Origin of the sequence: uncultured Stenotrophomonas sp. (assembly GCF_913778665.1) — a bacterium.
Taxonomy (GTDB): Bacteria; Pseudomonadota; Gammaproteobacteria; order Xanthomonadales; family Xanthomonadaceae; genus Stenotrophomonas.
Genome location: NZ_CAJYVQ010000002.1, coordinates 444,448 through 673,255 on the forward strand (window position 1 = coordinate 444,448; position 228,808 = coordinate 673,255).

201 protein-coding genes, 3 tRNA genes and 2 pseudogenes (2 of these 206 running past the window's edge) are annotated in these 228,808 nt (G+C 67.1%); 95 read left to right on the top strand and 111 right to left on the bottom strand.

Annotated elements, in window-relative coordinates:
* From QZ853_RS02925 to QZ853_RS02960, 8 genes are all read right to left on the bottom strand, one after another.
* Window positions 1–179 carry the 5' portion of a DegT/DnrJ/EryC1/StrS family aminotransferase gene (locus tag QZ853_RS02925; protein WP_295570585.1) on the bottom strand. It extends 1,030 nt beyond the left edge of the window, so only the first 179 of its 1,209 coding nucleotides appear in the window; its start codon is at window positions 177–179; the stop codon falls past the left edge of the window.
* A gap of 10 nt (window positions 180–189) precedes the next feature.
* Window positions 190–588 (bottom strand): DMT family transporter, encoded by a 399-nt coding sequence (locus tag QZ853_RS02930; protein WP_295570586.1) that lies wholly within the window; start codon window positions 586–588, stop codon window positions 190–192.
* Entirely contained in the window at window positions 585–944 is a 360-nt protein-coding gene (locus QZ853_RS02935) for an EamA family transporter (RefSeq protein ID WP_006425769.1), read from the bottom strand. Before QZ853_RS02935 ends, QZ853_RS02930 begins: the two co-directional genes overlap by 4 nt.
* A 1-nt stretch (window position 945) precedes the next feature.
* Window positions 946–1,782 carry an alpha/beta fold hydrolase gene (locus tag QZ853_RS02940; protein ID WP_295570588.1) on the bottom strand — a complete coding sequence of 279 codons (837 nt, stop codon included), beginning with the start codon at window positions 1,780–1,782 and terminating at the stop codon, window positions 946–948.
* Between the two features lie 79 nt (window positions 1,783–1,861).
* Complete coding sequence (locus QZ853_RS02945) at window positions 1,862–3,241, bottom strand: ATP-binding protein (RefSeq protein ID WP_295570589.1); 1,380 nt, start codon at window positions 3,239–3,241, stop codon at window positions 1,862–1,864.
* Window positions 3,238–3,921 (bottom strand): response regulator, encoded by a 684-nt coding sequence (locus QZ853_RS02950; protein ID WP_295570591.1) that lies wholly within the window; start codon window positions 3,919–3,921, stop codon window positions 3,238–3,240. Before QZ853_RS02950 ends, QZ853_RS02945 begins: the two co-directional genes overlap by 4 nt.
* A 133-nt stretch (window positions 3,922–4,054) precedes the next feature.
* On the bottom strand, window positions 4,055–5,173 hold the full coding sequence (locus tag QZ853_RS02955; RefSeq protein WP_295570593.1) for a metallophosphoesterase: 1,119 nt from the start codon (window positions 5,171–5,173) through the stop codon (window positions 4,055–4,057).
* A 73-nt stretch (window positions 5,174–5,246) separates the two neighbouring features.
* Window positions 5,247–5,696 carry a helix-turn-helix domain-containing protein gene (locus QZ853_RS02960; RefSeq protein WP_295570594.1) on the bottom strand — a complete coding sequence of 150 codons (450 nt, stop codon included), beginning with the start codon at window positions 5,694–5,696 and terminating at the stop codon, window positions 5,247–5,249.
* A 79-nt stretch (window positions 5,697–5,775) separates the two neighbouring features.
* On the opposite strand from QZ853_RS02960, the gene QZ853_RS02965 reads away from it, so the two are divergent.
* Window positions 5,776–6,990 carry an MFS transporter gene (locus QZ853_RS02965; protein WP_295570596.1) on the top strand — a complete coding sequence of 405 codons (1,215 nt, stop codon included), beginning with the start codon at window positions 5,776–5,778 and terminating at the stop codon, window positions 6,988–6,990.
* A 102-nt stretch (window positions 6,991–7,092) separates the two neighbouring features.
* Here QZ853_RS02965 and QZ853_RS02970 read toward each other — a convergent pair whose 3' ends face one another.
* Window positions 7,093–8,508: a GGDEF domain-containing protein gene (locus QZ853_RS02970; protein WP_295570598.1), complete on the bottom strand. Its 1,416-nt coding sequence runs from the start codon at window positions 8,506–8,508 to the stop codon at window positions 7,093–7,095.
* Window positions 8,509–8,794: 286 nt separating this feature from the next.
* On the opposite strand from QZ853_RS02970, the gene QZ853_RS02975 reads away from it, so the two are divergent.
* Both QZ853_RS02975 and QZ853_RS02980 read left to right on the top strand, forming a co-directional pair.
* Window positions 8,795–11,044: a TonB-dependent siderophore receptor gene (locus QZ853_RS02975; RefSeq protein WP_295570600.1), complete on the top strand. Its 2,250-nt coding sequence runs from the start codon at window positions 8,795–8,797 to the stop codon at window positions 11,042–11,044.
* A gap of 179 nt (window positions 11,045–11,223) precedes the next feature.
* Entirely contained in the window at window positions 11,224–12,204 is a 981-nt protein-coding gene (locus QZ853_RS02980) for a cation diffusion facilitator family transporter (protein ID WP_295570601.1), read from the top strand.
* Between the two features lie 38 nt (window positions 12,205–12,242).
* Here the strand turns inward: QZ853_RS02980 and nfi are convergent, their stop codons facing one another.
* The gene (gene nfi / locus QZ853_RS02985) at window positions 12,243–12,917 is read right to left on the bottom strand and encodes a deoxyribonuclease V (protein ID WP_295570603.1); all 675 of its coding nucleotides are present in this window, start codon (window positions 12,915–12,917) and stop codon (window positions 12,243–12,245) included.
* Between the two features lie 94 nt (window positions 12,918–13,011).
* On the opposite strand from nfi, the gene gpmA reads away from it, so the two are divergent.
* Window positions 13,012–13,761 (top strand): 2,3-diphosphoglycerate-dependent phosphoglycerate mutase, encoded by a 750-nt coding sequence (gene gpmA, locus QZ853_RS02990; RefSeq protein ID WP_005408679.1) that lies wholly within the window; start codon window positions 13,012–13,014, stop codon window positions 13,759–13,761.
* Window positions 13,762–13,869: 108 nt separating this feature from the next.
* On the opposite strand, the gene QZ853_RS02995 is transcribed toward gpmA, so the two are convergent.
* Window positions 13,870–14,331, bottom strand: a complete 462-nt coding sequence (locus tag QZ853_RS02995; protein ID WP_295570605.1) for a hypothetical protein — start codon at window positions 14,329–14,331, stop codon at window positions 13,870–13,872.
* Between the two features lie 138 nt (window positions 14,332–14,469).
* On the opposite strand from QZ853_RS02995, the gene QZ853_RS03000 reads away from it, so the two are divergent.
* A complete protein-coding gene (locus tag QZ853_RS03000; RefSeq protein WP_295570606.1) occupies window positions 14,470–16,563 on the top strand; it encodes a M13 family metallopeptidase in 2,094 nt (697 codons plus the stop codon).
* A 92-nt stretch (window positions 16,564–16,655) separates the two neighbouring features.
* On the opposite strand, the gene QZ853_RS03005 is transcribed toward QZ853_RS03000, so the two are convergent.
* The 4 genes from QZ853_RS03005 to rlmJ form a co-directional block, all read right to left on the bottom strand.
* Complete coding sequence (locus QZ853_RS03005; RefSeq protein ID WP_295570607.1) at window positions 16,656–17,273, bottom strand: HD domain-containing phosphohydrolase; 618 nt, start codon at window positions 17,271–17,273, stop codon at window positions 16,656–16,658.
* A 44-nt stretch (window positions 17,274–17,317) separates the two neighbouring features.
* On the bottom strand, window positions 17,318–20,782 hold the full coding sequence (gene mfd, locus QZ853_RS03010; protein ID WP_295570608.1) for a transcription-repair coupling factor: 3,465 nt from the start codon (window positions 20,780–20,782) through the stop codon (window positions 17,318–17,320).
* An 82-nt stretch (window positions 20,783–20,864) separates the two neighbouring features.
* Window positions 20,865–21,410 (bottom strand): GNAT family N-acetyltransferase, encoded by a 546-nt coding sequence (locus tag QZ853_RS03015; RefSeq protein ID WP_004150340.1) that lies wholly within the window; start codon window positions 21,408–21,410, stop codon window positions 20,865–20,867.
* Window positions 21,411–21,505: 95 nt separating this feature from the next.
* On the bottom strand, window positions 21,506–22,363 hold the full coding sequence (rlmJ, locus tag QZ853_RS03020; RefSeq protein WP_295570610.1) for a 23S rRNA (adenine(2030)-N(6))-methyltransferase RlmJ: 858 nt from the start codon (window positions 22,361–22,363) through the stop codon (window positions 21,506–21,508).
* Between the two features lie 35 nt (window positions 22,364–22,398).
* On the opposite strand from rlmJ, the gene creB reads away from it, so the two are divergent.
* From creB to QZ853_RS03060, 8 genes are all read left to right on the top strand, one after another.
* On the top strand, window positions 22,399–23,124 hold the full coding sequence (creB, locus tag QZ853_RS03025) for a two-component system response regulator CreB (RefSeq protein WP_295570612.1): 726 nt from the start codon (window positions 22,399–22,401) through the stop codon (window positions 23,122–23,124).
* 3 nt (window positions 23,125–23,127) lie between these two features.
* Complete coding sequence (creC, locus tag QZ853_RS03030) at window positions 23,128–24,588, top strand: two-component system sensor histidine kinase CreC (protein WP_295570614.1); 1,461 nt, start codon at window positions 23,128–23,130, stop codon at window positions 24,586–24,588.
* Window positions 24,589–24,669: 81 nt separating this feature from the next.
* On the top strand, window positions 24,670–25,989 hold the full coding sequence (gene creD, locus QZ853_RS03035; protein ID WP_295570617.1) for a cell envelope integrity protein CreD: 1,320 nt from the start codon (window positions 24,670–24,672) through the stop codon (window positions 25,987–25,989).
* A gap of 10 nt (window positions 25,990–25,999) precedes the next feature.
* A complete protein-coding gene (locus QZ853_RS03040; protein ID WP_295570619.1) occupies window positions 26,000–26,410 on the top strand; it encodes a hypothetical protein in 411 nt (136 codons plus the stop codon).
* Between the two features lie 39 nt (window positions 26,411–26,449).
* A complete protein-coding gene (locus QZ853_RS03045) occupies window positions 26,450–26,929 on the top strand; it encodes a hypothetical protein (protein WP_295570621.1) in 480 nt (159 codons plus the stop codon).
* 129 nt (window positions 26,930–27,058) lie between these two features.
* Window positions 27,059–28,621, top strand: coding sequence for a M20/M25/M40 family metallo-hydrolase (locus QZ853_RS03050; protein WP_295571129.1), 1,563 nt, complete (start codon window positions 27,059–27,061; stop codon window positions 28,619–28,621).
* Window positions 28,622–28,713: 92 nt separating this feature from the next.
* Complete coding sequence (gltX, locus tag QZ853_RS03055; RefSeq protein ID WP_295570623.1) at window positions 28,714–30,117, top strand: glutamate--tRNA ligase; 1,404 nt, start codon at window positions 28,714–28,716, stop codon at window positions 30,115–30,117.
* A 34-nt stretch (window positions 30,118–30,151) separates the two neighbouring features.
* Window positions 30,152–30,643, top strand: coding sequence for a transcriptional repressor (locus QZ853_RS03060; protein ID WP_295570626.1), 492 nt, complete (start codon window positions 30,152–30,154; stop codon window positions 30,641–30,643).
* Between the two features lie 55 nt (window positions 30,644–30,698).
* On the opposite strand, the gene QZ853_RS03065 is transcribed toward QZ853_RS03060, so the two are convergent.
* From QZ853_RS03065 to QZ853_RS03080, 4 genes are all read right to left on the bottom strand, one after another.
* The gene (locus QZ853_RS03065; RefSeq protein ID WP_295570628.1) at window positions 30,699–31,853 is read right to left on the bottom strand and encodes an HlyD family secretion protein; all 1,155 of its coding nucleotides are present in this window, start codon (window positions 31,851–31,853) and stop codon (window positions 30,699–30,701) included.
* A 10-nt stretch (window positions 31,854–31,863) separates the two neighbouring features.
* The gene (locus QZ853_RS03070; protein ID WP_295570630.1) at window positions 31,864–33,537 is read right to left on the bottom strand and encodes an MFS transporter; all 1,674 of its coding nucleotides are present in this window, start codon (window positions 33,535–33,537) and stop codon (window positions 31,864–31,866) included.
* Window positions 33,537–34,103 carry a TetR/AcrR family transcriptional regulator gene (locus QZ853_RS03075; RefSeq protein WP_295570633.1) on the bottom strand — a complete coding sequence of 189 codons (567 nt, stop codon included), beginning with the start codon at window positions 34,101–34,103 and terminating at the stop codon, window positions 33,537–33,539. The genes QZ853_RS03070 and QZ853_RS03075 overlap by 1 nt, the downstream gene beginning before the upstream one ends.
* Window positions 34,104–34,265: 162 nt before the next feature.
* On the bottom strand, window positions 34,266–36,467 hold the full coding sequence (locus QZ853_RS03080) for a TonB-dependent receptor (RefSeq protein WP_295570634.1): 2,202 nt from the start codon (window positions 36,465–36,467) through the stop codon (window positions 34,266–34,268).
* 135 nt (window positions 36,468–36,602) lie between these two features.
* On the opposite strand from QZ853_RS03080, the gene QZ853_RS03085 reads away from it, so the two are divergent.
* Both QZ853_RS03085 and QZ853_RS03090 read left to right on the top strand, forming a co-directional pair.
* A complete protein-coding gene (locus QZ853_RS03085) occupies window positions 36,603–37,016 on the top strand; it encodes a MerC domain-containing protein (protein ID WP_288415847.1) in 414 nt (137 codons plus the stop codon).
* A gap of 110 nt (window positions 37,017–37,126) precedes the next feature.
* Window positions 37,127–37,306 carry a 30S ribosomal protein THX gene (locus QZ853_RS03090; RefSeq protein ID WP_010483110.1) on the top strand — a complete coding sequence of 60 codons (180 nt, stop codon included), beginning with the start codon at window positions 37,127–37,129 and terminating at the stop codon, window positions 37,304–37,306.
* Between the two features lie 130 nt (window positions 37,307–37,436).
* On the opposite strand, the gene QZ853_RS03095 is transcribed toward QZ853_RS03090, so the two are convergent.
* The 3 genes from QZ853_RS03095 to QZ853_RS03105 all read right to left on the bottom strand — a co-directional run bounded on the left by QZ853_RS03095 (window position 37,437) and on the right by QZ853_RS03105 (window position 40,889).
* Window positions 37,437–38,687 (bottom strand): ectonucleotide pyrophosphatase/phosphodiesterase, encoded by a 1,251-nt coding sequence (locus QZ853_RS03095; protein WP_295570637.1) that lies wholly within the window; start codon window positions 38,685–38,687, stop codon window positions 37,437–37,439.
* A 235-nt stretch (window positions 38,688–38,922) separates the two neighbouring features.
* Window positions 38,923–39,414, bottom strand: coding sequence for a methylated-DNA--[protein]-cysteine S-methyltransferase (locus tag QZ853_RS03100; protein WP_295570639.1), 492 nt, complete (start codon window positions 39,412–39,414; stop codon window positions 38,923–38,925).
* Window positions 39,411–40,889, bottom strand: a complete 1,479-nt coding sequence (locus QZ853_RS03105) for a DNA-3-methyladenine glycosylase 2 (protein WP_295570642.1) — start codon at window positions 40,887–40,889, stop codon at window positions 39,411–39,413. Before QZ853_RS03105 ends, QZ853_RS03100 begins: the two co-directional genes overlap by 4 nt.
* A 405-nt stretch (window positions 40,890–41,294) precedes the next feature.
* On the opposite strand from QZ853_RS03105, the gene QZ853_RS03110 reads away from it, so the two are divergent.
* The 4 genes from QZ853_RS03110 to ubiM all read left to right on the top strand — a co-directional run bounded on the left by QZ853_RS03110 (window position 41,295) and on the right by ubiM (window position 44,722).
* Window positions 41,295–42,458 carry a hypothetical protein gene (locus QZ853_RS03110; protein ID WP_295570644.1) on the top strand — a complete coding sequence of 388 codons (1,164 nt, stop codon included), beginning with the start codon at window positions 41,295–41,297 and terminating at the stop codon, window positions 42,456–42,458.
* Window positions 42,459–42,516: 58 nt separating this feature from the next.
* Window positions 42,517–43,062 carry a DUF4019 domain-containing protein gene (locus QZ853_RS03115; RefSeq protein ID WP_295570646.1) on the top strand — a complete coding sequence of 182 codons (546 nt, stop codon included), beginning with the start codon at window positions 42,517–42,519 and terminating at the stop codon, window positions 43,060–43,062.
* A gap of 11 nt (window positions 43,063–43,073) precedes the next feature.
* A complete protein-coding gene (locus tag QZ853_RS03120) occupies window positions 43,074–43,463 on the top strand; it encodes an MAPEG family protein (protein ID WP_295570649.1) in 390 nt (129 codons plus the stop codon).
* 80 nt (window positions 43,464–43,543) lie between these two features.
* Window positions 43,544–44,722, top strand: a complete 1,179-nt coding sequence (ubiM, locus tag QZ853_RS03125) for a 5-demethoxyubiquinol-8 5-hydroxylase UbiM (protein ID WP_295570651.1) — start codon at window positions 43,544–43,546, stop codon at window positions 44,720–44,722.
* A gap of 11 nt (window positions 44,723–44,733) precedes the next feature.
* Here the strand turns inward: ubiM and QZ853_RS03130 are convergent, their stop codons facing one another.
* A complete protein-coding gene (locus QZ853_RS03130) occupies window positions 44,734–44,955 on the bottom strand; it encodes an RNA-binding S4 domain-containing protein (RefSeq protein WP_006426190.1) in 222 nt (73 codons plus the stop codon).
* Between the two features lie 264 nt (window positions 44,956–45,219).
* On the opposite strand from QZ853_RS03130, the gene QZ853_RS03135 reads away from it, so the two are divergent.
* The 6 genes from QZ853_RS03135 (at window position 45,220) to QZ853_RS03160 (ending at window position 54,805) form a co-directional block, all read left to right on the top strand.
* Window positions 45,220–47,166, top strand: coding sequence for a DEAD/DEAH box helicase (locus QZ853_RS03135; protein WP_295570653.1), 1,947 nt, complete (start codon window positions 45,220–45,222; stop codon window positions 47,164–47,166).
* A gap of 215 nt (window positions 47,167–47,381) precedes the next feature.
* Window positions 47,382–49,805 (top strand): EAL domain-containing protein, encoded by a 2,424-nt coding sequence (locus QZ853_RS03140; protein WP_295570655.1) that lies wholly within the window; start codon window positions 47,382–47,384, stop codon window positions 49,803–49,805.
* A 109-nt stretch (window positions 49,806–49,914) separates the two neighbouring features.
* Window positions 49,915–51,579, top strand: coding sequence for a GGDEF domain-containing protein (locus QZ853_RS03145; RefSeq protein ID WP_295570657.1), 1,665 nt, complete (start codon window positions 49,915–49,917; stop codon window positions 51,577–51,579).
* Between the two features lie 34 nt (window positions 51,580–51,613).
* Entirely contained in the window at window positions 51,614–52,336 is a 723-nt protein-coding gene (locus QZ853_RS03150; RefSeq protein WP_107230300.1) for a pseudouridine synthase, read from the top strand.
* Between the two features lie 123 nt (window positions 52,337–52,459).
* Window positions 52,460–53,524: a sensor domain-containing diguanylate cyclase gene (locus QZ853_RS03155; RefSeq protein WP_295570659.1), complete on the top strand. Its 1,065-nt coding sequence runs from the start codon at window positions 52,460–52,462 to the stop codon at window positions 53,522–53,524.
* Between the two features lie 120 nt (window positions 53,525–53,644).
* A complete protein-coding gene (locus QZ853_RS03160; RefSeq protein ID WP_295570660.1) occupies window positions 53,645–54,805 on the top strand; it encodes an AAA family ATPase in 1,161 nt (386 codons plus the stop codon).
* Window positions 54,806–54,849: 44 nt separating this feature from the next.
* Here QZ853_RS03160 and QZ853_RS03165 read toward each other — a convergent pair whose 3' ends face one another.
* The 3 genes from QZ853_RS03165 to QZ853_RS03175 are packed head-to-tail and all read right to left on the bottom strand — an operon-like array spanning window position 54,850 to window position 57,090.
* On the bottom strand, window positions 54,850–55,797 hold the full coding sequence (locus QZ853_RS03165) for a DMT family transporter (protein WP_061479504.1): 948 nt from the start codon (window positions 55,795–55,797) through the stop codon (window positions 54,850–54,852).
* Window positions 55,798–55,831: 34 nt separating this feature from the next.
* The gene (locus QZ853_RS03170; protein ID WP_295570665.1) at window positions 55,832–56,650 is read right to left on the bottom strand and encodes a DUF72 domain-containing protein; all 819 of its coding nucleotides are present in this window, start codon (window positions 56,648–56,650) and stop codon (window positions 55,832–55,834) included.
* Window positions 56,647–57,090 (bottom strand): VOC family protein, encoded by a 444-nt coding sequence (locus QZ853_RS03175; protein WP_295570667.1) that lies wholly within the window; start codon window positions 57,088–57,090, stop codon window positions 56,647–56,649. Before QZ853_RS03175 ends, QZ853_RS03170 begins: the two co-directional genes overlap by 4 nt.
* A 110-nt stretch (window positions 57,091–57,200) precedes the next feature.
* Here QZ853_RS03175 and QZ853_RS03180 point away from each other — a divergent pair, with 110 nt between their 5' ends.
* The 3 genes from QZ853_RS03180 to agp all read left to right on the top strand — a co-directional run bounded on the left by QZ853_RS03180 (window position 57,201) and on the right by agp (window position 62,064).
* Window positions 57,201–58,760 (top strand): serine hydrolase, encoded by a 1,560-nt coding sequence (locus QZ853_RS03180; protein WP_295570670.1) that lies wholly within the window; start codon window positions 57,201–57,203, stop codon window positions 58,758–58,760.
* Between the two features lie 156 nt (window positions 58,761–58,916).
* Window positions 58,917–60,749 (top strand): multidrug efflux ABC transporter SmrA, encoded by a 1,833-nt coding sequence (gene smrA, locus QZ853_RS03185; protein WP_295570672.1) that lies wholly within the window; start codon window positions 58,917–58,919, stop codon window positions 60,747–60,749.
* Window positions 60,750–60,828: 79 nt separating this feature from the next.
* A complete protein-coding gene (gene agp, locus QZ853_RS03190; protein ID WP_295570673.1) occupies window positions 60,829–62,064 on the top strand; it encodes a bifunctional glucose-1-phosphatase/inositol phosphatase in 1,236 nt (411 codons plus the stop codon).
* Between the two features lie 9 nt (window positions 62,065–62,073).
* On the opposite strand, the gene QZ853_RS03195 is transcribed toward agp, so the two are convergent.
* Together QZ853_RS03195 and QZ853_RS03200 are read right to left on the bottom strand one after the other, a co-directional pair.
* The gene (locus QZ853_RS03195; protein WP_295570674.1) at window positions 62,074–63,072 is read right to left on the bottom strand and encodes a polysaccharide lyase; all 999 of its coding nucleotides are present in this window, start codon (window positions 63,070–63,072) and stop codon (window positions 62,074–62,076) included.
* A gap of 143 nt (window positions 63,073–63,215) precedes the next feature.
* Window positions 63,216–65,024 carry a DUF885 domain-containing protein gene (locus QZ853_RS03200; RefSeq protein WP_295570676.1) on the bottom strand — a complete coding sequence of 603 codons (1,809 nt, stop codon included), beginning with the start codon at window positions 65,022–65,024 and terminating at the stop codon, window positions 63,216–63,218.
* Between the two features lie 112 nt (window positions 65,025–65,136).
* Between QZ853_RS03200 and QZ853_RS03205 the strand changes: the two genes are divergently transcribed.
* Entirely contained in the window at window positions 65,137–65,493 is a 357-nt protein-coding gene (locus tag QZ853_RS03205; protein WP_295570678.1) for a GFA family protein, read from the top strand.
* Window positions 65,494–65,525: 32 nt separating this feature from the next.
* Complete coding sequence (locus QZ853_RS03210) at window positions 65,526–66,290, top strand: DUF4349 domain-containing protein (RefSeq protein ID WP_295571130.1); 765 nt, start codon at window positions 65,526–65,528, stop codon at window positions 66,288–66,290.
* A gap of 80 nt (window positions 66,291–66,370) precedes the next feature.
* On the opposite strand, the gene QZ853_RS03215 is transcribed toward QZ853_RS03210, so the two are convergent.
* Both QZ853_RS03215 and QZ853_RS03220 read right to left on the bottom strand, forming a co-directional pair.
* Window positions 66,371–66,664: a hypothetical protein gene (locus QZ853_RS03215; RefSeq protein WP_106550374.1), complete on the bottom strand. Its 294-nt coding sequence runs from the start codon at window positions 66,662–66,664 to the stop codon at window positions 66,371–66,373.
* 69 nt (window positions 66,665–66,733) lie between these two features.
* Window positions 66,734–67,678 (bottom strand): LysR substrate-binding domain-containing protein, encoded by a 945-nt coding sequence (locus tag QZ853_RS03220; RefSeq protein ID WP_295570680.1) that lies wholly within the window; start codon window positions 67,676–67,678, stop codon window positions 66,734–66,736.
* Between the two features lie 115 nt (window positions 67,679–67,793).
* On the opposite strand from QZ853_RS03220, the gene QZ853_RS03225 reads away from it, so the two are divergent.
* Window positions 67,794–68,666 (top strand): DMT family transporter, encoded by an 873-nt coding sequence (locus QZ853_RS03225; RefSeq protein WP_295570682.1) that lies wholly within the window; start codon window positions 67,794–67,796, stop codon window positions 68,664–68,666.
* A 580-nt stretch (window positions 68,667–69,246) separates the two neighbouring features.
* Here QZ853_RS03225 and QZ853_RS03230 read toward each other — a convergent pair.
* Window positions 69,247–70,149 (bottom strand): peptidylprolyl isomerase, encoded by a 903-nt coding sequence (locus QZ853_RS03230; RefSeq protein WP_295570683.1) that lies wholly within the window; start codon window positions 70,147–70,149, stop codon window positions 69,247–69,249.
* Window positions 70,150–70,285: 136 nt separating this feature from the next.
* Between QZ853_RS03230 and QZ853_RS03235 the strand changes: the two genes are divergently transcribed.
* Complete coding sequence (locus QZ853_RS03235; protein ID WP_295570685.1) at window positions 70,286–70,651, top strand: PadR family transcriptional regulator; 366 nt, start codon at window positions 70,286–70,288, stop codon at window positions 70,649–70,651.
* A complete protein-coding gene (locus tag QZ853_RS03240) occupies window positions 70,648–71,637 on the top strand; it encodes a sensor domain-containing protein (protein WP_295570686.1) in 990 nt (329 codons plus the stop codon). The genes QZ853_RS03235 and QZ853_RS03240 overlap by 4 nt, the downstream gene beginning before the upstream one ends.
* An 84-nt stretch (window positions 71,638–71,721) precedes the next feature.
* Here the strand turns inward: QZ853_RS03240 and phaZ are convergent, their stop codons facing one another.
* Both phaZ and QZ853_RS03250 read right to left on the bottom strand, forming a co-directional pair.
* The gene (gene phaZ / locus QZ853_RS03245; protein WP_295570688.1) at window positions 71,722–73,029 is read right to left on the bottom strand and encodes a polyhydroxyalkanoate depolymerase; all 1,308 of its coding nucleotides are present in this window, start codon (window positions 73,027–73,029) and stop codon (window positions 71,722–71,724) included.
* 93 nt (window positions 73,030–73,122) lie between these two features.
* Window positions 73,123–73,713, bottom strand: a complete 591-nt coding sequence (locus QZ853_RS03250) for a class I SAM-dependent methyltransferase (protein ID WP_295570690.1) — start codon at window positions 73,711–73,713, stop codon at window positions 73,123–73,125.
* Window positions 73,714–73,862: 149 nt separating this feature from the next.
* Here QZ853_RS03250 and QZ853_RS03255 point away from each other — a divergent pair, with 149 nt between their 5' ends.
* Entirely contained in the window at window positions 73,863–74,318 is a 456-nt protein-coding gene (locus QZ853_RS03255; RefSeq protein ID WP_295570691.1) for a CopD family protein, read from the top strand.
* A 111-nt stretch (window positions 74,319–74,429) separates the two neighbouring features.
* Here the strand turns inward: QZ853_RS03255 and QZ853_RS03260 are convergent, their stop codons facing one another.
* The 24 genes and pseudogenes from QZ853_RS03260 to QZ853_RS03375 all read right to left on the bottom strand — a co-directional run bounded on the left by QZ853_RS03260 (window position 74,430) and on the right by QZ853_RS03375 (window position 103,408).
* Entirely contained in the window at window positions 74,430–75,389 is a 960-nt protein-coding gene (locus QZ853_RS03260; protein WP_295570692.1) for an acetyl-CoA carboxylase carboxyltransferase subunit alpha, read from the bottom strand.
* 113 nt (window positions 75,390–75,502) lie between these two features.
* Window positions 75,503–76,372, bottom strand: a complete 870-nt coding sequence (locus QZ853_RS03265; RefSeq protein ID WP_295570694.1) for a hypothetical protein — start codon at window positions 76,370–76,372, stop codon at window positions 75,503–75,505.
* A gap of 64 nt (window positions 76,373–76,436) precedes the next feature.
* A complete protein-coding gene (dnaE, locus tag QZ853_RS03270; protein WP_295570696.1) occupies window positions 76,437–80,027 on the bottom strand; it encodes a DNA polymerase III subunit alpha in 3,591 nt (1,196 codons plus the stop codon).
* Window positions 80,028–80,195: 168 nt separating this feature from the next.
* A complete protein-coding gene (locus QZ853_RS03275; protein ID WP_295570697.1) occupies window positions 80,196–80,846 on the bottom strand; it encodes a ribonuclease HII in 651 nt (216 codons plus the stop codon).
* Window positions 80,843–82,012: pseudogene (lpxB, locus tag QZ853_RS03280) on the bottom strand (lipid-A-disaccharide synthase); the annotation flags it as partial. The pseudogene lpxB and the gene QZ853_RS03275, both read right to left, overlap by 4 nt.
* Window positions 82,013–82,098: 86 nt before the next feature.
* Window positions 82,099–82,890 carry an acyl-ACP--UDP-N-acetylglucosamine O-acyltransferase gene (lpxA, locus tag QZ853_RS03285; protein WP_295570698.1) on the bottom strand — a complete coding sequence of 264 codons (792 nt, stop codon included), beginning with the start codon at window positions 82,888–82,890 and terminating at the stop codon, window positions 82,099–82,101.
* Window positions 82,891–82,906: 16 nt separating this feature from the next.
* Window positions 82,907–83,365 (bottom strand): 3-hydroxyacyl-ACP dehydratase FabZ, encoded by a 459-nt coding sequence (fabZ, locus tag QZ853_RS03290; protein ID WP_164136383.1) that lies wholly within the window; start codon window positions 83,363–83,365, stop codon window positions 82,907–82,909.
* Window positions 83,362–84,384 (bottom strand): UDP-3-O-(3-hydroxymyristoyl)glucosamine N-acyltransferase, encoded by a 1,023-nt coding sequence (gene lpxD / locus QZ853_RS03295; protein WP_295570700.1) that lies wholly within the window; start codon window positions 84,382–84,384, stop codon window positions 83,362–83,364. The genes fabZ and lpxD overlap by 4 nt, the downstream gene beginning before the upstream one ends.
* A 1,188-nt stretch (window positions 84,385–85,572) precedes the next feature.
* The gene (bamA, locus tag QZ853_RS03300; protein WP_295570702.1) at window positions 85,573–87,936 is read right to left on the bottom strand and encodes an outer membrane protein assembly factor BamA; all 2,364 of its coding nucleotides are present in this window, start codon (window positions 87,934–87,936) and stop codon (window positions 85,573–85,575) included.
* Window positions 87,937–88,010: 74 nt separating this feature from the next.
* Window positions 88,011–89,369, bottom strand: coding sequence for an RIP metalloprotease RseP (rseP, locus tag QZ853_RS03305; RefSeq protein ID WP_295570704.1), 1,359 nt, complete (start codon window positions 89,367–89,369; stop codon window positions 88,011–88,013).
* A gap of 56 nt (window positions 89,370–89,425) precedes the next feature.
* Window positions 89,426–90,616, bottom strand: a complete 1,191-nt coding sequence (locus QZ853_RS03310; protein ID WP_295570706.1) for a 1-deoxy-D-xylulose-5-phosphate reductoisomerase — start codon at window positions 90,614–90,616, stop codon at window positions 89,426–89,428.
* A 2-nt stretch (window positions 90,617–90,618) separates the two neighbouring features.
* Window positions 90,619–91,455: a phosphatidate cytidylyltransferase gene (locus tag QZ853_RS03315; RefSeq protein WP_295570708.1), complete on the bottom strand. Its 837-nt coding sequence runs from the start codon at window positions 91,453–91,455 to the stop codon at window positions 90,619–90,621.
* Window positions 91,452–92,219, bottom strand: coding sequence for a polyprenyl diphosphate synthase (gene uppS, locus QZ853_RS03320; RefSeq protein ID WP_295570710.1), 768 nt, complete (start codon window positions 92,217–92,219; stop codon window positions 91,452–91,454). Before uppS ends, QZ853_RS03315 begins: the two co-directional genes overlap by 4 nt.
* A gap of 5 nt (window positions 92,220–92,224) precedes the next feature.
* Window positions 92,225–92,779, bottom strand: coding sequence for a ribosome recycling factor (frr, locus tag QZ853_RS03325; protein ID WP_295570712.1), 555 nt, complete (start codon window positions 92,777–92,779; stop codon window positions 92,225–92,227).
* Window positions 92,780–92,875: 96 nt separating this feature from the next.
* Window positions 92,876–93,604 carry a UMP kinase gene (pyrH, locus tag QZ853_RS03330; RefSeq protein ID WP_005415854.1) on the bottom strand — a complete coding sequence of 243 codons (729 nt, stop codon included), beginning with the start codon at window positions 93,602–93,604 and terminating at the stop codon, window positions 92,876–92,878.
* Between the two features lie 121 nt (window positions 93,605–93,725).
* Window positions 93,726–95,264 (bottom strand): GGDEF domain-containing protein, encoded by a 1,539-nt coding sequence (locus QZ853_RS03335; RefSeq protein WP_295570714.1) that lies wholly within the window; start codon window positions 95,262–95,264, stop codon window positions 93,726–93,728.
* Window positions 95,265–95,508: 244 nt separating this feature from the next.
* Entirely contained in the window at window positions 95,509–96,384 is an 876-nt protein-coding gene (gene tsf / locus QZ853_RS03340; protein WP_295570716.1) for a translation elongation factor Ts, read from the bottom strand.
* Between the two features lie 127 nt (window positions 96,385–96,511).
* The gene (gene rpsB / locus QZ853_RS03345; protein WP_295570718.1) at window positions 96,512–97,318 is read right to left on the bottom strand and encodes a 30S ribosomal protein S2; all 807 of its coding nucleotides are present in this window, start codon (window positions 97,316–97,318) and stop codon (window positions 96,512–96,514) included.
* A 219-nt stretch (window positions 97,319–97,537) separates the two neighbouring features.
* Entirely contained in the window at window positions 97,538–98,236 is a 699-nt protein-coding gene (locus QZ853_RS03350; RefSeq protein WP_295570720.1) for a molecular chaperone, read from the bottom strand.
* Window positions 98,236–98,568 (bottom strand): hypothetical protein, encoded by a 333-nt coding sequence (locus QZ853_RS03355; protein WP_295570721.1) that lies wholly within the window; start codon window positions 98,566–98,568, stop codon window positions 98,236–98,238. Before QZ853_RS03355 ends, QZ853_RS03350 begins: the two co-directional genes overlap by 1 nt.
* Window positions 98,569–98,711: 143 nt before the next feature.
* Complete coding sequence (locus QZ853_RS03360; protein WP_295570722.1) at window positions 98,712–99,746, bottom strand: spore coat U domain-containing protein; 1,035 nt, start codon at window positions 99,744–99,746, stop codon at window positions 98,712–98,714.
* Complete coding sequence (locus tag QZ853_RS03365) at window positions 99,743–102,121, bottom strand: fimbria/pilus outer membrane usher protein (protein WP_295570724.1); 2,379 nt, start codon at window positions 102,119–102,121, stop codon at window positions 99,743–99,745. The genes QZ853_RS03360 and QZ853_RS03365 overlap by 4 nt, the downstream gene beginning before the upstream one ends.
* Window positions 102,122–102,128: 7 nt before the next feature.
* A complete protein-coding gene (locus QZ853_RS03370; RefSeq protein WP_295570725.1) occupies window positions 102,129–102,878 on the bottom strand; it encodes a molecular chaperone in 750 nt (249 codons plus the stop codon).
* On the bottom strand, window positions 102,878–103,408 hold the full coding sequence (locus tag QZ853_RS03375; protein ID WP_295570727.1) for a spore coat U domain-containing protein: 531 nt from the start codon (window positions 103,406–103,408) through the stop codon (window positions 102,878–102,880). The genes QZ853_RS03370 and QZ853_RS03375 overlap by 1 nt, the downstream gene beginning before the upstream one ends.
* A 237-nt stretch (window positions 103,409–103,645) precedes the next feature.
* Here QZ853_RS03375 and map point away from each other — a divergent pair, with 237 nt between their 5' ends.
* The 8 genes from map (at window position 103,646) to QZ853_RS03415 (ending at window position 114,023) form a co-directional block, all read left to right on the top strand.
* Window positions 103,646–104,422 carry a type I methionyl aminopeptidase gene (gene map / locus QZ853_RS03380; RefSeq protein ID WP_345777872.1) on the top strand — a complete coding sequence of 259 codons (777 nt, stop codon included), beginning with the start codon at window positions 103,646–103,648 and terminating at the stop codon, window positions 104,420–104,422.
* 2 nt (window positions 104,423–104,424) lie between these two features.
* Window positions 104,425–107,052 (top strand): [protein-PII] uridylyltransferase, encoded by a 2,628-nt coding sequence (locus tag QZ853_RS03385; protein WP_295570731.1) that lies wholly within the window; start codon window positions 104,425–104,427, stop codon window positions 107,050–107,052.
* Window positions 107,052–108,113: a 2,3,4,5-tetrahydropyridine-2,6-dicarboxylate N-succinyltransferase gene (dapD, locus tag QZ853_RS03390; protein WP_295570732.1), complete on the top strand. Its 1,062-nt coding sequence runs from the start codon at window positions 107,052–107,054 to the stop codon at window positions 108,111–108,113. The genes QZ853_RS03385 and dapD overlap by 1 nt, the downstream gene beginning before the upstream one ends.
* A 2-nt stretch (window positions 108,114–108,115) precedes the next feature.
* Complete coding sequence (locus QZ853_RS03395) at window positions 108,116–108,982, top strand: hypothetical protein (RefSeq protein ID WP_295570734.1); 867 nt, start codon at window positions 108,116–108,118, stop codon at window positions 108,980–108,982.
* 31 nt (window positions 108,983–109,013) lie between these two features.
* The gene (locus QZ853_RS03400) at window positions 109,014–109,385 is read left to right on the top strand and encodes a Spx/MgsR family RNA polymerase-binding regulatory protein (RefSeq protein ID WP_295570736.1); all 372 of its coding nucleotides are present in this window, start codon (window positions 109,014–109,016) and stop codon (window positions 109,383–109,385) included.
* On the top strand, window positions 109,382–110,509 hold the full coding sequence (gene dapE, locus QZ853_RS03405; protein ID WP_295570738.1) for a succinyl-diaminopimelate desuccinylase: 1,128 nt from the start codon (window positions 109,382–109,384) through the stop codon (window positions 110,507–110,509). Before QZ853_RS03400 ends, dapE begins: the two co-directional genes overlap by 4 nt.
* A gap of 329 nt (window positions 110,510–110,838) precedes the next feature.
* Window positions 110,839–112,530, top strand: coding sequence for an asparagine synthase B (asnB, locus tag QZ853_RS03410; protein ID WP_295570740.1), 1,692 nt, complete (start codon window positions 110,839–110,841; stop codon window positions 112,528–112,530).
* A gap of 104 nt (window positions 112,531–112,634) precedes the next feature.
* Window positions 112,635–114,023 carry a cation:proton antiporter gene (locus QZ853_RS03415; protein ID WP_295570742.1) on the top strand — a complete coding sequence of 463 codons (1,389 nt, stop codon included), beginning with the start codon at window positions 112,635–112,637 and terminating at the stop codon, window positions 114,021–114,023.
* Window positions 114,024–114,088: 65 nt separating this feature from the next.
* Here the strand turns inward: QZ853_RS03415 and QZ853_RS03420 are convergent, their stop codons facing one another.
* Entirely contained in the window at window positions 114,089–116,434 is a 2,346-nt protein-coding gene (locus tag QZ853_RS03420) for a penicillin acylase family protein (RefSeq protein WP_295570743.1), read from the bottom strand.
* A gap of 123 nt (window positions 116,435–116,557) precedes the next feature.
* On the opposite strand from QZ853_RS03420, the gene bfr reads away from it, so the two are divergent.
* On the top strand, window positions 116,558–117,046 hold the full coding sequence (bfr, locus tag QZ853_RS03425) for a bacterioferritin (RefSeq protein ID WP_010486279.1): 489 nt from the start codon (window positions 116,558–116,560) through the stop codon (window positions 117,044–117,046).
* A gap of 245 nt (window positions 117,047–117,291) precedes the next feature.
* On the opposite strand, the gene parC is transcribed toward bfr, so the two are convergent.
* Both parC and QZ853_RS03435 read right to left on the bottom strand, forming a co-directional pair.
* A complete protein-coding gene (gene parC / locus QZ853_RS03430; RefSeq protein WP_295570745.1) occupies window positions 117,292–119,535 on the bottom strand; it encodes a DNA topoisomerase IV subunit A in 2,244 nt (747 codons plus the stop codon).
* Between the two features lie 60 nt (window positions 119,536–119,595).
* The gene (locus tag QZ853_RS03435) at window positions 119,596–120,477 is read right to left on the bottom strand and encodes a helix-turn-helix transcriptional regulator (RefSeq protein WP_295571132.1); all 882 of its coding nucleotides are present in this window, start codon (window positions 120,475–120,477) and stop codon (window positions 119,596–119,598) included.
* Between the two features lie 172 nt (window positions 120,478–120,649).
* Between QZ853_RS03435 and emrR the strand changes: the two genes are divergently transcribed.
* From emrR to emrB, 4 genes are read left to right on the top strand one after another with little or no spacing between them, the layout of a single operon-like run.
* Entirely contained in the window at window positions 120,650–121,093 is a 444-nt protein-coding gene (gene emrR, locus QZ853_RS03440) for a multidrug efflux system transcriptional regulator EmrR (RefSeq protein WP_295570746.1), read from the top strand.
* Window positions 121,090–122,583, top strand: a complete 1,494-nt coding sequence (gene emrC, locus QZ853_RS03445; protein WP_295570748.1) for a multidrug efflux transporter outer membrane subunit EmrC — start codon at window positions 121,090–121,092, stop codon at window positions 122,581–122,583. Before emrR ends, emrC begins: the two co-directional genes overlap by 4 nt.
* An 11-nt stretch (window positions 122,584–122,594) precedes the next feature.
* Complete coding sequence (gene emrA / locus QZ853_RS03450) at window positions 122,595–123,776, top strand: multidrug efflux MFS transporter periplasmic adaptor subunit EmrA (RefSeq protein ID WP_295570749.1); 1,182 nt, start codon at window positions 122,595–122,597, stop codon at window positions 123,774–123,776.
* A 7-nt stretch (window positions 123,777–123,783) separates the two neighbouring features.
* A complete protein-coding gene (gene emrB / locus QZ853_RS03455; RefSeq protein WP_295570751.1) occupies window positions 123,784–125,370 on the top strand; it encodes a multidrug efflux MFS transporter permease subunit EmrB in 1,587 nt (528 codons plus the stop codon).
* Window positions 125,371–125,562: 192 nt separating this feature from the next.
* Here the strand turns inward: emrB and QZ853_RS03460 are convergent.
* Window positions 125,563–125,649: transfer RNA gene (locus tag QZ853_RS03460), tRNA-Leu, on the bottom strand.
* Window positions 125,650–125,699: 50 nt separating this feature from the next.
* Window positions 125,700–126,599, bottom strand: a complete 900-nt coding sequence (locus QZ853_RS03465) for a LysR family transcriptional regulator (protein ID WP_295570752.1) — start codon at window positions 126,597–126,599, stop codon at window positions 125,700–125,702.
* A 99-nt stretch (window positions 126,600–126,698) separates the two neighbouring features.
* On the opposite strand from QZ853_RS03465, the gene QZ853_RS03470 reads away from it, so the two are divergent.
* Window positions 126,699–127,445: a sulfite exporter TauE/SafE family protein gene (locus tag QZ853_RS03470; protein WP_295570754.1), complete on the top strand. Its 747-nt coding sequence runs from the start codon at window positions 126,699–126,701 to the stop codon at window positions 127,443–127,445.
* A 73-nt stretch (window positions 127,446–127,518) separates the two neighbouring features.
* Here the strand turns inward: QZ853_RS03470 and QZ853_RS03475 are convergent.
* Together QZ853_RS03475 and QZ853_RS03480 are read right to left on the bottom strand one after the other, a co-directional pair.
* Window positions 127,519–127,603, bottom strand: a tRNA-Leu gene (locus QZ853_RS03475).
* A 148-nt stretch (window positions 127,604–127,751) separates the two neighbouring features.
* Window positions 127,752–127,836, bottom strand: a tRNA-Leu gene (locus QZ853_RS03480).
* 128 nt (window positions 127,837–127,964) lie between these two features.
* Here QZ853_RS03480 and rnr point away from each other — a divergent pair.
* From rnr to rlmB, 3 genes are all read left to right on the top strand, one after another.
* Window positions 127,965–130,424: a ribonuclease R gene (gene rnr / locus QZ853_RS03485; protein ID WP_295570755.1), complete on the top strand. Its 2,460-nt coding sequence runs from the start codon at window positions 127,965–127,967 to the stop codon at window positions 130,422–130,424.
* A gap of 84 nt (window positions 130,425–130,508) precedes the next feature.
* Window positions 130,509–131,003, top strand: coding sequence for a GFA family protein (locus QZ853_RS03490; RefSeq protein WP_295570757.1), 495 nt, complete (start codon window positions 130,509–130,511; stop codon window positions 131,001–131,003).
* Window positions 131,004–131,095: 92 nt separating this feature from the next.
* Window positions 131,096–131,839, top strand: coding sequence for a 23S rRNA (guanosine(2251)-2'-O)-methyltransferase RlmB (gene rlmB, locus QZ853_RS03495; RefSeq protein ID WP_197582630.1), 744 nt, complete (start codon window positions 131,096–131,098; stop codon window positions 131,837–131,839).
* Window positions 131,840–131,957: 118 nt separating this feature from the next.
* On the opposite strand, the gene QZ853_RS03500 is transcribed toward rlmB, so the two are convergent.
* Genes QZ853_RS03500 through QZ853_RS03510 form a run of 3 tightly spaced genes read right to left on the bottom strand, consistent with a single transcriptional unit; the run spans window position 131,958 to window position 136,593 of the window.
* Window positions 131,958–133,397, bottom strand: coding sequence for a TolC family protein (locus QZ853_RS03500; protein WP_295570760.1), 1,440 nt, complete (start codon window positions 133,395–133,397; stop codon window positions 131,958–131,960).
* Window positions 133,394–135,352, bottom strand: a complete 1,959-nt coding sequence (locus QZ853_RS03505) for a MacB family efflux pump subunit (RefSeq protein WP_295570762.1) — start codon at window positions 135,350–135,352, stop codon at window positions 133,394–133,396. Before QZ853_RS03505 ends, QZ853_RS03500 begins: the two co-directional genes overlap by 4 nt.
* A complete protein-coding gene (locus QZ853_RS03510) occupies window positions 135,349–136,593 on the bottom strand; it encodes an efflux RND transporter periplasmic adaptor subunit (RefSeq protein ID WP_295570763.1) in 1,245 nt (414 codons plus the stop codon). The genes QZ853_RS03505 and QZ853_RS03510 overlap by 4 nt, the downstream gene beginning before the upstream one ends.
* A gap of 204 nt (window positions 136,594–136,797) precedes the next feature.
* On the opposite strand from QZ853_RS03510, the gene QZ853_RS03515 reads away from it, so the two are divergent.
* The 3 genes from QZ853_RS03515 to QZ853_RS03525 all read left to right on the top strand — a co-directional run bounded on the left by QZ853_RS03515 (window position 136,798) and on the right by QZ853_RS03525 (window position 142,146).
* On the top strand, window positions 136,798–137,526 hold the full coding sequence (locus tag QZ853_RS03515) for a response regulator (RefSeq protein WP_005408779.1): 729 nt from the start codon (window positions 136,798–136,800) through the stop codon (window positions 137,524–137,526).
* 6 nt (window positions 137,527–137,532) lie between these two features.
* Window positions 137,533–138,942, top strand: coding sequence for an ATP-binding protein (locus tag QZ853_RS03520; RefSeq protein WP_295570765.1), 1,410 nt, complete (start codon window positions 137,533–137,535; stop codon window positions 138,940–138,942).
* A 177-nt stretch (window positions 138,943–139,119) separates the two neighbouring features.
* A complete protein-coding gene (locus QZ853_RS03525) occupies window positions 139,120–142,146 on the top strand; it encodes a ligand-binding sensor domain-containing diguanylate cyclase (protein WP_295570767.1) in 3,027 nt (1,008 codons plus the stop codon).
* Between the two features lie 141 nt (window positions 142,147–142,287).
* Here QZ853_RS03525 and rnt read toward each other — a convergent pair whose 3' ends face one another.
* The 15 genes from rnt to QZ853_RS03600 all read right to left on the bottom strand — a co-directional run bounded on the left by rnt (window position 142,288) and on the right by QZ853_RS03600 (window position 155,268).
* The gene (rnt, locus tag QZ853_RS03530) at window positions 142,288–142,872 is read right to left on the bottom strand and encodes a ribonuclease T (RefSeq protein ID WP_197584387.1); all 585 of its coding nucleotides are present in this window, start codon (window positions 142,870–142,872) and stop codon (window positions 142,288–142,290) included.
* A 168-nt stretch (window positions 142,873–143,040) separates the two neighbouring features.
* Window positions 143,041–143,535, bottom strand: a complete 495-nt coding sequence (locus QZ853_RS03535) for a DoxX family protein (protein ID WP_295570769.1) — start codon at window positions 143,533–143,535, stop codon at window positions 143,041–143,043.
* A 26-nt stretch (window positions 143,536–143,561) separates the two neighbouring features.
* The gene (locus QZ853_RS03540; protein WP_295570771.1) at window positions 143,562–144,317 is read right to left on the bottom strand and encodes a putative DNA-binding domain-containing protein; all 756 of its coding nucleotides are present in this window, start codon (window positions 144,315–144,317) and stop codon (window positions 143,562–143,564) included.
* Window positions 144,310–145,185: a DUF692 domain-containing protein gene (locus QZ853_RS03545; RefSeq protein ID WP_295570772.1), complete on the bottom strand. Its 876-nt coding sequence runs from the start codon at window positions 145,183–145,185 to the stop codon at window positions 144,310–144,312. The genes QZ853_RS03540 and QZ853_RS03545 overlap by 8 nt, the downstream gene beginning before the upstream one ends.
* A complete protein-coding gene (locus QZ853_RS03550) occupies window positions 145,172–145,534 on the bottom strand; it encodes a hypothetical protein (protein WP_295570774.1) in 363 nt (120 codons plus the stop codon). The genes QZ853_RS03545 and QZ853_RS03550 overlap by 14 nt, the downstream gene beginning before the upstream one ends.
* 226 nt (window positions 145,535–145,760) lie before the next feature.
* Window positions 145,761–146,468: a phosphate signaling complex protein PhoU gene (phoU, locus tag QZ853_RS03555; RefSeq protein WP_262084484.1), complete on the bottom strand. Its 708-nt coding sequence runs from the start codon at window positions 146,466–146,468 to the stop codon at window positions 145,761–145,763.
* A 76-nt stretch (window positions 146,469–146,544) separates the two neighbouring features.
* Window positions 146,545–147,375: a phosphate ABC transporter ATP-binding protein PstB gene (gene pstB, locus QZ853_RS03560; RefSeq protein WP_005408788.1), complete on the bottom strand. Its 831-nt coding sequence runs from the start codon at window positions 147,373–147,375 to the stop codon at window positions 146,545–146,547.
* Between the two features lie 19 nt (window positions 147,376–147,394).
* The gene (gene pstA, locus QZ853_RS03565; RefSeq protein ID WP_295570778.1) at window positions 147,395–148,258 is read right to left on the bottom strand and encodes a phosphate ABC transporter permease PstA; all 864 of its coding nucleotides are present in this window, start codon (window positions 148,256–148,258) and stop codon (window positions 147,395–147,397) included.
* Complete coding sequence (pstC, locus tag QZ853_RS03570; protein ID WP_008267250.1) at window positions 148,258–149,226, bottom strand: phosphate ABC transporter permease subunit PstC; 969 nt, start codon at window positions 149,224–149,226, stop codon at window positions 148,258–148,260. The genes pstA and pstC overlap by 1 nt, the downstream gene beginning before the upstream one ends.
* A gap of 82 nt (window positions 149,227–149,308) precedes the next feature.
* Window positions 149,309–150,397: a phosphate ABC transporter substrate-binding protein PstS gene (pstS, locus tag QZ853_RS03575; protein WP_295570780.1), complete on the bottom strand. Its 1,089-nt coding sequence runs from the start codon at window positions 150,395–150,397 to the stop codon at window positions 149,309–149,311.
* A 394-nt stretch (window positions 150,398–150,791) separates the two neighbouring features.
* Window positions 150,792–151,808: a phosphate ABC transporter substrate-binding protein PstS gene (gene pstS / locus QZ853_RS03580; RefSeq protein ID WP_295570782.1), complete on the bottom strand. Its 1,017-nt coding sequence runs from the start codon at window positions 151,806–151,808 to the stop codon at window positions 150,792–150,794.
* 222 nt (window positions 151,809–152,030) lie between these two features.
* Complete coding sequence (locus QZ853_RS03585) at window positions 152,031–153,242, bottom strand: OprO/OprP family phosphate-selective porin (RefSeq protein ID WP_295570785.1); 1,212 nt, start codon at window positions 153,240–153,242, stop codon at window positions 152,031–152,033.
* 196 nt (window positions 153,243–153,438) lie between these two features.
* Window positions 153,439–154,128: an endonuclease III gene (gene nth / locus QZ853_RS03590; RefSeq protein ID WP_295570787.1), complete on the bottom strand. Its 690-nt coding sequence runs from the start codon at window positions 154,126–154,128 to the stop codon at window positions 153,439–153,441.
* Window positions 154,128–154,481 (bottom strand): hypothetical protein, encoded by a 354-nt coding sequence (locus QZ853_RS03595; protein WP_295570790.1) that lies wholly within the window; start codon window positions 154,479–154,481, stop codon window positions 154,128–154,130. Before QZ853_RS03595 ends, nth begins: the two co-directional genes overlap by 1 nt.
* 4 nt (window positions 154,482–154,485) lie before the next feature.
* A complete protein-coding gene (locus QZ853_RS03600; protein ID WP_295570792.1) occupies window positions 154,486–155,268 on the bottom strand; it encodes an enoyl-CoA hydratase-related protein in 783 nt (260 codons plus the stop codon).
* Window positions 155,269–155,435: 167 nt separating this feature from the next.
* Here QZ853_RS03600 and QZ853_RS03605 point away from each other — a divergent pair, with 167 nt between their 5' ends.
* The 3 genes from QZ853_RS03605 to QZ853_RS03615 all read left to right on the top strand — a co-directional run bounded on the left by QZ853_RS03605 (window position 155,436) and on the right by QZ853_RS03615 (window position 157,997).
* Window positions 155,436–156,137, top strand: coding sequence for an FKBP-type peptidyl-prolyl cis-trans isomerase N-terminal domain-containing protein (locus QZ853_RS03605; RefSeq protein WP_005408797.1), 702 nt, complete (start codon window positions 155,436–155,438; stop codon window positions 156,135–156,137).
* A gap of 157 nt (window positions 156,138–156,294) precedes the next feature.
* On the top strand, window positions 156,295–157,098 hold the full coding sequence (locus tag QZ853_RS03610) for a CoA pyrophosphatase (RefSeq protein ID WP_295570794.1): 804 nt from the start codon (window positions 156,295–156,297) through the stop codon (window positions 157,096–157,098).
* Window positions 157,095–157,997 carry a sulfurtransferase gene (locus QZ853_RS03615; protein WP_295570795.1) on the top strand — a complete coding sequence of 301 codons (903 nt, stop codon included), beginning with the start codon at window positions 157,095–157,097 and terminating at the stop codon, window positions 157,995–157,997. The genes QZ853_RS03610 and QZ853_RS03615 overlap by 4 nt, the downstream gene beginning before the upstream one ends.
* 165 nt (window positions 157,998–158,162) lie before the next feature.
* Here the strand turns inward: QZ853_RS03615 and QZ853_RS03620 are convergent, their stop codons facing one another.
* Window positions 158,163–158,729: an N-acetylmuramoyl-L-alanine amidase gene (locus QZ853_RS03620; protein ID WP_295570798.1), complete on the bottom strand. Its 567-nt coding sequence runs from the start codon at window positions 158,727–158,729 to the stop codon at window positions 158,163–158,165.
* A 72-nt stretch (window positions 158,730–158,801) separates the two neighbouring features.
* Here QZ853_RS03620 and QZ853_RS03625 point away from each other — a divergent pair, with 72 nt between their 5' ends.
* Entirely contained in the window at window positions 158,802–159,329 is a 528-nt protein-coding gene (locus tag QZ853_RS03625; protein ID WP_295570800.1) for a hypothetical protein, read from the top strand.
* Window positions 159,330–159,474: 145 nt separating this feature from the next.
* Window positions 159,475–161,613, top strand: a complete 2,139-nt coding sequence (gene rlmKL / locus QZ853_RS03630; protein ID WP_295570803.1) for a bifunctional 23S rRNA (guanine(2069)-N(7))-methyltransferase RlmK/23S rRNA (guanine(2445)-N(2))-methyltransferase RlmL — start codon at window positions 159,475–159,477, stop codon at window positions 161,611–161,613.
* A gap of 121 nt (window positions 161,614–161,734) precedes the next feature.
* On the opposite strand, the gene QZ853_RS03635 is transcribed toward rlmKL, so the two are convergent.
* The 8 genes from QZ853_RS03635 to QZ853_RS03670 all read right to left on the bottom strand — a co-directional run bounded on the left by QZ853_RS03635 (window position 161,735) and on the right by QZ853_RS03670 (window position 170,745).
* Window positions 161,735–162,298, bottom strand: a complete 564-nt coding sequence (locus tag QZ853_RS03635) for a hypothetical protein (RefSeq protein WP_295570806.1) — start codon at window positions 162,296–162,298, stop codon at window positions 161,735–161,737.
* Complete coding sequence (locus QZ853_RS03640) at window positions 162,238–162,567, bottom strand: DUF3325 domain-containing protein (protein WP_295570808.1); 330 nt, start codon at window positions 162,565–162,567, stop codon at window positions 162,238–162,240. Before QZ853_RS03640 ends, QZ853_RS03635 begins: the two co-directional genes overlap by 61 nt.
* Window positions 162,564–164,192 (bottom strand): PepSY-associated TM helix domain-containing protein, encoded by a 1,629-nt coding sequence (locus QZ853_RS03645; protein WP_295570810.1) that lies wholly within the window; start codon window positions 164,190–164,192, stop codon window positions 162,564–162,566. Before QZ853_RS03645 ends, QZ853_RS03640 begins: the two co-directional genes overlap by 4 nt.
* Window positions 164,189–164,503 (bottom strand): DUF3649 domain-containing protein, encoded by a 315-nt coding sequence (locus tag QZ853_RS03650; RefSeq protein WP_295570812.1) that lies wholly within the window; start codon window positions 164,501–164,503, stop codon window positions 164,189–164,191. Before QZ853_RS03650 ends, QZ853_RS03645 begins: the two co-directional genes overlap by 4 nt.
* A gap of 106 nt (window positions 164,504–164,609) precedes the next feature.
* Complete coding sequence (locus tag QZ853_RS03655; protein WP_295570813.1) at window positions 164,610–166,832, bottom strand: TonB-dependent siderophore receptor; 2,223 nt, start codon at window positions 166,830–166,832, stop codon at window positions 164,610–164,612.
* A gap of 267 nt (window positions 166,833–167,099) precedes the next feature.
* Window positions 167,100–168,386 (bottom strand): DUF445 family protein, encoded by a 1,287-nt coding sequence (locus QZ853_RS03660; RefSeq protein ID WP_295570815.1) that lies wholly within the window; start codon window positions 168,384–168,386, stop codon window positions 167,100–167,102.
* 64 nt (window positions 168,387–168,450) lie between these two features.
* The gene (locus QZ853_RS03665) at window positions 168,451–169,329 is read right to left on the bottom strand and encodes a plasmid replication/partition related protein (protein ID WP_295570817.1); all 879 of its coding nucleotides are present in this window, start codon (window positions 169,327–169,329) and stop codon (window positions 168,451–168,453) included.
* A gap of 63 nt (window positions 169,330–169,392) precedes the next feature.
* Window positions 169,393–170,745 (bottom strand): aspartate aminotransferase family protein, encoded by a 1,353-nt coding sequence (locus tag QZ853_RS03670; RefSeq protein WP_295570819.1) that lies wholly within the window; start codon window positions 170,743–170,745, stop codon window positions 169,393–169,395.
* Between the two features lie 104 nt (window positions 170,746–170,849).
* On the opposite strand from QZ853_RS03670, the gene QZ853_RS03675 reads away from it, so the two are divergent.
* Window positions 170,850–172,346 carry an aldehyde dehydrogenase gene (locus tag QZ853_RS03675; RefSeq protein WP_295570822.1) on the top strand — a complete coding sequence of 499 codons (1,497 nt, stop codon included), beginning with the start codon at window positions 170,850–170,852 and terminating at the stop codon, window positions 172,344–172,346.
* 75 nt (window positions 172,347–172,421) lie between these two features.
* On the opposite strand, the gene QZ853_RS03680 is transcribed toward QZ853_RS03675, so the two are convergent.
* Window positions 172,422–173,063 carry a hypothetical protein gene (locus QZ853_RS03680; protein ID WP_295570823.1) on the bottom strand — a complete coding sequence of 214 codons (642 nt, stop codon included), beginning with the start codon at window positions 173,061–173,063 and terminating at the stop codon, window positions 172,422–172,424.
* A gap of 156 nt (window positions 173,064–173,219) precedes the next feature.
* Between QZ853_RS03680 and QZ853_RS03685 the strand changes: the two genes are divergently transcribed.
* Complete coding sequence (locus tag QZ853_RS03685; protein WP_295571133.1) at window positions 173,220–174,512, top strand: MFS transporter; 1,293 nt, start codon at window positions 173,220–173,222, stop codon at window positions 174,510–174,512.
* On the opposite strand, the gene QZ853_RS03690 is transcribed toward QZ853_RS03685, so the two are convergent.
* From QZ853_RS03690 to QZ853_RS03700, 3 genes are all read right to left on the bottom strand, one after another.
* Window positions 174,493–174,954 carry a bacteriohemerythrin gene (locus QZ853_RS03690; protein ID WP_004151683.1) on the bottom strand — a complete coding sequence of 154 codons (462 nt, stop codon included), beginning with the start codon at window positions 174,952–174,954 and terminating at the stop codon, window positions 174,493–174,495. The two genes, QZ853_RS03685 and QZ853_RS03690, sit on opposite strands and share 20 nt — an antisense overlap.
* 85 nt (window positions 174,955–175,039) lie before the next feature.
* Window positions 175,040–176,383 (bottom strand): diguanylate cyclase, encoded by a 1,344-nt coding sequence (locus QZ853_RS03695; RefSeq protein ID WP_295571134.1) that lies wholly within the window; start codon window positions 176,381–176,383, stop codon window positions 175,040–175,042.
* 95 nt (window positions 176,384–176,478) lie between these two features.
* Window positions 176,479–178,032, bottom strand: a complete 1,554-nt coding sequence (locus QZ853_RS03700) for an MASE1 domain-containing protein (RefSeq protein WP_295570824.1) — start codon at window positions 178,030–178,032, stop codon at window positions 176,479–176,481.
* A 559-nt stretch (window positions 178,033–178,591) separates the two neighbouring features.
* Here QZ853_RS03700 and QZ853_RS03705 point away from each other — a divergent pair.
* A complete protein-coding gene (locus QZ853_RS03705; RefSeq protein ID WP_295570825.1) occupies window positions 178,592–179,047 on the top strand; it encodes a hypothetical protein in 456 nt (151 codons plus the stop codon).
* 159 nt (window positions 179,048–179,206) lie between these two features.
* On the opposite strand, the gene QZ853_RS03710 is transcribed toward QZ853_RS03705, so the two are convergent.
* Both QZ853_RS03710 and QZ853_RS03715 read right to left on the bottom strand, forming a co-directional pair.
* On the bottom strand, window positions 179,207–180,799 hold the full coding sequence (locus QZ853_RS03710; protein ID WP_295570827.1) for an MASE1 domain-containing protein: 1,593 nt from the start codon (window positions 180,797–180,799) through the stop codon (window positions 179,207–179,209).
* A gap of 225 nt (window positions 180,800–181,024) precedes the next feature.
* Window positions 181,025–182,302, bottom strand: a complete 1,278-nt coding sequence (locus tag QZ853_RS03715; RefSeq protein WP_345777873.1) for an FAD-binding oxidoreductase — start codon at window positions 182,300–182,302, stop codon at window positions 181,025–181,027.
* Window positions 182,303–182,462: 160 nt separating this feature from the next.
* On the opposite strand from QZ853_RS03715, the gene QZ853_RS03720 reads away from it, so the two are divergent.
* From QZ853_RS03720 to QZ853_RS03765, 10 genes are all read left to right on the top strand, one after another.
* A complete protein-coding gene (locus tag QZ853_RS03720) occupies window positions 182,463–183,224 on the top strand; it encodes a gamma-glutamyl-gamma-aminobutyrate hydrolase family protein (protein ID WP_295570829.1) in 762 nt (253 codons plus the stop codon).
* A complete protein-coding gene (locus QZ853_RS03725; protein ID WP_249844527.1) occupies window positions 183,221–184,618 on the top strand; it encodes a glutamine synthetase family protein in 1,398 nt (465 codons plus the stop codon). The genes QZ853_RS03720 and QZ853_RS03725 overlap by 4 nt, the downstream gene beginning before the upstream one ends.
* 91 nt (window positions 184,619–184,709) lie before the next feature.
* Entirely contained in the window at window positions 184,710–185,819 is a 1,110-nt protein-coding gene (locus tag QZ853_RS03730) for a polyamine ABC transporter substrate-binding protein (RefSeq protein ID WP_295570831.1), read from the top strand.
* 149 nt (window positions 185,820–185,968) lie between these two features.
* Complete coding sequence (locus QZ853_RS03735) at window positions 185,969–187,135, top strand: HlyD family secretion protein (protein ID WP_295570833.1); 1,167 nt, start codon at window positions 185,969–185,971, stop codon at window positions 187,133–187,135.
* The gene (locus tag QZ853_RS03740) at window positions 187,132–188,688 is read left to right on the top strand and encodes a DHA2 family efflux MFS transporter permease subunit (protein ID WP_295570834.1); all 1,557 of its coding nucleotides are present in this window, start codon (window positions 187,132–187,134) and stop codon (window positions 188,686–188,688) included. Before QZ853_RS03735 ends, QZ853_RS03740 begins: the two co-directional genes overlap by 4 nt.
* Entirely contained in the window at window positions 188,688–190,241 is a 1,554-nt protein-coding gene (locus tag QZ853_RS03745) for an efflux transporter outer membrane subunit (protein WP_295570835.1), read from the top strand. The genes QZ853_RS03740 and QZ853_RS03745 overlap by 1 nt, the downstream gene beginning before the upstream one ends.
* Before the next feature lie 132 nt (window positions 190,242–190,373).
* Window positions 190,374–191,510: a polyamine ABC transporter ATP-binding protein gene (gene potA / locus QZ853_RS03750; protein ID WP_053505166.1), complete on the top strand. Its 1,137-nt coding sequence runs from the start codon at window positions 190,374–190,376 to the stop codon at window positions 191,508–191,510.
* Window positions 191,507–192,439 carry an ABC transporter permease subunit gene (locus QZ853_RS03755; RefSeq protein ID WP_295570836.1) on the top strand — a complete coding sequence of 311 codons (933 nt, stop codon included), beginning with the start codon at window positions 191,507–191,509 and terminating at the stop codon, window positions 192,437–192,439. Before potA ends, QZ853_RS03755 begins: the two co-directional genes overlap by 4 nt.
* Window positions 192,436–193,278 (top strand): ABC transporter permease subunit, encoded by an 843-nt coding sequence (locus QZ853_RS03760; protein ID WP_295570839.1) that lies wholly within the window; start codon window positions 192,436–192,438, stop codon window positions 193,276–193,278. Before QZ853_RS03755 ends, QZ853_RS03760 begins: the two co-directional genes overlap by 4 nt.
* A 66-nt stretch (window positions 193,279–193,344) precedes the next feature.
* Window positions 193,345–194,709 carry an NAD-dependent succinate-semialdehyde dehydrogenase gene (locus tag QZ853_RS03765; RefSeq protein ID WP_295570840.1) on the top strand — a complete coding sequence of 455 codons (1,365 nt, stop codon included), beginning with the start codon at window positions 193,345–193,347 and terminating at the stop codon, window positions 194,707–194,709.
* 75 nt (window positions 194,710–194,784) lie between these two features.
* On the opposite strand, the gene QZ853_RS03770 is transcribed toward QZ853_RS03765, so the two are convergent.
* The 7 genes from QZ853_RS03770 to QZ853_RS03800 form a co-directional block, all read right to left on the bottom strand.
* Window positions 194,785–195,807 carry a magnesium and cobalt transport protein CorA gene (locus QZ853_RS03770; RefSeq protein ID WP_295570843.1) on the bottom strand — a complete coding sequence of 341 codons (1,023 nt, stop codon included), beginning with the start codon at window positions 195,805–195,807 and terminating at the stop codon, window positions 194,785–194,787.
* Window positions 195,808–195,813: 6 nt separating this feature from the next.
* Window positions 195,814–197,070 carry a DUF4105 domain-containing protein gene (locus QZ853_RS03775; RefSeq protein WP_295570845.1) on the bottom strand — a complete coding sequence of 419 codons (1,257 nt, stop codon included), beginning with the start codon at window positions 197,068–197,070 and terminating at the stop codon, window positions 195,814–195,816.
* Window positions 197,067–197,948 carry a transporter associated domain-containing protein gene (locus QZ853_RS03780; protein ID WP_295570847.1) on the bottom strand — a complete coding sequence of 294 codons (882 nt, stop codon included), beginning with the start codon at window positions 197,946–197,948 and terminating at the stop codon, window positions 197,067–197,069. Before QZ853_RS03780 ends, QZ853_RS03775 begins: the two co-directional genes overlap by 4 nt.
* Before the next feature lie 64 nt (window positions 197,949–198,012).
* Window positions 198,013–198,597 carry a hypothetical protein gene (locus QZ853_RS03785; protein ID WP_295570849.1) on the bottom strand — a complete coding sequence of 195 codons (585 nt, stop codon included), beginning with the start codon at window positions 198,595–198,597 and terminating at the stop codon, window positions 198,013–198,015.
* Entirely contained in the window at window positions 198,594–199,202 is a 609-nt protein-coding gene (locus QZ853_RS03790) for a hypothetical protein (RefSeq protein WP_295570851.1), read from the bottom strand. Before QZ853_RS03790 ends, QZ853_RS03785 begins: the two co-directional genes overlap by 4 nt.
* Before the next feature lie 41 nt (window positions 199,203–199,243).
* Window positions 199,244–199,729 carry an rRNA maturation RNase YbeY gene (gene ybeY / locus QZ853_RS03795; protein ID WP_295570853.1) on the bottom strand — a complete coding sequence of 162 codons (486 nt, stop codon included), beginning with the start codon at window positions 199,727–199,729 and terminating at the stop codon, window positions 199,244–199,246.
* Window positions 199,726–200,712: a PhoH family protein gene (locus QZ853_RS03800; protein WP_295570856.1), complete on the bottom strand. Its 987-nt coding sequence runs from the start codon at window positions 200,710–200,712 to the stop codon at window positions 199,726–199,728. Before QZ853_RS03800 ends, ybeY begins: the two co-directional genes overlap by 4 nt.
* Window positions 200,713–201,153: 441 nt before the next feature.
* Here QZ853_RS03800 and QZ853_RS03805 point away from each other — a divergent pair, with 441 nt between their 5' ends.
* The 3 genes and pseudogenes from QZ853_RS03805 (at window position 201,154) to QZ853_RS03815 (ending at window position 203,669) form a co-directional block, all read left to right on the top strand.
* Entirely contained in the window at window positions 201,154–202,110 is a 957-nt protein-coding gene (locus QZ853_RS03805) for an HlyD family efflux transporter periplasmic adaptor subunit (RefSeq protein ID WP_295570858.1), read from the top strand.
* Window positions 202,111–202,130: 20 nt separating this feature from the next.
* Window positions 202,131–202,560: pseudogene (locus QZ853_RS03810) on the top strand (ATP-binding cassette domain-containing protein).
* Window positions 202,557–203,669 (top strand): ABC transporter permease, encoded by a 1,113-nt coding sequence (locus QZ853_RS03815; protein WP_295570860.1) that lies wholly within the window; start codon window positions 202,557–202,559, stop codon window positions 203,667–203,669. The pseudogene QZ853_RS03810 and the gene QZ853_RS03815 overlap by 4 nt, the downstream one beginning before the upstream one ends.
* A 73-nt stretch (window positions 203,670–203,742) precedes the next feature.
* Here the strand turns inward: QZ853_RS03815 and miaB are convergent, their stop codons facing one another.
* Window positions 203,743–205,161, bottom strand: a complete 1,419-nt coding sequence (miaB, locus tag QZ853_RS03820) for a tRNA (N6-isopentenyl adenosine(37)-C2)-methylthiotransferase MiaB (RefSeq protein WP_295570862.1) — start codon at window positions 205,159–205,161, stop codon at window positions 203,743–203,745.
* Window positions 205,162–205,282: 121 nt separating this feature from the next.
* Window positions 205,283–205,903, bottom strand: a complete 621-nt coding sequence (locus tag QZ853_RS03825; RefSeq protein ID WP_295570864.1) for a glutathione S-transferase — start codon at window positions 205,901–205,903, stop codon at window positions 205,283–205,285.
* 80 nt (window positions 205,904–205,983) lie between these two features.
* Here QZ853_RS03825 and QZ853_RS03830 point away from each other — a divergent pair, with 80 nt between their 5' ends.
* From QZ853_RS03830 to QZ853_RS03860, 7 genes are all read left to right on the top strand, one after another.
* Window positions 205,984–206,952, top strand: coding sequence for a WYL domain-containing protein (locus QZ853_RS03830; RefSeq protein WP_295570866.1), 969 nt, complete (start codon window positions 205,984–205,986; stop codon window positions 206,950–206,952).
* 46 nt (window positions 206,953–206,998) lie between these two features.
* Entirely contained in the window at window positions 206,999–207,928 is a 930-nt protein-coding gene (locus QZ853_RS03835) for a lytic transglycosylase domain-containing protein (RefSeq protein ID WP_295570868.1), read from the top strand.
* A 192-nt stretch (window positions 207,929–208,120) separates the two neighbouring features.
* Entirely contained in the window at window positions 208,121–208,741 is a 621-nt protein-coding gene (gene petA, locus QZ853_RS03840) for a ubiquinol-cytochrome c reductase iron-sulfur subunit (RefSeq protein WP_004151998.1), read from the top strand.
* Complete coding sequence (locus tag QZ853_RS03845) at window positions 208,741–210,000, top strand: cytochrome bc complex cytochrome b subunit (RefSeq protein ID WP_110711774.1); 1,260 nt, start codon at window positions 208,741–208,743, stop codon at window positions 209,998–210,000. The genes petA and QZ853_RS03845 overlap by 1 nt, the downstream gene beginning before the upstream one ends.
* Window positions 209,993–210,742, top strand: a complete 750-nt coding sequence (locus tag QZ853_RS03850; RefSeq protein ID WP_295570871.1) for a cytochrome c1 — start codon at window positions 209,993–209,995, stop codon at window positions 210,740–210,742. The genes QZ853_RS03845 and QZ853_RS03850 overlap by 8 nt, the downstream gene beginning before the upstream one ends.
* A 134-nt stretch (window positions 210,743–210,876) precedes the next feature.
* Window positions 210,877–211,512 carry a glutathione S-transferase N-terminal domain-containing protein gene (locus QZ853_RS03855; protein ID WP_005415948.1) on the top strand — a complete coding sequence of 212 codons (636 nt, stop codon included), beginning with the start codon at window positions 210,877–210,879 and terminating at the stop codon, window positions 211,510–211,512.
* A gap of 84 nt (window positions 211,513–211,596) precedes the next feature.
* Window positions 211,597–212,049, top strand: coding sequence for a ClpXP protease specificity-enhancing factor (locus tag QZ853_RS03860; protein WP_295571136.1), 453 nt, complete (start codon window positions 211,597–211,599; stop codon window positions 212,047–212,049).
* Window positions 212,050–212,087: 38 nt separating this feature from the next.
* On the opposite strand, the gene QZ853_RS03865 is transcribed toward QZ853_RS03860, so the two are convergent.
* The 4 genes from QZ853_RS03865 to QZ853_RS03880 form a co-directional block, all read right to left on the bottom strand.
* Window positions 212,088–212,438, bottom strand: a complete 351-nt coding sequence (locus QZ853_RS03865; protein ID WP_049436544.1) for a DUF3301 domain-containing protein — start codon at window positions 212,436–212,438, stop codon at window positions 212,088–212,090.
* A 67-nt stretch (window positions 212,439–212,505) separates the two neighbouring features.
* Entirely contained in the window at window positions 212,506–213,486 is a 981-nt protein-coding gene (locus QZ853_RS03870; protein ID WP_295570873.1) for a DUF2272 domain-containing protein, read from the bottom strand.
* 184 nt (window positions 213,487–213,670) lie between these two features.
* Window positions 213,671–214,522 carry a carboxylating nicotinate-nucleotide diphosphorylase gene (nadC, locus tag QZ853_RS03875; protein ID WP_295570875.1) on the bottom strand — a complete coding sequence of 284 codons (852 nt, stop codon included), beginning with the start codon at window positions 214,520–214,522 and terminating at the stop codon, window positions 213,671–213,673.
* Window positions 214,519–214,788, bottom strand: coding sequence for a Trm112 family protein (locus QZ853_RS03880; RefSeq protein ID WP_295570877.1), 270 nt, complete (start codon window positions 214,786–214,788; stop codon window positions 214,519–214,521). The genes nadC and QZ853_RS03880 overlap by 4 nt, the downstream gene beginning before the upstream one ends.
* 58 nt (window positions 214,789–214,846) lie before the next feature.
* Here QZ853_RS03880 and purE point away from each other — a divergent pair, with 58 nt between their 5' ends.
* The 3 genes from purE to QZ853_RS03895 all read left to right on the top strand — a co-directional run bounded on the left by purE (window position 214,847) and on the right by QZ853_RS03895 (window position 216,963).
* A complete protein-coding gene (purE, locus tag QZ853_RS03885; protein WP_005412808.1) occupies window positions 214,847–215,350 on the top strand; it encodes a 5-(carboxyamino)imidazole ribonucleotide mutase in 504 nt (167 codons plus the stop codon).
* Window positions 215,347–216,495, top strand: a complete 1,149-nt coding sequence (locus QZ853_RS03890; protein ID WP_295570879.1) for a 5-(carboxyamino)imidazole ribonucleotide synthase — start codon at window positions 215,347–215,349, stop codon at window positions 216,493–216,495. Before purE ends, QZ853_RS03890 begins: the two co-directional genes overlap by 4 nt.
* A 126-nt stretch (window positions 216,496–216,621) precedes the next feature.
* Entirely contained in the window at window positions 216,622–216,963 is a 342-nt protein-coding gene (locus tag QZ853_RS03895; protein ID WP_295570882.1) for a carboxymuconolactone decarboxylase family protein, read from the top strand.
* A 38-nt stretch (window positions 216,964–217,001) separates the two neighbouring features.
* On the opposite strand, the gene QZ853_RS03900 is transcribed toward QZ853_RS03895, so the two are convergent.
* A complete protein-coding gene (locus QZ853_RS03900; RefSeq protein WP_295570883.1) occupies window positions 217,002–217,580 on the bottom strand; it encodes a superoxide dismutase in 579 nt (192 codons plus the stop codon).
* A 122-nt stretch (window positions 217,581–217,702) separates the two neighbouring features.
* Here QZ853_RS03900 and grxD point away from each other — a divergent pair, with 122 nt between their 5' ends.
* The 10 genes from grxD to QZ853_RS03950 form a co-directional block, all read left to right on the top strand.
* A complete protein-coding gene (gene grxD, locus QZ853_RS03905; protein ID WP_197584104.1) occupies window positions 217,703–218,023 on the top strand; it encodes a Grx4 family monothiol glutaredoxin in 321 nt (106 codons plus the stop codon).
* Entirely contained in the window at window positions 218,020–218,796 is a 777-nt protein-coding gene (locus QZ853_RS03910) for an SDR family NAD(P)-dependent oxidoreductase (RefSeq protein ID WP_295570886.1), read from the top strand. Before grxD ends, QZ853_RS03910 begins: the two co-directional genes overlap by 4 nt.
* A gap of 232 nt (window positions 218,797–219,028) precedes the next feature.
* Window positions 219,029–222,301 carry a carboxypeptidase regulatory-like domain-containing protein gene (locus QZ853_RS03915; protein ID WP_295570888.1) on the top strand — a complete coding sequence of 1,091 codons (3,273 nt, stop codon included), beginning with the start codon at window positions 219,029–219,031 and terminating at the stop codon, window positions 222,299–222,301.
* Between the two features lie 152 nt (window positions 222,302–222,453).
* The gene (locus QZ853_RS03920; protein ID WP_295571137.1) at window positions 222,454–223,200 is read left to right on the top strand and encodes a Fic family protein; all 747 of its coding nucleotides are present in this window, start codon (window positions 222,454–222,456) and stop codon (window positions 223,198–223,200) included.
* An 847-nt stretch (window positions 223,201–224,047) separates the two neighbouring features.
* The gene (ppnN, locus tag QZ853_RS03925) at window positions 224,048–225,436 is read left to right on the top strand and encodes a nucleotide 5'-monophosphate nucleosidase PpnN (RefSeq protein WP_295570890.1); all 1,389 of its coding nucleotides are present in this window, start codon (window positions 224,048–224,050) and stop codon (window positions 225,434–225,436) included.
* Between the two features lie 173 nt (window positions 225,437–225,609).
* On the top strand, window positions 225,610–226,125 hold the full coding sequence (locus tag QZ853_RS03930; protein WP_295570892.1) for a GspH/FimT family pseudopilin: 516 nt from the start codon (window positions 225,610–225,612) through the stop codon (window positions 226,123–226,125).
* Window positions 226,122–226,595, top strand: coding sequence for a type IV pilus modification protein PilV (gene pilV, locus QZ853_RS03935; protein WP_295570894.1), 474 nt, complete (start codon window positions 226,122–226,124; stop codon window positions 226,593–226,595). Before QZ853_RS03930 ends, pilV begins: the two co-directional genes overlap by 4 nt.
* Before the next feature lie 2 nt (window positions 226,596–226,597).
* A complete protein-coding gene (locus QZ853_RS03940) occupies window positions 226,598–227,758 on the top strand; it encodes a PilW family protein (protein ID WP_295570896.1) in 1,161 nt (386 codons plus the stop codon).
* Between the two features lie 2 nt (window positions 227,759–227,760).
* Window positions 227,761–228,279, top strand: coding sequence for a PilX N-terminal domain-containing pilus assembly protein (locus QZ853_RS03945; RefSeq protein ID WP_295570898.1), 519 nt, complete (start codon window positions 227,761–227,763; stop codon window positions 228,277–228,279).
* 11 nt (window positions 228,280–228,290) lie between these two features.
* Window positions 228,291–228,808 carry the 5' portion of a PilC/PilY family type IV pilus protein gene (locus tag QZ853_RS03950; protein WP_295570899.1) on the top strand. It continues 3,235 nt past the right edge of the window, so the window shows 518 of its 3,753 coding nt (coding positions 1–518); the start codon lies at window positions 228,291–228,293; its stop codon lies off the right edge, out of view.

The window sequence follows — 228,808 nt, forward strand, 5'->3', positions numbered from 1 at the left end:
TTGCGCAGGGTGCGCAGCGCGATCAGCAGGGCGTGGGTGCCAGAACAGGTCAGCTGCAGCGGCGGCGTGCCGAGCTGGCTGGCCAGGATCGCGCGCAGGTCGCCACCGCCGGGAAGGAAGTCGCTGGCCTGCATCGGCAGGCCGGCGGTGGGCGGCAGTTCGCGCGCGAACAGGCTCATCGCAATGCGCTCATGCGCTGCTTTCGGCAGGGCTGTGCGGATCGTCCGCTTCGGCGCGGCCGAGGCAGACGATGCCGGCCACGATCAATACCGCACCGACCAAGTGATGCAGGGTCAGCGGCTCGTTCAGCAGCCACGCCGACAGCAGCAGCACGCTGATCACTTCCAGGTGCGAGGCGGCAAACGCGGGGCCGATCGGCGCGTGGCGCAGCAGGCTCATCCAGGTGAAGAACGCACCGACGTAGCCGAGGATGGCGCCATACACCCACGGCTGCGACAGCACGCGCAGCAGCCACGCGGAGTTGGCCTCGACCGGCAGCGCGGCATCGCCGGCGTATTTGAAGCACAGCTGCGCCAGGGTGTCGAACGCCATCAGCAGCGGGAAGCCGATCACATACAGGCGCCTCATGAGCCGGCTCCCACCACGGCCACGCCTGCGGTCACCAGCAGCATGCCGGTCACACGCAGCGGGGTGAGCTTCTCGCGGAACAGGAAGCGGCCGGCAATCATCAGCGCGACGATGTTGATCGAGCCCAGCAGCACGCCCTTGGACAGCGGCACCAGTGACAGGAAGGCAATCCAGGCGACGAACTCAAGCACGTAGCAGGCGATGCCGATCCACAGCCACGGCCGGCTGAGCATGTGTTTCCAGCGCTGCAGGCCTTCGCCGTCCTGCGGGTCGCTGGCGGCAGCCTTGAAGGCGAGCTGCCCACCGGTATCGAGCACGACATTGGCCAGCCACAGCAGTGTGGCAAGTGCCCCCATCTCAGGCCACCGCCTTGAGCACGCCGCTGCGTTCACCGATCTCGCTGAAGAAGCGCGCGCTGCGACGGATCACATCGCGGCGTTCGCGGTCGATGGTGATCATGTGGTAGCTGTCTTCCAGTACCACCAGTTCCTTCGGGCCGCTGACCCGCGACATCACCAGTTCGGCGTTGCCCATGCTGGCCACGTCGTCCTCGCGGGCGTGCATCACCAGGCACGGTGCGGTCACCTGGTGCAGGTGGCGGCGGGTCCAGCGGCTGAGCGCACGCATCTCGGCCAGAGCGTGCCAGGGGTTGCCCGGCAGGCCAGCGGCAGCGCTGTCACCTGAGAGCATGGCGGCGCTGACCTGCGCGCGCAGGCGCTCGTCGCGCAGGCCGTAAGGCGGCTCCTCCATGAACATGCGGTCGCGGCCGATGTTGAAGCGCTTGAACCACGGCAGCAGGAACGACAGGCGGGCCACGGCGGGGATGTTCCAGCCATCGTAGCGGAAGGTGGCGCCGTACACGCCGACGCCGGACACCCATTCCGGGCGGCGCGCGGCCAGTGCCAGCGACAGCACCGCGCCCATCGACAGGCCACCGACGAACAGCTGGTCGACCTTGCCTCGCAGGTTGGCCGCCGCATCCTCCACGCCCTGGTACCACTGCTCCCAGGTGGTGGCCAGCAGGTCATCCACGGTGCCGCAATGGCCGGGCAGCTGTACGCCGTGCACGGTGAAACCGGCATTGTTCAAGCCCTTGCCCAGCATGCGCATTTCCGCCGGGGTGCCGGTCAGGCCATGGACCAGCAGCACGCCCTGCGGGCCACCGGGGAGGAAGAAGTCGTGCGATTCGGTCACCTGGCGGCTCCGGGACGGCAGTGGGGATGGCAGGATCGCAAGCGCGATTTTCACCAGCCTTTCAGCACCCCGGGCCGGGTCAGGGGGCCTTCAGCAGCGGCAACGTGATGGCCACCTTGAGGCCACCGCCGGGCCGGTTGAGGAAGGCCAGGCGGCCGCCGAAGTGCTCCACGGCTTCATGGGCGATGGCCAGGCCGAGGCCGGTGCCACTGGCCGTGGTGCCGGGGGCGCGGAAGAAGCGCTCGCCCAGCCGGGGCATCACGTCATCGGGGACGCCGGGGCCGTTGTCCTCCACGAACAGCTCCACATCATTGTCATCCAGGGCGTGCACGCCGACCGTGACGGTGGCATCACGGCCGGCATAGCGCAGGGCGTTGTCGATCAGATTGTCCAGCGCCTCCTGCAGCATCGCGCCGTTGCCGAGCACGCGCAGCGGCTGGTTGCCGCCGCGGTAGCCGAGGTCGATGCCATCGCGGATCGCCTCCGGCACGCGCATGCCGACCCATTGCGGGACCAGCTCGCACAGGTCCAGCGCTTCCACCGTGTCCGGCACGGTCTGCGCCCGGCTCAGCGCCAGCAGCTGGGTGCTGACCCGCGCGGTGCGCTGGTTGAGCCGGCGGATGTGCTGCAGCGCTTCGCGCACCGTATCCGGGTCGCCGTGCGCCAGTGCCTGGTCCACGTGCAGGGCCATGCCCGCCAGTGGCGAACGCAGCTGGTGCGCGGCATCGGCGATGAAGCGGTTCTGCAGCGTGATCATTTCCGCCTGGCGCGCAAACAGATCGTCGATGGTGCTGATCAGCGGCTGGATCTCTTCCGGCACGTCGGCATCGGAGATCGGTGCCAGCTCGCCACGGCGCTGCGCCAGGCGGGTCCTCAGCGGGGTCAGGATGCGCAGGCCGTAGGTCACGCCGAACCAGACCAGCGCAGCGGTACCCAGCGCCAGCATGGTCATCAGCGGGATGATGATCATCAGGATCTCTCTCGCGCGCTGGCGGCGGTCGGCCATGCTCTCGGCCACGGTCACCGCCAGCTGGTCCTGCGGGTCGTTCATCGCCTGCGTGCAGACCGTGGCCATGCGTACCTGCTGGCCATTGAGAGTGCCGTCGTACAGCGCCGGGTGCACGCCGGTGCAGTCCTGCGACGGCGCATACGGACTGAAGTCGGCGTTGCCGCTGAGGGTGCCCTTGCGGCTGCTGTCGACGTTGAAATAGCGGTGGCCGTCGGGGTCGTACTCGATCAGGAAGCGAGCCTGCGGCGACAGGTCGCTGGTCACCGGCATGGTGCTGAGCATCTGCGCGAACGAGTGGGTATCGTCGATCAGGTTGCGGTCGTGGATGCGGTTGGAATAATCCAGCGCAACGTAGTAGGCCAGGATCGTGTTGAAGGTGAGCAGGCCCAGCATCGGCAGCGCCAGGAAGGCGAGCAGGCGGCGGCGCAGGCTGGGTGGCCCACTGATCACGGCGCGCGGTCGTCCTGCGCGTCTTCCAGCATGTAGCCCAGCCCACGCACGGTGCGGATGCCCATGCCGCCGGGCTGCAGCTTGCGGCGCAAGCGGTGCAGGGCGATGTCCAGGCCGTTGTCGGTCAGGTCCTGGCCCCAGTCGCACAGCGCTTCCACCAGCTGTGCGCGCGAGACGATGCGCTCGGCGCGTACCGCCAGTGCCGACAGCAGGCCGAACTCGCGTGCGGTCAGCTCCAGCGACTGGTCGTCGATCCATACCCGGTGCCCGGTCAGATCGATGCGCAGTCGGCCGATGCGCAGGTCCGGGTTGCCGTTGCTGGTGACCCGGCGCAGCTGGGCGCGCACGCGGGCTTCGAATTCGTCCAGCGCGAACGGCTTGACCAGGTAGTCGTCGGCGCCCAGGTCGAGCACGCGGACGCGTTCGGCCAGGCCGTCACGCGCGGTTACCACCAGTACCGCCAGGCCATCACCGCGCTGGCGCAGGCGCTGCAGCACATCGCGGCCATCCAGCTGCGGCAGGCCCAGGTCCAGCACCAGCAATGCGTACTGGGTCGAGCCGAGTGCGGCGTCGGCGTGCGCGCCATTGTCGACGTGGTCGACCACGTGCCCCTGCCGGCGCAGCGAGGCGCACAGGCCGGAGGCGATGTCCGGGTCGTCTTCAGCAATCAATACGCGCATGCGCGGCGGCTCCTGTAACGGTCAGGCCCACCGGATGGACGGGGGTGGGCCTTTCGGTTGCCGAGAGTAGCCGTAAACCGGGTCAAGGGGGAGCGCGGCAGTGCCGTCGGGCGTGGCCGCGCTGTCCCTCCATTCAGTCCTGCAGGCCGGGCTCGCCCTGCGCCAGCGGCACCCGCGAGCCATCCAGCAGGCCACGGCTGAGCGTGCCCTTTTCGATGAACAACAGTTCGCCGTTCTCGCCGTTCTTGATGCTGCTGTCGATGGCGATCACGCGGTCGCCATGGAAGCTGCTGACGTGCGGCATCGAGGTGTGGCCGACCACGATGCGGGTCAGCTGCAGGCGGTCGAGCACGTTCTGCACACCGGCGGTGTCGAGGCGGCCATCGAAGTAGCCGCGGTACCAGATTGGGCTGGTCTTGCCGTCATACAGCGGCGCGGTGGCCGGGTCGGCCTTCACCTCGGCCTTGGGCAGGCCCAGCGAGGCCTGGTAGCCCGCATTGGTGCGTACCGGGTCCAGTGCCAGCTCCACCGCCTCCGGCGAGATGCCACCATGCAGGAACAGGGTGTCACCGATCTTCAGCAGCACCGGGCGGGTGCGCAGCCACTGGCCGATCACCGAATCGGGACCGTACAGCTGCGGGTAGCTGCGTCCCAGCAGCTGCGCGCTGCGCAGGTACTTCGGGTTGACGTAGCGCAGGTCGTCGTACAGCACCATGGTCTCGTGGTTGCCCAGCACGAAGTGCACTGCACCGCCGACGGCCGCCGCCTGCTGCTGCAGGCCGTACAGCAGCCAGAACGCTTCGGTCACCTGCGGGCCGCGGTCGAACACATCGCCGGCGATGACCAGGGTGTCGGTGCCCAGCGCCCAGCGGTCCTGCGCATCGATCACCTTGTTGGCGCGCAGCAGGCGCACCAGCAGCCCGTACTGGCCGTGGATGTCCGACAGCGCGACGATGCGCGGCACCGCCGGCAGCACCGCGACCGACGGCGTGCCCGCTGGCGCGACATGCACGCTGTGCTGGTAGCCGCACAACGGGGCAACATCGGTGCCGGCCGCGTTGGCGGGCAGCGTGCGCGACTCGACCTTGTCGGCGCAGATCCAGTTGGCCTGCAGTTGCTTGCCCTGGCGGAACACATAGGGGCCGTCGGCCTCCACACGGGCCGCAGGTGCAGCGACCTCGCGGGCCTGCAGGGTTCCCGTGGCGCAGGCCAGCAGCAGGGCGGTCGACAGGAAAGAACGAAAGCACGACATCGGCGGCATCCAGCGGCGGAAAGCGCCGATGCTAACCGGCCCGGACGCGCCACGGTGTGCGCGAGCGGGCGGATCAGGCCTCGCGCCCGTGTGCCTTGAGCTTGCGTACGCGGGTGGCTGACGCCTGCAGCGGGCGTCCGTCGCGCCCGCGTGGCTGCATATAGGGCAGCGGTCGTCGCGTGCTCGACTCGATCAACTGTGAATGCGCCTCGCTGCTGCCGAAGCGATGGCGCTCGCCCCACTGGCGCAGCGCGACCAGCAGCGGGAACAGTTCCAGGCCGGCAGCGGTGAGCACGTACTGCTGGTAGGCCGAGCCGTCGGAGGCGGGCTGCAGCTGCAGGATGCCGGCCTCGACCAGCTTGCGCAGGCGGTCGCTGAGGATGTTGCGCGCCGCGCCGAGGCTGCGCTGGAAATCGCCGAAACGGGTGATGCCGTCGAAGGCATCGCGGATGACCAGCAAGGCCCAGCGATCACCGAGCAGGTCGGCGCTGCGGGCGACGGGGCAGGGGCTGTCGGCGTGCATGGCAGGTTCCACTGAATGTAGTTGCAGTTTAAAACCAATGTCGCTAGCCTGCATCCAGTTTCAAAGTAAAACCACAATCATGGGCGCCATCTCCGTTCCCCGATCCCTGCAGTCGCTGCTGGCGGTTGCCGCCGGTGCCAGTGTTGCCAACGTCTACTACGCACAGCCACTGCTTGACCAGCTGGCGCAGGCCTTCGCACTGGATCGGGCTGCGGCGGGCGCGGTGGTGGCGGCGACCCAGGCCGGCAGCATGCTGGCCTTGCTGGTGCTGCTGCCATTGGCTGACCGCGGTGATCGTCGCCGCCTGCTGCGCCTGCAACTGCTGGCGCTGGTGGCGGCAGTGCTGTGGCTGGCAGCCGCGCGCACTGCCGGCTGGCTGCTGTCGGGCATGCTGCTGGCCGGCTTGCTTGGCACCGCACTCACTCAGGGCCTGATTGCATACACCGCGACGTTGGCGCCGGTCGAGCAGCGAGGGCGCGTGGTTGGCGCTGTGCAGGGTGGGGTTTTCATCGGCCTGTTGCTGGCACGCGTTGTATCGGGAGGGGTGGCGTCCGCGCTGGGCTGGCGCGCGGTCTATCTGCTGTCTGCCAGCGTGACAGCGGTGCTGGCGCTGCTGCTGTGGCGGCGCCTCCCCGCGCTGCCGGTGCCGGCGGTGCCGCCGCGCTGGTGCGATCTGCTGGGCTCGATGTGGGGCATGCTGCGTACAGATCGCACGCTGCGCGAGCGTGGGCCGCTCGCCCTGCTGCTGTTTGCCGGGCTCAATGTTTTCTGGGCGGCGGTGCCGCTGCCGCTGTCGGCACCGCCGTTGCACTGGTCGACAGCAGCGATCGGTGCGCTGGGCCTGGCGGGCGTGATGGGTGCGCTGTTGGCGGCGCGGGTCGGGCATTGGATGGACCGCGGGTTCGCACATCGCGTCAGTCTCGGCGCGCTGCTTCTGATGCTTGCCGCGTGGTGGCCGCTGCTGGGCCTGCCTCATTCGCTGGCGTTACTGCTGCTGGGCGTGGTGGTGCTGGATCTGGGCGGGCAGGCGCTGCACGTCGCCAACCAGGCGCTGCTGTTGCGTGCGCCGGGCGAACAGCATGGGCGCCTGGTGGCGCTGTACATGCTGTTCTACGCGATGGGCAGCGGTGCCGGTGCGGCGGCAGGTACCTGGATGCAGGCCCGCCATGGATGGTCGGCGGTCTGCCTGCTGGGCGCCGGCATCGCGCTGTTGGCAGTGCTGTGGTGGGGGGCGTGGCGCGTAGCGGCGTTCACTGCATCGGCCGCGTTGCGAAGCGGTAGAGTCGACTGCTAGTTGACTGCTCTTCCGTCAGCTTGCAAAAAAACCCGCGCTGCGCGCGCTAGTCGACTAACAGTCGACTCTGCACGCCACCGGGATTTTTTTGTTTCCGGCGGCTCAGCGTTGCAGTGCGCGCCGCCCCGGAGCGTCCTGCAGCGCATCGCTGGCCACCACCACGCGGTTGCGGCCGTTGCGCTTGGCCTCGTACATCGCAGCGTCGGCACGCGCCATCAACCGCTCGTAATCCGGATGGCCATCATGCCCGGCAACACCGATGCTGGCGGTCAAGGCCAGCATCTGCCCATTGGCCAGTGCCACCGGTGACTGCGCGATCTGCCGGCGCAGGCTTTCGGCAATTACCTCCGCCTGTGATTCACTGGCCGCGACCAGCACAACCACGAACTCCTCGCCGCCATAGCGGAACAGATAGTCGCTGCCGCGCGTGAGCTGGCCGAGCAGGCCGGCCACATGCTGCAATGCACGGTCGCCGGCATCGTGACCGTGGCCGTCGTTGATCGCCTTGAAGTGGTCGAGGTCGAGTAGCAGCAGCGAGAAGGGCGTGCGATTGCGCGTGGCCAGTTCGATTTCCCGGCGCAGCACCGTGGGCAGGAAGCGCCGGTTGAGCAGGTTGGTCAGTGCGTCACTGCCGGCATCCAGTTCGCCGATGCGTTCGAACAGCAGCGTCATCAGGGTGCGGATGCTGGCCAGGTCTTCACGGATCGACGGCAGCGCGGCCAGGCGCTGCGCAGGGGCATCGGCCGCCGCGTGCTGCAGGCAGGTGTCGATACGGGCCATCAAGCGGCCGACCTGCTGGGTCTCGCTGCTTTCGCCGAAACTGGGAATGCCCTTGTGGGTGAACCATAGGCCGAACTCCGATGTTGCCAGGCTGGCGCTGTCGCTGCCCTGCACATGGCCGGCCAGCGCGTAGAGCAGCGCGTTCTCCCAGTCCAGCAGTAACGCGCGCTGGCGCTCGCGTTCGGTGCTGACGTTCTGCACCAGCGAGAACAGCCGGTACGCTGCATCGGCACGGCTGGAGCGTTCGCGCGCGTGCGTGTAGGCCAGGGTCATGCCTTCCATGGCGATGTCCATGATCGCGCTGAGGCAGTCGATCGCTGAAAACGCGGTCGCGGTGTCGGCGGCATCGTCGCGCAGGCGCATGAACAGCTCGTGCTTGAGCACGCGCGCGCCACGGGTGACCAGGTCGACCGGGATGCCGACCCGTGCATGCACATCGCCGATCACCCGCTGCGAGGCGACCGCGCTGGCGATGCCGGCGCTGTCGGTGGTCAGCAGTTGCACCAGCCAGCGCTGCATGGCCGGTTGCAGGCGTTGCTTGACCTGTTCATGGGACAGGAAGCGGCGTGCGCGCGCATCCTGCAGCAGCACGTCATAGAAGCGCTGGGCCAGCGCCGGCGGTGCATCGGCGGCGGCGGCGTGCAGCAGCGCCGTGGCGGCAGGGCCAGCCTGCTGCAGGCACTGCTGCCATGCTTCGGCCAACGGCTGGCTGGCTTCGTCCAGTTGGGGTGTTTCCACGTCGATCTCTGACTGCGTACGGCAAACCACGGATATCGGCCGCGGCGGCGTGCGATTGATGGCAGGTTAGCCAGCCAGTTTAAGCGCGATGCAGCGTTGCCCGGTGCGCAAAGCACATCCGGATCGCTGCGGCAATGCGCCAACGCATTTGAGAATCACTCGCACTAGTGGGAGAATGCCCGCACGGACCGGACTGCAGGCACCTGCAGCCCTGTTCTGCCTCCCCCTCGTCGTTGCCTCAAGCCCTTCGCCAGAGGCCCCGTTGCCCTGCCAGAAGGTCCAGACCATGTCCCCTGCCGTTGTCCTTTCGCCGCGCCCGCTGGCGCTCGCCGTTGCTGCGCTGCTGGCCGGCAGCGCCCTGTCCGCCCGGGCCGAGACCGACGCCACCGATATCGACACGGTGCATGTCACCGCCTCGCAGATCGCGCGCCAGGCGCTGGGTACCTCGACCATCACCGCCGAGGACATCGCCAAGCGCCCGCCGGCCAACGACATCGCCGAGCTGCTGCGCACCATGCCCGGCGTCAACCTGACCGGCAACAGCGCTTCCGGCCAGTACGGCAACAACCGCCAGATCGACCTGCGCGGCATGGGCCCGGAAAACACCCTGATCCTGGTTGACGGCAAGCGTATCGGTGCACGCGACGCCGTGCGCATGGGCCGCAGTGGCGAGCGCAACACGCGCGGCGACACCAACTGGGTGCCGGCGGAGATGATCGAGCGTATCGAGGTGCTGCGCGGTCCGGCCGCAGCACGCTACGGTTCCGGTGCCTCGGGCGGCGTGGTCAACATCATCACCAAGCGCCCGACCGGTGACCTGACCGGTGCAGTCGATCTGTACGGCCTGGTGCCCGAGCACAGCGCCGAAGGCGGCAGCGAGCGCGTCGGTCTGCAGCTGAGCGGCCCGATGACCGATACGCTGTCGTTCCGCCTGTACGGCAATCTCAACAAGACCGACGCAGACTCGCTGGATCTCAACCGCCAGTACGCCACCAACCCGAACGCGGTGCCGCCGGCTGGGCGCGAGGGCGTCAAGAACCGCGACGTCAACGCGCTGCTGCGCTGGGACGTGACCGCCAACCAGGTGGTCGAGTTCGAAGCCGGTACCAGCCGCCAGGGCAACATCTACGCCGGTGACCGTGCGGTCAGCACCGCCGGCACCTCGACCGGCGTTGATCTGGCGGCGCTGGCCGACGGCAAAGCGGAGACCAACCGGATGTACCGCAACACCGGCGCGATCACCCATCGTGGTCGCTGGGGCGATGTCACCTCGCGGGTGACCGCTGCGGTGGAAGCGGTGAACAACTCGCGCATCAACGAAGGCCTGGCCGGTGGCCCGGAAGGCAGCTTCAACGGCACCGACTGGTCGACCTCTCGCCTGCGCAATTATCAGCTGGACGGCGAAGTGAGCTTCCCGACCACGCTGGGCGGTGCCGAGAACGTCTGGACGCTCGGCTTCGAGTACCTGGACAGCCGCCTGACCGATCCCTATTCGATGAGCCAGTCCAGCAGCAGCGGCGGCGGTATCCCCGGCCTGTCGGCCGACCGTGCGCGTGGCAAGGCCGACGCGCAGACCACTGCCGTATTCGTCGAAGACAACATCTACCTCGGCGAGCGCTGGATCGTCACTCCGGGCCTGCGCTTCGACCACCACAGCCAGTTCGGCAACAACACCAGCCCCAGCCTCAATGCGCAGTTCCGCATCAGCGGCGATTGGGTGGTGAAGGGCGGTATCGCCCGGGCATTCAAGGCGCCGAACCTGTACCAGTCCAATCCGGACTATCTGTACTACACCCGTGGCAATGGCTGCCCGAATGCATTGCCGAGCCTGGGCGCCGGCTGCTACATGCGCGGCAATGCGGACCTGAAGGCGGAAACCAGCCTGAACAAGGAGCTGGGTATCGAGTGGGCACCGCAGAGCGGCTGGCAGGCCTCGTTGACCTACTTCCACAACGACTACAAGGACAAGATCCAGGCCGGCTACACCCAGGTCGGGCTGACCGCCGACACCAAGGGCCGCATCTTCCGCTGGGAGAACGCACCGAAGGCGATCGTGCAGGGGCTGGAAGGCAACCTGGTGATCCCGCTGCTGGGCGAGCAGGGCAACCGCCTGAAGTGGAGCAACAACTTCACCTACATGGTGGAAAACGAGAACAAGACCACGCGCCAGCCGTTGTCGGTGATCCCGAAATACACCGTCAACACGATGCTGGACTGGCAGGCCACCGATAAGCTGTCGGTGCTGCTGACCGGCACCTTCTACGGCAAGCAGAAGCCGGCCACTGCCAACATCAACAACGATCCGCGCTGCACCGGCAGCTGTGATGCGTCGATCGCACTGCAGGACCGCGGTGCCTACAACATCTGGGGCGTGAGCGCGCGCTACAAGGTGACCGAGACGGTCAGCTTCGGCTTCGGCGTGAACAACCTGGCCGACAAGCGCCTGTTCCGCGAGGCCAACAGCAGCGATGCCGGCGCGGCGACCTACAACGAACCGGGTCGCGCCTACTGGGCCAGCCTGCGCTTCGGATTCTGAGCGTACGCGGCGCCGTTCCGCTGCGCTCGCCGGGCAAAGGTGCGGCCTCGTTCCAGCCTCGGTAGTGCCGGGCCATGCCCGGCAGCCTCAACCCCGCAGGTCTGCAATGTTATAAACATCGTGATAGTTTCCCCACGGCCGCCAGCGTAGCCTGCCTCCCTCGCAAAGGAGCTGTTGCCATGGGCCACGACCACGATCACCTGCCATCCGAGATCCGCCACGAGAAACCCTTGTGGTGGGCGCTCGGCCTGACGTCCACCTTCCTCGTCGTCGAAGTGGTGGGCGCGTTCTGGACCAACAGCCTGGCGCTGTTGTCCGACGCGGCGCACATGGCCACCGATGCACTGGCGCTGATGATCGCGCTGGTCGCGGTGCGCTTGAGTCGCCGCCCACCCGACGCGCGCCGCACTTACGGCTATGCGCGCCTGGAAGCGCTGGGCGCGATGATCAACGGCGCGATGCTGTTCGTGGTCGCCGCCTACATCCTGTGGGAAGCCGTCGGGCGCTTCAGCAAGCCGCAGGAGATCGCCTCCACCGGCATGCTGGTGATCGCGTCGGTCGGCCTGGTCATCAACCTGATCTCGATGCGCCTGCTCCAGGCCGGCAGCGGCGAGAGCCTCAACGTGAAGGGTGCCTACCTGGAAGTGTGGGCCGACATGCTCGGCTCGGTGGCAGTGATCGCCGGTGCGGTGCTGATCCACTTCACCGGCTGGAAGCCGATCGACCCGATCCTGGCGGTACTGATCGGCCTGTGGGTGCTGCCGCGCACCTGGGTGCTGATGCGCGAGGCGATCAACGTGCTGCTGGAAGGCGTGCCCAAGGGCATGGACGTGGCCAAGGTGCGCGACAGCCTGTCGGGGCATGACGCGGTGCTGGATGTGCATGACCTGCATGTATGGGCGCTGGCCTCCAGCACGCCTGCGCTGACCGCGCACATCGTGATGCGTGATGGCACCGACGCCGATGCGCTGCGGCGTGAGCTGGGGGGGCGCCTGCATGATGATTTCGGCATCGAGCATGTGACGTTGCAGATCGAGGCCGACCACTGCGGCGAAGCCTGTGGTGAGCCGGCGCCGGTGAAGGGCGGTGAGCACGAAGGTCATGAAGGCCATGACCACGGCGAAGACGCACAGGGGCATCGCGGCCACGTGCATCGTTGATCGACGATGACACGCGCGTCGGGAGATGCCCGGCGCAGCTATTCGTCCCGCCGCGAAGCCAGCCGATCCGCCAGCCGGGTCGGTTCCGGCAGCCGGTAGCCGCGCAGGGTGCGCTGCACCCAGCCCAGCGCGGTATCGGCACTGACCCGGTGGCCGCCGGCCACGAATAGCGGCTTGCAGCGCACCTTGCTCCGCAGCACCCAGCCCAGTTGTTCATCGCCGTCCAGCAGCGGTGTATGCGCGCCCGCTTCGGCGCCCGGCTCGATGAACCGGCCCACCAGTTTCGACTTGGCCACACCGATACTCGGCAGGTCGGTGACCACACCCAGGTGCGCGGCCACACCCAGCCGGCGCGGATGGCTGATGCCGTGGCCGTCGACGAACACCAGGTCGGGCGTGCGGGGCAGCAGCGCCAGCGCGGCCAGCAGTGCCGGCAACTCGCGGAAGCTCAGCAGGCCAGGAATGTAGGGCATCACCGTAGGAATCCGCGCGATCTCCTGCGCCACCGGCAACAGCGTGTTCGCATCCAGCAGCACCGCCGCCGCGCGGGTGGTGGCACCGTTGTCCTCGAAGCCGACATCGAGCCCGGCCAGCCAGCGCACGTCGCGGGCCAGGCGGTCCTGATGCTCCACGCGGCCGGCAAGCTGGGTCTGCTGCGCGCGGGCAGCGGCGACGCTGCCTTCCCAGCGCCCGGGGTCGATCACCGTATTCATTGGCTACAGCATTGCATGCGCGGCGCCACGGCCCGGTGAGCGGCAGCCGGGGCTACAATGGCGGCCTGCCTTTCCTCGCGTTGGAGACCCTGCAGTGACCCGTAAACTCGTACTGTTGCGCCATGGCCAGAGCCAGTGGAACCTGGACAACCGCTTCACCGGCTGGGTCGATGTCGACCTGACCGAGCAGGGGCGCCGGGAAGCGGCCGCCGCCGGTCGCCTGATGCGCGAGGAAGGCCTGCAGTTCGACGTCGCCCATACCTCCGTACTGAAGCGCGCCATCCACACCCTGCAGGGTGCGCTGGCCGAGCTGGAGCAGGACTGGCTGCCGGTGAACAAGTCCTGGCGCCTCAACGAGCGGCACTACGGCGGCCTGCAGGGGCTGGACAAGGCCGAGACCGCGGCCAAGCACGGCGAAGAGCAGGTCAAGGTCTGGCGTCGTTCGTACGACATCCCGCCGCCGCCGATGGAGCTGGAAGATCCCGGCCACCCGATCCATGACCGCCGCTACGCCGGCCTGGACCGCAACGCGCTGCCGGGTACCGAATCGCTGGCCACCACCCTGGACCGCGTGCTGCCGTACTGGCACGACGCGATCGCGCCGCAGCTGAAGGACGGCAAGACCGTGCTGGTCACCGCCCACGGCAACTCGCTGCGCGCGCTGTACAAGTACCTCAACAATGTCTCGCGCGAGGAAATCCTCGAGCTGAACATCCCGACCGGCATCCCGCTGCTGTTCGAACTGAACGACGACCTGACGGTGCAGTCGTTCCGCTACCTGGGCGACCCGGAAGCGGCGCGCAAGGCCGCCGAAGCCGTGGCCAACCAGGGCAAGGCGAAATAAGAAGAAGGCCGGCGCAAGCCGGCCTTCGCTTTTTGTAGAGTCGGGCCATGCTCGACTGCCGCTGCCGCATCCCAGTAGAGCCACCCCATGGGTGGCTGCTTCTGTCCGCTACGAAGGACCCAGCAGGCGCACCTTCGGCGGCTGCAATGCAGCAATGTCGATGACGTGGTCCTGGCATATCACTTGATAGTGCGCGAATGGGCCGGGGTGACGGCTATCAGCGAAGGTGGCATGGTCCAGATAATCGAGGAACTTCGAACGGCTGTAGCGGCGGAACAGGTTTCCGCTCCAGGCCTCGGAGTCGTCCCAGCTTTGATAGGACTCGTTGTGCACGGCGTAGCTGATGTAGTGGACCCAGATCAGTTCAAACCGCTGCGAGTGGGGCGTCACCTCTATCGCACGCACATCATCGATTGAACGCCCCTGGCCGAGATCCACCCGACGGGGCTCTCCTGTCACTCGTCCCTCGTCGATGACCAGCCGCAGACAGTTGGCCTCCAGTTCGCCAATACCCGTCAGGAACAGATACTCACAGGTGTCGAGGGCCACTAGCAGCGCAGCTTCGTCCATGGGCCCGAGGTCCGGTGATCGTAAGGACAAGAATACCGGCATGCAGTGGGTTGGCGACGCTACGGGCTCGTGACCTTTGGCCGGTCCGTGCCGTGGGCTCCCCCGGCTACCCTGTGAAATTACCCGCAGGAGAGCCTCATGAACGTCCGCAACCTGGTCCCGCTGGGCCTGACCCTCGCCATTGCTGCCTCGCTGGCGGCCTGTGGCAAGCATGAAACCGCACCAGCGGCCAGCGCCGCTGCCAAGCCGGCCTTCGACCTGTCGCAGATCAAGACGCCGCTGATCTCGCTCAACAGCGCCGACCTGGATCCGTCCATCTCCGCCTGTACCGACCTCAATGGTTTCGTCAACAGCAAGTGGCTGAAGGCCAACCCGGTGCCGGGCGACCAGACCACCTGGGGCAGCTTCGAGATCCTGCGCGAGCGCTCGCTGGAAGTGCAGCACGCGCTGGTGCAGCAGGCCGCGGCCAGCCAGGCCAAGGCCGGCTCGGTGGAAGCCAAGATCGGTGACATCTGGACGACCGGCAACGACGAAGCCAAGATCGAAGCCGCCGGCCTGGCGCCGCTGCAACCGCAGCTGGACAAGATCACCGCGCTGAACGATACCGCCGCCATCACCCAGTACCTGCGCGACAGCCAGGCCGAGGGCAAGGGCGTGCTGTTCTCGCTGTTCGCCAATGCTGATTACAAGGATTCGGCCAACGTCATCGCCTACGTCGGCCAGGGCGGCCTCGGCCTGCCGGAGAAGGGCTACTACTTCGACGACGCGCAGGCCAAGATCCGTGATGCCTACGTGGCCTACATCGCACAGGTGCTGACCCTGTCCGGCGTGGACGCCGCGCAGGCCGCCGAGCAGGCCAAGGCCGTGATGGCCTTCGAAACCCGCCTGGCCAAGGCCTCGATGTCGCGCATCGAGATGCGTGACCCCGCCAAGCGCTACAACCCGCTCAGCGCCGCAGACGCCGACAAGCTGACCCCGAATTTCAGCTGGACCGCGCTGTTCGACACCCTCAAGGTGCCTGCCGCGCAGAAGTTCTCACTGGCGCAGCCGGGCTTCTTCAGTGAAATGGACAAGATGCTGGCCGATGTGCCGGCCAGCACCTGGCAGGCCTACCTGCGCTTCCACACCATCGACGACGCCTCGCCGTACCTGAGCAGCCAGTTCGAGAAGGCCAACTTCGATTTCTATGGCACCACCCTGCGTGGCCAGAAGGAAATGCAGCCGCGCTGGAAGCGCGTGCTGGAGTCGGTCAACGGTGGCATGGGTGAAGCGCTGGGCCAGCTGTACGTGGACGCCGTATTCCCGGCCGAGTCGAAGGTGGCCATGCAGCATCTGGTGGAAAACCTGTCGCAGGCACTGAAGGCGCGCCTGGAGCAGCTGCCGTGGATGGGCGAAGAAACGAAGAAGAAGGCGCTGGAGAAGTGGGCCAGCTTCACCCCGAAGATCGGTTACCCGGACAAGTGGCGTGACTGGGCGGGCCTGCAGACCAACGGTGACAGCTACCTGGGCAACATGCAGGCGGCGCGTGCGTTCAACTACCGCTACATGCTGGACAAGATCGGCAAGCCGGTGGACAAGACCGAGTGGGGCATGACGCCGCAGACCGTCAACGCGTACTACAACGCCACCAAGAATGAGATCGTGTTCCCGGCGGCGATCCTGCAGGCGCCGTTCTTCGATGCCAAGGCCGATCCGGCGCTGAACTACGGCGGCATCGGTGCGGTCATCGGCCACGAAATGATGCATGGCTACGACGACTCGGGCAGCCAGTTCGCCGCCAACGGCAATTTCGACAACTGGTGGACCGACGCCGACCGCAAGGCCTTCACCCAGCGTACCGACCAGCTGGTTGCACAGTTCGACGGCTATGAAGCGGTGCCGGGTGTGAACGTGAAGGGCAAGCTGACCCTCGGCGAGAACATCGGCGACCTGGGCGGCCTGACCGTGGCCTATGACGCGCTGCAGATGGCGCTGAAGGAAGACCCGAAGGCGAATGTCGAGGTCGATGGCCACAGCCAGGACCAGCGCTTCTTCATGAACTGGGCCACGGTGTGGCGCCGCAATTTCACCGATGGTGAGCTGCGCGTCCGCCTCAACACCGATCCGCATGCGCCGGCCAACTTCCGTGCCAACGGTGCACCGTCGAACATGCCCTCGTTCGCGGCCGCCTTCCAGTGCAAGGCCGGCGATGCAATGGTGCGTGCCGACGACAAGCGCGTGGTGATCTGGTAATCGATCGCAGGTAATGGGTGATGCAGAAGGCCCGGCGAACGCCGGGCCTTTTGGTTGGTGGACTGAGAGCGCCAGGCCATGAGCGGCGGCTCTCAGGCCAGCTCCGGCGCCTGCGCCAGCATGCGCTGGAAGCGCTGCAGCACGTACGGATCAACCAATCCACCGGATTGCGCATCAATGATGCGCAGCGCCGTCTCGCGTTCCATCGCGTCGCGATACGGGCGCGCGCTGGTCATCGCATCGTAGGCATCGGCGATGGTGACGATGCGCGCGCCAAGCGGAATCGATTCACCGCGCAGCCCATCGGGATAGCCGCTGCCATCAAAGGCTTCGTGATGGGCACGGATCAGCTGCGCGACCGGCGCAGCGTCACTGCGGCCGGTGGCGAGGAAGATATGCTCCCCGCGCACCGGGTGTTCGCGCATGAGCGCTCGCTCTTCGTCGGTATGCCGGCGCGGGGCCAGCAACACCTCGTCGGGAATGCCGATCTTGCCGATGTCGTGGAAGCGTGCAGCCAGGGCGATCTGCGCACTGGCCTCGTCGTCGAGGTCACATTGCGTCGCCAGGCGCTGCGCGAGCAGGCCGACGCGGTCGCAGTGATGGCGTGTGTAGGCATCGCGCATCTGCAGCGACATGGAGAGGGCGTCGATCAGGCAGGCCTGCGCGTGCAGCAGGTCAGGAGCAGGTACGGCGTCAGGAAACATGGTCATCCGCCCGCACCGGGTGGGGACCGGTGCGGGGTATTCTCGGGCGATCAACCCGGGGCGAGTGTGGTCAGAAGGGCGCGGGCCGCATTGAAGCGGTCTTCCGGCAACGGCAGCGGATGCTTGATGCGCAGCTTGTCCGGCCCTTCCATGGCGTAGAGATTGGGTTGCTTCTGGATCAGCTGGATCACCGCCATCGGGTCGATGTTCGGCTTGGACTCGAACACGATGCGGCCACCGTTCTCGCCCAGGTCCAGCTTGCGGATGCCCAGCGTGTTGGCTTTCAGCTTCAGCTCGGCGATGGCGAACAGGTGCTTGGCCGGGTCCGGCAGCAGGCCGAAGCGATCGATCATCTCCACCTGCAGCTCACGCAACGCATCGCTGCCGCGTGCGCTGGAAATGCGCTTGTACAGGGTCAGGCGGGTGTGCACGTCCGGGAGGTAGTCTTCCGGAATCAGCGCCGGCACATGCAGTTCGACCTCGGCGCCCCGTACTTCTTCGCCGGCATCCAGGTCGGGCAGCTTGCCCTGCTTGATGCTGCGCACCGCGCGTTCGAGCAGCTCGGTGTACAGGCTGAAGCCCACTTCGGCCATCTGTCCGCTCTGATCCTCGCCGAGCAGTTCACCGGCGCCGCGGATCTCAAGATCGTGGGTGGCCAGGGTGAAGCCAGCGCCCAGTTCATCCATCGAGGCGATCGCTTCCAGGCGCTTTTCCGCATCTGGCGTGATCGAACGGCGGTCCGGCGCCACCAGGTAGGCGTAGGCGCGGTGGTGCGAACGGCCGACGCGGCCGCGCAGCTGATGCAGCTGGGCCAGGCCGAAGCGGTCGGCGCGGTTGATGATGATGGTATTGGCGTTGGGAATGTCGATGCCCGATTCGATGATCGTGGTCGACAGCAGCACGTTGAAGCGCTGCTTCTGGAAATCCAGCATCACCTTTTCCAGCTCACGCTCGGGCATCTGCCCGTGTGCGATGCCGATGCGCGCCTCCGGCACCAGCTCGGACAGCTCGCGCTGCATGCGGCCGATGCTTTCCACGTCGTTGTGCAGGAAGTACAGCTGGCCACCACGGGCCAGCTCGCGCTGGAATGCCTCGCGCAGCAGCGCATTGTCCCACTGGGTGATGAAGGTCTGCACCGCCAGCCGGTTCGGCGGCGGCGTGGCGATGATCGACAGGTCGCGCAATCCGGCCATGGCCATGTTCAAGGTGCGCGGGATCGGCGTGGCGGTCAAGGTCAGCAGGTGCACGTTGGCGCGGAGCGCTTTCAATGCTTCCTTCTGGCGCACGCCGAAACGCTGCTCCTCGTCGACGATGACCATGCCCAGGTCCTTGAACTTCACGTCCGGCTGCAGGAGGCGGTGGGTACCGACGATGACGTCGATGGTGCCGGCGGCGACCTTCTCCAGTTCGGCCTTGATTTCCTTGCTGGTCTTGAAGCGCGACAGTACTTCGACCTTCAGCGGGTAATCGGCGAAGCGGTCGCGGAAGTTGCGGAAATGCTGTTCGGCCAGCAGCGTGGTCGGCACCAGCACGGCCACCTGCTTGCCGGCGCTGGCGGCGGCGAATGCGGCGCGCACGGCGACCTCGGTCTTGCCGAAGCCGACGTCGCCGCAGACCACGCGGTCCATCGGCTGGCTGCTGGCGAGATCGCGCAGGGTGGCATCGATCGCTGCCAGCTGGTCCGGGGTTTCCTCGAACGGGAAACCGGCCGCGAACGGCTCGTACATCGCACGGTCCACCTGCAGCGCCAAGCCGGCACGCGCCTGACGGCGCGCCTGGATCTCCAGCAGCTCGGCAGCCACATCGCGGACCTTCTCGGCGGCCTTGCGCTTGGCCTTGCTCCACTGCTCGCCACCGAGCGAATGCAGCGGCGCGGTTTCCGCCGATGCACCGGAATAGCGGCTGATCAGGTGCAGCTGGGCGACCGGCACATACAGGCGGTCACCCTTGGCATATTCGATTTCGAGGAACTCGCCGGGCATGCCGCCGACGTCCATCGCGATCAGGCCACGGTAGCGGCCGACGCCATGGTCCTCGTGCACGATCGGCGCACCTTCGGTCAGTTCGCCGAGGTCGCGGATGATCGCTTCCGGCTCGCGGCCGGCACGACGCGTGCGGCGGGTGCTGCCGGCGCGCTCGGGGAACAGCTGGCGCTCGGTCAGCACCGCAATGCGCGGATCGTCCAGCGCGAAGCCATCCTCCAGCGGCGCCACCGCGATCGCGAAGCGCGCATCGTCAGTGAGGAAGCTGGGCAGGTCGGCCACCACCGGTGGCTTCAGCTCGGCGGCCTGCAGCACTTCCAGCAGCGCCTCGCGGCGGCCCGGTGAATCGGCGGCGATCAGCACCCGGCCCGGGTAATGGCCAAGGAAGGACTTCAACGCATCGCCGGCCGGCGCTTCGCGCGCTGCTACCGGCAGTGGCGGCAGCGGCTGGTCACCCAGCGCGTGCGCGTCGGCGATGCGCGCGTGGTCGGTGGCCCACACCTCGATGCGCGGGGCGTCGTTGAGGCGCTCACGCAGCAGCTCCGGCGACAGGTACAGTGCCGACGGCGGCAGCAGCGGCCGTTCCACATCGTGGCGGCGCTGTTCGTAACGCTCACCGGTCTGTGCCCAGAACGCCTCGGCGGCTTCGCCGGCACCGGCGCAGACCACCGGCAGGCTGCCACTGGGCAGGTAATCGAACAGGGTGGCGGTGCGCTCGAAGAACAGCGGCAGGTAGTACTCGACGCCGGCCGGGGCCAGCCCGGACTTCAGGTCCTGGTACAGCGCGCTGCGGCGGGTATCGACATCGAAGCGCTCGCGCAGCGCGGCCAGCACGCGGCCGATGCTGGCCTCGTCCATCGGCACTTCGCGGCCGGGCAGCATGTGCACAGCGTCGACCTTGTCCAGCGAGCGCTGGCTTTCCGGGTCAAACGCGCGGATCGAGTCGATGTCCTCGTCCAGCAGCTCCACCCGCAAAGGCTCGTCGGCACCCATCGGGAACACATCGAGCAGGCCGCCGCGGACCGCGAAGTCGCCCGGGTCCATCACCTGCGGCACGTTGCGGTAACCGGCGCTCTCCAAGCGGCGCTTCTCGGCCTCCAGGTCCAGGCGCTGGCCGACCTTCAGGTCGAAGCTGCCGCCGATCACATAGCTGCGCGGGGCCAGCTGCTGCAGCAGCGTCTGCACCGGCACGATCACCAGGCCGCGCTTCAGCGCAGGCAGGCGGTGCAGGGCAGCCAGGCGCTGCGAGATGATCTCCGGGTGCGGGCTGAAGCGGTCGTACGGCAGCGTCTCCCAGTCCGGGAAGGCGACCACCGGCAGGGCCGGGTCGCCACCGAGCAGGGTCTGCAGGTCGGCTTCAAGCTGGTTGGCGCCGTGGTTGTCACGGGCGATCACCAGCAGCGGCGCATCGTGCGCACGCGCGGCCTGGGCCAGGTACCAGGCCAGGGCGGTCGGCGAGGCGGGGGCGCGCCACCAGGCGCGGAGCTGGCCGGCACGCGGCAGCGGCGGGGCGGGGTATGAGGTACGCGACATGGACCGCCGATCTTAGCAGAAGGGTTTGTCGCGACCGTGTGCGAAACGCGGTGGGTAGCGCCGGGCCTTGCCCGGCGTTATCTCAATTGTCCAGCTCCAGCACCATCCGCACCAGGCCTTCGGCGCCGGTGGGGTGGGGGACCGGCTTGAAGCCAAGCGAGGCGGCCAGCTGCTTCATCGGCTCGTTCTCGGCGGCAACGTCGCCGTACAGGCGGTCCAGGTACTTGCCTCGGCCCCACTTCACCAGCTTGCGCATCAGCTGCCGGCCCAGGCCCTGGCCGATCAGGAAGCGGCTGATCAGGATCGCGTACTCCGCTTCCCGGGTGCCGGGGATGATCGAGGCCCGGGCGACCGCGCCGACCACTGCTTCGCCAGCGGGCAGGGATTCGGCAGCGACCAGGGTGATCTCGGTCTTGGGATTGGGGTGCGTCAGGCGCTGGGTGGTTTCCGGCGACAGCTCTGTCACCGCCTGCAGGAAACGATCACGGATTTCTTCCGGCCCGAACAGGCTGAACGCTGCTTGCAGCGGCGCCCCATCTTCCGGGCGGATAGGGCGGATCAGCAGCTCGTGGCCGCTGGGAGCCTTGAAGATCTCATGCCAGGGCGGCATGCGGTTGCGAGTGGCCATACCGGGTGATTCCTTGGTGGTCCATCGATTGTGGCATCACCGAGGCTGCATTCCGTGAACGAAAGGCTCACGGCGGTACAGCCTCGTGAAGGCCGTTATTCGGGCGCTTTGAGCCAATCCAGGCGAGTGCTGGCACCGGGTTCGCCCAGGTGCTGGCGCAGCGCCGGCAGGGCCGGGCCCACCACCCGGTCGAACTGCCAGGGCGGGTTGAGCAGCAGCATGCCACTGCCGTTGAGGCGCAGCGGTGAGTCGTCCGGCCGCACCAGGAACTCGATCGTCATCGCCGACTTCACCGGCAGGGCGGTGGCCTTGCGCAGGAAATGCAGGATGGTGCGGCGCTGTTTGATTGGGAACCAGACCGCGCAGGTGGCCTGCGGCCAGCGCGCCAGGGTCTCGGCCAGGGCAGCCAGGATGGCCTGGTATTCGGCGTCCTGCGCCTCGTAGGGCGGGTCGATCAGCACCAGGCCGCGGCCGATCTTGCTGCCGTTGAACTTCGGCGGCAGCAGCGAACGCAGCAGTGCGTAGCCATCGCCCGCACGCACGTCGACGCGGGTGTCATGCGCGAACAAGGCCTTCAGCGTGGCCGTTTCCGCTTCCTGCAGCTCGCACACCGCCATGCGGTCCTGGGCACGCATGGCCTGTGCGCTCAGCAGCGGCGAGCCGGGGTAGGTGGTCAGCGCGCCGACCGGATTGTCGGCCTGCACCGCCTTCAGGTAGCGCTCGACCACCTCCGGCAGCTTGGGCTGGGCCATCAGCCGCATGATTCCGGACTCGGCCTCCAGGGTCTTGCGGCTCTCTTCGCTTGCCAGCAGGTAGCGGCCGGCACCGCCGTGGGTGTCGAGCACGAAGAACGGACTGTCCTTGCGCTTGAAGCTGTCGATCAGGGCCAGCTGCACGATGTGCTTGAGCACATCGGCGTGGTTGCCGGCATGGAAGGCGTGGCGATAGTTCATGGCCGGCAGTGTACGGGGCAGCGGCCGCAGCGGCTATGCTGCGCGCCATGACAGCCCCTGTTGCCCATGTCCTGGTGGTCGAGGACGAAGCCGCCATCGCCGAAACCGTGCTCTATGCGCTGCGCAGCGAAGGCTACGCGGTCAGCCACTGCCTGCTGGGCGGCGAGGCCCTGCAGCGGCTGCAGGCCGGGGGCATTGACCTGGTGGTACTGGATGTGGGCCTGCCCGACCTGGGTGGGTTCGAGGTCTGCCGGCGGCTGCGCGCGCAGCCCGGCCCGGCGGCGCAGCTGCCGGTGATCTTCCTGACCGCCCGCAACGATGAAGTGGACCGCGTGCTCGGCCTGGAGCTGGGCGCCGACGATTACATGACCAAGCCGTTCTCGCCGCGCGAGCTGGTGGCACGGGTGCGCGCACGGCTGCGCCGCGCGGTGCCCGCGGTGACGGCGGGTAGTGCCGATGCAGGCTGGCAGGAACACGGTGCGTTCGCCATCGACCGCGATGGCCGGCGCATCCGCTTCCATGGCCAGGCACTGGACCTGACCCGCTACGAGTACGCGTTGCTGGAGGCATTGCTGCAGCGTCCGGGCGCGATTCTCAGTCGCGCCCAGCTGATGGATCGCGGCTGGGACAGCAGCGCCGACAGCGCCGACCGCACCGTCGACACGCATGTAAAGACCCTGCGCGCCAAGCTGCGTGCGGCCGGCGCCAGCGACGATCCGATCCGGACCCACCGTGGCCTCGGCTACGCGCTGGAGGCCTAGCCGATGCGCCTGGTGCTGAAGCTGTTCCTCGGCTTTTTCCTCATCACCGGCATCGCGGCGTTCTTCGTGATGCGGGTGTTCGTCAACGAAGTGAAGCCGGGTGTGCGCCAGGCGATGGAGTCGACCCTGGTCGATGCGGCCAACGTGCTGGCTGAAATGGCCGCCGCCGACGTCAAGGCCGGCACCATCCGCAGCGGCAGCTTCACCCGCAACCTGGCCAAGGCGCGGCAGCGTGACCTGAAGGCGATGGTCTGGCGCTTCCCGAAGCGTTCGCTGGATTACCGGGTGACCATCACCGATGCCAAGGGCATCGTCATCTACGATTCGCTCGGCCGTGACCTCGGCCGCGACAACTCACGCTGGAACGATGTCTACCGCACGCTGCGCGGCGAGTACGGCGCCCGCTCCAGCCCGGAAATACCGGGTGAGGAAGGCGATACGGTGATGCACGTGGCGGCGCCGGTGTACGACCCGGCCGATGGACGCACGCTGATCGGCGTGCTCAGCCTGGCCCAGCCCAACCGCAGCATCGATCCGTTCATTGCCGCCAGCCAGCGCGCCATCATCGAGCGCGGTGCGTGGTTGATCGGGCTGTCGGCGCTGGTCGGCGTGCTGGTGACGATGTGGTTGACCACCGGCCTGGGCCAGCTCAGCCGCTATGCGCGCGCGGTCACTGCCGGCGAACCCGTGCCACCGCCGCGCCGCCGCCGCGACGAGATCGGCGATCTGGGCCAGGCGCTGGAAACCATGCGCCGCAAGCTGGAGGGCAAGGCCTACGTCGAACAGTACGTGCAGTCGCTGACGCATGAGATGAAGAGCCCGCTGGCGGCGATCCGCGGCGCGGCCGAGCTGCTGCAGGAGCCTCTGCCGGACGCCGACCGGGTTCATTTCGCGCGCAGCATCGTCGATCAGCAGGAGCGGCTGACCGAGACCATCGACAAGCTGCTGGCGCTGGCCGAAGTGGAACAGCACGGTTGGCTGCAGACCCGCGACCCGATCGCGTTGCCGCTGCTGCTGGCCGATGCGGCCGCAGCGGCGCAGGTGCGCGCGCAGGCCGGCGGCGTACAGGTCCGCATCGGCAACGTGCCCGACCTGCGCGTGCAGGGCGATGCCTATCTGCTGCGGCAGGCGCTGCACAACCTGATCGACAACGCGATTGCGTTCTCACCCGCAGGTGCGGAGGTGGCGCTGCAGGCCGACGCTGAGGGGCAGGGGGTGCGCCTGCAGGTGGCCGACCGCGGTGCCGGCATTCCCGAATATGCGCGCGAACGGGTGTTTGAGCGCTTCTATTCGTTGGCCCGCCCCGGCAGCGGCCGGCGCAGTTCGGGCCTGGGCCTGCCGTTCGTGCAGGAAGTCGCACGCCTGCACGACGGCCGTGCCAGCGTCAGGCCCCGCGACGGTGGAGGTACCGTCGCCAGCCTGTGGCTGCCACTGGGCATGCCGGGCCAGCGCCCGCGTCGCTGACTTCACACTCGCTTCAAATTCGCCACAAACCCTGCTCACTGCAGCGGTTCATCCTGCAGGCCTCTCCAACGAGGATGGACCATGAAATCCCTGAAGATGCTGCTGCGGTTCGCCATTGTCGGCGGGCTGATCCTGCTGCTGCTGATCCCGCTGACGATGATCCGCGGGGTCATCAACGAGCGCAGCGCGTACCGCGACGAGGCCTTCTCGCGCGTGGCCGACAGCCGTGCGGGCGCGCAGCAGCTGGTCGGACCGGTGCGGGTGGTGCCGTGGGTGGAGCGCCAGCAGATCGAAGTGATCGACGCCAAGGGCAACAAGAAGACCGAGGTGCAGGTCACCGAAGGCCACTGGCTGCAGATGCCGGCAACGCTGGACGTGGGCGGCGAGATGCTGCCGAGCCAGCGCGAAGTCGGCCTGTTCAAGGTGCCGGTGTACAGCTGGAACGGCCAGATGAAGGCAACCTTCGCCGAGGACGACTATCCGGTGAAGGCCGGCCGCAGCTATGGTCAGCCGTATGTGGCGGTGGGCGTATCCGACGTGCGTGGCCTGGTGGGTACGCCGAACCTGCGCGTGGACGGCAAGCAGCTGCGTTTGCTGCCGGGCGTCGGCGACGCCAGCGAGGTGGGGCGAGGCCTGCATGCGCCGGTGGCCGGGTTCGCCGATGACCATGGCGGCCTGCTGGCCGCGAGCACCGTGGAGCTGGAACTGCGCCTGGACGGCAGCCGCATGCTGTCGGTGGTGCCTGTGGGCGACGACACCCACGTCGCGCTGCGTTCGAGCTGGCCGCACCCATCGTTCAGCGGCGCATTCCTGCCCAACGAGCGCCGCGTTGATGCACAGGGCTTCGATGCGCGCTGGGCGGTGTCCTCGCTGGCGTCCGATGCCCAGCGGCAGCTGCGCAGTGAGGGGGCCATCGATTCGCAGGCGGTGACGGTATCGCTGGTCGATCCTGTCGACACCTACACCCAGGCCGACCGCGCTTCCAAGTACGGCGTGCTGTTCGTGCTGCTCACTTTCGTCGGCTTCATCCTGTTCGAACTGATCAAGTCGCTGCGCATCCATCCGCTGCAGTACCTGATGGTCGGGCTGGCACTGGCGATCTTCTTCCTGCTGCTGATCAGCCTCTCCGAGCACATCGCGTTCTGGAAGGCCTACCTGGTGTCGGCGGTGGCCTGCATCGGCCTGCAGGCGGTGTACCTGGCCAACGTGCTGGGCCACTGGAAGCGTGGCCTCGGCTTTGCCGCGCTGCTGACTGTGCTGTATGGCGCCCTGTACGGCCTGCTGGTCTCGGAAAACAACGCCTTGCTGATGGGTTCGCTGCTGCTGTTCGTGATCCTGGCGCTGGCGATGTGGGTGACCCGCCGGGTCGACTGGTATGCGCTTGGCGCGGAACTGAAGTAAGGAGCTCGTCATGGGGTGGCGCCACGGATTGCGGCAACGGGCACGGCAGGGCATCCCCGCCCTGCTGGAAGTGGATGCACTGCTGCAGGCACATGGCGTGCTGGCGGCCCTGCCGGGGGCACGGATCGCCCCCGGCCTGGTCCGCTTCCAGCTGGCCGCGGTGACCTGCGAGGGGCTGCAGGGGCACGGGCTGGCCTGGCTGCAGGGCGCGCGGCAGGGACGCGGCGCGCTGGCGGGCAAGGTGCCGCACTACCGGCCATGGAAGGCCGGGGCGGAAGCATTGGCCGAGATCGGCATCGGCGGCCTGCCGGCAGGCTGGCCGGCGCACGCCGCGGTCTTTGGCTGCAGCAGCATCGATCAGCAGCACTGGTTGCTGCTGCTGCCGGAACGGGCGCAGCTGTGGCTGGGCTGGCGCGGCTAGCGGCAGGCACAATACGCTGTGATCAGGAGGGGCAATGCCATGGACATCGTAAGACTGACCGAGACCCGCGACGGTTATGACATCGATACGTCTGGCTGGGCTGCCTACGTAGCGTCGATCGAAGCGGGGCTTCCAGAGCCGGTGAAAGCGTTCGTGGCGGCGCCCTGGCGCTACGACGCGCGTGATCCCCGCTGCCTGCATGATGCTCGGCTTGAACAGTTGGCGCTCAGTGAGGGGGACGACGAGGGCGGCCGCCCCAATCAGGTCCTGCTGGTGCTGCAGGGCGCCTGGGGCGGACGCATTGAACTGTGTTACCGGCAGGTGTCGCGGCTGCAGGTGGACAAGCACGGTGGGCCTTCGGAGGGATTCGGCGATCTGCTGCTAGAGGAGCTGGTGGCGGTCGGCGCCGGCACCTTCCGCCACGAGCTGGTGTTCGTCGAGGGCAAGCTGCTGCTGGAGTTTGGCGATTTCCGCGAAACCCAAGTGGACCTTCCCGTGCCGGAAGCGGCGGGCCCATGACCGATGGGACGGGGGGCGCCTGCCGCCACTGGCTAGACTCGAGCGCTTGATGATCGAGCCGAAGGGCAGGGGTGGGGCGTGTTGAAGTGGAGCGGGCTGAAGTGGAGTGTGCTGGCAGCAGCGCTGGCGATGGGGGGCAATGCAGGGGCGCAGCAACGCGAAACGGTGGACCTGGACATGGTCAGCCGCATCCGCCAGGAGGCCTTCCACCGTTCGCAGGTGATGGACACCTTCAGCTACCTCACCGAACGCATCGGGCCGCGGTTGACCAATTCGCCGGCAATGGGCCGTGCCAACGCCTGGACCCGCGGCAAGTTCAACGAATGGAAGCTGGACAACGTCCACGACGAAGCCTTCGATGATTTCGGCCGCGGCTGGGAGTTCACCTCGGCCAGCGTGGAAATGCTGGGCGACCGCATCCAGCCGCTGCATGCGCTGCCCAAGGCCTGGACCCCGGGTACCAACGGCCCGGTGGAAGGCGAGCTGGTGCAGGTCGAGATCAAGAAGCCAGAAGACATCGAGAAGTACCGCGGCAAGCTGCGCGGCAAGATCCTGCTGCTGGGCGAGGCGCGCGAGTACAAGCGCGGCACCGAGGCCGATTCGCATCGCCACGACGCCACCTCGCTGGAAGGCCTGCAGGAATTCACCCTGCCCAAGGACAAGGACGCCACCGCCGAGCGCGCCAAGCGGGTCAAGGAATTCCAGGAGCGGCAGGCGCTGGTGGCCAAGGTCAATGCGTTCTTCGTCGAAGAAGGCGCGCTGGCCTCGATCAGCATCAGTGGCTGGGACAACGGCATCATCCGCGTCGCCGGTGGTGGCTCGCGCAAGGCTGGCGAATCGGTGGGCATCCCGGAACTGGCGATGATCAGCGAGCACTTCAATCCATTGGCGCGCGCGCTGGAGGCCAAGCAGACCGTGCGCCTGCGCGTGGATGTGGCCGCACGATTCACCGATGAGGCCGACCAGCCGGGTTACAACACGCTGGCCGAGATCCGCGGCAGCAGCAAGCCCGATGAAGTGGTGATGATCGGCGCGCACATGGATTCGTGGCACAGCGGTACCGGCGCGGCCGACAATGCGGCCGGCGTGGCGGTGATGATGGAAGCGATGCGCATCCTCAAGGCCACCGGCGCCAGGCCCAAGCGCACCATCCGGGTGGCGTTGTGGAGTGGCGAAGAGCAGGGCCTGATCGGCTCGCAGGCCTATGTGGCCAAGCACTTCGGCCAGTTCCCCGAGCCCACCGACCCGGCGCAGAAGGCGCTGCCGGCGTCGCTGCGCGAGCCGACGGGTGCGCTGCGCAAGACCCGCGATTACAGCAAGTTCCAGGTCTACTTCAACATGGACAACGGCTCGGGCCGCTTCCGTGGCATCTATGCGCAGGAAAACCTGGCGGCGATGCCGATCTTCGAAGCCTGGCTGGCGCCGTTCCATGACGTGGGCGCCACCACCGTGGCTACCCGCAATACCGGCAGCACCGACCACATCAGCTTCGACCGCATCGGCCTGCCGGGCTTCCAGTTCATCCAGGACCGGCTGGATTACTTCAGCAACGTCCACCACAGCCACCTGGACACCTGGGACCACGCCGAACCGGAAGACCTGAAGCAGGCCGCGGCCATCGTCGCCTCGTTCGCCTACAACGCCGCGATGCGCGAGCAGTCCTTCCCTCGCAAGGCTGAACCGCAGCCTTGAAACATCGGGCGGCAGGGGCCGGGCGCACCGGCCCCTGCTTGCCTTTCCGGGCTGGTGGTAAAATCGGCGGATTCCCGTTCCTCGAGCCGTCCATGACCTGCCGCACCCGCTTCGCCCCCAGTCCCACCGGCTACCTGCACATCGGTGGTGCCCGCACTGCGCTGTACTGCTGGCTGGAGGCCCGCCACCGCGGCGGCGAATTCGTGCTGCGCATCGAGGACACCGACCGTGAACGCAGCACCCAGGGCGCGATCGACGCGATCCTGGAGGCAATGGACTGGCTGGGCCTGGACTACGACGTCGGCCCGATCTATCAGACCGACCGCGTGGCCCGTTACCTGGAAGTGGCCGAGCAGCTGGTGGCCGACGGCAAGGCGTACTACGCCTACGAGACCAAGGAAGAGCTGGATGCCATGCGCGAGGCCGCCATGGCCAAGCAGGAAAAGCCGCGCTACAACGGCGCCGCGCGTGACCTGGGCCTGCCGCGCAAGGACGACCCGAACCGCGTGATCCGCTTCAAGAACCCGCTGGAAGGCACGGTGGTGTTCGACGACCTGATCAAGGGCCGCATCGAGATCGCCAACAGCGAGCTGGATGACATGGTCATCTTCCGCCCGGATGGCTACCCCACCTACAACTTCGCGGTGGTGGTGGACGACTGGGACATGGGCATCACCGAGGTCATCCGCGGCGACGACCACATCAACAACACCCCGCGCCAGATCAACCTGTACGAAGGCATCGGCGCCCCGGTGCCGAAGTTCGGCCACATGCCGATGATCCTGGACGAGCAGGGCGCCAAGCTGTCCAAGCGCACCGGCGCGGCCGACGTGATGCAGTACAAGGACGCCGGTTACCTGCCCGACGCGCTGCTGAGCTACCTGGCCCGGCTGGGCTGGTCGCACGGTGACCAGGAGCTGTTCAGCCGCCAGGAACTGATCGAGCTGTTCGACGTGACCAACTGCAATTCCAAGGCCTCGCGCCTGGACATGGCCAAACTGGGCTGGGTCAACCAGCACTTCCTGAAGACCGAAGAGCCGGCCAGCATCGTGCCGCACCTGGTCTACCAGCTGGAAAAGCTGGGCTTGGACGTGGCCGCAGGCCCGGCCCCGCTGGATGTGGTGATCGCCCTGCGCGAGCGCGTGCAGACCCTGAAGGAAATGGCCGAGAAGGCCGTGGTCTGGTACCAGCCGCTGACCGAGTACGACGAGGCAGCCGTGGCCAAGCACCTCAAGGCCGGCGCCGAGCTGCCGCTGGGCAAGGCCCGCGAGCTGCTGGCGGCCCTGCCGGAGTGGACCGCCGAAGCCGTGGGCGTGGCCCTGCACGATGCCGCTGCCGCCCTGGAAATGGGCATGGGCAAGGTTGCCCAGCCGCTGCGCGTGGCCATCACCGGCACCCAGGTCAGCCCTGACATTTCCCATACCGTGTACCTGGCCGGTCGCGAGCAGGCCTTGAAACGCATCGATGTGGCCATCACCAAGGTAGCAACGGCCTGAGGCATCCTTGCCAGGCCCGAACCGGAGAACACGCATGCCCGCCAAGACCGCCACTGCCTGTACGGCCCCGCACCACCACGTCCATGACGCATCGGATTTCGTGGCGGTGGTCGAGCGCGTCTCGCGCGAACGCGGGCTGCGCCTGACTCCGATCCGCGCCAATGTGTTGAAGCTGATCGCCGAGGCCGGCAAGCCGGTCAAGGCCTACGAGCTGCTGGAGTGGGTACGCAACGGCAAGGGCGTGGGCGCTGATGCCCCGCCCACCGTGTACCGCGCGCTGGACTTCCTGATGGCCAACGGCTTCGTGCACAAGCTGGAGTCGGTGAACGCATTCGTAGCGTGCCATCACCCCAGCAGCGCAGCGCATTCGGTGCCGTTCCTGATCTGCAACAGCTGCCACAGCGCGGTGGAGCTGGAAGACCGCGAGATCGTCACCCAGCTGGAAAAGCGCGCCAAGGAGCTGGGCTTCCAGCCGCAGGCGCAGACGCTGGAAGTGCACGGGCTCTGCGCGCGCTGCGCGAGCTGAGCGCGAGGGGCAGGGGAGAGCAGAGTCCAGCGGGCCGAGTCCACCTGCCCGCAGGCTAGTCCATCGGCTTGGAGCGCGTATCCACCCGCGCGATCACCGACATCCCGGGCCGCAGCCGTGCGGCCAGATCCTGCCCCGGATCGATCGATATCCGGATCGGCAGCCGCTGCACCACCTTGGTAAAGTTGCCGCTGGCGTTGTCCGGGCGCAGCACGCTGAATTCCGAGCCGGTCGCCGGCGCGATCTGCTCGACATGGCCGCGCAGCACCTGGCCCTGGAACGCATCCACCGCAAACGTTGCCGGCTGGCCGATGCGCATCTTCCAGGTCTGGCCTTCCTTGAAGTTGGCCACCACCCACAGCGCGTCCGGCACCAGGAACAGTAGCTGCGAACCGGCCGCCACGTACTGGCCTACGCGCACGCTCGCCTCGCTGATCTGGCCGTCGCGCGGCGCATGGATCACGGTGTTGGCCAGATCGATGCGGGCCAGCTCCAGCTGCGCCTGCGCACTCTCCACCTGGGCTTCCAGGCTCTTGCGCGCGACCTGGGTCGAGACCAGGGATTCCTCGGCGATGCGGATCTGCGCCTGTGCCTGCTGCACGCTGGCCTGCGCCGCGGCCTGGCTGGTCCGGAACTTGTCGCGGTCATTGACCGACACCAGCTGCTGTGCGGCCAGTTGCTCGTAGCGCCGGGCCTCGTTGCGCGAGCGCTGCAGCTCGGCCTGGCCGGCCGCCAGGGTCGCGTGGACGGAGGCGATCTGTGCACGGTTCTGAGCCTGCGACTGGTCCGAATTGGCCAGCGCCGCACGCGCGCTGTCGAGCGTGGCCTGCGCCTGCGAAACACGCTGCTTGTAGATGCGGTCATCGATGCGCAGCAACGGCTCATCCTTCTTCACGTGCTGGAAATCCTTCACCAGCACCTCGGTCACGTAGCCGTTCACCTGTGGTGCCATCACCGTGATCTGCCCGCGCACATAGGCGTTGTCGGTGACCATCACGCTGCTGGTGAACGGCCATAGGTGCCAGGCGCGCAGGATCAGCGCAATGCCCAGCAACGCCACCACCACCATCACCACCACGCTGCGCGCGCTGGGCTTGAGGTACTTCGGCGCCACGGCCGGTTCGATCGGGGTCGGGGCGGGGGCGGCGTCGGTCGGTGGCGGTGGGGTGACGTCGTCGGTGTCGTCGGGGCGGGGCGGAACCGGAGGCATGGCAGTGGACTCAACGGGGGGCGGATGGCGTGGCCGCAGCAGGGGAGATGGAATGGCGCTTGCGCCATTGCTTGAGCACGGCGGTGCGCAGCGACAGCAGCAGCAACCAGCACAGGAAGCCGATCGCCAGCCAGCCGCTCAGGGTGAACACATCATTGAAGCCACGCACGTTGGCTTCGCGGCGCGCGGTCTGCGCCAGCTGTGCGCTGCCCTGTGCACTGCGCAGCACCGGGTCGGTGATCTGCGCGGCATACAGCTGCTGCTGGATGCGCAGGCGCTGCGCTACCACCGGATCGGCCGGGTCGAGCTGGCTGGTCAGCGCGCTGGAATACAGCTGTTCACGATGCAGCTGGAAAGTACCCAGCACCGCCGAACCGGCCAGCCCGCCGAGGGTCTGGGTGATCGACAGTGTCACCAGGAAGGTGATCATGTGGTCCACGCCCTGTTTCAGCGCGGCGGAAATGCCGAGCATGATCAGCGGCCCCATGAACATGCCAGCGCCAACCGACGCCAGGAACTGGCTGACGAAGAAATCCTGCGGGCGGTCCTGGCTGGTACGGTGCTGGTCGAAGAGCGCGGCGGCGCCCAGCAGCAGGATCGCCATCAGCAGCTGCGGAATCAGCCGCTTCGGGCCGAAGGTCAGTGCGGTGCCGGCGATGCCGGTGATCACGCCGGCCAGGATCACCACGAACAGTGGCCGCAGCTGGTCCGGACCCATGCCCAGCGTGCGCATCAGGTTGACCACGCCGTAGGACTGCTCGGTGGTGAGGAAGCGGATCAGGAACGCGCCGACGATGAAGTGCAGCACCGGCAGGCTGGCCAGCCAGCGCGTCTGCAGCAGCGGATTGCGCCGGTAGTGTTCGATGATGAAGGCCGTGGTCGACAGCGCGATCGAAGCGATCAACGCCCAGCCCAGCCAAGGCGTGTTGAGCCACCAGCGTGTGTAGCCCTGCGCGAGCACGATCACCAGCAGCGCCACCGCCGGCGCGAGCAGCGCGAAGGTCAGGAAATCCAGCGGCTCGAACGCCTTCACCTGGATGCCCGGCGGGAGTTTCAGCACCACCACGGCAGCGAACGCGCACAGCGCCAGGCCCGCCTCGAACGAGTACAGCTGGTGCCACTGGCCGGTATCGACCAGCTCCGGCGAGACAATCCAGGCAATCGGCACCGCCAGCTGCGAAAGGCCGACGCCGACCACCAGCAGGTTGCCGGTAAAGCGACGCGGCAGCGCTTGCAGCATGTACAGCGTGCCCAGCGTCGAACAGGCCGCGCCGGCGAAGCCGCTGGCGGCACGGGTCAGCATCGTGGTCTCGAAGCTGCCGACGAACAGGTGCAGCACCGCCAGCGCTGCGTACAGGCCCAGGCCGATCTCGGCGAACAGGCGGATGCCGTACTGCTGGCGGAACTTGAAGGCCAGCAGGTTGGCGGTGACATTCACCATCGCGTAGGCCGCCACCAGCCAGCTGCCCTGGGTCGGGGTCAGCGCCAGCTGGCCCTGCAGGAACGGCAGGTTGGCGGTGACCAGCGCGTTGCCGAGACCGCCGGTGATCGCCACCAGCAGCGACACCAGTGCATAGGCTGCGCGTCGGTGCGGCGGGTGCCAGGGCATTGACGCCGAACCGGGCATGGTCGGCTTCTCGTGCTCCTCCCAATCCGGAACCGGCTTCAGGTACGGCTGGACCATCAACGGGCCTCGCTGGGTTCTCCCTGGAGGCCGCCGCGCAGCAGCTGCAGGGCGCGCCCGGCCAACTGGGCGCGCTCATCGCGGGTCTTGCCGCGCAGGGCCGCACCCAGCATGCCGGAGATCAGTGAAATATCCGTCTTCTCCAGATCGGGGCGGCACAGGCCGGCGGCCTTGGCGCGTGCGATCGGCGCTTCCAGCAGGTCGCGCACGGTCTCGCGCGCGCTGCGCATGGCCGGCACGTCCGAATCGACCGCGCGCCAGTAATCGGCCAGTGCCGGCGAATCGATGATGCGCTGGGCCATGCCCTCGAACACCTCGAACAGGGCATCGTCGCGGTCGCCGAGCTGTTCGACTTGGCGCCGGATGCGGTCGACCGTGCGCTGCAGCAGGGCCTGGATCAGCGCGGTGCGGTCGGGGAAGTTGCGGTACAGGGTGGCGCGGCCCACCTGGGCGCGTTCGACCACCAGGTCCAGCGGAGCAGTAACGCCGTGTTGGCCGAACACATGATCGGCGGCGTCGAGGATGAGGGCACGGCGGGCAGCGGCATCGGCGCGTTGGGCGGTCATGGCATCATTTTCGGACATTAATGTCCGGTTGGCGAGACACTGAGTGACGGGATTGTCCGGTTGTTGTCGTACGCACATCTTTGTGACGCCTGCGTGATGGGTCCGGCCAAAACGAGAACGGGGGCCCGAAGGCCCCCGTGGAATCCGACCCGCCCTGCGCGATCAGAAGAACGCGCGGATGCCGAATGCGACACCACGGCCCGGCAGCGGCGAGTAGTCGCGCAGCAGCGAGGTATGCGGACGGACTTCGCGGTTGGTCAGGTTGCTGCCGTCCAGGAACACCTCATAGCTGTTGCTGGCGTTGCGATCCCAACGGTAGGCCAGGTGCGCGTCGACCAGGGTATAGCCGTTGCTCGGCTCCTCGTTCTGCGCCACGTCCTTCTGGCGGCTGTAACGCACCGCACCGACCGAGGCGCGCCAACCGTCCTTCGACCAGCGCAGGTCGGCGCCGACGCGGGCCGGGGCGATGCGCGGCAGGTAACCGGTATTGGCCAGCTCCACGCTGTAGTTGTGGTTGTGGTCGCCATGCGGCACGGCGATGTCCAGGTTGCGGCTGCCGCTGCCATCCAGCTTGGCCTTCACGTAGTCACCGAACAGGCGCAGATCCCAGTCACCGGCGCCACCCTCGAACAGGTGCACCAGCGCTTCGGCTTCGGCACCGCGGAATACCGCGTCCTGCTGGGTCCAGGCACGAACCGGCAGGCCCTCGGTAACGCCGGTGTCGGCCAGGTAGATGAAGTCCTTGAACTTGGTCTGGTAGACCGACGCCGAGAAGTCCAGGCGCTCGCTGTGGGTGTGGATGCCTAGCTCGACGCGCTGGCCACGCTCGGTCTTCAGGTTGCCGTCGCCGATTTCCAGCGAACGAGTGGCAATGTGCGCGCCGGCGGCGTACAGCTCTTCGTTGGTCGGTGCACGCTCGGAGCTGTCCACGCCGATGCGCAGGTCGACTGCGTCGTTGAGCTTCCAGATGCCGGCCGCCGACAGGTTGGTGGCGCCGAAGGTGCGGCGACGGTAGTCACCGGTCGGGTCCAGCTTGACCTGGTCGTGGCGGCCGCCCAGTTCCAGCTTGAACGGGCCGAACTGCTTTTCCTGCAGCACGAACAGGCCGATGTTCTTCGTGCTGGTATCCGGTACGAACGCCTCCTCGCCCTTGGCGCCGAAATCACTGTTGCCAAACTGCACGCCGAAGGCGCCGTCCCAGCCGCCGATCTGCTGCTGCACCGCTTCCACGCGCGCCTCGATGCCGCGGTTGGTGAAGCGGGTCGACGGCGTGCCGGCCTCCAGCTCCACGTGTTCGTAGTCGGTGTAGGCCACGCGCGCGTTGATGTTCTTCAGGAACGAGACCGGGTTGTAGATGCCGCCCTTGGTTTCGAAGCGGTTCTGCACCATGTCGATGCGCACGTCATGCTCGTCGCCTTCTTCCTCGTCGCCATGATCGTGATCGTGGTCATGGCCGTGATCGTTGCCGTCGGCGTGCACATGGGCGCCGTTGGGAATGCCGTAGTTGGTGCGGTAGGTGCTGGCCGACACGCCGAAGTAGCCACCGTCGCCCAGCCAGGTGGCGCCGACGCCACCGGCGCGGGTACGGATGGAGCTGTTGTCCAGGCGGCCACGGCGCGGTTCTTCACCCTCGGCCGCATCGTGGTCATGATCGTGGTCGTGATGATCTTCCAGGCTGTCGATCACCGCATAGCCGGGGATGCGGTAGTCGTCGCCGTTGCGCACCAGACCGTCGACGTGCAGCACGACATTGCCGCTGACGCCATCGAGGCGGAACATGCCGCTGCGTTCGTTGTTCACCGAATTGCCACGCAGCTCGGCGCGGCCGCTGAGCGGGCGCTCCGGCAGCTCGCGCGCGATGCGGCCATCGACCACGTTGACCGCGCCACCGATGGCACCGCTGCCGAACAGCAGCGTGGCCGGGCCCTTCAGCACTTCGATCTGGTCGGCCAGGAAAGGTTCGATGCTGGTCGCGTGGTCGGCGCTGACGGTGGACGCATCCATGTTGCCCATGCCGTTGGACAGCACGGCGACGCGCGGGCCTTCCTGGCCGCGGATGATCGGGCGACCGACGCCGGGGCCGAAGAACGTGCTCTGCACGCCAGGCAGCTTGGCCACGGTATCACCGAGGGTGCCGGCCTTCTGCTCGTCCAGGCGTTCGCCGGCGAGGACGTCGACCGGTCGTGCCAGCGATTCGGCATCGCCCTGCAGTGGCGAGGCGGTCACCTGCACCGACGACAGCTCGGTCAGGTGGCGGTCACGATGCGTCGTCTCATCGCCGGCTGCAAAGGCGACCGACGGCAGCAGGGCGGCGAGGGCCAGGGCGAGGGAATGCGGCTTCAACCGCGGGGTGTGGGCGGGCATGGGCAGGTCCTTTGTTACATTGTATCAATATCGGGGCGCACGAATCCCGTCGTTGAAAGAGGGGGAGGGAGACCGTGCGGGTCGGGAACGGATGTTATATTATTCCATAACGATTCGCCGACCCTGCTGGAAGTCATGTCCCTGTCCTCTCGCCTGCGCCACCTGCTCGACCGTTTCGGCGCCACCGGTTCGATGCTGTGCGCCGTGCATTGCGCGGTGATTCCCGTATTGCTGGCGGCGGCGCCCTCGCTGGGCCTGTCGTTCTGGCTGAGCGATGGCGTGGAGCAGGCGCTGGTGCTGTTCGTGACCCTGCTGGGGCTGTTCAGCCTGGTCTGGGGCTACCGCCGCCATGGCGCGCTGCGTGCGCTGGGCTTCCTGATTCCCGGGCTGGTCGCGTTGTGGGCCGGCGTGCTGTACGACCCGCTGCACCACAACGCGGTGCCGCATGCGGTGGTGATGACCATTGGTGGCCTGCTGGTGGGGGTCGCTCATCTGGTCAACCTGCGCCTCAACCACGGCCACGTCCACGACGCCAGCTGCGCGCACTAGGCGCTCCGTGATAGGATTTTCGATCGTGCGCGGGGGCGCCCAGCAAGGCGGCCCCGCCGAACCCGTGTCAGTACGGGGTAACCAGATTTCACACTTGAGGAGTTGAAGACATGGGTAAGGGTGACCGCAAGACCGCCAAGGGCAAGCGTTACAACGCCAGCTACGGCAACGCCCGTTCGCACACCGCGAGCAAGGTCGCCGTAGGCGCCGCCGCCCCGGTTGCCAAGAAGACCGTGGCCAAGGCTCCGGCGAAGAAGGCTGTGGCGAAGAAGACCGTCGCCAAGGCCTGATCCGGCCGGTGATGAGTCCGAGGAAAACGCGGCGCCTGGCGCCGCGTTTTTTTATGCGCGCTTTTGCAGAGCCGAGCCCATGTTCGGTGGGCGCAATGCAGCCGAGCGTGAGCCCGGCTCTACAACGGAATCAACGCAGGGTCTTTTTCAGCGTGTCCGCATTGCCGTCATTCGGTGCAGCCGGCACCTGCAGCAGGTGGGCCAGCAGCGGATAGACATCGACGTTGTCGAACCCGTCGATCACCAGTCCTTGACGGAACGACGGGCCGCCGGCCACGAATACCGCACGCATCGACGGCAAGGCGTTGTCATAGCCGTGCGAGCCACGGTCCTGCTTGGTGCGCTGGGCGATCCTGTCACGATGCAGTGCATCCCAGCCTTCGTCCATGGCGCAGACGATCGGCGGAACGCGCGGATGCGTGCCATAGTGCCAGCGCGGCGGCAGGTCCTGTTTGGTCCAGCACTGGTAGTGCGCGTGGCGGCCGAGCAGGGCGCGTTCAGCCTCCGCTTCGCGGCCCGGCATCGGCGCGAAGCCTACCGACTGGCCCTGGCTGACATTGCGCGCGATGGCCGGATCGACCATCGATTCGGTCGCGACGACATGGCCGTCGGCTACGCTGGCCATGCCATGGTCGGACACCACGATCACGTTGGTGGTCGACGCCAGTCCGCGCTGCTGCAGGCCATCCAGCACCTGGCCGACGATCTGGTCTGCACGCACGATGGCGTCGGAGTACTGCTTCGAATCCGGACCGTAGTGGTGGCCGGCCTTGTCCACGTGCTCCATGTACAGCGTGGTCAGGCGCGGCGCATCAGCGTCGGTCTGTGCCAGCCAGTCGAGGACGATGCCGGCGCGCTGCTCCAGCGGCTCCTGGCCGTCATAGACGCGCCATTGGCTCGGGCGCACACCGCGGATCTCCGATTCGCTGCCCGGCCACGAGGTGGTGGCGGTGCGCACGCCGACGTTCTCGGCGCCGACCCAGATTGGTTCACCGCCCCACCAGCCACTGGTGGTGACCGCGTCGCGGTTGCTCAGTTCGAAACGACCCAGTGCTGCATCGTCCATGCTGTTGTTGACGATGCCGTGGTGATCCGGGCGCAGGCCGGTGACGATGGTGTAGTGGTTGGGGAAGGTCAGCGACGGATAGGACGGTGTCATCCAGCGTGCACGTACGCCGCCGTCGATCAGTCGTTGCAGGTTCGGGGTCAGGCCGCGATCAAGCGCGTCGGCGCGCAGGCCGTCGATGGAGATCAGCAGCAGCTTCGGCGGCGCGGCCGCGACGACAGCGGTGGGAGCGGAGGCGGAAGGGGCGGGCGCGGTGGTGCAGGCGGCCAATGGCAGCAGCAGCGCCAGCGAACAGGTCAGGCGTACGGAAGTCATCCGTGCATGATAATCCGGCGCAATGACCGGCCCAAGACACGCTGCGCCAAAGCGCGCAGCGTGTCCGCGCATTCTTCCTTGGCCCCGCGTCTGTCGACACACCCACTCCAACAGGAAGGGGGCATTTCTCCAGACGTGTTCCTGATGCCTCCATCCAGGCACGTCGTGGATCTGCCGTGTCGACCAGGGTCGACACCTACCCACGGCAACGCATTACGCCGCCCGGCCAGCACTCTCACGCGAACAGTGGTGCCTGGCGTTGCTCAAGTCGCAGCAGTGCGGCCTTGGTTTCCAGCCCGCCGCCGAAACCGGTCAGCGCGCCGTTGCTGCCGATCACGCGATGGCAGGGCAGGATGATCGGCAGTGGATTGCGGCCATTCGCTGCGCCCACCGCGCGGGTCGCGCTGGGCTGGCCAAGATGCTGCGCCAGCTGCAGGTAGCTCCAGGTCTGTCCGAACGGGATCAGCGCCAGCGCCTCCCACACGCGCAGCTGGAACGGGGTACCCCGCGGCGCCAGCACAAGGTCGAAGTGGCTGCGTTCGCCATGCAGGAACTGCAGCAGCTGCTCGCGGGCGTCCGGCAGTGCATCCGGCGCGTAATGCCAGTCATCGCGGCCGCGCGCCGGGTGGCGGTTTTCCGGGAACAGCACATGCGACAGGCCGCGTTCGTCACCGGCAATGGTCAGCACACCGATCGGGCTGTCGAAACGGTCGAACAACAGGGTCATGTCGATTCTCCAACGAAGGTGCCGGACAGGTGCCACAGGTGCAGTACGGCATAGGCGCGCCACGGGCGCCACGGCTGCGAGCGCGCTTCGGTGGCGCGTTCGCTCAGGCGCTCGCCCTGCGCGTGACCGAGGACCTGCTGCAGCACCAGGTCGCCGGCGGGGAACGCATCCGGCTGGCCGAGCCCACGCAGGGCGATGTACTGCGCGGTCCACGGGCCGATGCCGGGCAGCGCCACGCAGCGGGCAACGAAGTCCTGCAGCGCCTGGCCTGGCCCGAAGTCGAGTTGGCCACTGGCACAGGCGGCCGCCAGCGCACGCACCGTGGCGGCACGGCTGCGCGGCAGTCCGATCGATTCCAGTGGGGCTTCGGCCAGGATCTCCGGCGCCGGGAACTGGCGGTCGAATTCCGGCGGCATGCCCGGCAGGTGCGCGCCGTAGGCATCCACCAGGCGTCTGGCGAAGGTGGTGGCCGCAGCGACGCTGACCTGCTGGCCGAGCACGGCGCGTACGCCGACCTCGAAGCCATCCCAGCCACCGGGAACGCGCAGCCCGGGGCGTTCGGCGATGCCTCGCGCCAGCAGCGGTTCTTCGGCCAGCGCGGCATGTACCTGCTGCAGGTCGGCATCCAGATCAAATACGCGGCGCACGCGGCGCACAATGTCCGGAATCAGGCGCGGATCGACCGCACCCAGCTGCAGGTGCAGCTCCGGCCGCTTCGGGTCGGCGGTGACGCGCAGCAGGGTGGGGCGCTCGGGTGTGCCCAGCACGCGCTGGTAGCTGTCTCCGCCGATCAGTTCGATGCCCGGCAGGCTGCGCTTGCGCAGGAAGGCCAGCATGCGCGGGAAATCCAGCGGTGGCCGGTACGCCAAGCGCAGCACCAGGCCGCCATCGTCGGCGGCCAAGGGTTGATGCTGGCGGCGCAGCGCGGACGGGGCCATGCCGCAGCCCTGCAGGAACGCCGTATTGAAGCGGCGCAGGCTGTTGTAGCCGGCTGCCAGTGCCACGTCGGTCACTGGCAGCGTGGTCTCAGTCAGCAGCTGCTTGGCCAGCAGCAGGCGATGGGTGGCATGGATCTGCCCCGGTGTCGCGCCCAGGTGTTCGACGAACAAGCGTTGCAGCTGACGCGCGCTGAGCCCGATCTTCTGCGCCAGGTCCGCAACGGGCTGCTCCTGCAGGAAGCCACCCTGGATGAGTGCCAGCGCGCGCTGCACGGCTTGCCCGGCGAGCGCCTGCTGGGCCTGCGGCGCCAGCTCTGGGCGGCAACGCAGGCACGGCCGGTAACCGGCGGCAGCGGCAGCGGCGGCGGTGGGGTAGTAGGTGATGTTGCGCGCCTTCGGCGGTGGCGCCGGGCACACCGGGCGGCAGTAGATGCCGGTGCTGCGCACGGCGGTGAAGAACACGCCGTCGAAGCGTGCGTCACGGGCCAGGCGGGCGCGGTCACAGGCGGCGGTGTCGAGGGCGAGGGCGGTGTCCATGGCGCCAGTCTAGGGCGGGGCGGGGGGAGATACTCGCCATATTCGGACATGGATGCTGACGGGGGGCGGCAGGGCTGAGCCCTGCACCCACCGAATCAACACCAACGTCAAAAGCCGGGTAACCGTGGGATGGCGGGGCGGGTCCGATTACGGGGGGGGCGCCGTAAATACGTCCATGTAGGCTCGGTCGCCGCACCCATGCGGCTCACGCCCCCGCAACCGGACCCATCCCGCCTTCGACAGTTGCCCGCGATCTGTCGGAACGGCGTTCTGCGCTGCTGTTGGCGGGTGTCGACCTTGCTCGACACGCTTTCCCAAGGGTCAGAAGGGGTTCAGTGCCACGCGCTGAATGCGTGGCGCGGACGGGTAGACTGTGGCCCTTGCTCCCCTGAAGACCGGTTGCCGATGTCCGCCAAATTCCGCTGGTTGCCCCTGTTGTGCCTGGCCCTGGCGGGCTGCAGCCAGCTGGAAAATCCGGGCAATGTTACTGCTGCCGACAAGGCGGCGCGGGCGCCGGCCAGCGATGGCGAGAACATGGTGTCGATCAATGCGGCCGATGCACCGCCACCGCCAGCGCCGCCGCGCAGCCAGGCGGATCGGCCGTGGCCGCAGGCGCAGCTGGAGAATGGCCGCGCGTGGATCAGCTGCAGCACCGAGTATGCCGGCGATGCGGGCGACGGCATCGAGCTGGAAGGCCTGCAGCGCGATCAGGTCAGCCAGGCGCTGGCGCCGTGCGCCGAGCGTGGACTGATGCGCGTGCGCTACGCCGGCAAGATCAATCCGGGCTTCGCCGAGATGATGTGGCGTCTTGCCGTGGTTGCCGACGAACAGAAGATCCACAAGCGCATCCTCGACCTGGACTCCAGCGGTGGCCAGGTGGAGTCGGCGATCGTGGCCGGCGACAGCATCGGCGAATCGGGCTGGACCATCTGGGTGCGCGAAGGCTCGATCTGCCACAGCGCCTGCGTGTTCGTGCTGGCCGCCGGTGACAACCGCCTGTTGTCAGGCAAGGTCGGCATCCACCGCATGATGCGCATCAGCTCCAAGGCCACCTCGCGCGCAGAACTCAACCGCGAGCTGCACGAGGTCTACGACAACGTAAAGGACTACCTGCAGCGCAACGGCGTGGCGGTGGGCGTGGCTGATCTGATGATGACCGTGCCCAACCGCAGCCTGCGCCTGCTGACCGCGGACGAGCTGCGCCAGTACGGCCTGGATGGCACCAACGCGGTGCAGGACGATCTGGAACGGATCAAGCAGATGCGGGCCTGCGGCGATGATTTCGTGCAGCGCAAGGACGCGTTCCTGATCGCCTTCGACCAGCAGTGCAAGCGCGAAGGCGCCGACATGGAATCGATCAACAGCTGCGGCCAGGCACTGAAGCAGCGCTTCGGTTTCCCGGATGCAGTGTGCCCGGAAGAAAGCCCGCTGTCGGAGATCGACGTGGCAACGCTGCCGCCGGCACCGTCGGAGCCGCCGCCGGTGGCCGAACAGGCGCCGGCAGAATCCGGCACGCCTGCCGCGCAGGCCGATGCCGCCACGGTGGAAGGCAGCGCCAACGCGCGCTGACGAACAGCTCACCGCGCTGGCGTAGACTGCGGTTCTTTCCCGAGAACCGGCGGTGTCCATGAAGCGCGTGCTCCTGCTGCTGTCCCTGCTGCCCCTGACCGCATTGGCGCAGGCACCTGCGCCGGCCACGCCCGCCCCGGCACCCGCGCGCCCGGCACCGGCCTCGCCAGCGGCTGCAAAACCGGCTACCGCCGGCGCTCCGGTGTTGACCGCCGCGCAGCAGGCGCAGGTGCAGAAACAGGACGCGGAAATGGGTGCGGCCGCAGTGAAGGTGGCGCAGCTGGTCGATGCCAACCGCGCTGGCGAGTTGTGGGATGGCGCCTCTGCCGTCGCGCGCCGTGCGGTGCCGAAGGCCGCCTTCGTCAGCCAGCTGACCACCGAGCGCACGCGCCTGGGGGCGCTGGCCGGGCGTGGCCAGCCGACCATCACCCGGGTCAAGTACAGCGCCGGCGCTGCGGTGCCGGAAGGGTTGTACATCAATGTCAGCTTCCCGACCCGTTTCGCCAATAGCGCGCAGCCGGTGCGCGAGCTGGTCTCGTTCCGTTTCGACGAGGACCAGGTGTGGCGCTTGGCCGGCTACAGCCTGCGCGCGTCGGCACCCTGAGGAGATGAACCATGGCAAATGAACTGACGATGCTGGCCTGGTCGCTGCTGCTGGGCTTCGTTTACATTTTCGCCACCTCCACCGTGGTCACCCGCGAGCGGGGGATGAAGTGGAATGCCTCCGCGCGCGACGGTGAGGCCAAGCCGCTCAGCCCGCTGGCCGGCCGCCTGCAGCGGGCCCAGGCCAATTTCCTGGAGACCTTCCCGTTCTTCGCCGCTGCCGCAGTTGCAGTGGTGGTGGCCGGGCGCAGCAACGACACCACCGCGCTGGCCACACAGGCCTATTTCTGGGCGCGGGTCGCCTACCTGCCGTTGTATGCCGCTGGCGTGCCCTACGTGCGCAGCCTGGTGTGGCTGGTGTCGCTGCTGTCGATCCTGGCGTTGGTGTTCGCGCTGCTGTGATCCGCGGCTGATCCAGATCAAGGCCGCTCAGGTGCGCGGCGCTATGCTGGCGCGGACTGAATCAACGGCAGGAGGCGCGCATGCGCAGGATGGACGTGGCGGTGGTCGGTGCCGGGCCGGCAGGCCTGTGCTTTGCGCGCGCGCTGGCCGGTAGCGGCCTGCAGGTCGGGCTGGTGGACGTGCAGCCGCGCCAGGTTCTGGCCGAGGCCGCCTTCGACGGGCGCGAGATCGCACTGACCCATGCCTCGCGGCATCGCATGGAGCAGCTGGGGCTGTGGCAGCGCTTTGCCCATGCCGAGATCGCCGAACTACGTGATGCCAAGGTGCTGAACGGTGGTTCGCCGTTCGCGCTGACCTTCGCCAGCAGCCAGGTCGACGGCCAGCCGCTGGGCTGGCTGGTACCCAATCACCTGATCCGCCGTGCTGCGTGGGATGCGGTGCAGGGCCAGGACGGCTTGGAGCTGTACGACGGGCGCAAGGTGCTGGGCGTGCAGGCCGACGCGCAGGGCCATGTGATCACGCTCGATGACGGCAGCCAACTGCACGCGCGTTTGCTGATCGCCGCCGACAGCCGCTTCTCCGCCACTCGGCGCATGCTTGGCATCGGCGCGCAGATGCGTGACTTCGGCAAGTCGATGCTGGTGTGCCGGATGCAGGTCGAGCGCGATCACCATCACACCGCCTGGGAGTGGTTCGGCTACGGCCGAACCATGGCGTTGCTGCCGCTCAATGAGGGCCAGGCATCGGCGGTGATCACGCTGCCGCCGCGGCAGATCGAGGAGCTGCTGGCGATGGACGAGGTGGCCTTTGGTGAAGCGATCAGCGCGTTCTTCGAACACCGCCTGGGCCGCATGCAGCCGGTCGCCACGCCGCAGGCGTATCCACTGGTCGGGGTGTACGCGCACAGGTTCGTCGGCGAGCGCTCGGCGCTGATCGGTGATGCCGCAGTGGGCATGCACCCGGTCACCGCGCATGGTTTCAATCTGGGACTGGCCAGTGCGCAGCGGTTGGCGCGCGGCATCGTTGAGCAGCAGCACCACGGTGCTGACATTGCCGCCGCTGGCATGCTGTCCGGTTACCAGCGTGGCCACCGGCTGGCGTCGCGGCCGTTGTACGAGGCGACCAACGCGATCGCCAGCCTGTATACCGACGACCGCCGTCCGGCACGCGTGCTGCGTGCGGCCGGCCTGCGCCTGGCCCAGGGCGTGGCACCGTTCCGGCAGCTGATTGCCACGCACCTGACCCAGCGCGTGGCCTGAACCAGTTCAGATCAACCGGCAGCCAGCACCCGGATCTGGCTGTCGGCGAATTCGACCACTTGGCCTGCGCGGATCTTGCAGGCCTTGCGCAGTTCGACCTCACCGTCGACCAGCACCTGGCCTTCGCTGATGACCATCTTGGCCTCGCCGCCGCTGGTGACCAGGTCGGCCAGCTTGAGCAGCTGCTTGAGTTCGACATAGTCGCCGTCGAGGTCGAATTCGAGAATCTGCATGGAAGGAGTTTCCTGGAAAGGGGCGCCGGCCAGCGGCCGGGCCGGGAAGAGGGCGCGTATTGTGCGCCAGCAAGGGCATGACGGCACGCGCATGGAAAGCTGTACGCCTCGTTCAGGATCAATGCGGTATCATTCCGCTCTGAGCGAGTGAAATCTCCTCCGACCGAGCAGCGCCAGGGCACGCGATAAGAAGGGCGCCCAAAGCGCGGACCATCCCTTTTTTATCGCACTGCCAGGAAGACGGCAGTGTCTTCGGAGTTCCCCATGTCCCAAGATTCCCAAGCGCCGCTGCAGTTTGCGCAGCTCGGCCTGTCCGAGCCCGTGATGCAGGCGGTCACCGCCATCGGCTACGAAACCCCGTCGCCGATCCAGGCCGCCACCATCCCGGCGATGCTGGAAGGCCGCGACGTGCTGGGCCAGGCCCAGACCGGTACCGGCAAGACCGCTGCCTTCGCACTGCCGGTACTGTCCAACATCGACCTGCAGCAGATCAAGCCCCAGGCCCTGATCCTGGCGCCGACCCGCGAGCTGGCCATCCAGGTCGCCGAGGCGTTCCAGTCCTATTCGTCGAAGATCCCCGGCTTCCGCGTGCTGCCGGTGTACGGCGGCCAGCCGTACGGCCAGCAGCTGTCGGCCCTGCGCCGCGGCGTGCACATCGTGGTCGGTACTCCCGGCCGCGTGATCGACCACCTCGACCGCAGCACCCTGGACCTGTCCGAGCTGAAGACGCTGGTGCTGGACGAAGCCGATGAAATGCTGCGCATGGGCTTCATCGACGACGTCGAAGCCGTGCTGAAGAAGCTGCCGGAGCAGCGCCAGGTTGCGCTGTTCTCGGCCACCATGCCGCCGCAGATCCGCCGCATCGCGCAGACCTACCTGCAGGACCCGGTGGAAGTGACCATCGCGGCCAAGACCACCACCTCGGCCAACATCCGCCAGCGTTACTGGTGGGTGAGCGGCATGCACAAGCTGGACGCGCTGACCCGCATCCTGGAAGTCGAGCCGTTCGACGCGATGATCATCTTCGCGCGTACCAAGGCCGGCACCGAGGAACTGGCCAGCAAGCTGCAGGCCCGTGGCCTGGCCGCTGCCGCCATCAACGGTGACATGCAGCAGGCCCAGCGTGAGCGCACCATTGCCATGCTGAAGGAAGGCAAGCTGGACATCCTGGTTGCCACCGACGTGGCCGCCCGCGGGCTGGACGTGGAGCGCATCAGCCACGTGCTGAACTACGACATCCCGTACGACACCGAAAGCTACGTGCACCGCATCGGCCGTACCGGCCGTGCCGGCCGCAGTGGTGAAGCGATCCTGTTCGCCACCCCGCGCGAGAAGGGCATGCTGCGCCAGATCGAGCGCGCCACCCGCCAGCCGATCGAAGAGATGCAGCTGCCGAGCGTGGAAGCGGTCAACGATACCCGCATCAACAAGTTCACCTCGCGCATCACCGAAACCCTGGGTGCCGGTGGCCTGGACTTCTACCGCCAGCTGCTGGAGCGCTTCGAGAGCGAGCAGAACGTGCCGGCGATCGAAGTCGCCGCCGCGCTGGCGAAGATGCTGCAGGGCGATACCCCGTTCCTGCTGCAGCCGCCGGTGCGCGCACCGCGTGAAGAGCGCGCGCCGCGCGAGCGTTTCGATCGTGGCGACCGTCCGGAACGCGGCGATCGCTTCGACCGCAACGAACGTGGCCCGCGCTTCGAGCGTGGCCCGCGCCGTGACGACGCCGAAGGTGGTTTCGAGCAGCGTCCGCGCCGCGACGTGCCGCCGCGCGGTGCGCCGGAGCAGGGCATGGAGACCTACCGCATCTCGGTCGGTCACCAGCATGGCGTGAAACCGGCCAACATCGTCGGCGCCATCGCCAATGAAGCCGGTCTGGAAAGCCGCTTCATCGGCCGCATCGACATCCACGACGATTTCTCGCTGCTGGACCTGCCGGCGCAGATGCCGTCCGACGTGCTGACCCACCTGCAGAAGGTGTGGGTGTCGGGCCAGCAGCTGCAGATGCGTCCGCTGGCCCCGGGTGAAGACACCAATCCGGCACCGCGTCCGTTCAAGCCGCGCTTCGACAAGCGTGGTCCGGGTGGTCCGGGTGGCCCGCGTCGCGGTGGTCCGGGCGGTCCGGGTGGCCACGGTGGTGATCGCGGCGGCGACCGCGACAGCCGCCCGCCGCGCCGTGACGGTTTCAAGCCGCGCGGCCCGCGCAGCTACTAAGCAACACCGTTCGTCCTGAACAACGCCAGCCCCCGGGGCTGGCGTACCGGAAAGGGGACGGAGGGGATTAAGTCGCAATTGGCTGGCGATGCGCCTTATGCCAAAAACGACTTAATGCCCTCCGTCCCTTTTTCGCATGGCCCACACATGGCCGGTCCTAGGCTGAGCCGGTTCCAAAGCAGGTCGTCACCGCATCGCATTCAGGGGGATCCGGGATGGGTAGGAGTGGCACGGACCAACAGAGCCGCCGGGTGCCGATGACCCGCGGCCTGGGCCTGCGGTTTGCATTGCTGACGGGCATGGCGATCGGACTGGTCGCGTTGTCTGCTTTGATCCAGGAGCTGCAGGCCGCTTCCACCGCCTGGATCGCCGGGCAGGGCTACTGGTCGCGGGGCCAGCAGGACGCGACCACCGCGCTCAGCCGCTACCTGGCGCGCGCGGATGCCCAGGACCTGGAAGACGCGCGCCAGGCCCTGCAGGTGCCACTGGGCGACCTGCAGGCGCGGTTGGCGCTGGAGCAGGCCGAGCCGGATGCGGCCAAGGCCCGGCAGGGTTTCCTGCAGGGTGGCAATGCACCGGCCGATATTCCCCGCCTGGTGTTTTCATTCCGCTATGCGCGCGACATCGGTGCCTTCCGCGAGGCGACTGCGCTGTGGCGGCGGACCGATGCCGATCTGATGGCGGTGCAGCGGCTGGTCGAGGATCTGCAGCTGCGACATCACGAAGGCCCATTGCCGGCAGCTACACGCGACCGCTATCTACAGCAGTTGCGCGATCTCGACCGGCGCCTGCAGGCGCAGACGCAGGCGTTCTCGCAGGCGTTGCTGCGCATGGCCACGATGGTGCGGGTGGCGACGCTGGTGGTCGGCGGGCTGTCGGTGCTGGCGATCAGCCTGATGGCGGTCGCGTTGGCCCGCCGCGTCGGCAAGGATCTGACCGAACACGAGAGCCGCTTCCGCGCCGCGTTCTACCAGGCCAATGTCGGCATGCTCAAGCTCGACATGCGGGGCAAGGTGATCGAAGCCAACCAGGCGATGGCCGACATCCTCGATCATCGCCGCGACCAGTTGGTACAGCTGTCGTTGGGCGACCTGCTGATGGAAGGCGAGCTGGTCATCGATGGTGTCGGCCGCATCGACTGGGACCGCCAGCTGCGGCCCAGCGAACTGCGTTTCTGCCGGCGCGATGGCAGCCTGGTGTGGGGACGCTGGAGCGGCACCGCCGTGCGCAGCACCGATGGTGGCCTGTCGGTGTTCGCGATCATCGAGGATGTCAGCCAGAACCATGCGCTGGCACGCGAGATCGAGCACCACGCCAGCCACGATCCACTGACCGGGCTGGTCAACCGCCGCGAGATCGAGCGACTGCTGGAGCGCGCACTGCTGCAGGTACGCAGCGAGGGCGGCACGCATTCGCTGTGCTACATCAACCTGGACCACTTCAAGCTGGTCAACGACAGCTTTGGTCACGCTGCCGGTGACCAGATGCTGCGCAGTTTTGCCGACTATCTGGTGGCCGCGGTGCGCGATGGCGATTGGGTAGGGCGGCTGGGCGCCGATGAGTTCGCGGTGTTCCTCGCCCATGCCGGGCAGGACGAAGCCAAGCGGGTGCTGCAACGGGTAATCCGCAACCTGGGCCAGGCCACCTTCCCGATCAGCGAGGGCAGCCCGCAGCTGAGCTGCAGCATCGGCGTGGTCGAAGTCAGCGCCGACGCGCCGGATGTGAACTGGCTGATGAGCGCCGCCGACAGCGCCTGCTATGCCGCCAAGCAGGCCGGCCGCAACCGCGTGCACTGCTTCAACGAAAACCGCCTGGCGCTGGAGGAACGGCGGCAGGAGGCCGAGCGCCTGCAGCGCGTGAGCCTGGCGATGGCCGAGAACCGCATGCTGCTGTATGCCCAGCGCATCGCCCGCGTCGGCGACCCCAATTACCTGCATTACGAGGTGCTGGTGCGCATGCGGGGCACCGACGGCAGCCTGCACCTGCCGGGCCAGTTCATGCCGGCGGTGGAGCGCTACGGCATGGCGGTGGCACTGGATCGCCATGTGCTGGGGCTGCTGTTCCGGCATCTGCAGGTATGCCCGGCACACGTCCGGCAGCTGGGCCTGTGCAACGTCAATGTTTCCGCGCAGTCGATCGCCGAACCGGGCTTCCTCGCCTTCGTCTGCGACCTGCTGGAGCGCAACCGTGCGTTGGCCTCCAAGCTTTGCTTCGAGATCACCGAGACCGCGGCGATCAGCAACCTCAGCCAGGCCCGTGCCTTCATCGACGCGGTGAAGGCGCGTGGCTGCCGGATGGCGCTGGACGATTTCGGTTCCGGGCTGTCCTCGTTCGGCTACCTGCGGCAGTTGCCCGCCGATATGCTGAAGATCGACGGCGCCTTCGTGCGTGACATGGACACCGATCCGGTCAGCCACGCGACCGTGCGCGCGATCAGCGAGCTGGGGCGCGAGCTGCAGATGGAAGTGGTGGCCGAATGGGTGGAGACCACCGAGGTGGCCGGCGCGCTGACCCGGCTCGGCGTGCAGGGCCTGCAGGGCTACGCGATCGAGCGCCCGCAGCCGCTGGAACGGATGACCCTGACCGAGCTGCGGCCGTTCCGCCTGGTGGCGGTGAAGGGGCCGCCGAGCGCAGGCTGAACGGCGGGCGGCGACTTTGGTCTACACCTGTGTGACCCGCGCGGCTGCAATAATGCCGGCCAGGGGCGACGCGCAGTGGGCGCGGACGTAAGCAGGAACAGGACGTGGCGTGGGCGGCAGGCAGTGGCGGTACGGAACAGGAGCGGTGGTGGCCGTACTGCTGGCGTGGTTGGCGCTGTCGTGGCCGCTGCAGGCCGCAGCGCCTGCCTCGAGTCGTGACTACCTGCTGGTCGGTGGCGCCACCGACGAGCCCACCCCGCATCGCGCCTGCACCCCGCAGATGCTGTCCGGCCGGCGCCAGAAGGTAGAGGTGCCGGCGCCTGCCGAAGGCTGGTCGGGGCAACCGCAGGCACTGGACGTGTTCAACGTGTTTGCCGGCGAAGTCCGGGTCCAGCACGGCGACCGCGAGATCTGCGGCGACATGCACGATGCCCGCACCCGCGATTCGCGCTTCCGCGCCGGCATCGGCCTGGTGGCAGTGCCGCCGGCCGGCAGTCACGCGCCGTTCCTGGTGTCCTGGCAGACACCGCTGAAGGCACGCTGGGTTCCGACGCTGCGGCTGGGCGCGCCGAGCCCGGTGCAGCAGAACGATACCGCCCGCCTGCTGGTGCGCGCGGCCTGCATCGCGGTGGCGATCGCGTTGGCGTTGTCGGCGTTGATGGCGTTCCTGACCACGCGCGACCGCAGTTTCCTGGCCTACATCGCCGGCACCACCGTGCTGGTGTTGTGGCAGGCCATCCTCGGCGGGCTCAGTGGCTACCCCGAACCCTGGTTGCCGGTGGGCGAACACGGTGCGTGGTGGTTGTTGTCGTTGACTGCGGCCAGCCAAGCCCTGGTGTTGCCGGCCCTGTGGCGGCTGAACGGCGGTGACCGCGTGTTGCCGCGCTCGCGCCCGGTGCAGCTGGCCGTGCTGTGGGGCGGGCTGGGACTGGCCGCCCTGGTGCCGTGGCTGCGCTGGGATCATCTGGCCTGGGTCGCGCAGGGGCTGCAGGTGTCCTACCTGCTCGGCTACGGCCTGGCGCTGCTGGTCGGCGTCTGGGCACGCGCGCGCGGCGACCGCTGGGCGCAGGCCGGACTGGCTGCGCTGGCGCCGATGCTGGTGCTGATCATCGCCGACGCCTGCGGCGCCGAATGGCTGCTGGAATACCGGGTGGAAGCGCTGCAGCTGGCGGTGACCTGGCTGCTGATGATGGCCGCCTACGCGCTGAACCAGCGGCTGGGCCGCCTGCGCCAGCAGCGCGACGAGCTGCGCCATCTGGCCGAGACTGATGGCCTGACCGGGCTGCCGAACCGGCGTGCCGGCCTGCAGCAGCTGGCGCGCCATCTGGAAGAGGTCGACCGCGAGCGCGGGCCGCTGGTGATCGGCTTCCTCGACATCGACCTGTTCAAGGACATCAATGACCGCCATGGCCATGCCGTCGGTGATCAGGTGCTGGTGGCGGTGGCGCGGGCCCTGCGCAGCGCGGTGCGCAGCCAGGACGAGGTGGTGCGGATGGGCGGCGAGGAATTCCTGCTGCTGATGCCAGGGATGCCGCGCGAAGCGGCGTCGGCGCGGCTGGACCGCCTGCGCCAGCGCATCACCGAGGCCTGCCAGACACTGCAGGTGCCGGGCCTGGAAGTGACCGCCAGCATTGGCCTTGCGCAGTGGCGTCCGGGCGAGGACGACCTGGCCGCGCTGCTGCGCCGCGCCGACCATGCCATGTACGTGGCCAAGCGCGCCGGTCGCAACCGGGTGTTCGATGGCGAGGAACTGGATTCGCCGGCACCGGCATGACGCGCAGCGGGCGGCGATGCCGGATAATAGGGCGATGACCACCCGACTCAACAAACATATCGCCGACACCGGTTTCTGCTCCCGCCGCGAGGCCGATCGCCTGATCGCCGCCCGCCGCGTCACCGTCAACGGCCACCCGGCCGGCACCGGCGCGGTGGTGGGCGAGGAAGACCAGGTGCTGGTCGACGGCCAGCCGCTGCGCGCGCGCGTCGCACGCAAGCCCGGCACCCGCCGCCACGTCTACATCGCGCTGAACAAGCCGGTGGGCGTGACCTGCACCACCGAAAGCTCGGTCAAGGGCAACATCGTCGACTTCGTCGGCCATGAACAGCGCATCTTCCCGGTCGGCCGCCTGGACAAGGAATCGGAAGGGCTGATTCTGATGACCAGCAACGGCGACATCGTCAACCAGATCCTGCGCGCCGAGAACGGCCACCAGAAGGAGTACCTGGTGGCCGTGAACAAGCCGGTCACCGACGAGTTCCTGCGTGGCATGGCCCGTGGCGTACGCATTCACGACCAGATGACGCTGCCGTGCAAGACCTCGCGGATCGCCAAGTTCGGTTTCCGCATCACCCTGCAGCAGGGCCTGAACCGGCAGATCCGCCTGATGGCCGCTGAATTCGGCTACCGCGTGACCCAGCTGCGCCGAGTGCGCATCGACAACATCAAGATCGGTGCGCTGAAGCCGGGCCAGTGGCGCAATCTGACCGAGCAGGAATTGCAGGGCTTGCTGCCGAAGCAGCTGGACTGGTAATACCGGCTGCGATGGGCGTGCGATGCACGAGAGATGCCGGACAGCGGCCGGCATCGTCCGATGTGCGGATTGCGGGCCAGCATCCGCTAGACTTCGCAACGACCTGCCGGAACGTGACGCTGCATGATCAAGCCCGACAAGCCTGCCAACGAAGCCCTTCGGCTTGAGGCGCTGTACCGCTACCGCATCCTGGATTCGGAGCGCGAAAAATCCTTCGACGACCTGGTGGTGATTGCCAAGGCGGTGTGTGGCACCTCGATGGCGGCGGTGACCCTGATCGACGTCGAACGGCAATGGTTCAAGTCGATCCAGGGCATCGATGCGGCGGAGACCCTGCGCAGCGAATCGATGTGCGGCCACGCCATCCTGCAGCCGCAGGAAATCATGGTGGTCGAGGACGCACTGCAGGATACCCGCTTCCACGACAACCCGGTGGTGGCCGGTGACCCGCATATCCGCTTCTACGCCGGGGCGCCGCTGATCAGCTCCGATGGCCTGCCGCTGGGCACGCTGTGCGTGTTCGATGCACGTCCGCAGCACCTGGCCAGCGACAAGGCCGAAGCGCTGGCCGCACTGTCGAGGCAGGTGATGCTGGTGATGGAACTGCGCCGCTTCGCGCTGGACATCCAGAAGCACATGCTGGAGCGCGACGACTACGAACGCCTGCTGTCGGAATACCAGGACGTGCTGCTGGCACAGAATGCGGATCTGGCCGCGCAGAGCCGCACCGATGCATTGACCGGCCTGCCCAACCGCCGCGCGATGGCAGCCGCACTGGAAGAGGCGGTGGCCGGGGATGCGCCCAGCGTGGCCTGCGTGGCACTGCTGGACATCGATCATTTCAAGCACATCAACGATTTCCAGGGGCACGCCACCGGCGACCGGGTGTTGGCCGAACTGGGGGCGCTGTTGCGCTCGCACTTCGCCAGCCGCGGCATGGCCGCGCGCTATGGCGGCGAGGAGTTCGTGGCGGTGATGCCGGGTACCGACCTGCGCACCGCCGAACTGCAATGCGAGTTCCTGCGCCTGGCGGTGGCCGACCTTCCGCTGGGGTTCCCGGTGACGATCAGCGTCGGTGTCGCCCAGCACCGCACTGGCGAGAGCGTGAACGAGACCCTGGCACGTGCCGACAAGGCGCTGTACCGGGCCAAGGGCAATGGACGCAACCGTGTGGAACGGGCGGACTGAAGCGCCCCACCCGTTAGATCCATGCCATGCGTGGATGCTGTTTCCGATTGGATAACGCCGTGTCGCGGCCTGTGCGATTGTGCTCCGCGACTATGGCGTTCCTGCTCCCCGGACACGACCATGCTGCAGACCCTGGCCATTGCCCACTACCGCTCGCTGCATGGGCTGGTGCTGCCGCTGCAGCCGTTGAATGTGGTCACCGGCGACAACGGCAGTGGCAAGTCCAGCCTGTACCGCGCGCTGCGCCTGTTGGCGGAAACCGCACAGGGCGGGGTGGCGGCGCTGCTGGCCCGCGAAGGTGGGCTTGGGTCGGCGTTGTGGGCGGGCCCGGAAAAGATCGACCGCCGCGTCACTTCGGGCGACATGCCCCTGCAGGGGGGGCCACGCCAGGAAGCGGTGGGCCTGAAGCTCGGCTTTGCCACCGACGCATTCGGTTATGCGATCGACCTGGGCTATCCGCCGCCCAGCCGCTCGGCGTTTGCCTTGGATCCGCAGATCAAGGCCGAGGCGATCTGGGCCGGACCGTTCCTGCGCAGTGCCAACCTGCTGGTCGATCGCCGCGGCGCGACGGTGCGGCAGCGCCACGCGGGCGGCTGGGATCGGGTCGATGATCGGTTGTCACTGTTCGACAGTCTGTTCACCCAGGTCGGTGATCCGCAGCGCATGCCGGAGACCATCGCCCTGCGTGAGTACATCCGTCGCTGGCGCTTCTATGATCATTTCCGCAGCGATGCCGACGCGCCGGCGCGGCAGCCGGCGATGGCCACGCGCACGCCGGTGCTGCATCACGACGGCCGCGATCTGGCCGCGGCCTGGGTGACCATCCTCGAGATCGGGGATCCAGTTGCGTTGGCGCGCAGCGTGGACGATGCGTTCCCGGGCGCCTCGGTAGGCTTCGAGGAACGGGATGGCCGATTGGCGCTGCGCTTCCACCAGCCCGGGCTGCTGCGGCCCTTGTCGATGACCGAGCTGTCCGATGGCACCCTGCGTTTCCTGCTGCTGGCTGCCGCGCTGCACAGCCCGCGCCCGCCGCCGCTGCTGGTACTCAACGAGCCGGAGACCAGCCTGCATCCGGACCTGCTGCCGGCGCTGGCGCGGCTGATCATCGCCGCCAGTGCACGCAGCCAGATATGGGTGGTGTCACACGCCAGCCGCCTGATCGCCGCATTGGAGCAGGCACCGGGCTGCCACTCGCTGCATCTGCAAAAGGAGCAGGGACGCACGTTGTTGAGCGGGCAGGGTCTGCTGGACGCCCCGGCGTGGCATTGGCCGCAACGCTGAACCGGCAATCCTGCCCGGTAGATCCACGCCATGCGTGGATGCACTCAATCGGCGATGTTGCGCGCCTCGGCCGTGCCAAGGATCTCCGGATGCTGCACCGGCTTGCGGCGGTTCAGCAGCGGATGCAGGAACACTGCACCGACGATGATCGCCACGCCCAAGTAGAACCACGGGGTGACCTCGTGCTGCTCGCGCAGCAGCACCACCGCCAGCACCACCGCATAGACCGGTTCCAGGTTGGTCACCAGCTGTACCGTGTAGGCGCTCAGGTGGCGCAGCGCGACCAGGGCCAGGGCGAACGGCAGCAGCGTGCAGAACCCGGCCAATACCAGCAGCAGGATGCCGTCGTGCAGGTTCGGAACCACCCACAACGGGCTGGCCAGCGCCGGCAGCAGGTAGGGCATCAGCGGTGCCAGCAGGGTCAGGGTGAGGGTGCCCGCACCCAGCTCCAGCGCCGTGACCGTAAGCGGATCGGCGTGGCTGACCATGCGCTTGTTGAGCGAGCCGAACACCGCTACCAGCAACGCCGAGATCGCGCCGATCAGTACACCCAGGCGCATGCCATCGGGCACGCCACCCACCACCAGCGCCACGCCCGGCAGCACTGCCAGGCCGAAGGCCAGTTCACGCAGCTGGAACGGCCGCTTGGCCACCCACGGTTCGATGATTGAAGTGAACACCGGCGCCAGCGCGATGCATGTGGCGGCCACCGACGCGTTGGCCAGCTTCACCGCACCGTAGAACGTCAGCCAGTGCAGGGCGACCAGTGCGCCGATGCCGGCGTAGCCGGCCACCAGCCGCAGGGGCAGGGTGCGCAGCCCGCGCCACACCCGTGGCAGCAGCGCCAGCATCGCCGTCACCAGCAGCATGCGCCACCACACCAGCGGCAATGCGGGCAGGGTGATCAGCTTGCCGAGGATGGCGGTGATGCCCCACAGCAGGACACAGAAATGGATCTGCCACAGCGCTTTGCGGGTGTCGGGTGTGCTCATCCGCTTATTGTGGGGCAAGGCGGACCTCGCAGCGCTACTCGCGTGTGGAACCGCTGCTTTGGTCAACCTGCCGCTGCAGCGCCATCGCTGCCGCCGGGTTGCGCGCCTTGCCTGCGCCGATGCACAGCAGGTAGACCTCGCGCGGGCTTTCAGGGGCGGGCCCTGCCAGGCAGGGCAGGTCGTCCACCGCCTCGCCGCGCGACCAGCGCCGGGCCCGCTCGGCCCAGCGCTGCTGCATGGGCGCCGGCAGGCCCTCCTTCAGGCGGGCCTGGCTGCGCTTGATCCGCGCGTAGACAAAGCCGGCGCTGACATCGCCATGCAGGGGCGCCTCGCCGCTGTCCTCGATCACCAGGGCCACGCCATGCGCGCGTGCCGCGTTAACCAGTGCCGGGCCCTGCGCCTCGGCATTGCGGACTTCCAGGGCGTGCTGCAGCGGCACGCCGTCCAGCTGCTTCGGCAGCTGTGCCATCAGCCGTTCCAGCGCTTCGGCGTTGGCCGGATGCCGTGGATCGAACTGCCACAGCAGCGGGCCCAGCCGGTCGCCGAGTGCGAGGGCGGCCTGCAGGAACGGCGTGGCCGCTTCCACGGTGCTGGACAGGTCACGGCGCTGCACCAGGTAGCGCGGCGCCTTCAGCGAGAAACGGAAGCCTTCGGGGGTCTGCGCCGCCCACTGCGCACACTGCGCTGCGGTCGGCGTGCGGTAGAAGGTGCCGTTGATCTCGATGCAGCGCAGCGCACGGCTGGCGTGTGCCAGCTCTTCGCGCTGCGGCAGGCCGGCGGGATAGAACACGCCGCCGCGCCATTCCGGAAACACCCAGCCGCCGATGCCGCAGCGGATCGCTGCGGCCCTCACTGGCCGTGATCCGCGCGCCACGGGTCGTAGCTGCCAAACCACCACAGGTAGCCTTCCGGGTCGGCACAGGCGTAGCCGCGCCCGCCGTAGGCCTGCTCGGCGATATCGATGACGATGCGGGCGCCTGCGGCCTTGGCCCGGGCGTAGTGCGCGTCGGCATCGGTGACGATCACGCAGGCACTCTGGGTCTGGCGGCCGCCGACCTCGCCGGGCAGCACCGCGTGCCGGCTCCATTCGCTCTCGTTGCCGGCCGAGCCGAGCATGATCATGCCGTTGCCGAAGGTCAGCTGTGCGTGGAACACGGTATCGCCGTCGGCATACACCGCCTGGGCATGGAACCCGAAGGCGCGCTGCAGCCAGTCGATCGCCGCCTGCGCATCGCGGTAGCGCAGGCAAGGAATGATGGTGGATCCATTGCTTGGTTGGCCGTTCCCGTCCATGACACCCCTCCTATGGCACAGGCCAGCCTGCGCCGATGACCGTTACCATCGCGCGAACCCCTGATGACGGCCTGCACATGGCCGCCACCCCTGTTCGGAGATCGTGCTGGATGAAAACCTGGATTGGAGGAGCCGTGCTACTGGCATGCACGACCATGGCAAGCGCGGCCACCCCGGCGCAGCTGCAGGACCTGGATGCGACCGTCGAGCGCGTGCGCGCGCAGTTCGACGTGCCCGGCATCGCCGTGGCCGTGGTCAAGGACGGCCAGGTGGTGCTCGAGCGCGGCTGGGGCGTGCGTGAACAGGGTAGGCCGGAGCCGGTCCAGGCCGACACCCTGTTCGCCATTGCGTCCAATACCAAGGCGTTCACCGCAACCTCGCTGAACCTGCTGGCCGAAGACGGCAAGCTGAAGATGGACGACAAGGTGATCGACCACCTGCCGTCGTTCCGCATGTCCGACCCGTTCGTGACCGGGCAGATGACCATCCGCGACCTGCTCTCGCACCGCAGTGGCCTGAGCCTGGGCGCTGGCGACCTGCTGTTCTGGCCGGCCACGTCCTACAGCAACGCCGAAGTCGTAGAGCGGCTGGGCAAGGTGCCGCTGAAGGGCGGTTTCCGCGAAAGCTATGCGTACGACAACATCCTGTACGCGGTGGCCCAGCAGGTGATCGAGCATGTCTCCGGCATGAGCTACCAGCAGTTCCTGCAGACCCGCATCTTCGACAAGGTCGGCATGTCCGGCACCCGCTACAACGCCGATCACCTGAAGCCGGGCGACAAGGCCGCCGTCGGCCACGCCAAGTACGATTTCAAGGACCTGCGCACCGTTGCGCCGCTGACCTGGTCGAACAACGCCGGCGCCGGTGGCATCTATTCCAGCGTGCATGACATGGCGCGCTGGATGAAGGTGCAGCTGGCCGAAGGCAAGCTGGCCGACGGCACGCCGCTGTTCAGTGAAAAGAGCCAGCAGCAGATGTGGCGGATGATCACGCCGCAGTCGATCCCGGCGCCGAGCGTGCCGGAGCTGGCACCGGCGCGAGCCAATTTCGCCGGCTACGGCGAAGGCTGGACCCTGAGCGATTACCGTGGGCAGAAGCTGGTCTGGCACACCGGTGGCTGGCCGGGCATGGTCTCGCGGCTGACCCTGGTGCCGGGCGAGAAGCTGGGCGTGGTGGTGCTGACCAACCAGGAAGTGGGCGCGGCGTTCAACGCCATCACCCTGAGCGTGCTCGATGCCTACCTGGGCGGCGAGAAGCACGACTGGGTGGACGCCTATGCCAAGGCTGTGGCCAAGGGCCAGGACAAGGCCGATGAAGCCTGGGCCAAGCACCAGGCCGCGCGTGACAAGCGCAGCACGCCGTCGCTGGCGCTGGCCGGTTACACCGGCACGTTCCGCGACCGCTGGTATGGCGACATGCAGATCCGTGGCGAGGGCAAGGGCCTGCGCCTGCGCTTCATGAAGACTGCACAGCTGAGTGGGCGCCTGGAGCACTGGCAGCACGACACCTTCATCGTGCGCTGGGATGATCGTTCGCTCAACGCCGATGCGTTCGTGAACTTCAGCCTGGACCCGGACGGCAAGGTGCGCGAGGTACGCATGCAGCCGATCTCCGACCTGACCGATTTCAGTTTCGATTTCCAGGATCTGCTGTTCACTCCGGCAACGTAAGGGGTAGTGCCGGCCGCTGGCCGGCATCCTCGCGATGCTTGCGGCGATCATGGGATTGCCGGCCAGCGGCCGGCACTACCGGCGCCGCGGCATCGTCGGCCGGCGTACACATGCGGCATGGGATACTCCGCCGGCTAATGTTGGCGAGGGAATGCGATGTTCCGTTGGTTTGAATCCCTGATTCCGGTGTTCCCGCCCGTGGACGGGCGCATGCCACCACGCAAGGTGCTGCCGTTCTACCTGCACTACCTGCGCCCGGTGTGGCCGGTGCTGCTGGCCACGCTCATCGCCGGGCTGCTGCTGGCGCTGGTGGAAGTGGCGATGTTCGATTACCTGGGCCGCATCGTCGACATGGTCGCCGAGCAGCCGGGCGCCGACTTCTTCAAGCGCCACGCCAATGAACTGGGCTGGATGCTGTTCATCACGGTCATCGCGCGGCCGATCCTGGTCGGCCTGCACAACCTGCTGGTCAACCAGGCCATCGTGCCCGGACTGAGCAACCGCTCGCGCTGGCTGATGCACAACTACGTGGTGCGGCAGAGCCTGAGTTTCTTCCAGAACGACTTCGCCGGCAGCGTCGCCAACCGCGTGATGCAGACCGGTACCTCGCTGCGCGAATCGGCGGTGCAGATGGTCGATTCGCTCTGGTATATCGTGGTCTACACCGGCACGGCGCTGTACCTGTTCGCGCAGGCCGACTGGCGGCTGATGGTGCCGCTGATCCTGTGGCTGCTGGCCTATGCAGTGATCCTGTTCTACTTCGTGCCGCGCGCGAAGGAGCGGGCGTGGATCGCCTCCGAAGCACGTTCCAAGGCCATGGGCCGCATCGTCGATGGCTATACCAACATCCCCACGCTGAAGCTGTTCGCCCACGGTGGGCGTGAGCAGGCCTACGTGGCCGAGTCGATCCAGGAACTGGCGGTCAAGCACCGCGCGCAGACCCGCATCACCACCGGCATGGACCTGACCATCGCCATCGTCAACGGTTTCCTGATCGCCGGTACCTGCGGGCTGGCGCTGTGGTTGTGGAATGGCGGGCACATCACCGTGGGCGCGATCACCCTGGCCACCGGCCTGGTGATCCGCATCCACAACATGTCCGGCTGGATCATGTGGACCATCAACGGCATCTTCGAGGACATCGGCACGGTGCAGGATGGCATCACCACCATCGCCCAGCCGCTGACCGTGCAGGACCGCGACGATGCGGTGCCGCTGCAGGTGACCCGTGGCGGCGTGCACTTCGAGGGCATCCATTTCCACTACGGCAAGAAGGGCGGCGTGATCGCCGGCCTGGACCTGGTGGTGAAGCCCGGCGAAAAGATCGGCCTGGTCGGTCCGTCCGGCGCCGGCAAGTCGACCCTGGTCAACATCCTGCTGCGCCTGTACGACCTGGAAAGCGGCCGCATCCTGATCGACGATCAGGACATCGCGTACGTCACCCAGGAAAGCCTGCGCCAGCAGATCGGCGTGGTCACCCAGGACACCTCGCTGCTGCATCGCTCGATCCGCGACAACCTGCTGTACGGCCGCCCGGATGCCAGCGACGAGCAACTGCACGCGGCCGTGGCCAAGGCGCGTGCGGCCAGCTTCATCGACACACTGGTGGACGGACAGGGCCGGCGCGGCTACGACGCGCATGTCGGCGAGCGCGGCGTGAAGCTGTCCGGTGGCCAGCGCCAGCGCATCGCCATTGCCCGCGTACTGCTGAAGGACGCACCGATCCTGGTGCTGGACGAAGCGACCTCGGCGCTGGATTCGGAAGTGGAAGCGGCCATCCAGGACAGCCTGGACGAACTGATGGGTGGCAAGACGGTGATCGCGATCGCGCACCGGCTGTCGACCATCGCGCGCATGGACCGGCTGGTGGTGATGGACCAGGGCCGCATCGTCGAGACCGGAACCCATGCCGAGCTGATTGCGGCCGGCGGCCTCTACGCCCGCTTGTGGGCGCGGCAGACCGGTGGTTTTGTCGCCGCCGATCAATGACCCCGGCCCTGTATCCCTTGGGGTCGGATCCCTTTGCGAAGCAAAGGGCTTTGACCCCAGCGTGCTTCTGGAGACCTGCATGATCCGCCCTCTGCGCTCCCTGTTGCTCGCGCTCGCGCTCGCGCTCGCGCTGGGCGTGAGCACTGCGACCGCGATGGCTGCACCGGTCGCGGAGGAGCAGCTGCAGCAGGTCATCCTGCTCAGCCGCCACAACCTGCGCGCGCCGGTGGTGGCCTCCGGCGCGCTCGCCAACGCGACCCCCGAAACCTGGCCACGGTGGGACGTGGCACCGGGCGAGCTCACCACCAAGGGCGGGGTGCTGGAGGTCTACATGGGCCGCTACATTGGACAGTGGCTGCGCCAGGCACAGCTGCTGCCGGCATCGGATTGCCCGCAGCCAGGTGATTTCCACGCCCATGCCAACAGCCTGCAACGCACCCAGGCCACTGCACAGTTCTTCGTTGCCGGCGCGTTCCCGGGCTGCGCTGTTGCGATCGAGCAGCGCACGCCGCTGGGCACGATGGACCCGATGTTCAATCCGGTGATTCACCGCGATGACGTGGCGTTCCGCGAACGCGCGCGGTCGGCGATGCAGCAGGCATTGGCGCATGCAGGGCTGCTGCCATCGCTGTCGTTGGTGGAGGCGATCACCCACTACCCGCAGTCGGCGGCGTGCAAGGACCGCAGCGACTGTCATCTGACCCTGGCCGATACCACCTTCAGCGCAGAACCGGGCAAGGAGCCGCGGGCGTCCGGCTCGCTGGCGCTGGCCAACGGGGTGGTGGATGCCCTGCTGATGGAGCACTACCAGGCTGATGCCACGCTGCGCGAAGGCTGGGGCCGCTTGAACGGCGAGGCGCAATGGCTGGCGCTGGCGCAGATCCGCAATCGCTACCAGGACATCCTGTTCGGTACCCCTGAAGTTGCTCGTGATGTGGCCGCACCGCTGCTGGCGCGCGTGGATGCGCTGTTGAAGGATCCGGCCTTGCCGAAGGTGACCCTCCTGGTCGGCCATGACTCCAACATCGGCTCCGTGCTGGCGGCGCTGGGCATCACCGATTACACGCTGCCGGGCCAGTACGAGAAGACGCCGATCGGAGGCCTGCTGCAGTTCGAGCGCTGGCGTGCCCGCCACAGCGGCGGAGAGCGGATCCGCCTGGCCTACGTCTACCCGACCACTGCACAGCTGCGGGACGCACAGCCGCTGACCGGGACGCAGCCGCCGGGCCGTGTCGCGTTGCGGGTGCCGGGCTGCGCAGCGCAGGGCTGCACCGTCGCGGAGTTTCAGCGCCTTTTGCAACCAGCGGCCCGCTGAGGTGTGCGGCTAGCGCAGGCGCGTGCGCACGATGCCGTGAGTGGCCATCAGGGTCAGGTCGCCGCCCAATCGCGGCGAGCGGAACGGGCCACGCGCATGCGCGGCTTCGAACAGGCCGCCATCGGGCGAGCGCAGTCGATAGAACTCGACCCAGCCACTGGCCTGCAGCGGCAGCTGTGCAACGCCGGTCTGCTGGTTGAACCACGCCGGGTCCTTGCTGCCTTCGATGACGCGCCGCGCGAGGCGGTCGATGGCGTGATCGCGGCTGGCGTACCAGTCCTGGCCGCGCAGCCGCGCCAGCTCGGCCATCATCACCAGCGGCGCCAGCGCGTAGTCGTGATAGTGCAGGGCACGCTGCCCGCGCGCCATTTCCAGCGGCAGGCTGCCATCGTCCTGGATGTCATCGATGCCCTTCTGGAAGGCGGCGTGGCCGGACTGCCACAGGGTCTGGTCATCGGTGGCCAGGCCAGTGGCGAGCACGCCCAGTCCGCCCCAGTAGTAGTGGTTGTTGCGGCGCCGCTTCGGGTTGTCCCAATAGCTCAGGTTGGCGCGTGCCAGCTGCTGCAGCCATGGATCGATGCGCGCGCGCTGCTGCGGGTCGGCCTGGTCATGCACTTTCAGGTAGGCCATGGCCACCGCATCGAGCATCCACTGCCGCATGTAGAACGACTGGTCGTTGTTGACCCGGATCATCTGCCCGAGCATCGCGCCGTCCTTCGCCCAGGCGCCGAGCCAGGCCAGCGTGCACTGCGCAGCGGCGCGATCACCATCACGCAGGTAGTCGTCACTCATGCGCGCCACGTCGGTGGCATAGCGGTCCAGTGGCGCGGTGGCATCGTGGTTCTGCTGGTGCAGTGCCGGGTCGATCACCGAGCCGGCCTTGTCGTTGTAGTAGCCCAGCGCACGGATGTCCGGTTGGCCGGGCGGTGGTGGAGGGCAGGCGGCGAGGGCACAGGTACTGGCCAGCAGCGTGGGCAGCAGTGCAAGACGGAACAGGGGGAGAGGCATGGACGCCGACGGAAGGGGGAACCCGGCGAACGATGCGCCTGTACATGTTGCCGGTGCGTGATGCAGCCGCGGCTCCCGCCGCCGCATGCAGAAACGGCCCGGGTCTCCCCGGGCCGTTCTGTTTCCATCTCACACCCGACCGATCACTCGATCGGCTGGTCCAGCATCAGCTGGCGGGCGAAGCGCACCGGCGGTGCGCCGTAGGACAGCACCTGGTCGTGGTAGGCCTTCAGGTTGAACTTGTCGCCCAGCTTTTCCTGCACCGCCTTGCGGGTGTCGAAGTGTTCCTGCGCGCCGACGAAATAGGTCGGCAGCTGCGCCGACGTCAGCTGTGCACGCACCCACTTGCCGGCCGCCTCGCTTTCCTGCTGGAACGCATCGTGGGTCATCAGGTGCATCGCCTTTTCGCGATCCCAGTTGTCCACGTGCACCCCCTGGTCGAGGATCGCGTTGGAGATCGTGCGCAGGTAGAACTTCAGCTGCACCAGGTGGAACAGCGGGTCGTTGTTGAGGTAACCCTGCTCCTGCATCATGCGCTCGGTGTAGACCGCCCAGCCTTCGGCGAACAGGCCTGAACGCAGCACCGCACGCAGGGTGGAGGGGAACTTGGCCGAATGCCAGCCTTCCAGGTAGTGGCCCGGGGTACCTTCGTGGATGCTGAGCAGGTGGATCATGCGCGAGTTGTACTCACGCAGGAACGAGTCGACCTGCTTGTCGTTCCAGTCGTCCGGAATCGGCGACACGGCGTAGAAGGTCTTCAGGTTCTTGTCCAGCGGGCCCGGCGAATCGCAGTAGGCCACGGCCACGCCACGCTGGAATTCCGGCATCAGGATGATGTCCACCGGCGCGTCCGGCAGGGTCACCAGGTCGTGCTCGCGCACGAACGCGGTGGACTGCTCCAGCGCGGCCTTGGCATCGTCGACCACCTTGTCGCGTGCCGGCTTGTCGGCGTAGGCCAGTTCCAGCGCGGCCTCGATCGCCTTCTGCTGCTGCTCGTCGGTCGGCTGGGCCGGCATCTCCGGCGCACCCGGCTTGTCCTTCAGCACGGTCTGCGCGATGCCGTACATGTCTTCGCGCACGCGCTTGAGTTCGGCGCGCGCACGCTCACCGATTTCCTGGCGCGACAGCGATGAGCTCAGCGCGAACTTCAGCTTCTGGTCGTACTTTTCCGCACCAATGCGGAAGTCGCCCTTGGCGTTCGGCACCAGGGTCTTGTCCAGCCAGGTCTGCTGCTCGTCCACCGCCTTCTTCAGCCCATCGATGGCGGCCTGCAGGCGCTGCTGGTCGGCCTGCGGCAATTCGCCGATGTGCGGGGTGATGAAGGTATCGACGATGCTGAGGATGCCCTTGTTCTGCTTGGCCACGGTCTCGGCATGGATCTTCGGCACGCGCGCCGGGTCCAGGTTCTCGCGGGCCTGGGCGAAGATCGCGGGCAGCTTTTCCATGCGCGCGGTGGCCGACTTCAGGCGCTCCGGCAGTGGGGCGAATTCGCGTGCCATCAGGCCGTAGATCGCGCTGCCGGCAATGCCGTTGTACAGCTGCGGGTCCCACTTGCCGGACTGCAGCACTTCGGCGTTCCAGATTTCCGACTGCAGCTGGTTGCGCAGGATCGCCGCGTCCACTTGGTTCTCGCGGCCCAGCTTGGCCACGTCGATCTTGTCCAGCTCGCCCAGCAGAGCCTTGTAGGCGGCCACGGTCTTCTGCTGGCCGGTGGCGCTCAGGTCGTCCAGCTCGCTGTCGTAGCGGTGGTCGCCGATCTGGGTGGCGCTGACCGGTGACAGCTGCATCCAGGTATCCAGGGCGCGCTTGGACAGGTCGGCGAAGGCGGCATCGGCTGCCGCGTCACCGGCCTGCTGGTTGGCGGCCGGGGTGGAAGCGTTGGTCGGGGCGTCGGCCGGCTGGCAACCGGCCAGCGCGGCCACCAGGGCGAGGGCAAGGAGATGCGGGCGCATCGGCGTTCCTGTACAGGGTCAAACCCCGAGCATAGGGCCGCGGCGCTGCTTTGTCCCCGTGCCATAGGATTACCATGGTCGCCGACAAGGACCCTCCATCGGAGTGCAGGACATGCAATACCAGGGAAGCTGCCATTGCGGCAGGATCGCATTCACCGTGGAAGCACAGGCGCCGATCAGCGATGTGATCGATTGCAACTGCTCGATGTGCCGGCGCCGTGGCAGCCTGCTGTGGTTCGCCCCGCGCGAGGCGTTCCAGTTGACCACCGATCCGGCGGACGTGGCCACCTATCACTTCAACAAGGCCCATATCGACCACCATCACTGCCGCGAGTGCGGCATCGCCCCCTACAGCGAGGCGGTCGATCCACGCAGCGGCACGCCGATGGTGGCGGTGAACGTGCGCTGCGTGCCGCAGGTGGACCTGGCGGGCCTGGCGGTGACGTCGTACGACGGAGCCGCACTGTGAGGCCGGTGTGCGCGTGGACGCGCGGGGTGGCGATGCCGGTGCTGCTGCTGGCGTTGGCGGCGTGCGGAAAGCATGGCGACATGGCGGCCGATGCCGGAGGTGGTGCCGAAGCCGCGGTCGCTTCGCCGGAAGGTGCGTTCCTGGCCTACGAGCATGACGTGCAGATACAGCTGGACGCTGCGCAGATCGCACCGCGCATCCAGCAGGTGGCGCAGGCCTGCCAAAGCGCGAAGTTCGGGGATTGTGCGGTGCTGCAGGTTGATCAGCGCAGTGGCGAGCAGCCCAGCGGCGAGGTCAAGGTCCGCATTGCACCGAAGGGCACCGAGCCGCTGATCACGATGGCGGGTGAAGGCGGCAAGCTGCAATCGCGCAGCACGCGCGCCGAAGACCTCGCACAGCAGGTGGCCGATACCGCGCTGACCAAGGCACGGCTGGAGAAGGAGCATGCGCGGCTGTTGTCCTACCAGGATCGCAAGGATCTGAAGATCGAAGACCTGATGGCGATCACCACGCGCCTGTCGGAGATCGAGGCGGGTGTCGAACAGGCCAACAAGGATTCCGCGCAGCAGCGCCGTCGCATCGATACCCAGCTGGTGACGCTGCACTTCGGCACCACCTCGGGCCAGCGCAGCCGCAGCGAGATCGGCCAGGCGCTGAGCGAGTCGGGCAGCATTCTCAGCACCAGCGTGGCGTTCCTGATCCGTGCGGCGGCGGCCTTGCTGCCGGTGGCGGTACTGGCGTTGATTGCAGGATGGGGCGTGCGTGCCTGGTGGCGTCGCCGCCGTCGCAAGGCGTGATCGAACGATGCGCGCGCCGGTCGTGGACCGGCGCTGCCGGAATCTGCAGAACGTAGCGCCGGGCCATGCCCGGCGGATGCTCATCCTTCGTCGGTTTCGTACTCGATGAAGACATCCAGTTCCAGCGCCAGCTCCTGCACCGCGTCACGCACTTTCTGCGCGGTGCTCTCGTTGCCGACTTCCACTTCCAGTTCGTGGATGCCCGGGCCGATGTCATCAGACAGCCCGGCCGAACTGGAATCATCGTCATCCATGTGCGGCATCAGGTCGTCGGTTTCCTCGACATGCTCGATGCCCTCAAGGCCAAGCAGCAGATCGCTGATGGCGCGGGCGTCGTCTTCGGTTCCGGTGATGCGCAGTCGCAGCAGGCTCATGTCAGGGGCACGTGGGAGGGTTCGCCTGCAGCCTAGCCAGCGCGAAGCAAAGAGCGGGTGAGGGCGCAGTCAGCCGCGCGTGGCCGGGCGCCCCAGCAGGCTGTCCGGCAGCGCGGGGATGGGCGTGCGCTCGTCCTGCGCCTGCTCCAGCAACCAGTCGATGAACAGGCGCGCCGCACGACTCGGCGGCTGCCCTTCGGCATGCACCACGTAATAGGCATAGCGGGCCTTCAGCGCCGGGCCGGGCAGGCGCACCACTTCATAGCGTTGCAGATAGGGCTGGGCGACGTGGGTGCGTGCCAGCACCGCGCCCATGCCGTACACCGCCGCGCGCATCGCATCGGTGCTGTCGGCAAAGGTATGCATCGGTGGCAGTGGCGAGGGCGGGCGCACGCCGGCATGGCGGAACCAGTCGCGCCAGCCCTGTGGCGACAGGTCGGTCAGCAGTGGCAGCTCGGCGATCCGCGCCGGGTCGTCCAGGGTCTCGACGCCGGCCAGCGCGGGTGAGGCCACCGGGAACAGATAGTCGTCCATCAGATGCTGCGCGCGCAGGCCGGGCCATTGGCCCAGTCCGTAGCGGATGCCGACCTCCGGGCCGTTGTCGTCGTAGCGATCCAGCCCGCTGCCGGTATGCAGTTCGATGCGGATGTGCGGATGCGCCTGGGTGAAGCGCGGCAGGCGTGGCAACAGCCAGCAGTAGGACAGCGAGCGCAGCGTGGTGAGCCGCAGTGGCACGCTGTCGGCATCCGGGTGCAGGTGGTGGGCGACTGCGGCGACGTCGGTGAATGCCGCGCTGGCGGCGTCTGCCAACTGCCGGCCTTCAGCGGTCAGGCGCACGCCGCGGGCGTGGCGCAGGAACAGCCGGGTCTCCAGCACCTCCTCCAGGCGACGCACATGGTGGCTGACCGCGCTGGCGGTCAGGTGCAGTTCCTGCGCCGCCTGGGCGAAGTTCTGGTGGCGGGCCGCGACTGCGAACACGGCCAGCGCGGGGAGCAGGGAAGGGCGTAGCTGCATGTCCAGCCTCAAACCAGATTTGTGGCTGGCAGCGATACTACGCGCTTGTGCGGCGGGTGTCTGCGCCCGATCCTGTCTGCCTTGGCGAGCAATTGACGATGGACGGAGGCAAAGCATGAATGCGGTCCCACAGGCGGCCGAGCGCGATTGGCGCACACCGCTGGAGTTGACCCTGCTGGGCGCCATCTGGGGCTGCTCGTTCCTGTTCATGCGCGTGGCGGTGCCGTCGTTCGGCCCGTTCGCGCTGGTCGAGGTGCGGCTGGTGCTGGGCGCGCTGGTGCTGCTGCCGTTCCTGTGGCGCGCCCGCGCGCAGTTCCCGCCGCGTCGCTGGCTGTGGCTGGCGCCGATTGGCCTGATCAACTCGGCGCTGCCGTTCGTGCTGTTCGCCTATGCCGCCGAACAGGCACCGGCCGCGATCGGTGCGATCTGCAATGCCATGACGGTGCTGTTCGCCGCGCTGATCGCCTTTCTGTTCTTCGGCGAGAAGATCGGCATGCGCCGCGCCGGTGCCTTGCTGGTCGGCTTCGCTGGCGTGGTGGTGCTGGCCACGGCCAAGGTTTCCGGCTTGAGCATCGGCGCTGCGGTGATCGCCGGCGCTGCGGCGTCGCTGCTGTACGGGCTGGGCGTGAACCTGGTGAAGCGCCACATGACCGGCCTGCCATCGGCAGCGGCTGCGGCGGCGACGTTGTCGTGTGCTTCGCTGTGGATGCTGCCGATGGCGGTGAGCCACTGGCCGCATGCCGCCATTCCGCTGAAGGCCTGGGGCGCGGCGATTGCGCTGGGCGTGGCCTGTACCGGCCTGGCCTTCCTGATGTTCTACCGCCTGATCGGTCGCATCGGACCATCGCGCGCATCGACGGTGACCTACCTGATTCCGCTGTTCGGCGCGGCGTTTGCGTGGATGTTCCTGGGCGAGGCGGTGACGGTGCAGATGCTGATTGCCGGTGCGTTGATTCTGGGTAGCGTGGCGGTGAGTCAGAAGGGCTGAGGCGTTGGCGTTTTGCGCGTGGCGCGTGCTGAAGGTGCTTCATTGTTCATGGGCGTTACTTTTCTTTGTACGCAAAGAAAAGTAACCAAAAGAAACGCGCCGCCGGCCGCGAGCCGGCGCTGCGCACCGGTACCCTGCGCTCCTCGGCCCGTCGAGGGACGGCGCGGGAACTCGCTGCGCTCAAACACCCGCGCCTCTTCGCCCTCGCCGGACCTGCGGTGCTCGGCTCGCTCAAGGCGGACCCAGATCAAAGGCTACAGCTGCACGACGATATTGGGTAGCGCCGGGCCAGGCCCGGCGAGCGAAGCGACCGCTTCTGCCCTTGATCTTGAATCCGCCTTGAGCAAGCCGAGCATCGCAGGGGAATCAGGGGCGAAGAGGTGCCGATGTCTGAGCGCAGCGAGTTCGGCACCGTCCCCTGATTCACCGAGAAGCGCAGGGAACCGACGTGCGAAGCGCGGCGGCTCGCGACCTGGCGGCGCGTTTCTTTTGGTTACTTTTCTTTTCGCGCGAAAAGAAAAGTGACGCCCATGAACAATGAAGCACCTTCAGCACGCGCCACGTGCAGGAAGCCAGGCTCCTACCGCACCGGCACCGGCACATTGCAGAGATCGATATGCCCCGCCGGGCGCTTGTAGAAGTCATCCACGCGATTGCGTCGCGCCTCCACCGTCTCGGCGAAGGTCTTCGAATCGGTGCGCAGCACCTGGATCGGTGTGCGCTCGGCCACCGGCACATCGCTGGCGCGGCGGATCGACACGATCGGCGTGCGCAGCTTCGGGTCGGTGTAGAAGCCCATCGGCGCCGGCCCACGCGGGATCGCGCTGAGCAGCTCCATGCCCTTCAGCACGCGGCCGACCAGGGTGATGTTGCGGTCCAGCTGGCGCGGTGACTGGCCGGTCACTACGTACAGTTCAGCACCGATGCTGCTGTCTTCCTCGTTGCTGCGGCCGGCACCGAGCATCCCGTAGCAGTGCGCCAGCCAGGCCTTGCCGGCCTGCGGGTCCTGGCCGACCGGGAAGCCGTCGACGAAACCGGTCTGTGCCGCCCAGCCGTCACGGTCCGGCAGCACGCTCACCTTCAGGCCGGCGCTGGCGCGTTCGAACTCGGCCGGCAGCTTGCGCGCGGCGCTGCCGAACGGCCTGGCCTTGGCCGCGTCATCGGCGTCAGCGTCGCCGAACTGCACCACGAAGTTGTCCTGTGAGCGGTAGATGCTGGTGCCATCCCAGAAGTGCTCATGGGCGAAGGTCTGGATGTTGGCGACATGGCGCGGAGCGAACTGCGGTGCCAGCTCGATGATCACCCGCCCGGCCGGCAGGTCCATATACAGCAGGTTGGCCGGGTCCGGAGTGCGCCAGTCGCTGGCCGCCGAGGCGTCGAGGATCTGCTGCGGGCTGCGGTACGGGGCGGCCGCGCTGGCCAGCGAGGGCAGCAGGCAGGCCAGGGCGAGGGCGGTCAGGGCAAGGCGACGGCGGTGCGGCATGGGATCCCCGGAACATGAACGAGGGTTCGATTCTGCGCGAGCGCACCGGTCTCGCCAACCGGCAGGATGACTAACGACACATTCGCTATGGCGAACTTCGCACTACTGTGGACTTCAACGTAGTGGAGGGCCGGTCATGGTCGAAGACGATGTCCAGCTGAAAAAGTTCCAGAAGGAGCTGAGCGCCGGAACGGTGTCGCTGGCCCTGCTGGCGGTGCTGGCCCGGGCCGGCGAGCCGCTGTACGGCTACCTCATTGCCAAGGAGCTGGAGCGGGTGGGCGAGGGCGTGCTGAGCGGCAAGCAGAGCGCGCTGTACCCGGTGCTGCGCAACCTGGAAGGCGCCGGGCTGCTGGAAAGCCATGTCGAGCCATCCAGCAGCGGGCCACCGCGGCGCTACTACCGCATCAATGATCGTGGCCTTCAGGTGCTGGCGCAGTGGCGCCAGGCCTGGCAGGCCACCCGCGATTCCGTCGATTCCGTGTTGGAGGGGGTACCGCAATGAACGACCCGAGCCTGGCAGGCGTTGCCCTGCCGAACACCATTCCACAGTACCTGGCGCAGCTGCGGGCGGCGCTGGAAGGCGCCGACCCGGCGATGGTGCAGGATGCGCTCTACGACGCCGAGGAGTACCTGCGTTCGGAGCTGGCTGCGCAGCCCGGCCGCAGCGAGGCCGAGGTGATCGCTGACGTGGCCGGCAGCTACGGTGCGCCGGACGAAGTGGCCGAGATCTACCGCGAGACCGAAGTGACGGTGAACCGCGCGCTGCGTACGCCGCGTGCGGATACCGCGCCGGTGCTGCGTGCGGCGGCGGAAGCCAGTGGCGTCGAGCCGGCCGCACCGCCGCCGGCGCCTGTGCAACGTTCGCTGCTGGCGCGCTTCTTTGGCGTGGTGGCCGATCCGCATACCTACGGCGCGCTGTTCTACATGCTGCTGTCGCTGGCTACCGGCATCTTCTTCTTCACCTGGGTGGTGACCGGCCTGTCATTGTCGTTGGGCCTGCTGATCCTGATCGTCGGCATTCCGCTGACCGTGCTGTTCTTCGGCTCGGTGCGCGGGCTGGCGCTGCTGGAAGGGCGGCTGGTGGAAGCGCTGCTGGGCGAGCGCATGCCGCGCCGTCCGCGCTACACCGACCGCAGCCGCAGCTGGCTGCAGCGCATCGGCGACATGTTCACCGATGGCCGCACCTGGCTGACGCTGCTGTACTTCGTGCTGATGCTGCCGCTGGGCGTGGTCTACTTCACCATCGCGGTGACGCTGCTGTCGCTGTCGCTGGGCCTGATCTGGGCGCCGGTGGCGGCGATCTTCAGTGGCGAGATTCCGGGCGTGTACGTCGATGGCGTGAATGTACTGCCGATGGCTGCATCGCCGCTGGTGGCGATCGCGGTCGCCGCGGTGGGCGTGCTGCTGTTGCTGTTGACGATGCATCTGGCGCGCGGCATCGGCAAGCTGCACGGGTTGATCGCCAAGCACCTGCTGGTGCGACTGTAGGCGGTAGGGGGGATCCGGTCGAACTGGGTCAGAGCCCTTTCCGTTGGAAAGGGATCCGACCCGGGCTTCCGGGCAGAGCGGGGACTACCCCGCCTTGCGCCGCAACGGGGTGACGTTGCTCTTTTTCTTCGTTGCCTTCGCCGCTGGGGCTTCGGCATGCGCGGCGAAGAAGTCGCGCACCTTCGGGTACACCACCTCGCGCCAGCGGCGGCCGCTGAAGATGCCGTAATGGCCGGCACCTGCGACGATGAAATGCTCGCGGCGGTCAGCAGCAATGCCGGTGCACAGCGCCTGCGCAGCTTCGGTCTGGCCGAGGCCGGCGATGTCGTCCAGCTCGCCTTCAATGCTCAGCAGGGCGGTGTCACGGATCGCCGACGGATCGACCTTTTCGCCATTGACCACCCACTCGCCACGCGGCAGCAGGAAGTCCTGGAACACCACGCGGATGGTATCCAGGTAGTACTTGGCCGGCATGTCCAGCACCGCGTTGTACTCGTCATAGAAACGACGGTGCGCGTCGGCGTCTTCCAGGTCGCCCTTGACCAGGTCAGTGTAGAAATCCCAGTGCGAGCTGAAATGACGGCTGGGGTTCATCGACAGGAAGCCGGCGTGCTGCAGGAAACCGGGATACACGCGGCGGCCGGCGCCGGGATAGCTCGGCGGCACGGTGTGGATGACGTTGTTCTCGAACCACGACAGCGGGTTCTGCGTGGCCAGGTTGTTCACTGCGGTCGGGCTGCAGCGCGCATCGATCGGGCCACCCATCATCACCAGCGTGCGCGGCGTCGGTTCGCCTCGGCTGGCCATCAGCGAAACCGCGGCCAGCACCGGCACGGTCGGCTGGCACACGCTGACCACGTGCAGGCGCTCGACGCCGAGGTGGCGGATGAATTCCTGGATGTAGGCGATGTAGTCGTCCAGGCCGAACTCGCCTTCGCTGGCCGGCACCATGCGCGCATCCACCCAGTCGGTGACGTACACGCGGTGGTCGCGCAGCAGGGTGCGCACAGTATCGCGCAGCAGGGTGGCGTGGTGGCCGGACAGCGGCGCCACCACCAGCACGAACGGCTGGTTGAGCATCGTGTGCAGCTGGTCGGCTTCATTGCTGTGGCGCTTGAAGCGCAGCAGCTTGCAGAACGGCTTGCTCACTTCTTCGTGCACGACGATCGGCACGCGCTCGCCATCGACCTCGATTTCGTTGATGCCCCATTCGGGCTTCTCGTAATCCTTGCCGATGCGATGGAACAATTCGTTGACCGCGGCCAGCCGATCGGCACCCGGCATCTGCGACCACCAGTGGCCCGGGTTGGCGAAGAATTTGGCGTTGGCCTGGGCCTGGTGCACCCAAGGGGCGAGCAGGTTGCGGGTCAGTTCGTGCAGTTGATAGAGCATGACGACCGAATATGTATGGTCATATGTTGCCGCGCAGCATATCCCATCCGGGTGTCCCGCAGGTTAAGTTGGCTGAAAATAATGAATCCGGATTCACACCCGTTCCAGCGCCGCCGCGTCTCCGGCCAGGGCGGGGCCGAGCCAGCAGTGCGACCCCACCGGCTGCAGGCCATGCCGTGCCAGCAGCCGGCGGTAGCTGCGCGCCGGGCGGGCCTGGAAGCCCTCGTGGTCGCCGTCGAACTCGTCCTCGGCGGCAAAGGTTTCCAGGAAGGCCACACCGCCGGTCAGCTCGGCCACACCGGCCAGGCCGGCACGCAGCTCCCGATCGGGCACGTAGTGCATCACGTCCGAACACACCAGCAGATCGACCGGGGCGCAGGGCCGCAGCCAGGCGAAATCGCCGAAGCCGGCCAGGTGCAGGTTGCGGGTGCGCCCGTAGCGGCGCACAGCGTACTCGCTGCTGTCGAAGCCGAGGTATTCGACCTTCGGACGCAGCTTCAGCAGCGGAGCGCGCCAGGCGCCTTCGCCGCAGCCGATGTCCAGCACGCTGCGGATCGGTCGTTCCAGGTAGTACTCGGCGCTGGCCACGGCCAGGGCCACCTTGCGCGCCAGGCGGGCGCTGCCGCCGATGTCGGCGCGGCGGTACCAGCGCTGGAAGTAGGCGGCGTCGTAGGTCTTGTCCATGCAGGCGTCGTGCGGTCGGGAAAACGGCGCCTATCGTACGGCGTCGCGGCGCGCCATGCGTCGATCCGTCGCGGCGGCGTCGCGCGGAGGGGATCGGCCATGGCATGCGAGAATGGCCGCCCATCTACGCCAGCCGCCGGAGCGAGCGCATGCAGAGCTACTACTGGGTGAAGACCTTCCACATCGTGTTCGTGGTGGCGTGGATGGCCACGGTGTTCTATCTGCCGCGCATCCTGGTGAACCTGGCCGAGACGGCGGGGCAACCGGCAGTGACCGAGCGCCTGCAGCTGATGGGCCTGCGCCTGTACCGCTTCGGCCATTCGATGTTCGGCCTGGCCTTCCTGCTGGGCCTGGCGCTGTGGCTGGGCTACAAGATCATTCCCGATTTCCCGACCATGGTCGCGCCGGGCGGCGCCGGTTGGCTGCACGCCAAGCTGGGGCTGGTGGTGGCCCTGCTGGCGTACTTCATCTGGATCGGGCAGCTGCTGAAGGGCGTGGCCAAGGGCCGCGCGCTGCCGTCGTCGCGCGCACTGCGCTGGATCAACGAGATCCCACTGCTGGCGTTCATTCCGATCGTGTGGCTGGTGCTGGCCAAGCCGTTCTAAGGCCCTGGATCCACGCCCTGCGTGGACATGCCGCGTCCATCCACGCCATGCGTGGATGGGCCCTTGCAGAGTCGAGCATGGCCCGACTCTACAGACAGGCAACGTGGCCGATCAGGCCGCTTCGTAGGTGCCGTAGCTGCGCAGGCGCGCGTAGCGCTGTTCCAGCAGCTGTTCGGTGGACAGCTTTTCCAGCGCGTCCAGTTCGTTCAGCAGCACCGCCTTCAGGCGCTTGGCCATCTGCGTCGGGTTGCGGTGGGCGCCGCCGGTCGGCTCGCGCACGACCTTGTCGACCAGGCCCAGGCTCTTCAGGCGTGGAGCGGTCAGGCCCAGCTGCTCGGCAGCATCCTTGGCCTTGCCGGCGTCCTTCCACAGGATAGACGCGCAGCCTTCCGGGGTGATGGTCGAGTACACCGCGTATTCCAGCATCACGGTGCGGTCGCCCACGCCCAGCGCCAGCGCGCCGCCGGAGCCGCCTTCACCGATCACGGTGCAGATGATCGGCACCTTCAGTTCGGCCATCTCGATCAGGTTGCGCGCGATCGCTTCGGACTGGCCTCGCGATTCGGCGTCGATGCCCGGCCAGGCGCCGGCGGTGTCGATCAGGGTCAGCACCGGCAGGCCGAAGCGCTCGGCCAACTTCATCAGGCGAAGGGCCTTGCGGTAGCCCTCCGGCTTGGGCATGCCGAAGTTGCGCTTGATCTTTTCCTTGGTGTCGCGACCCTTCTGGTGGCCGATCACCATCACCGAGCGGCCATTGATGCGGGCCAGGCCGCCCATGATGGCCTTGTCGTCGGCGAAGGCGCGATCACCGGCCAGCTCCTGGAACTCATCGCAGATGATGCGCAGGTAGTCGGCGGTGTACGGGCGCGACGGGTGGCGGGCCAGCTGCAGCACCTGCCACGAGGTCAGGTTGCGGAAGATCTGCGCGGTGCGCATGCGCAGCTTGTCCTGCAGCGCGTGCACTTCCGCCTCGACATTGACCGCCGGCCCGGCGCTGGCGTTGCGCAGTTCCTGGATCTTGGCTTCCAGGTCGGCGATGGGTTGCTCGAAGTCGAGGTAGTTCGGATTCATCGGAAGCCGTCGTGTAAAGAAGGGGGGAATTCTAGCCGAATGCGTGCAAAGCACCCGTACGCCGTCGTCTGGAGGGCGACGGTAGCGCAGCCGGGCAGGGCGCGCCAGTCAGCTCAGGGCACCACCAGCGCGCTGCGGCCCATCAGCTGGCCGCGCTGGGACACGAAGTCGTTGTAGGCCTCGTTGGCCTCCCGGCCCTGGTCGGCGCCGAGGGTGGCGGTGGCCGAGGTGAACGCCATCTGCGCGGCGAAGTCCTGCTTGCGCAGGGCCTTCTGTTCATCGGCGGTGGTCGCCTTCAGCCAGCGCGCATAGACCTCGCGCAGCGGCGCAGCATGAGCCTCGAAGGCCGGCACCAGCGCCGGCAGGCTGGCCGGGGCGGGTTCCAGGCGGTAGGCCGGGGCCACGTAGCCGGCCGGCTGTTCACGCTTGAATGCGCCCGGCGCGCCCATGCCGTCTTCAACGTAGGCGATGAAGTCCGGCGCGGTGAACACCTTGGCCACGATCTGGCCACCGCTGGAATCGACGTGGGCCACCACCTTTTCCTTCGGAAACGGTTCGCGCACGCCGTAGGTCCATGTCTTGTCGATGAACAGCGCGTGGCTCTTCTCGAACGGGCCCTCGAAGTTGACCCCTCCCAGCTCGATTCCGGTGTTGCCGACGCCGAAGTTCTTCAGCTTGCTCTCGTCGGTGACGTAGATCTCGCGGGCAATCACGTATTCGCTCAGGGTCGGGTTGATCAGGCCGCCGCGGCCATCGACGTAGACGATGAAGCGTACGTCGCCGAGTCTGTCGGTGTGCAGGCGATGCTCGCCGACCGCCAGCGAGACCGGACGCGAGCCCTGTGCGGCCACTGGCAGCTCCTTGCCATCAATGCTCAGCGCCAGCGGCGTGTCGGTCGGGTTGTCGATCTGGAAGTCGATCTTCGACGGCGAGCAGGCAGCCAGCGCCAGCGCGGCGGCGAACGGGAGCAGCAGGGTCTTCATCGGCGATCGTCCTTGATATCTGGAACGGGAGAACAGGGGGGGCAGCAAAACCGGAGCGCCCGCCTCAGCTGGCCCATGGTGGGCTGTAGCGCACCTTCAGCGTGCGCACGGCCGGGTCGGCGCGCAGCGCCTCCAGCAGCTTGGAGTCAATGCGTACTGCGCTCTGCCCGGAGACATCGAGCATGCCGGCGACGCCACCCTGCGGGCCCTTCAGCAGCAGGTCGAGGCGCAGCGGTGTGCGGCCCGGGCGATGGCGGTCGAGCAGGGCATTGACGCGCTCCCAGACCGGGCGCTGCTGGCGCAGGTCCAGCCGCAGCGACAGCCGCGTGGCGTAGTTGGCGCAGACCTCATCGAAGTCCCAGCACTGGCGGATGCGCAGCGCGTAGCCGCCGTTGAACTCGTCTTCGCGCAGGCCGCCCTTGACCACCAGGATGCGGTCCTTGGTCATCAGGTGGCCGAACTCGGCCATCGCGTCGGAGAACGCGCTGCACTCGACGCGGCCGCGGCCATCTTCCAGCTGGATGAAGATCTGGCTCTCGCCCTTGCGGCGCACGCCGACCACCTGGCCGGCCAGCACGGTCTGCACTTCCGGGCGCCAGCGCTTCTCGCCGCCACCGCCGCCCCCGCTGTTGGCGCTCCAGATCTTCTCCACCGCGCCCAGATCGTTGCCGACCAGGTCGCGCACATCGTCGCGCCACGGATCGAACGGGTGGCCGCTGAGGTAGAAGCCCAGCGTGTCCCGCTCGCCGTTCAGGCGCTGCAGCAAGGGCCATTCCTCGGCCTGGGGCAGGTCCAGCTGGATCGTGGTCGCGCTCGGGTCGGGACCACCGAACAGCGAGTTCTGCCCCGAAGCGCGCTCGCGTGCCATCTGGTCGGTGGCCTTGATGACTTCCGGCAGCTGCAGCATCAGCGAGGCGCGGTTGTGGCCGAGTTCGTCCAGCGCACCGCAGTTGATCATCGCTTCCAGCGTGCGCCGGTTGAGCTTGGCCGAGCCGACGCGGGTGCAGAAGTCGAGCAGGTCCTTGAACTCGCCGCCCTTCAGGCGCTCGTCCACCACCGCTTCGCAGGCACCCTGGCCGACACCCTTGATCGCGCCCAGGCCGTACTGGATCGTGTCCGGGGTGACCGCTTCGAACATGAAGGCCGACTGGTTCACCTTCGGCGGCAGCACGGTCAGGCCGAGGTTGCGCACCTCGTCGAGGAAGCCGACCACCTTGTCGGTGTTGTCCAGGTCGGAGGACAGCGTCGCGGCCATGAACTCGGCCGGGTAGTGGCGCTTGAGCCATGCGGTCTGGTAGCTGACCAGCGCGTATGCAGCGGCGTGCGACTTGTTGAAGCCGTAGCCGGCGAATTTCTCCATCAGGTCGAAGATGGCGTCGGCCTTGGCCTCGTCCACGCCGTCCTTGGCCGCACCTTCGCGGAAGATCTCGCGGTGCTTGGCCATTTCGGCCGGCACCTTCTTGCCCATTGCACGGCGCAGCAGGTCGGCGCCGCCCAGCGAGTAGCCGCCGACGATCTGCGCCATCTGCATGACCTGCTCCTGGTACACCATGATGCCGTAGGTGTCCTTCAGGATCGCTTCGGTGCGCGGATCGGGATAGATGATTTCTTCCTGGCCGTGCTTACGCGCATTGAAGGAGGGAATCAGGTCCATCGGGCCGGGGCGGTACAGCGACACCAGCGCGATCAGGTCTTCGAAGCGGTCGGGGCGCGCGTCCTTCAGCAGGCGGCGCATGCCCGAGGATTCGAACTGGAACACCGCGCCGGTGTTGCCGTTGGCGAAGATGTCCTTGTAGGTAGCCGTGTCGTCGAGCGGAATCGCGGCGATGTCCACCGGCGGGATGCCAGCGCGCTCATGGCGCTTGTTGATCGCCTTCACCGCCCAGTCGATGATGGTCAGCGTGCGCAGGCCGAGGAAGTCGAACTTCACCAGGCCCACTTCTTCCACGTCGTTCTTGTCGAACTGGGTGACCGGGTTCTTGCCGAGGCCGTTCTCGTCATGTTCGGCGTACAGCGGGCAGAACTCGCTCAGCGGCTCGGGGCCGATCACCACGCCACCGGCGTGCTTGCCGGCGTTGCGGGTCAGGTCTTCCAGCTGCAGCGCCAGGTCGATCAGGTCGCGGACATCGTCCTCGGTCTCGTAGCGCTGGATCAGTTCCGGCGAGGCCATTTCCGAGCTGGGGCCTTCCTTGCCCTTGCCCAGTGCATCCTTCAGGTGGATGCCGAGGATGTTCGGGATCAGCTTGGAAACGCCGTCGACCAGGCCGTACGGGAAACCGAGCACGCGGCCGGAGTCGCGCACCACCGCCTTGGCGGCCATGGTGCCGTAGGTGATGATCTGGCTGACGCGCTCGCGCCCGTACTTGCGCGCGACGTAGTCGATCACCTCGTCGCGGCGGTCCATGCAGAAGTCGATGTCGAAGTCGGGCATCGACACGCGTTCCGGGTTGAGGAAGCGCTCGAACAGCAGGTTGTACGGCAGCGGGTCCAGATCGGTGATCTTCAGCGCCCACGCCACCAGCGAACCGGCACCCGAACCACGGCCTGGGCCGATCGGGATGCCCTGGTTCTTGCCCCACTGGATGAAGTCGGCCACGATCAGGAAGTAGCCGGGGAAACCCATCTTGATGATGGTGTTGAGCTCGAATTCCAGGCGCTCGAAGTAGTCTTCGCGGGTCTTGCCCGGCGCCAGCGGATTTTTCTCCAGGCGCTCTTCCAGGCCGTCGCGCGACATCTTCTGGATCCAGGTGTCCAGGGTCTCGTCGTCGGGCACCGGGTAGTTGGGCAGGAAGTAGGTGCCCAGCCGCATCTCGATGTTGCAGCGCTCGGCCAGCGCCAGCGTGTTGTCGATCGCATCGGGGATGTCGGCGAACAGCGCGCACATCTCCTCGGCCGACTTCAGGTACTGCTGGTCGCTGTATTCGCGCGGCCGCTTGGGATCATCCAGCACGCGGCCGGTGGAAATGCATACGCGCGCTTCGTGCGCGCTGAAATCCGACGGCGACAGGAAGCGCACGTCATTGCTGGCCACCACCGGCAGGCCACGCTGGCCGGCCGCCATCAGCGCGAACTGGTTGAACGTTTCCTCGCCCTCGCGGCCGGTACGGGTCAGTTCCAGGTGCAGGCCATCGCCGAACACACGCTGCCAGTCGGCCAGCTGCTGCTCGGCCAGCTCATGCTTGCCGTCCAGTGCCAGGCGCCCGGCCAGGCTCTGCCGCCCGGCCAGCGCGAACAGGTTGGCGTTGCCTGCCTTCAGCCAGTCCGGATGAACCGCCACGCCGCCTTCCGGGCGATGCCCTTCCATCCACGCGCGGGTCAGCAGCCGTGACAGGCTCAGGTAGCCCTCGCGGTCGCGGCACAGCAGGGTCATCCGCCACGGGTCCTGGCCTTCCTCGGCGATCAGCACGTCGGCGCCGGCGATCGGCTTGATGCCCACGCCTTCGGCGGCCTTGTAGAACTTGACCAGGGCGAACAGGTTGTTGAGGTCGGTCACTGCCAGTGCGGGCAGGCCGAGTTCGACCGAGCGCGACAGCAGGTTGGCCTGCTTGGCTTTCTTCGGGTCGGCCTGATCGGGTTTGGCCGGCACACGGATGGTCGAGTCCGCCAGCGAGAACTCGGTGTGGACGTGGAGATGTACGAAGCGGGAGTTGGACATGCCGGACCAGGTTGGAGCGCGCGGGCCCCGGGTGCCGACGGGGGGATTCGTCGCCGGGGTCGGGAAGCGCTGGAGTGCCCGGTCAGGGTAGCGAGGGCAGGGGGAGGCGACAAGGACTTGACGGTACGTCGATTGCGCGAATGCCACCGGGCATGGCCCGGCGGCTGTTCAGGCGATCGTGGCGGCCTGCAGGCGCTCACGTACCGGCGCAAAGCTGCGCCGGTGCTCGTCACAGGGGCCGTGCGTGCGCAGCGCGGCAAGGTGGGCCGGCGTGCCGTAGCCCTTGTGCTGCTCGAAGCCATACTGCGGGTGGCGGGCATGCACGTCCTGCATGTAGCGGTCGCGCGAGACCTTGGCCAGGATCGAGGCGGCCATGATCGCGCGGTCGAGGCCGTCGCCGCCGACCAGGGCCTGCGCCGGCAGCACCAGGCCCTTCGGCACCACGTTGCCGTCGATGCGGGCGAAGCCGGCCACGTGGGCCACCGCAGCGACCACCTCGCGCATACCTTGCAGGGTGGCCTGATAGATGTTCAGGCGGTCGATGGTGTCCGCGTCCACCAGCACCACATGCCAGGCCAGGGCCCGTTCGATGATGCGGTCGTGCAGCTGCTCGCGGCGCGCGGCGGTCAGCTGCTTGGAATCGTCCAGGCCATTGATGCGCGGGCGGGAGGGATCGAACACCACTGCCGCGACCGCGACCGGCCCCGCCAGCGGCCCACGGCCGGCCTCGTCTACGCCGGCAATCAGCCGCTCCGGCTCGATCACCGGCGCGCCATCGAACAGGGCCAGGCTGGCTGCAGCCGCGTTGCGGCGGCTCATGCTGCGGCCTGGTCGCGCATCAGCAGCTCGCCCACGGCGTCGGCGGCGCGTGCCGAGGCATTGCGACGCAGGCGCTCGTGCAGGCGTGCGTAGGTGCCCTGCAGGTCGGTTACCCGTTGCGGATGGTCGAACCACTGCTGGATGGCCGCCGCCAGTTTCTCCGGCGTGCAGTCGTGCTGCATCAGTTCCGGGGCCAGGTCCTGGCCGGCCAGGATGTTCGGCAGTGCGAAGCGGCTGACCTTGATCAGGCCCAGCGCCTTGACCAGGCGGTAGGTCAGCTCGTTGACGCGGTAGCCGACCACCATCGGCCGCTTGACCAGCATCGCCTCCAGGGTCGCGGTGCCGGAGGCCAGCACCACCACGTCGGCGGCGATCATCGCGGTGCGGGCCTGGCCATCAAGCACATGCGAGAAGGCCACCGGCAACGCCGAGCGTGACAGCTGCTCTTCGATCAGCCGCTTGCATGCCGCATTGGCGGCAGGTACCACCACGTGCAGGCCCGGGATGCGCTCGGAGACCTGCCAGGCCGCTTCGAAGAACGGTTCGCCCAGGCGCGAGATCTCGCCCAGGCGGCTGCCCGGCAGCACCGCCAGCACCTTGGCCGAGGTCGGCAGGCCGAGTGCCGCACGCGCTTCCTCGCGGTTGCCCAGCAGCGGGATGTCATCAGCCATCGGGTGGCCGACAAAGCGCGCGTCGATGCCATGCTTGGCATAGATCGGCGGTTCCATCGGGAACAGGCACAGCACCAGGTCGGCGCTGCTGCCGATCTTCTCGGCGCGCTTCTCGCGCCATGCCCAGACCGAGGGGCTGACGTAGTGCACCGTGCGCACGCCGCGCTGCTTCAGCCAGCGCTCGATGCCCAGGTTGAAATCGGGTGCGTCGATGCCGATGAACACGTCCGGCTGCCATTCCAGCGCACGCTGGCGGAACGCCGAGCGCAGCTTGAGCAGGCGCGGCAGGTGGCGCAGTACTTCGGTCAGGCCCATCACCGCCAGTTCGCTGGCATCGTGCCAAGTCTGGCAACCGGCGCTGCGCATGGCATCGCCGCCGATACCGGCGAACTCGGCATTCGGAAAGCGCGCCTTCAGCTCGCGCACCAGGCCGGCACCGAGCAGGTCGCCGGACGCTTCGCCGGCCACCAGCGCGATCCGCAACGGGCGGTCGCTCAGCACCCGCTGCGCAGGCACGCTGCCGGCCATCGAGGCCAGCGGAATCACCGCGGCGCCGGCCGGCGCCTGGCCGATCATGCTGCTCATCGCAGCAACGGCCGCTCGGCGTGTTCGATGAAGTCCAGCAGCGCCTTCACATCATCGCTGTCACGCGCCTGCTCGCTCAGCTGCTGCTTGGCCTCGGCCAGCGGCAGGCCCGCCACGTACAGGGTGCGGTAAGCGCGCTTGATAGCGGCGATGCGCTCGGCATCGAAGCCACGACGCTTCAGGCCCTCGCTGTTGATGCCGCGCGGACGGCCGAGCGAATCGGTGCCGACCATGGTGAATGGTGGCACGTCGCCATTGGTCAGCGCGCCCATGCCGAGGAAGGCATGCGCACCGATGCGGCAGAACTGGTGGGCACCGGCGAAGCCGCTGATGATCACGTAGTCGCCCACGGTGACGTGGCCGGCCAGGGTGGTGTTGTTGGAGAACACGCAGAAGTTGCCGACATGGCAGTCGTGCGCCACGTGCGTGTACGCCAGCATCCAGTTGTCGTTGCCGATGGTGGTGATGCCGCCGCCGCCGCCGGTGCCGCGGTTCAGGGTGACGAACTCGCGGAACACGTTGCGGTCGCCGATCACCAGTTCGGTGCGCTCACCGGCGTACTTCTTGTCCTGCGGTTCGCCGCCCACCGCGGCATGGCCGACGAAGCGGTTGTCGCGGCCGATCCGGGTCGGGCCATGGATGCTGCAATGGGGGCCGATCACCGTGCCGGCGCCGATGTCCACATCGGGGCCGATCAGGGTAAACGCGCCCACCTGCACGTCATCGGCCAGGCGCGCGGCCGGATCGATGACGGCGGTCGGGTGGATCCGTGGTGCGTTGTCAGTCATTGCTGCCTCCCGTGGATCAGCCCTTGGCGCCTGCGCACATGACCTCGGCCGAGGCAACGACTTCACCGTTGACCTTCGCTTCGCCGTAGTACCAGCCCATGTTGCGGATCAGGCGCCTCATCTGCACGTCCAGCATCAGCACGTCGCCGGGGACGACCTGCTTGTTGAAGCGGGCGTTTTCCACCTTGACCATGTAGAAGAGCTTGGACTGCGCATCGCGGCCGAGCGTCAGCTGCGTCATCACGCCTCCGGCCTGGGCCAGCGCTTCGATGATCAGCACGCCGGGCATGATCGGGCGGCCCGGGAAGTGGCCCTGGAAGAACGGCTCGTTGATGCTGACGTTCTTCTGCGCCAGGATGCGCTTGGCGTCGATGTCCAGTTCAAGCACCCGGTCCACCAGCAGGAACGGGTAACGGTGCGGGAGCAGTTCCTGGATCTGGCAGACGTCGATCGGAAGCTGCAGCGTGTCGTTCATTCTTTCTCCTTGCCAGCAGCCAGGACGCGGCGAGCCAATGCGTCCAGCTGCTTGAAGCGCGCGGCGTTCTTGCGCCACGTGCGGTTGTCGGTCAACGGGGTGCCGGACGAGTACTCGCCCGGCTCATGGATGGAATTGCGGACCACCGACTTGCCGGTGATTACGACCTTGTCGCAGATCTCGAGGTGGCCGACCACGCCGACGTGGCCGCCGAGCAGGCAGTAGCGCCCGATCTTGGCGCTGCCGGCGATGCCGGTGCAGCCGGCGATGGCCGAGTGCGCGCCGATCTGCACGTTGTGCGCGATCTGCACCAGGTTGTCCAGGCGCACGTCCTCGTCCAGCACGGTGTCTTCCAGCGCGCCGCGGTCGACGCAGGTATTGGCGCCGATTTCGCAGTCGTCGCCGATGCGCACGCCGCCGAGCTGCGGCACCTTGATCCACTTGCCGGCGTCCATCGCCAGGCCGAAGCCATCGGCGCCGAGCACGGCGCCGGGGTGGACGCGCACGCGCTTGCCGAGCTTGACCCGGGTGACCAGGGTGACCCGGGCGATCAGCTCGCAGCCGCTGTCCAGGCTGCAGTCCTCGCCGATCACGCTGCCGGGGCCGATGATGCAGTTCTCACCGACCACGCTGCGCGCGCCGATCGAGACGAACGGGCCGATGTGGGCGCTGGCGGCGACCTGGGCGCTGGGATCGATGACGGCGCTGGGGTGGACGCCCGGCGGGCGGGTCGGCGCGATGTCGAACAACGCGGCGATCTTGGCGAAGGTGGTGTACGGATCCTTGGCCACGAGCGCAGCGCCGGGGGCGGCCTCGGCGTCTTCGGCACGCAGCACGACCAGCGCGGCCTGGCTGTCGGCCAGCTGGGCGCGGTAGCGCGGGTTGGCGAGGAAAGTCAGCTGGCCAGGACCGGCATGGGCGAGGGTGGCCACGCCATGGATGGCGATGGCGGGGTCGCCATGGACCTGCAGGCCGAACTGCTCGGCGAGTTGCTGGGCGGTGTAGGTGGGAGTATTCACGGCGGGAGTTTAACGTGTGACGCCATTGCGGTCATGCGGGGGCGGCGGGGCCGGGGGGCGGGGCACTGGGAGCCGCTCGCATCGGGCTTCATGACGGACCACTGGCCTGCGTACGTTGGAGCGCGCGTGGTTCATGTCGGAAGGTGATTGTTCCGAGCACCCTGGATCACCTTGGACGTGGGAATCTGATTGCGAAAGCACCGCTGATGCAGTCTTCCTCGAATTTACAGGCAATCCCGTCTGAGGTTTATGGGGTGGAAGCGATATCTAGTGACGTTGTTGATTATTTAATTTATATGGTCGAATAGTCATTCAGTTGTTTTCGCGACAGCTGAAGTCGTGATCGCTGATTGATGAGATGAGGTATGATTTTCTTCACGCTTTTTATGATTTGCGAAATTTCGTAGAATCCGGCGAGTCGGTCTCATCTGCCATTTTTAGTGCCTGTTAGCATTGGTTCTGCGGACGCCATGTTCGCATCCTATGAAAATGGAGCATTTCATGAAGCGTTGCATTATTGGATTTTTGCTTGCTTTGGGGGCGGGCAATGGCTTTGCTCAGGATGGATATTCTGATGGGGCGATGCACGGAGCTGCGGCTGAGCTGGATTCCTCGCTAGCAGTTCCGCCAGGGGTTGTGCTGAGGGAGATCTTTCGTATCACTCGGCCTTCGACCAATACGCATGTAACAAATTTCTATTGGCCCCGGGGGTGGGAGGATATTGGATACGTCATGGAGGGATCCTTGGGGTTCATTTCGGCAGTACCCTTCGAAAACAGCGTTCTGATTAGAAATTGTGTTGGCCCCCATCCTTGGAACTATTTCACATCATCAGACCCGAACTGCGAGGCAGCTTCGGGGGGTGTTGTTCTGCCTGGGGACTGGAATATCGGTTACATCTCGACGGTTCAGCTTCCGGGAACAATTCCTTTGTATCGCTGCAGCTTTGTCTGGGAGAGGAAGCTTCGCCACTTTGACACCCATCAGATGGATTGTGAGGGGGCCGTGGATTCTCACAATGACGGCCCCGTGGGATATGTATTTCTCTAGCATCATTCATGCCGCCACGTTCGTTTTCGGCTGAAGCAAATCTGGCTTGAGAGGCGAATGATGAGCCTGACCTGAAACAGGAACGCCGGGCTTGATCCGGCGTTCTTGCATTCGTTGGAAGCTGTTTAAAGCAGTTCGTCAGAACTGCCCGCCGAACGTGAACTGCAGCCGTTCGATCTTGTCGCCGTCTTCCTTCTTCAGCGGGAAGGCGTAGCTGATCGAGATCGGGCCGACCGGCGCGCGCCACAGCAGGGCCACACCGGAAGACACGCGCAGCTCGTTGGCCTTGAAGTTCTTGGTGCCGTTGTAGACGTTACCGAAGTCGACGAAGGCCGAGACACGGGCCGACGGGCTGTCGAACAGGCGCGGGAAGTAGGCTTCGACCGAACCGACGGTCTTCAGCGAACCACCCAGCGGCTGGCCTTCCGGATAGCCCTGGGTCACTTCACGGGGGCCGAGGGTGTTGTCCTCGAAGCCACGCACCGAGTTGGTACCACCGGCGTAGAAGTTCTCGAAGAACGGCAGGCCGCTGGCGGTGACGGTACGGGTGGTGCCGTCCGCGTTGGTGATCGTACGGGTGTAGTCCTTGCCATAGGCGTCGCCGTAACCCACTTCAGCGCGGGTGTTGATCACCAGCGACGGCATGATCGGCCAGTACTTGCTGATCTGGTAGTTCAGCTTGTAGTACTCGATGGTCGAGCCTGGCAGCGTGGTCTCCAGGCCAACGCGCTGGTAGGTACCGCGGGTCGGCATGAAGTAGTCGTTGCGCGAGTCGCGCGCCCAGCCCAGTTCCGTGCGCCAGGCATGGAAGGTGCGGGTGCCGACGGCATCGATGTAATCGATGATCGAGTCCGGCGTCGAGTTGCGATACGTGGTGATCTGGTTGCTGTCGATGCCGAACATCAGCGAGACGGTATCGGTCTCGGTCAGCGGCACGCCGAACACCACCTGCGCCGAGCCATTGGTGCTGTTGTACTGCGCGGTGTTGAAGTCGGAGTAGTCCAGTTCGCGCCAGGACAGGTTGTAGCCCAGCGACACGCCGTCGTCGGTGAAGTACGGGTTGGTGTAGCTGAAGCCGTAGCGCTGCAGGTAGCTGCTGCGCGAGGCTTCGACCGACACGCGGTTGCCGCCGCCGAGGAAGTTGTTCTGCGACAGCTGCACCGAGGTGGTCATGCCGTAGGACTGCGAGTAGCCCAGGCCGAACACGAAGCTGCCGGAAGTGGTTTCCTTGACGTTGTAGACGACGTCGACCTGGTCGTTGCTGCCGCTGACGGCCGGAGTTTCGACGTCCACCGACTCAAAGTAGCCCAGGCGCTGCAGGCGGATCTTGGAGCGGTCGATCGCGGCCTGCGAGTACCAGCTGTTCTCGAACTGGCGCATTTCGCGACGCATCACTTCGTCGGAGGTGCGGGTGTTGCCGCGGAACAGGATGCGGCGCACCGACACGCGCGGGCCGGGAACGACCTGCATGTTGATGGCCACGGTCTGGTCGGCGCGATTGGTGGTCGGGATCGGGTTCACCTTGGCGAACGCGTAGCCGATGTTGGACAGCGAGTTGGTGATGGTGTCCGAGCTGAACTCCAGCAGCGCACGCGAGAACGTGTCGCCGGACTTCTGGATCACCATGCGCTCGACGTCCTCCTGCGGGAGGATGGTGTCGCCGCTGACCTTGATCTCGGAGATCTTGTACTGCGCACCCTCGGTCACACCCGCGGTGAGGAACATGTCGCGCTTGTCGGGGCTGATCGAGACCTGGGTGGAATCGATGCTGAAGTCGACGTAGCCGCGGTCCAGGTACCAGGAGTTGAGCTTTTCCAGGTCGCCGGACAGCTTTTCCTTGGAGTACTGGTCGTCACGGCGGTACCACGACGCCCAGTTGTGCTCCTTGGATTCCCAGGTTTCCAGGATGTCCTTGCTCTCGAACTTCTCGGTACCGACCAGGTTGACGTGGCGGATCTTGGCCGCCTTGCCTTCCTTGATGGTGATCGCGATGTCGACGCGGTTGCGGTCCAGCGGGCTCACGGTCGGGGTGATCTCGACGGTGTACTTGCCACGGTCGTTGTACTGGCGGCGCAGTTCCTGGGTGACGCGGTCCAGGCTCAGGCGGTCGAAGGTGCCACCCTCGGTCAGGCCGATGTCGGACAGGCCCTTCAGCAGCTGCTCGGACTTGATGTCCTTGTTGCCGGTCACGGTCAGCTTGTTGATCGCCGGGCGTTCCTTGACCGTCACCACCAGGATGTTGCCCTGGCGGTCCAGCTGCACGTCTTCGAAGAAGCCGGTCTTGTACAGGGCGCGGATGGTCTCGCCGACCTTGTTGTCGGTGAGGGTCTCGCCACGTTCCACCGGCAGGTAGGTGAATACCGTACCCGAGCTGATGCGCTGCAGGCCGTCGACGCGGATGTCGCTGACAGTGAAGGGCTCGGCTGCCTGGGCCAGGGCGGGAGCGCCGGTGACGGCGGCGAGGGCGAGGGCCAGCAGGCGGCGATTGGGGAGTCGCGTCATGTCACGTCCGGTAGGAAGGTCGATTTCATTGGTGCGGGATGCCGACGCTGTAGACGGCAACAACGTGGAAAAGTTCATCGCGGGACCAGGCCGAGGATGTCGTTGTAGAACGCCAACCCCATCAGCCCGGCCAGCAACGCCAAGCCGATGTATTGGCCGGCGGCGATGGCACGCTCGCTCAGCGGGCTGCCCTTGACCAACTCGATAAGGTAATACAGCAGGTGGCCGCCGTCCAAGATCGGGATCGGCAACAGGTTGATGATGCACAGGCTGAGGGACAGCAGGGCAAGGAACTGCAGGAACCAGTCGAGGCCGCGCTTGGCCGATACATTGGCCACGCGGGCGATGGTGACCGGCCCGGAAACGTTCTGCAGCGAGGCTTTGCCGGTGACGATGCGGCCCATCATGCCCAGCGAATCGGCGGCCAGGCGACCGGTTTCGCGCACCGCCACGGTGACCGCGTCCAGCGGCCCGTAGCGCAGCAGGGTGTCGTAGGCGGGGCTGTAGGAGGTGGGGAAGCCGACGCCGATCTGCCAGACCGGGTTGCCCTTGCCATCCTTGCCCTGTCGAGGCGTGACTTCCAGTGCCAGCCGTTCACCGCCGCGCAGGACCTCGATCATGCCGGGGCCGCCGGCGCGGCCGAGCGTCTGGATCTCGCCGATCACCTGGTCGACGCTGTCGATGCGCTGGCCGTCGATCGCCACGATCAGGTCGCCCGGCTGCAGCAGCCCGCTCACCACCGAATCGGCGGTGAGCGAGTCGACCTGCGCCGGTTGCAGCCACGACTGCCAGTACAGCCCGGCCAGGATCGGCACCCGGCGTTCATCGAAGCCAGCCGGCAGCTGCGACAGCGGCAGGGTGCGCACGCGCACCTGGTCGGCCGGGTCGAGCACTTCCAGCTTCACGTCACGGCGGTCCATCGCGGCAGCGGTCAGCGCCATGCTGGCCTCGCCGAGGGTGGCCACTTGGCGGTCATCCACGCGCAGCACGCGGTCGCCGCTGACCAGGCCGGCGCTGGCGGCGATGCCGTCGACCCGGCCGATGGTCGGCGAGTAGTCCTGCTTGCCGATCACGAACATCGCCCACAGCAGCAGGATGCACAGCAGCAGGTTGGCGATCGGCCCGGCAGCGACGATGGCGATGCGCTGCCACACGGTCTTGTGATTGAAGGCCTGGCCGCGTTCGTGCGGATGGACTTCAACCTCGCGTTCATCGAGGAACTTCACATAGCCGCCCAGCGGAATCGCGGCGATGGCGAACTCGGTCCCATGCTTGTCGCGGCGCGACCACAGCGGGCGGCCGAAGCCGACCGAGAAGCGCAGGATCTTGACCCCGCACAGGCGCCCGACCCAGTAATGCCCGAATTCGTGGAATGTGACCAGCAGCCCGAGACTGACGATCATCCACCAGACCGATCCGATGAAGTCAGTCATGCAGGCTCACATTGGCGGGCAAGGGCGGCGGCGTCATGCTGTGCGGAGGCGGTCGTTCAGGCGGCGTCGATGGCGTTCAGGGTCAACTGGCGTGCCCGCTGGTCGGCGGACAACAGGACCTCCAGTGTATCGGCTGCTTGGGTCGGCAGTGTTGAAAGAGCGTTAGCAACCAGCTCCGGGATGGTCAGGAAACCGATCCGGCCCTGAAGAAACGCTGAAACCGCCTCTTCGTTGGCGGCGTTCAGCACCGCCGGTGCGGTACCGCCGGCCTGCATCGCCTGCCAGGCCAGCGCCAGGCACAGGAAGGCCTCGGTATCCGGGGCTTCGAAATCCAGCCGGCCCTGGGCCAGCAGGTCCAGCCCGGCCACGCCCGACTCGATCCGCTGGGGCCAGCCGAGGCCGACGGCCAGGGTGGTGCGCATGTCAGGCAGGCCCATCTGCGCCAGGGTGGAGCCGTCAACGAACTCGACCAGCGAATGCACCAGACTCTGCGGGTGCACCAGCACCTCGATGCGCTCGCCGGGCACCGCGAACAGGTGGTGTGCCTCGATGACTTCCAGGCCCTTGTTCATCAATGTCGCCGAATCGACCGAGATCTTCGGCCCCATCGACCACTTCGGGTGCGCCACCGCCTCTGCCGGGGTGACCTCGGCCAGCTCGGCGCGGCTGCGGCCGCGGAACGGGCCGCCGGAGGCGGTCAGCAGGATCCGGCGCACGCCGGCGCCGTCGAGGCTGGCGTCACGCGAGCGCAGGCACTGGAAGATCGCGCTGTGCTCGCTGTCGATCGGGATGATCTCGGCGCCGGCACGCTGGGCGGTGCGGGTCAGCAGTTCACCGGCCAGGACCAGCGATTCCTTGTTGGCCAGCAGGATCCGCTTGCCAGCGGCGGCGGCGGCCAGGGTGGAGGACAGCCCGGCGGCTCCGACAATCGCCGCGACGACGGTGTCACACACGTCACTGGCGGCCAGCTGGTCCAGCGCGGCATGGCCGGCATGCGCCTGGGTGGCCAGGCCGGCCTCGCGCAGGCCGTCGCGCAGCTCTGCGTACAGCGATTCATCGGCGATCACCGCATGCGCGGGGCGGTGCACGCGGCACAGTGCCAGCAGCGCCTGCACCTGGCGGCCGGCAGCCAGCACGGTGGCCTGGTAGCGCTGCGGATGGCGGGCGATCACGTCAAGCGTGGAGGCACCGATCGAGCCGGTGGCACCGAGCACGGCGACCCGGCGCAGGTCTGCGACAGCATTCATGGTCAGAACCCGAAGATTTCCTTGCCCAGCGCGAACACCGGAACGGCGGCGAGGACGCCGTCGACGCGGTCGAGCACGCCGCCATGGCCCGGGATCAGGTTGCCCGAATCCTTGGCACCGGCGTGGCGCTTGATCAGGCTTTCGAACAGATCACCCAGCACCGAGGCGAACACCGCGACCACCGACGTGATCAGCAGGCCCGGTACGTGGGCGGCGTCGATGCCCGCCAGCCAGCCCAGGCCGACGGCCACGGCGACACCGGCCAGCAGGCCACCGAACAGACCTTCCCAGGTCTTGTTGGGGCTGATGCGCGGGGCCAGCTTGTGCCTGCCGAAGCGGCGGCCGGCGAAATAGGCGCCCGAATCGGCCGCCCACACCAGTGCCAGCGCGGCCAGCAGCCACAGGTGGCCCTGCCTGCCCGGCGGATCGCCGCCGGCATGGATCAACACCAGCGCGGCCCAGGCCGGAACGATGGCCAGGGTGCCGGCCAGCATCTTGACGATGCGCGAGGGCGCCGTCGGCTGTGCGCCGAAGTTGAAGAAGCGCAGCCAGACCAGCGCTGCCAGCCACCAGGCGACACCGGCCAGCGTGGTGATCTGGAACAACACCAGGGTGCTGCCATCGGCCCACACCAGCAGCACCATCAGCAGCAGGTTCAGCACCAGCAGCACTGTGCGCGCGAGGGTGTCTTCGATGCCGGCCAGCTTCAGCCATTCCCACAGGCCGATCAGCAGCACCGCTGCGGCGGCGGCGGCCAGCCATTGCGTGGGCAGCAGCAGGATCGCGGCAATGGCAACCGGCGCCATGATCAGCGCGGCGAGGACTCGGGTCTTGGTCATTGGCTGGAGGTCTCGGTGGCCAGGGCGGCGATCTGGGCGCTGGTCAGGCCGAAGCGACGCTCGCGGCTGCCGTAGGCGTCCAGCGCCTGCTGCAGCAGATCGGCATCGAAGTCCGGCCACAGGGCCTCGGTGAACCACAGCTCGGTATAGGCCAGCTGCCACAGCAGGAAGTTGCTGATGCGGGTATCGCCACCGGTGCGGATGAACAGATCCGGCGGCGGCAGGTCGGCCAGGGCGACCTGGCGGCCCAGCAGCGATTCGTCGATCTGTTCGGGCAGCAGGCGGCCGGCGGCGACTTCGGCAGCCAGCGCGCGCGCGGCACGGGCGATGTCCTGGCGGCCGCCGTAACTGGCAGCAATCGACAGGGTCAGCGTGGTGTTGTCGGCGGTACGTTGTTCGGCCAGCTGCATGCGGCTGACCAGGCCGGCGCCGAAGCGCTCGCGTTCGCCGATGAAGCGCACGCGCACGCCGCGACGGTGCAGCTCGTCCACTTCGCGGTCGAGCGCGCCGAGGAACAGCTTCATCAGGGCATCGACTTCTTCCTGCGGGCGGCCCCAGTTCTCGCTGGAGAACGCGAACAGGGTCAGCGCCGGAATGCCCAGTTCAAGGCAGCGCTCGATGGTGCGGTTGACCGCGCGCGCGCCGGCACGATGGCCGATCACGCGCGGGCGACGACGCTGCTGTGCCCAGCGCCCGTTGCCATCCATGATGATGGCAACGTGGCGGGGCAGGGCGGCCGGCAACGGAGGCGGGACTGAAGGCATCGACTTCAGACCGACAGCAGTTCTTTTTCCTTGTCGGCAACGACCTTGTCGACGTCCTTGATGTTGGCGTCGGTCAGCTTCTGGATGTCGTCTTCGCCGCGCTTCTTCTCGTCTTCGCTGATCGCCTTGTCCTTGACCAGCTTGGCGATTTCCTTGTTCGCGTCCTGACGGATGTTGCGGATCGCGATCTTGGCGCCTTCGCCTTCCTTCTGCACCTGCTTGACCAGCTCCTTGCGGCGCTCTTCGGTCGGCGGCGGCATGTTGATGCGGATCGAGGTGCCCAGGGTGTTCGGAGTGAACTCAGCGTTGTAGAGCCCCTTTTCGATCTCCTTGATCATGCCCTTGTCGAAGGGCGTGACCAGCAGCGAGTGCGCGTCGGCGTTGGAGACCGAGGCCACCTGGTTCAGCGGGGTGCTGGCGTTGCCGTAGGCATTGACCATCACGCGGTCCAGCAGGGCTGGCGTGGCTCGCCCGGTCCGGATGGAGGTGAGGGTGTGCTTCAGAGCGTCGATGCTCTTGGCCATGCGCGTCTGCGCGTTGTTCTTGATGTCGTTGAGCATCGCCCGGTCCTGGATGTATCTGGAATCGGGCGATTATAGGCGAATATGGGACGCTGCCGGGCCTGAATCGGCCCTGGCGTCGCCTTGCGCTCAGGCTCAGGCCGGATCGCGGCCCTGCACCAGGGTGCCGATGTTGGCGCCATTGAGGATCTTCAGCAGCTCGCCCGGCTGGCCCATGTCGAACACGCGCATCGGCAGGTCGCTGTCGCGGGCAAGCGCGAAGGCGGCGGTGTCCATCACTTCCAGGCCGCGACGGATCACTTCGTCGTAGCTCAGGCTGTCGAAGCGGACCGCGTCGCTGTGCTTGTTCGGATCCTTGTCGTACACGCCGTCGACCTTGGTTGCCTTCAGCAGCAGGTCGGCACCGATCTCGATCGCGCGCAGCGCAGCGCCGGAATCGGTGGTGAAGAACGGGCTACCGACGCCGGCAGCGAAGATCACCAGGCGGCCCTTTTCCAGGTGGCGGATGGCGCGGCGGCGGATATAGTCCTCGCACACGTCGTTGATCTTGATCGCGCTCATCACGCGGGCCTTGGCCCCCAGCTTTTCGAGGGCATCCTGCATGGCCAGAGCGTTGATGACCGTGGCCAGCATGCCCATCTGGTCGCCGGTGACGCGGTCCATGCCGCCTGCGGCCAGGCCGGCGCCGCGGAAGATGTTGCCGCCGCCGATCACCAGGGCCACTTCGGCACCGGCCTGCTGGGCCTCGATGACTTCACGGGCCAGGCGGTTGATGATCTTCGGGTCGATGCCGTAGTCCTCATCTCCCATCAGCGCCTCCCCGGACAGTTTCAGAAGGATGCGGCGATAGGCGAGCTTGGACATAGGGACCTCGGGTGCGTGGAAATCGCGGGCGATTCTACGCGCATGCGGCGTTGGGCCAAAGTGTTTTGTGCACTGCGGCGCAGAATCCAGCCATTCGCCCCGGTCATGCGGGGCCTCCCGTTCAGCCCAGCTCGGCGCTGGCCGTTGCCGACAGCTCGTCGTGGCCGAGGGCGCCCGGGGAGCGGGCGATCACCCGGTTGCGGCCCAGGTTCTTGGAGCGGTACAGCACGTCATCGGCCGCACGCAGCAGGTCCTGCACGTCGGCGAAGCGCTCATAACCGCCCTGGGTGGCGACACCGGCGGAGAAGGTGACGAACAGCGGTCCGCCCTCCAGTTCGGCCATCGGCGTGGCGACGATGTTGGCCAGTACCCGGCGGATGACGTCCAGGGCTACCGTCTCGCTGGTGTTGGGCAGCAGCGCGACGAACTCCTCGCCGCCGAAACGGGCCACGGTGTCGCTGTTGCGCAGCTGGCCCTGCAGCTTGCCGGCGAAGGCGCGCAGCACCTCGTCGCCGGTCAGGTGGCCATGCGCGTCATTGATCTTCTTGAAGTCGTCCAGGTCGATGAAGGCCACCGACAGCGGCCAGCCCTGGCGGCCGGCGCGCAGGAATTCCTGCTCCAGCACGGCTTCCAGCTGGCGGCGGTTGAGCACGCCGGTCAGTGCATCGCGATGGGCCTGGTCGGCCAACCGCTTGGCACGCGCCTCGAATTCGTCAGCACGACGGCGTGCCTGTTCAGCATCCTGCAGTTCGCGCAGGTTGCGCAGGGTGGCCAGCTCCTGCGCATGGTCGATCAGCTCGCGCACGCGCAACGGCGAATTCAGGCCGGCCTCGAACAGGCTGGCGATGTCCGGCAGGGCGTCGCTGATGCGGGCCAGCACCTGGTCGAAGCGTGCGCTGTCCAGTTCCAGGCCGTCATGGACCTGCTGCAGGGCACGCTCGCGCGCGGCGTCGGCATCCTCGTCCAGCCAGATGTCGGCCACGGCCCCGGACAGCTGCACGCAGGCCTGGAATGGCGAGTCGGCGGCGTCATCGTCCTCGCTGTGGCGGATGCTCTCCACCAGGTAGCGCGGCAGGCCCCACTGCTCGGCCACCCAGGCGCCGACGTCGGCGTGGCTGCAGCCCAGTTCGTCGCGCTCGCGCGCGACCAGGTCGGGGTTGTCGCGCGCTTCGCGCAGCAGTGGCAGGTAGCGTTCGGCCTCGGCCTGGGCCAGGCACAGTACGCCCAGATCCTGCAGCAGGCCGGCCAGCATCAGCTCCTCCAGGCGGCGCAGGCCGCGGGCCTGGCCGAGCTGGCTGGCGGCAAGGGCGCTGAGGATGCTGCGCTTCCAGGCACGCTGGCGCAGGTCGTGGTCGGCACCGCTGCCACCGGTCAGGCCCTGGGTAACGGTAAAGCCAAGCGCGAGGCTGATGGTGGCATTCAGACCGAGCATGGTCAGCGCCTGGCCGAGGTTCTCGATCCGGCGCCGGCTGGCGTACAGCGGCGAATTGGCGATACGCAGCATGCGAGCGCTCAGTGCCATGTCGATGGCGATGATGTCGGCGGCGGTGGCGATGTCCGCTTCCGGGTCCTGGGCCAGTTCGATGATGCGCAGGGCAATACCGGGTGGCGAGGGCAGGTTGCGGCAGAGCGCCAGGGCAGCTGTCAGCTCGGGAGGCATGTCGGGTCGTTCAATTCCATTGGGACAAGAATACCTAGGAATGCATCACAGTCCGCGATTTTCGTTCCTGCTAAGTGACTGTTGATTCCTTGTGCCGAGTATCGGCTTGATTCGCGCGCAACGCAAAGCCCTCCGGCGCTGGTGTGCGCACCAACGGTGCGGACCCACTGGCCCGCCGGCACAAAAAAAAGAGCCGCGGTTTCCCGCGGCTCCTTCTGGTCGCTTCACAGCCGGAAGGCTGGAATCAGACCTGCATCGCCTTGGCAACTTCGGCGGCGTAGTCTTCCACCACCTTCTCGATGCCTTCGCCGACGATCAGCAGCTTGAAGCCGGCCACGTCGGCGCCAGCGGCCTTGACCACCTGCTCGACGGTGGTGTCGCCCAGCACGTAGGTCTGGCCGTACAGGGTCACGTCGCTGACGATCTTGTTGATCTTGCCGCTGATGATCTTTTCCAGGATCTCGGCCGGCTTGGCGCGGTCCTTCTCGGACATCTTGGCCAGCTCGATTTCCTTTTCCTTCTCGACGAAGTCGGCCGGAACGTCCGCAGCCTTGTTGTGCGGCGGCTTCAGCGCGGCCACGTGCATGGCCAGGCCACGGGCCAGCTCGACGTCGCCGCCGACCAGATCGACCAGCACGCCGACCTTGCCGTTGGTGTGGACGTAGGCGCCGATGGTGTTGTTGCCATCGATCTTCACCATGCGGCGGATCTGGATGTTCTCACCCAGGGTCTGCACGGCCGTGGCGCGGGCTTCTTCAACGGTGCGGCCGTCGGCCAGCTTGGCAGCCTTCACGGCGTCCACGTCGTCGGCGCCCGATGCCAGGGCAGCGGCGGCGACGGCGTTGACGAAGGACTTGAAGTTGTCATCGTTGGCGACGAAGTCGGTTTCCGAGTTGACTTCGACCAGCACGGCCTTGCCGCCGTCCTGGGCCAGGCCCAGACGGCCTTCGGCGGCCACGCGGTCAGCCTTCTTGTCGGCCTTGGCAGCGCCGGACTTGCGCATGGCTTCAGCAGCAGCGTCGATGTCGCCGTTGGCTTCGGTGAGCGCCTTCTTGCATTCCATCATGCCGGCGCCAGTGCGCTCGCGCAGTTCCTTGACCAGGGAAGCAGTGATTTCCACGGGATTACCTCACGAAAGAAAGGGGTTGGGCCGGCATGGTGGCCGGCCCGTGTGACACGGTCCTGTCACGCGCCAAGGGCTGCGCGCAGGGAGGGTGGACGCCAGGCGTCCGCCCCGGGGCCTGGGATCAGGCCTGGGCGTCGTCGCCCTTCTTGGCAGCCTTCTTGGCCGGAGCGCGGCGGGCCGGCTTCTCTTCGCCTTCGGCAGCGGCTTCAGCGAACTCTTCCTCGCGCACCGAAGCGGCGTGCGGAGCAGCAGCCTTGCCTTCCAGCACGGCGTCAGCGGCTGCGCGCGAGTACAGCTGCACGGCACGGATGGCGTCGTCGTTGCCCGGGATGGCGTAGTCGACCAGTTCCGGGTTGTAGTTGGTGTCGACCACGGCGATGACCGGGATGCCCAGCTTCTTGGCTTCCTTGATCGCGATGTCTTCGTGGCCGATGTCGATCACGAAGATGGCGTCCGGCAGGCGGTTCATGTCCTTGATGCCGCCCAGCGAGGCTTCCAGCTTGTCGCGCTCGCGACGCAGGCCCAGCACTTCGTGCTTGACCAGCTTCTCGAAGGTACCGTCGGTTTCACCGGCTTCCAGTTCCTTCAGGCGGGCAACCGACTGCTTGACGGTACGGAAGTTGGTCAGGGTGCCGCCCAGCCAACGCTGGTTCATGAACGGCATGCCGCAACGCTCGGCTTCTTCCTTGATGGTTTCGCGGGCGCTGCGCTTGGTGCCCAGGAACAGGACGGTGCCGCGCTTCTGGGCCACCGACGAGATGAAGTTCATCGCGTCGTTGAACAGCGGGACGGTCTTTTCCAGGTTGATGATGTGGATCTTGCCGCGGGCGCCGAAGATGTACGGAGCCATCTTCGGGTTCCAGTAGCGGGTCTGGTGGCCGAAGTGGACGCCGGCTTCCAGCATCTGACGCATGGTGACCTGGGGCATTGCAATACTCCTGATATGGAACCAGCGATTCCGCCCGCGGGATTAGGTATGCGGGCGCATGGAAGCGCAATCGGTTCCGGGGTTGGGCTTCCCTGTTGCCTCCGTGGCCGAACTCCTTGCGGAGCACCCCGGCACGGATGGGGGCAGCAGGTGTGGATTCACCGGTGACGTCCGGTGTGGACGGGTTCCCGCGCACGAAGGCGGCAGGAATCCGGTCGATTATAGCCCGCTCGGCGCGCTCGCTGCAATTGCCGGGTCCGTCGCGGTCAGGTCGATCTGGCGGCCATCCTGCAGATGGGCGTGGAAACGCCCGCCATGGTAGCCGTTCAGCCGCGCCGGCAGTGCCCAGCGGCGCTCGCGCCCGGCCAGCAGATAGCCGGCCAGGCCCGGAAGCAGCAGGGTGCGCTGGCCATCGTCGGCCACGAACGCCAGGTCGTGCAGGCGGGCGTGCAGCGGCCCGGCATTACTCAATCGCAGATAGGGCTGCGACGCGTCGGCCTCGAGCCGGGCCTGCACCCGTGGCTGTACCTGCGGTGCGGCCTGGCCGCGGAACAGCGGCAGCGAGTAGCGGGGCAGGCCGGCCTGGCCGGGCTCCAGCACGATCCGGTAGGCCCGTTCACCCGAGGCGGCCTCGGGACGGCCGGGCAGCAGCCAGATGCGCTGGCGCACGCCCGGGGCGAGATCGAGCTGGATCGGGCTGACCAGGATCTGCTCGGTCGACCTCAGGCGCTCTGCATCGATCTGTTGTTCCCAGGCCATCACCCGCACCTGGCCCTGCCAGTGGCCGGGCCCCGGGTTGTACAGCCACAGCTCGGTGCGACCGCCTTCAGCAGGCAGCTGCAGCGTGGTGGGCGACAGGTCCAGGGCCGCGGCGGGCGGCGCAAGCAGCCACGCGAGGAGAAGCAGTGCTGCGCGCATCAGTAGATGAGGGTCACGGCAGGTGCAGCGTCTTCGTTGGCCACCGGTGGCGCCAGATCGCGGACCTGCGCCGGCAGCTGCGGTGCATCGCTGCGCTGATGCGGGACCGGGCAACGGCTGCCGGCGGCCTCGCCACTGCAGGCGTCGACCACGGTCAGCCGGACCTGCAGCGGGGTGGGGATGGGTTCGGCCCATGCGGGCGTGCTGGCGACCGATATCGCCCCGATCAGAAGTGCGCGAACCACCAGCCAACCACCATGCGTCAGGACTCGCTGCGCGGTATCGGCCGGATCGGCAGGAACTGTAGCGTCGAGCGTGCTCGACTGCGCCATGCCTGCATCCACGCACGGCGTGGATCTACCGAACCCCCCCCGATGGGCACAGGCCATTCCAGACCCAGCCCGGTGGGCAGCGACCATCCCAATCCGCCCCGGTAGGTGCCGACCGTTGGTCGGCACGCCCATCGGCACGCCCGTCAATAGGTAATCGTCACCTGCACCACATCGTTGTAGGTGCCCGCTGGTGGTTGGCCGGCGACCGGCGGCACCCGGCCATAGATCGTCAACTGCTGCGCGCTGCCGGTGCCGGTGCCGCTGGCGGTATCCACGGACAGGGTGTTGCCCCAGCGCTGGCTGCGGGTGGAATTGCGATACAGCTCGTAGGTGAGGTAGTAGGTGCTGCCACCGATGGTGGTGGCCATGCGCCGCGTACTGGTGGCGGTGGGGTTGTTCTGGCCGTTGTTGAGGCTGACCTGGTAGGCGGTGTTCTTCAGGCAGGTGAGGGTCAGCGTCGCGGTCTGGTCGATATTGGCCGGGATGCCGCCGGTGACGTTGCCGAAGTTCATGTTGGTGGTGACGTAGCTGCCGCACTGCGGCAGCACGTTGGCGGTGGCGGTGAAGCTGAAGGCAGCACTGGCGCTGTTGGTCCCGGTGGCGCCGCCGTTGCAGGTTGCCGGCACGGTGGCGGTGCCGAGCAGCACCTCGTTCCAGGCCCAGGTCAGCACCACGTTGGCGCCGCTGAAGGTGCTGCTGTAGGCGCCCGAGGCCAGGATCTGGTTGGCCGGGATCTGTGCTGACAGCTGTGTGGCCTGCGAGCCGTTGCCACCGGTCAGCGGCACGTTGTAGGTCATGGTCAGCTCCTGCGCCGGCGGCGAGCCACGCGGGGTCAAACCGGTCACCTGGCTGAAGTTGGTGGTGTTGTAGAGCTGGAAATTCATGGTGTCGCTGCTGCTGGTGGCCATCGTCCGCCAGCTGGCGCTGCTGCCGCCACCGCTGCCGGCGCCGATGCCCACGCAGATCCGCACGCCGGTGGTGGCCAGCACGCTCAGCGCGGCGGTGGTGCAGTTCACCGTGATGTTGAGCGTGCCGGTGGTGGCGCCAGGCGCGTTGCTGTTGATGTTGCCGAACGGCAGCGTCGGGTCGGCGATGGCGGTGCAGACCGCGACGGCGCGCGCCGGAGCCGCGGCCAGCAGGCCGGCCACCAGCAGCAGGCCAAGCAGCAGCATCCTCATGGCGCCACTTCCGGGATGCATTGCAGGGGAGCGGCCTTCGGGCGCGCGCCGCTGGCCACCACCGTGGGCTGGTCCGGCACCTTCACCCGGCACTGGCCGCGGCTGGTGGTGATGTACAGCACGCTGCCGGCGGCGACGTCCTCCAGGTACAACAGGCCGTCGTAGCCGACCAGCGCCTGGCGCCCGTCGGGCAGCTGTGCCTCGCTGCCCACCTCCAGCGGTTGACCGTCCATGCCCAGCAGGGTCAGGCTCAGCGAGGGCCGCGAACGCAGCTGGAACGTCACCCCGGTGCCGGCGCGCTGGCGCGGCGTGACCCAGTCTTCGATGCGGTCGGCACGCATGTCTTCGGGCAGGTCCAGGGTGTCGATCGAGACCCGGTTGCGCTGCCAGGACAGCAGCGGGCTGACCAGCAGCAGGCCGCGATCGTCGGTCACGCCGATCAGGCGGTTTTCCAGCCGTACCGGCACGCCGGCGACGCCATTGGTGCTGATCACCGCGAACGCATCGGAGACCTCGCGGGTAGCGAAGGCGTGCCCGCCCATCCACACCAGGCTGCCACTGGCGCTGGCATAGGCGTAATTGAGGCCGCCCTGGCGCGACGCGCCGAGCGAGTAGCGACCGACGTCGTTGAGGATGCCGACCTCGGCCAGGCCGCCGTTGCCGTCTTCGCCGTGGCGCAGCTGCGCGCGCCAGCCAACGCCGCCGGCACTGCCATCGCCGGGTACCGGCTGGGTGACGTCGGCCACCCAGCTCTGGCTGTCGCCGTTGCGCTGGCTGGACAGGCTGGCCTGGCGGTTGTTGCCGAGGCTGGCGGTGACCGACAGGTAGATGCTGCGGTCATCGCGCCTGTCCAGGTTCTGGTTCACCGACAGGTAGGCCGACCAGCGCTGGCTCCACGTGCGCGACCAGAACAGGCTGGCGTAGCGGTTGTCCTCGCCATCGGGATAGCGCAGGCGCAGGTAGCTGGTACTGAGTGTGCCCAGCCGCAGCAGATCGGCGCCGACGGTGGCCTGTTCGCTGATGCTGGGTGGCAGGTTGCCCTGCAGGGCGCCCAGATCGCGGTAGTCGCCATGGCTGCGCACGGTGCGCAGGTTGACGTTCAACCGGCGGTTGTTCCAGCTGTAGCCCAGCGCCCATTGCCCGCCCCGCAGGCCGTGGTAGGTGCTGTGCGCATAGGCGGTGTTGATCACGCCTGCGCCGCCGAGCCGCCACCAGCCGCCAAGGCCGGCCTGGGCCAGGCCACCGCCGCCTTCGGCATGCGCTTCACCGGTAAAGGTGTCGCTGACACCGCCGCGCCAACTGGCACTGGCGACGGTGCGATCGTCGTAGGCGAACGAACGCTGGCCGAAGTCCTCGCGCAGGCGGCCGACGCCGGCCGACCAGTCCGACAGGCCCTTGGCCAGCAGCTGCTGGGTGCCATAGAAGCTGAAATCCAGCGTCTGCATGCGCCCGAACGCGTCGGTCACCACCACCTGCGCGCTGCCGGTGCCGCTGATGCCGGGTTGCGCGGCCAGCTGGAACGGGCCGACCGGGACCTGGCCGCTGTACTGGCGCAGGCCGTCCACATACAGCTCGACCGTGGACGGTACCACTGCCTGGCCGAGGAAGCTCGGCGTCGGGGTCAGTACGCGGTAGGGCTGCAGGCCGTAGTTGCGGCCGATCTGCAGGCCGCCCAGGCGTACCGGTCGGGTCCAGTCGACGAAACCGCTGTAGAAGTCGCCGACCTCCAGGGTCATCGCCTGGCCGGGGAAATCCAGGCTCCAGCGGGTGTCCAGACGCACGCTCTCACCGCGCCAGCGACGGTCACCGGGCTGCTGGTAGCGGCGGCTGATCGCGGTGTTCTCGAAAGTGCCGTTGCCGATCCCGAACAGTCGCAGTTCCGAGCTGAGGCTGAGGTTGCCGAGCGTGTCCACGCGGCTGCCGTACACGTCGTAGTTGAGCAGCAGGCCGGGCGAAGCGCTGCCGGCCGGGGCGCGGGTCTGCGGCTGGCTGAGCACGGTGGTCGGCAGGGTCAGCTGGTCCAGCGGCACGTCCAATGCCAGGGTCTGCATGTGCGCGTCGTAGCGCACCACGGCACCGCTGATCTGGTCCAGGTAGACCGGGGCGTCGCCGCTCGCATTGAAGCCGAGCTGGCGCAGCACCTCAGGGCTGGCCTGCAGGCGGCCCCGGTTGTCGATGAACGGCAGCAGCCCACGCGGCGTGCTGTTGAGCTGCACGTCCAGGTAAAGCGTCTGGCTGGCGGTCAACGGCGTTGGCGGCGGCAGGGTCGCGTCGGCCGACACGCCGGAGACATCTGCGGCGCCGCCGGCCGCCATGCCGGACACATCGGCGGCTTCGGTCGCCGCAGGAGCCAGGGCAGCCAACAGCGCGCCCATCAACGCCTCAGCGAGCCGGTGGGGGCGACAGTGGCGTCTGTTCCGACTCGCCATTGAGCTTGGCCGTGATCTGGTCGTTGTCGCGGTCGATCGCGGTGCGTTCGATCGGCCAGCGCATCACCTGTCCTGGCAGCACGTAGCCGAGCAGCCCCGGATGCACGATGCGGGGGCGCTGGGCACTGCCCAGTGCGAGGTCGGCAATCTGCGCATAGCTGTTGCCGGCATTGGCCACCTCCACCCCGTTGCGGCCGTCGGCCAGCTGTACCAGGCGCGCCTGCAGCTGGGGCGCCAGCTTGCCGGAGGCGGGCTGCACGAATACCGGGATCGAATAGCGCAGCACGAACTGCATGCCGTTGGCGCGGGTCGCTAGGTCGGGGACCTCGTCGACGATCAGCCGGTAGTACTGCTGCGCGGGCGGTGGCTCCCGGTTCGGGCGCATCACGCGCACCAGCTGCTGCTGGCCGGCGGCCAGTTCCTGCATCGGCGGGGTGGCCAGCAGTTCATCGGTGGGTAGCAGCTGCTCCTGGCCGTCCTGCTGCACCCAGCGGAACACGCGCACCTGCAGCCGGACCGGCGAGGTGCCACTGTTGGTCAGCCACAGTTCGGCGGCGCGCTGGCGGGCTTCCAGCTGCAGGCTGGTGGGCGCGACCTGAAGGCTGGTGGCGCTGGCGGAGGCGGCGGCCACCAGGCTCAGGGCGAGCAGCGCCGCGCCGGTGGCGCGCCACGGGCGGGGTCCGGCCATGCGGGCGTGCTCCATCAATAGGTGATCGTGGCGGTGACCGTATCCAGGTAGTTACCGGTGGCCGGATTGTTGGTGCTCAGGTTCAGGATCTGGCCGTAGACGATGTAGGGCACGGCCAGGCCGGTTCCGATGCCAGCCTGGGTGTTGGTGCCGGAGGTGGCGCCCCACACCAGGGTGTGCGCGGCATCCTGGTAGAGCTGGTAGCCAACGAAGTTGTTGGCGGTCACCGCCGCGTTGGTGTTCTTCATCCGGCGAGTGGTGACGTCGTTGGCGGTGCTGGCGTTGGCACCCGCATTCAGCGATATCGTGTACGGGGTCAGTGCCGAACACTGCGCGGTCACCGTGCCCTGGCCCAGAGTGGGCGTGGCGGTGGTCGAGGCCGCCGTGCCGAAGTCGACGTTGGTGGCCGCCGCTGCGGTGATCGTGCAGGCCTTGGTGACCACCAGGGTAACGTTGAAGGTGGTGGTGTCTGCGGCCAGGGCCGGGCCGGCCAGCAGAAGCCCGGCCAGGGCGCAGGCGAGTGGCGGGCGGAACGTGGATCGCATGGACAACCTCCCTGACCCGAAGGTCTGTTGAACAAGGCGAAGGCGGCACGTGGGGCCGCTTTGACGACGGTCGGCGCCAGCTTCGGAGGCTAAGTGTCTGTAATCCGTGATGATTAGGGATCCGAAAGGGCGGAGGGCATCACGCTTTCACTTTCCTTGCCGGAACTGTGCATTGCCTGAAATGCCAGTTGGGTGGCGTTCGTTCAGATTGCGGCCGGATCGGCGATAATGGGGGCCATGAGCGTGAATCTGAAAACCCCGCAGGAAATCGAGATGATGCGAATCGCTGGCCGCCTGGCCAGCGAAGTGCTCGACATCGTCACCCCCCACGTCAAGCCCGGTGTCACCACCGAGGAACTGGACCGCATCTGCCACGACCACATCGTGAACGTGCAGGGCGCCATTCCGGCCAACGTCGGCTACCGCGGCTTCCCCAAGACCGTGTGCACTTCGGTCAACAACGTCATCTGCCATGGCATCCCCAGCGAAGGGAAGGTGCTCAAGGATGGCGACATCATCAATATCGACGTTACCGTCATCAAGGACGGTTGGCACGGTGACACCAGTCGCATGTACTTCGTCGGCACCCCGTCGGTGATGGCGCGCCGCCTGGTCGAAGCCACCTATGAAGCGATGTGGCGCGGCATCCGCGCGGTGCGTCCGGGCGCGACCCTGGGCGACATCGGCCATGCCATCCAGAGCTACGCCGAGAGCGAGCGTTTCAGCGTGGTGCGCGAGTACTGTGGCCACGGCATCGGCAAGGTCTACCACGACGAGCCGCAGGTGGTGCATTACGGCCGCCCCGGCCAGGGCCTGGTGCTGCAGCCGGGCATGACCTTCACCATCGAGCCGATGATCAACGAGGGCACCCGCTACAACAAGGTGCTGCCGGATGGCTGGACCGTGGTGACCAAGGACCGCAAGCTGTCGGCGCAGTGGGAGCACATGATCGCGGTCACCGAGACCGGCGTGGACGTGCTGACCCTGTCGCCGGGCGAGTCGCAGGTTTCCTGAGGATGCTGCCGGCGAGTTCGCTGCTGGACACGCCGGCCGCGTCGCTCAACGACCCGGACTGGGCTGCTGCCGCGCGCCAGGCGTTGCAGCAGGCCGACGCGCGGCTGTACCGTCGTTTCGACCAGGGCGACAACATCGAGCGCCTGCTGGCGCTGCGCGCGCGCGCGGCCGACCATCTGATCCGGCTGGCCTGGCAGCGCTGCCTGCCGGCGGACAGCGGCCTGTCGCTGTTCGCGGTCGGCGGCTATGGCCGCGGTGAGCTGTTCCCGCGCTCGGATATCGATCTGCTGGTGTTCGGCGACCCGCCGGCACAGCTCGCCCATGAGCCGGCACTGGCGCGCCTGTTCGCGCTGCTGTGGGACTGCGGGCTGGCGGTCAGCCACGCGGTGCGCTCGGCCGTGCAGTGTCGCGAGGCCGCCGCCGACCAGACCGTGCTGACCGCGCTGATCGAAGCGCGCCCGATCCTGGCCGAAGACGCCGCCCGCCGCGCGTTGCGCGAGGCCATCGACGACCGCGAACTGTGGCCAGCGCGTGCCTTCTTCCTGGCCAAGCTGGAGGAACTGCGCAACCGCCACCAGCGTTTCGGCGACACCGCCGACAACCTGGAGCCGGACCTGAAGGATGGTCCCGGCGGCCTGCGCGATCTCAATACGCTGGGCTGGATGGCGCTGCGTGCGTTCGGCGTGCGCGACCTGGAGGCACTGGTCGGGCTGGGCCACCTGGGCGCCGATGAGGCGGCCGCACTGAAGCGCGAGCGTGCAGTGCTTGCACGGTTGCGGTTCGGCCTGCATCTGGTGGCACGCCGCCCGGAAGAGCGCCTTCGCTTCGATTACCAGAAGACCCTGGCCGCGCGCCTGGGCTTCGAAGACGATGCCGAGAACCTCGGTGTCGAGAAAATGATGCAGGGCTTCTACCGCGCTGCATTGGTGGTGCGCCGGATCAGCGACCGCCTGCTGCAGCGCTTCGAGGAACAGTTCGATGGCGAAGCGCAGCCGGAACCGCTGACCGTGGGTTTCTCCCTGCGACGCGGCTACCTGGCCGCCAATGATGCCGACTGGCCGCGTGGTGATATCGGCCAGGTGTTCGCGCTGTTCTCCAGCTGGGCCAACAACCCGCAGGTGCGCGGCCTGCATTCGCTGACCGCGCGCGCGCTGGCCGAATCGCTGCCGCTGCTGCCGGCCTACGACCAGGCCGACACCGATGCGCGCGAGCAGTTCCTGGCGCTGCTGCGTGGCCAGCGCCCGGTCGACACGCTCTCGCGCATGGCGCGGCTGGGTGTGCTCGGCCAGTGGATTCCGGCGTTCGCCCAGGTCAGCGGGCGCATGCAGTTCGACCTGTTCCATGTGTATACCGTCGACCAGCACACGCTGATGGTCCTGCGCAACATCGGCCAGTTCGCCAGCAGCCGTGCCGATGAGCGCTTCTCGATCGCGCATGAAGTGTGGCCGCGCCTGCGCAAGCCCGAGCTGCTGCTGCTGGCGGGCCTGTTCCATGACATTGCCAAGGGCCGCGGCGGCGACCATTCCGAACTCGGCGCAGTCGATGCGCGCGCGTTCTGCCAGGCGCATGCCCTCAGCAGCTCCGACACCGAACTGGTGGCGTGGCTGGTCGAGCAGCACCTGCGCATGTCGGTGACCGCGCAGAAGCAGGACATCGCCGATCCGGTGGTGATCCACCGCTTCGCCACCCTGGTCGGCAGCCGTGATCGCCTGGATTACCTCTACCTGCTGACCTGCGCCGACATTGCCGGCACCAGCCCGAAGCTGTGGAATGCCTGGAAGGACCGGCTGCTGGCCGACCTGTACTTCGCCACCCGGCGCGCGCTGCGCGAGGGGCTGGAGCATCCGGTGCCGGCCGCCGAGCGCGTGGCCGAGGCGCGCGACAGCGTGCGTGCGCTGGTGCGCGAGCAGGGCTACGACGATGCCACCATCGACCGCCAGTTCGCGGTGATGCCCGATGAAGGCTTCATCCGCCTGCGCCCGGAACAGCTGGCGTGGCAGGCCGCCGCGCTGGTGCCGGTGAAGCAGGGCCAGACGCTGGTGAAGGTGCGCCGGATCAGCGTCGACGATCCCGCGCTGGAAGTATTCGTGCATTCGCCGGACCGCGACGGCCTGTTTGCGGCCATCGTGATGACCCTGGACCGCAAGGGTTACGGCATCCACCGTGCACGGGTGCTGGACGGCCCGGCGGACACCATTTTCGATACCTTCGAGGTGAGCCCGGCCGACAGCTTCGCCGACGGCAGCAGCGCCAACCTGGAAGCCGCGCTACGCGAGGCGCTCAGTGGCGACCTGACGCGCCTGCGGCCGTCGCGCCGGGTAGTGCCGCGGCAGCTGCGCCATTTCCGCTTCGCCCCGCGCATCGAGTTCCGCGACGAGCCCGGTGCGACCCGTTTTGCGCTGGTCGCGCCCGACCGTCCCGGCCTGCTGGCCGACGTGGCGTTCGTGCTGCGCAACCAGGGCCTGCGCGTGCATGATGCGCGCATCGCTACGTTCGGCGAACGCGCCGAAGACACCTTCGTGATCAGTGACGAACACGACCTCCCCCTGACTGAACCTGCCCGGCAGCAGCTGCATGACGCGATGCTGGCCTGCCTGGACCCCGATCGAAACGCCGGAGACCCCGCCTGATGGCCACCAAGCCTGTGAAGAAGACTGCTGCCACCGCCAAGAGCGCAGCGGCCAAGAAAACTGCCGCCGTGCCGGCCGCGAAGAAGGTGGCTGCGCCGAAGAAAGCCGCGGCAGTGAAGGCCCCGGCGAAGAGGGTGGCGGCGCCGAAGAAGGCGCCGGCCAAGAGCGCCGAAGCCGCACGCGCCGAAACCATCGCCCGCAAGTCGCTGCGCAAGCCGGCCGCGCCGGGCGTGGAAGAACTGAAGTTCGGCATCGAGAGCGCCTTCGAGCGCCGCGCCACGCTGACCCTGCACGAGCTGGAAGGCTCGACCAAGCCGCTGGTCAACCGGGTGATCGATGGCCTGGAAAGCGGCGAATTCCGCGTTGCCGAGCCGGATGGCCACGGTGGCTGGAAGGTCAATGAGTGGCTGAAGAAGGCCGTGCTGTTGTACTTCCGCGTCAACGACATGGCGGTGGTCGATGCGCGCCCGGCGCCGTTCTGGGACAAGGTCGAATCGCGCTTCGCCGGTTATGACGAGGCGAAGTTCCGCCGCGGCGGCGTGCGCGTGGTGCCGGGGGCGATCGCCCGTCGCGGCACTTACTTCGGCAAGGACGTGGTGCTGATGCCGAGCTTCACCAATATCGGTGCCTATGTCGGCGAAGGCACCATGGTCGACACCTGGGCCACCGTGGGCTCCTGCGCGCAGATCGGCCAGCACTGCCACCTGTCCGGCGGCGCCGGCATCGGTGGCGTGCTGGAACCTCTGCAGGCCAGCCCGACCATCATTGAAGACCACTGCTTCATCGGTGCGCGTTCGGAAGTGGTGGAAGGCGTGGTGGTGGGCCACCACAGCGTGATCGGCATGGGGGTGTTCCTCAGCCAGAGCACCCGCATCTACAACCGCGCTACCGGCGAGATCAGCTACGGCTACATCCCGCCGTACAGCGTGGTGGTGTCCGGCTCGCTGCCGAGCAAGGACGGCACCCACTCGCTGTACTGCGCGGTGATCGTCAAGCAGGTCGATGCCAAGACCCGCAGCAAGACCAGCGTGAACGACCTGCTGCGCGGCCTGGCCGACTGAAGGTGACTGCGCCGGAGGACCTGGCGCCGTCGGCGATCTACCGGCATCCGTCCGACAGCCTGTTCGGACGGACGCTGCCGCGCCTGTTGCATGCCCCGCAGTGGACCCGGCTGCGCCGCGCGCTGTCGCGGCGCTGGCCGATGCCGATGCTGGCCAGTGATGTGCGCGATGTGGTCTACGTGAGTTGGTGGGTGGATGTGCGGCACGCGCCGCCGCCGCCCCCCGGCCATCATTACCTCGTGCATGAAGGGCACACGCCCTACACCATCCTCAGCTACCGCCACGGCCATTTCGGCCCGCGTGCGGCCGGGCCGCTGCGTGCGCTGATGCCGTCGCCACGGCAGAGCAACTGGCGCTGGTACCTGCGCCGCAATGACGCTCCGCGGGGAACGCCGGTGGTGCTGTTCGACCGCAACGTGATGGACCAGCTGGCTTTCGTGGCCGGGGCGCGCGCGTTCAGCGATGCCATGCAGCCGCATCTGTCCACCCGCTTCGAACATGAGGTGGGCGCCGATGGTGGTGGACACACGCTGATTGAAGGCGGGCAGGGCAGTGCCCCAGGCCTGCACCTGCAGTGGCGCGCGGCCGAAGGTCTTGCGGCTGATGCATGGACCGCTGCCCTTGGTGGACATCCGGAACTGCTGCGCTTCCTGACCTGCCAGGACGAGGCCATCGCCCGCACCTTCGACCAGCGCTGGGCCCACACCCGCATCGATCTGCCGGTGGACATCACCCAGCTGCAGCCGCTGCAGCTGCAGGGCGAGCCGCATTGCCCGCGCCTGCAGGCGATGGGCGTTGACCTGGCCGAGGGGCTGGCCCTGCGCCTGCCATCGGTGCCGTTCCGGGTCGTGTCCGAGCGCCTGTTGTGAGATTCTGGCCCTCTGTTTTCCTGCATCACAGATGGCCATGAGCACCACTGTCTACGGTTTGAAGAACTGCGATACCTGCAAGAAGGCGACCAAGTGGCTGGACCGCTTCGGCGTGCCGTACACCTTCGTCGACTACCGCGACAACAAGCCCAGCCCGGAGACCCTGCTGGAGTGGGCCGCGCCGCTGGGCGGCCTGGCCGCGATGGTCAACAAGTCGTCCACCACCTGGCGGCAGCTGCCGGACAACCGCAAGGCCGCAGATTCGGATGCCGAGTGGAAGCTGCTGCTGCGCGAATACCCGCAGCTGATCAAGCGCCCGCTGGTGGTCACCGCCGACGGCATGGTCAGCCAGGGCTTCAGTGACAATGGCTTCAAGGCTCGTTTCGGCGTGGGTGGCGCGTGAGCGCCGTCCTTGACCTGACCTGCGAGCTGATCGCGCGGCCGTCGGTGACGCCGGATGATGCCGGCTGCCAGGCGCTGCTGTCCGCGCGCCTGCAGCAGGCCGGTTTCCACTGCGAACACCTGCGTCTGGGCGAGGTCGACAACCTGTGGGCGACGCACGGCAGCGGCGCGCCGGTGCTGGTGATGCTGGGCCACACCGATGTGGTGCCGCCGGGTCCGCGCGAGGCGTGGCAGAGCGATCCGTTCACCCCGGAGATCCGCGACGGCGTGCTGTACGGCCGTGGCACCGCCGACATGAAGGGCAGCGTGGCGGCCTTCGTCGTCGCCGCCGAGCAGTTCGTGGCCGCGCATCCTGACCATGCCGGCACGCTGGCCGTGCTGCTCACCAGCGACGAGGAAGGCGATGCCATCGACGGCGTGCGCCATGTCGCGCGCCTGTTCTCCGAGCGTGGCCAGCGCATCGACTGGTGCATCACCGGCGAGCCCTCGTCGACGGCGACGCTGGGCGACCTGCTGCGTGTCGGCCGCCGCGGCAGCCTGTCGGCCAGGCTGCGCGTGCAGGGCGTGCAGGGCCACGTGGCCTACCCGGACAAGGCGCGCAATCCCATCCACCAGGCGGCGCCGGCGCTGGCCGAACTGAGTGCGCGGCGCTGGGACGAGGGCTATGAAAGCTTCCCGCCGACCAGCCTGCAGATCTCCAACATCCACGCTGGCACCGGCGCCAACAACGTGATTCCCGGCGAGTTGGAGGTGGATTTCAACATCCGCTACAACCCGCACTGGAATGCGACGAAGCTGGAAGCGGAGATCACCGCGCTGCTGGACCGGCACGGCCTGCAGCACACGCTGAAGTGGCATCGCAGCGGCGAACCGTTCTACACCCCGGAAGGCCCGCTGCGTGCGGCCGCGCGTGCGGTGCTGGCCGAGCATACCGGCCGTGCCCCGGAAGAAAGCACCGGTGGCGGCACCTCCGATGCACGCTTCATCGCACCGCTGGGGGCGCAGTGCATCGAAGTAGGTCCGGTCAACGCGAGCATCCATCAGGTGGACGAGAACGTGCGCGTGGACGAGCTGGAGGCCCTGCCGGGCCTGTACCAGCGGCTGGTGGAACGGATGCTGGTGTGAAGCGTGACGCCGGGCCATGCCCGGCGGGACGCACCTGGTTGCCAACGCAACTGTTGCGCCGCGCCCGAAACCGGGGTACGGTCGATCCCATGTCGATCCGCCTGGCCACCGCCGTCAACAACAACGACCGCAATAATCTGCGCGCGAATAATCGTGCGCGGCCGATGCGGGACTGCGCCCTGGGTAGATAGACAGCAACACACGCCCGGACACCAGAAAACCCGCATCGGCCGATGCGGGTTTTTTTGTGCCCGGGCGCAGCCTTCCCGGGCCTGGATGGCCGGTCGAACACCTTCCCCTCGTGAAATCCCCCCAACAGGAGCTCCGCCATGTGTTCGATCTTCGGAATCTTCGGCCTGCAGGCCGGTGACGATCTTCCCGCCCTGCGCCGCCACGCGCTGGAACTGTCGCAGCGCCAGCGCCACCGGGGCCCGGACTGGAGCGGCGTGTACCTGGACGAAGGCGCACTGCTGGTGCACGAGCGGCTGGCCATCGTCGATCCGGCCGGCGGCTCGCAACCGCTGCTGTCGGCCGATGGCCAGCTGGCGCTGGCAGTGAACGGCGAGATCTACAACCACCAGGCGTTGAAGGCTGCGTTGACCACCGCCTACGACTTCCAGACCGGCTCGGACTGCGAAGTGATCAACGCGCTGTACCGCCAGGGCCGATCGCCGGCGCAGTGGCTGGAGCAGCTCAACGGCATCTTCGCCTTCGCGCTGTGGGACCGTGACAGTGGCCGGGTGCTGGTGGCACGCGACCCGATCGGCGTGGTGCCGCTGTACTGGGGCCACGATGCGCAGGGGCGCCTGCGCGTGGCCTCGGAGATGAAGGCGCTGGTCGATTCCTGCGCCGATGTCGCGCAGTTCCCGCCGGGCCATTATTTCGACAGCACCAGTGGCGAGCTGGTGCGCTACTACCGGCAGCCGTGGCGCGAGTACGCGGATGTGCAGGGCCGCCAGGCTGACCTGGCTGAGCTTCGCCAAGCCTTCGAACATGCGGTGGAGCGCCAGTTGATGAGCGACGTGCCGTACGGCGTGCTGCTGTCCGGTGGCCTGGACTCATCACTGGTCGCTGCCGTAGCCGCACGCTATGCACGCCGCCGCATCGAGGATGGCGGGCAGACCGAGGCCTGGTGGCCGCGCCTGCACTCTTTCGCGATCGGGCTGAAGGGCTCGCCCGACCTGGCCGCTGCCGCGGTTGCCGCCGAGGCGCTGGGTACCGTGCACCACGGCTTCGAATATACCTTCGAAGAAGGCCTGGACGCGCTGCCGGAAGTGATCCGCCACATCGAAACCTACGACGTCACCACCATCCGCGCGTCGACGCCGATGTTCCTGCTGGCGCGACGGATCAAGGCAATGGGGGTGAAGATGGTGCTGTCCGGCGAGGGCAGCGATGAGATCTTCGGTGGCTACCTGTACTTCCACAAGGCACCGGATGCGCGCGAATTCCACGACGAGCTGGTGCGCAAGCTCGATGCCTTGCACAACTACGACTGCCTGCGTGCCAACAAGTCGATGATGGCCTGGGGTGTGGAGCCGCGCGTACCCTTCCTGGACCGCGAGTTCCTCGACGTGGCGATGCGTTTCGATGCCGCGCACAAGATGGTTGGTGCAGGCTTCGGTGGCCGTCGCATCGAGAAGGCGGTGCTGCGCGAGGCGTTCGATGGCTATCTGCCGGACAGCATCCTGTGGCGGCAGAAGGAGCAGTTCAGCGATGGCGTCGGCTACGGCTGGATCGACGGGCTGAAGGCGCATGCCGAATCGCAGGTGAGCGACCGTGTGCTGGCGGCCGCCGACAAGCGCTTCCCGCACAACCCGCCGCTGACCAAGGAGGCGTACTACTACCGCCATCTGTTCGAGCAGTTCTTCCCGAGTCGTGCGGCCGCCGAGACCGTGCCGGGCGGCAAGTCGATCGCCTGTTCATCGCCGGCAGCGATCGCCTGGGACGCCAGCTTCGCGGCGGCGGCCGATCCTTCCGGACGCGCGATCGCCGGCGTTCACGAGCAAGCCCTGGCCTGACCCCGCAGAAAGGGCGCGGAGGAATCAAGGCGTTCATGGCACAAAAGACTTGATCCCCTCCATCCCCTCTTGCGACGTATCATCGGCGCCCTGCACATTGGGGAATGTTCATGGACGTACAGCGCGGGGCCAGAACGCCGCCGATGAAATGGGGATGGCGCTACCTGGCATGGGCCGCGCTGCCCTTGCTGGCCGGTGTGCTGCTGGCACGCTTCGCTGGCCCTGTTGCACCCGCTGCGGTTGCCCGTGCCACGGCTGTCGCCGAGGGCGGCTGGGCGCAGCATCTGGCTTCACCGCTGGGGCTGTTCCTGCTGCAGCTGCTGGTGCTGCTGCTGGTGGCCAAGGGTGCCGGCGCGCTGCTCAAGCGGTTGGGCCAGCCGGCGGTGATCGGCGAGATGGCGGCCGGCCTGATGATGGGCCCGCTGGTGATGGGCAGCATGCTGCCGCAGCTGCATGGGGCGCTGTTTCCGGCCAGTTCGCTGGGGCCACTCGGCATGCTCAGCCAGCTGGGTGTGCTGATGTTCCTGCTGGTGGCCGGTGCCGAGCTGGATCTGGCGGCGCTGCGCGGACGCCGTCGTTTCGCGTTCACGGTCAGCCATGCCGGCATCGCCCTGCCGTTCGTGCTTGGCGTCGCGCTGGCGATCTGGCTGTACCCGGAGCACGGTCCCGAGGGCGTGGGCTTTACTGCGTTCGCGCTGTTTGTCGGCATCTCGATGAGCATCACCGCATTCCCGGTGCTGCTGCGCATCCTCGCCGATCGCGGCATCACCCAGACATCGCTGGGCCAGACCGCCATCGCCTGCGCCGCGTTGGGCGACGCCACCGCGTGGTGCCTGCTGGCGCTGATCGTCGCCGCTGCGCAGGCCAGCGGGTGGCTGCCGGCCAGCCTCAACCTGCTGTGCGTGGTGGCGTTCGTGGCGGTGATGCTGGGGCTGGTGAAACCGTGGTTCGCCCGCCAGCAGATCGCAGCGGCTCGCGAAGGGCGTTGGCTGCTGGGCATCCTGCTGCTGTCGCTGGCCAGTGCGCTGGTCACTGAAATGCTCGGCATCCACGCCTTGTTCGGTGCATTCGCTGCCGGCGTGGTGGTCTCGTCCAACACGCCGCTGCGCGAGTTGCTGATGGCCCGCGTCGAACCGTTCGCGGTGACGCTGCTGCTGCCGCTGTTCTTCGCCATGACCGGCCTGCGCATGCGCGCCGATGCGCTGCAGGCCAGCGATATCGTGCTCTGCGCGGTGGTGATCGGCGTGGCCACGGCCGGTAAGCTGCTGGGCACCTTCAGCGCCGCGCGCAGTGCCGGCATGCCCACGCGGGAGGCATGGCGGCTGGGTGCGCTGATGAACACCCGCGGCCTGATGGAGCTGATCGTGCTCAACCTGGGCTACGAGCTGGGGCTGCTTGGCGACCGCCTGTTTGCGGTGCTGGTGATCATGGCGCTGGTGACCACGGCGATGACCGGCCCGCTGCTGAACCTGATCGAACGGCGCAGGGCCTGATCCGGTAGTGCCGGCCGTTGGCCGGCTTCTTCCCGGACCCTGAGGTTGCCGGCCCGCGGCCGGCACTACCGCGCTGGGACCAGCGTCATGGTGTGCTGCGCCTTGCCTGGCAGGAACGGGGTCGGGCGGCCATGCACCCAGTCTTCGTGGCCAGCGCCCCAGTACGGCGATAGCGGATGCCCGCTCTGGCCGCCGGGCATGTGCACGATGCCGTCGGCCTCGTGACCGGGCGATACCACCATGCGCTCGGAGGCGCCGAAGTTCGGTGTCTGCACACGCGGCATGTCGCGGTCGCCGGGCAGGCGGTCGGCTGGCATGCACAGCCATCGGCGGGTGAAGGCGGGCAGGGCGCGCGAGACCGGGTGGCAGATGTCGGCGACGTTGCGCTCGCCCCAGGTGCGCTGCTGCAGCGGCCCCTGCTTGTCGAGGTCAGCTTCCAGCGTATGCGCGGCCTTGGCCAGCAGCCCATCCCAGCTGTCCACGCCGGGCGGCAGCAGGTTGGCCGGGCGCTGTTGAAGCATCGGCCAGACCACGCCTTCCAGCTGCGCAAGCCGCGGCGGCAGGTAGTCATCCCCCAGGCGCGCCTTGGCCGGTGCCAGCAGCGCGCTTTCGATGGCATCGAGCACCTCGCCACGGAAACCGCGCACGATGCGGTAGCTGCTTGAATTGGTCGAGGCGCGCACGTTCCAGTGTTCGCTGGCGGCGGCCAGGCGCTTCAATGACGGGTCATCGCTGTGTTCGGCGGTTTCGTGCAGCAGCATCCACCAGCGCTGCAGGAACACCGCGCGGTCGTCGAGCTGGATCGCCAGCAGGTCGTGCTCGTCGAAGCGGTCCTGGGTGGCCAGCAGGTTGCGGATCTGCTGGCCGCGTGCGCCCAGGTCGTAGCCCGCGTTGCCGACCACGGCCAGGGTGGCATCGTCGACGACGCGGCTGTTGGCGGTCCACAGGCGCTGTCCGGGCGGATCGATCAGGGCCGGCGCGGCGTCGCTGCGGATCGGCCACGGCGCGCAGTCCGTGCCGTCATCAAGCGCGTTGTCCTGCAGGGTGTTGAAGCCCAGCGGCAAGCAGCCGGGACCACGGGCCGGGCGTGCACCGACCAGGCGCCAGGCAATGCGCCCGCTGCGGTCGCCGATCACCAGGTTCTGCGCGGGAATGCCGGCGTGGTCGGCGGTCTTCAGGGCCTGGTCGAGGTCACCGGCACGGGCCATGTCGGCGAAGTCCATGCGCACCGCGCCGGGCAGGTGGGCGACCCAGCGCAGCGCATCGCCGCTGCCATCGGCATGGGTATGCAGGATCGGCCCCCAGCCGGTTTCCCGCACCGGGAACAGCACATCGGGCCCGCCGGCCACGGCGATGCGTTCCTCGTGCACGGTCACCGGCGCATTGGCTGGTTCGCGACGGAAATCGGCGGTGTCGATGTAGCTGTTGGTGAAGCCCCAGGCCACGTGCCCGTTGCTGCCGACGATGACCGCCGGCACGCCCGGCAGCGAGAAGCCGCTGACATCGACCTGGCCAGCCGGTGCCTGCGGATCCGGATAGCGCAGGCGCACGCGGAACCACAGGCTGGGCGCGCGCAGGGCCAGGTGCATGTCGTCGGCGATGATGGCGCGGCCATCGGCGGTCAGCGCACCGGCCACGGCGAAATTGTTGCTGCCCACCGCATCGGCGTCGGCGGCAGGCGCGGTCGGCGCGGCGGCCAGCGTGCGCAGGTCCAGCTGCGTGGCGTCGGGCAGCACCGCGTCGCCGCGCGGTTCGCCCTGCAGGGGGGCGTCCCAGCTGCTGCCGTCGTGGGCCAGCAGCGCATGCAGGGCCGGCGGCACCACGTCGCGGATGCGGCTCAGCGCCAGCTCGTTCTGGTTGCCCGGGTCCTGCAGGTCGGCGTACATGGCCAGCCCGGCCAGCACGCTGTCGCTGGCCTGCCAAGGCGCGGGCGACTGCCGCAGCAGCAGGTAGGCCCAGGGCCGCACCGACAGATCGGCCAGGCCCGCGTTGACCCCGTCGACATAGGCACGCACGGCCTGCGGGTTGTCGCCCAGTGCTTCGTTGAGGTGCGCTTCGGTACGTGCGCGCAGGCGGTGCACGCGCATCCGCTTGTCGGCGTCGATCGCCTTCGGCCCGAACAGCGCCGACAGTTCGCCGGCGGCGCTGCGGCGCATCAGGTCCATCTCGAAATAGCGTTCCTGCGCGTGCACACGGCCCAGCGCCCGCATCGCATCGGCCTGGCTGCCGGCGGTGATGGTGACCACCCCCAGCGCATCGCGCTCGATCGTGACCGGCCTGGCCAGCCCCGTCAGCGGATGCTCGCCATCCAAGTCGGCCAGGCTGCCGCGCAGCAGCAGCCACAGCACCAGGACGGTGACCAGCACGAGGGCGATCAACACGCCGAGCACCCAACGCCATGTACGTCGCATCGCACGTCCTTTCCGAACTCGTGGGTCGATTGTAGCCGCAGGCGCAACTGCGACTGATTCCGATTAGATCACCGTATTCTGAAATGCGGCACCCTATGCCGCATCGATTCACAGGAGCCCCCCATGAAAGGCAACCCGGACGTCATCGCCTGCCTGAAGGAACTGCTGCGCGGCGAGCTTGCTGCCCGCGACCAGTACTTCATCCATTCCCGCCGTTACGAGGACCAGGGCCTGTTCGCGCTGTACGAACGCCTGAACCACGAGATGGAAGAGGAAACCCAGCACGCCGATGCGCTGCTGCGCCGGATCCTGTTCCTGGGCGGCGACCCGGACATGCGCCCGCATGCCACCGAGCCGGGCAAGACCGTGGAGGAGATGCTGCAGAAGGATCTTGATACTGAATACGCCGTCCGGAACAATCTCGCCGCCGGCATGAAGCTGTGCGAAGAGAACGGCGACTACGTGAGCCGCGACATCCTGCTGGCGCAGTTGAAGGACACCGAGGAAGACCACGCCTGGTGGCTGGAGCAGCAGCTGGGCCTGATCAAGCGCATCGGCCTGGAGCTGTACCAGTTGAGCAAGATCGACGGCAACGGCGCCCCGGCGCACTGAGCCGGCAGCGGCTCTGTGTAGAGCCGACCCTGCAGAGCCGACCCTGTAGAGCCGACTAACAGTCGGCTCTACAGGAAGCACAGCGTTCTGTCGCCCGCCAGCACCGGAGCATCGCCCGCCAGCCTTCGCCAGCCAGCCGCTCCACCGCCCGCCAGCCGACAACGAAAAAGCCGGGGAATGCCCCGGCTTTTTCGTGTCCAGGAGCCAGATCCCTTTCCGGTGGAAAGGGATCGGACCCCCACGCATCATTCCACCGCCAGCCCTTCCACCTTCTGCCAGCCGCGTGGCAGCAGGTGGCCGCGGGTGGCGCGTGCACCGAGGTAGGCGTCGAGCTCGTTGAACTTCAGGCCCATGGTGCGCTGGCCGCTGCGGACCTGCAGGGTCTGCCCCGGGCTGATCGCCACGATCGCGACCACGCGTTCGGTGGCGAGCTTGGCCTTGGGGATCTCGATGATCTTGTTGCCCTTGCCCTTGTCCAGTTCCGGCAGGTCGTTGGCGGCGATCGCCAGCAGGTTGCCCGAGCTGGTCACCGCCACGATGCGGTCGGTTTCGACGTTGGCGACCACCGACGGGGCCAGCACCGCAGAGCCGGCCGACAGGTTCAGCATCGCCTTGCCGGCCTTGTTGCGGCCGATCAGGTTCTCGAAGCGGGTAACGAAGCCATAGCCGTGGGTCGAAGCCAGCACGAAACGGGTGTCCGGCTCGGCACTGGCCAGGGTCACGAAGCTGGTGCCCGGCGCCGGCGAGAAGCGGCCGGTCAGCGGTTCACCGTTGCCGCGCGCCGAGGGCAGGGTGTGCACCGGCGTCGAGTAGGCGCGGCCCTCGCTGTCGAGGAACGCGACCTGCTGGGTGCTGCGTGCGCGCACCGCGCCCTGCAGGGCATCACCGTCGCGGTAGGAGAGGGCCGACGCATCGACGTCGTGGCCCTTGGCGGCACGGATCCAGCCCTTCTGCGACAGCACCACGGTCATCGGCTCGCTCGGCACCAGCTCGGTCTCGTCGATGGCCTGCGCGGCCTGGCGCTGCACCAGCGGCGAACGGCGGGCGTCGCCGAACTTCTTGGCATCGGCGGTCAGTTCGTCGCGGATCAGCTTTTTCAGCTTGGCCTTGCTGTCGAGGATGCCGAGGATCTTCTCGCGCTCCTTGGCCAGCTCGTCCTGCTCGCCACGAATCTTCATCTCCTCCAGGCGGGCCAGCTGCTTCAGCTTGGTTTCCAGGATGTACTCGGCCTGTTCCTCTGACAGGCCGAAGCGCGCGATCAGTGCTGCCTTCGGTTCGTCCTCGGTGCGGATGATGTGGATCACTTCGTCCAGGTTGAGGAAGGCGACCAGCAGGCCTTCCAGCAGGTGCAGGCGGCGCTCGACCTTCTGCAGGCGGTGCTGCAGGCGGCGGGTGACGGTGTTGCTGCGGAACGTCAGCCATTCGCTGAGCAGCATCTTCAGGTTTTTCACCTGCGGACGGCCGTCCAGCCCGATCACGTTGAGGTTGACGCGGTAGCTGCGCTCCATGTCCGTGGTCGCGAACAGGTGGCCCATCAGCTGCTCGGCGTCGACGCGATTGGAGCGCGGCACCAGCACCACGCGCACCGCGTTGGCGTGGTCGGACTCATCGCGGATGTCCTCCAGCCACGGCAGCTTCTTGGCACGCATCTGTGCGGCAATCTGCTCGATCACCTTCGACGGCGACACCTGGAATGGCAGCGCCGTCACCACGATGTTGTTGGCTTCCCTGGTGAAGGTCGCACGCGCACGCACGCTGCCGTTGCCGGTCTCGTACATGTTCCGCAGATCGTTGGCGGCGGTGATGATCTCGGCGCTGGACGGGTAGTCCGGACCCTGCACGTGTTCGCACAGGTCGCGCACGGTGGCCTCGGGGTTGTCCAGCAGGTGCAGCAGCGCGCTGACGATCTCGTTGAGATTGTGCGGCGGCACATCGGTGGCCATGCCCACGGCGATGCCGGTGGTGCCGTTGAGCAGCAGGTGCGGCAGCCGCGCCGGCATCCAGGTCGGTTCCTGCAGGGTGCCGTCGAAGTTCGGCGCCCAGTCGGTGGTGCCCTGGCCCAGCTCGCCCAGCAGCACCTCGGCGATCGGGGTCAGCTTGGATTCGGTGTAACGCATCGCCGCGAACGACTTCGGGTCGTCGCTGGAGCCGAAGTTGCCCTGGCCTTCGATCAGCGGGTAGCGGTACGAGAATGGCTGTGCCATCAGCACCAGCGCTTCGTAGCACGCGCTGTCGCCGTGCGGGTGGTACTTACCGATGACGTCACCGACGGTGCGCGCGGACTTCTTCGGCTTGGACGCGGCATTCAGGCCCAGCTCGCTCATCGAATAGATGATGCGGCGCTGCACCGGCTTCAGACCGTCGCCGAGGAACGGCAGGGCGCGGTCCAGGACCACGTACATCGAGTAGTCGAGGTAGGCGCGTTCGGCGTACTCGCGCAACGGCAGTTGTTCGAATCCGTGGAACGCGGGGCGGGCAAGTTCGGTCATGCGGCGTTGTTACCTGTTGTCGGGCGGCGGCGACGGCGGTCGCCGCTCGCAATCCTGTGATTATCCGGATGCGGCCGGGGATGCCAAGCCGCGTGCAGGGTCCAGCCCGGTTTCCAGGCCGTGGCCGGCCCGCGCCAGGTAGCGTCCGGGCGGCAGCCCGAAGTGCCGGCGGAACACGGTGACGAAGGCGCTGGCGCTGCTGAAGCCCAAGGCATGGGCGATATCGGCCACGCTGCGGCCGTCGCTCAGCTGGCGCAGGGCCTCGGCCAGGCGCGCCTGCTGCCGCCATTGGGCGAAGCTGAGCGTGGTCTCGTCGCGGAAATGGCGGGTCAGGCTGCGCGGGGAAAGCCCGGCCCAGTGCGCCCATTCGGCCAGGCTGCGCTCGTCGGACGGGTCGGCCAGCAGCTGCGAGGCGATCTTCAGCAGGCGACGGTCATGCGGCATCGGCAGGTGCATGCGCTGGCGCGGCGCGGTTCGGATCTCGTCCACCAGCACCTCGATGATGTGCTGGCGCTCGGAGGTGGTGTCGTAGCCCGGCGGCCAGTCGCAGATGCGGTCGGCCAGTGCCTGCGCCAGCTTGGACAGGCCCAGCACGCAGGGCTCGGAGGGCAGGGGGGCACAGACCGGCGCCGCCAGCGCCATGCCCCAGCCACGCAGCGGGCCGTCGAGGGTGACCGTATGCGGCTCCAGCGGCGGCATCCAGCCGGCCGAACCCGGCGCCAGCGACCAGGTGCCGTGCGAGGTGCGGGTAGTCAGCAGGCCGCGTTCGACACAGATCAACTGGGCGCGCTGGTGGTGGTGCCAGTCCACTTCCCGTACCAGCCCCTGCGGGCTGTCGAAGCGGAAACCGACCACGGGCGGGCCATCGTTGCGCTCGAACCAGTCCAGCGCGTCGTCCCGCAGCAGCCGCTTGGAAGGGAGGATTTCTTCCTTGTTCATCATTTCCGCTGGCTGGAATGTGTCATCCATTGGCTGGATTGTACTACCGGGCCACCTGACCAGATCATTAAGGTAGGCGCCTTCGCCGATACAGCCCACTGCTGCAACACAGCATTCGATGTCAGATCGAATATTTCCATTGAGAAATATTTTTTTTGGAAGAGAATGCTCCCCCATGATCTGTCCTGCAACCACTCCTCCCAGCTTCGGCCTGCTGCTGCGCCAGGTGCGCGACGGCCTGGTCCGGCAACTCGACGCGTCCATGGCTGAAGAAGATCTGGGTATCGGCTTCACCCACTACATCGGGTTGAAGGTGCTTTCCCATATGGCGCCTTGCACCGCCAACGAACTGGCCCAGGCCATCGACCAGGTTCCCAGCGCGGTGACCCGCCTGCTGGACAAGCTGGAAGCGCTGGGCTGCGTCCGCCGCGAGCCGCATGCGCAGGACCGGCGTGCGCTGCAGATCGTGCTGACCGATGAAGGTCGCGCGCTGTGGTCGCGATTGAAGCTGCGCGGCGACGCGGTGATGGATTACGCCCTGCGTGATCTTTCCACCGACGAGCGCACGCTGCTGCTGTCCCTCCTTACCCGAATCCGCGATTCCCTGACGACCCCATGAACCCGATCCCGCATTCCACTCTCCGCCGGTCCGGGCGCGCGCTGCTGGTGCCAGCGCTGGCCCTGGCGTTGGCTGCCTGCGCCAGCAGCCGTGGCCTCACCCCGCAGGGCCACGTGCTTGATGTGGACAGCCTGCACAGCGAACGCACCCTGGCCGATACCGACCTGAGCGCCACCGGCTTCCCGGCGCAGGACTGGTGGAAGGCGCTGGGCGATGCGCAGCTGGATGCGCTGGTCGCCGAAGGCCTGGCCGGTCACCCGAGCCTGGACGCCGCCGATGCGCGCCTGCGCCAGGCCCAGGCCCAGGTCGGCACCGCGCGTGCAGATGAGCTGCCCAGCCTGGCGGTGTCCGGTGGCTACACCGGCCTGCGCCTGCCCGAGTCGATGGTCGGCAGCGAGATGGGCGGCCGCTACGGCGGCAGCAGCCAGGTCGCCTTCGACTTCAGCTATGGCGTGGACCTGTGGGGCGGCAAGCGTGCCGCCTGGGAAGCCGCCGTGGATGGCGCGCATGCGGCCACCGTCGAAGCGCAGGCGGCCCGGCTGAACCTGTCCACCGGCATCACCCAGGCCTATGCCGACCTGGCCTACGCCTGGCAGCTCAACGATGTGGCCGAGGAAGAGCTGGCCCGTTCGCAGAAGTCGCTGGAGCTGACCCGCCAGCGCCGCAGCGCCGGTATCGACAGCGACCTGCAGGTACGCCAGGCCGAGGCGCGCGTGCCGGCCGCACAGCAGCAGGTGCAGGCCGCGCAGCAGCGCATTGACGCCGCCCGCACCGCGCTGGCCGCACTGGTCGGCAAGGGCCCGGACCGTGGGCTGTCGATCCAGCGCCCGCAGCCGCTGAACCCGGTGGCGCTGCAGTTGCCGGGCGTGTTGCCCAGCGAACTGCTGGGCCGCCGCCCCGACATCGTCGCCGCGCGCTGGCGCGTGGAAGCGGCCGACAAGCAGATCAAGGTGGCAAAGACCAAGTTCTACCCGAGCTTCAACCTGACCGCGCTGGCCGGCGTGGTCGCACCGAACGTCGGCGACCTGCTGAAGAGCAGTTCCACCTTTGCCTACATCGGCCCGGCGCTGAGCCTGCCGATCTTTGAAGGCGGCAAGCTGCGCGCCAACCTGGCCAGCACCGATGCGCAGTACGACCTGGCGGTGGCCAACTACAACCAGGCTGTGCTCGATGCGCTGCGCGACGTGGCCGACCAGGTCAATGCGGTGCGCTCGCTGGCGCAGCAGGCGCACTCGCAGCAGCAGGCTGTGGACACCGCGCGTTCGGCCTTTGACCTGGCCCAGCAGCGCTACCGCGCCGGCATCGGCAGCTACCTGGACGTGCTCACCGCGCAGTCCACGCTGTTGCAGTCGCAGCAGCAGCTGGCGGGCCTGCAGTCGCAGCAGGTGCAGTCCTCGGTGCGCCTGAGCAAGGCGCTGGGCGGTGGTTTCCTGCCCGCCGACGCCGACCGCGCACCGATCGCCTCCCATTCCGATTCCTCGCATTCCTGAAGACCCCTGCCATGAGCCAGACCCAAGACACCGCGGCCCCGGCCGCCTCCAACCGCCGTGGCAATCTGCTGCGCGGCCTGTTCGTCATCGTCGTGCTGCTGCTTGCCGCACTGGCGCTGTGGTACTTCATGTTCGGCCGCTGGTTCGAAGAAACCGACGACGCCTACGTGCAGGGCAACCAGGTGCAGATCACCCCGCTGGTGGCCGGCACCGTGGTCGCCATCAACGCCGATGACGGCATGCGCGTCGAGCGCGGCCAGCTGCTGGTGCAGTTGGACCCGTCCGATACCTCGGTGGCGCTGCAGCAGGCCGAAGCCAACCTGGCCAAGACGGTGCGCCAGACCCGCGGTCTGTACCGCAGCGTGGAAGGCGCGCAGGCCGACTTGAATGCGCGCCAGGTGACCCTGAAGCGCGTGCGCGACGACTTTGCCCGCCGCAAGGGCCTGGCCGCCACCGGCGCCATCTCCAACGAAGAACTGGCCCACGCCCGCGATGAGCTGGCCGCCGCCGAAGCGGCCGTGGCCGGTTCGCGCGAGACCGTCGAGCGCAACCGCGCGCTGGTCGACGACACCGTGATCGCCACCCAGCCGGACGTGCAGGCCGCTGCCGCGCAGCTGCGCCAGGCCTTCCTCAACAACGCCCGCGCCGGCATCGTCGCGCCGGTCACCGGCTACGTCGCCCGTCGCTCGGTGCAGGTGGGCCAGCGCGTGCAGCCGGGCAACGCCCTGATGGCGGTGGTGCCGACCGAGCAGATGTGGGTCGAGGCCAACTTCAAGGAAACCCAGCTGCGCCACATGCGCCTGGGCCAGGAGGTGGAGCTGAAGTCGGACCTGTATGCCGGTGACGTCAAGTACAAGGGCCGCATCCAAAGCCTGGGCCTGGGCACCGGCTCGGCGTTCTCGCTGCTGCCGGCACAGAACGCCAGCGGCAACTGGATCAAGATCGTGCAGCGCGTGCCCGTGCGCATCGCCATCGATGCCAAGCAGCTGGCCGAACACCCGCTGCGCATCGGCCTGTCGATGAAGGCCGAAGTGAGCCTGCGTGACCAGAAGGGTGAAGTGCTGCCGACCGCTGCCGCCAAGGGCACCGTGTTCGACACCGATGTGTATGCCAAGCAGCTGCATGATGCCGACGAGGTGATCCACACGATCATCCAGGGCAACCTGCCGCAGCAGCAGGCCAAGGCGGGCTGAGGTCGCCATGTCCGCACAAGCTCCAGCCGCGCCCGGCGCTCCGGGCGCACCGGCGGCGCCAGGAGCGGCCTCCGGATTCCTGCCGCCCAGCGTCGCCCTGTGCACCGTGGGCCTGGCGATGGCGTCGTTCATGCAGGTGCTCGACACCACCATCGCCAACGTCTCGCTGCCGACCATTGCCGGTAATCTCGGCGCCAGTTCGCAGCAGGCCACCTGGGTCATCACCTCGTTCGCGGTCAGCACAGCCATCGCGCTGCCGCTGACCGGCTGGCTCAGCCGCCGTTTCGGCGAACGCAAGCTGTTCGTCTGGGCCACGCTGGCCTTTGTCATCACCTCGTTGCTGTGCGGTCTGGCGCAGAGCATGGGCATGCTGGTGCTGTCGCGTGCGCTGCAGGGGTTCGTCGCCGGCCCGATGTACCCGATCACGCAGTCGCTGCTGGTCTCGATCTATCCCCGCGAGAAACGCGGGCAGGCGCTGGCGCTGCTGGCGATGATCACCGTGGTGGCGCCGATCTGCGGGCCGATTCTCGGCGGCTGGATCACCGACAACTACAGCTGGGAATGGATCTTCCTGATCAACGTGCCACTGGGCATCTTCGCCGCGCTGGTAGTGGGCAACCAGTTGAAGGGGCGCCCAGAGCAGATCGAGAAGCCGAAGATGGACTACGTCGGCCTGGTCACCCTGGTGATCGGTGTCGGCGCGCTGCAGCTGGTGCTCGATCTGGGCAACGACGAGGACTGGTTCTCGTCGATGAAGATCGTGGTACTGGCCTGCGTGGCGGTGGTGACGTTGACGGTGTTCCTGATCTGGGAGCTGACCGACAAGGATCCGATCGTCGACCTGAAGCTGTTCCGGCACCGCAACTTCCGCGCCGGCACGCTGGCGATGGTGGTGGCCTACGCGGCGTTCTTCAGCGTGGCGCTGCTGATCCCGCAGTGGCTGCAGCGTGACATGGGCTACACCGCGATCTGGGCGGGCCTGGCGACGGCGCCGATCGGTATCCTGCCGGTGATCATGACCCCCTTCGTGGGCAAGTATGCATCGCGCTTCGACATGCGCATGCTGGCCACGATCGCCTTCATCGTGCTGTCGATGACCAGCTTCCTGCGCTCGAACTTCAACCTGCAGGTGGACTACATGCACGTGGCCGGCGTGCAGCTGATCATGGGCATTGGTGTCGCGCTGTTCTTCATGCCGGTGCTGCAGATCCTGCTGTCGGACCTGGATGGGCGCGAGATCGCGGCGGGTTCCGGCCTGGCCACCTTCCTGCGTACGCTGGGCGGCAGCTTCGCGGCATCGCTGACCACGTGGCTGTGGGCGCGTCGTACCCAGGTGCACCATGCGGATCTGACCGAGCACATCTCGGCCTATCAACCGGGCATGCAGGACCAGGTCGCGGCGATGGGGCAGGGTGACCTGCAACACGGTGCAGCGGTGCTGAACAACATGATCAACCACCAAGCATCGCAGATGGGCTTCAACGACATCTTCTTCCTGCTGGGCTGGATCTTCCTGGCGATCATCACTTTCCTGTGGCTGGCCAAGCCGCCGTTCGGCGCCGGTGCCGGTGCGGCCTCTGCCGGCGGGCATTGATCGATCATTGCCGTTGAAACGCAAAAACCCCGCCGCAAGGCGGGGTTTTTGTCTTTGCCATCGCGTGTCGTTTCGCCGTCGACGCAATGCAGTAGATCCGCGCCATGCGCGGATGGGGCCTGCAATCGCGCAACGCCCGAACGCCGGGCATGAAAAAACCCGCTTTCGCGGGTTTGATCATTTGCTGAGTCATGGTGCCCAGGAGAGGACTCGAACCTCCACGAAGTTGCCCCCGCTAGCACCTGAAGCTAGTGCGTCTACCAATTCCGCCACCTGGGCGACTCAGGAGACGAATTATGCGGAACGACTGAGGATGTGTCAACAACATCTCACGCTTTTTTCTGCGGCGGTATACCGAGGTGTTGCAGCAGGCTGCGCATCGCCGGCGACAGTCGCGTCCAGTCGGCGAAACACGCGCACAAACGGCGTTGTGCCCACGCATCGGCAAGCGGCACGGCGACGGTACGCGTGCTGCGTCGATGCTGTCGGGCGAGGGTGCGCGGCACGATGCCGACACCGATGCCGTGTCCGACCATGATGCACACGCCTTCGAAGGTCTTCATGCGGATGCGCACGTCCAATCGGCGACCGATGTCGCGCGCCTGGTCTTCGATGTAGGTCTGCAGTGCATTGCCATCGGCCAGGGCGACGAAGGTCTCGCCGGCGACGTCGGCGAAGGCGATGCTGCGGCGGGAAGCGAGGCGATGATCGGCCGATAGCAGCATGACAAGCGGATCTTCGGCGACCACGTGCTGCCGCAGGCCATCGGCAGCGACCGCGTCGCTGATGATGCCGGCTTCGGCCTGGCCGGCGTTGATCGCCCGCACGACTTCCGGGCTGGTGCGCTCCAGCAGCTCGACATGCAGGCGCGGTCGCTTGGCCAGCCATGGTGCGAGCCGCGGCGGCAGGTAGTTGGTCAGGGCCGCAGTATTGGCGTACAGGTGCAGGGTGCCACGTGCGCCGTGTGCAAAGGCCTGCAGTTCGCCGCGCAGCTGTGCCTGCTGCTGCAGGATCAGGCGTGCATGGTGGGCAAGGGCGGCACCGGCTTCGGTCAGGCTGACGCCGCGCGCATGACGGTTCAACAATGCAGTGCCTGCGTCGGCTTCGATCATGCGCAGGCGTTCGCTGGCCGAACCCAAGGCCAGGTTGGCCTGTGCTGCGCCAGCGGTGATGCTGCCCGCCTCGGCGATGGCCAGGAACAGTCGCAGATCGGCGATATCCATCCGCATGGGGTGCCCTCATCGCATCGCCGGCGCCTTCGGATCAGCCGAAGGCAGGGGCGGTAAGACCGCATTGTGCGCCCATGGCCGGCCCGATCCAATGGAGGCATGAACGAGACAACGTATTTCTACGTGCTGTTGGTGGCGGTGTTCGTGCTGGCCGGTGTGGTCAAGGGTGTGACCGGCATGGGCCTGCCGACGGTGGCAATGGGGCTGCTCGGCGGCACGCTGTCGCCGGTGGCGGCAGCGTCGATGCTGTTCATTCCCACGTTCGTCACCAATGCGTGGCAACTGGTGTCCGGTCCATCGCTGGGCGGCATTGTGCGGCGGCTGTGGCCGATGATGCTGGCCGTGGTGGTGGTGACGCTGGGATCGGCCGCGTTGCTGGTGCGGGTCGATCGCACCTGGTCGCGCGCCGCATTGGGCGTGGCGCTGGTGGCCTATGCCGCATACGCGCTGTTGGCGCCGGTGCTGCGCGTACCGCAGCGGCGCGAGCGCTGGCTGGGGCCCGTGGTTGGCGCGCTGTCGGGCGTGGTGACCGGGGCGACCGGTGTGTTCGTGATGCCGGCGGTGCCGTACCTGCAATCGCTGGGCCTGCAACGCGAGGAGCTGGTGCAGGCGCTGGGGCTGGCGTTCACCGTGTCGACGATTTCGCTGACCACCGGGCTGGTGCTTCACGGCGCATTCGGCATCCAGCAGCTGGGGTTGAGTGCCTTGGCGGTGGTGCCGGCGTTGCTGGGCATGTGGCTGGGGCAGGTGATCCGACAGCGGATCAGTGCGCAGGTATTCCGCGCCTGCTTCCTTGGTTTCCTGTTGCTGCTGGGACTGGAGTTGGCGCTGCGTCCGTTGTTCTGAGCCTCGACTCTACGCAGCCCGAATTGCGGGCATGAAAAAACCCGCTTTCGCGGGTCTTTTTCATGTCTCGACGTGGTGCCCAGGAGAGGACTCGAACCTCCACGGTTTTACCCGCTAGTACCTGAAACTAGTGCGTCTACCAATTCCGCCACCTGGGCGTCGAGGAGCGAGATTATGGGGTGTTGTTACGGAGGTGTCAACATTTTTTGCGGAGCCGGGTCGGATCCCGTTTCGCTTGCAAAGGGATCCGGCCCCGGACCGGATTGCAGGCAAAAAAAATCCTCGCCGAAGCGAGGAGTTTTTCGTTGGTGCCCAGGAGAGGACTCGAACCTCCACGGTTTTACCCGCTAGTACCTGAAACTAGTGCGTCTACCAATTCCGCCACCTGGGCGTTCCAGAGGCGCAATTGTGAAGATGAATTCGCAGGGTGTCAACGACTTCCTGAATTTTTTTCACGCATTGCCCTCAAGCCGGCCGCTGACCCGTTCTGCACGCCAGCAACGGCTACCATGTAGGGCGATGACTACCAAAAAACCAAGCAAGGGCGGGAGCAAGTCCCGCAGCCAGGCCCCGAAGAAGGGCGCCAAGCCGGGCGCAGCCCGCACCACCGCGCCGGGCAAGCCATTGCCGGGCTGGTTCCCCGAATTGAATGAAGGCGGCGCGCCGTCACGCGGCCGCAAGTCCCGCAGTGCTGAGGCGCCAGGCCCGGCCCCGGGCCGCAAGCTGCCGCCAACCGGCAAGGTGATCGACGATCCTTATGCCAGCCGCGAGGCCGAGAAATACGAACAACCCATCGCCAGCCGCGAGGCCATCCTGGCCCTGCTGGAACGCTGCGAGGGGCCGCAGACCGCCGAGGAACTGGGCGCACGCCTGGGACTGACCGCTCCGGACCGGGCCGAAGCGCTGTCGCGCCGGCTCGGCGCGATGGTCCGTGATGGCCAGCTGGTGCAGAACCGCCGTGGCGGCTTCGCCCCGATCCAGACCTTGAACCTGGTCACCGGCGTGGTGATCGCCAATCCGGAAGGGTTCGGTTTCCTTCGCCCGGTCGAGGGCGGCGACGATCTGTTCCTGCCGCCGTATGAAATGCGCAAGGTGATGCACGGCGACAAGGTGCTCGCCCGCGTTACCGGCATCGATCATCGCGGCCGTCGCGAGGGCAGCATTGCCCGCGTGCTGGAACGCGGCATGACCCGCCTGATCGGTCGCTTCAGCATTGAAATGGGCATCAATTACGTGGTGCCCGACGACAAGCGCATCCAGCGCAACGTGCAGGTACCGCCGGACCAGACCGGTGGCGCGCGCGACGGCCAGCTGGTGGTCTGCGAACTGACCCAGGCGCCGGACAGCCGGCGTCCGCCGATCGGCCGCATCATCGCGGTGCTCGGCGACAAGCTGACCGCCTCGCTGGTGGTGGAGACTGCCATCCACGGCCATGAACTGCCGTTCGAGTTCCCGCAGGCGGTGTTGGACGAGGCCGCTGCGGTGCCGCTGGTGGTTGAGCCTGCGATGATCGGCGACCGCGTCGACCTGCGCCGCATGCCGCTGGTCACCATCGACGGCGAGGATGCCAAGGACTTCGACGACGCGGTGTACTGTGAACCCAATGCCGAGGGCTTCCGCCTGGTGGTGGCGATTGCCGATGTCTCCAACTACGTGCGTCCCGGTACGCCGCTGGACGAGGAAGCGCAGAAGCGCGCCACGTCGGTGTATTTCCCGGGCTTCGTGGTGCCGATGCTGCCGGAGACCCTGTCCAACGGCATCTGCTCGCTGATGCCGAAGGTCGATCGCATGTGCTTCGTCTGCGACATGCAGATCGACCGCGACGGCCTCGTCACCCATTCGCGTTTCTACGAAGCAGTGATGAACTCGCACGCGCGCCTGACCTACACCCAGGTGTGGAAGGCGGTGGGCGAGGACGATGCCGATACCAAGGCATGGCTCGGCGACCTGCTGCCGCAGGTGCAGCGCCTGCACCAGCTGTACAAGGTGCTGTCCAAGGCGCGGACCAAGCGCGGTGCGATCGAATTCGAAAGCAGCGAAGTGCGCTTCGTGCTCGACAACCGCGGTGAGGTCACCCAGGCCGGCATGCTGGTGCGCAACGACGCGCACAAGCTGATCGAGGAATGCATGATCGCGGCCAATGTGGAGGCGGCCAAGTACCTGCTGTCGCGCCACGTGCCGGCGCCGTACCGCGTGCATGAAAAGCCACCGGAGACCAAGTACGCCGACCTGCTGGAATTCCTCAAGGAGTTCAAGCTGAGCCTGCCGCCGTGGTCGAAGGTACGCCCGGGTGACTACACCAAGCTGCTGAAGAAGATCCGCGACCGCCCCGATGCCACGTTGCTGGAATCGGTGCTGCTGCGCAGCCAGAGCCTGGCGGTGTACAGCCCGGACAACAACGGCCACTTTGGCCTGGCGCTGGAAGCGTACGCGCACTTCACCTCGCCGATCCGTCGTTATCCGGATCTGCTGGTGCACCGCGCGATCAAGCACGCGCTGTCGGGCAAGCCGCTGGACAAGTTCACCTACAACGCGCGCGAGATGGCTGCGCTGGCCTTGCAGTGTTCCGAGCGCGAGCGCCGTGCCGACGAGGCCGAGCGCGAAGTGGACGAGCGTTACCGCGCGGCGTGGATGGAAAAGCATGTCGGTGGCCAGTTCGACGGCGTCATCAGTGGCGTGACCAGCTTCGGCCTGTTCGTGGAACTGGACGAGTCGAAGGTGCAGGGCCTGGTGCACGTCACCCAGCTGCCGCAGGACTATTACAAGTTCGACGCCACCCGCAAGACGCTGGCCGGCGAACGTCGTGGTGCCAGTTACCGGCTGGGTGACCGCGTGCGGATCCTGGTGCTGAAGGCCAGCATGGAAGAGCGCAAGATCGATTTCCGCCTGGTCGAGCACAAGGGTGAGGACGAGGGCGACGGCCTGCCGCCGCTGCCCGAGCGCGGCAAGCCGGCCAAGCGCACCAAGAAGCAGTATTGAACGATGTGCCGACCAACGGTCGGCACCCACCTCACCCGGTGGATGCCCACCTTGGTTGGCACGCCGTTACCGAGGAAAGCAGCAATGCAGGGCCAACCCGAATACAGCGGCGGCTGCCAATGCGGTGCGATCCGCTTCCAGGTGCGCGGTGAGCTGACCGACAGCTCGATCTGCCATTGCCGGATGTGCCAGAAGGCGTTCGGCGCCTACTACGCACCGCTGGTATCGGTGCGCGGCGTGCAGTTCAGCTGGACCCGAGGCCAGCCGCGCTACTTCCAGTCATCCAACGTGGTGCGGCGCGGCTTCTGTGCCGGCTGCGGTACGCCGCTGACCTACGAAGCGCCGGATGGCGTGGCGGTGGCGGCCGGAGCTTTCGACCAGCCTGAACGCCTGCCGCCCACCATCCAGTACGGCGTGGAGCGGAGGCTGCCTTTCGTCGATACGCTGGCCAGCCTGCCGGCGAGGCGAACCGAGGACGACGCTGCCGCCCTCTCGTTCCTGGCCACGATCGTGTCCCACCAGCACCCCGACCACGACACCCCGCACTGGCCACCGCGCAGCCGTTCATCTGAAGGATGAACGGCGGGAGCGCCGGGCCATGCCCGGCGAGCGCGCAGCGCGGCCGCCGCCGATGCTCTACCATAGCCACCCCCTTTCCGGTCCCCGCCCGCATGAGCAAGAACAGCCAGTGGATCGTCGGCGTCAACGCCGTCGCCTCCTCCATCGAGAACGACGCCGAGAACGTCCGCGAAGTGCTGGTCGAGGCCGGTGCGAAGAATCCGCGCCTGACCGAAATCGAGGAAAACGCCCGCCGCAAGGGCATCGACGTGCGCAAGGTGAACAGCCAGGCGCTGGACGGTGTCGGCGGTTCAGTGCGCCACCAGGGCGTGGCTGCGCGTTATGCCGCCGCCCGGACCTACAGCGAGAACGAGCTGGAAGGCCTGGTCACCGCCGCCGAGGGCAAGGCCCTGCTGCTGGTGCTGGACGAGGTGCAGGACCCGCACAACCTCGGTGCGTGCCTGCGCTCGGCCGCGGCAGCCGGAGCCACCGCGGTGATCATTCCCAAGGACAAGTCGGCCACGGTCAATGCCACCGTGCGCAAGACGTCGGCCGGCGCCGCCGACCGCATCCCGGTGGTGGCGGTGACCAACCTGTCGCGCTGCCTGAAAGACCTGCAGAAGCAGGGCGTGTGGATCTACGGTCTGGCCGGTGAAGCCACCGCCTCGCTGTACGCGCTGGACCTGAAGGGCAATGTCGCGCTGGTGCTGGGTGGTGAAGCCGATGGCCTGCGTCGCCTGACCCGCGAGAATTGCGATGGACTGGTGAAAATCCCGATGCCGGGCGAGATCGAAAGCCTGAACGTCTCGGTCGCCGCCGGCGTCAGCCTGTTCGAGGCCGTGCGCCAGCGCGGTTGATCGGCGGGGGCGGATCGCTTTCCCATGGAAAACGGCTCTGACCCCTTCCCATGTGCTGTGTCGACCAATGTCGACACCTGCCGGGCAGGCGCCAACCTTGGTTGGCGCTCCCGCTGCCTCACCCTGCGCTGCCGCCCAGCGCCTTGAACAGGGTCACGTCATTGTTCAACTGGCCCTGCCGCACGCGCGCCAGCGACAGCTCGGCGTCGCGCCGGGTCTGCTGTGCTTCCAGCCATGTGCGCAGATCGGTGGCACCCACCCGGTAGCGCACTTCCTGCGCGCGCTCCACTTCCACCGCTTCGTCGTACGAGGCCTGCGAGGCTGCCACCTGGCGAGCCAGCTGTTCACGCGCGGACAGCGCGTTGTCCACCTCCGAGAGCGCGGTGTACAGCGTCTTGCGGAAGTTGGTCGCGGTGATCTGGTAGTTGGTGCCGGCGATGTCGGTGTCCAGCTGCGCGCGCTGCAGGTTGAGGAACGGCAGCGACAGGCCGGCGCCCAGCGTGGCGACCGGATTGCGCAGCACCTCGCCCAGCGAGGTCGCGCTGGAACCGAGGCTGCCGGTCAGGCTCAGCGCCGGGTAGTACTGGGTCGCGGTGACCCTGATCGTCTTCAGGCTGTTGCGCAGGCGCAGTTCGGCCGCACGCAGGTCCGGGCGGCGGCCGAGCAGGTCGGTCGGCAGGCCCTCCGCGATCTGCGGGCTGCGTGCGCCCAGCAGGTCCTGCGGTTCGTCCTGCTGCGGCCACGGCGTGCCGTCCAGCAGTACGGTCAGGGCATTGCGCACCTCCACCCGCTGCTGTTCCAGCGCGCTCTGCGAGGAACGTTGCGACTGCAGGTTCTGCAATGCCTGGCGCACTTCCAGCCGTGACACCGCACCGGCGTCGAAGCGCGCCTGCACCAGTTCGCGGGTGCGTTCGAGCCGCTCCAGGTTGGCCTGGCCGGTGGCGATCGACTGGTTGAGATAGGCCAGATTCCAGTACTGGGTGATGGTGTCGCTGATCACCAGCAGGGCGGTGTTCTGCCTGTCTTCTTCGCTGGCCTCGGCTTCCCAGCGGGCGATGTCGCGCTGCGTGCGCAGGCGGCCCCACAGGTCCACTTCCCAGCCCAGCGACACCGCCGTGGAATAGCTGCGGCGCCAGTCGTCGGCCTGGTCGGTGGCACGACTTGCGCTGCCGCTCACGCCGGTCGCCGAAGGCTGCGGCCACAGCGCGTTGCTGGCCAGCCCGGCCTGCAGCCGTGAGCGCTGCACGGTCAGGCCGGCGGCGGCAAGGTCGCTGTTGGCAGCCAGTGCGCGGGCCACCAGGCGGTCCAGGCGTTCATCGCCGAAGCCGGTCCACCAGGTGTCCTGGCGGATGTCGCGGGCGGGAGTGTCAAGGCTGCTGCGCGGGTCGTCGGCCGGTGCATTGAGCGTGGCATCGCCACGCCCGTAGCTGGCCGCCACGTCGGGGTCCTGTACCGGATAGCGGCCCACCGAGGCGCAGCCGGACAGGGCAAGCAGCACTGCGCCGGCCAGCAGCAGGCGCGAAGGAGCAGGGAAGGTCAGTCGGGTCATCATCTTCATTCGCGGGCCAGGGCCTCGACCGGGTCGAGCTGCGCGGCGCTGCGCGCGGGCAGGAAGCCGAATGCCACGCCGATCAGCGTCGAGCAGGCGAACGCGGCGGCGATCGAGGCGGTGGAGAACAGCACGTGGAAGTCGCTGGCGAAGCGGCCGATCATCGAGCCCAGCAGCAGGGCCAGGCCGATGCCGAGCACGCCTCCGAGCAGGCACACCAGTACCGCTTCGATCAGGAACTGCTGGCGGATATCACTCTGGCGGGCACCGACGGCCATGCGCACGCCGATCTCGCGGGTGCGTTCAGTCACCGACACCAGCATGATGTTCATCACGCCGATGCCGCCGACCAGCAGCGCGATGGCGGCGATGGCACCGATCAGCAGGGTCATCGTGCGCGTGGTCTGCTCGATGGTGTCGCGGATCTCGGCGCTGTTGCTGAGGAAGAAATCCTCGGTGCCGTGGCGCATCGTCAGCAGGCGGGTGATCGCTTCCTGTGCGGCATCCATCGGCGTGTTGTCGTCCACGCGCACAGTGATGCTGGACACGTGGCTCTGGCCCAGCATGCGCGACATCACCGTGGTGTAGGGCACCCACACGCTGAGGCTGGTGCTGCCACCGAAGCCGAAGCTCTGCCGCTTGGCCACGCCGACCACGCGCGCCGGCACGTTGCCGAGCAGGATCACCTGGCCGACCGGGTCGACATCGGGGAAGAACTGGCTCCGGGTGTTCTCGTCGATCACCGCCACCTGGCCCAAGCCCTTCACCGCGTCGGCATCGAAGAAGCTGCCGCTGAGCAGGCTCACGCCCTTGACCCGGAAGAACTGCTCGCCAACGCCACTGACCTGCGCAGTGGAGGACTGGTTGCGGTAGCGCGCGGTGACCGAGGTCGACACGCTGGGGGTGGCGCTGTCCACATAGCTCTGCTTGGCGAGGGCGTCGGCATCGCTGGCCTTGAGCGTCTGCACGCGCGCCGAGCGCATGTCGCCGAAGCCGCGGCCGGGATAGACGTCGATGGTGTTGGTGCCCAGCGCGCTGATGTTCTGCAGGATCTGCTGCTGCGAGCCGTTGCCCAGCGCCACCACCGACACCACCGAGGCAATGCCGATGATGATGCCGAGCATGGTCAGGAAGGTGCGCAGCCGATGCGCGTTCATCGCCAGCAGGGCCATGCGGAACGCTTCGGTGAAGCGGTCGCGGGCGGCGCGCCAGCTGTTGCCGTGGGCGACGCCGGTGCTGGCCTCGCGTTGCGCGCGGTAGCTCGGCGCATCCGGATTGGTGCGATCGGCGATGATCTCGCCGTCGCGGATCTCGATGATGCGCTGCGCGTGCTGGGCCACGCTCATGTCGTGGGTGACGATGATGATGGTGTGGCCTTCGGCGTGCAGCTCACCGAGGATCGCCATCACTTCCTCGCCGGATTTCGTGTCGAGCGCGCCGGTGGGCTCGTCGGCCAGGATCACCTCGCCGCCGTTCATCAAAGCGCGTGCGATCGACACGCGCTGCTGCTGGCCACCGGACAGCTGGCCCGGCTTGTGGTGCATGCGGTCGCCCAGGCCCAGCCGTTGCAGCAGCTGCTCGGCGCGCGCGTTGCGCACCGGGCCGGGGCTGCCGGCATACACTGCCGGGACTTCCACGTTGCCGCGCGCATCCAGGTCGCCGAGCAGGTGGTAGCGCTGGAAAATGAAGCCAAAATGCTCGCGGCGCAGTTCGGCCAGTTCGTCCGGTTCCATCCTGCCGGTTTCGCGGCCGGCCACCTGGTAGCTGCCGCGGGTGGGGCGGTCGAGGCAACCGAGGATGTTCATCAGCGTCGACTTGCCGGAGCCGGACTGGCCGACGATGGCGACCATCTCGCCGGCATGGATATCCAGGTTCACGTCGCGCAGCACGGCGATGACATCGTCACCGGCCGGGAATTCGCGTCGCAGGTCGCGCAGGCGCAGCAGCGGCGCCGTCGTACTCATCGGCGCGGACCCATGCCCGGCCCGCCGACCCGCATCTGCATGCCACCGCGGTTGCCACCGCCGGCGCCGGCTGCGGCGGCACTGGCTTCACCCACCACCACGCGCTCGCCTTCCTGCAGGCCGGACAGGATCTCGGCCGAGGCCCCGTTGTTGATGCCGACCTTCACCTTGCGCGGCTGCGGCTGGCCTTTGCCATCCAGCACCCGCACCATGCGCTCGTCGCCGCGGCGCTTGGGCCCCAGCGCCACCGCCGGCACCATCAGCACACCCTTGGCCTGCTTCAGCAGCACCGAGACCTGCGCGGTCATGTCGATGCGCAGCAAGCCGTCCGGGTTTTCCACATCGAACAGTGCGTTGTAGTAGACCGCGCTGCTGGAACTGGAGCTGGATGAACTGCTGGAACTGGAGGAATTCTCGCTGGCGATCGAGGCCGGCGCCGGATTGATCTGGCGCAGCGTGGCGTGGTACTTGCGGTCCGGGTCGCCCAGGGTGGTGAAGTACACCGGCATGCCGGCCTTGATCTTGACCACGTCGGCCTCGGAGATCTCGGCGTTTACGGTGACCACATCCAGCCGGGCCAGCATCACGATGGTGGGTGCGGTCTGGTTGGCGTTCACCGTGCGGCCTTCCTCGGCCACCACCGCGACCACGGTGCCGTCCATCGGCGCGGTGATGCGGGTGTAGGCCAGGTTGGCGCGTGCGGTGCCGAGCTCGGTTTCGCGGCCCTTGATCTGCGCCTCGTACGATTGCAGCTGGGCGCGTGCGGTCTTCAGCTGTGCCTCGGCGGCATCGTATTCCTGGCGCGAGGTGGCCTCGGCAGCGAGCATCTGCTGCTGGCGCGCGAATTCCAGTTCGGCCTGGCGCAGGGTGGCCTGCTGCACGGCGCGCTGGGCGGTGACCTGGTCCAGCGAGGCCTGCGCGTTGAGCACCTGGTTCTGCTGGGTGGTGGCGTCGATCTCGGCGATCAGGTCGCCTTCCTTCACCGTATCGCCCAGCTGGACCTTCAGCGACTTGATCTGGCCCGAGGCCTGTGCACCGACGCTGACCAGCTTGTAGGCGTCGATCACGCCGGTGGCTTCGACCGTCTGCTCGATGTCGCCACGGCTGACCGGAGTGGTTGCCACGGCCGGGGCGGCGGGTTTGCGCAGCAGCCACCAGGCGGCCACGGCAACGATCAGCGCAAGCGGGGCGATCAGTATCAGGCGACCGCGGCGGGTCGCAGGCAACAGGCGGAACTTCACGTCGTGGCTTCACTCTCGGGGCCGCGCGGGCGGCGTTGGTGGGCATTGTGAAGACCGGGCGATGGACGGCTCAATCCTCGGGGTATGTCTGTATGTAACACTGTCGGTGAATACGCGTAACCACAGGTATCGCGCCCACCGGCGGATACACTGGTACGCATTGCCCCGGATGCGGTTCAGCTGCCGACACGGGATGATCGCGCCATGGAGACTGAAAACACGATGCATCGACTGCTCATCGTCGACGACGACAACGACATCCGCACGCTGCTGGCCGAACAGCTCGGGCGTGCCGGCTATCAGGTGAGCACGGCCGCTGATGGCACGGCGATGCGCCAGCTGCTGGACCGCGAGCATGTGGACCTGATCGTGCTCGACCTCAACCTGCCACGCGAAGATGGCTTGACCCTGTGCCGCGACCTGCGCGCGCGCTCGAACACGCCGGTGATCATGCTGACCGCGCGCGCCGAGCCGATCGACCGCGTACTGGGCCTGGAAATGGGGGCCGACGACTACCTGGCCAAGCCGTTCGAGCCGCGCGAGCTGCTGGCGCGCATCCGCAACGTGCTGCGCCGGACCGAGGCGCTGCCGGCCAACCTGGAACCGCTGGCGGTGCGCCGCGCGCGCTTCTCGCGCTGGGTGTTCGACCTGGAGCATCGCCACCTGGTGGATCCGGATGACCGCGTGGTGGTGCTGTCCGGTGCCGAATTCCGCCTGCTGCGGGTGTTCATCGCCCACGCCAACAAGGTGCTGTCGCGTGAGCAGCTGGTCGCGCTCAGCAGTGGCCGCAACTACGAGGCCCAGGATCGGGCGATCGACCTGCAGGTCAGCCGGCTGCGCAACAAGCTCGGTGACGACGGTGGCCCGGATGGGCTGATCAAGACCGTGCGCAACGAAGGCTACGTGCTGGCTTCGTCGGTCAACCTGGAGTAAGCCGCGATGCAACGCCTGCGCCATTTCCTGTCCTCGATGGTCGGGCGGTTGTTCGTCATCCTGCTGCTGGGCATGAGCGTGGCCGCGATCGGCGCGACCATGCTGGCCACCTCCAAGCGCCAGCAGGAGTTCGAACGGCAGAACCTGAACCGCATTGCCGACCGCCTGCAGGGCTACGTCAACCTGCTCGATGGCAACCCTGAGCTGCGCGAGCGCCTGCTTGAGGTCGGAGGGCCGAGCGTGCGCGCGCTGCAGCCCGGTGCGCGGATGGGGCGTGCCGACACGGCGTTGATGGAAGTGCTGGAGGACCGGCCCGGCCCGGTGTCGCGTGCGCACGTCCACTTCGCCTCGTTCCGTTCCTGCATTCCCAAGCTGCAGGCCCTGTTGCCGCCGCCCCCGCCGGGCCATCGCCGGCCGCCGCGCGAACGCGACCCGGCCTTCATCCCGCCAAAGTGCCGTGCGGTGGACGTGACCCTCAACGATGGCACGCTGCTGAAGCTGGCGCTGGATTCACCGGCGGTCGCGCACAACGGCATCCTTGCCGTGGACCCGTGGTTCCTCACCCTGCTGGTGCTGGCGATCGCCGTGCTGGCCTACATCGTCGCGCGCATGGCCAGCGCGCCGCTGCAGGAACTGGCGGCGGCGGCCGAAGATCTCGGCGACGACCTGCAACGCGATCCGCTGCCGTTGCGGGGGCCGCGCGAAGTGCAGCGCGCCGCCGAGGCGTTCAACGCCATGCAGCACCGACTGCAGCGGCACCTGGCCGAACGCACGCAGATGCTGGCGGCGATCACCCACGACCTGCAGACCCCGCTGACCCGGCTGCGCCTGCGCCTGGAAAATGTCACCGATGAGACCTTGCGCGAGCGCCTGATCGGCGACCTGGCCGCGATGCAGGCGCTGGTGCGCGAGGGCCTGGAGCTCGCCCGCAGCGCCGAAAGTGCCGAGCAGCGCGCCGCGCTGGACCTGGACTCGCTGCTGGAGAGCATCGTCGAAGACGCCGCTGAGGGCGGTGCCGACGTGGTCTTCGAAGGTGGCACCGGGGCGGTGCTGATGCTGCGACCGCTGGCCATGCACCGGCTGTTCTCAAACCTGGTGGACAACGCGGTGATGTATGCCTATCGCGTCCGGGTGCGGGTGGAGCGCAGCGGCGGCACGATCACCGCGATGGTGTCCGACGACGGCCCGGGGCTGGCGGAGGATCAGCTGGAAGCGGTGTTCGACCCGTTCGTGCGGGTGGAAACCTCCCGTTCGCGGGAAACCGGCGGCGCCGGGCTGGGCCTCACCATCGCCCGCGCCCTGGCCGAAAAGGACGGCGCGCGCCTGTGGCTGCGCAACCGTGCCGAGGGCGGGCTGGAGGCGGTGGTGCAGTGGCCGGCCAGCGTCCAGGTGATGACCCCGGGGCGGGGCGGCTGAGGCGGCCCGGCCGGCAACGGTGACGCCCGGGGCGGGCGATGGCCTATCATCTGCGCATCTCCCCACGTTCCCCCCGATGAGCCAGCCCGTTTCTGCCGGCACGCCGTGCCGCGTTGCCCGGTTGTTCCCGCCTGCTGCCACGCCCGGCCGCCCACGCTGGCCACTTCCACTGCGCTGATGGGCGGACAGGGGAACAACGGGTGCTGGGTGGAGCACCGCGTATCGTCAGTCAGGCAGGCGCTGCGGCACGGCCTGTTGTGGCTGCTGCTGGTGCTGGCGCTGCCGTTGGCGGCGCAGAACGGGGCACCGCCGCTGCGCGACTACGCCATCGATGTCTGGACCTCGCGCAATGGCCTGCCGCACAACTCGCTGCGTGACATCGCGCAGACCCCGGAAGGCCATCTTTGGTTTGCCACCTGGGAAGGCCTGGTGCGCTACAACGGCCTGGATTTCACCGTATTCGACCGCAGCACGCGGCCCGGCCTGCGCGACAACGGTATCGGTGCGCTGCTGGTGGATCGCCAGGGCGGGCTGTGGATCAGCGATTCGCGCGGCAATGTCAGCTACCGCGGCACGGATGGCCAGTGGCGCGTCTGGGAGCACCAGGCCGATACCCCGCAGGTGCTGATCCAATCCATGCAGATGGACAGCCAGGGGCGCCTGTGGCTGCTGTACGAGGGCAAGGGCCTCGGCTACCTGCTGCCTGACAAAGGCATCGCCTACCAGGCGCCGCCTGCGGACCTGCCGATGGCGATGAGCTTCACCAAGCTGGTGGTCGACGCGCAGGACCGGGTCTGGGTCGGCACGCTCGATGGGCTGGTGCTGCGCGACAACGATGGCATGCTCAAGCGCGCTCCGGCCGCCTGGGGACTGGGCGCCGGCACCGGCCTGGCGTGGCCCTACCGGGCGCCGGATGGCGCGTTGTGGATCGTGGCCGGCGAGCGCCTGTACCGCGTCGAGGATGACCGGCTGGTGCTGGTGCATCGCCTGCCGGGACAGCTGCATATGACCGCGATGCTGCAGGACCGGCATGGTGACCTCTGGCTCGGCACCGAGAACCAGGGCCTGCTGCGGATCTCCCGGCACGGCCTCGAGCGGCTGCCGGCGGGGCTGAACCTGCCCGGCGGCCGGGTGGTGAGCCTGCGCGAGGATGCCGAAGGCAGCATCTGGGTCGGTGCCAACGGTGGCCTGTACCGGCTGCGCGAAACGCTGTTCAGCAGCTACACCGAGCGCGACGGGCTGAGTGGCGACTACGTGCGTACCGTGTTCGAGGACCGTGATCGCCAGCTGTGGGTGGGTAGTGCCAGCGGCCTCGACCTGCTCGCCGCGGACGGGCGATTCCGTGCCGTGCCGCTGCATAACCGCGGCGGCAAGGCACCATCGGTGCTGAGCCTGGCGCAGGGCCCGGAGGGAGACCTGTGGGTCGGCACCTTCGGCGACGGCGTCTACCGCCTCGGTCGCGATGGCAGCCTGCGCCACAACTATGCCGCCGCCGATGGCATGCCCGGTGGCAACATCCGCGCGATCAGCGTCGATGCGCAGGGCGTGGTCTGGGCCGGCACGCAGAAGGGTGTGGTGCGTATTGACAGCGACCGCGTGCAGGTCTCCGGCGTGGCCGGCATGCCGAATGGGCTGATCACCGCGCTTGAACACGATCACCAGGGCAATCTGTGGATCGGCACCATCGAGGGCATCCGCGTGCTGCGCGGTGACCACGTGCAGTCGATCGACCTCGCACCGATGGGCGGTGGCCGCAGCGTGTTCGGCTTCCATCAGCTGGGCGATGCGATGTGGATCAGCAGCGACCGTGGCCTCTACCGCTGGCAGAACGGAAGGCTGGCGCGGGTCGGGCTGGAGCAGGGCATGCCGGTGGATGCGGTGTTCCAGCTGGTGCCGGACCGGCTCGGCAACGTATGGATCAGCAGCAACCGCGGCGTGCTGCGTACCGATATGGCCACCCTCAACGCGGTGGCCGATGGCCGCGCACCGCGGGTGGTGGTCGAGCGCTACAACGAGATCGACGGCATGGCCAATGCGCAGGCCAACGGCAGTTCCGGGCCGTCGGCGATCCTGCGCCAGGACGGCACGTTCTGGGTGGTGACCGCCGGTGGCCTGAGCATGGTCGACCCGCAGCGGCTGCAGCGCTTCCGCGAGCGCCCCTCGCCGCCGGCGGCAATCGAGAGCGTGCAGGTGGACGGTGCACCAGTGCATTGGGAAGGCCCCGAGCGCAACTACATTCCCGGTGGCCGGCGCTTGGCGGTGAGCTATGTCGGCCTGAGCTACCTGATGTCCGACCGGATCCGCTACCGCACCCGGCTTGAGGGGCTGGATGCCGGCTGGGTCGAGCGCGGCCCCCAGCGCAGCGTCGAGTTCGTCGGCCTGCCGCCGGGCGATTACACCCTGCATGTGGCGGCCGCGCATCCGGGCGGTGCGTGGGGCCAGCAGGAAGCGGTATGGAGCTTCAGCGTTGAGCCGTTCTGGTGGCAGCGGCGCAGTGTGCAGGTGCTGGGCGGACTGTTGCTGCTGGCAGGCCTGGTGGCGTTGTATCGCCTGCTGCTGCAGCAGCTCAAGGCCAGCAACCTGCGCCTGGCGCGCCGCGTGGACGAGGCCACTTTCGACCTGCAGGCCAAGACCGTGCATCTGCAGGCGCTGAATCAGGAGAAGACCGAGCTGGCGGAACGCCTGGCCCGGCAGGCCGAGGCCTTTGAACGGCAGGCGCGCGAGGATGCGTTGACCGGGCTGGCCAACCGCCGAGGCTTCGATGAAACGCTTGCCCGCGACTTCGCCCGCTCGCAGCGCAGCGGTCACCCGCTGTGCCTTGTGGTGCTGGACATCGACCACTTCAAGGACGTCAACGACCGCCACAGCCACAGCATCGGCGACGCGGTGCTGGTGGAGGTGGCGCGATTGATCGCAGCGGCCAGCCGCGCTTCGGACCTGCCCGCACGTACCGGTGGCGAGGAGTTCGCGTTGCTGCTCAACGACACGCGCCTGGAAGAAGCCGCGCAGCTGTGCGCGCGCTTGCGCGGGCTGTTCCATGATCACCCGGACTGGGCCGGCGTGCCGGGCCTGCGCGTCACGTTCAGTGCCGGCCTGGTCGAGCTCGACGCGGATGACCGTACCCCGGCGCTGCTGTACCAACGTGCAGACCGCGCGCTGTACCGCGCCAAGAGCGACGGCCGGGATCGTACGAGCATCGGTTGAATTCATCCACGCATGGCGTGGATCTACCGCGCGACGCGCTGCTTCTGACTTCGCTTTCTGATCTTTCCGTGGTGCCCAGCCATCTGTCGAAGGCCGGGCAGGGTGCCTCACCCTGCCACGAGGGGCGCCGCTGTTGGCTGCTTACCGTGGCCAGGCGTTGGCGATCGTGCAGAACAGCTTCGCCGTCTGCTCGGTGTCATACACCGCACTGTGCGCCTCGTTGGCATCCCAGCCCAGCCCGGCGGCATTGGCCGCGCGCGCCAGCACCGTCTGCCCGTAGGCGATGCCTGCCAGGGTTACCGTGTCGAACACGCTGAACGGATGGAACGGATTGCGCTTGTGGCCTGTACGGGCCACCGCGGCATTGACGAAGCCCAGGTCGAAATGGGCGTTGTGCCCGACCAGGATTGCGCGCTGGCAGCCGTACTTCTTCATCGCCGCCCGAACCGGCACGAAGATGTGGTCGAGCGCCGCTTTCTCTTCCTTGGCCAGCCGGAACGGATGGTCGAGGATGATGCCGGTCACTTCCAGCGACTTCGGGTCGATCTCCAGGCCCTCGGCCGGCACCACGTGGGCGCTGGCGGTCTGGCCGGGGTACAGCAGGCCGTTCTCGTCCATCTCGATCGGCACCGCGGCGATCTCCAGCAGCGCGTTGCGCTGGCTGTCGAAACCGCCGGTTTCCACGTCCACCACCACCGGCAGGAAGCCGCGGAAGCGTTGAGACATCGCGCGCTGCGCCTGGGGTGCTGCGGAATCGGGAGCGGCGGCAGGTGCGGGCGTCGGGTCAGTCATGCGTGAATTCTAGCAGAGCGACCCTGAGTGCCCAGCCACGCCCAACAGCCCGATGGGTACCAACCCTTGGTTGGCACGTCCCGCGCCGACCCAGGTTGGCATCTACCGAGCCGCAGGCCGTGCCAGCACTGCATCCACGCTCAGTTTGCCGGCGCCGGTGAACAGCAGCGGCAGCAGCATCGCCATGAACAGGACCGGCAGCTTGAAATTGCCGAAGCCCTGGTCGCTGATCGTGTAGCCCATCGCCAGATCGGCCAGCGAATCCCACTGCATCGGCCAGTGCACCGCATAGGTCGCGACGATGGTCAGCACCAGCAGGCTGGCGGCGGCGAAGCGGGTGCCGAAGCCGAACAGCAGGCAGGCCGCGCCGACCAGCTCGAACCAGGTTGCCAGCTGCCAGTTCAGCGTGCTCGGCAACTGGTCGAATGGGAACGGGAAGGCGTCCTGCAGGTCGGCGAACCAGTTCTGCCCGTGCAGTTTCTCGCGCCCGGATTCGAAGTATTCCCAGGCCAGCAGAAGGCGCAGGCCGAGCGGGGCCAACCACGGGGCGAGACGGTCCAGCTGGCCACGTGCGGTGGCCAAGGTCGGAAGCTTCATGGGTGGATCTCCGGGGGAAGGGGGTGTCAGCCGGGGGCCGGCAGTGGGCCGATCACGCCGGCCTGCAGGAACTGCTGCAGCAACGCGGCACCGGGTCCGGCCAGGGCGTCCTCGGCCAGCCCATGCGCCGCGGCCAGCTGCTGCAGGTAGCTGCGGCCATTGAGGCCGGGTCGCTCGCCGATGCTGGACAGCAGGTGCACCGCCAGCAGGCTGAGCGTGGCGAAGCGCACTTCGCCGTCAGCCTCGCGGCGCACAAGAAGGCCGGTCGGCTCGGTCGGTGCCTTGGTCGGTGCATCCTCGGCGCCGAGGCGGTGCACCGGCCACTGGTACAGCAGGGGCCAGGCCAGCGGCGAGCGTTGCAGCGGCGCCCGCAACGGATCGATGTCGCCCGGCGCCGGCAGCGGTTCGGCCGCCAACTGGTACAGCGCGGTTTCCACCCACTCGTAGTGGGCCAGTTCGGCCAGTGCCGGGTGTGGCAGCTGCGGTTGCGCCTGCAGCCATTGCACGAACTCGGCAGCCAATTCGGTGAACAGCGGCGTCTGGCAGCGGTGCGTGGCGAAGTAGTGACGCACCAGCGCGCTCCAGGCCGGTTCGCCGAGCAGGCGCAGGCAGACCGGGAAACCGTTGCTCAACAGGCCGAGCAGGTTGTTGAACAACAGCCGCTGGTACACCGCCACGCGACGTGGTTCCAGCCCGGCCGGCGCAGCCACCGCCTGCGGGTCGCGCAGGTGCGCGGTGAAGGCGTGCTGCTGCGCGCGCAGCGTGGTGGGAGTCTCAGCCATGTGCCGCTCCCGCGTGCATGGCCTGCAGGCGGCGGATGGTCTGCAGCTCGCCCTGCAGTTCGGCGTAGGGCGGGAAATTGAAATCGCGTTCGAGCAGGGTGGGGCGAGCGCCGATCCGCGCATAGGTGCGCGCCAGCAGCGCCCAGACCGGGTCGATCACCGCACTGCCGTGGGTGTCGATCTTCAGGTCCGGTGCCTCGTCGAGGTGACCGGCCACATGCAGGCAGACGATGCGCTGCGCGGGCAGGCCGGCAATGAAGGCGTCGGCATCGTAGCCGTGGTTGCAGGCGTTGACGTAGACGTTGTTGACGTCCAGCAGCAGGTCGCAGTCGGCTTCGGCAAGCACGGCATTGGTGAAGGCCAGCTCGTCCATCGCCGGCGCCGGTGCCACGTAGTAGGACACGTTCTCCACCGCGATGCGGCGGCCCAGAAGATCCTGCACCTGGCGGATGCGCGCGGCGGTGTGGCGCACGGCTTCGTCGGTGAACGGAATCGGCAGCAGGTCGTACAGATGACCGTCGTCGCTGCAGTAGCTCAGGTGCTCGCTGTACAGCGGCACGCGGTGTTTCTGCAGGAACTGGCCGACCTGCTCCAGCAGCTGCGTATCCAGCGGCGCGCTGCCGCCCAGCGACAGCGACAGGCCGTGGCAGCTCAGCGGATGGCGATCGGCCAGTTCCGCCAGTGCGTCGCCGGCCGGACCGCCGACATGGATCCAGTTTTCCGGCGCGCATTCGAGGAAGTCGAAGTCGCCGGCCGGGGCGTCACGCAGCGCCTGCAGCAGCGCCCGGCGCAAGCCCAACCCGGCGGCCGCCGCACGAAGCGGCGACCGCAGGGGGGCAACGCTGGCGCGGACGTCAGTGCTTGGCACCGCACTTGCCTTCGCCGCACTTGCCTTCGGCCGCCTTCTTGTCGCCGGCCATGGCCTTGGTCTTGGTACCCGCGGCAGCGCCGGCGGCCTTGCCCTTGTCGGCGCCGCACTTGCCTTCGGCGGTCTTGCCGTCGGCGCCACACTTGCCTTCCGCGTGCTTGCTCGCGTCAGCCGCCATCTTGGTATCGGCGGCCTTGGCATCGGTGTTGGCCTTGGCCGCCTGCCCGGCAACCAGGTAGCCCTGGGCGAGGTCGCTCATGCTCAGGGCCGAGGCACTGGCGGTCATGCCCAGGCCTGCGGCCAGGGCGGTAGCAGTCAGCAGGGACAGGGTCTTGTTGGAACTGCTCATCGGTCGTGCTCCTGGGTGGTATGGGCGGGTGCCCGGATGGCCGGCAGGGATGCCGGTGGAAACGATGGTGCAGCGATCCTACTCAACGAATCCTCGCCAAGAACTCAAATTTTCGTGAGATTTGTTACAGAAGCGGAGACAAGCGGCCAGAATGCCCATAACACAATGGCCGCTGTCACCAGGACAGCGGCCACGTTGAACACAACTTCGTTGTTGCAGTGCAGCGTCAAACCTGACCGGTGCTGGAGGTCTCGTCGCGCTTCTCACGCGGCGGCAGCGGCTGCTCGCCATGCACCAGGAACCACACGTTCTCGGCGATGTTGGTGGCGTGGTCGCCCACGCGCTCCAGGTTCTTGGCCATGAACAGCAGGTGGGTGCACGGTGTAATGTTGCGCGGGTCTTCCATCATGTAGGTCAGCAGCTCGCGGAACAGCGCGGTGTACTGCGCGTCCAGGCGCGCATCGTCCTCGCGCAGTTCCAGCGCGGCGTCGGCGTCGTTGTCGCGATAGGCGGCGATGGCGCGGCGCACCTGCTGTGCAGCCAGGCGGCCAAGTGCGCGCAGGCCCTGGATCTGCGGCAGCGGCGGCACTTTGCCCAGCGCGATCGAACGCTTGGCGACGTTGGCGGCATAATCGCCGATACGCTCGATGTCGGCCGGGATGCGCAGGCCGGCCAGGATCTCGCGCAGGTCACGTGCCATCGGCCCGCGCAGCGCCAGCCGCATCACATCGTGGCTGATCTGCTGTTCCAGCGCGTCGATGGCTTCGTCATTGGCGATGATGCGATGCGCAGCGTTTTCGTCGCGCTTCTCGATCACGTCCATCGCCGCCTCGAGCTGGGCGACGGCCATCTCGCCCATGCGTACGATTTCGGCCACCAGGCGCTGCTGCTCTTCGTCGTAGCTCTTGACGATGTGGTCGTTGGGAAGGTTCATGGTTGTTCCACTCTGTAGAGTCGAGCCATGCTCGACTGGCGTTGTCTGGAGGGTCGAGCCACGCTCGACAGCCGTTTCAGCCGAAGCGACCGGTGATGTAGTCCTCGGTCTGCCGCTGCGACGGCTGCGAGAAGATCACTTCGGTGCGGTCGTGCTCGATCAGGTCGCCCAGGTACATGAAGGCGGTGTAGTCGGACACCCGCGCGGCCTGCTGCATGTTGTGGGTGACGATGACGATCGTGTACTCGTGCTTGAGCTCTTCCACCAGCTGCTCGATGCGGCTGGTCGAGATCGGGTCCAGCGCTGAGGTCGGCTCGTCGAGCAGCAGCACCGACGGGCGCAGGGCCACGGCACGGGCGATGCACAGACGCTGCTGCTGGCCACCGGACAGGCCCAGTGCGCTCTGCCCCAGCTTGTCCTTCACTTCGTCCCACAGCGCGCCCTGACGCAGCGCCTGCTCGACGCGGTCGGCCATGTCGGCCTTGCTCAGCTTTTCGTGGTGGCGGATGCCGTAGGCCACGTTCTCGAAAATGGTCATCGGGAATGGCACCGGCTTCTGGAACACCATGCCGACCTTGCTGCGCAGGCGGTTCATCGGGTACTTCGGCGACAGGATGTTCTCGCCGTCCAGCAGCACCTCGCCGCGCGCTTCCAGCTTCGGGTACAGCGCGTAGATGCGGTTGAAGATGCGAAGCAGGGTCGACTTGCCGCAACCGGAGGGACCGATCAGCGCGGTCACGCGCTTTTCCGGGATCTCCAGATTGATACCCTTCAGGGCGTGGAACTTGTCGTAGTAGAAGTCCAGTCCACGCGCGGCGAGCTTGACCGGAGACGGCGTGTGCAGGCTCTCGTGCGAGGACGGCACGGCGATGCGCTGCATCGGCACGGCGTTGGAAAGGTCGTTCATGGCGTTATCCACGGAAAGGTCAGTCATGGGAGATACGGTTGCGCAGCAGGATGCCGCGGGCGGCAAGGCTGACCAGCAACACGAAGACGGTCAGCACCAGGGCACCGGCCCAGGCCAGCACCTGCCAGGATTCATACGGGCTGCCGGCGAACTGGTTCATCACCACCGGCACCGAGGCCATCGGCTGGAAGATGTTGTTGTTCCAGTACTGGTTGCCGAAGGCGGTGAACAGCAGCGGTGCGGTTTCGCCGGAAATGCGGGCCAGGGCCAGCAGGATGCCGGTGATGATGCCGGCCGATGCACTGCGGTACAGCACCTGCACGATCACCTTCCACTGCGGGATGCCCAGCGACAGGGCGGCTTCGCGCATCTGCGAAGGCACCAGGCGCAGCATCTCGTCGGTGGTGCGCACCACCACCGGCAGCACGATGAAGGCCAGCGACAGCGCACCCGCGAAGGCGGAGAAGTTGCCGCCGGTCTGCATCACGTACAGGGTGTAGACGAACAGGCCAAGCACGATCGACGGTGCCGACAGCAGGATGTCGTTGACGAAGCGGACCACGGTGCCGGCCTTGCGGGCGTTGCCGTACTCGGCCAGCCAGGTGCCGGCCAGCACGCCCAGCGGGGTGCCGATGCCGATCGCCAGCGCACACATCACCGCGCTGCCGAAGAAGGCGTTGGCCAGGCCGCCTTCCTGCATCGGCGGCGGCGTCATCTTGGTGAACAGATCCCAGTTGATGCCGGCCAGGCCCTTGGCGGCCAGGGTGAACAGGATCCAGCCCAGGAAGAACAGGCCGAACAGCGCGGTAGCGCAGGAGGCGGTGATCGCAACGACATTGCCGATGCGACGGCGCAGGTACAGCGAATCAGCGGTAGTGGACATCAGTTGCCCTCCTTGCGGGACAGGCGCATCAGCATCAGGCGGGCGATGGCCAGCACCACGAAGGTGACGATGAACAGGACGAAGCCGAGCAGCAGCAGGGCCGAGCGGTAGGTTTCAGTGGCTTCGCCGAAATCGTTTGCGATCAGCGCAGCGATGGTGGTGCCCGGTTCCAGCAGCGACGGTGACAGGCGCACGCTGTTGCCGATCACGAAAGCCACCGCCATCGTCTCGCCCAGGGCGCGGCCGAGGCCGAGGAAGATGCCGCCGATCACCGCCGAACGGGTATAGGGCAGCACGATGTCCCAGCTCACTTCCCACTTGGTGGAACCCAGCGCATAGGCCGATTCCTTCAGGCGGGTCGGCACGGTCAGGAACACTTCGCGCATCACCGAGGAAATGAACGGAATGACCATGATGGCCAGCACGAAACCGGCGGTGAGCATGCCGATGCCGAGCGGCGGGCCCTGGAACATCGGGCCGATGATCGGCCATTCGCCCAGTGTCTCGTTGAGGAACGGGGTGACGTACTCGGTCATCACCGGCACCAGCACGAACAGGCCCCACATGCCGTAGATGATCGAGGGAATGCCGGCCAGCAGTTCGATGGCGGTACCGACCGGCCCGCGCAGCCAGCGCGGCGCGACTTCGGTGAGGAAGAAGGCGATGCCGAAACTGACCGGCACCGCGATGACCATCGCGATCAGCGCGGTGACCAGGGTGCCGTAGATCGGGGCGAGGGCGCCGAACTTGTTCTCGACCGGATTCCAGTCGGCGGAGAAGAAGAAGCTCAGGCCCTGCATCTGCAGGGCATGGCGGCCACCCCACAGCATCGACAGCGCGGCGCAGGCCAGGGCGATCAGAACGAAGATGACGGTGCCGACCAGCACCCATCGGAACAGTTTGTCGTTGCGGGCATCACGCGCATCACGCGTGGACGGGGCGGCTACAGGCTGGGCGATGGCATTCATGGGGACGGCAGGGCCAGGAAGGGGCGGGGCGGCACGGCGTGGAAGCGGCGGTGCCCGCGCGGGGCGGGCACCGTCGTGTCCATCACTTCAGGTCGGACGCCCAGTAGGCCTCGATCTGCTTGACCAGTTCGGCCGGCAGCGGCACGTAGTGCAGCTCGTTGGCCTGGGCCTGGCCGTTCTCGAAGGCCCACTTGAAGAAGGCCAGGGTGTCCTGGTTGCGCTTGGCGTCCTTCGGCTGCTTCTGCATCAGCATGAAGTTGGTGGCGGTGATCGGCCACGCCTGCTCGCCCGGAGCGTTGGTGATGACCAGGTTGAAGTCCTTGGCGCTGGCCCAGTCGGCGCTGGCGGCCGCAGCGGCGAAGGTTTCCGCGCTCGGCTCGACCCAGTTGCCGGCCGCATTCTGCATGGCGGTGTACGGCATGCCATTCTGCAGCGCATAGGCCAGTTCGACGTAACCGATCGAACCCTTGATCTGCTTCACGTACGAAGCGACGCCTTCATTGCCCTTGCCACCGACGCCGTCCGGCCACTGCACCGAGGTGCCTTCGCCGACCTTGCTCTTCCACTCCGGGCTGACCTTGGACAGGTAGTTGGAGAAGTTGAAGGTGGTGCCCGAACCGTCCGAACGGTGGACCAGGGTGATCTTGCCGTCCGGCAGCTTCACGCCCGGGTTGGCGGCGACGATGGCCGGGTCGTTCCAGGTCTTGACCTTGCCCAGGAAGATGTCGGCCAGCAGGGTGCCGCTCAGGCGCAGCTTGCCGCCTTCCAGGCCTTCGATGTTGACCACCGGTACCACGCCGCCGATGGCGGACGGGAACTGGGCCAGGCCGGCCTGGGCCAGCTCTTCGCTGCTCAGCGGCTTGTCGGACGAACCGAAATCGACGGTGCCGGCCTTGATCTGGGCGATGCCGCCGCCGGAGCCGATCGACTGGTAGTTGATCTTGGCGCCGGTAGTGGCGTTGTAGTCAGCCGACCACTTGGAGACCAGTGGGAAGATGAAGGACGCGCCTGCGCCGGACACTTCAGCGGTCACCTTGGCACCGGCGGTGGCCGGAGCGGCAGCACCGTCGGCAGCCGGCTGCTGTGCGGCCTGCTTGTCGCCACTGCAGGCCGACAGGCCCAGGGCGATGGCCAGGGAAAGGGCGGCAAGGCCGGCCGAGTGCAGTTTCATGGTCACTCCATAGCGGGGAAGAGCCGATGTCGTCGGCGGATGCGGCTATGAAATGATGTTTTTGTTACAACCGTATTACGACCATGACAGAGGTGTCCTGGATCACGTTCTGACAAGGGTTTCACGGGGTTGGCCCCCATCGCGCAGAGCCCGGGATGCCCGGATCTGCGCACCGGTATGACGGCCGAGGCTCTACAAACGCTCTTGCCTTCGCTCCTGCCTTTCATGACCCCATCGCGCCCCGACTCCGGGCAGAAGACTGGAAGCGCAGCGCTCTTCACGACCAACCCCGAAAAACAAGAAGAGCGCGAGATCTCGAGGATCTCGCGCCCGGGTGGGATCGGCGGGGGAGAGAGGACCCGCCGATCCCGTTCCTGCGGAGGAACGCGCTTGCTTATTTCAGGTTCTGCGACCAGTAGGTCTCGATCTGGCGGACCAGGCTGTCCGGCAGCGGCACGTAGTCCAGCTGGCGGGCCTGGGCGTCGCCGCTCTTGTAGACCCAGCGGAAGAACTCCTGGGTGGCCTTGCCGTTGGCAGCATTCTTCGGCTTCTTGTGCACCAGGATGAAGTTGGTGGCGGTGATCGGCCAGGACTCGGCGCCCGGGGCGTTGGTCATCACCAGGTAGAAGTCCTTGGCGCTGGCCCAGTCGGCGCTGGCGGCAGCGGCAGCGAACGACGCATCGCTCGGCTGCACGAACTTGCCGGCGGCGTTCTTCATCGCGGTGTACGACAGCTTGTTCTGCAGCGCGTAGGACAGTTCGACGTAGCCGATGCCGCCCTTGATCTGCTTCACGTAGGCAGCAACGCCTTCGTTGCCCTTGCCGCCGATGCCGGCCGGCCACTGGACCGAGGTGCCTTCACCGACCGAGCTCTTCCACTCCGGGCTGACCTTGGACAGGTAGTTGACGAAGTTGAAGGTGGTGCCCGAACCATCCGAGCGGTGCACGACGGTGATCTTGGCGCTGGGCAGGGTCACGCCCGGGTTCAGCGCGGCGATGGCAGGGTCGTTCCAGGTCTTGATCTTGCCCAGGAAGATGTTGGCCAGCACGGTGCCGTCCAGCTTCAGTGCGCCCGGGGCGATACCGGCCACGTTGACCACCGGCACCACGCCGCCGATCACCGACGGGAACTGCGCCAAGCCCGAAGCTGCCAGTTCTTCCGGCTTCAGCGGGGCGTCGGAGGAGCCGAAATCAACGGTCTTGGCCTTGATCTGGGCGATACCACCGCCGGAGCCGATCGACTGGTAGTTGACCTTGTTGCTGGTGGCGGCGTTGTAGTCGGCCGACCACTTCGACATCACCGGGTAGATGAACGAGGCGCCCGCGCCGGTGATTTCAGCGGCGTTGGCGGCGAACACGGACGATGCGGCCAGGATGGCGACAGCGGCGCGCGACTTGAAGGCGTGGATCACGGGGAGACTCCTGGGGTGGTGGTCGAAGGGCGGTTGCCCGACGTTTCGGTGCACATTCCATAACGGTTGCGTGACACCCCCGCGTCTGTCATATGACGCAGGCGTGACACGCGTCATGAGCGATGTCACGTCCGCTGCGCCGGCAGGGCAGCGCGGCTACCGATGCAACGACGAAGGCACGGCCGGGGCCGTGCCTTCGCGGGTCAACGCAGGGGGCTGGACTTACCAGAAGAACTGCGCGCGGGCTTCCAGGATGTTGGGATCGTCGTTGACGAAACCGCGCGCCGTGGAGCTGTACTTCTTGCTGTCGACCATCACGTAGTTGAGCATCAGCTTGAAGTTGGAACGCAGGTACCAGTTGGCGCCCACGGTCCAGATGTCCATCTTGCCACCCAGCACGCCATCGACGATCGGCGGGCGACCGGCAACCGGGTTGGCGGCGAGGTTGCCGTCATTGAGGTCCATGTGGTCGTAGCGCACGCCCAGCTGCCACTGGCCGCCGGCCGGGTTGTTCGGCAGGCCGGTGCCCGGGGTGCCGCCCTTGTAGCTCCAAGTCTCGCCGGTGACGTTCCACACGCCGCTGATGTAATAGCCGTCGCTGGTGTAGTTGTCGTGGTCGTAGCGCTTGGCCTTGCTGGTGTAGTACTCGGCCTGGGCCTTGAACGGGCCCTGGAAGTACATCGCTTCGGCACCGATGGTGCTGACGCGGTCGGTGTCGGTCAGGTTGCCACTGTCGACCAGGCGGGCCGTGGCGAGGTCGGCATTCGGACGTGCACGCACGCGCAGGGTGTCGGCGTCGGTGTCGTAGTTGACGTAGCTCAGGCCGAAGTGCAGGACCTGGCCCTTTTCATTGATCGGGGCCCAGGTGCCACGCGCGCCGTAGCCGCTGCCGTGGGCCAGGTTGCGGGTCAGCTCGCGGCCGAAGGCGCTGGCAGTCACCGACCAATTGTCCTGGCCGTAGCTGTACGCGCCGCCCAGGCGGCGGGCGATGGCATAGGTGTTGGTGACCGCTGCCTTGGAAATGAAATCGTTGTTCTTGGTGCTGGACAGTTCTTCCAGGCTGTTGGGCTGCTTGAACTGGCCCAGCTGCAGGAAGTGGTTGGCGTTGCCCAGCAGCTTGTACTTCACGTTGGTGTCGAGGAACTTGTCGGCCTTGGCGTCATAGCCGACCACCCACTCCACGTTGCCCGGGCCCTTGCCCTTCAGCACCAGCTCGGCGCGACGCAGTTCGAATTCGCTGTTCTTGCCGTTGCCGGCGTCGCCACCGTTGAGGTCGACCACATCGTTGTGGAACCAGTTGCCATCGGCCTGGACCAGGCCTTCGAAGGTGATTTCCGAACCGCCGATCACGTCGATGGCGACTTCGGCGTGTGCAGCCGGCACATACAGCGCAGCAGCCATGGCCACCGTCAGGAGTTGGTGATGCAGTTTCATGGAGAGGAGCCTTGCAGGCAGGTGGGAAGATGCGCGCAGGCTAGAAGGTAAAGATTGCGTAAATGTGACAGTTCACGCGCGGCAGACATCCACCGCAGGCCCCGTCACGGCAGGGCCTGACATTGAACCTGCTTGCGTATGACGCCCGGATTGCGCCTTGGTTGCAGTCGATCCACGCCCTGCATGGATGCGGCCGTCACTCGGCCGGGGTCTTGTCCTTGAACCGGCACAGATCGGCGATCACGCAGCCCGGGCAATCCGGCTTGCGCGCCTTGCACACATAACGTCCGTGCAGGATCAGCCAATGATGCGCGTCGAGCAGGAACTCGGCGGGGATCACCTTCACCAGCGTGTCTTCCACTTCGCGCACATTCTTTCCCGGGGCCAGTCCGGTCCGGTTGGAGACGCGGAAGATATGCGTGTCCACCGCCATCACCGGCTCGCCGAACGCGGTGTTGAGCACCACGTTGGCGGTCTTGCGGCCCACGCCCGGCAGCGCTTCCAGTGCAACGCGATCGCGCGGCACTTCACCGCCATACTTTTCCAGCAGGATCGCGCAGGTGGCGATCACGTTCTTCGCTTTGGCATTGAACAGGCCGATGGTGGCGATGTACTGCTTCAGTCCATCTTCGCCAAGCGCGAGGATCTTCGCCGGCGTATTGGCCACCGGGAACAGGCGACGCGTGGCCTTGTTGACGCCGACGTCGGTGGCCTGCGCCGACAACGCCACCGCCACCAGCAGCTCGAACGGCGAGCTGTATTCCAGTTCGGTCTTCGGGTGCGGGTTGAGTTCGCGCAGGCGGGTGAACATCTCCACCACGTCGGCGCGCGGCATCGCGCCTGCACGCCGCGTCGCAGCGCGCGGGGTCTTCTTCGCGGTGGCCATTACTGCTCCTTGCCGCTGGCGCGGGCCTTGGCCCGGGCGAGGATGGCGGCTGCCGCAGCGGGCAGGGCGGGCTTCACGTCCGGCGCCGGCGCCGGCGTGCGGCGAGCGTCGCGCTCGGCCTCGCGTCGCGCCAGGCGCACCGCGCGGGCGCGGTAGCGTTCGCGCGCCGCCCAGGCCGTGTGCAGCTGCTGCTGGGCCTGCTGCAGGCGCTGCGGAAGCTCGGGATGGCCGGGCAGCAACTGTTCGTCGCCGGCGCGGGCCACGTAGTCCATCAGCCCGGCCTGGAGGGCGCCATCGAGATCGTCTGCCTGGACCCGGGCAAACAGCTGCGCGGGGTTGGGTCGGAAAGCCATGGCGTCAGCGGTTGTGGAAGGCCGGCGGACGGCGCTGCAGGAAGGCGCTGGTGCCCTCGCGCATGTCCTCGGTGGCGAACAGCAGGCCGAACTGCGCGCTTTCGTATTCCAGCCCGGCTTCCAGGCTGCATTCGCCGCCCACGTGCACCGCATCGAGCAGGCCGCGCAGGGCCAGCGGTGCCGAGCGCGCCAGCTGGCGGGCAACGTCATTCACGCGGTTGTCCAGTGCGTCGGCCGGCACCACCTCGTTGACGATGCCCAGTTCCAGCGCACGCGCGGCGGTGATCGGCGCGCCCAGCAGGCAGAGCTCCAGAGTCGCGGCGCGGCCGCACAGGCGCAGCAGGCGCTGGCTGCCGCCGAAGCCGGGAATCAGGCCGAGATTGATTTCCGGTTGGCCGACTTTGGCGGTATCGGCGGCGATGCGCAGGTGGCAGGCCATGGCCAGTTCCAGGCCGCCGCCCAGCGCGAAACCGTTCACGCGGGCGATGACCGGCTTGGGCATGCGCTCGATCTGGCGCATCAGGGCCTGGCCCAGCAGCGAGAAATCACGTCCCTGAACCGCGCTGAGTGTGTTCATCTCGGCAATGTCGGCGCCGGCCACGAACGCCTTCGGGCCAGCACCGGTCAGCACCACCACGCGCACCTCCGGGTCTGCGGCCGCAGCACTGAAAGCCTCGGCCAGCGCCTGCAGGGTCGCGGCATTGAGGGCGTTGAGCTTGTCCGGGCGCTGGACGGTCACGGTGCGGATGGCGCCGTCGTCGGCGACATCGATCAGGGCATCGGCCACGGGGAAACTCCTGGAACGTTAAAAAAAAGTGATATTGAACTCTGCAAACGCAGACGGGTCATAGCCTGCATCGTGAGTAGCGGTTACACGTTGCGCCCGTTATCCTAACCCGTCGCCTCAGGGCGGCGCAGAACGTCCCTGAGTTACCACCCCTGGAGAACTGTTTGATGAAGTTGCGTTCTATCGCGGTCGCCGTCGCGGCCCTGGCCCTGACGGGCAATGCCTTCGCCCAGGACGTTTCGTCCGAAAAGGGCAAGCTGAGCTACTACTTCGGTTACGACTACGGCAACAACCTGGCGGAGCTGACCGGTCGTGGTGAGCAGCTGGACATCAACTCGGTGGTGAAGGGTCTGCAGGACGCCTACGCCAAGAAGCAGCCGGCGATCACCGCCGAGCAGCTGAAGCCGGCCGTTGAAGCGTTCCAGAAGCGCGAGCAGGGCCGTGCCCAGGCTGCCAAGGCCGAGTACGAAAAGGCCGCTGCCGAAAACAAGACCAAGAGCGATCAGTTCATCGCGGCGAACAAGGCCAAGGCCGGCGTGCAGTCGCTGCCGAGCGGCGTCCAGTACCGCGTGATCGAAGCCGGCAAGGGTGCCAAGCCGACCCAGGCCAGCACCGTGCAGCTGGAAGTGGCCGGTCCGTTCCCGTACGGCCAGCGCCCGACCGAAGCCCGCCCGGCCCAGCAGATCCCGTCGATCAAGGTCAGCGAAGTCGAAATGAAGGCCATGCGCGAGACCCTGCTGCAGATGCCGGCAGGCTCGAAGTGGGAAGTCACCCTGCCGCCGGACCAGGCCTACGGTGCCGACCCGCGCACCCCGTTCCCGCCGAACGTGGCTGTGCAGTTCGAGATCAAGCTGGTCAGCGTCAAGTAAATCGAAGCAGCAGACATCAACGCGCCGGTGATCCCACCGGCGCGTTTTTGTTTGCGCGGTTCCTGACGATGGAGTCGACTGTGAGTCGACTCTACCGCCCGTCTCGGCCACCCGCGCAAATCCAGCCCATTCGCGCTACTGTTGGCGGGTGCAAACAATGGAAGAAACGGCGCGTGTTGTCGCAAGTCCCTGCATCGGAGTGTGCACGCTGGATCCGCACCGGCAGTGCACCGGCTGCGGGCGGCATATCGGTGAGATCGCACGGTGGTCGTCGATGAGCAACGACGAACGCAGCGGCATCCTGCATCGCGTGCAACCGTTGCGCCGACAGCTGCAGCAGTCACTGCGCGGCTCGCTGGCCGACCACGATCGGCTGGTGCGCGCGCTGCACCCGCTGGCCAAGCCGCCGGCCGGTGATGGCTGGAACCGCAGCGAACTGATCGATCTGCTGCCGCCGGGTCCACCGGTGGAAGCGGCAGTGCTGGCTGGCATCGTGCCACGTGCGAATGGCGCGCAGGTGATCCTCACCCGTCGCACCGAAACGCTGCGCACGCACGGTGGCCAGGTCGGATTCCCCGGCGGCCGCACCGAGCCGGACGACCGCGACGCGCTGGCGGCTGCCCTGCGCGAGAGTCAGGAAGAAATCGCACTGGCGCCCGGGCAGGTGCAGGCGCTGGGGTATCTCGATCCCTTCGTGACGATCACCGGCTATCGGGTCACCCCGGTGGTGGCGGTGGTCGATCCGGACTTCGTGCCGGTACCGCAGCCCAGCGAAGTGGCCGAGGTGTTCGAGGTGCCGCTGGACTACCTGATGGCGGCGGACAACCTGCGCCAGGTCGAAATCAACCATCGCGGCCGCATCCGCCACGTCCTCGAATACGGCTGGCCGGGCCAGCGCATCTGGGGAGCAACCGCGGCCATTCTCTACAACCTGCGTCGCCGCCTGGAGCAAGTGCAATGAACCCGATCGATCCGCCGTGGACCACCCTGGTCGATGTCGCCACCCTGGCTGCTGCGTTGGGCGGAGGCGTGCGCGTGGTCGATGCACGCGCTACCGCCAGCACCGCCGTGCGCGTGGTGGATGCGCGGGCCTCGCTGGCCGATCCGCAGGCGGGAAGCAGCCAGTATCTGGCCGGCCATATCCCGGGTGCGGTGCATGCTGATCTCAATCGTGATTTGTCCGACCTGTCGCGCGTCGGTCACGGTCGCCATCCGCTGCCGGACAGCGATGCCTTTGCCGCAACACTGGGGCAGTGGGGCATCGGCCCCGACACCCAGGTGGTGGTCTACGACGGCAGCGACGGCAGCATGGCCGCCTCGCGGCTGTGGTGGCTGTTGCGCCTGATCGGGCATAGCAAGGCCGCTGTGCTCGACGGCGGCATCGCCGCCTGGCAGGCGACCGGCCATCCGCTGGCGACCGGCCAAGAATCGATGCCAGCGCTGCCGGCGTATCCGGGCCGTTTCGACACCACCCAGATTGCCAACGCCGATGAGATCACCGCGCGCCTGAAACACGCGCCGGGCTGGCTGGTCGACGCACGCGCGGGCGAGCGTTTCCGCGGTGAAGTGGAGCCCCTGGACCCGGTGGCCGGCCACGTACCGGGCGCGGTCAACCGACCGTTCGCCTTGAATGTGCTCGATGGCCGCCTGCGCGACGCACAGGAACTGCGCGCCGAACTGCAGGGCGTGATCGGCAACCGCGATCCAGAGCAGGTGGTGCTGATGTGCGGCTCTGGCGTCACCGCCTGCCATCTGCTGCTGGCGATGGAAGCGGCGGGGCTGAGCGGCGCGCGCATCTATGCCGACTCCTGGAGCGGATGGGTGAGCGACAGCAGCCACCCGGTGGCGACCGGCGCCTGAGCGATCCGGGCAGAAAGCCGTCGAGCATGGCTCGACGCTACAGAAGACCGTTCCCAACGGTTCGACGTTCATCCACGCATGCCGTGGATCCACTCCGCCATCCCTCGGAATACCAGCTCTTGACGTTGACGTTGCCTCTGCGGGTGCAGGGCGCAGCCCTGCCGCTTACCCAAACGGCTGCAGTGGCACCTTCGCCAGTACCCGCGCCCACGGGAACAGCGGCCCCGGATCGCGCTTGCGCGCCACCGTCAGTGCCGGATCGTCACTGGCAGGCATCTGCTCCAGGTCCAGCTGGTCGTGCCCGGCAATCCGCTGCAACGACGGATAGCGGGCCACCAGCGCCAGCAGCAGCCGCTCCAGCGCTTCCAGCTGCGCCTCGGTGTAGGCCTCGTCCATCGCCTGGTGACGGCTGTCGAACCACGCCGGGTAGCGCCCGGTATTGACCAGTTCGATCCCCAGCGTATGCGCGTTCATGCCGCGCACGTGATGCGCAACGCGCTCGGGCGCCACGTACTGCACCACACGGCCATCGCGGTCGATGTAGAAATGCCCGCTGTTGCCAGCGCCACTGTCGTACAGCACGCGCTCGCCGTACTCGCGGGCCATCGCCAGATCGGGCAGCTCGGTGCAGTGGATCACCACCATCTCCAGCGTGGCCGGGTCGCGCAATGGCAGACGATCTTCGTAGGGCAGGGGCTGCAGCTGCAGGCCGGGCAGGAGCGGGTTGGGCATCCGGCGATGCTAGCATTGCGGCATGAACCTGCCTTCCCTTTCCTCGTCGGCCCGTTCGTGCGGAGCGCACGCATGAGCCGCGGCCACTGCATCCTGTCCCACGGCTTCGAGAGCGGCCCGGAAGCGACCAAGGTCACCGCGCTGGCCGAGGTGGCACAGCGCCTGGGCTGGACCCACGAGCGCCCCGACTACACCGACCTGGACGCCATGAGCGAGGTCAGCCGGGTAGGCGACGTGCCGACCCGCCTGCGCCGCTTGGTCGAACGCGCCGCCATCGCTGCCCAGCAGGGCCCGGTGGTGCTGGCCGGGTCGAGCCTGGGCGCCTACATCTCCGCCATCGCCTCGCTGCAGGTGCCGGTGGCCGGCCTGTTCCTGATGGTGCCACCGACCACCATGGGCCCGATGCCGGCGCTGGATGCCGCTTCGGTGCCGACCACGGTGGTGCAGGCGTGGCATGACGACGTGGTCCCGGCCGCCGGGGTGATCGCTTGGGCGCAGGCGCGTTCGGCGCAGCTGCTGCTGGTCGACGACGGCCACCGCCTGGAACACCACGTGGAGGCTTCCGCCCAGGCCTTCGAGCGCCTGTTGCGGCAACTGTGAAGCCCGGGCGCACGGCGCGCCCCCCCGCTTTGACTACAATGGCAGCCCCGCCGCCCCCGGCGCGGGCCTGCCGGCCGTGCTTGCGGCCCTCCTTTCCGACCGGCCCGGCCCCTGTGCCGCGCCCGACCACCTGCGAACCGATCCTGTGAAATTCTTCGTCTCCTGCGCCAAGGGCCTGGAATACCTGCTTGCCGATGAGCTGTCGGCCTTGGGCCTTGGCAAGGCCACTGCCACCATTGCCGGCGTCAACGCCGAGGGCGAACTGGAGCAGGCGCTGCGGATCGTGATGTGGTCGCGCCTGGCCAGCCGCGTGCTGTGGCCGATCGACGAGTTCGAGTGCCCGGACGAACAGGCCCTGTACGATGGCGTGCGTGCGCTTCCGTGGCACGAGCACATCAAGCCGGAGATGACCCTGGCGGTGGACGCGCACGTGTCCGGCGACAAGATCACCCATGCGCGTTTCGCCGCGCAGCGGATCAAGGACGCCATCGTCGACCGCATGCGCGATGAAGGCCTGGAGCGCCCGTCGGTCAACACCGACCTGCCGGACGTGCGCGTCAACCTGTCGCTGCGCAAGGGCCGTGCCTCGCTGTCGATCGACCTCGGCGGTGGGCCGCTGCACCGCCGTGGCTGGCGCGGCGCTGCCCACGAGGCACCGCTGAAGGAAAACCTGGCCGCCGCGCTGCTGCTGCGCGCGCAGTGGCCGCGCCTGCATGCCGCCGGTGGTGGCCTGCTGGACCCGATGTGCGGCAGCGGCACGCTGCTGATCGAAGGCGCGCTGATGGCCGCCGACGTTGCCCCCGGCCTGATGCGCCATGGCAGCCTGCCGCCGAGCCGCTGGCTGGGCTTCGACAAGGCCGCCTGGAAGGCGATCCAGGGGGAAGCACGCGAGCGTGAGGCCGCTGGCCTGGCCGCGCTGAAGCCGGTCATCCACGGCAGCGACATCGACCCGGCCGCGATCGAGGCGGCACGCGAGAACGCGGAAGTTGCCGGTGTGGCCCACGCGATCCGCTTCACCCGCGCCGATGTGGCCGACCTGGCCGCACCGGAGCAGGAGATCGGCGCGGTGGTCTGCAACCCGCCGTACGACGAGCGCCTGGCTGCGGATCCGGTGCTGTACCGCGCACTGGGCAATGCCCTGCAGAAGGCGGTGCCGCAGTGGCGCGCCAGCCTGCTGTGCGGCAACGACGAACTGGCTTTCGCCACCGGCCTGCGCGCAGGCAAGAAGTACCAGATGTTCAACGGCGCACTGGAATGCGCGCTGATCGTCTGCGACCCGATTGCCGTACCGGGCCGCGATCCGGCGCAGCCGCGCGCGCTGAGCGAAGGTGCGCAGATGGTGGCCAACCGCCTGCGCAAGAACCTGAAGAAGTTCAAGAGCTGGCGTGCCCGCGAGGAAATCACCTGCTTCCGCGCCTACGACGCCGACCTGCCGGAGTACGCGGCGGCCATCGACGTCTACGAGGAAGACGGTGGCAAGCGCCGCACCTTCCTGCATGTGCAGGAATACGCCGCACCGGCGGCGATTCCGGAGAACGACGTGCGCCGCCGCCGCAACGAGCTGCTGGCTGCCGCGCGTGACGTGTTCGGCGTGCCGCCGGAACAGGTCTCGATGAAGTCGCGCGAGCGCGGCAAGGGCGGTAGCAAGTACGGTCGTTTCGAGCAGCGTGATGAGTTCATCGTGGTGCGCGAGAACAACGCGCTGCTGCAGGTGAACCTGTTCGATTACCTGGATACCGGCCTGTTCCTCGACCATCGCCCGCTTCGCCGGATGATGGCCGAGCAGGTGCGTGGCAAGCGCTTCCTCAACCTGTTCTGCTACACCGGCGTGGCCAGCGTGCAGGCCGCCGTGGCCGGTGCCGCCAGCACCACCAGCGTCGACCTGTCGGCAACCTACCTGCAGTGGTGCTACGACAACCTGGCATTGAACGGGCAGGGCGGCAACCAGCACCTGCTGGTGCAGGCCGATGCGATGGCCTGGCTGGAAGGCGACCGTGGGCAGTACGACGTGATCTTCTGCGATCCGCCGACCTTCTCCAACTCCGCGCGCGCCGACGACTTCGACGTGCAGCGCGAGCAGCTGAAGCTGCTGCGTGCGGCTGTTGCGCGCCTGGCGCCGGGCGGTGTGCTGTACTTCTCCAACAACTTCCGTCGCTTCAAGCTGGAAGAGAACGCCATCGCCGAGTTCGCCCAGTGCCGCGAGATCACCGCGCGCACCATCGGCCCGGACTTCGAGCGCAACGCACGCATCCACCGCGCATGGGAACTGAAGCGATTGGGGTAGGCCCGGTAGTGCCGGCCCCTGGCCGGCAACTGCGTCAGAATCGTGGAAGGTCCGCGGGATGCCGGCCAACGGCCCGCACTACCTCATTGGGCCTGTAGATCCACGCCACGCGTGGATCGGCCTAAAGCACCAACAATCGCCCCGGCGCATGGGCCAAGGGCCAATGGCCCTGTTCGTACAGCGCAAGCACAGGCTCCCAGTGTGCCGGCAGGCCGAGATGCGTTTCCAGCAGGCGTTGCCGGAAGGCGAACATCGCCCCATCGCGCGCCACCAGGTGCAGGTCATGTGCACCGCAGCGCAGTGCCGGCAGATCCAGTGCCGAAAGCGCGCGCATCAACGTGCGGTTGAGTTCGCGTCGGGCGTCAGCCAGTTCGGCGGGATGGGGCAGGGCGCCGTGAAACGGATCCGGATCGCCCAGTGCTGTGGGCATCCATTCGAAACCATCGGTATCGATGGTCCGCAGTGCTTCGGCCAGCGATCGAACGGCGACGACGCTGGCCGTTGCGGGCAGTGTTTCACCCAACCGGGAAAAGAAGACGATTCCAGAGATCCGCTGCAGCACGCTATCCATACGGGCATTGTAGATCCACGCCATGCGTTGATGCCGCTGTTCCCCTCCTGCGGCTACAGCAATTCCAGCACCAACCCCAGCACCGGCAGCGCGATCGCCAGCGGCGCAATCCACGTTGGACGATACGGATACAACCCGAACGACAGCGTCACGCCGGCCAGGGTCATCGCGCCCAGCCACAGCACCGGGCCCATCGCCCAGCCCTGGTCGGCCACGCACAGTGCGAAGGCGATCGTCAGCAGCGCCCAGCCCAGCCCCCGCCATTGCATCCGCCGCGCCGGTGCGGCAGCGGCCTTGCCATGCAGGTCGTGCTGGTGCTTCTCCATCGCCAGCGACAGCGCGGTGAACGCGGAGAACGACAGCGTCAGTGCCAGCAGCATCATACGCTGGCCTCCGCTTCGGTCGTTTCAACCTGCGTGCTGGGCGCAGCTGCCACCGCAGCACGCTTCTTCCTCTCGGCCGCACTCAGCGGCGGCGTCCAGCGCTGCATGCGCCAGCCGCACATCGCCAGCATCGCGCCGAAGGCAATCATCGACAGATCGACGCCGGCCAGCACCCAGTCACCGTTGCGCAGGGTGACGCCGAGGTGGGCATGCGTGGTCAGCGCGTTGACGACCGGCACCAGCGCGAAGGCGGCCGCACCCAGGTACAGCTGCCACGCCCACATCATCCGCTTGGGCCAGATGAAGGCGGCCAGCAACGCCGCGCCCCAAGCGTAGAAGAACACATTGGCCTCGGCGCTGGAGCGCTCGGCGATGTCCAGCGGCAGCAGGCGGTTGCCCCAGAAGTACGCTGCGAACGCGATCGGCAGGCCGGCCACGGTACCGATGTTCAGCGCATCGACCAGGCGCAGCCCAAAGCCGGTGCGTCCGCGCTTGGCATGTTTCGGCCGCTCCTTCACCGCCCACAGCACCACGCCGCTGGCCACCATCAGGCAGCCGACTAGGCCGGACAGGAAGAACAGTGCACGCAGGCCCCAGTCGGCAAACCGCGCCAAGTGCAGGCCATACAGCACGCCGCGGGTGGCGGTGGCACCGCCGGAAGGCAGCGTTTCCTCCAGCAGCGCACCGCTGATCATGTCGTAGCGCACAGCCGGGGTGTCGGTGGACAGGCGCTTGCCGTCGCGCTGGCGGATGTCGATCACCGCATTGGCCGCGCCCGGATTGGACACGGTGAAACCGGCCACCTCCACGCCGTGCCAATGCGCGCGTGCGCTGTCCAGCAGCTGTGCGATCGGCAGCGGGGTGGCGCGTCCTTCGGCCGGCTCGGTCACCTCCGGCATGCCACCGAAGGCCTCGAAGAAGAACTTGTCCTCATCCTGGGGGTAGGCCACCTTCACCCCCCACGGCAGATACATGACCATCAGGGTGACGATGCCGGTGTAGGTGATCATCGCGTGGTACGGCAGTGCCATCACCGCGCTGATGTTGTGGAAATCGAGCCAGGAACGCAGGCCCTTGTCCTTGCGGAAGGTGAAGAAGTCCTTGAAGATTTTCTTGTGGGTGATGACGCCGGTGACGATCGCCACCAGCATGAACATTGCGCAGAAGCCGACCAGGTAGCGGGCCCACAAAACCGGAATGTAGTGCAGGTCGAAGTGCAGGCGGTAGAAGAAGTCGCCGCCACGGGTCTCGCGCGCCTTCAATGCCTGGCCGGTGTTCGGGTCGAGGGTGGCGTCGCCGAAGCCACCACGGCGGCCACGGCTGGGGTCGGCCAGCTCCGGGGGCAGCCGCCAGAACAGCTGCATGGCCGGGTTGCGCGGCTGCGGCAGGGTGACGAACCAGGTCTCGGCCTGGCTGGCATTGGCCTGCAGGTAGTCCATCGCGCGCTGCGCGGCCCCATCGATGCTGACCTTGTTGGCCGGCAGCTCCGGACGCATCCAGCGGCTGATTTCTTCCCGGTAGTAGCTGGCGGTGCCGGCCATGAAAATCAGGAGCAGCAACCAGCCGACCAGCAGGCCGGTCCAGGTGTGCAGCCAGGCCATCGACTGGCGGAATCCGATCTTCATGCCCAAGCCCCCATCAGGCGCGCGATGGCCACCATCAACAGGGTGGGGGCGAGGATGCCGACCCATGCGCGCAGCGCGCTGCGGGTGGCGAACGCCCACAACGCCGCGCAGGCGGCGACCAGAATGGCCAGCAGCATGCCGGTCAGCACGGTCTGCCCGCGTGCGCCAGGCAGCGCCACTGCGCAGAACACGCTGGTGGCCGAAGCCAGTGCATAGCCACCAAAGATCGCAGCCAACGAGCGTGACAGTACGCCCCAGCGCGGGTTGGAGAAGAAGATGCGGGGGCTGGCGGTTGCGGGCGAGCGGTCCACGGCGTTCCTGCGGGTTTCAGTTAAGAGGAACCGGTGCATCGCAGTGCACCGGGGTTGGCCATCCCTGGCCGGGCTCCGGTCGCAGAACCGGCGCCATCCATCAGGGTCAGAGCTTCCAGCGCAGCGTCACGGTGACATTGCGCGGCTCGCCCCAGTACACGCCGTTGTAGAAACCGACGTTGTTGAAGTACTTCTTGTCCAGCAGGTTGTTGATGTTCAGCTGCGCGCTGAAGTTCTCGTTGAAGCGGTAGCCGCCGGCGAGATTCACCAGGTAGAACGCGTCCTGGATGATCTGCGCGCGCTCGGTGCGGCCGCTGCTGGGATAGTCGGCGGCCGGCTTCGTGCTGTTGTTCCAGAGGCGGCTCTGCCAGGTCACGCCACCGCCCAGCCAGAAGCGGCCATCGATGCCGCCTGGGCGCCAGCTGGTGTTGAGGCGGAAGGTGTCCTGCGGGGTGGTGGTCCGCTGCAGCACGCCGGCGTTGTTGCGGATGACGGTGTGGGCGAAGCCCGCCGAGACATTCCATTGTTCGCCGATGCTGCCCTGGGTCTCGACTTCCCAGCCCTTCACCTTGTTGCCCTTGCCGGTGGATCGATAGGCCTGGCCACCGTCGGGCAGCGAATTCAGCGGCACCGAATCGTCGATCTCGGCGACGTTGTCCTGCTTGCCCTCGAACACGGCGGCGGAGGCATTGAGCAGGCCGCCGAAGAACTCGGCCTTGACGCCGGCTTCGTACATGTCACCGATCACCGGTTCCAGGTAGTTGCCGTTGCGGTCGCGGTAGTTCTGCGGCTTGAAGATATCGGTGTAGCTGACGTAGGCGCTGAAGGTCGAGTTGAAGTCATAGACCAGGCCCGCGTACGGGGTGAGCATATCGTCGGGCTTGTAGCCGGCGCGCGTGGTGCGGTTGCGGTTGCCGGCGGCGTCGTAGCCATAGGCCCAGCTGCGGGTTTCCCAGCTGCCATAACGCGCGCCGACCACGGCCAGCAGCGGATCGGCCAGGCGAAGGCGCGCGGCGATGTAGGCGGCGCGCTGGCGCAGCTCGTTTTCCGAGGCCAGGCGGCCGAGGCGGGTGACCGGCAGTACTGGCACGTTGCCGCTCCAGTTCCGCCAGTCAGGCACCACGGCATAGGCCGTGCCGTAGTCGAAATCCATGTCTTCGGACTCGCCCTTGCGCACCGCTTGGCCCAGCCCGAACACCAGCTCGTGCTCGCGACCGAACAGCTTGAACGGCCCGCCCACGTTGACGTCGAACACATCCATCGTGCTGTGTTCATTGAAGTGCGAGATGTAGGCGGTCACGCCGGTACCGTCGGCGCGTGGGTAGCCGGCTGCGCCGTACCAGACGCTGCCGTCGGTATCGCGTACCGCATGGCTGACGTTGCCCTTCACCGACCAGCCGTTGTCCAGTTGCTGCTCCAGTCGGGCGAAGGTGGTCTTCTCCACGATCGGCCAGGCGCTCCAGGTGGCCGAGAGGTTGGTCGAGCGCGGCAGGTTGGCCGGCGCGCCATCGGCGCCCCAATACGGCACCACGCCCCACGTCACGCCGGTGGTGCGTGGCGACTGGTACTCGTAGCCCACCTCGAACAGCGTGCGGTCGCTCAGGTCGGCCTGCACGATGCCGTAGAACACATCCTTGTCCAGCGCATAGACATCACGGAACGAATCGCTCTGCTGCTTGGCGGCGACCACGCGCGCTCGGATGCGTCCGTCCCAAGCGACCGGGCCGCCGAGGTCGGCTTCCAGGCGGCGGTTGTTCCAGCGGCCCACGGTGAGGTTGGCGCCCATCTGGAAGGTGTCGGTGGGGCGCTTGCGGATCATGCTGATGGTGCCGGACGGATCGCCGGCGCCGGTGGTGAGGCCGGTGGCGCCGCGGATCACTTCGATGCGCTCGTAGATCACGTTGTCGGTGTTGGTCTTGACCGAGCCACCGAACGTGTTGAGCATGCCGTCGATCTGGAAGTTGTCGATGGTATAGCCGCGCGAGACATAGTTGATGCGCTCGCTGTCGGTGACTGACACGCTGACGCCGGTGACCTGGCCCATCACGTCCGACAGCGAGAACAGGCCCATGTCGTCCAAGCGCTGGCGGGTGATCACCGTCACCGACTGCGGCGTCTCGCGCAGCGACAGTTCCAGCTTGGTCGCACTGCGCGCACCCTTGACGGTATAGCTGTTGGGAATGTCGCCGTCGGCGGTCACCTTCACGGTGTCCAGCGTGCGCGCGGAGGATTCGGTGGTGCCGTCAGCGTGGGCCAGCGGGGTGATCATCAGTGCGGTCACGGCCAGGGCCAGCAGAGTGGGACGAGGGAGGTTCAGCGGCGTTGCCATCGGTGCGATTCCATGCAGGACGAAACAGGCGATGGAATGCGCGGACGCAGCAGCCGTGCGCTACGCGCACGTCGCCCAGCGAGTCCCATCGACGGTGCGCCACCCGCGCGGTGCGGGCGACCCGGTAGTCGGGGATGTACACGGGCGAAGGGGCGGGAAGGTGCGTGCCTGCCCCGCTTGGCTAAGCGTACAACCGATTAGCAAATGATAGGCATTCTCATTTCGTTAATCAAGCGTAACGGCGGGCAGTCCAGTGCCGGGTGCGCTTCAGAAGCGGAACAGCACCGTCGCCGCGTGCAGCAGCAGGCCGATCAGCCCGCCGACCAGGGTGCCGTTGAAGCGGATGAACTGCAGGTCGCGGCCCACGCTCAGTTCCAGCTGCTCGACCAGGTGGCGTTCGTCCCAGCCCTTCACGGTCTGCGCGATGTGCGTTGTGACGCCTTCGCGCAGTCGCCCGGTCAGGCGTTGCGCACCCTCCAGCAGGTGCTGGTTCAGCGCCTCGCGCAAGGCCGGATCGGCCTGCAGGCTGGCTCCGAGCGAACCCAGGCTGCGCTGCAGGTGGCCGACCAGCGCCGAATCCTCGTGCTGCAGGTCTGCGCGCAGGCTGGCGTGGATGCGCGCCCACAGCCCCTGCACGTAGTCCTGCAGGGCCGGATGGTCGATCATTTCCTGTTTGAGCTGCTCGATGCGCTCGGCCAGCGCAGGATCCTCGCGCAGGCGCTGCACATAATTCTGCAGCCAGGTCTCGTAGTCCTGGCGCAGCGGATGCTGCGGTTCGGCCAGTACCTGTTGCAGCTCTTCCAGCACCGCGCGCGCCAGGCGTTCGGCCAGGCTGTCGCCGATCTCGTCGATCGGCTTGACCCAGTTCACCGTGCTCGAGAGCGTGGGCCATTCGCGCTGGATGTAGCGCACGATCAGCTGCGAGGCGCGCTCCTTCACTTCCGGCTGTTCCAGCCAGCGCCCCAGCCGTTGCAGGCCTTCGTCCAGCACGCGCTGGTGGCGGCCATCGGCAGTCAGCAGCGCCAGCAGTTCGCCGGCGGTGGCCGCCGCGTTCCATTGCCGCAGCTGCTGCACTACGAAGGCATGCAGCTGCCGGCGTACCGCCGTTTCGTCGAAGAAATCCAGGGCCTGCAATGCCCAGCCGCGGGCCATGTCGGCCAGCATCCGCGAGCGCGCCGGGTCGGCCAGCCAGCTGCCCAGGCGGCTGGCCGGATCGAATACCTGAAGCTTGGCCAGCAGCACGCCCGGTTCCAGGAACTGGTCGCGCACGAACAGGGCGAGGCTGTCGCCAATGCGTTCCTTGCTGCGCGGGATGATCGCGGTGTGCGGAATCGGCAGGCCCATCGGCCGCCGGAACAGTGCGACCACGGCGAACCAGTCGGCCAACGCGCCGACGGCTGCGGCCTCGCAGAAGGCCGATACCCAAGCCCAGATGCCACGCTCACCCTGCCAGTGGCTGACCGCGAAACCGGCCAGCATCAACAGCAACAGGCCCAGCGCGAGGGCTTTCAGGCGCCGCAGCTGAGCGCGGCGTGGATCATTGGCAAGCGTCATGCCGGAAGTCTAACCGTACGCCGGTGACGCCTGCCTGTAGCCCTGCAGCGGTGTGATGCGACCGTTACACCGCTTCCAGCTGCTTGCGCAGCGCGGCCAGCTGCGCGCGCAGGGTGTCGTTCTCACGGGTCAGGGCGACCACGCGGCGGCGCAGCGCCGGTGCGTCCTCGCCCAGCTGTTCCAACGCCGACAATACTTCGGCGTCGCGGCTGGCGATCTCGTCCTCATCGGGCTCCTCGAAATCCATCTCGGCCGGTTCAGGCTTCGGCGCGCGCGGCTTGCGCTTGGACTCGCGCACGCGCTTGGCGGCCTGCTTCAGCTCGTCCTTGCCGCCGGCGGCGGCGGCGCGCTGCTCCTCTTCCGGCAGGTCGGCCACCGCCGCGGCGGCGCTGATCGAGATCACGCCGGCCTTCACCGCCTCCACGACCTCGGCTGCGGCCTGGGCGTGGATGCGTTCAATCATGCCGACCTGGCTGGTGCTCAGCTTGGCTTCGCGGGCCAGCTCAGCACGGCTGAGCTTCGGGGCCGGTTCCCACGGCGGGCTGTCTTCGCCGCCTTCGCCGGTGATGTCCGCGGTGCCGTCGCTCTCGCGCTGCAGCTGGGCCTGCTCGACCTGCTTGCGGGCCGCCAGGATGTCGCGTTTGCGCAGGGCCAGCACGCCGCGCTGGAAGTCGGAGACGCTGCGGCGGCCGAGGTGTTGCTCGATCATCCACAGATGCACGTCTTCCATGCTCTGGAAGCGGGTGTTCTGCACCGTGTTGAACGGCAGGCCGTGCTTCTGGCAGATGCCGAAACGGTTGTGCCCATCGACCAGCACATTGCCCCACAGCACCAGCGCATCACGGCAGCCTTCGGCCAGGATGCTGCGCTCCAGCGCGTCATGTTCGTCCGCGGTCAGCGGGTCGATATAGGCCTTGAGTTCTTCTTTGACGACGATATCCATGGGCACGGCAACGAGCAGGAGCGGAACCGCCCATTGTACCCGCTCGCCATCGCCGGCCCGGGCTCAGGCGGTGGCTCGGATCATCTCGCCCAGGGTGCCGGTGATCTGGTCGATCTGCGCCTTGTCCACGATCAGCGGGGGCGACAGCGCGATGATGTCGCCGGTACAGCGCACCAGCAGTTGGCCGTCGTGGAAGCAGCGGCGGAACACCTCATACCCCCGGCTGCCGGGGGCGTCGCGGCGGGGCGCCAGCTCCACCGCGCCAACCAGCCCGAAGTTGCGGATGTCGATCACGTTGGGCAGCCCTTGCAGTGCATGCAGCCGTTCCTGCCAGTACTCGCCCAGTTCGATCGCCCGCTCGAACAGGCGTTCTTCGGCGTAGACCTGCAATGTGGCCAGTGCTGCCGCGCACGCCAGCGGGTGGCCGGAGTAGGTGTAGCCGTGGAACAGTTCGATGGCCTGCGGCGGCGCCTGCATCAGCGTGGCATGCACGGCATCGCTGGCCAGCACGCCGCCCAGCGGCACCGCGCCATTGCTGACCGCCTTGGCGAAGGTCAGCAGGTCCGGGGTGACCCCGAAGCGCTGTGCGGCGAACGGCATGCCGACCCGGCCGAAACCGGTGATGACCTCATCGAACACCAGCAGGATGCCGTGGCGGTCGCACAGCTCGCGCAGGCGCTGCAGGTAACCGGGTGCTGGCAGGATCACCCCCGCGGAACCGGCGACGGGTTCGACGAACACCGCTGCGATGGTGGAGGCATCGTGCAGTGCGATCAGCCGTTCCAGGTCATCGGCCAGTTCGGCGCCCTGGCGCGGCAGGCCCTTGCTGAACGCATTGCGTTGCAGGTCCAGGGTGTGGCGCAGGTAGTCGACGCCACCCAGCTGCAGGCCGAAGGCCTTGCGATTGTTTGGCAGCCCGCCGAGCGCCATCCCACCGAAGCCGACGCCATGGTAGGCCTTTTCGCGGCTGATGAAGCGCGTGCGCTGGCCTTCGCCGCGCTGGCGATGGTAGGCCAGCACGATCTTCATCGCGGTATCCACCGCCTCCGAGCCGGAGTTGGTGAAGAACACATGATTGAGCGTGCCCGGTGCCAGCGCCGCGAGGCGCTCTGCCAGCGCGAATGCCGGTGGCGATCCCATCTGGAAGCCGGGCGAGTAATCCAGCGTGCGTGCCTGCTCGACGATGGCCTCAACGATGCGCGGCCGGGCGTGGCCGGCGTTGCAGCACCAGAGCCCGGCGGTGCCGTCGAGGATCTGGCGGCCGTCGACATCCTCGTAGTGCATGCCCTCGGCGCGCACCAGCACACGCGGTGCGGCCTTGAACTGGCGATTGGCGGTGAACGGCATCCAGTACGCATCAAGGGATTCCGGGCGCTGGGTGGCCAGGTCGTGCAGGTCGCTCGCGGAACGTTTCATGCCAGCTCCATCGGGGTCCGATGGCGTGAATGTAGCGCAGCCGCGTCACAGTGGAGTCGCGGTCACGCCGGTATAACCGGGGGAACTGTTCCGAGGAGCCCGACATGGCCGACTTCCCCGACCGCAGCCACTGGCAGGCGCTGTCCCAGCAGCTGTCGATGGCGAACCAGGCATTCATCGATGGCCGCTACGTCGATGCTGCCAGCGGTGTGCGCTTCGACTGCATCAGCCCGATCGATGGCCGCGTGCTGGCCGCGGTCGCCGACTGCGATGCGCAGGACGTGGAGCGCGCGGTGCTGGCTGCGCGGCGAGCTTTCGAGGCTGGCCACTGGTCGCAGGCCAGCCCGGCCCATCGCAAGCGCGTGCTGTTGGCCTTGGCCGCGTTGGTGGAAAAGCACGCCGACGAGCTGGCCCTGCTGGAAACCCTGGACATGGGCAAGCCGGTGCGCGACGCACGCCTTATCGACCTGCCCGGCGTGGTGCGCTGCCTGACCTGGACCGCCGAGGCGGTGGACAAGCTGTACGGTGAAATCGCACCCACCGGATCGCATGAACTGGGCCTGGTCACGCGCGAGGCCGCGGGCGTGGTGGCTGCGATCGTGCCGTGGAACTTTCCGCTGCTGATGGCCTGCTGGAAGATCGCGCCGGCCCTGGCGATCGGCAATTCGGTGGTGCTCAAGCCGTCCGAGCGTTCGCCATTGTCGGCGTTGCGGCTGGCGGCGCTGGCCATCGAGGCCGGTTTGCCGGAGGGCGTGCTGAACGTGCTGCCCGGCCATGGCAGCCGCGTCGGCGAGCCCTTGGCGCTGCACATGGACGTGGATGTGCTGGCGTTCACCGGCTCCACTGCCACCGGCGCAAAGCTGCTGGAGTACGCAGGGCGATCCAACCTCAAGCGGGTCTGGCTGGAGTGCGGTGGCAAGAGCCCGCACGTGGTATTCGCCGACGCGCCGGATCTGGACGCAGCGGCCAAGGGCGTGGCGCAGGGTATTTTCTTCAACCAGGGTGAAGTCTGTACCGCCGGGTCGAGGCTGCTGGTGCAGCGCTCGATCCGCGAGGACTTCGTGCGCCAGGTCATTGCCTACGGCCAGCGCATGCAGCCGCGCCATCCACTGGAGGCCGATGCGCCGATGGGAGCGTTGGTCGACGCCGCGCACATGGACAAGGTGCTGGCCGACATCGTACGCGCCGAAGGCGAGGGCGCGCGGCTGCTGCTGGGTGGGCATCGGGCCGAAGTGGAGGCAGGAGGCTGCTATGTGCAGCCCACCGTGTTTGACCAGGTGCGGCCGGAGCAGGCGCTGGCACGCGAGGAAGTGTTCGGGCCGGTGCTGGCGGTGCTCGGTTTCGATGAAGAGGCCGAAGCGGTGCGGGTGGCCAACGACAGCCGTTATGGGCTGGCGGCAGGGCTGTGGACGCGCGATCTTGGCCGCGCGCACCGTGTGGCCCGCCAGCTGCGTGCCGGCAGCGTGTGGGTGAATGGCTGGGATGGCGGTGACATGACCGCCCCGTTCGGCGGCTACAAGCAGTCCGGCAACGGGCGTGACAAATCGCTGCACGCGTTCGACAAGTACAGCGAGATCAAGGCCACTTGGATCCAGTTGTAACGACACGCGCCCTGGACGGCTGGGTGCTCTCCTGTAGAGCCGAGCCTTGCTCGACTGCCGTTCGCGGAATGCGGACTACCGGCAACGCGCGCTCATCTGCAGCACTGCCGCACGCAGCAATTCCTGGTCATCCTCCTCAACAGCGCTCTGGAAATAGTCCATGTCCTGCTTCCCCAGCTGGCACGGGTCGACGATGTACCCAGGCGGCCACAGCCCCAGCAGCTGCGCCACACCGTGCACGATCTGCTCCGGGGTCATCTGCCGGCGGATACGGAAGTAGTTGCGACGCGGTGCGAACGCGGGATGCACCGCGCGACGACCCAGCAGGCGTGGCGCGACGCCCGCGGCGCTGATGCCATCGCCACCGTCGATGCTGCCTGCAGGCAGGCCCAGGATCAGCGGCGCTTCAGCCACCGCTGCCTCTTCGGCAGGCAGGGCGGCCTGCGCCTGCGCAGGCGGGGCAGGGCGGCGATTCACCAGTGCCGCCGGGCGCGTTACCGATGCGGTGGGCATGGCCGGAAGGGACGGCGCCGGCGCCGGCAGCTCCGGTGGCAGCCAGCGCAGCGAGATCCGTGCGCCATCGTCGCCGCGCAGCACGATGCGGGCCGTGCCCCACAGCCACACCGTCATCAGGCCGTGCACCAGCAGTACCACCAGCCACGCCGTCATCCACGGCAGCTTCGGGGAATCGGACCACGACAACGCAGCTGCAGCCATCGGCAAGGCATCCATGCAGGGACCGGTGGCGCAGCCTAGCGGGTGTCCAGAAAATTTCCGTTGGCATCGGTGTCGGCTGAAACCATCGCTGCGTGTGGCCACCGGCCCGTGGCAGAATCGGTCGATCCACCACAACCTGTAGTGCCGATGTCGACGATCACCGCTGCCGCGCCACCTGCGAATTCTCCCCGCCGTGTCCTGCTGGCCAGCCTGATCGGCACCACCATCGAATTCTTCGATTTCTACATCTACGCCACCGCTGCCGTGCTGGTGTTCCCGCACCTGTTCTTCCCGGACAGCAGCGAGCAGGCGGCGCTGCTGCAGTCACTGGCAACCTTCGCGGTGGCGTTCATCGCGCGCCCGGTCGGCTCGGCGGTATTCGGTCATTTCGGCGACCGCATCGGCCGCAAGGCCACCCTGGTGGCCGCGCTGCTGACCATGGGCCTGTCCACGGTGCTGATCGGCCTGCTGCCCACCCATGCGCAGATCGGGCTGTGGGCACCGGCGCTGTTGGCGCTGTGCCGTTTCGGCCAGGGCCTGGGGCTGGGCGGTGAATGGGGTGGGGCGGTGCTGCTGGCCACCGAGAACGCGCCGCCGGGCAAGCGCGCCTGGTACGGCATGTTCCCTCAGCTGGGCGCGCCACTGGGCTTCCTGTTGTCGGCCGGCATCTTCCTGGTGCTGGGCCGTTGCCTGAGCCCGGGCGACTTCCTGCAGTGGGGCTGGCGCATTCCGTTCGTGGCCAGCGCGTTGCTGGTCGGCCTTGGCCTGTGGGTGCGCCTGAACATCCACGAGACCCCCGATTTCAAGCAGGCGCTGGAGCGCAAGGCACCGGTGCGGCTGCCGATGTGGACGGTGCTGCGCGATTACCCGGTGCCGATGCTGTTGGGCACGCTCGGGGCGTTCGCCACCTTCGTGCTGTTCTACCTGATGACGGTGTTCAGCCTGGGCCACGGTACCGCGGTGCTGGGCTACAGCCGCGAGCAGTTCCTGCTGATGCAGATGGCCGGCATGCTGTTCTTCGCAGTGGGCATCCCGCTGTCGGCGCGCTACGGCGACCGCTGGGGCACGCGGCGCACGATGATCGTCGCCAGCGTACTGATCGTCGGCTTCGGTGTGCTGTTCGCACCGCTGTTCCAGCCGCACAGCCCGTGGCTGGTCACCGCCTTCCTGTGCCTGGGGCTGTTCCTGATGGGCCTGACCTACGGCCCCTGCGGTACCTTCCTGGCGGAGATCTACCCGGTGGAGGTGCGCTACACCGGTGCGTCGCTGTCCTTCAACCTGGCCGGCATCCTCGGTGCGGCGCCGGCCCCGTACCTGGCCACCTGGCTGGCCGAGCGCTTCGGCCTGGTCGCGGTCGGCTACTACCTGTGCCTGACGGCGGTGGCGACGCTGTGCGCGCTGGTGGCACTGCACCGTCGCGCGTTGAGGCTCAACCAAAGAAACGCTTGAGCGTGCGCCCCAGCCAACCGCCGCCCTGGTGTTCACGGGCGAACTGGTTCAGGTGCGCCTTGACCTGTTCGGCGTAGGCCTGGTCGTCGCCGCGGATGTGGTTGAACAACCAGCGCGACAGCATGGTGCGCAGTTCGTCGCTGATGTCCTCGCCGGCCTGGAAGCGCATGCGGTATTCCGAGACGCGCTTGATGAAGACCTCATGCACACGCTTGTGCGCGGCGCAGAACGGGTAGCCCGCTTCTTCCATCAGCTCTTCCTCGAATGCGAAGTGCGACATGGTGTAGTCCACCACCTCGTCGATCACTTCGCCCACCGCTGCACGCTGCATGCTGGCCTGGGCCACGTGCAGGTGGTTGAGCATCTCGATGATGCGGCGGTGTTGTTGGTCGATCACATCGATGCCGATGTTCAGATCGTCCTGCCAGACCAGTAGTGCCATCCCCGGCTCCCCTTCATGCGTATGTCGGGGCCGACTGTAGAGCCGCACTTCGCGGGCGGCGTTGATCTGGATCAAAGCGTGCCGGTCAGGACAGCGCCGGTTCGCGTGGGCGCAGCGGGCTGGCCACCGTGGTGCAGCTGACCCGGTTGCGGCCGCCGGCCTTGGCCAGGTACAGCTGGCGATCGGCTTCGGAGATCAGCCGGTGCAGCGCATCGCGCTGCGGGCGCAGGCAGCACAGGCCGATGCTGACGGTCATGCGCAGGGTGGCGGTGCCGATGTCCACTTCCAGCGCAGCGATGCGCTGGCGCAGCTGCTCGAAGTACAGCAGCGCCTCGTCCTGCTCCATGTCCGGCACCATCAGGCAGAATTCCTCGCCGCCGAAGCGTGCGATCAGATCCTGGCCGCGTGCATGGGCGGCCACTGCGCCGGCCACCGCACGCAATGCATCGTCGCCGGCCTCGTGGCCGTGGGTGTCGTTGATGTGCTTGAAATGGTCGATGTCGATCATCGCCACCGCCACGCACTGGCCGTGCAGCTGCAGCTGTGGCAGCTGGCGCTGGCTCTGCTCCAGGAAGAAGCGCCGGTTGGGCAGGCCGGTGAGGAAGTCACGGGTAGCCAGATCCTGCAGCGTACCGATCAGTTCCAGCTGGTCCACGTTCTGCGACACCCGGCAGAAGAATTCCTCGCGCGAAAAGGGTTTTCTCAGGAAGTCATTGGCGCCGTTCTTCAGGAAGCGCGGGATCAGCGAGGCATCGGTATTGCCGGAGATGCCGATCACCGCCACTTTGTCGCGCGAACGCAGGGTGCGCAGGCGACGGGTGAATTCCACGCCCTGCATGCCAGGCATTTCCTGGTCGACCACCGCCAACCGGATCGCCGGGTGCGCCTCGATCGCCGCCAGGCCCTCGTTCCCGTCGGCCGCCTCGTGCACTTCATGGCCGTACATGCGCAGCAGGGCCGCGGCATAACCACGCGCGGACGGTGAGTCGTCCACCACCAGCGCGGCGATGCGGCGGTTGCGCTCCAGCCGCTGTACCAGCCACACCAGGTAGTCGATGCTGCCGGGGGTGTTCTTCAGTACGTAATCGATGATCTGCTGCTGCAGCACGCGCTTGCGCAGGTCCTCGTCATACACGCCGCTGACCACCACGGTGGGCAGGTCGCGCTTGAGGAAGAACTCGACCACCGCATCGCGGTCACCATCGGCCAGCACCAGCCCGGTCAGCACCAGGAACCAGCCACCGCCTTCGCTGAGCAGGCGGTCGGCCTCGGCCAGGGTGGAGGCGATCACCACCGGCAGTTCCAGGCGCTGCTCGATCGCCTCGCGCAGCATGCCGGTGAAGGCACGGGAGTTTTCGACCAGCAGGATCCGCTGCGGCAGCGGATCGGCCAGGTCGCCATCGACGGCGGCCTGCGGCAGCATGGGCATGATGCGGTGGCTCACGAGGGAGGGGCTCGGCACGGATAGCGGCGGTTTCGGGTGTAACTTTAGCGGCCAACGCTACGCGCCCCCGGAATTCGGTATCAGGCCGCCGCTGGCGACGCGTGGGTGATCGATTCATGCAGGACCAGTCGCAGCCGATTTCCTCGGCAGTGGACCGTGCCGCCGTAGGCAAGCATCCGGCCGGCCAAGCGCTCGACAGCCTGGTGGGTGGTGCGTGTCGACAGTGTGCAACCACGGTCGAGCAGGCTCACAACGGCGACGATGCCGCGACGTGCGCCTGCCCGGCCACTTCGGGCACGCACGCAGACCTGCCCGGTCTCCAGCTCCAGCAGCAGTGACACCGCCTCGATCAAGGAGCGGTAGATGGCCAGTTGCAGATCCACAGTCAGCAGGCAGGGATTACCCGCCAGCCTGGGCGGCGTGACGCGATGCGTGTTGTTCCATATCTCGCATGCGCCGCCTGCCTGCAGCGCAATGTACAACCCGACCTGCTCCAGTCCGGTGGGATAGACCATGCTGGCCTGCTCGCGGAACAGGCGTGAGTGCACCGATGACGCGTGTTGCAGGCTGCTCGCCACGGCATGATGACCTTGGGCCTTCAGCCAGCTGACCATCTCGCTGAGCGAACTGTCCATGCCCTCGCTCAGCTGCTTCAGATGGGCAGCCCGTTCACGCAGCTCGCGCTCGCTGGTCTGGTGGGAGCCACGCGCCAGGCGTCGCGTGGTTTCCTCGGCCACGCTGCGGGACCGGGCGCGCTGATGGTGGTAACTGATGCTGGAACCCAATGCCAGCAACGCGACACTCATCACCGCCATGTTCTGCTGGGTTGCGAATGTGCCCAGGTCGAAAGAGGAGGGCAGGCCGGTGCTGGGTGTTGCACCGTGCAGGGGGAGGTTCAGCAACGGAATCGCGATGGCCGCGCCGCGCCAGCCATGCATGAAGGTGAGGGCAATGGCGGGGAGGGCGGCCAGCAGCACCATATGCGTCCGTGTGGTGTGGGCGCTGACGCTTGTCAGCTGCATGCACAGGCCCAGTACCAGCATCACCAGGATCGCCATGGTGGTGGGGACGACAAAGCGGTTGGCCCACCCTGGATCGGCGTGCCGTCGCGACCAAAGGAAGGCCAGCGGCACCAGCGTGATGATGGCGGCGAAGTGACCAAAGATCGTCCGGTCGACTGCGTTCAGCAGATTGCTCGGTGGTGGGGTAGACCATAGAACATATGAAATGCCCAGGTTGAGACCTGGGACGAACAACGCTGCGCACAAGGACAGCGACAGCAGCCAGAGACCGGTGCCCGCCTCGGAGGGCATTCTTGTCCGATGCAGGTGGACCACCAGCATTGCCATCGGCATCAGCAGCGTTGAGGCGAGAATGACCCAAGCCAGTCCATAGCTGTCAATCATGGAGATGCGCAGCGTTGCGAAGTACGCATACTCGCCCAGCAGCAGGTAGGGCCACAGCCGGGTCGGGACGATCAGCAGTGCCGCGGCTCGGATGCCGGCCGGCAGGAAGAACTGATCCAGTGAGAACTGGCGCGAGATGAGGCAGCTGAGGGCATAGACGACCGCGAGTGCGATTCCGACGGGTCGGATGCGGAAGCTAAGTTCAATTGCTCCTTTGAGTCGGTCCAAGCCCGCGCCTCTCCTCTCGCAGCTACTGATGGCTGGCCATTTCCGCAGACACTATCGATAGTTGGAGATGGGTGCAATCAAGGTGTCTGGACTCCCTGCGAACTCTCGGCGACTGTGAAGAACCTGATTCTGGATCGACTGAAGACGAGTGGGCAGTGCACGGGTCATGAATGGACGTGGCGCAGGTGTGGTTTCGATCACCAGAATCCTGCAAATGCATCCGGCGCCCCCCCGGAATGGGCAGCGGCAGTGTGTCACTGTGGTTGCTGTAGACAGTGGCCTGCTGCAAGGCGGCATGGGACGCCGGGTCGGTTGTGGAGGTCCTGGGGCGGATATCGACGGTATCGGATGCAACTTCAGGGAACAGGATTTGCATCGATCTATCGGGCTATTCCCCATGAGTGATATGAAGCGCGCTCGGTCATGAAGCATGATGCTGCCGGGCGTGGCACGGTTTGGAAGTTGCTGGTCAAGTGTCAGTTTCAAGCTGTTAAGCGCTCTGCGAGGAGGAATTTGCCCTTGCAGTATGCTGATCGGATTGACGGTAGCATCCCTAATAATGCGTATTTCATCCAACCTGGAGGTTAGTGTGAGAAGCTTTCGAATTCATGCATTTGCTGGTGCGTTGATGTTGGCGCCGTTGTCCGCTTTTGCTTTTGCCCCGAGTGATGACCATGGAATCAAGATGGCTGCACGAGGACTTGGTCAATCGGCTCCGTTGGCGGAAAACCTGAGCGCGGATCCCGGCTGGTTGGTCTATGGGTTCGAGCGTGATGGCATGGACTATTTCCAGGTAAACGATCTCGCCGGGCGCGTGCATGTCGTGATCGGCAATGCCGCCGGGACGTTCTGGGTGCTGCCGGCAGGTGATCCGACCGCGAAGGTGTCGCTGCCAGAGCAACGCCTGCCCGTTCCCGCCAAGGCCACCAGAACGGTTGTCTACCGGGCGTCTGCATTCACGCTTGTCAGATACGCGACCGGTACTGACGTACTGTGGGCGGTCGAGGCACCTTGATTCTGCCTTTCGTCGGGATATCGGCGAGAGTCAGTATCGGGCCGCATGGGCACCCGGTGCTCCCCGGGTGCCCATGACATCGTGCATAAGCATGATGTGCGACATGTGGGCGCCATTCCGCTGTTTTGGCGTGAGCGGGTCGCTGGACCTTGAAATGTGCTACTGCAGCGCTGAGGGTGCGGGACAATTGGCCCGCGATGGAATACTGGGCACGTTCTCAAGTCTGACTTCGCGGTCGAGGAACAGGATCCTGACCCGATTGCGATAGCAGTCAACAGTCCCGTCGTAGGCGAGGGTTCGACCGGTCAGTCGCTCGAACGCTGCCATGGTTGTCTTCTGGGAAAGGCGGCCACGAGGATCCAGTAACGACACGACCATGAGGATTCCGCGCCTGGTGCCCAATCTGCCGCATCGAGCACGAATTCGAATCTGACCCCCCTCATGCCTGAGAAGAATGGAGACCGCATCAATCAGCGTGCGGTAAGCAGCCAGCTGCAGTTCCACGCTCAGGTTGCAGGGGTCACCTTTCAGGTCTGGACGAAGAACGCGCTCCGTCAGCTTCCATGATTCACGGATGCCACCTGCCTGCAGGGCCACGTAAAGCCCAAGGTGCTCAAGGCCCGCGGGGTACACCATGCTTGTCTGTTCGCGAAACAGCCGCGAATGGACATTCGAGGTATGCAGAAGGCTGCTGGCCACCGCATGGTGTCCCTGTGCTTTGAGCCAGTCGGCCAGCTCAACCAGCGACGTATCGATGCCGTCGCCGAGCTTTCGCAGATGGAGGGCGCGTTCGCGCAGCTCCATCTCGCTGGCCAGTTGCGAGCTCCTCGCAAGATGGATGGCGTCCCTCTCTCCCATCTCGCGCAGTCTATAACGGTGGTAGAAGTGCGTGATGCGGGACCCAAGCAGCAGCAACACGATGCCGCTGATTGCCATGATCTGCTGAGTGACGAAGGCCGCTTGATCGAATGCGGTTGGATGGGTGTTGGGCGTGGTCAGTCCGATGACCATGTTGAGCGCGGGGACTGCAAGGGCAGCCCCCTTCCAGCCATACAGGCAGGTAAGCCCGGCCGCTGGCAGTGCCAACAGCAGCAGGAACGTTGCCTTCAATGCGATCCATTCGGCGGGTAGTTGGGTTGCTGCGATCCCGATCAGCAGCATCATTGAAAGTGCTGCCAGCATCGGGGCCTTTCGCAGAGCGCTCCATTGCTGCTCCACATCCTGTCGTGCCCACAGCATGGCGATCGGGGCCACCGTCAGAATTCCGATGAAATCACCGACGCTGAAGCGCGCGGCATTGGTCAGGAATGGTGTGGAAGGGGGTGTTGGCCAAAGCAGATGGGAAAAGCTCAGGTTGAGCAGGGTGATCACCACACTGGAAGCGGCGGCAATCAGTAATAGGCCGATGGTCTGCGACTCTGTCATCAGTCGCCTTTGCAGCTTCACAATCAGCATCACCGCTGGCATGAGGAACGCTGAGGCAACAATGACCCATGTCAGGCCGTACTTCTCGATCATCGGCACGCGGGATTGTGCAAAGTACGCATATTCGCCCAGCAACAGGTAGGGCCACAGGCGCGGCGGGCACAGCAACACAGCCGCAACCCGAATGCCGGCTGGCAAATAGAACTGATCCAGCGACAACTGTCGGGTTGCCCAATAGGCAACTGCATAAAGCAAGGCCAGCATCAGGCCAGCCGGACGAATGCGCACCTTCAGCAACAATCCTTCTTTCCACCAGTCCAATCGCACGTCCCCCTCTCCTACGTGTCCCCTGTCAGCATCCATTCGCCGCGGGGCCCGGTTTTTCAGGACGGTATCGGTCTGCGGACGATTATGCAATTGCGCAGCTGCGCATTTAGGAATCTGACGAACCGTCCATCACAGTTGTTGCGTGAAAATCTGTGACGTGCGCAGCACGATCAGCGCTGCGGTGCGTTCTTCTGAACGTTTGATACAGGTTGAGATGCAGGTTCTTCACCACAACGCATCCCTCAGCTTGTACCACGACATCGCCGCCACCAGCAGCGGCGTGCGCAGCAGCCGCCCGCCTGGGAAGGGCGCATGCCTCAGGCGCTGGAACACGTCCAGGCGCTCGCTCTGGCCGGCGATGGCGGCGGCGATCACCTCGCCGGCCAGCCCGGCGGCGGCGACCCCGTGCCCGGAGAACCCCTGTGCGAAGAACAGGTTGCCGTCCAGCCGGCCCCAGTGCGGGGCGCGGTTGCGGGTGATGTCCACATAGCCGCCCCAGACCTGTTCCAGCGGCACGTCGGCCAGCTGTGGGAACACCTGGTGCATGCGCCGCTGCATCACCCCGCGCAGGCCCGGCGGCGGCAGCGCGGAGTAACTGGCGCGGCCACCGAACAGCAGGCGGTAATCGTGGCTGAGGCGGAAGTAGTCCAGCGCCCAGGCGGTGTCGGCCACGGCCATGTTGTTGCCGATCAGGGCGCGGGCGCGCTCGGCACCCAGTGGTGCGCTGGCGCCGATATAGGTCCCCACTGGCATGATCCGCCGCTCCAGCTCGGGCAGCAGGCCCTGCAGCCAGGCGTTGCCGGCCACCACCAGATGCGCGGCGCGCACGCTGCCTTGGGCGGTGTGCAGGCTTGGCCGTGGCCCGCGCTGGATGCGCACCACCGGAGAATCTTCGTGGATGACCACCCGCGCTGCGCGCGCTGCAGCGGCCAGGCCGCGTGCATACGCGAGCGGGTGCAGGTGCGCGCTGAGCGGGTCGAACATCGCCGCGCGGTAGCGCGGGCTGTCCAGCTGCGCGTGCAGGGCGTCACGGTCCCACCACTGCATCGGGTAGTCGTAGTGGCGCCGCAGGTGCTCGCAGTTGGCGCGCAGGTCACGCTCGTGGCGTTCGCGGATGGCGACGCTGGCATGGCCCTCCACCCAGTGGCAGTCGATGCGATGGCGGTCGATGCGCGCTCGCATCGCCTGCACCGCCTCACGCGACCAGTCGAACAGGTGGCGCGCATCGTCGCGACCGAGCTGGCGTTCCAGTTCGTCCACCTCGCAGCCGTAGCCGACCAGCGCCTGGCCGCCATTGCGGCCGGAGGCGCCCCAGCCGATCCGATGCGCGTCCAGCACCACCACGCGATGGCCGCGTGCGGCCAGTTCCAGCGCGGCGGTCAGGCCGGTGTAGCCGGCACCGAGCACGGCCACATCGGCCTGCACGTCACCCCGCAGCGCGGGCAGGGCAGGCGGTTCGGGCAGGCTGGCGGCATACCAGCTGGGCGGGAAGGCGGCACTCACTGCGGGCCTCGCGGGCGCAGGGCAACGGGGCAGGGCGGGGCAGGAGGATCAGCGTTCACGCGCCTAGTTTCGCCGATGCGCGACGGCCGTGGTGTGACGGCCACGACTTGCCGGCATTGCGGACAGGCGGGTAACGTGTCGGCACGCCAAGGAGTTTTCCATGCGTCGCCTGCCCTGGGTGGGGCTGCCCACCGACAGCACCGTGCTCGGCCATCACCGCTTTGCGGCGGCCGGCGAGAAGTACGTGCGTGCGCTGGTTGACGCGGCCGAAGTCACCCCCGTGATGCTGCCCAGCCTGCAGCCACCGCTGCCGCCCGCCGACTGGCTGCACGGCCTCGATGGCCTGCTGCTGACCGGTGCGGTCAGCAACATCGCGCCACAGCACTACGAAGGTGGTCGCAGCTGGCCGGGCAACCCGCATGACCCGGCCCGGGATGCCAACGCGTTTGCACTGCTGCGTGAGGCTTTGGCGCTGGATATGCCGGTGCTGGCGATCTGCCGCGGTTTCCAGGAATTGAATGTCGCGCTGGGCGGCACGCTGCATCCCCAGGTGCATGCGGTGCCGGGCCTGTCCGATCATCGCGAAGACCCGCAGGCGCCGGTGGACCTGCAGTATGGACCGGCGCATGCGGTCAGCCTGGAGGCCGACGGCTGGCTGGCACAGTGGCAGGGAGACGTGCGCGCGCAGGTCAATTCGGTGCACGGGCAGGGGATCGCACGCCTGGCCGACGGCCTGCAGGTGGAGGCCCGCGCCGATGACGGGCTGGTCGAGGCCGCGCGCAGCGCGCACCATCGTTTTGTGCTCGGCGTACAGTGGCACCCGGAATGGCGTGTCATGCAGGCGCTGTTCTATCACGCTATTTTCCGTGCGTTCGGCCAAGCTTGCCGAGAGCACCAACAGAACCGACTGGATTCCCGATGAGTTCCCGAACGCGCCCGCGCAAGACGGCCACGCCCCCCGCACCTCAGGAGAGCAGCCTGCTGCGCTGGTTGAAGGAGCGGCGCATCACCGAGGTCGAATGCCTGGTGCCGGACATCACCGGCAACGCGCGCGGCAAGATCATTCCGGCCGACAAGTTCTCACACGATTACGGCACGCGCCTGCCCGAAGGCATCTTCGCCACGACAGTCACTGGCGAGTTCCCCGACGACTACTACGAGCTGACCTCGCCGTCCGACTCGGACATGATGCTGCGCCCCGACCCGGACACCGTGCGCATGGTGCCGTGGGCGGCCGATGCCACCGCGCAGGTGATCCACGACTGCTACACCAAGCATGGTGAGCCGCACGAACTGGCGCCACGCAACGTGCTGCGCCGCGTGCTGGCCGGATACGCCGAACTGGGCCTGCGCCCGGTAGTGGCGCCGGAGCTGGAATTCTTCCTGGTGCAGAAGAACACCGACCCGGATTTCCCGCTGCTTCCGCCGGCCGGACGCTCCGGCCGCCCGGAAACGGCGCGGCAGTCATACTCGATCGATGCGGTCAACGAATTCGACCCGATCCTCGATCTGATGTACGACTATGCCGATGCGATGAAGCTGGACGTGGACACGCTGATCCACGAATCCGGCGCGGCGCAGCTGGAGGTCAATTTCACCCATGCCGATGCGATGGACCTGGCCGACCAGGTGTTCCTGTTCAAGCGCACCATGCGCGAAGCGGCGATGCGCCACGGTGTATACGCCACCTTCCTGGCCAAGCCGATGGAGAACGAGCCGGGCAGCGCCATGCACATCCACCAGAGCCTGGTAAGGGTGAGCGACGGCAGCAACGTGTTTGCCGGGGATACCGATGCCGAAGGCGAGTTCAGCCCGGTGTTCGGCCATTACCTGGGCGGCCTTCAGAAGTACGCGCCACAGGCGATGGCCTTCTTCGCGCCGAACGTGAACTCCTACCGGCGGCTGGTGTTCGGCGAGGTCTCGCCGAGCAACGTGCACTGGGGCTTCGACAACCGCACCTGCGGCCTGCGCGTGCCGCTGGATACGCCGGAGAACATGCGCGTGGAGAGCCGTTTTGCCGGCTCCGACGCCAACCCCTACCTGGCGATGGCCGCGACCCTGGCCTGCGGCCTGCTCGGCATCCGCGAGCGGCTGGCGCCGGACGCGCCGGTCACCGGCAGCGCGAAGGAACTGGGCTACAACCTGCCGCGCTCGCTGGGCGAAGCGCTGGACGGGCTGGAGCAGTGCAGCGAGCTGCAGGCCTTGCTGGGCGAGCGCTTCTGCCGGGCCTACATCTCGGTCAAACGCAAGGAATACGAGACCTTTTTCCGTGTCATCAGCTCGTGGGAGCGCGAGTTCCTGCTGCTGAACGTCTGAGCATGTGGAATAGAAAAATCCGCCGCCGGGGGGTAGGCTGGCACCCGTCGCCGGCCCCGCCGGCCCCCCTTTCCGCATTCTGGAGCACCCGATGAAGCTGCGTATCCTCACGCTCGGCCTGGCCTCCGCCATGCTTGCCGCCTGTGGCGGTGGCAAAGGCGGCGCGCAGGACAGCCAGGTCCTGAACGTCTACAACTACAGCGATTACATCGCCGAGGACACCATCCCGACCTTCGAGAAGGAGAGCGGCATCAAGGTGACCTACGATGTGTTCGACAGCGATGAGATGGTCGAGACCAAGCTGCTGGCCGGCAACAGCGGCTACGACGTGGTGGTGCCGACCCTCAACTTCTTCGGGCGGCAGATCCAGGCCGGCGTGTTCCTGCCGCTGGACAAGAGCAAGATCCCGAACCTGGCCAACCTCGATCCGGCGGTGATGAAGCGCATCGCCACCCAGGACCCGGGCAACCAGTACGGTGTGCCGTACATGATCGGCACCACCGGCATCGGCTACAACGTGGAGATGCTGAAGCAGCGTTTCGGCGGCAGCACCGACATCGCCAGCAGCTGGGACCTGGTGTTCAAGCCGGAGAACATCAGCAAGATGAAGGACTGCGGCGTGACCATGCTGGACACGCCGGCGGACATGATCCCGATCGCGCTGCACTACCTGGGGCTGGACCCGCACAGCGGCGACCCGGCCGAGCTGCAGAAGGCGGCCGACCTGCTGAAGTCGATCCGCCCGTACGTGCAGAATTTCCACTCCTCGCAGTACGTGGGTTCGCTGGCCAACGGCGGCACCTGCCTGGTGGTGGGCTGGTCGGGTGACATCATCCAGGCCCGCGACCGCGCCGAGGAAGCCAGCAACGGCGTGCACGTGGCCTACTCGATCCCGAAGGAAGGCGCCCCGCAGTGGTTTGACATGCTGGCGATCCCGAAGGATGCCAAGCACCCGGAAGCGGCCTACAAGTTCATCAATTACCTGCTGGAACCGAAGGTCGCCGCGGCCAACACCAACTTCATCCACTACGCCAACCCGATCCCGACCGCCACCCCGCTGGTGGACGAGGCGATCCGCACCGACCCGACCATCTATCCGCCGGCCGATGTGGCCGGGAAGATGTTCACCTATTCGATCAACACGCCGGAGACCGACAAGCTCTACACCCGGCTGTGGACCGAGGTGAAGACCGGCAGGTGATGTGACGGCAGCGCCGGGCCATGCCCGGCGGCGGCCGGCAGGCATCGGCGCACAGGAAACGGAGGCCAACGGCCTCCGTTTTTTTTTCACCTCACCTCCGCATCCCTTCCCCTACCGTCCCGTATGGCACCGACCAACGCCTCGAGACAATGACCGAAAAGCCCCAGCGTGCAGATGCCACGCCTGACGAAACCCCCTCCGCCGGTGACAAGCCTTCGCCGCTGAAGAATCCCCGGGTCCGCTGGACGCTGGCGATCATCGGTATCGTCGTGGTCATCACCCTGGTTGCCTGGCTGATCTACCACCTGCTGGTCGGCCGCTACCTGCAGGACACCAACAACGCCTACCTGCAGGCCGACGCGGTAGCGGTGGCGCCGCGCATCAATGGCTATGTGACCGAGGTGCTGGTGCAGGACAACCAGTGGGTCAAGGCCGGCGAACCACTGCTGCGCATCGACCCGCGTACCTATCGCGCGACGCTCGACCAGGCCGAGGCAGTGATCGCCGTACGCGAAGCCGACATCGCCGCCGCTGCCGCTGGGGTGCAGGGGCAGCAGTCCAGCCTGCTGCAGGCGCGCACCCAGCTCACTGCCGCCAGCGCCTCGCTGCGCTTCGGCAAGGCCGAACTGGCCCGCTTCACCCCGCTGGCGGCCAGTGGTGCCGATACCCATGAACATGTTGAGAGCCTGCGCCACGACGTCGAACGCGCGCAGGCCCAGTACGATGCGGCCAAGGCGCAGATCCAGGCCGCGCAGAGCCAGATCGAAGCCAGCCAGGCCCAGCTTGAGCAGGCGCAGGCCGGACTGAAGCAGGCGCAGGCCGATGCCGCGCAGGCGCGGGTGGCGTTCGAGGACACCGAGCTGCGTGCGCGCATCGATGGCCGTGTCGGCAACAAGACCGTGCAGGTGGGCCAGTTTGTGGCTGCCGGCACCCGCACCATGACCATCGTGCCGGTCGAATCGCTGTACCTCAGTGCCAACTTCAAGGAAACCCAGGTGGGCCTGATGCGGGCCGGGCAGCCGGCCGAGATCAAGGTCGATGCGCTGCCTGGCACCACGCTGCGCGGCACGGTGGAGAGCATTTCACCGGGTACCGGCTCGCAGTTCGCGCTGCTGCCGCCGCAGAACGCCACCGGCAACTTCACCAAGGTGGTGCAGCGCGTGCCGGTCCGCATCCGGGTGGACGCCGGTGCAGAAGCACGCAAGGTGCTGGTGCCGGGCATGTCGGTGGAAGTAACCGTCGATACCCGCAACGCCAAGGATGCACGCGAGCGCACGCGTGACGAGGCCGAAGGCACGGTCGCGCCGGCGCGATGAGCACCGCTGTCGCCTCTGCTGCGCCCGCCGCCGATGGCAAGGCCGATGCGAGTGCCTGGCTGGCCGTCGCAGCCGGCACCATCGGCTCGTTCATGGCCACGCTGGACATCTCCATCGTCAACGCCGCACTGCCCACCATCCAGGGCGAAGTGGGCGCCAGTGGCACCGAAGGCACCTGGATCTCCACTGCCTTCCTTGTCTCGGAAATCGTGATGATTCCGCTGACCGGCTGGTTCGTGCGCACGCTGGGCCTGCGCACCTTCCTGCTGATCTGCGCCACGCTGTTCACCGCCTTCTCCGTGATGTGCGGCCTGGCCGATTCGCTGCCGATGATGATCGCTGGACGGGTAGGGCAGGGGTTTGCCGGTGGAGCGCTGATCCCGACCGCGCTGACCATCGTCGGCACGCGGCTGCCGCCGAAGCAGCAGCCCCTGGGTACGGCGTTGTTCGGCATGACCGTGATCCTGGGCCCGGTGATCGGCCCCCTGCTGGGCGGCTGGTTGACCGAGAACGTCAGCTGGCACTATGCGTTCTTCATCAACGTGCCGATCTGCGCCGGCCTGGTGGCCCTGTTGCTGCTGGGCCTGCCGCATGAAAGGTCTGATTGGGGTGGCCTGCTGCGTGCGGACTGGCTGGGCATCATCGGCATGACCGCAGGCCTTTCCGCGCTGACCGTGGTGCTGGAAGATGGCCAGCGCGAGCGCTGGTTCGAATCCACCATGATCGTGGTGCTCAGCATCGTCTCGGTGCTGGGCTTCGCGCTGTTGGCGCTCTCGCAGTTCACCAGCAAGGCGCCGGTCATACGCCTCAACATCCTGTTCCAGCGCAGTTTCGGTGCGGTGTTTGTGATGGTGATGGCGGTGGGCATGATCCTGTTCGGCGTCATGTACATGATTCCGCAGTTCCTGGCGATCATCGCTGGCTACAACACCGAGCAGGCTGGCTATGTGCTGCTGTTGGCCGGCCTGCCCACCATCCTGCTGATGCCGTTGATGCCGAAGATGCTGGAAACGGTCGACGTGCGCATCATGGTGTTCGGCGGCATGCTGTGCTTCGCTGCGGCCTGCTTCGTCAATCTGGGGCTGACACCGGACAGCATCGGCCCGCACTTCGTCATCGGCCAGCTGCTGCAGGGCTGCGGGCTGGCGCTGGCGATGATGGCGCTGAACCAGGCCGCCATCACCTCGGTGCCGCGCGAGTACACCAGCGACGCATCGGGCCTGTTCAACGCCGCGCGCAACCTCGGCGGCTCGATCGGCTTGGCCATCATTTCCACCTTCCAGGAACGCCGCGCGACCCTGCACGTGGATGCAATCGGCAGCAGCGTCACCGCCAATTCGACCATCGCCCAGGATGCGCTGCACGCCTATGGCCAGCAGCTGGGCGATGCGACGCAGGCAATGGCCGTGCTGGCACAGACGGTTCAGATGCAGGCGATGGTGATGGCCTACAACGACCTGTTCTGGATCTTCGGCCTGATCGTGGTGGCGACCCTGCCGCTGGTCTTCCTGCTCAAGCCCCTGCCCAAGGGCGTTCCATTGGCGATGCACTGATGACTTCGACGACCTTGCCCCCTTCCTCGGCCCCATCCCTTCGCCTGCGCCGGCTGTGCCCGGCCGTCCTGCCGCTGCTGTTGGCCGGTTGCATGTTGGGGCCGGATTACGTGAAACCGGACGTGGCCACCGGCGCGACCGCGCAGGCGCGGCTGCCGCGCGCGGCGCAGGCCGGCGTGCAGCCTGCGACCCCACCCAGCCAGTGGTGGCGCGCGCTCAACGATCCACTGCTGGACCAGCTGGTGGACGAGGCGCTGCGCAACAGCCCCAACCTGCGCGCCGCCCAGGCCAAGCTGCTGGCCTCGCGCGCGCTGCAACGCCAGCGCCGCGCCGAGCAGCTGCCCAGTGTGGGTGCGGCGGCGGGCTACGCCAGCATCAAGGCGCCGGATTCGATTGAGAACAGCGTGCGTGGCGTGGGCGAGAACATCGCCGGCGTGGCCGAGGCCAACGGCCGCCCGCAGGAAGCGGCGCAGCTGCGCCAGCAGTTCGCCGACATCGATCTGGACACCGAACTCTACGTGGCCGGTTTCGACGCCAGCTGGGAGCTGGACCTGTTCGGTCGGCGGCGTCGCGCCGCCGAGCAGGCGGCCGCCGAAGCCGAGGCCAACGCGGCCGCCCTGGCCGATGCGCAGGTGCAGCTGGCCGCGGAGCTGACCCAAGCCTACCTGGGCTACCGCAGCAGCCGCGAGCGTATCGCGCTGGCCGAACACAATCTTCGTGCCGCCGATGAAAGCCTGCAGCTGACCCGTCAACGCCGCCAGCGCGGCGCCGATTCCGACCTGCAGGTCGAGCGCGCGCAGGCCCAGCTGCAGCAGCAGCAGGCCGCGCTGCCGCCACTGCAGGCGCAGGCCGATGAGGCGCGCGACGTACTGGCCCTGATGGTCGGCCGCGAGCCAGGGGCGCTGGATGCGCGGTTGGCAGCGGACCAGCCTTTGCCGGTGTTGCCGGCCAGCGTGCAGGTGGATGACGCGGGTGCGCTGATCCAGCGCCGGCCGGATGTGCGCAAGGCCGAGCGCGAACTGGCGGCCTCCTCGGCGCAGATCGGCCAGGCGATCTCGGCCTACTTCCCGCAGGTGACCCTGCTGGGCAGCATCGGGGCGGGCGCCACATCGGTGTCTGACCTGGGGCGGGACTCGGCCGCCACCATCGTGGCCCCGTTCCTGCGCTGGTCGCTGTTCGACTTCGGCGTGAACAAGGCGCGCGTGGCCCAGGCGCGTGCCGGCAACGAGGCCCGGCTGGCGGCCTACGAGGGCACAGTGCTGGCGGCGCTGCAGGACGCCAACACCGCGTTGGCGCGCTTCGGGGCGGCCCGCCAGCAGCTGCAGGCCAGTGTCCGCGCCGAGGCCTCGGCAGACCGTTCGCTGGCACTGATGAGCCAGCGCCGGCAGGCGGGGGCCACTTCGCAGATCGACCTGCTGGACGTACAGCGCCAACGCCTGCAGGCGCAGGATGCCGCTGCCCAGGCGCGGCTGCAGTTGCTGGTGCGCTACGTGGCCCTGCAGAAGAGCCTGGGACTGGGCTGGCAGGATGCCCCGCCGGTGGCTGTGCGTTGACCCTTTCCGCCGGGCCATGCCCGGCGAGCGCAGTGGCCTGGCGTCCCGCGCCCGCCACAGCACGTCATACCGCCATCGCCCCCCGGCCGGTAGAATGGCGGCCGCTGTCCACCGCTCGCTCCCGGAGCCCCCATGCCCGTTGAAGCCCAGCCGGTAGCCGCCGTCGTCGACACGACCGGTGCGCCCGGCTACCTTTCCATTCGTGACCTGCGCAAGGAATTCGACGGTTTCGTCGCCGTCGACGACGTCAATCTGGACGTGCGCAAGGGCGAGATCTTTGCCCTGCTCGGTGGCTCCGGCAGTGGTAAATCGACCCTGCTGCGCTGCCTCGGTGGCTTCGAGACGCCCACCAAGGGCAGCATCACCCTCGATGGCCAACGCCTGGACGCGCTGCCGCCGTACCAGCGGCCCGTCAACATGATGTTCCAGTCCTACGCCCTGTTCCCGCATATGACGGTCGAGCAGAACATCGCCTTCGGGCTGAAGCAGGATGGCCTGGGCAAGGACGCGATCAGCAAGCGCGTCGGCGAGATGCTGGACCTGGTGCAGATGGGCCATCTGGGCAAGCGCAAGCCGCACCAGCTCTCCGGTGGCCAGCAGCAGCGCGTGGCGCTGGCGCGGTCGCTGGCCAAGGGGCCGAAGCTGCTGCTGCTGGACGAGCCGATGGGCGCACTGGACAAGAAGCTGCGCTCGCAGATGCAGCTGGAACTGGTCAGCATCATCGAATCGTCGGGCGTGACCTGCGTGATGGTCACCCACGACCAGGAAGAAGCGATGACCATGGCTACCCGCATCGCGGTGATGGATGCGGGCTGGATCCAGCAGGTCGGCAAGCCCGACGAGGTCTACGAGCAGCCGGCCAACCGCTTCGTCGCCGAGTTCATCGGTTCGGTCAACCTGTTCGACGGGGTGATCGACGAGGACCTGCCTGAGTACGTGACCGTGCGCTCGCCGCTGTTCCCGGCGCCGATCTACATCGCGCACGGCATCACCTGCTATGAAGGGCAGCCGGTCGCGTTCGCGCTGCGCCCGGAGAAGGTGATGATCGGCAAGGACGAGCCGGAAGGGCACACCAACAAGGCCCAGGGCGTGATCGAGGACATCGCCTATTTCGGCAGCCACTCGGTCTACCACGTGCGCCTGCCCAGCGGTGCCAAGGTGCTGGCCAACTTCGCCAACTCGCAGCGCTGGGCCAGCGATGGCCTGACCTGGGGCGACAGCGTGTGGGTGCACTGGCGCGACAACGACGGCGTGGTGCTCACCTCATGAGCGTCGCCGGCCTGAAGCGCTGGCTGCCGGGGCTGCGTGCCACGGTGATCGGCATTCCGTACCTGTGGCTGCTGCTGTTCTTCGCAGTGCCGTTCCTGATCGTGCTGATGATCAGCTTCTCGCTCAGCCGGGTCGGCTCGCCGCCGTATACCTGGCTGCTGCAGTACGTGGACGGCGGCTTCTCGCTGAAGCTGAACCTGGAAAACTACCTGGCGCTGTTCCGCGATTCGATCTATGCGCAGGCGTTCCTGAGTTCGATCAAGATCGCGGCGATTTCCACCTTCCTGACCCTGCTGATCGGCTACCCGATGGCCTATGCCATCGCCCGCCTGTCACCGGCCGCGCGCAACGTGGCGATGATGCTGGTGGTGCTGCCGTCGTGGACCTCGTTCCTGATCCGCGTGTATGCGTGGAAGGCAATCCTGGACCGCAATGGCCTGCTCGACCAGTTCCTGCAGTTCACCGGCCTGCAGTCGCTGATGACCAGCCTGGGCCTGCCCAAGCTGCAGCTGATCGATACGCCGACCGCAGCCTACATCGGCATCGTCTACTGCTACCTGCCGTTCATGGTGCTGCCGCTGTACGCCAACCTGGTCAAGCATGACCACCGCCTGCTGGAAGCGGCCTACGACCTCGGTGCCAGGCCCTGGCAGGCGTTCCTGCGCATCACCCTGCCGTTGTCCAAGGCGGGCATCATCGCCGGCTGCATGCTGGTGATGATTCCGGCCATCGGTGAATTCGTGATTCCGGAAATGCTGGGTGGCTCGGAGACACTGATGGTGGGCCGCCAGCTGTGGAACGAGTTCTTCAACAACCGCAACTGGCCGGGGGCCTCGGCGATGGCGGTGGCGATGATCCTGTTGCTGCTGGTGCCGATCCTGCTGTTCAACCGTTCCCAGCAGCGTTTGCTGGAAGGGAAACAGGCATGAGCCCGCGTACCGTCAAGGGCCTGGGACTGGGCGTGCTGCTGCTGGGCTTCGCGTTCCTGTACCTTCCGATCCTGCTGTTGATGTTCTATTCGTTCAACAGCTCGCGGCTGGCGATGGTCTGGGCCGGGTTCTCCACCCGTGCCTACAGCGACCTGTTCGCCGACCGTGCGCTGATGGACGCGATGTGGACCAGCCTGGTGGTGGCGTTCTGGACCGCCTGTACCGCCACCGTGCTGGGCACGCTGGCCGCCATGGTGATGACCCGCTTCAAGCGTTTCCGCGGCAAGCCGCTGTTCGGCGCACTGGTCACTGCACCGCTGGTGATGCCGGACGTCATCCTCGGTTTCTCGCTGATGGCGTTGCTGGCCTCGATGGGGGCGATTCCCGGCTTCCCGGCACGCGGCCTGACCACCATCTGGATCGCGCACGTCACCTTCACCCTGTGCTTCGTCACCGTGGTGGTGTCTTCGCGCCTGCAGGAAATGGACCTGTCGCTGGAAGAAGCGGCGATGGACCTGGGCGCGAGCCGGTTGACCGTATTCGGCCGCATCACCCTGCCGATCATCGCACCGGCGCTGGTGGCGGGTTGGTTGCTGGCCTTCACCCTGTCGCTGGATGACGTGGTGGTTGCCAGCTTCGTCGCCACACCGGGCTCGACCACGCTGCCGATGAAGGTGTTCGCTTCGGTGCGCATGGGTATCAGCCCGAAGATCAATGCGCTGGCCACGCTGCTGGTGTCAGCGGTGTCGATCGCCGCGGTGATCGGCTGGTACATCAATGCGCGAGCAGAAAAGCGCCGCCAGCGCGATCTGCAGCTGGCGAGGCAGGACAACGGCTGACGCCGCAGCTACATACGGCTCACGGCCGGCGGCGCACAATGGGGGTCACCCTGATGGAGATCCCCCATGACCGTCGAGATCATCGACCCGGCCAGCGGCCAGGTGACCTACCGCCATGAACTGATGGGCGCTGCCGACATCGAGCAGCGCCTGCAGGCCGCCGCCGAGGCGTTCCCGGCCTGGGCCGAACGCTCGTTGCAGGAGCGCGGCGTGATCCTGCGCCAGATCGCCGCGCAGCTGCGCGCTCGCCGCGACGACCTGCAGCAGGCCATGACCCACGAGATGGGCAAACTCAGGGCCGAAGCGCTTGCCGAAGTGGACAAGTGCGCCGCCGCCTGCGAGTACTACGCCGACCACGCCGCCGACTATCTCAAGCCTCAGCTGATCGACACCGAAGCGCAGCGCAGCTACGTGCGCTACGAACCGATCGGCTGCGTATTCGCGGTGATGCCTTGGAACTTCCCGATCTGGCAGGTATTCCGCTTCCTGGCTCCGGCGTTCATGGCCGGCAACGTGGCCCTGCTCAAGCACGCAAGCAACGTGCCGCAATGCGCCGACCTGATCCTGGCGGTGTGTCGTGACGGCGGGCTGCCGGACGGCGTGTTCGACGTGCTGCACATCGACAACGACCAGGCCGCCGAGGTGCTGCGCGATGTGCGGGTGAAGGCGGTGACGCTGACCGGCAGCGAGCGGGCAGGGCGCTCGATCGCTTCCAACGCCGGCAGCCAGCTGAAGAAGTCGGTGATGGAACTGGGCGGCAGCGATGCCTTCGTGGTGCTCGACGATGCCGACCTCGACAAGACCGTGGCCGCGGCAGTGAAGTCACGCTTCGATAACAGCGGGCAGACCTGCATCGCGGCCAAGCGCTTCATCGTGGTCGATGCGGTGGCCGATGAGTTCACCCGTCGCTTTGTGGAAGCGGCGGGCGAGCGCCAGTATGGCGACCCTGACGAGCGCGGCACCACGCTGGCACCGATGGCGCGCGCCGACCTGCGCGACGAACTGCACAAGCAGGTGCAGGCCAGCGTGGCCAAGGGCGCGCGCGTTCTGGTCGGCGGCGAGCCGATTGCCGGTACCCATGCCGGTTATCCGGCCACGGTGCTCGACCAGGTCGGCCCGGGCATGCCGGCCTACGACGAAGAACTGTTCGGCCCGGTTGCCGCGGTGATCCGGGTCAAGGATGAGGCCGAGGCGCTGCGCGTGGCCAACGACACCCGTTTCGGCCTGGGCGGCAGCGTGTGGACGCGCGACCCGGTGCGCGGTGAAGGCTTTGCCCAGCGCATGGAATGCGGGGCAGCGTTCGTCAACGCCATCGTCAAGAGCGATGCGCGGCTGCCGTTCGGCGGTAGCAAGCAGTCGGGTTTCGGCCGCGAACTGGCCGACCACGGCATCCATGAGTTCATGAACATCAAGACCGTCTACGTGGCCTGATGGATCATCCAATGCGCCACGACCAACGGTCGTGGCCTACCGGTCTGGTGGGTATCGACCGTTGGTCGATACGCTCTACAGCCAGCCCGAACGCTTGAACAACCGGTACAGCGCCACGCACACGCCGCCCACGCCAACGATCATCAGCGGGTACGACCACGGCTCACTCAGCTCCGGCATGTGGCTGAAGTTCATGCCATACCAGCTGGTGATCAGGGTCGGCGCGGCCAGCAGCGCGGCCCAGGCACCCAGGCGCTTGACCGTCTCACCCTGCGCCAGCGTCACCAGCGACAGGTTGACGCTCAGCGCGGTACCCAGCATCTCGCGCAGGGTGTCGATCACGTCGCTGATGCGCACCGCGTGGTCGTGCACATCGCGCACGTACAGCTTCACTTCGTCGGGGATCAGGTCGCCCTGGTAGCGCCGGATCTGCGCCAGCACATCCTGCAGCGGTGCCACCGCCATGCGCATCTTGTTCAGTTCGCGCTTGAGCTCGTACAGGCGCACCACGGTGCTGCGCTTGTAGTTGTCGGCGAAGATGTCCTTTTCCAGCAGGTCCAGGGTGTCGCGGAAGCGGTGCACGATCGGCAGGTAGTTGTCGACCACGAAGTCGGCGACGGCATACAGGCAGTAGGACGGGCCCATCTTCAGCAGCTGTGGCTCGCGTTCCACCCGCGCACGCACCGGTGCGTAGGACAGCGAGGCGCCGTGGCGCACTGTCACCAGGAAGCGTGGGCCAAGGAAGGCGTGGGTTTCGCCGTACTGGATGCGTTCGTCGACCATCTGCGCGGTGGTCACCACCACGAACAGCGAGTTGCCATAGGTCTCGACCTTGGGCCGCTGGTGCGCATTGCGCGCATCCTCGATGGCCAGGTCGTGCAGGCAGAACTCCTCCTGCAGTTTCAGCAGTACGTCGTCGTTGGGGTCGTACAAGCCGACCCAGACGAAGCCGTTGCCGCTGGCAATGACATCGCTGATGGCGTCCAGGCTGATGTCGTGGCGCTTGCCGTCGTCATCGTAGTGGACGCAGTTGATGACGCAGGTAGGGTTGGCCGAAGCGGGGGCGGAAGCGGAGGCGGGCAATGACATGCCCGCCATCGTGCGTCAGGGCCGTGTTTCGGACAAGTGAGGACCGCGCCCCAGCACCCACGCCAGGGTCACGTGCACCGGCAGCAGCAGCACGATCCACTGCACGTTGTACTGCGCCTGCAGGCTCAGCCAGTGCAGCACCAGCGCCAGCACTGCCTGTACCGCCAGCAGCCACAGCACGATCCTGAACATGCGCCCCGGCACGCGCCGTCGCAGCAAGGCGATCGCGCCCGGCAGCAGCAGCACCGCCAGCGGCGAGAGCAGCAGCAGGTTGCGGTTGGCCCATGCGGCATAATGGATGCTGAAGCCCCACAGGAACACCAGCACGCCGCCGAACAGGCTGCACAGCAGCCAGAACGGCAGCGCCAGCCCGGCCAGCAGGCGCGGCCGGCGGCGCAGCGCGAGCACGCCGGCGGCGATCAGCAGGCCCCACAGCAGCCACGGCCACCAGCGACGTGCCGATTCCTTCGGCTCCGGGGCGATGCGGTGTGGCAGGAGCTCCTGTTCGGTCTGCACCAGCGGCCGGCCGTCACTGTTGCGTACCTGGCGCAGTGCGTCGGCCAGGCGCATCGGCACGAACGCCTCCTGCCAGCGCGACAGCGGCTGGTCGGCGAACGGACCCAGGCCGACGTCGAAACCCAGCCACATCCACGGTGCCGGCGAGGCCAGGCGTACCGACTCGCTGCGGTAGGTGTTGCCGCGCGAACGGCCGGACAGCTGCGAGTGCAGGCCGCCGCCCAATGCCTTGTCGAGGGTGTCGCGCACCATCGTCGCGCAGTTGGCGGTGTAGTAGTCGTAGTGGTAGCGCGCGTTTTCCGGCTTGGCTCGTTCGGCCAGGTCGGCGGCCAGTGCGCGGGCCTGGTCCGGCCGCAGGTCCAGCCACTGCACGCTGGCACCGCGGCCGGTCTCGTCGTAGTACGACAGGTCCTGCTGCAGCGGCAGCGCCACCAGGTAATACATCATGTCACCGCGTGCGAAGCGGCTGATGAAATCGTCCTCGGATGGATCGAAGTAACCGAAGTTGTACGAGGTTGCCTCGCCGCTGACCGGATCAAGCACCACGATGGCGTCATGGCCGAAGCGTTCGAAGAACACCGTGCCTGGCTGCATGGTGACCACGCCGATGCGCGGGGCTGGGGCCTCGGCGCTGGTGGCGGACGCAGCAGGGGCGGGTACGGTGGCCGCCGGCTGCGCAAACGCCGCCAGGGGCACGGCCATGGCCAGCACGCACAGTGCCAGCCAGAGGGCCACGATCAGGCCGCGGCGCTTCAAGCGTCGTCCTGCGCGTCCGGCGGCAGCACGGTCACGTGGAAGGCCTGCACCCGGCGCGCATCGGCGCGGGCCACGCGGAACATGAAGCGGTCCAGCGCAAGCTCGTCGCCGACTTCCGGCAGATGGCCCACGGCTTCAGTGACCAGGCCGCCGATGGTGTCGTAGTCCTCGTCGGAGAAACTTGCGCCGAAACGCTCGTTGAAATCGCCGATCGGGGTCAGTGCGTCGACCACGTACTGGCCGTCGGACTGGATCGCGATCTGCGCCGACGGATCTTCGGCCTCATCATGCTCGTCGTCGATCTCGCCGACGATCTGCTCCAGCACGTCCTCGATGGTCACCAGGCCGGCGACACCGCCGTACTCGTCGACCACGATCGCCATGTGGTTGCGCGACAGGCGGAATTCCTTCAACAGCACGTTGAGCTTCTTCGCCTCCGGGATCAGCACCGCCGGGCGCAGCAGCTCGCGCACGTTGGCCGGCCCATTGTCGGCGACCACGCCGCGCAGCAGGTCCTTGGCCAGCAGGATGCCGAGGATGTCGTCCTTGTTCTCGCCGTGAACCGGGAAGCGCGAATGGCCCGATTCGACCACCTGCTTCATCAGTTCCAGGAAGGGCGCTTCGACCGGCAGCGAGACCATCTGCGAGCGCGAGATCATCACGTCGCCCACGGTCAGCTCGGCCACCGAAATGGCGCCTTCCATCATCTTCAGGGTATCGGCGGCGATCAGGCCCTCTTCCTGCGCGGTGTGCAGCACAGCGACCAGCTCGTCGCGGGTATGGGGTTCGCCGGAGAAGGCGGAGGTCAGGCGTTCAAGCCAGCCGCGCTTCTTTTCACTTTGCTCCGCGGGGGAGCCACTACTGTCGTCTTCTGACATCTCGGGTAAAAAGGCACCCGGCAGGCCGGGCGTTGGCCCAAGTCTAGCAGGATGTGGCGACCTGTCAGTGGCTGCCGGTGGCCGGGGCGACCGGGGCGGCATCCTGCTCGGGGAGGTCGAGGCTGTAGGTGCAGCCGGCCAGAGTCTTGCCGGGGTGGGAGGCGACCGTGGAGACGCTGAGGATGATCGACTCGATCTGGGCCTCGCCGGTCCTGGGGTCGGTCACATCGCGGCTGACCAGCTCGCGGCCGGCCATGAACTTGCCGTCCTGGTCGTAGCCGGTCTCCAGCGCCAGGCGCTTGGCCAGCGGCCGCGGGTCGGCCTGGTCGAGCACGGCCATGACGCTGGCGCCGGCTACCGCCACCCGTTCGGTGGTCACGCCGAACACACTGATCGGCTGCGCCAGGCGGAACTCGCTCATGAACGGGTTGCCTTGCGGCAGTGGCTGCAGGCCCTGCGCCACTGCCTTCAACGGGTCGGCCACCAGCGGCGCCAGCGCGGCGTGCTGTGCTACGCCCTGGCGGCATTCGATCAGCGCCGGCAGGTCCAGGCTGGACGCGAAGGCAGAGGGAACGACGAGGGCACACAGCAGGGGGACGCAGCAGCGCAGTGACACGAGCGGTTTCCGCGGGACGGGGGCTACCATCATAGTCCTGGCGAGCGCCGGAACGGTGCCATGAGACGGCCCGCAAACGCGATCATCAAGGCCCGTATCGCCATCAATGACAGGGTGAGCACCACCGAGGTCATGGCGATCTGCATGGCTTGCGCTGCGGCACGCACGGCGGCCGGCCACAGGCCCGGACCGGTCAGCCACGGCGTCAGTTCGTCCGCCGCCTTGCCGCTCGCTTTCAGGTAGATCACCGCCAGCACGAACAGCACCAGCAGCGAGGTACGGCTGGCATGGAAGAACGGCAGCGCGTTGGCCGGATGGCCCACATGCCGATGCACCAGCATCCGCCACAGCACCGGCAGGGTCAGTCCACCCATCATTACCAGGATCATGGACGCCCCCAACAGTCCGGGGGTATGGGCCGGTTCCCGTTCGCCATTGAGATGCGGGCCCATCAAGCCGATCGCCGCACCGGTGAGCAGGCACAGGGGCGACAGCACGGCAAGGCTGCGCAGCAGCCAATGCGTGCCGCTGGGGTCGCGGGTACTTATTTGGCGCACGGCATGGGCGCCGAGCACCAGCAGGCTGGCAAATACAACGGCGCCGGTCATGAACAGGTCAGGGCTTGCTTGCGAGGTCATCCGTGTTCCTCCTGTTATCGCGGCCAGCGACCGCTGCGCGCTCAGCGCTCGCCGGCGTAGGGGTCGGCGATGCCGAGCTCGGCCAGGATCTCGCGCTCCAGCTGTTCCATCGCTTCGGCCTCCTTGTCGTCCTCGTGGTCCCAACCGAGCAGGTGCAGCACCCCGTGCACGGTCAGGTGCGCGTAGTGGGCGTTAAGCGACTTGCCCTGTTCGTCGGCCTCACGTGCCACCACCGGCGCGCAGATCACCAGGTCGCCCAGCAACGGGAACTTGACCCCCTTCGGCAGGCCTTCAGGCACTTCCGCCGGGAAGCTGAGCACGTTGGTGGCGTAGTCCTTGCCCCGGTAATGACGGTTCAGCGATTGCCCTTCCTTGCTGTCGACCACGCGGATGGCCAGGTCGGCCTCGCGGATGCGGCCCTTCAGCGCGGCCGCCACCCACTTGCGGAAACTCACCGCGGCCGGCAGGCCGGCACGCGGCAGGGCGTAACTGACGGCGACATCCAGTCGCACGGGACCACGGGTCATGGAGTCGCTCCAGGTTGGATCTGATGCAGGTCGCGGCGATCGTAGGCGCTGACGATGCGCGCCACCAGCGGATGGCGGACCACGTCGCGCGATTCAAAGAAGGTGAAGCTGACGCCCTCGACATCGCGCAGCACGTCGATCGCATCGCGCAGGCCGGACTTCACGTGCTTGGGCAGGTCGGTCTGGGTCAGGTCGCCGGTCACTACCGCAGTGGAGCCGTAGCCGAGGCGGGTCAGGAACATCTTCATCTGCTCGATCGTGGTGTTCTGCGCTTCGTCCAGGATCACGAAGGCATCGTTGAGCGTGCGGCCGCGCATATAAGCCAGTGGCGCGATCTCGATGACGTTCTTTTCCAGCAGCTTGACCACTTTCTCCACGCCCAACATTTCGTACAGGGCGTCGTACAGCGGCCGCAGGTAGGGGTCGACCTTCTGGCTCAGGTCGCCGGGCAGGAAGCCCAGCTTCTCGCCGGCTTCCACCGCCGGGCGCACCAGGATCAGGCGCTGCACCCGCGATTCGTTCAGCGCTTCCACCGCGCTGGCCACGGCCAGGAAGGTCTTGCCGGTGCCGGCCGGGCCGATGCCGAAGTTGATGTCGTGGGTGGCAATCTGGTGCAGGTAGCGGGCCTGGTTGGCACCACGCCCACGTACCGTGCCGCGCTTGACCTTGATCGCCACGTCCTGCGCTTCATAGGAACGCTCGGCAATCTGCTCGACATTGGCCTGCGCCAGGCGCAGGTGGATGGCATGGTTGTCGAAGGTGGTCTCGCCGGCTTCGGCGTACAGCGCCTCGACCAGCTTCTGCGCCTCGACGATGGCCTCTTTCGGCCCACTGATGCGGAACACGAAGCCACGGTTGGCGATTTCCACGCCCAGTTTCAGTTCGATCTGTCGCAAATGACCGTCGAACGGGCCACACAGGTTGGCCAGCCGTTCGTTGTCTTCCGGCGACAGGGTGAAGTCTCGATGCTCGATGCTTTTCATTGCTTCGGGTGGGGCGGACGCCTTCCACCGCAGTGTATTCAGGGGAGACAAGGGTAGCGCGCGCATGGGGCGCGCGGCCAGCAGCGGGCCGATACGCGGTTTTCCACACCCGGTGTGGACGGGGTGCGCGAAAACCTGTGGATAGGCCTTCGCAGTGCTTGTGCCACAAGGCTCATGAGGTGGTGGTGAAAAAATCGTCACGGACGGTCGGCTCGTGTGGCGGCAGCGCATGTTCAGCTGCCAGGCACGCAACACGGCCACCTCCCGTCGGTTCTCCACACCGGCTGTGGAATGATGCTGAACCAAGCTGTGGATAGGTGGCGCGGCGCCTTGCAACAGAAGGCCCCGCGGCAGGCGATGAAAAAATCGCCATGGTGGATTGCAATCATTGTGGGTGCACGGGGCGCATGGCACCGTGGCGCCGTCGCAGGAGGGGATGGCATGGGCATCGGCAACCGGGTGCGTGGAATCGGGCTGGCGGGTATCGCCCTGCTGGCAGGCTGTGGCCAGGCGCCACCTGCCGCATTGGGCACGCTGGAATGGGACCGGATCACCGTGCCGGCCCCTGCGGCCGAAGTGATTGCAGCCGTGGACGTGCGCGAAGGACAGCAGGTCAAGGCCGGCACCGTGCTGATGCAGCTGGACCCGGCCCGGGGCGATGCGCAATTCGCCGCCGCACAGGCCGACACCGCGCGTGCGCGGGCGCAACTGGAGGAGTTGAAGATCGGTCCGAGGCAGGAGCAGATCGCGCAGGCACAGGCACAGTTGGCCGCGTTACGGGCGCAGTCTGCCGAAGCCAGTGCCTACTACCGCCGGGTGCAGCCGCTGGCACGCCAGCGCCTGATCGCCGCCGCCGAGCTGGACCGCGCACGGGCGGCCGCCGGCAATGCCGAGGCCAGCGTGCGTGCGGCCGAGCAGGCGTGGCTGGAGCGGGTGCATGGCAGCCGCACGCAGGACATCGTGCAGGGCCAGGCGGCGGCGGATGCTGCGCAGGCGCAGCAGGTGGTGCAGGGCGTCAACCTGCAGAAGCTGCAGCTGCGCGCGCCCCGCGATGGCGTGGTCGACGCCTTGCCCTATCGGCAGGGCGACCAGGCGCCGATCGGCGCACCGCTTGCGGTGATGCTGGTCGGCGAGCGCCCCTATGCGCGCGTCTACCTGCCGCAACCCCTGCGCTTGCAGGTCAAGGTCGGGCAAGCCGCGCAGGTACATCTGGAAGGGCAGGGCGCTGCGTTGAAGGGGCATGTGCGCTCGATCCGCAGCGAGCCTTCATTTACGCCGTACTACGCGTTGACCGGTGACGACGTGGCGCGGCTGAGCTACCTGGCCGAGATCGAAGTGGACGAGGCGACCGACATGCAGAAGCTGCCGGCCGGGTTGCCGGTGCGGGTGAGCTTCTGAACACCGGCAACGACATTGCCGTGCATGCGCAGGGCCTGACCCGGCGCTTCGGGGACCTGCTGGCCGTGGACAATGTCGACCTGACCGTGCCGCGTGGCCAGGTGTACGGCTTCCTCGGCCCGAACGGTTCGGGCAAGTCGACCACCATCCGCATGCTGTGCGGCCTGCTGGAACCGAGCGCGGGGCAGATCGAGGTGCACGCTGCAGGTCACCGCTTCGCAGCCACGCCAGGCCAGCCGCGCGCTGGCCGAACTGCCCGGCGTGCTGAGCGTGGCGCAGATCGGCACGCAGCTGCGCGTGCTGTGCAGTGAAAATGCCGCCGACATGGCCGCCTTGCAGCGCGCCTTGGCCGGTGCCGATCCGCAGGCGCATATCGAGGCGGTGGCGCCGAACCTGGAAGACGTGTTCGTCGCCGCCACCCGCGGTCGTGGCCGGGAGCCAGCGGCATGAACCTGCGCCGGCTGTGGGCGATCATGCTCAAGGAGCTGCGGCAGCTGCGCCGCGATCGCATCACGCTGGCGATGATCGTTGGCATTCCGGTGATGCAGCTGCTGTTGTTCGGCTATGCGATCAACCTCAACCTGCGCCACCTTGATGCGGGTGTCGCCGACCAAGCCACCAGCGCGGCCTCGCGCGCGCTGGTGCAGGACATGGTCGCCACCGGTGTGATCACCCCGCGCAGCGAAGCCTACAGTCCGGAACAGCTGATGCAGGCACTGCGTCGCGGCGAGATCAGTGTCGGCATCGTGGTGCCGGCGGATTTCGAGCGCCGTCGTTTCGACGGCCGCGAAGCAGTGCAGGTGCTGGTCGACGGCAGCGACACCGTGCTGCAGAGCGCGGCGATGCAGCTGGCGCAGGTGCCGCTGGATACGCGCCCGACCAGCAACGCGCGGCCACTGCGCGAAGGCAGCATCGCCAGTGGCCAGGTCAGCGTGACCAATTTCTACAACCCGCAGCGCCGCTCGGCGGTGAACATCGTGCCGGGCCTGATCGGGGTCATCCTGACCATGACCCTGGTGATGTTCACGGCGGTGGCGGTGGTGCGCGAACGCGAGCGCGGCAACATGGAGCTGCTGATCGCCACGCCGGTATCGCGTAGTGAACTGATGGTCGGCAAGGTGCTGCCCTACGCAGCGATCGGCCTGCTGCAGACCACGCTGGTGCTGGTGCTTGGGACCGGGCTGTTCCAGGTGCCGATCCGCGGCAGCCTGCTGCACATCTACCTGGCCGCGGTGCTGCTGGTGCTGGCCAGCTTGGCGCTGGGCCTGCTGATCTCCACGCGCGCGCGCTCTCAGTTCCAGGCGATGCAGATGACGCTGTTCCTGTTCCTGCCGTCGATCCTGCTGTCAGGCTTCATGTTTCCGTTTGCGGGAATGCCGCGGCCGGTGCAGTGGCTGGCTGAAGTGCTGCCGCTGACCCACTTTCTGCGCCTGGTGCGCGGCATCATGCTGCGCGGTGCCTCGCTGTGGGAGCTGTGGCACGACGCACTGGCGCTGCTGGCCTTCATCGTGGTGATGATGACGCTGGCGATCCTGCGTTTCCGCAAGCGCCTGGATTGAAGCATGCCATCCAGTGGTGCCGGCCGCTGGCCGGCATCATTTCCGATGGGTGCCGACCGTTGGTCGGCACGCCTTATTCGGTCACCACCCGCGCGCGCAGCGAATTGGTCAGCGCTTCGGTGATCATCACATCTACGAACTGGCCGATCAGGCGCGCTGGCGCCGGGAAGTTCACCGAACGCATGTTCTCGGTCTTGCCGGTCAGTTCGTTCGGATTCTTGCGCGAAGGCCCTTCCACCAGCACGGTCTGCACGGTGCCGACCATCCTCTCGGAGATACCGGCGGCGTGCGCATTGATGCGTTCCTGCAGGCGCGACAGGCGCGCATGCTTCTCGGCATCGCTGATGGTGTCCTCCAGGTCGGCCGCCGGGGTGCCCGGGCGGCGCGAGTAAATGAAGGAGAAGCTGTGGTCGAAGCCGATGTCCTCGATCAGCTTCATGGTCTTCTCGAAATCGGCATCGGTCTCGCCTGGGAAGCCGACGATGAAATCCGAGCTGATCGAGATATCCGGGCGCACCGCGCGCAGCTTGCGGATCTTCGACTTGAATTCCAGAGCGGTGTAGCCGCGCTTCATTGCCGACAGCACGCGGTCGCTGCCGGCCTGCACCGGCAGGTGCAGGAAGTTGGCCAGTTTCGGCACATCGCGGAATGCGTCGATCAGCGAATCGCTGAACTCCAGCGGGTGCGAGGTGGTGAAGCGGATGCGGCCCACGCCGTCGATCTCGGCGATGGTACGGATCAACAGGCCCAGGTCGGCGTACTCGCCATCACCGTAGGGACCGCGGTAGGCGTTGACGTTCTGCCCGAGCAGGTTGATCTCGCGCACACCCTGTGCGGCAAGCTGCGCCACTTCCACCACCACGTCCTCGAACGGGCGGCTGACTTCGGTGCCGCGGGTGTAGGGCACCACGCAGAACGAGCAGTACTTGGAGCAGCCTTCCATGATCGACACGAACGCCGAGGCGCCCTCGGCGCGCGGTTCCGGCAGGCGGTCGAACTTCTCGATCTCGGGGAAGCTGATGTCCACCTGCGGGCGCTTCTGCTCGCGGCGGGCACGGATCAGTTCCGGCAGGCGGTGCAGGGTCTGCGGCCCGAATACCAGGTCGACGAACGGCGCGCGCTTGATGATCGCTTCGCCCTCCTGCGAGGCGACGCAGCCGCCGACACCGATGATGACCTCCCGGCCCTTGTTCTTCAGGCCCTTCCACACGCCCAGCTGGCTGAACACCTTCTCCTGCGCCTTCTCGCGGATGGAGCAGGTGTTGACCAGGATGACGTCGGCGTCGTCCGGGGTATCGGTCAGTTCCAGGCCATCGCTGGCGGCAAGCACGTCGGCCATCTTGGCCGAGTCGTACTCGTTCATCTGGCAACCGTGGGTCTTGATGTACAGCTTGCCTTTCACCTGGTCGGGCTTGCGCGGACCGGCGGGCAGGGCAACGAGCGGGGTACCGCCCGGCGTGGCGGGCGGAAAGACGTCTGGCGTCCCGGTCATGGCGCTTAATCCATTCGGGTGGCGGGAAAGCCGGCAATTCTACCCGCATCCCGAGCCACCCGCCGCGGCCCTGTAGTGCCGAGCGCACGCTCGGCCCTACAAAGGAAGCCCGGCGGGGCCCTTACGCCGCCGCCAGCTCCGCATCGATCTGCCGCGAACGGTCGAAGGCGCTCATCGCGCTCATCCGGGCGATGTAGTCGGCCGTTGCCGGCGCCGGCTGCACCAGGCCGAAGGCAGTGGTCCAAGCCAGCGCATTGCCCCAGAGCACGTCGGCGGCGCTCATGGTCTCGCCCAGCAGGTATGGGCCCTGCGCCAGCTGGGCCTCGATTATCTGCAGCACGGTCTCGGCGTCGTTGTACGGAGACATCAGCCGCGGCGGGGGTTCGCGGTGCATCGCCTTGTCGATCATCGCCGGCTCGAAACACGCGCCGTAGAAGGCCATCCAGCGCAGGTAGGGGCCGCGCAGCGCATCGCCGATCGGCGGGGCCAGCCCGGCTTCCGGGTACAGGTCGGCCAGGTACAGGTAGATCGCCACCTGCTCGGTCACCAGCGCGCCGTCGTGGACGATGGCCGGCACCTTGCCCATCGGGTTGATGGCCAGGTAGGCCGGGGCCAGGTTGGCGCCGGCCTTCAGGTCCAGCACCTGCATGCGGTAGTCGGCACCCAGCGCTTCAAGCAGGGCCACGGCGCCGCTCGAGCGTGAACGGGCGGCGTGGTACAGGGTGATCTGGCGTGAGGTCATGGCTGGGCTCCTTGCGGTGGGTGGTGAACTGGCGCTCATCCTGGGGCACTATTGCGGACGACTTCTGTCCTCGATCCTTCATGCGCCATACCGCCCATCGACTGCTGCGCCTGATCGCCCTGTTGCAGGCCCGCCGCCAGTGGTCGGGGGCCGAGCTGGCCGAGCGCATGGGCGTGGACCGGCGCAGTATCCGGCGCGACATCGAGCGCCTGCGCGAACTGGGGTACCCGGTGCAGGCCTCAGCCGGGGTAGGGGGCGGCTACCAGCTGGGCGCGGGGGCGCCGGTGCTGCCGATGCTGCTGGACGAAGAAGAAGCGACCACCCTGGCCATCGCCCTGCGCGCGGCCTCGGCCACCGTCGCTGGCATCGACGATACCGCGCGCGGCCTGCTGTCCAAGCTCGATCCGCTGGTGCCGACCCGCCGTCGCCAGCAGGCCGGCGAAGTGCATGCCGCCACCGCCACCCTGTCGGATCTGCCTGCCACCGACGCACGTCTGCTTGGCCGGCTGGCGCAGTATTGCCGGCAGGCGTCGCGGCTGGCCTTTGAATACCGCAGCGCGCAGGACGCGGTGACTCAGCGCGAGGTCGAGGCCCAGCACCTGGTCAACTACGGCCGGCGCTGGTACCTGCTGGCCTGGGACCTGGGGCGGCAGGACTGGCGCACCCTGCGCGTGGACCGCATGGGCGCCGTGTGCGAATGCATCGAGCCGGGCCTGCACCGGCGCACGCCAGCGCCGCCGGACGTGATGGTACGCCAGGCGGTCAGCCAGGCGCCGTTCGCGCTGCAGGCCATCCTCCGCCTGGCCGGCAGCCATTCCGAGCTGGAAGGGCGCATTCCGCCCTGGTGCGGCGTGCTGGAGGCCGATGGTACCGACTACTGCCTGCTGCGGATGGGAGCCGAGAGCCGCGGCATGATGCTGGCGCAGATCCTCAGTCTGGATCGGCTGCCGGTGGCGCTGTGGACTACGCCACCGAGCCTGCGGGAGGAACTGGCCCAGCGCTTGGCCGGGCTGGGCCAGGTGCTGGCTGTGTCGCCGGTCACAGGCTGAGCGACATCGCTTGGCAAGCCCCGGCGAAGCTGGGACACTCGCCGCCATGAAGGGGATACTGGGGACAACGGCGATCATCATCGCTGCGCTGACCGCTGCGCCGGCCAGTGCCGGCACCCTGTACAAGTGCCAGGGCGCCGACGGCGTCACCAGTTATGTCAGCAAGCGCGTGGCCGGGGCCCGCTGCAACGCCATCAGCTACAGCCGCGACACCCGTCCGGCGCCGCGGCCAGTGGCGGCCGCACCGAAGCCTGCGCCGGCCACGACTGTGGCCAGCATCGAACGCAATCCCGTGGCCGTGGCGGCCAGTACCGCCGCTTCGACTGCGATCGCCCCGGCAGCCTCGCCAACGCCGCCCCCCGCAGCGGCGGTACCGGTGGCCGCACGTGGTGGCCGCATGGTCAGCGGCCAGGTCTATTCCTTCATGAAGGATGGCGTGCGGCACTACACCAGTGCGCGACCGGCCCAAGTGGCCAACCTCGGTCCGGTACGCACCATCCGCTACAGTTTCATGGAACGTTGCTATGCCTGCGGGATCAATCCGCGCGTGGATTTCGGCACGGTGCGCTTGAACACCACAGCGTTCCAGGGCGAAATCACGGCGGCAGCGCGTGAGTTCGGTGTCGAGGAGGCAGTGGTGCGCGCAATCATCCATGCCGAATCGGCCTACAACCCGACCGCGCTCAGCCGCGCCGGTGCGCAGGGCCTGATGCAGCTGATGCCGCCGACCGCCGCGCGTTTCGGGGTCAGTGATTCCTACGACGCCGGGCAGAACATCCGTGGCGGCGTGCAGTATCTTGCGTGGTTGTTGAAGCGCTTCAACGGCGATCTGACCCTGGCCGCCGCCGGCTACAACGCCGGCGAAGGCGCGGTCGACCGCCACGGTGGCGTGCCGCCCTACAGCGAAACCCAGTACTACGTGCGCCGGGTCGGCCAGCTGGCCGAGCGTTACCGCACCGCCCTGACCAAGCAGTAGGTGCCGACCGTCAGTCGGCACTGGCTATCATCGGGTGCCGACTGTTGGTTGGCACACAGTCGAAAGAGTTGTTGCAGTGCGTTGTGTGGCGCGCGACGGTTCCGCTACACTCGCCCAAGATTCAATGCGGCTCTGGCCCCCACCGGAACCGCTGGCAGCCTTAAAGCTACCTAATCAATATCGGAGTGCCGGATGGCCAACGATGGGGTACACGATCCAGTCAACACCGGACGTCGGCGTTTTCTTTCTGCCACCACAGCCGTGGTGGGCGCCGTCGGCGTCGGATTCACCGCAGTCCCTTTCATCAAATCCTGGAACCCCAGTGCCCGCGCCAAGCTTGCCGGCGCACCGGTGGTGGCCGACATCAGCGCTCTGCAGGAAGGCCAACGCCTGATCGTGGAGTGGCGTGGCCAGCCGATCTGGATCGTCAAGCGGTCCAAGGCCATCCTCGATGCGCTGCACGGGCTGGATGGCCGCCTCAAGGACCCCGAGTCCGGCGAGAAGGACCAGCAGCCGGACTACGTGCTCAAGCAGAACCCCGAGCTGCGCTCGATCAAGCCGGATATCTCGGTGCTGGTCGGCCTGTGCACGCACCTGGGCTGCTCGCCGGAAATGGTCGCCGAGATCCGGCCCGAACCCTATGACCCGCAGTGGAAGGGCGGCTACTTCTGCCCCTGCCACAAGTCGCGCTTCGACATGTCCGGCCGCGTCTTCAAGGACGTGCCGGCACCCATCAACCTGAAGGTGCCCGCGCACCACTACCAGGACGACAACACCATCATCATCGGTGTCGATCCGCAGGGGGCTGCCTGATGGCCAATATCCTCAGCCGTACCGCCAGCGGGGTGGCCGACTGGGTCAATGCCCGCGCGCCTGGCCTGATGCCGGTGTACCGCAAGCACGTCACCGAGTACTACGCGCCGAAGAACTTCAACATCTGGTACTACTTCGGTTCGCTGGCGCTGCTGGTGCTGGTCAACCAGATCGTCACCGGCATCTTCCTGACGATGCACTACAAGACCAACGCCGCCGAGGCGTTCGGCTCCATCGAATACATCATGCGTGATGTGGAGTGGGGCTGGCTGATCCGCTACATGCACTCCACCGGTGCCTCGCTCTTCTTCATCGTGGTCTACCTGCACATGTTCCGCGGCCTGCTGTACGGCAGCTACCAGAAGCCGCGCGAGCTGGTGTGGATCCTCGGCATGCTGATCTACCTGGTGCTGATGGCCGAAGCGTTCATGGGCTACGTGCTGCCCTGGGGCCAGATGTCGTTCTGGGGCGCCAAGGTGATCATTTCGCTGTTCGGCGCGATACCGGTGATCGGCAACGGCCTGACCGAATGGATCATGGGCGACTACCTGCCCAGTGACGCCACGCTCAACCGCTTCTTCGCGCTGCACGTCATCGCCCTGCCGCTGGTGCTGTTGCTGCTGGTGGTGCTGCACCTGGGCGCGCTGCACGAAGTGGGCTCGAACAACCCCGATGGCGTGGAGATCAAGAAGGGGCCGAAGGGCAACCGCTGGTCGCCGAACGCACCGGCCGACGGCATTCCCTTCCACCCGTACTACACGCTCAAGGATGGCGTTGGCGCCGGCTTCCTGCTGATCATTGCGGCCTTCATCATCTTCTTTGCACCCGGTTTCGGCGGCCTGTTCCTGGAGCACGACAACTTCACCGAGGCCAACCGCCTGGTGACCCCGGAACACATCAAGCCGGTCTGGTATTACACGCCGTACTACGCGATGCTGCGCGTGGTGCCGAACAAGCTCGGCGGTGTGCTGGTGATGTTCTCGGCCATCGCGATCCTGTTCCTGGTGCCATGGCTGGACAAGGCGCGGGTGAAGTCGGTGCGCTACCGCGGCTGGATCTCGAAGGTGATGCTGGGCGTGCTGGCGGTGTGCTTCGTGTGGCTGGGCGTGATCGGCTCCGGTCCGGGCACCGACGTGCACGAGACCTACATCGGGCGAGTGCTCACGTTCCTGTACTTCGCGTTCTTCATCACCATGCCGCTATGGACAAGGTTGGACAAGACCAAGCCGGTACCGGAGAGGGTGACCACGCATGACTGAGCGCTGGATGGTCCGGCTGGCCCTGACGGCCACCCTGATGCTGGGCAGTTTCCTGGCCTCCGCCGCCGAAGGTGGCACCAAGCTGCTGCAGGCCGGCAACGACCTCGGTGACCGCGCATCTCTGCAGCGCGGCGCGCAGCTGTACATGAACTACTGCTCCGGCTGCCACGCGCTGAAGTACCTGCGCTATTCGCGGATGGCGCAGGACCTGGGCCTGACCGAGGAAGAGGTGATGAACAACCTCAACTTCACCGGCTCGGCGATCGGTGACCCGATTCCGGTGGCGATGCCCAAGGAGAACGCCGAGAAGTGGTTCGGCAAGATGCCGCCGGACCTCAGCCTGATCGCGCGCGTGCGCGGCAGCGACTGGATCTACACCTACCTCAAGTCGTTCTACCTGGACAGCAGCCGTCCGCTGGGCTGGAACAACGCGCTGTTCGCCAATGCCTCCATGCCCAACCCGCTGTGGGAGATGCAGGGCCTGCAGCACGCCGTGCACGGCAAGCCCGAGGCACCGGGCATGGACCCGCCGGTGACCGGCCTGAAGATCGAAACCCCGGGCTCGGTCGATGCCGGTCAGTACGACCAGTCGGTGCGGGACATCACCAACTTCCTCGAATACGCCGGCGAACCGGCCGCGCTCAAGCGTCAGCAGCTGGGCGTGTGGGTGATCCTGTTCCTGGCCCTGCTGACCTTCCTGCTGTACCTGCTGAAGAAGGAATACTGGAAGGACGTTCACTGATTCTGCAGCCGGCCATCGCGCGGGCCTATTGGCTTTTGTGATGGTCGGTTGCACACTCGGGGAGGAGTCGATCGCTGGCACGGTGCCGGCGGCGCCGATGCGGCAGGCGGTCTCCTGTCGTGGGAGAGCCTTTGATGGCGGCGAGCGTACGCATGCGCAATACACTGACGCTGTTTTCCTCGAACGACGATGTGCTGTGCCACCGTGTACGCCTGGTGCTGGCGGCCAAGGGGGTCACGTTCGACTTCGTTCCGGTCGATCCGCAGAACCCGCCTGAAGACCTGATCGACCTCAATCCGTACCATTCGGTGCCGACCCTGGTCGAGCGCGAGCTGGTGCTGTACGCCGCATCGGTGGTCAGCGAGTACCTGGATGAGCGTTATCCACATCCGCCACTGATGCCGGTTGATCCGCTCTCACGCGCACGCATCCGCTTGGCGATGCTGCGCATCGAGCACGACTGGGTGCCGCAGGTGCAGGCCATCCAGCTGGGCAACAAAACCCAGGCCGAGGCCGGGCGCAAGCGCCTGAAGGAACTGCTGACCGCCTCGCTGCCGCTGTTCAAGGCCAGCAAGTTCTTCCTCAACCCGGAAATGAGCCTGGCCGACTGCGCGATGGCGCCGATCATCTGGCGCCTGCAGTCGCTGGATGTGCCGCTGCCGAAGGACGGCAAGGCGATCGAAGACTACGGCAACCGCATCTTCCGCCACCCCGGTTTCGTCCGTAGCCTGACCGAACAGGAAAAGAAGCTGCGCGATCTGCCGGTCTGATCCACCCATGCGTTAGCCGTCTGCACGCCGACCGGCATGCAGACGATCCGCCCCGGCGGGGCGCCGGGCGCGTACACTTCACGCATGACCGAAGACTTCTTCCACATGACCAGCCACCGCCCGTACCTGCTGCGGGCGCTGGTGGAATGGATCAATGACAACCAGCTGACCCCGCATATCCTGGTCGACGCCGGCGTTCCCGGCGTGCAGGTGCCGCCTTCGGCGGTCAAGGATGGCCGGGTCGTGCTCAACATCGCCGAACGTGCCGTCGTGCGGCTGATGATCGACAACGAAATGGTGAGCTTCTCGGCGCGCTTCTCCGGCACCAGCTACCCGGTGCAGGTACCGATCAGCGCCGTTCTGGCCGTCTACGCCCGCGAGACCGGGCAGGGCATGGCGCTGCCGGATGACATTCCGGGCAACGAGACCGCGCCGACCAGTGACGAGCTGCTGCACGAGGAAGGCGCGCCGCCGGACGACACGCCGCCCAGCAACCCGCCACCGAAGGGCCGCCCGAACCTGCGCGTGGTCAAGTAAATGTAGGTGCCGACCGTTGGTCGGCACACCTTCAGCGCCTACACATCCTCGGCATCGTCCACATCCGGCCGGATCTGACTGATCCGCGCCGCGCCGGGACCGGTAAACGAAATCAACTGGTCACCGCGCAGCACCATGCGCCCCACGTGGCGATCGATGCCATCGTAGGAATACTCGAACTTGAAGGTGCGTTCGAAGCCGAGCCGTCCGTCCTCACCGCGCGACAGGCGCAGGCCGGTAGCGTGAACCGCCTGGTCCAGCCATTGCACATCGGCCGCGCGGCAGGCGTTACGGCCCAGCTCGACGGCGCGCTCGGCGGCCGAACGTGCCGCGTTCCAGAAGAAATAGATGATTCCGCCGGCAATCAGCAACAGCAGCAGGGTGGGCATGGCATCAGCCGTCAGGTGTCGATCCTGCCAAGATGGCGGCGAACGCGCGCCGGATCAAGCGCCGGCATCAGCGCGTCGCTTGCGGCGGAACGACTACCGGTTGCGGGGTGGGAGCGGGCTGCACCGGTGTGGCGCCCGATGACGGCGGCAGCAGCGGGGCAGTGGCGGTCAGCTGCAGGAGCGCCGCCCAGTCCTGGCGATTGAAGCTGCATTCGTCTTCGCGGCCCGGTGTGCAGCTGGGATCGATGCCGGTGCTGTTTCGCTCGCGTGCCGGCGGCAGCTGGATCAGCCCGGTGCGATCCAGTGGCAGCAGCCGCATCGCCACCGTGTTCATCACGTTGCCGCCAACCAGGTACAGCGTCTGGTCACCGCCGAGGTTGGCCGCCACCACCACTTCGCAATGCGATTTCCAATGGCCGACCGAGCCGTTGCCCAGCGCCTGCACCAGCCCGCTGTAGCTGAGCGTGGTGCTGCGGTCACGCAGGAAGCACAGCAGGTCGCCGGGTGCGGGCTTGGCGTTGGCCGGGTCGGCCAGCCTGTAGGGTACGCCCGATGGGCCGCCCTGATACGCCGCGCGGATGTAGTCGATATGGCGTGGCGAGGTGCTGAAGCCCGGAACACCGGCACGCACCATCACCCAGGAAATGAAGGCGGCCGACCACGGGTTGTCGATCAGGAATGCACGGCAGTCGCTGTCGGTGTAGCGCGTGCCCAATGGCGCCAGGCAGCTGCTGGCACCGGTGATGCTGCCCATCGCATTGAGCGTGCCGCTGTCACGCCAGTAGCCGGCCACGCGCTGCCAGGCGATCAGGCCGTTGTCGGCCAGGTGATCACTTTCGGCCTCGGTGACGCTGAGGCTGGCGGCGCGGCCGTCGCGGTCGATGAAGGGGCGGAACCACAGCCGGTGTTCGTTGCAGGCAGTGTTGCGGATGGCCACCGCCAAGGGGCTGAGGCCAAAGCGCGGCGGCACATCGCAGGCTTCGGCGGCTGCGGCGGACAGCGGGGCGGCGGCCAGCAGCAGGCCGGCAGGCAAGAGCATCCGGCGCATGCGCGGCTCCTGTGGGGGATGGCCGCAGCGTCGCAGAGGCGGCCGTAGCCGAGCCGTGAAGGCGCCCCGGAAGGTGCAGAGCCGAGCCTATGCTCGGCTCATCGCGCGAAGCGCGTGCAGGGCGCGCCGCACATCGAGAAGCAGCCGAGCGCAGGCCCGGCTCTGCAACAAGGTCCTGCAGGCCTCAACCTGGCGGCGGGCCCAGCTTCAGCGACAGGTCGATGGCCTGCACATGCTTGGTCAAGCCACCGATGGAAATGCAGTCCACGCCGTCTTCGGCGATCGAGCGCAGGCCGCCCAGGCCGACGCTGCCGGAGACTTCCAGCGGAATGCGGCCGGCCGTGATGCGCACCGCTTCGCGGCGCAGGTCCGGGCTGAAGTCATCCAGCAGGATGCGCTCGCAACCGGCTTCGAGGGCCTGGCGCAGCTGCGCCAGATCCTCGACCTCGACCACCAGCGGCAGCGCGGGCCATTGCCGGCGTGCGGCCACCACTGCCGCAGGCAGCGAACCGGCGGCACGGATGTGGTTTTCCTTCAGCATCACCATGTCGTACAGGCCGAAGCGATGGTTCTCGCCACCACCGCAGCGCACCGCGTACTTCTGCGCCAGGCGCAGGCCGGGCAGGGTCTTGCGGGTGTCGAGGATGCGCGTGCCGGTGCCGGCCACCGCGGCCACGTAGCGCGCGGTGGTGGTGGCGGTGCCGGACAGCGTCTGCAGGAAATTCAGCGAGGTGCGCTCTGCGCTGACCAGGCTGCGGCTGCGCCCGTGCAACAGAGCCAGCACAGTGCCGGCGGCGACCGCATCACCCTCGGAAATGCGCCATTCGATGCGCACGTCCGGGTCGAGCGCGCGATGGGTAGCGTCGAACCAGGGACGGCCGGCGATCACCGCATCCTGCTTGCACAGCAGGTAGGCGCTGTCGGACTGGTCGGGCAGCAGGGCGGCGGTGACGTCGCCGCTGCCCAGGTCTTCGGCCAGCGCACGCGCGACATCGGCGGCGACCACGGCCGCATCCGGCGTCGGCAGGGTGCTCATGCGGCGGGGAAGTCGGCGATCTGGGCGGTCGGGATGGCTTCCTCGGCCAGCAGCACCGGGATGCCGTCGTCGACGCGGAACACCTGCTTGCGGTCGCGGGTGACCAGCGCTTCGCGCAGCGGCTGCGCCAGCGGGTTGCCATCGGCCTTGGTCACCGCACCGGCGGAAATGGCCTTGTTGAGGGCGTCCAGGCCCTTGCCATCCAGCAGGGACAGGGGCTGGCGGGTGTCCGGCGACACCAGCAGGTCGAGCAGCTTGCGATCCATGGTTCTTCGTCTTGCGTGGAAGACGGCTAGAATACGTCTTTAAGGCAGGTGACGGCCAATGACCCCCAACCCGATCGCGCCGCTTGTCGGCATCGTCATGGGTTCCCGTTCCGACTGGGAAACCATGCAGCACGCCGCCCAGAAGCTTGAAGCCCTGGGTGTTCCGTTCGAAGTGAAGGTGGTGTCCGCGCATCGGACGCCGGATGTGTTGTTCAGTTACGCCGAGCAGGCGGGCCCGCGCGGCCTGCGCGCGATCATCGCCGGTGCCGGCGGGGCCGCGCACCTGCCGGGCATGATCGCGGCCAAGACCGCGGTGCCGGTGCTGGGCGTGCCGGTGCAGTCCAAGGCCCTCAACGGCATGGATTCGCTGCTGTCGATCGTGCAGATGCCCGCCGGCATCCCGGTGGCCACCTTCGCCATCGGCAATGCCGGTGCGTCCAACGCCGCGCTGTTCGCCGCGGCGATGCTGGCCAGCGACCAGCCGGCGATCGGCCAGGCGCTCGACGCCTTCCGGGCACGCCAGACCGAAGACGTGATGGCCCACGACGATCCGCGCCAATGAGCCTGACCGTCGGCATCCTGGGCGGCGGCCAGCTCGCCCGCATGATGGTACTGGCGGGCGCACCGCTGGGGCTGCGCTTCGAACTGTACGACCCGGCGCCTGACGCCTGCAGCGGCCCGCTGGCGCCGCTCACCGTCGGCGCCTTCGACGATCGCCAGGCACTGGCGGAGTTCGCGGCCAAGGTCGATGTGGTCACCTTCGATTTCGAGAACGTGCCCGCCGACAGCGCGCAGTTCCTGGCCGACCGCGTGCCGGTCTATCCGCCGCCGGCCGCACTGGCCGTGGCCCAGGACCGGTTGAGCGAGAAGACCCTGTTCCAGCAGCTGGGCATTCCGCTGCCGGCCTTCGCCGACATCCGCAGCCGCGACGAGCTGGCGGCGAAGGCGGCAGAATTCGGCCTGCCGTGCATCCTCAAGACCCGACGCCTCGGCTACGACGGCAAGGGGCAGTTCCGCCTGCGCAGCGCCGCCGATATCGACGCCGCGTGGGAGGCGCTGGGCGCACAGGTCGAGCGTACCGGTCTGATCCTGGAAGGCTTCGTAGCCTTCCAGCGCGAGGTCAGCGTGGTCGCCGTGCGTGGCCGCGATGGCAGCTTCCAGGCCTGGCCGGTCACCGGTAACTGGCATGTCGAGGGCGTGCTGTCAGCCAGCGTTGCCCCGGCCGTGTTGTCCGATGCCGAGCAGCAGGCTGCGATCGGCTATGCCCGCCGCGTCGCCGAACACCTGCAGTATGTGGGCGTGTTCGCGCTGGAGCTGTTCTGCCGCGACGGCGAACTGCTGGCCAACGAGATGGCGCCGCGCGTGCACAACTCCGGCCACTGGACCATCGAAGGCAGCGAGACCTCGCAGTTCGAGAACCATCTGCGCGCCGTGCTGGGCCTGCCGCTGGGCAATACCCGCATGCTCGGCCACGCCTGCATGCTGAACTGGCTGGGCGCGATGCCGGACCCGGCGCCGGTGCTGGGCCAGGCCAGCGGCCATTGGCACGACTACGGCAAGGAGCCGCGCGAAGGCCGCAAGGTCGGCCACGCCACCTTGCGCGATGACGATGCCGCTGCACTGGCCGATGCGCTGGACCAGGTTGGACTGGAGCTGGATCGTCAGGCCCAGGTGGCGCCGGCGGTGCACGCGCTGCGCCACCGCTGAGCAAGGGGTGCCGGCCAGCGGCCGGCCCCCCCCCCGTCACCTGTGCAACGTTGTGGCGCGCCAGTGCAGGCATTGGCGCAGCCTGTGCGGTGATAGCGTGGAGCTCCTTTCACAGGAGTCACGACCATGCTCGACTGGAATGCCTACCGCAAGGAACTGAAGGGCCGCATCGGCGAGATCGGCAAGCTCTCGCCGGATACGGTGAAGGGATACGCCACGCTGGCCAACGCGGGCGCCCAGACCCACCACCTGGATGCCAAGACCCGCGAGCTGATCGCGCTGGCGGTGGCGGTCACCACCCGCTGCGATGGCTGCATCACCGTGCACGTGGATGCCGCGTTGAAGCAGGGCGCCAGCCGGGAGGAAATCGCCGAAGCGCTGGGGGTGGCAGTCTCGCTCAACGCCGGCGCGGCGCTGGTGTATTCGGCACGGGTGATGGACGCGGTGGCCGCGCACGAAAGCACGTGATGTCCAGCGTGCCGCCGGGCCATGCCCGGCGGATGTGCTCAGCGCAGCTGGCTCTCGGCGAATTCCCAGTTGACCAGGTGCCAGAACGCCTCCAGATAGCGTGCGCGATCATTCTGGTAGTCGGTGTAGTAAGCGTGCTCCCACACGTCGCAGCACAGTAGCGGGGTGCTCTGTCCGGTCAGCGGAGTGCCGGCGTTGCGGGTGGCCTGGAGCCCCAGCTGGCCGCCCGGATGCTGCACCAGCCACACCCAGCCGGACCCGAACACGCCCAGCGCGGTGCGGTTGAACTCCTCGCGCAGGCGGTGCACGTCGCCGAACTGGCGCTTGACCAGTTCGCCGAGCCGGCCCTGCGGCTCGCCGCCGCCGCGCGGACGCAGGCACTGCCAGTAGAAACCGTGGTTCCAGGCCTGCGCGGCGGCATCGAACAGCGCACCCTGGGCGTGGCGGACGATCTCTTCCAGTGACGCTTCTTCCCACTCGGTGCCCATGATGCCGGCGTTGACCGCATCGACATAGGCGCGGTGGTGGCGTCCGTGGTGCAGTTCCACGGTCTGCGCGGAAAGGTGCGGCTGCAGGGAGCCGGGAAGGTAGGGCAGGGCAGGCAATTCGACGGGCATGGACAGGTTCGTGGCCAGTGGGGGCGGCGGCAGCCGGTTCCATCCGCTTACAATGACGGCTACCGTGGGCAGTCTAGCCGACCATCACGGTCGGTTTGTCCGGCGAAGCAAGGAGTGTGGTTGTGGCGGTAATGCAGCAAATCCAGGCCGAGGTCGATCGTTACCCGCTCGTGCTGTTCATGAAGGGCACCCCGCAATACCCGATGTGCGGCTTCTCCAGCCGCGCCGTGCAGGCGTTGCTGGCCGCCGGAGCTGCCAGCCTGCGCACGGTCAACGTGCTGGAAGAGCCGGAAATCCGTGCCAACCTGCCGCGCTTCTCCAACCTGCCGACCTTCCCGCAGCTGTTCATCAACGGTGAGCTGATCGGCGGCTGCGACATCGTGCTGGAACTGTTCGAGGCCGGCGAGCTCAAGCGCATCGTCGAAGAGGCGACCCAGGGATGAGTGCCTGGCCATCGACGTCACCGAACGACGGGGCGCTCGATGGCCTGCCGTTGCAGGATCGCGTGGTGCTGGTGGCCGGCGCAGGCGGCGGGCTGGGAAGTGCTGCGGCCGTTGCTGCAGCAGCGGCCGGAGCCACCGTGGTCCTGCTGGGCCGCAAGCCACGCCGCCTGGATCGCGTCTACGCCCAGGTCCAGGCGGTGGGCCCGGAACCGCTGCTGTACCCGCTGGATCTGGAGGGGGCCGGCCCCGACGACTATGCCGAGCTGGCCCAGGCCCTGCAGCGCGAGCTGGGGCGGCTGGATGGCCTGCTGGTCTGCGCGGCCCATTTCCCCGGCCTGACCCCGTTCGAGCTGGCCGACCCGGCCAGTTTCGCCCGTGCCGTGCATATCACCCTCACCGCCCCGGCGTGGCTGGCCCAGGCCTGCCTGCCGCTGCTGCGGCAGCGCGAGGACGCAGCCCTGGTGTTCGCGGTCGATGCGCCGGAACGGGTCGGGCAGGCTTACTGGGGCGGCTATGGAGTTGCCCAACATGGCCTGCGTGGCCTGATCTCCACCCTGCATGACGAACTCGGCCGCAGCCCGGTCCGTGTCAGTGGCCTGTACCCGGGACCGCTGCGCACCGCCCTGCGCGCCCGTGCCTATTCCGTCGACCAGGACCCGGCCGCGCAAGGCCCGGAGCAGGCGGCCGCCGCCGCCGTGACCCTGCTGTCCAGGGCCGGCCAGGCCTGGCGGGGGCAGATTTTCGATGCAAGCGGGATGCCGCCCCGGGCGTGAGTCCCGGGGAAAGACGGAGTGAAGAACCCGTCACGATTGCGTTGCGATCGGGTGCCGTTTGTCGCACAACCGTCACATTGATGGCGTAGCGTGTTAATCTAGTGTTAACCGTTGTGGCCAGCTTCAGCCAAACGGTAGGGAACCCCAGATAACTCTCCGACCAGCCACCCGCAGGGCTGTTTGGATGCGCTTTTTTTCCGCCATCGCCAACTCGCATCGAGGCTACCGAAAAATGACCCACCCACTCCGGATGTCCAAGCTCACCCTTGGTCTCGTGGCCGCACTTGCCGCCGCTCCCGCCTTCGCCCAGAGCACCTCTGCTGGTGTCGGCGGCCAGGTGATGTCCGCCGCAGGCCAGCCTGTCGCCGGCGCTGAAGTCACCATCACCCACACCGAGTCGGGCACCGTTTCGCGCGCCACGACCGATGCGTCGGGTCGTTACAACGCGCGCGGCCTGCGCGTGGGTGGTCCGTACACCATCACCATCACCAAGCCGGGTGCTGGCACCAAGACCGAAGAAGGTGTCTACCTGAACCTGAACCAGGTCAACACCGTCAACGCCAACCTGGGCGGTGACCTGGCTGCCACCAACCTGGACGCTGTGAACGTTGTCGCCACCGCCGTGGGCAGCGATCTGTTCAGCGCGTACAAGATGGGTACCGGTACCAACGTCAACCGTGAGACGCTGGAGTCGCTGCCGTCGGTGAACCGCAACATCCAGGATTACATCCGCCTGGATCCGCGCATCTCGCAGGTCAGCAAGGCTGACGGCGCGATCTCGGTCGGTGGCCAGAACACCCGTTACAACGCCATCCGTATCGACGGCATCGGCGCGGGCGACCCGTTCGGCCTGGAATCCAACAACCTGCCGACCGAGCGTCAGCCGGTGTCGATGGATGCGATCCAGGAAATCAACATCGACATCGCCAACTACGACACCACCATCGCCGGTGGTACCGGTGCGGTGATCAATGCGGTGACCAAGTCGGGTACCAACAACTTCGGCGGCACCGTGTACTACGCGTACCGCGACAAGGACATGGTCCGCAAGGAGCTTGAAGGCGTCCGCTTCAACGGCTTCGACGACGAGAAGACCTACGGCATGACCTTCGGCGGCCCGATCGTCAAGGACAAGCTGTTCTTCTTCGCCAACTACGAGAAGATGGAGCGTTCGGCTCCGGGCGTCAGCCTGACCGATTCGCCGTACGGCAAGGGCAACATCACCGATGCCGACATCGCCCGTGCGCAGCAGATCGCCACCGGCTACGGCTTCGACGCTGGTTCGCTCAATCGCCCGGCCAACAAGACCGAGGTGGAAGAGTACGCGCTGAAGATCGACTGGAACATCAACGAGAACCACCGCGCCGCGGTGCGTTACAACAAGCTCGAGCAGAACGTCGTCCGCTTCCCGCAGATCAGCAACAGCGCGATCTCGCTGAGCACCTTCTGGTACCAGCAGCCGAAGACCTACGAATCCTGGATGGGCGAACTGTTCAGTGACTGGTCCGAGAACTTCTCGACCGAGTTCAAGATCTCGCACAAGGAATACACCTCGGTCCGTACCACCCCGTCGAGCCTGCCGCAGATCCAGGTCCGTGGCTTCGGTGGCAGCGCCAACAACTCGCTTTACTTCGGTACCGAGCAGAACTCGCACGTCAATGCGGTCGAGAGCAAGGAGCTGAGCGCCTTCGGTGCCGCCAACTGGTACATCGGCGACCACACCGTCAAGTTCGGTTTCGACTACTCCGACAATGACCTGATGAACTACTACGGCCGCAACATCAACGGCGTGTACGTGTTCAACAACCTCAACGATTTCGCCGCTGGCAAGATCAACCAGTACATCGTGCGTGCCCCGCGTGCAGGCGGCAGCTACGACGACATCCCGGCCAAGTACACGCTGAAGAACACCGGTGTGTTCATCCAGGACAGCTGGGCGGTCAACAGCAACCTGACCGTGCAGGGCGGTGTCCGTATCGACATGCCGGACTTCAGCACCCAGCGCCTGTACAACCCGCGCATCATGGAGCTGTACGGCTACGACAACACCAAGCTGCCCGACCAGAAGCTGGTGCAGCCGCGCTTCGGCTTCAACTACACCTTCGACAGTGAGCGTCCGACCCAGCTGCGCGGCGGCGTGGGCCTGTTCGGCGGCGCAGCCCCGAACGTGTGGCTGGCCGGTGCCTACCAGAACACCGGTCTGAACTACACCGAGTACACGATCAACTCGCCGGCGGCTTCGTTCTTCACCCCGAACACCAACCCGCCGTACATCCCGACCACCGGTGCCGGCGCCCGCCAGAACGTCGACATCGCTGCGCCGGACCTGAAGCTGCCGTCGGTGTGGAAGTCGAACATCGCCTTCGACCACGAACTGCCGTGGTACGGCATCGTCGCGTCGGCTGAGTTCCTGTACACCAAGGTCAAGAGCGCCATCTACTTCGAGCGCCTGGACCTGTACAAGAACGCCGGTGGCCCGTCTTACACTCGTATCGGCCAGGACGGTCGCGAGCTGTACTGGAACCCGGAAGGCTATCTGCCGTGCGTGGGCCTGGCCGCATCTCCGACCAACTGCTCGGTGCAGCAGAACCAGACCGCCACCAATGGCCGGCGTGTTGAGGGCAAGGCAAACCGTCCGAACGACATGGGCGACGTGCTGCTGATGCGCAACACCGACAAGGGCAGCAGCCGCCAGTTCACCGCCGGCCTGAACAAGCCGCTGACCGAGAACTGGGGCTGGTCGCTGGCCTACACCTACACCGCCGCGAAGGAAGTCAGCCCGCTGACCAGCTCGCAGAACACCTCCAACTGGGGCAGCACCCTGATCGGTACCGCCAACGAGAACGTGGCCTATGACTCGCGCTATGCGATCAAGGACCGCGTGACCGGTTCGATCAACTGGAAGAAGGCGTTCTTCGGCAACTACAACACCACCGTGGGCCTGTTCTATGAAGGCCGTTCGGGTCGTCCGTTCAGCTACATCTACTACAACGACATGAACGGCGACGCCGCTGCTACCACCGGCGCCGGCTACTTCAACGACCTGTTCTACGTGCCGAACGGCCCGGGCGACGTCAAGTTCACTGGCGGCGCGACGATGGAAAAGGCCTTCTTCGACTGGCTGGCCGCCAATCCGCAGCTGGCGAAGTACCAGGGTCAGATCGCCCCGGCCAACGCCTTCCGCACCAAGTGGGTCAACAGCTTCGACCTGCACATCTCCCAGGAATTCCCGGGCTTCGTGAAGGAGCACAAGGGTGAGCTGGCGCTGGACATCATGAATGTCGGCAACCTGCTCAACAAGAAGTGGGGCCGCATCGAAGATTACGGTTTCAACTCGACCGCCCGCGTGGCCAGCTACGCAGGTATCGACCCGGCGACCGGCAAGTACATCTACAACTTCACCGGCAGCACCGATAACCCGACCATCCAGGAAAACAACAACGACAAGGGCAACACCGGCGTGTCGCGTTGGTCGATGCAGCTGACCCTGAAGTACAAGTTCTGATCCTTCGGAACCTGATGATGTAAGTGGAAACGGCCGGGGAAACCCGGCCGTTTTCTTTTGTTGGCTCTTCTCTGTGAGATTCATCGCAGAAATGGATGGCTTCTGCTGATACAAATGCGGAAGGACACTGAGCGGAGCGGCCATTGAAGGCTATGTATGGATTGCCGTCGGAAGCGCTTGCATTGCTTTCGCGCGTGAACTTTTCAGTTGATGCTCCGGCTGCTGACGACTACGCGTCTTTCAATGCGTTGTGCTCCCGCGTGGCGAATTGCAGATTTCGCTATTGCCCGGAATGTCGCTCTGATTCTGCTGGGTTTCTCAGGTGCCGCCGAGGTGCCGCATTCGCGAAGGCTTGCCAGAAGTCGGCAAAGAGGGGGTTTGGTTCTCCGCAACTGCGAGTCTTGCATTCGGCGGCTGCGCCGGATGCTGCCAGATCTGGCAATTTTCGAACTGATCGAATTTGGGTGGGTAGACCGGGAGATCCCCACGCCATCATTGCCTCGCGAATTGACGTCGAAGCTCACATCAAAGTGCTCAAAAAGATACATGACCGCCTGAATTTGCAAGGGCGGGTCATGCTTGTTGTTTTCATGATGACAATGCTTCACCCGTTCGAAGACGGGAACGGAAGGACAATGCGGGCATTGATTTTGGCTGCGGCAGCAGGAAGCGGAAGTCAGTTTCTGTCCTTCTTCGCGCTTTATCTGAAGGTGGCACAGCACGACATGGTTGTGGCGGTGAACCTTTTGGCGGATACGCAGGTGAGTCCGATGCAGGACTTTCTGGAAAGATCGTATGAGCTCTATTTGAACTTGACCTGCAATGGAGTCGGTCCACTTCATGAATGGGTCAAAACTCTTGAGGACGAAAAGCTAGTAGAGCGTCCAGCAATTTTTTGACTGACTCGTGGGTACTCACTGAAGGAGATTGAAGATGAAGATAGGAGTAATCATCAGTACCATCGTCTTTGGAATGTCACTCGGTGCGCAGACGGCCTCTGCCTCCAGCGATGTGACTCAGATCGGTACGGACCCTTGGTGCAATCCATCATATTGTCCAGGCCACGGTGGAGGTAGTGGCTCCACGACAGGGTCAAATCCGGAGCAAGACAGGTTTGCATTTGTTCTTGTGGATTGCAGACTTCCGGTTCAGGAGCGGTACGGAAAAGTGCTTGAGTGGTACACCTCGCTTCCGATTGGCGAGCGCCTGTGGTGGTACCAACTCGGAGCGGAGGGTGCGCCCATTGGGTCGCCCGTCAGATTGTCAGTTTGGTATCACTATCCCTATGGCTACAATCAAGGGGAAGAGGATTGGGAGATCGTCGATCCTTACGCCGCCGTTCCAATCGCGCCAACGCCAACTTATACAGGTAACCAGTGTTCGCTGTTGGACAACCGGCCGTAGCGCTTTGCGTTCCAGGAAAACAATAACGACAAGGGCAACACCGGCGTGTCGCGTTGGTCGATGCAGCTGACCCTGAAGTACAAGTTCTGATCCTTCGGAACCTGATGATGTAAGTGGAAACGGCCAGAGAAACCCGGCCGTTTTCCATTCAGGCGAAAGTTCTTGCAGGTGGCCTGGCATCGGCGTAGAGTCCAGAAATGTGCGCGGCGCCCATGCCGCCGAAGCGGTCCCAGACAGGTGATCACGGGCGGCACATATCCAACGGTCGGGTTTCCCGGCCGTTTTGCTTTTTAAGGGGGCGGCAGTACAGTCGGAAACCTTGAAGGAAGCGAAAAATTGGATATGACCACGAACGAAAAAGCAGCCCGTGCGCTGCCGGTGCAGGATGCGCGGATCTACCCGCGCGGCGGGCTGGACGTGCTGTCGCGCGCCGAAGTGGCGCGCCTGCGCGATGCCTCGGCGGGCGGCATGCACGAGCTGCTGCGCCGCTGTGCGCTGGCAGTGCTGACCAGCGGCAGTGCCTCTGACGATCCGCGCGCGGCGCGCGATCTGTACCCCGACTTCGACATCCAGGTGGCGCAGCAGGATCGCGGCGTGCGCATCGACCTGGTCAACGCGCCTGCGATGGCCTTCGTCGATGGCGAGATCATCCGCGGCGTCGCCGAACTGCTGTTCGCGGTGGTGCGCGACCTGGCCTACATGGCCATCGAGATGGGCCCGGCCTATGCGGCCGAGCTGGAGTCGTCCGAAGGCATCACCAACGCGGTGTTCGGCCTGCTGCGCAACGCGCGCATCCTCAACCCGGGCGACCCGAACCTGGTGGTGTGCTGGGGCGGCCACTCGATCTCGCGCGATGAATACCTGTACACCAAGCAGGTCGGTTACGAGCTGGGCCTGCGCGGCCTGGACATCTGCACGGGCTGCGGCCCGGGCGCGATGAAGGGCCCGATGAAGGGCGCCACCATCGCCCACGCCAAGCAGCGCCGTACCGTGACGCGCTACATCGGCCTGACCGAGCCGGGCATCATTGCCGCCGAGTCACCGAACCCGATCGTCAACCACCTGGTGATCATGCCGGACATTGAGAAGCGCCTGGAGGCCTTCGTCCGCATCGGCCACGGCATCATCGTGTTCGCCGGCGGCGTCGGCACCGCCGAAGAGATCCTGTACCTGCTCGGCATCCTGCTGCGCGAAGAGAACAAGGACCTGCCGTTCCCGTTGATCCTGACCGGACCGACCGTGGCGGCGCCGTACTTCGAGCAGATCGATCGCTTCATCCGCCTGACCCTGGGTGACGAGGCGGCAGAGCGCTACGAGATCATCATCGGTGATCCGGTCGCGGTGGCGAAGAAGATGGCCACTGGCATCAAGCGCGTGCGCGAGCATCGCCTGGCGCAGAAGGACTCGTTCTTCTTCAACTGGTCGATCGAGATTCCGTGGGAATACCAGCAGCCGTTCGTGCCGACCCACGAGGCGATGGCCGCGCTGGACCTGCACCACGGGCGTGCGCCGCACGCGCTGGCGGCCGACCTGCGCCGGGCGTTCTCGGGCATCGTGGCCGGCAACGTGAAGGAAGATGGCATGCGCCGCATCGAGCAGTTCGGTCCGTTCCAGATCCACGGCGACACCGACATGATGCAGGCCCTGGACGCGCTGCTGCGCGCCTTCGTCGAGCAGCGCCGGATGAAGATTTCCGGCGAATACCAGCCCTGCTACCAGGTGCTGGCCTGACCGGCCGGGGGTCGGATGCCATCGGGCTCCGGCCCCCGTCGCGGGTGGCCAACAGGGCAGGGGCTGTCAACCCTTTGACGCCCGTCGCCCTGGATTGACCGTTCATCCTGCCACCGCTTGCCGGTGGCGGGGCGATGGCCCATCGTGGCCCTCAACACGCTGGGGAGCGTCCAATGTCTTTGCGCCGGGAAAACGGCTTCACGCTGGTTGAGCTGATGATCACCGTCGCGGTGATCGCGATCCTCGCCGCGATCGCGTTCCCAAGCTTCCAGGGAACCCTGCGCTCGAGCCGTGTGACCTCGACCAACAATGAAATCCTGGGCTTGCTGAGCCTGGCCCGCAGCGAAGCAATCCGCAGCAACCGCGGTGGCGGTGTGTGCGGCAGCAACGATGGCACCAACTGCGATGGCAACTGGTCCGGCGGGATGCTGGCCTTCGCCGATACCAATGGTGACGGTGCATTGTCTTCCGGCGAGACCGTCCTTCGTTTCGTCAGCGGCAATTCAAAGCTGGTGATCAACGGGCCGTCCGAAGACATCGCGTTCGATGGTCGTGGCCGGCGCAGGGCCAGCAGCGATCAGGAGCTGCGCCTGGAGCCTGATGTCTGCAGCAAGGGCGCGCTGCACAAGCGCACATTGACCGTGAATGCCTCCGGGCAGATCCGCAGCACCAAGGAAGCCTGCCCATGAAGTCCCGATCCATCCGCGCACGGCAGGCCGGCGGGTTCACCCTGCTGGAGGTCCTGATCGCCATCATCGTGCTGGCGTTCGGGCTGCTTGGCTTCGCCTTGCTGCAGACCATGAACGTCCGCTTCGTGCAGAGTGCCAACTACCGCACCCAAGCCACCAACCTGGCCTATGACCTGACTGAGCAGATGCGCAGCAACCGCTACCAGGCGGCCTGGTACACGGGGGCTTCCTTCGCCGCCGGGAGCAAGAGCGCGGCGACGGCCTGCGATGCCGACACGGGGGAGGTGGCCATCGCCGCCAAGATCGAGCGTTGGCAATGCCAAGTGGTCAAGGCGCTGGGGGATGATGCCGGCGCCGAGGTGACTTACAACGGTGGCGTGGTGAATGTGGCCATCACCTGGGGTGACCAGCGTTGGGATCCGGATGATCCGGACAAGGCCACCACCTTCGCGCTGGCAACGGAGCTGTGAGCATGTACATGAGCCGCCGTACCGCCATGGCGGGTTTGTCGCTGGTCGAACTGATGGTCGCGCTGGTGATCAGTCTGGTGCTGATGCTGGGAGTGGTCCAGGTGTTCATCGCTTCGCAGACCGCTTCACGGCTGTCCGAAGGCGCCTCACGGGTTCAGGAAAACGCGCGCTTCGCGCTGGATTTTCTTGAGCGCGACATCCGCATGGCCGGGCACATGGGCTGCGTCAATGATCAGGCCCACGTGGTGAAGAACCAGGGCGATCCGGTGTCGCATCTCGGCGCGACCAGCGGCGATGGCAGCCCGCTCGATTTCAGTGTCTCCATCCAAGGCTTCGACGCTCCCGACACGGCACCGGGTGCGAGCCTGACACTGGGCGCGGACTGGTCCGCACCCGAAGGCCTGCCGACCGCGATTGCCGGGCTGAGCCCGGTGCCGGCCGGTGGCAGTGATGTGCTGGTGTTGCGCTTCTTCGCACCCGAGGGCGTGCCGGTGACCGCGATCTCTGCCGATGGCGGCAACGCGCTGCTGGACATGGACAGCAGCCGTGTTGCACGCCTGACCGGTGGTGGCGTCAGTACGCCCACCCTGTTCGGCATCGCCGATTGCGGGCACGCCGATGTGTTTGCAGGTTCGTTGAGCAACGCGCGGGTAACGGCGACCTCGTTGGACCTGTCGCGTTACGCGGCGCAACCGACCGGGCAGACCATGCTCTATCGTGCCGAGTCGATGGTCTATTACGTGGGCGTCAACCCGGATACGAAGCAGCCGGGTCTGCGTCGAGCACGCGCCGACAGCGATGGTGCCTACACGATCAATGAAGAGCTGGTGGAAGGCATCGAAAGCCTGCAGCTCATGTACGGCCTGGACAATACCGCCAATATCAGCGTTGGCACACCGCCGGCGGGCAACATCACCGAGTTCGCCGCAGCTGGCGGGGTCAGCACGGAGGCCAACGCCAGTGGCGCCGCGCAATGGCTGCGGGTGGGGCAGGTGCAGGTCGGATTGCTGGCGCGCAGCCCGTCGCCATCGTCCTCGGGCAAGGCCGCCAATGCGCTGTCGGTACTTGGCGTGGGATTTGCCAACAGCGACAAGTCCGACGGTCACTTCCGCTCCAGCTATGAAGTGTCGATTGCGCTGCGCAATCGCCTGTTCGGAAACTGACCATGACTCATTTCCCGCGTTCATTCAGACCTGTCACCGCTCACCGCCAGCAGAAGGGCGCGGTGCTGTATGTGGCCCTGATCATGCTCATCCTGCTCGCGTTGCTGGGCATTGCAGGCATGCAGGTGGCTGGCATGCAGGAAAAGATGGCGGCCAATTACCGGGCGGCCAATCGCGCGTTCCAGAATTCGGAAGGCGTGGTGCGTGCGGCCGAGCGCACGGTTGAGCAGCTCGCCAATCGTGAAAATGTGAGCGAAGGAAGCCTGTTGCAGTCAGGCGACGTGTCGCGGGTCTGCGACGACGGCTTTGATCCGGCCAGCTGGGCAGAGGATCGCCGCGACCAGACCGCGCCGGCCGTCAATGTGCGCCAGATTGACAGCTGCGTGATCGGCGAGTCGTCGCTGGACATGGGGCAACCGCTGGATGACACCACACCGATCTACCAGATCACCGGGTTCGCCACCGACGATGCCGATGCGAGTTCGTCGTCGGTGGTGATCGATACCGTATTCAAACTCTGAGGACGCAGGCCATGGCTTCGCGCAAATTCCGCTTCATGGCCGCAGGCGGCGGCGCACTGGCGCTGGGGGGAGGCTATTTCATCTACAGCCTGATGGCCGCCCAGGCGCAGGGCACGCTGGCGCAGGCACCGCTGAACATCCAGGTGCAGACGGCCCCGGCGTTCCTGATGGCGCTGGACGATTCCGGGTCGATGCTTTGGGAAGTACTGAACAATACCCGCGACGGCGTCTACCGCTGGGGCGGGAGGAGCTTTTACACCGGCAGCGAGCCCAACGGCTACGTTGATGGCGGCCAGCTGTATCACTATGTGTTTCCAAGCTACGGTCGGGACTCCAATGTGGCGCTGCCGCCGCTGGATGCGTACGGTTTCGTCCGTTCTCCGGACGTCAACGCCTCCTACTTCGATCCGCGCGAAACATACTCGTACTGGAAGACGGGCCTTCCGGCACCCAATGCCGACTTTCCAAAGTCGGGTATAGATCCCAAGAGTGTGCCGCTGGATCCTCGGCCGAGCAGCGCCTTCTCGCT

Coding starts and splice junctions, on each gene's coding strand:
- QZ853_RS02930 (WP_295570586.1), bottom strand. CDS start 588: ATGAGGCGCCTGTATGTGATCGGCTTCCCGCTGCTGATGGCGTTCGAC.
- QZ853_RS02935 (WP_006425769.1), bottom strand. CDS start 944: ATGGGGGCACTTGCCACACTGCTGTGGCTGGCCAATGTCGTGCTCGAT.
- QZ853_RS02950 (WP_295570591.1), bottom strand. CDS start 3,921: ATGCGCGTATTGATTGCTGAAGACGACCCGGACATCGCCTCCGGCCTG.
- QZ853_RS02955 (WP_295570593.1), bottom strand. CDS start 5,173: ATGTCGTGCTTTCGTTCTTTCCTGTCGACCGCCCTGCTGCTGGCCTGC.
- QZ853_RS02960 (WP_295570594.1), bottom strand. CDS start 5,696: ATGCACGCCGACAGCCCCTGCCCCGTCGCCCGCAGCGCCGACCTGCTC.
- QZ853_RS02965 (WP_295570596.1), top strand. CDS start 5,776: ATGGGCGCCATCTCCGTTCCCCGATCCCTGCAGTCGCTGCTGGCGGTT.
- QZ853_RS02975 (WP_295570600.1), top strand. CDS start 8,795: ATGTCCCCTGCCGTTGTCCTTTCGCCGCGCCCGCTGGCGCTCGCCGTT.
- QZ853_RS02980 (WP_295570601.1), top strand. CDS start 11,224: ATGGGCCACGACCACGATCACCTGCCATCCGAGATCCGCCACGAGAAA.
- nfi (WP_295570603.1), bottom strand. CDS start 12,917: ATGAATACGGTGATCGACCCCGGGCGCTGGGAAGGCAGCGTCGCCGCT.
- QZ853_RS02995 (WP_295570605.1), bottom strand. CDS start 14,331: ATGGACGAAGCTGCGCTGCTAGTGGCCCTCGACACCTGTGAGTATCTG.
- QZ853_RS03000 (WP_295570606.1), top strand. CDS start 14,470: ATGAACGTCCGCAACCTGGTCCCGCTGGGCCTGACCCTCGCCATTGCT.
- QZ853_RS03005 (WP_295570607.1), bottom strand. CDS start 17,273: ATGACCATGTTTCCTGACGCCGTACCTGCTCCTGACCTGCTGCACGCG.
- mfd (WP_295570608.1), bottom strand. CDS start 20,782: ATGTCGCGTACCTCATACCCCGCCCCGCCGCTGCCGCGTGCCGGCCAG.
- QZ853_RS03015 (WP_004150340.1), bottom strand. CDS start 21,410: ATGGCCACTCGCAACCGCATGCCGCCCTGGCATGAGATCTTCAAGGCT.
- rlmJ (WP_295570610.1), bottom strand. CDS start 22,363: ATGAACTATCGCCACGCCTTCCATGCCGGCAACCACGCCGATGTGCTC.
- creB (WP_295570612.1), top strand. CDS start 22,399: ATGCTGCGCGCCATGACAGCCCCTGTTGCCCATGTCCTGGTGGTCGAG.
- creC (WP_295570614.1), top strand. CDS start 23,128: ATGCGCCTGGTGCTGAAGCTGTTCCTCGGCTTTTTCCTCATCACCGGC.
- creD (WP_295570617.1), top strand. CDS start 24,670: ATGAAATCCCTGAAGATGCTGCTGCGGTTCGCCATTGTCGGCGGGCTG.
- QZ853_RS03040 (WP_295570619.1), top strand. CDS start 26,000: ATGGGGTGGCGCCACGGATTGCGGCAACGGGCACGGCAGGGCATCCCC.
- QZ853_RS03045 (WP_295570621.1), top strand. CDS start 26,450: ATGGACATCGTAAGACTGACCGAGACCCGCGACGGTTATGACATCGAT.
- QZ853_RS03050 (WP_295571129.1), top strand. CDS start 27,059: ATGGGGGGCAATGCAGGGGCGCAGCAACGCGAAACGGTGGACCTGGAC.
- gltX (WP_295570623.1), top strand. CDS start 28,714: ATGACCTGCCGCACCCGCTTCGCCCCCAGTCCCACCGGCTACCTGCAC.
- QZ853_RS03060 (WP_295570626.1), top strand. CDS start 30,152: ATGCCCGCCAAGACCGCCACTGCCTGTACGGCCCCGCACCACCACGTC.
- QZ853_RS03065 (WP_295570628.1), bottom strand. CDS start 31,853: ATGCCTCCGGTTCCGCCCCGCCCCGACGACACCGACGACGTCACCCCA.
- QZ853_RS03070 (WP_295570630.1), bottom strand. CDS start 33,537: ATGGTCCAGCCGTACCTGAAGCCGGTTCCGGATTGGGAGGAGCACGAG.
- QZ853_RS03075 (WP_295570633.1), bottom strand. CDS start 34,103: ATGACCGCCCAACGCGCCGATGCCGCTGCCCGCCGTGCCCTCATCCTC.
- QZ853_RS03080 (WP_295570634.1), bottom strand. CDS start 36,467: ATGCCCGCCCACACCCCGCGGTTGAAGCCGCATTCCCTCGCCCTGGCC.
- QZ853_RS03085 (WP_288415847.1), top strand. CDS start 36,603: ATGTCCCTGTCCTCTCGCCTGCGCCACCTGCTCGACCGTTTCGGCGCC.
- QZ853_RS03090 (WP_010483110.1), top strand. CDS start 37,127: ATGGGTAAGGGTGACCGCAAGACCGCCAAGGGCAAGCGTTACAACGCC.
- QZ853_RS03095 (WP_295570637.1), bottom strand. CDS start 38,687: ATGACTTCCGTACGCCTGACCTGTTCGCTGGCGCTGCTGCTGCCATTG.
- QZ853_RS03100 (WP_295570639.1), bottom strand. CDS start 39,414: ATGACCCTGTTGTTCGACCGTTTCGACAGCCCGATCGGTGTGCTGACC.
- QZ853_RS03105 (WP_295570642.1), bottom strand. CDS start 40,889: ATGGACACCGCCCTCGCCCTCGACACCGCCGCCTGTGACCGCGCCCGC.
- QZ853_RS03110 (WP_295570644.1), top strand. CDS start 41,295: ATGTCCGCCAAATTCCGCTGGTTGCCCCTGTTGTGCCTGGCCCTGGCG.
- QZ853_RS03115 (WP_295570646.1), top strand. CDS start 42,517: ATGAAGCGCGTGCTCCTGCTGCTGTCCCTGCTGCCCCTGACCGCATTG.
- QZ853_RS03120 (WP_295570649.1), top strand. CDS start 43,074: ATGGCAAATGAACTGACGATGCTGGCCTGGTCGCTGCTGCTGGGCTTC.
- ubiM (WP_295570651.1), top strand. CDS start 43,544: ATGCGCAGGATGGACGTGGCGGTGGTCGGTGCCGGGCCGGCAGGCCTG.
- QZ853_RS03130 (WP_006426190.1), bottom strand. CDS start 44,955: ATGCAGATTCTCGAATTCGACCTCGACGGCGACTATGTCGAACTCAAG.
- QZ853_RS03135 (WP_295570653.1), top strand. CDS start 45,220: ATGTCCCAAGATTCCCAAGCGCCGCTGCAGTTTGCGCAGCTCGGCCTG.
- QZ853_RS03140 (WP_295570655.1), top strand. CDS start 47,382: ATGGGTAGGAGTGGCACGGACCAACAGAGCCGCCGGGTGCCGATGACC.
- QZ853_RS03150 (WP_107230300.1), top strand. CDS start 51,614: ATGACCACCCGACTCAACAAACATATCGCCGACACCGGTTTCTGCTCC.
- QZ853_RS03155 (WP_295570659.1), top strand. CDS start 52,460: ATGATCAAGCCCGACAAGCCTGCCAACGAAGCCCTTCGGCTTGAGGCG.
- QZ853_RS03160 (WP_295570660.1), top strand. CDS start 53,645: ATGCTGCAGACCCTGGCCATTGCCCACTACCGCTCGCTGCATGGGCTG.
- QZ853_RS03165 (WP_061479504.1), bottom strand. CDS start 55,797: ATGAGCACACCCGACACCCGCAAAGCGCTGTGGCAGATCCATTTCTGT.
- QZ853_RS03175 (WP_295570667.1), bottom strand. CDS start 57,090: ATGGACGGGAACGGCCAACCAAGCAATGGATCCACCATCATTCCTTGC.
- QZ853_RS03180 (WP_295570670.1), top strand. CDS start 57,201: ATGAAAACCTGGATTGGAGGAGCCGTGCTACTGGCATGCACGACCATG.
- smrA (WP_295570672.1), top strand. CDS start 58,917: ATGTTCCGTTGGTTTGAATCCCTGATTCCGGTGTTCCCGCCCGTGGAC.
- agp (WP_295570673.1), top strand. CDS start 60,829: ATGATCCGCCCTCTGCGCTCCCTGTTGCTCGCGCTCGCGCTCGCGCTC.
- QZ853_RS03195 (WP_295570674.1), bottom strand. CDS start 63,072: ATGCCTCTCCCCCTGTTCCGTCTTGCACTGCTGCCCACGCTGCTGGCC.
- QZ853_RS03200 (WP_295570676.1), bottom strand. CDS start 65,024: ATGCGCCCGCATCTCCTTGCCCTCGCCCTGGTGGCCGCGCTGGCCGGT.
- QZ853_RS03205 (WP_295570678.1), top strand. CDS start 65,137: ATGCAATACCAGGGAAGCTGCCATTGCGGCAGGATCGCATTCACCGTG.
- QZ853_RS03210 (WP_295571130.1), top strand. CDS start 65,526: ATGCCGGTGCTGCTGCTGGCGTTGGCGGCGTGCGGAAAGCATGGCGAC.
- QZ853_RS03215 (WP_106550374.1), bottom strand. CDS start 66,664: ATGAGCCTGCTGCGACTGCGCATCACCGGAACCGAAGACGACGCCCGC.
- QZ853_RS03220 (WP_295570680.1), bottom strand. CDS start 67,678: ATGCAGCTACGCCCTTCCCTGCTCCCCGCGCTGGCCGTGTTCGCAGTC.
- QZ853_RS03225 (WP_295570682.1), top strand. CDS start 67,794: ATGAATGCGGTCCCACAGGCGGCCGAGCGCGATTGGCGCACACCGCTG.
- QZ853_RS03230 (WP_295570683.1), bottom strand. CDS start 70,149: ATGCCGCACCGCCGTCGCCTTGCCCTGACCGCCCTCGCCCTGGCCTGC.
- QZ853_RS03235 (WP_295570685.1), top strand. CDS start 70,286: ATGGTCGAAGACGATGTCCAGCTGAAAAAGTTCCAGAAGGAGCTGAGC.
- QZ853_RS03240 (WP_295570686.1), top strand. CDS start 70,648: ATGAACGACCCGAGCCTGGCAGGCGTTGCCCTGCCGAACACCATTCCA.
- phaZ (WP_295570688.1), bottom strand. CDS start 73,029: ATGCTCTATCAACTGCACGAACTGACCCGCAACCTGCTCGCCCCTTGG.
- QZ853_RS03250 (WP_295570690.1), bottom strand. CDS start 73,713: ATGGACAAGACCTACGACGCCGCCTACTTCCAGCGCTGGTACCGCCGC.
- QZ853_RS03255 (WP_295570691.1), top strand. CDS start 73,863: ATGCAGAGCTACTACTGGGTGAAGACCTTCCACATCGTGTTCGTGGTG.
- QZ853_RS03260 (WP_295570692.1), bottom strand. CDS start 75,389: ATGAATCCGAACTACCTCGACTTCGAGCAACCCATCGCCGACCTGGAA.
- QZ853_RS03265 (WP_295570694.1), bottom strand. CDS start 76,372: ATGAAGACCCTGCTGCTCCCGTTCGCCGCCGCGCTGGCGCTGGCTGCC.
- dnaE (WP_295570696.1), bottom strand. CDS start 80,027: ATGTCCAACTCCCGCTTCGTACATCTCCACGTCCACACCGAGTTCTCG.
- QZ853_RS03275 (WP_295570697.1), bottom strand. CDS start 80,846: ATGAGCCGCCGCAACGCGGCTGCAGCCAGCCTGGCCCTGTTCGATGGC.
- lpxA (WP_295570698.1), bottom strand. CDS start 82,890: ATGACTGACAACGCACCACGGATCCACCCGACCGCCGTCATCGATCCG.
- fabZ (WP_164136383.1), bottom strand. CDS start 83,365: ATGAACGACACGCTGCAGCTTCCGATCGACGTCTGCCAGATCCAGGAA.
- bamA (WP_295570702.1), bottom strand. CDS start 87,936: ATGACGCGACTCCCCAATCGCCGCCTGCTGGCCCTCGCCCTCGCCGCC.
- rseP (WP_295570704.1), bottom strand. CDS start 89,369: ATGACTGACTTCATCGGATCGGTCTGGTGGATGATCGTCAGTCTCGGG.
- QZ853_RS03310 (WP_295570706.1), bottom strand. CDS start 90,616: ATGAATGCTGTCGCAGACCTGCGCCGGGTCGCCGTGCTCGGTGCCACC.
- QZ853_RS03315 (WP_295570708.1), bottom strand. CDS start 91,455: ATGACCAAGACCCGAGTCCTCGCCGCGCTGATCATGGCGCCGGTTGCC.
- uppS (WP_295570710.1), bottom strand. CDS start 92,219: ATGCCTTCAGTCCCGCCTCCGTTGCCGGCCGCCCTGCCCCGCCACGTT.
- frr (WP_295570712.1), bottom strand. CDS start 92,779: ATGCTCAACGACATCAAGAACAACGCGCAGACGCGCATGGCCAAGAGC.
- pyrH (WP_005415854.1), bottom strand. CDS start 93,604: ATGTCCAAGCTCGCCTATCGCCGCATCCTTCTGAAACTGTCCGGGGAG.
- QZ853_RS03335 (WP_295570714.1), bottom strand. CDS start 95,264: ATGCCTCCCGAGCTGACAGCTGCCCTGGCGCTCTGCCGCAACCTGCCC.
- rpsB (WP_295570718.1), bottom strand. CDS start 97,318: ATGCCCCAGGTCACCATGCGTCAGATGCTGGAAGCCGGCGTCCACTTC.
- QZ853_RS03350 (WP_295570720.1), bottom strand. CDS start 98,236: ATGCGCGCAGCACTGCTTCTCCTCGCGTGGCTGCTTGCGCCGCCCGCC.
- QZ853_RS03355 (WP_295570721.1), bottom strand. CDS start 98,568: ATGGCGCAGTCGAGCACGCTCGACGCTACAGTTCCTGCCGATCCGGCC.
- QZ853_RS03360 (WP_295570722.1), bottom strand. CDS start 99,746: ATGAGGATGCTGCTGCTTGGCCTGCTGCTGGTGGCCGGCCTGCTGGCC.
- QZ853_RS03365 (WP_295570724.1), bottom strand. CDS start 102,121: ATGGGCGCGCTGTTGGCTGCCCTGGCTCCTGCGGCGACCGAAGCCGCC.
- QZ853_RS03370 (WP_295570725.1), bottom strand. CDS start 102,878: ATGGAGCACGCCCGCATGGCCGGACCCCGCCCGTGGCGCGCCACCGGC.
- QZ853_RS03375 (WP_295570727.1), bottom strand. CDS start 103,408: ATGCGATCCACGTTCCGCCCGCCACTCGCCTGCGCCCTGGCCGGGCTT.
- map (WP_345777872.1), top strand. CDS start 103,646: ATGAGCGTGAATCTGAAAACCCCGCAGGAAATCGAGATGATGCGAATC.
- QZ853_RS03385 (WP_295570731.1), top strand. CDS start 104,425: ATGCTGCCGGCGAGTTCGCTGCTGGACACGCCGGCCGCGTCGCTCAAC.
- dapD (WP_295570732.1), top strand. CDS start 107,052: ATGGCCACCAAGCCTGTGAAGAAGACTGCTGCCACCGCCAAGAGCGCA.
- QZ853_RS03400 (WP_295570736.1), top strand. CDS start 109,014: ATGGCCATGAGCACCACTGTCTACGGTTTGAAGAACTGCGATACCTGC.
- asnB (WP_295570740.1), top strand. CDS start 110,839: ATGTGTTCGATCTTCGGAATCTTCGGCCTGCAGGCCGGTGACGATCTT.
- QZ853_RS03415 (WP_295570742.1), top strand. CDS start 112,635: ATGTTCATGGACGTACAGCGCGGGGCCAGAACGCCGCCGATGAAATGG.
- QZ853_RS03420 (WP_295570743.1), bottom strand. CDS start 116,434: ATGCGACGTACATGGCGTTGGGTGCTCGGCGTGTTGATCGCCCTCGTG.
- bfr (WP_010486279.1), top strand. CDS start 116,558: ATGAAAGGCAACCCGGACGTCATCGCCTGCCTGAAGGAACTGCTGCGC.
- parC (WP_295570745.1), bottom strand. CDS start 119,535: ATGACCGAACTTGCCCGCCCCGCGTTCCACGGATTCGAACAACTGCCG.
- QZ853_RS03435 (WP_295571132.1), bottom strand. CDS start 120,477: ATGATGAACAAGGAAGAAATCCTCCCTTCCAAGCGGCTGCTGCGGGAC.
- emrR (WP_295570746.1), top strand. CDS start 120,650: ATGATCTGTCCTGCAACCACTCCTCCCAGCTTCGGCCTGCTGCTGCGC.
- emrC (WP_295570748.1), top strand. CDS start 121,090: ATGAACCCGATCCCGCATTCCACTCTCCGCCGGTCCGGGCGCGCGCTG.
- emrA (WP_295570749.1), top strand. CDS start 122,595: ATGAGCCAGACCCAAGACACCGCGGCCCCGGCCGCCTCCAACCGCCGT.
- emrB (WP_295570751.1), top strand. CDS start 123,784: ATGTCCGCACAAGCTCCAGCCGCGCCCGGCGCTCCGGGCGCACCGGCG.
- QZ853_RS03465 (WP_295570752.1), bottom strand. CDS start 126,599: ATGCGGATGGATATCGCCGATCTGCGACTGTTCCTGGCCATCGCCGAG.
- QZ853_RS03470 (WP_295570754.1), top strand. CDS start 126,699: ATGAACGAGACAACGTATTTCTACGTGCTGTTGGTGGCGGTGTTCGTG.
- rnr (WP_295570755.1), top strand. CDS start 127,965: ATGACTACCAAAAAACCAAGCAAGGGCGGGAGCAAGTCCCGCAGCCAG.
- QZ853_RS03490 (WP_295570757.1), top strand. CDS start 130,509: ATGCAGGGCCAACCCGAATACAGCGGCGGCTGCCAATGCGGTGCGATC.
- rlmB (WP_197582630.1), top strand. CDS start 131,096: ATGAGCAAGAACAGCCAGTGGATCGTCGGCGTCAACGCCGTCGCCTCC.
- QZ853_RS03500 (WP_295570760.1), bottom strand. CDS start 133,397: ATGAAGATGATGACCCGACTGACCTTCCCTGCTCCTTCGCGCCTGCTG.
- QZ853_RS03505 (WP_295570762.1), bottom strand. CDS start 135,352: ATGAGTACGACGGCGCCGCTGCTGCGCCTGCGCGACCTGCGACGCGAA.
- QZ853_RS03515 (WP_005408779.1), top strand. CDS start 136,798: ATGGAGACTGAAAACACGATGCATCGACTGCTCATCGTCGACGACGAC.
- QZ853_RS03520 (WP_295570765.1), top strand. CDS start 137,533: ATGCAACGCCTGCGCCATTTCCTGTCCTCGATGGTCGGGCGGTTGTTC.
- QZ853_RS03525 (WP_295570767.1), top strand. CDS start 139,120: ATGGGCGGACAGGGGAACAACGGGTGCTGGGTGGAGCACCGCGTATCG.
- rnt (WP_197584387.1), bottom strand. CDS start 142,872: ATGTCTCAACGCTTCCGCGGCTTCCTGCCGGTGGTGGTGGACGTGGAA.
- QZ853_RS03535 (WP_295570769.1), bottom strand. CDS start 143,535: ATGAAGCTTCCGACCTTGGCCACCGCACGTGGCCAGCTGGACCGTCTC.
- QZ853_RS03540 (WP_295570771.1), bottom strand. CDS start 144,317: ATGGCTGAGACTCCCACCACGCTGCGCGCGCAGCAGCACGCCTTCACC.
- QZ853_RS03550 (WP_295570774.1), bottom strand. CDS start 145,534: ATGAGCAGTTCCAACAAGACCCTGTCCCTGCTGACTGCTACCGCCCTG.
- phoU (WP_262084484.1), bottom strand. CDS start 146,468: ATGAACCTTCCCAACGACCACATCGTCAAGAGCTACGACGAAGAGCAG.
- pstB (WP_005408788.1), bottom strand. CDS start 147,375: ATGAACGACCTTTCCAACGCCGTGCCGATGCAGCGCATCGCCGTGCCG.
- pstA (WP_295570778.1), bottom strand. CDS start 148,258: ATGTCCACTACCGCTGATTCGCTGTACCTGCGCCGTCGCATCGGCAAT.
- pstC (WP_008267250.1), bottom strand. CDS start 149,226: ATGAATGCCATCGCCCAGCCTGTAGCCGCCCCGTCCACGCGTGATGCG.
- pstS (WP_295570780.1), bottom strand. CDS start 150,397: ATGAAACTGCACTCGGCCGGCCTTGCCGCCCTTTCCCTGGCCATCGCC.
- QZ853_RS03585 (WP_295570785.1), bottom strand. CDS start 153,242: ATGAAACTGCATCACCAACTCCTGACGGTGGCCATGGCTGCTGCGCTG.
- nth (WP_295570787.1), bottom strand. CDS start 154,128: ATGGCCACCGCGAAGAAGACCCCGCGCGCTGCGACGCGGCGTGCAGGC.
- QZ853_RS03595 (WP_295570790.1), bottom strand. CDS start 154,481: ATGGCTTTCCGACCCAACCCCGCGCAGCTGTTTGCCCGGGTCCAGGCA.
- QZ853_RS03605 (WP_005408797.1), top strand. CDS start 155,436: ATGAAGTTGCGTTCTATCGCGGTCGCCGTCGCGGCCCTGGCCCTGACG.
- QZ853_RS03610 (WP_295570794.1), top strand. CDS start 156,295: ATGGAAGAAACGGCGCGTGTTGTCGCAAGTCCCTGCATCGGAGTGTGC.
- QZ853_RS03615 (WP_295570795.1), top strand. CDS start 157,095: ATGAACCCGATCGATCCGCCGTGGACCACCCTGGTCGATGTCGCCACC.
- QZ853_RS03620 (WP_295570798.1), bottom strand. CDS start 158,729: ATGCCCAACCCGCTCCTGCCCGGCCTGCAGCTGCAGCCCCTGCCCTAC.
- QZ853_RS03625 (WP_295570800.1), top strand. CDS start 158,802: ATGAGCCGCGGCCACTGCATCCTGTCCCACGGCTTCGAGAGCGGCCCG.
- QZ853_RS03640 (WP_295570808.1), bottom strand. CDS start 162,567: ATGATGCTGCTGGCACTGACGCTGTCGTTCTCCGCGTTCACCGCGCTG.
- QZ853_RS03645 (WP_295570810.1), bottom strand. CDS start 164,192: ATGAAGATCGGATTCCGCCAGTCGATGGCCTGGCTGCACACCTGGACC.
- QZ853_RS03655 (WP_295570813.1), bottom strand. CDS start 166,832: ATGGCAACGCCGCTGAACCTCCCTCGTCCCACTCTGCTGGCCCTGGCC.
- QZ853_RS03660 (WP_295570815.1), bottom strand. CDS start 168,386: ATGACGCTTGCCAATGATCCACGCCGCGCTCAGCTGCGGCGCCTGAAA.
- QZ853_RS03665 (WP_295570817.1), bottom strand. CDS start 169,329: ATGGATATCGTCGTCAAAGAAGAACTCAAGGCCTATATCGACCCGCTG.
- QZ853_RS03670 (WP_295570819.1), bottom strand. CDS start 170,745: ATGAAACGTTCCGCGAGCGACCTGCACGACCTGGCCACCCAGCGCCCG.
- QZ853_RS03675 (WP_295570822.1), top strand. CDS start 170,850: ATGGCCGACTTCCCCGACCGCAGCCACTGGCAGGCGCTGTCCCAGCAG.
- QZ853_RS03680 (WP_295570823.1), bottom strand. CDS start 173,063: ATGGCTGCAGCTGCGTTGTCGTGGTCCGATTCCCCGAAGCTGCCGTGG.
- QZ853_RS03690 (WP_004151683.1), bottom strand. CDS start 174,954: ATGGCACTACTGGTCTGGCAGGACGATCTGAACATCGGCATCGATGTG.
- QZ853_RS03695 (WP_295571134.1), bottom strand. CDS start 176,383: ATGCCCATGCTGCCGCAGGCCGCCGTCGATGGCGACCTGGCCGATCCG.
- QZ853_RS03705 (WP_295570825.1), top strand. CDS start 178,592: ATGCGTATTTCATCCAACCTGGAGGTTAGTGTGAGAAGCTTTCGAATT.
- QZ853_RS03720 (WP_295570829.1), top strand. CDS start 182,463: ATGCGTCGCCTGCCCTGGGTGGGGCTGCCCACCGACAGCACCGTGCTC.
- QZ853_RS03725 (WP_249844527.1), top strand. CDS start 183,221: ATGAGTTCCCGAACGCGCCCGCGCAAGACGGCCACGCCCCCCGCACCT.
- QZ853_RS03730 (WP_295570831.1), top strand. CDS start 184,710: ATGAAGCTGCGTATCCTCACGCTCGGCCTGGCCTCCGCCATGCTTGCC.
- QZ853_RS03735 (WP_295570833.1), top strand. CDS start 185,969: ATGACCGAAAAGCCCCAGCGTGCAGATGCCACGCCTGACGAAACCCCC.
- QZ853_RS03740 (WP_295570834.1), top strand. CDS start 187,132: ATGAGCACCGCTGTCGCCTCTGCTGCGCCCGCCGCCGATGGCAAGGCC.
- QZ853_RS03745 (WP_295570835.1), top strand. CDS start 188,688: ATGACTTCGACGACCTTGCCCCCTTCCTCGGCCCCATCCCTTCGCCTG.
- potA (WP_053505166.1), top strand. CDS start 190,374: ATGCCCGTTGAAGCCCAGCCGGTAGCCGCCGTCGTCGACACGACCGGT.
- QZ853_RS03755 (WP_295570836.1), top strand. CDS start 191,507: ATGAGCGTCGCCGGCCTGAAGCGCTGGCTGCCGGGGCTGCGTGCCACG.
- QZ853_RS03760 (WP_295570839.1), top strand. CDS start 192,436: ATGAGCCCGCGTACCGTCAAGGGCCTGGGACTGGGCGTGCTGCTGCTG.
- QZ853_RS03765 (WP_295570840.1), top strand. CDS start 193,345: ATGACCGTCGAGATCATCGACCCGGCCAGCGGCCAGGTGACCTACCGC.
- QZ853_RS03770 (WP_295570843.1), bottom strand. CDS start 195,807: ATGGCGGGCATGTCATTGCCCGCCTCCGCTTCCGCCCCCGCTTCGGCC.
- QZ853_RS03780 (WP_295570847.1), bottom strand. CDS start 197,948: ATGTCAGAAGACGACAGTAGTGGCTCCCCCGCGGAGCAAAGTGAAAAG.
- QZ853_RS03785 (WP_295570849.1), bottom strand. CDS start 198,597: ATGATGGTAGCCCCCGTCCCGCGGAAACCGCTCGTGTCACTGCGCTGC.
- QZ853_RS03790 (WP_295570851.1), bottom strand. CDS start 199,202: ATGACCTCGCAAGCAAGCCCTGACCTGTTCATGACCGGCGCCGTTGTA.
- ybeY (WP_295570853.1), bottom strand. CDS start 199,729: ATGACCCGTGGTCCCGTGCGACTGGATGTCGCCGTCAGTTACGCCCTG.
- QZ853_RS03800 (WP_295570856.1), bottom strand. CDS start 200,712: ATGAAAAGCATCGAGCATCGAGACTTCACCCTGTCGCCGGAAGACAAC.
- QZ853_RS03805 (WP_295570858.1), top strand. CDS start 201,154: ATGGGCATCGGCAACCGGGTGCGTGGAATCGGGCTGGCGGGTATCGCC.
- QZ853_RS03815 (WP_295570860.1), top strand. CDS start 202,557: ATGAACCTGCGCCGGCTGTGGGCGATCATGCTCAAGGAGCTGCGGCAG.
- miaB (WP_295570862.1), bottom strand. CDS start 205,161: ATGACCGGGACGCCAGACGTCTTTCCGCCCGCCACGCCGGGCGGTACC.
- QZ853_RS03825 (WP_295570864.1), bottom strand. CDS start 205,903: ATGACCTCACGCCAGATCACCCTGTACCACGCCGCCCGTTCACGCTCG.
- QZ853_RS03830 (WP_295570866.1), top strand. CDS start 205,984: ATGCGCCATACCGCCCATCGACTGCTGCGCCTGATCGCCCTGTTGCAG.
- QZ853_RS03835 (WP_295570868.1), top strand. CDS start 206,999: ATGAAGGGGATACTGGGGACAACGGCGATCATCATCGCTGCGCTGACC.
- petA (WP_004151998.1), top strand. CDS start 208,121: ATGGCCAACGATGGGGTACACGATCCAGTCAACACCGGACGTCGGCGT.
- QZ853_RS03845 (WP_110711774.1), top strand. CDS start 208,741: ATGGCCAATATCCTCAGCCGTACCGCCAGCGGGGTGGCCGACTGGGTC.
- QZ853_RS03850 (WP_295570871.1), top strand. CDS start 209,993: ATGACTGAGCGCTGGATGGTCCGGCTGGCCCTGACGGCCACCCTGATG.
- QZ853_RS03855 (WP_005415948.1), top strand. CDS start 210,877: ATGGCGGCGAGCGTACGCATGCGCAATACACTGACGCTGTTTTCCTCG.
- QZ853_RS03860 (WP_295571136.1), top strand. CDS start 211,597: ATGACCGAAGACTTCTTCCACATGACCAGCCACCGCCCGTACCTGCTG.
- QZ853_RS03865 (WP_049436544.1), bottom strand. CDS start 212,438: ATGCCCACCCTGCTGCTGTTGCTGATTGCCGGCGGAATCATCTATTTC.
- QZ853_RS03870 (WP_295570873.1), bottom strand. CDS start 213,486: ATGCGCCGGATGCTCTTGCCTGCCGGCCTGCTGCTGGCCGCCGCCCCG.
- nadC (WP_295570875.1), bottom strand. CDS start 214,522: ATGAGCACCCTGCCGACGCCGGATGCGGCCGTGGTCGCCGCCGATGTC.
- QZ853_RS03880 (WP_295570877.1), bottom strand. CDS start 214,788: ATGGATCGCAAGCTGCTCGACCTGCTGGTGTCGCCGGACACCCGCCAG.
- purE (WP_005412808.1), top strand. CDS start 214,847: ATGACCCCCAACCCGATCGCGCCGCTTGTCGGCATCGTCATGGGTTCC.
- QZ853_RS03890 (WP_295570879.1), top strand. CDS start 215,347: ATGAGCCTGACCGTCGGCATCCTGGGCGGCGGCCAGCTCGCCCGCATG.
- QZ853_RS03895 (WP_295570882.1), top strand. CDS start 216,622: ATGCTCGACTGGAATGCCTACCGCAAGGAACTGAAGGGCCGCATCGGC.
- QZ853_RS03900 (WP_295570883.1), bottom strand. CDS start 217,580: ATGCCCGTCGAATTGCCTGCCCTGCCCTACCTTCCCGGCTCCCTGCAG.
- QZ853_RS03910 (WP_295570886.1), top strand. CDS start 218,020: ATGAGTGCCTGGCCATCGACGTCACCGAACGACGGGGCGCTCGATGGC.
- QZ853_RS03915 (WP_295570888.1), top strand. CDS start 219,029: ATGACCCACCCACTCCGGATGTCCAAGCTCACCCTTGGTCTCGTGGCC.
- QZ853_RS03920 (WP_295571137.1), top strand. CDS start 222,454: ATGTATGGATTGCCGTCGGAAGCGCTTGCATTGCTTTCGCGCGTGAAC.
- ppnN (WP_295570890.1), top strand. CDS start 224,048: ATGACCACGAACGAAAAAGCAGCCCGTGCGCTGCCGGTGCAGGATGCG.
- QZ853_RS03930 (WP_295570892.1), top strand. CDS start 225,610: ATGTCTTTGCGCCGGGAAAACGGCTTCACGCTGGTTGAGCTGATGATC.
- pilV (WP_295570894.1), top strand. CDS start 226,122: ATGAAGTCCCGATCCATCCGCGCACGGCAGGCCGGCGGGTTCACCCTG.
- QZ853_RS03940 (WP_295570896.1), top strand. CDS start 226,598: ATGTACATGAGCCGCCGTACCGCCATGGCGGGTTTGTCGCTGGTCGAA.
- QZ853_RS03945 (WP_295570898.1), top strand. CDS start 227,761: ATGACTCATTTCCCGCGTTCATTCAGACCTGTCACCGCTCACCGCCAG.